The organism is Roseobacter sp. HKCCD5988 (genome assembly GCF_037830355.1).
Taxonomy (GTDB): Bacteria; Pseudomonadota; Alphaproteobacteria; order Rhodobacterales; family Rhodobacteraceae; genus M30B80.
The window spans coordinates 1-227,193 of sequence record NZ_JBBLYJ010000002.1; the positions used below are offsets into that span (position 1 = coordinate 1).

225 protein-coding genes, 6 tRNA genes, 1 other RNA gene and 2 pseudogenes are annotated in these 227,193 nt (G+C 54.9%); 85 read left to right on the forward strand and 149 right to left on the reverse strand.

Features of this window, described 5'->3' with window-relative positions:
* Positions 1–192: 192 nt before the first annotated feature.
* From AAC636_RS08035 to AAC636_RS08045, 3 genes are read right to left on the reverse strand one after another with little or no spacing between them, the layout of a single operon-like run.
* Positions 193–978 carry a 2-keto-4-pentenoate hydratase gene (locus AAC636_RS08035; RefSeq protein ID WP_340301116.1) on the reverse strand — a complete coding sequence of 262 codons (786 nt, stop codon included), beginning with the start codon at positions 976–978 and terminating at the stop codon, positions 193–195.
* Between the two features lie 54 nt (positions 979–1,032).
* On the reverse strand, positions 1,033–1,326 hold the full coding sequence (locus tag AAC636_RS08040; RefSeq protein WP_340260281.1) for an FAD assembly factor SdhE: 294 nt from the start codon (positions 1,324–1,326) through the stop codon (positions 1,033–1,035).
* A 36-nt stretch (positions 1,327–1,362) separates the two neighbouring features.
* A complete protein-coding gene (locus AAC636_RS08045) occupies positions 1,363–1,791 on the reverse strand; it encodes a helix-turn-helix domain-containing protein (RefSeq protein ID WP_340255631.1) in 429 nt (142 codons plus the stop codon).
* A 227-nt stretch (positions 1,792–2,018) separates the two neighbouring features.
* Between AAC636_RS08045 and AAC636_RS08050 the strand changes: the two genes are divergently transcribed.
* The gene (locus AAC636_RS08050) at positions 2,019–3,221 is read left to right on the forward strand and encodes a pyridoxal phosphate-dependent aminotransferase (RefSeq protein ID WP_340301117.1); all 1,203 of its coding nucleotides are present in this window, start codon (positions 2,019–2,021) and stop codon (positions 3,219–3,221) included.
* 170 nt (positions 3,222–3,391) lie between these two features.
* Here the strand turns inward: AAC636_RS08050 and AAC636_RS08055 are convergent, their stop codons facing one another.
* Positions 3,392–3,823 carry a DUF6314 family protein gene (locus AAC636_RS08055; protein WP_340301118.1) on the reverse strand — a complete coding sequence of 144 codons (432 nt, stop codon included), beginning with the start codon at positions 3,821–3,823 and terminating at the stop codon, positions 3,392–3,394.
* 108 nt (positions 3,824–3,931) lie between these two features.
* Here AAC636_RS08055 and purB point away from each other — a divergent pair, with 108 nt between their 5' ends.
* From purB to AAC636_RS08070, 3 genes are all read left to right on the forward strand, one after another.
* Positions 3,932–5,233, forward strand: a complete 1,302-nt coding sequence (gene purB, locus AAC636_RS08060) for an adenylosuccinate lyase (protein WP_340301119.1) — start codon at positions 3,932–3,934, stop codon at positions 5,231–5,233.
* A gap of 200 nt (positions 5,234–5,433) precedes the next feature.
* Complete coding sequence (locus AAC636_RS08065; RefSeq protein ID WP_340301120.1) at positions 5,434–6,207, forward strand: short-chain dehydrogenase/reductase; 774 nt, start codon at positions 5,434–5,436, stop codon at positions 6,205–6,207.
* A gap of 120 nt (positions 6,208–6,327) precedes the next feature.
* Positions 6,328–7,443 (forward strand): serine/threonine protein kinase, encoded by a 1,116-nt coding sequence (locus AAC636_RS08070; protein ID WP_340255616.1) that lies wholly within the window; start codon positions 6,328–6,330, stop codon positions 7,441–7,443.
* A 151-nt stretch (positions 7,444–7,594) separates the two neighbouring features.
* Here AAC636_RS08070 and AAC636_RS08075 read toward each other — a convergent pair whose 3' ends face one another.
* The 3 genes from AAC636_RS08075 to AAC636_RS08085 form a co-directional block, all read right to left on the reverse strand.
* Complete coding sequence (locus tag AAC636_RS08075) at positions 7,595–7,885, reverse strand: DUF1330 domain-containing protein (RefSeq protein ID WP_340301121.1); 291 nt, start codon at positions 7,883–7,885, stop codon at positions 7,595–7,597.
* A gap of 453 nt (positions 7,886–8,338) precedes the next feature.
* Positions 8,339–9,283, reverse strand: a complete 945-nt coding sequence (locus AAC636_RS08080) for a DMT family transporter (protein WP_340301122.1) — start codon at positions 9,281–9,283, stop codon at positions 8,339–8,341.
* A gap of 191 nt (positions 9,284–9,474) precedes the next feature.
* Positions 9,475–10,254 (reverse strand): SDR family NAD(P)-dependent oxidoreductase, encoded by a 780-nt coding sequence (locus AAC636_RS08085; protein ID WP_340301123.1) that lies wholly within the window; start codon positions 10,252–10,254, stop codon positions 9,475–9,477.
* An 80-nt stretch (positions 10,255–10,334) separates the two neighbouring features.
* On the opposite strand from AAC636_RS08085, the gene AAC636_RS08090 reads away from it, so the two are divergent.
* Positions 10,335–11,330: a hypothetical protein gene (locus AAC636_RS08090; RefSeq protein ID WP_340301124.1), complete on the forward strand. Its 996-nt coding sequence runs from the start codon at positions 10,335–10,337 to the stop codon at positions 11,328–11,330.
* Between the two features lie 10 nt (positions 11,331–11,340).
* Here the strand turns inward: AAC636_RS08090 and AAC636_RS08095 are convergent, their stop codons facing one another.
* The 11 genes from AAC636_RS08095 to coxB form a co-directional block, all read right to left on the reverse strand.
* Positions 11,341–12,441 (reverse strand): mandelate racemase/muconate lactonizing enzyme family protein, encoded by a 1,101-nt coding sequence (locus AAC636_RS08095; RefSeq protein ID WP_340255592.1) that lies wholly within the window; start codon positions 12,439–12,441, stop codon positions 11,341–11,343.
* Between the two features lie 89 nt (positions 12,442–12,530).
* Positions 12,531–13,937, reverse strand: a complete 1,407-nt coding sequence (locus AAC636_RS08100) for an FAD-binding oxidoreductase (protein WP_340301125.1) — start codon at positions 13,935–13,937, stop codon at positions 12,531–12,533.
* Between the two features lie 27 nt (positions 13,938–13,964).
* Positions 13,965–14,549 carry a GNAT family N-acetyltransferase gene (locus AAC636_RS08105; RefSeq protein ID WP_317655148.1) on the reverse strand — a complete coding sequence of 195 codons (585 nt, stop codon included), beginning with the start codon at positions 14,547–14,549 and terminating at the stop codon, positions 13,965–13,967.
* A complete protein-coding gene (locus AAC636_RS08110) occupies positions 14,549–15,811 on the reverse strand; it encodes a M16 family metallopeptidase (protein ID WP_340301126.1) in 1,263 nt (420 codons plus the stop codon). The genes AAC636_RS08105 and AAC636_RS08110 overlap by 1 nt, the downstream gene beginning before the upstream one ends.
* Complete coding sequence (gene thrC, locus AAC636_RS08115; RefSeq protein WP_340301127.1) at positions 15,808–17,196, reverse strand: threonine synthase; 1,389 nt, start codon at positions 17,194–17,196, stop codon at positions 15,808–15,810. Before thrC ends, AAC636_RS08110 begins: the two co-directional genes overlap by 4 nt.
* Before the next feature lie 13 nt (positions 17,197–17,209).
* Entirely contained in the window at positions 17,210–17,908 is a 699-nt protein-coding gene (locus AAC636_RS08120; protein WP_340301128.1) for an SURF1 family protein, read from the reverse strand.
* Between the two features lie 91 nt (positions 17,909–17,999).
* On the reverse strand, positions 18,000–18,809 hold the full coding sequence (locus AAC636_RS08125) for a cytochrome c oxidase subunit 3 (protein ID WP_340255574.1): 810 nt from the start codon (positions 18,807–18,809) through the stop codon (positions 18,000–18,002).
* A gap of 23 nt (positions 18,810–18,832) precedes the next feature.
* Positions 18,833–19,390, reverse strand: a complete 558-nt coding sequence (locus AAC636_RS08130; RefSeq protein WP_340301129.1) for a cytochrome c oxidase assembly protein — start codon at positions 19,388–19,390, stop codon at positions 18,833–18,835.
* Positions 19,387–19,596 carry a hypothetical protein gene (locus tag AAC636_RS08135; protein ID WP_340301130.1) on the reverse strand — a complete coding sequence of 70 codons (210 nt, stop codon included), beginning with the start codon at positions 19,594–19,596 and terminating at the stop codon, positions 19,387–19,389. Before AAC636_RS08135 ends, AAC636_RS08130 begins: the two co-directional genes overlap by 4 nt.
* Before the next feature lie 3 nt (positions 19,597–19,599).
* Positions 19,600–20,568 (reverse strand): heme o synthase, encoded by a 969-nt coding sequence (gene cyoE / locus AAC636_RS08140; RefSeq protein WP_340301131.1) that lies wholly within the window; start codon positions 20,566–20,568, stop codon positions 19,600–19,602.
* Between the two features lie 85 nt (positions 20,569–20,653).
* Positions 20,654–21,538 (reverse strand): cytochrome c oxidase subunit II, encoded by an 885-nt coding sequence (coxB, locus tag AAC636_RS08145; protein ID WP_340301132.1) that lies wholly within the window; start codon positions 21,536–21,538, stop codon positions 20,654–20,656.
* 227 nt (positions 21,539–21,765) lie between these two features.
* Between coxB and tldD the strand changes: the two genes are divergently transcribed.
* The 5 genes from tldD (at position 21,766) to AAC636_RS08170 (ending at position 28,494) form a co-directional block, all read left to right on the forward strand.
* The gene (gene tldD, locus AAC636_RS08150; protein ID WP_340260260.1) at positions 21,766–23,190 is read left to right on the forward strand and encodes a metalloprotease TldD; all 1,425 of its coding nucleotides are present in this window, start codon (positions 21,766–21,768) and stop codon (positions 23,188–23,190) included.
* Between the two features lie 46 nt (positions 23,191–23,236).
* Positions 23,237–24,328: a DNA-processing protein DprA gene (gene dprA, locus AAC636_RS08155; RefSeq protein ID WP_340301133.1), complete on the forward strand. Its 1,092-nt coding sequence runs from the start codon at positions 23,237–23,239 to the stop codon at positions 24,326–24,328.
* Positions 24,329–24,442: 114 nt separating this feature from the next.
* Positions 24,443–27,124 carry a type I DNA topoisomerase gene (gene topA, locus AAC636_RS08160; protein ID WP_340301134.1) on the forward strand — a complete coding sequence of 894 codons (2,682 nt, stop codon included), beginning with the start codon at positions 24,443–24,445 and terminating at the stop codon, positions 27,122–27,124.
* A complete protein-coding gene (locus tag AAC636_RS08165; protein WP_340301135.1) occupies positions 27,121–27,714 on the forward strand; it encodes a nitroreductase family protein in 594 nt (197 codons plus the stop codon). The genes topA and AAC636_RS08165 overlap by 4 nt, the downstream gene beginning before the upstream one ends.
* A 78-nt stretch (positions 27,715–27,792) precedes the next feature.
* Complete coding sequence (locus tag AAC636_RS08170) at positions 27,793–28,494, forward strand: EI24 domain-containing protein (RefSeq protein WP_340260256.1); 702 nt, start codon at positions 27,793–27,795, stop codon at positions 28,492–28,494.
* Here AAC636_RS08170 and AAC636_RS08175 read toward each other — a convergent pair.
* Both AAC636_RS08175 and mce read right to left on the reverse strand, forming a co-directional pair.
* Complete coding sequence (locus AAC636_RS08175) at positions 28,488–28,775, reverse strand: DUF1467 family protein (RefSeq protein WP_340260255.1); 288 nt, start codon at positions 28,773–28,775, stop codon at positions 28,488–28,490. The two genes, AAC636_RS08170 and AAC636_RS08175, sit on opposite strands and share 7 nt — an antisense overlap.
* A complete protein-coding gene (gene mce / locus AAC636_RS08180; protein WP_340301136.1) occupies positions 28,775–29,179 on the reverse strand; it encodes a methylmalonyl-CoA epimerase in 405 nt (134 codons plus the stop codon). Before mce ends, AAC636_RS08175 begins: the two co-directional genes overlap by 1 nt.
* Positions 29,180–29,440: 261 nt before the next feature.
* On the opposite strand from mce, the gene AAC636_RS08185 reads away from it, so the two are divergent.
* Positions 29,441–30,019 carry a response regulator gene (locus AAC636_RS08185; protein WP_340301137.1) on the forward strand — a complete coding sequence of 193 codons (579 nt, stop codon included), beginning with the start codon at positions 29,441–29,443 and terminating at the stop codon, positions 30,017–30,019.
* Here AAC636_RS08185 and AAC636_RS08190 read toward each other — a convergent pair.
* The 3 genes from AAC636_RS08190 to AAC636_RS08200 form a co-directional block, all read right to left on the reverse strand.
* Positions 30,014–30,712, reverse strand: coding sequence for a GNAT family N-acetyltransferase (locus AAC636_RS08190; RefSeq protein ID WP_340301138.1), 699 nt, complete (start codon positions 30,710–30,712; stop codon positions 30,014–30,016). The genes AAC636_RS08185 and AAC636_RS08190 overlap by 6 nt on opposite strands.
* 78 nt (positions 30,713–30,790) lie before the next feature.
* Entirely contained in the window at positions 30,791–32,569 is a 1,779-nt protein-coding gene (gene aspS, locus AAC636_RS08195) for an aspartate--tRNA ligase (protein WP_340301563.1), read from the reverse strand.
* Positions 32,570–32,718: 149 nt separating this feature from the next.
* The gene (locus AAC636_RS08200; protein ID WP_340301139.1) at positions 32,719–33,042 is read right to left on the reverse strand and encodes a 2Fe-2S iron-sulfur cluster-binding protein; all 324 of its coding nucleotides are present in this window, start codon (positions 33,040–33,042) and stop codon (positions 32,719–32,721) included.
* 147 nt (positions 33,043–33,189) lie between these two features.
* Here AAC636_RS08200 and AAC636_RS08205 point away from each other — a divergent pair, with 147 nt between their 5' ends.
* Complete coding sequence (locus AAC636_RS08205) at positions 33,190–33,552, forward strand: OB-fold nucleic acid binding domain-containing protein (RefSeq protein ID WP_445322556.1); 363 nt, start codon at positions 33,190–33,192, stop codon at positions 33,550–33,552.
* A gap of 206 nt (positions 33,553–33,758) precedes the next feature.
* Here AAC636_RS08205 and AAC636_RS08210 read toward each other — a convergent pair whose 3' ends face one another.
* From AAC636_RS08210 to AAC636_RS08230, 5 genes are all read right to left on the reverse strand, one after another.
* Positions 33,759–35,321, reverse strand: a complete 1,563-nt coding sequence (locus AAC636_RS08210) for a trimethylamine methyltransferase family protein (RefSeq protein ID WP_340301141.1) — start codon at positions 35,319–35,321, stop codon at positions 33,759–33,761.
* A 123-nt stretch (positions 35,322–35,444) separates the two neighbouring features.
* The gene (locus AAC636_RS08215; protein WP_340260248.1) at positions 35,445–36,146 is read right to left on the reverse strand and encodes an HAD family hydrolase; all 702 of its coding nucleotides are present in this window, start codon (positions 36,144–36,146) and stop codon (positions 35,445–35,447) included.
* 31 nt (positions 36,147–36,177) lie between these two features.
* Positions 36,178–36,492, reverse strand: coding sequence for a DUF3572 family protein (locus tag AAC636_RS08220; protein WP_340301142.1), 315 nt, complete (start codon positions 36,490–36,492; stop codon positions 36,178–36,180).
* Between the two features lie 198 nt (positions 36,493–36,690).
* Positions 36,691–37,890 carry a DegT/DnrJ/EryC1/StrS family aminotransferase gene (locus tag AAC636_RS08225; RefSeq protein ID WP_340301143.1) on the reverse strand — a complete coding sequence of 400 codons (1,200 nt, stop codon included), beginning with the start codon at positions 37,888–37,890 and terminating at the stop codon, positions 36,691–36,693.
* A gap of 41 nt (positions 37,891–37,931) precedes the next feature.
* The gene (locus AAC636_RS08230; protein ID WP_340255514.1) at positions 37,932–38,660 is read right to left on the reverse strand and encodes an HAD hydrolase-like protein; all 729 of its coding nucleotides are present in this window, start codon (positions 38,658–38,660) and stop codon (positions 37,932–37,934) included.
* A 174-nt stretch (positions 38,661–38,834) separates the two neighbouring features.
* Here AAC636_RS08230 and glmU point away from each other — a divergent pair, with 174 nt between their 5' ends.
* The 3 genes from glmU to AAC636_RS08245 all read left to right on the forward strand — a co-directional run bounded on the left by glmU (position 38,835) and on the right by AAC636_RS08245 (position 43,308).
* On the forward strand, positions 38,835–40,187 hold the full coding sequence (gene glmU, locus AAC636_RS08235) for a bifunctional UDP-N-acetylglucosamine diphosphorylase/glucosamine-1-phosphate N-acetyltransferase GlmU (protein ID WP_340301144.1): 1,353 nt from the start codon (positions 38,835–38,837) through the stop codon (positions 40,185–40,187).
* A gap of 5 nt (positions 40,188–40,192) precedes the next feature.
* Positions 40,193–42,001 carry a glutamine--fructose-6-phosphate transaminase (isomerizing) gene (glmS, locus tag AAC636_RS08240; protein ID WP_340301145.1) on the forward strand — a complete coding sequence of 603 codons (1,809 nt, stop codon included), beginning with the start codon at positions 40,193–40,195 and terminating at the stop codon, positions 41,999–42,001.
* Positions 42,002–42,069: 68 nt separating this feature from the next.
* Positions 42,070–43,308: an aspartate kinase gene (locus AAC636_RS08245; protein ID WP_340255505.1), complete on the forward strand. Its 1,239-nt coding sequence runs from the start codon at positions 42,070–42,072 to the stop codon at positions 43,306–43,308.
* Between the two features lie 366 nt (positions 43,309–43,674).
* On the opposite strand, the gene AAC636_RS08250 is transcribed toward AAC636_RS08245, so the two are convergent.
* Positions 43,675–43,761: transfer RNA gene (locus AAC636_RS08250), tRNA-Leu, on the reverse strand.
* Between the two features lie 144 nt (positions 43,762–43,905).
* Here AAC636_RS08250 and lipB point away from each other — a divergent pair.
* From lipB to AAC636_RS08265, 3 genes are all read left to right on the forward strand, one after another.
* Positions 43,906–44,658 carry a lipoyl(octanoyl) transferase LipB gene (lipB, locus tag AAC636_RS08255; protein ID WP_340242264.1) on the forward strand — a complete coding sequence of 251 codons (753 nt, stop codon included), beginning with the start codon at positions 43,906–43,908 and terminating at the stop codon, positions 44,656–44,658.
* A 204-nt stretch (positions 44,659–44,862) separates the two neighbouring features.
* Positions 44,863–46,527 carry a cytochrome c oxidase subunit I gene (ctaD, locus tag AAC636_RS08260; protein ID WP_340301146.1) on the forward strand — a complete coding sequence of 555 codons (1,665 nt, stop codon included), beginning with the start codon at positions 44,863–44,865 and terminating at the stop codon, positions 46,525–46,527.
* A gap of 32 nt (positions 46,528–46,559) precedes the next feature.
* Complete coding sequence (locus AAC636_RS08265; protein ID WP_340301147.1) at positions 46,560–47,105, forward strand: DUF2244 domain-containing protein; 546 nt, start codon at positions 46,560–46,562, stop codon at positions 47,103–47,105.
* Between the two features lie 14 nt (positions 47,106–47,119).
* Here AAC636_RS08265 and AAC636_RS08270 read toward each other — a convergent pair whose 3' ends face one another.
* Positions 47,120–47,578, reverse strand: a complete 459-nt coding sequence (locus AAC636_RS08270) for a GatB/YqeY domain-containing protein (protein WP_340301148.1) — start codon at positions 47,576–47,578, stop codon at positions 47,120–47,122.
* Positions 47,579–47,774: 196 nt separating this feature from the next.
* Here AAC636_RS08270 and carA point away from each other — a divergent pair, with 196 nt between their 5' ends.
* On the forward strand, positions 47,775–48,914 hold the full coding sequence (gene carA / locus AAC636_RS08275) for a glutamine-hydrolyzing carbamoyl-phosphate synthase small subunit (protein WP_340301149.1): 1,140 nt from the start codon (positions 47,775–47,777) through the stop codon (positions 48,912–48,914).
* Between the two features lie 228 nt (positions 48,915–49,142).
* Here carA and AAC636_RS08280 read toward each other — a convergent pair whose 3' ends face one another.
* Positions 49,143–49,784: a GntR family transcriptional regulator gene (locus tag AAC636_RS08280; protein ID WP_340301150.1), complete on the reverse strand. Its 642-nt coding sequence runs from the start codon at positions 49,782–49,784 to the stop codon at positions 49,143–49,145.
* 92 nt (positions 49,785–49,876) lie between these two features.
* On the opposite strand from AAC636_RS08280, the gene AAC636_RS08285 reads away from it, so the two are divergent.
* Positions 49,877–50,542, forward strand: a complete 666-nt coding sequence (locus tag AAC636_RS08285; RefSeq protein ID WP_340301151.1) for a pyrimidine 5'-nucleotidase — start codon at positions 49,877–49,879, stop codon at positions 50,540–50,542.
* Here AAC636_RS08285 and AAC636_RS08290 read toward each other — a convergent pair.
* The 8 genes from AAC636_RS08290 to AAC636_RS08325 form a co-directional block, all read right to left on the reverse strand.
* Entirely contained in the window at positions 50,539–51,318 is a 780-nt protein-coding gene (locus tag AAC636_RS08290; RefSeq protein ID WP_340301152.1) for a gamma-glutamyl-gamma-aminobutyrate hydrolase family protein, read from the reverse strand. The two genes, AAC636_RS08285 and AAC636_RS08290, sit on opposite strands and share 4 nt — an antisense overlap.
* 119 nt (positions 51,319–51,437) lie before the next feature.
* Positions 51,438–51,842 carry a RidA family protein gene (locus tag AAC636_RS08295; RefSeq protein ID WP_340301153.1) on the reverse strand — a complete coding sequence of 135 codons (405 nt, stop codon included), beginning with the start codon at positions 51,840–51,842 and terminating at the stop codon, positions 51,438–51,440.
* Complete coding sequence (locus AAC636_RS08300; RefSeq protein ID WP_340242257.1) at positions 51,839–52,258, reverse strand: GlcG/HbpS family heme-binding protein; 420 nt, start codon at positions 52,256–52,258, stop codon at positions 51,839–51,841. Before AAC636_RS08300 ends, AAC636_RS08295 begins: the two co-directional genes overlap by 4 nt.
* Positions 52,259–52,321: 63 nt before the next feature.
* The gene (locus tag AAC636_RS08305) at positions 52,322–52,483 is read right to left on the reverse strand and encodes a hypothetical protein (RefSeq protein WP_340301154.1); all 162 of its coding nucleotides are present in this window, start codon (positions 52,481–52,483) and stop codon (positions 52,322–52,324) included.
* 260 nt (positions 52,484–52,743) lie between these two features.
* A complete protein-coding gene (locus AAC636_RS08310; RefSeq protein WP_340301155.1) occupies positions 52,744–54,888 on the reverse strand; it encodes a malate synthase G in 2,145 nt (714 codons plus the stop codon).
* A 127-nt stretch (positions 54,889–55,015) separates the two neighbouring features.
* Positions 55,016–55,171 (reverse strand): DUF2256 domain-containing protein, encoded by a 156-nt coding sequence (locus tag AAC636_RS08315; protein WP_340301156.1) that lies wholly within the window; start codon positions 55,169–55,171, stop codon positions 55,016–55,018.
* Positions 55,172–55,189: 18 nt separating this feature from the next.
* Entirely contained in the window at positions 55,190–55,648 is a 459-nt protein-coding gene (locus AAC636_RS08320; protein WP_340301157.1) for an Lrp/AsnC family transcriptional regulator, read from the reverse strand.
* Positions 55,645–56,100, reverse strand: coding sequence for an Lrp/AsnC family transcriptional regulator (locus AAC636_RS08325; protein WP_340242252.1), 456 nt, complete (start codon positions 56,098–56,100; stop codon positions 55,645–55,647). Before AAC636_RS08325 ends, AAC636_RS08320 begins: the two co-directional genes overlap by 4 nt.
* Before the next feature lie 138 nt (positions 56,101–56,238).
* On the opposite strand from AAC636_RS08325, the gene ilvC reads away from it, so the two are divergent.
* Both ilvC and AAC636_RS08335 read left to right on the forward strand, forming a co-directional pair.
* On the forward strand, positions 56,239–57,261 hold the full coding sequence (gene ilvC, locus AAC636_RS08330; protein WP_317655201.1) for a ketol-acid reductoisomerase: 1,023 nt from the start codon (positions 56,239–56,241) through the stop codon (positions 57,259–57,261).
* Positions 57,262–57,394: 133 nt separating this feature from the next.
* Positions 57,395–58,309: a DMT family transporter gene (locus tag AAC636_RS08335; RefSeq protein ID WP_445322568.1), complete on the forward strand. Its 915-nt coding sequence runs from the start codon at positions 57,395–57,397 to the stop codon at positions 58,307–58,309.
* Positions 58,310–58,314: 5 nt separating this feature from the next.
* Here the strand turns inward: AAC636_RS08335 and AAC636_RS08340 are convergent, their stop codons facing one another.
* The 3 genes from AAC636_RS08340 to AAC636_RS08350 all read right to left on the reverse strand — a co-directional run bounded on the left by AAC636_RS08340 (position 58,315) and on the right by AAC636_RS08350 (position 60,054).
* Positions 58,315–58,773 (reverse strand): CAP domain-containing protein, encoded by a 459-nt coding sequence (locus tag AAC636_RS08340; protein ID WP_340301159.1) that lies wholly within the window; start codon positions 58,771–58,773, stop codon positions 58,315–58,317.
* 18 nt (positions 58,774–58,791) lie between these two features.
* The gene (hisN, locus tag AAC636_RS08345; RefSeq protein WP_340301160.1) at positions 58,792–59,616 is read right to left on the reverse strand and encodes a histidinol-phosphatase; all 825 of its coding nucleotides are present in this window, start codon (positions 59,614–59,616) and stop codon (positions 58,792–58,794) included.
* 72 nt (positions 59,617–59,688) lie between these two features.
* Positions 59,689–60,054 (reverse strand): helix-turn-helix domain-containing protein, encoded by a 366-nt coding sequence (locus tag AAC636_RS08350; protein WP_340301161.1) that lies wholly within the window; start codon positions 60,052–60,054, stop codon positions 59,689–59,691.
* A 314-nt stretch (positions 60,055–60,368) separates the two neighbouring features.
* Here AAC636_RS08350 and AAC636_RS08355 point away from each other — a divergent pair, with 314 nt between their 5' ends.
* On the forward strand, positions 60,369–61,340 hold the full coding sequence (locus tag AAC636_RS08355) for an NADPH:quinone oxidoreductase family protein (protein WP_340301564.1): 972 nt from the start codon (positions 60,369–60,371) through the stop codon (positions 61,338–61,340).
* A gap of 195 nt (positions 61,341–61,535) precedes the next feature.
* Complete coding sequence (locus AAC636_RS08360) at positions 61,536–62,276, forward strand: Bax inhibitor-1/YccA family protein (RefSeq protein WP_340301162.1); 741 nt, start codon at positions 61,536–61,538, stop codon at positions 62,274–62,276.
* 132 nt (positions 62,277–62,408) lie between these two features.
* Here AAC636_RS08360 and rpmG read toward each other — a convergent pair whose 3' ends face one another.
* Positions 62,409–62,576 carry a 50S ribosomal protein L33 gene (gene rpmG, locus AAC636_RS08365; RefSeq protein WP_111731977.1) on the reverse strand — a complete coding sequence of 56 codons (168 nt, stop codon included), beginning with the start codon at positions 62,574–62,576 and terminating at the stop codon, positions 62,409–62,411.
* A 90-nt stretch (positions 62,577–62,666) separates the two neighbouring features.
* Positions 62,667–63,932, reverse strand: coding sequence for a chromate efflux transporter (chrA, locus tag AAC636_RS08370; protein WP_340301163.1), 1,266 nt, complete (start codon positions 63,930–63,932; stop codon positions 62,667–62,669).
* A gap of 167 nt (positions 63,933–64,099) precedes the next feature.
* Between chrA and gatC the strand changes: the two genes are divergently transcribed.
* The 5 genes from gatC (at position 64,100) to rnpB (ending at position 67,848) form a co-directional block, all read left to right on the forward strand.
* Positions 64,100–64,387: an Asp-tRNA(Asn)/Glu-tRNA(Gln) amidotransferase subunit GatC gene (gene gatC / locus AAC636_RS08375; protein WP_317655207.1), complete on the forward strand. Its 288-nt coding sequence runs from the start codon at positions 64,100–64,102 to the stop codon at positions 64,385–64,387.
* Positions 64,387–65,871, forward strand: a complete 1,485-nt coding sequence (gatA, locus tag AAC636_RS08380; RefSeq protein WP_340301164.1) for an Asp-tRNA(Asn)/Glu-tRNA(Gln) amidotransferase subunit GatA — start codon at positions 64,387–64,389, stop codon at positions 65,869–65,871. Before gatC ends, gatA begins: the two co-directional genes overlap by 1 nt.
* 15 nt (positions 65,872–65,886) lie before the next feature.
* Positions 65,887–66,765, forward strand: a complete 879-nt coding sequence (locus tag AAC636_RS08385; RefSeq protein WP_340301165.1) for a hypothetical protein — start codon at positions 65,887–65,889, stop codon at positions 66,763–66,765.
* Positions 66,762–67,454, forward strand: a complete 693-nt coding sequence (locus tag AAC636_RS08390) for an N-acetylmuramoyl-L-alanine amidase (protein ID WP_340301166.1) — start codon at positions 66,762–66,764, stop codon at positions 67,452–67,454. Before AAC636_RS08385 ends, AAC636_RS08390 begins: the two co-directional genes overlap by 4 nt.
* A gap of 12 nt (positions 67,455–67,466) precedes the next feature.
* An RNA gene (gene rnpB, locus AAC636_RS08395) (RNase P RNA component class A) lies at positions 67,467–67,848 on the forward strand.
* Positions 67,849–67,861: 13 nt separating this feature from the next.
* Here rnpB and AAC636_RS08400 read toward each other — a convergent pair.
* The gene (locus tag AAC636_RS08400) at positions 67,862–68,317 is read right to left on the reverse strand and encodes a nucleoside deaminase (protein WP_340260207.1); all 456 of its coding nucleotides are present in this window, start codon (positions 68,315–68,317) and stop codon (positions 67,862–67,864) included.
* A gap of 63 nt (positions 68,318–68,380) precedes the next feature.
* On the opposite strand from AAC636_RS08400, the gene AAC636_RS08405 reads away from it, so the two are divergent.
* The gene (locus tag AAC636_RS08405; protein WP_340301167.1) at positions 68,381–69,256 is read left to right on the forward strand and encodes a pseudouridine synthase; all 876 of its coding nucleotides are present in this window, start codon (positions 68,381–68,383) and stop codon (positions 69,254–69,256) included.
* On the opposite strand, the gene AAC636_RS08410 is transcribed toward AAC636_RS08405, so the two are convergent.
* From AAC636_RS08410 to ftsY, 3 genes are read right to left on the reverse strand one after another with little or no spacing between them, the layout of a single operon-like run.
* A complete protein-coding gene (locus AAC636_RS08410) occupies positions 69,231–69,836 on the reverse strand; it encodes an inner membrane-spanning protein YciB (protein ID WP_340298850.1) in 606 nt (201 codons plus the stop codon). The two genes, AAC636_RS08405 and AAC636_RS08410, sit on opposite strands and share 26 nt — an antisense overlap.
* Positions 69,837–69,851: 15 nt before the next feature.
* Positions 69,852–70,754 carry an EamA family transporter gene (locus tag AAC636_RS08415; RefSeq protein WP_340301168.1) on the reverse strand — a complete coding sequence of 301 codons (903 nt, stop codon included), beginning with the start codon at positions 70,752–70,754 and terminating at the stop codon, positions 69,852–69,854.
* An 18-nt stretch (positions 70,755–70,772) separates the two neighbouring features.
* Positions 70,773–72,044 (reverse strand): signal recognition particle-docking protein FtsY, encoded by a 1,272-nt coding sequence (gene ftsY / locus AAC636_RS08420; RefSeq protein WP_340301169.1) that lies wholly within the window; start codon positions 72,042–72,044, stop codon positions 70,773–70,775.
* Between the two features lie 274 nt (positions 72,045–72,318).
* On the opposite strand from ftsY, the gene AAC636_RS08425 reads away from it, so the two are divergent.
* Positions 72,319–73,206: an alkane 1-monooxygenase gene (locus AAC636_RS08425; protein WP_340301170.1), complete on the forward strand. Its 888-nt coding sequence runs from the start codon at positions 72,319–72,321 to the stop codon at positions 73,204–73,206.
* Between the two features lie 40 nt (positions 73,207–73,246).
* On the forward strand, positions 73,247–74,458 hold the full coding sequence (locus tag AAC636_RS08430; RefSeq protein WP_445322557.1) for a UbiH/UbiF family hydroxylase: 1,212 nt from the start codon (positions 73,247–73,249) through the stop codon (positions 74,456–74,458).
* On the opposite strand, the gene recN is transcribed toward AAC636_RS08430, so the two are convergent.
* The 21 genes from recN to AAC636_RS08535 form a co-directional block, all read right to left on the reverse strand.
* Positions 74,455–76,113 carry a DNA repair protein RecN gene (gene recN / locus AAC636_RS08435; protein WP_340301172.1) on the reverse strand — a complete coding sequence of 553 codons (1,659 nt, stop codon included), beginning with the start codon at positions 76,111–76,113 and terminating at the stop codon, positions 74,455–74,457. The two genes, AAC636_RS08430 and recN, sit on opposite strands and share 4 nt — an antisense overlap.
* A 23-nt stretch (positions 76,114–76,136) precedes the next feature.
* A complete protein-coding gene (locus tag AAC636_RS08440) occupies positions 76,137–77,030 on the reverse strand; it encodes an outer membrane protein assembly factor BamD (RefSeq protein ID WP_340301173.1) in 894 nt (297 codons plus the stop codon).
* A gap of 97 nt (positions 77,031–77,127) precedes the next feature.
* Complete coding sequence (gene lpxC, locus AAC636_RS08445) at positions 77,128–78,048, reverse strand: UDP-3-O-acyl-N-acetylglucosamine deacetylase (RefSeq protein ID WP_340301565.1); 921 nt, start codon at positions 78,046–78,048, stop codon at positions 77,128–77,130.
* Between the two features lie 249 nt (positions 78,049–78,297).
* Positions 78,298–79,878 (reverse strand): cell division protein FtsZ, encoded by a 1,581-nt coding sequence (gene ftsZ / locus AAC636_RS08450; protein WP_340301174.1) that lies wholly within the window; start codon positions 79,876–79,878, stop codon positions 78,298–78,300.
* Between the two features lie 250 nt (positions 79,879–80,128).
* On the reverse strand, positions 80,129–81,463 hold the full coding sequence (ftsA, locus tag AAC636_RS08455; protein ID WP_317655822.1) for a cell division protein FtsA: 1,335 nt from the start codon (positions 81,461–81,463) through the stop codon (positions 80,129–80,131).
* Positions 81,463–82,398 carry a cell division protein FtsQ/DivIB gene (locus tag AAC636_RS08460; protein WP_340301175.1) on the reverse strand — a complete coding sequence of 312 codons (936 nt, stop codon included), beginning with the start codon at positions 82,396–82,398 and terminating at the stop codon, positions 81,463–81,465. The genes ftsA and AAC636_RS08460 overlap by 1 nt, the downstream gene beginning before the upstream one ends.
* Positions 82,386–83,264, reverse strand: coding sequence for a D-alanine--D-alanine ligase (locus AAC636_RS08465; RefSeq protein WP_445322558.1), 879 nt, complete (start codon positions 83,262–83,264; stop codon positions 82,386–82,388). The genes AAC636_RS08460 and AAC636_RS08465 overlap by 13 nt, the downstream gene beginning before the upstream one ends.
* A gap of 148 nt (positions 83,265–83,412) precedes the next feature.
* Positions 83,413–84,333, reverse strand: a complete 921-nt coding sequence (murB, locus tag AAC636_RS08470; RefSeq protein WP_340301176.1) for a UDP-N-acetylmuramate dehydrogenase — start codon at positions 84,331–84,333, stop codon at positions 83,413–83,415.
* A gap of 102 nt (positions 84,334–84,435) precedes the next feature.
* Positions 84,436–85,602 (reverse strand): hypothetical protein, encoded by a 1,167-nt coding sequence (locus AAC636_RS08475; protein ID WP_340301177.1) that lies wholly within the window; start codon positions 85,600–85,602, stop codon positions 84,436–84,438.
* A gap of 184 nt (positions 85,603–85,786) precedes the next feature.
* Positions 85,787–87,187, reverse strand: coding sequence for a UDP-N-acetylmuramate--L-alanine ligase (murC, locus tag AAC636_RS08480; RefSeq protein WP_340301178.1), 1,401 nt, complete (start codon positions 87,185–87,187; stop codon positions 85,787–85,789).
* Positions 87,184–88,290: a UDP-N-acetylglucosamine--N-acetylmuramyl-(pentapeptide) pyrophosphoryl-undecaprenol N-acetylglucosamine transferase gene (locus AAC636_RS08485; RefSeq protein ID WP_340301179.1), complete on the reverse strand. Its 1,107-nt coding sequence runs from the start codon at positions 88,288–88,290 to the stop codon at positions 87,184–87,186. The genes murC and AAC636_RS08485 overlap by 4 nt, the downstream gene beginning before the upstream one ends.
* Before the next feature lie 4 nt (positions 88,291–88,294).
* On the reverse strand, positions 88,295–89,461 hold the full coding sequence (locus AAC636_RS08490) for a peptidoglycan glycosyltransferase FtsW (RefSeq protein ID WP_340260179.1): 1,167 nt from the start codon (positions 89,459–89,461) through the stop codon (positions 88,295–88,297).
* 101 nt (positions 89,462–89,562) lie between these two features.
* Entirely contained in the window at positions 89,563–90,969 is a 1,407-nt protein-coding gene (murD, locus tag AAC636_RS08495; RefSeq protein WP_340301180.1) for a UDP-N-acetylmuramoyl-L-alanine--D-glutamate ligase, read from the reverse strand.
* 19 nt (positions 90,970–90,988) lie between these two features.
* Complete coding sequence (mraY, locus tag AAC636_RS08500; RefSeq protein WP_340301181.1) at positions 90,989–92,074, reverse strand: phospho-N-acetylmuramoyl-pentapeptide-transferase; 1,086 nt, start codon at positions 92,072–92,074, stop codon at positions 90,989–90,991.
* Positions 92,075–92,089: 15 nt separating this feature from the next.
* The gene (locus tag AAC636_RS08505; RefSeq protein WP_340301182.1) at positions 92,090–93,502 is read right to left on the reverse strand and encodes a UDP-N-acetylmuramoyl-tripeptide--D-alanyl-D-alanine ligase; all 1,413 of its coding nucleotides are present in this window, start codon (positions 93,500–93,502) and stop codon (positions 92,090–92,092) included.
* Positions 93,499–94,995, reverse strand: a complete 1,497-nt coding sequence (locus AAC636_RS08510) for a UDP-N-acetylmuramoyl-L-alanyl-D-glutamate--2,6-diaminopimelate ligase (RefSeq protein ID WP_340301183.1) — start codon at positions 94,993–94,995, stop codon at positions 93,499–93,501. Before AAC636_RS08510 ends, AAC636_RS08505 begins: the two co-directional genes overlap by 4 nt.
* Positions 94,996–95,024: 29 nt before the next feature.
* On the reverse strand, positions 95,025–96,830 hold the full coding sequence (locus AAC636_RS08515) for a peptidoglycan D,D-transpeptidase FtsI family protein (protein ID WP_340301184.1): 1,806 nt from the start codon (positions 96,828–96,830) through the stop codon (positions 95,025–95,027).
* The gene (gene ftsL, locus AAC636_RS08520; RefSeq protein ID WP_340242216.1) at positions 96,827–97,165 is read right to left on the reverse strand and encodes a cell division protein FtsL; all 339 of its coding nucleotides are present in this window, start codon (positions 97,163–97,165) and stop codon (positions 96,827–96,829) included. The genes AAC636_RS08515 and ftsL overlap by 4 nt, the downstream gene beginning before the upstream one ends.
* An 11-nt stretch (positions 97,166–97,176) precedes the next feature.
* On the reverse strand, positions 97,177–98,193 hold the full coding sequence (gene rsmH / locus AAC636_RS08525) for a 16S rRNA (cytosine(1402)-N(4))-methyltransferase RsmH (RefSeq protein WP_340301185.1): 1,017 nt from the start codon (positions 98,191–98,193) through the stop codon (positions 97,177–97,179).
* A 2-nt stretch (positions 98,194–98,195) separates the two neighbouring features.
* A complete protein-coding gene (locus tag AAC636_RS08530) occupies positions 98,196–98,726 on the reverse strand; it encodes a division/cell wall cluster transcriptional repressor MraZ (protein WP_340301186.1) in 531 nt (176 codons plus the stop codon).
* A 567-nt stretch (positions 98,727–99,293) separates the two neighbouring features.
* Positions 99,294–100,421, reverse strand: a complete 1,128-nt coding sequence (locus tag AAC636_RS08535; RefSeq protein WP_340301187.1) for an Mrp/NBP35 family ATP-binding protein — start codon at positions 100,419–100,421, stop codon at positions 99,294–99,296.
* 294 nt (positions 100,422–100,715) lie between these two features.
* Here AAC636_RS08535 and AAC636_RS08540 point away from each other — a divergent pair, with 294 nt between their 5' ends.
* Positions 100,716–100,937 carry a DUF1127 domain-containing protein gene (locus AAC636_RS08540; protein WP_317655235.1) on the forward strand — a complete coding sequence of 74 codons (222 nt, stop codon included), beginning with the start codon at positions 100,716–100,718 and terminating at the stop codon, positions 100,935–100,937.
* Positions 100,938–101,240: 303 nt separating this feature from the next.
* Here the strand turns inward: AAC636_RS08540 and AAC636_RS08545 are convergent, their stop codons facing one another.
* Positions 101,241–103,673, reverse strand: a complete 2,433-nt coding sequence (locus tag AAC636_RS08545; RefSeq protein WP_340301188.1) for an ATP-dependent helicase — start codon at positions 103,671–103,673, stop codon at positions 101,241–101,243.
* Positions 103,674–103,784: 111 nt separating this feature from the next.
* Here AAC636_RS08545 and AAC636_RS08550 point away from each other — a divergent pair, with 111 nt between their 5' ends.
* The 4 genes from AAC636_RS08550 to AAC636_RS08565 all read left to right on the forward strand — a co-directional run bounded on the left by AAC636_RS08550 (position 103,785) and on the right by AAC636_RS08565 (position 109,276).
* Positions 103,785–104,936: an alpha-hydroxy acid oxidase gene (locus tag AAC636_RS08550; RefSeq protein WP_340301189.1), complete on the forward strand. Its 1,152-nt coding sequence runs from the start codon at positions 103,785–103,787 to the stop codon at positions 104,934–104,936.
* Positions 104,937–104,991: 55 nt separating this feature from the next.
* On the forward strand, positions 104,992–105,426 hold the full coding sequence (locus tag AAC636_RS08555; RefSeq protein ID WP_340255357.1) for a hypothetical protein: 435 nt from the start codon (positions 104,992–104,994) through the stop codon (positions 105,424–105,426).
* A gap of 141 nt (positions 105,427–105,567) precedes the next feature.
* On the forward strand, positions 105,568–109,011 hold the full coding sequence (locus tag AAC636_RS08560; RefSeq protein WP_340301190.1) for a pyruvate carboxylase: 3,444 nt from the start codon (positions 105,568–105,570) through the stop codon (positions 109,009–109,011).
* Between the two features lie 190 nt (positions 109,012–109,201).
* Positions 109,202–109,276, forward strand: a tRNA-Gly gene (locus AAC636_RS08565).
* Between the two features lie 82 nt (positions 109,277–109,358).
* On the opposite strand, the gene AAC636_RS08570 is transcribed toward AAC636_RS08565, so the two are convergent.
* Genes AAC636_RS08570 through AAC636_RS08580 form a run of 3 tightly spaced genes read right to left on the reverse strand, consistent with a single transcriptional unit; the run spans position 109,359 to position 112,824 of the window.
* The gene (locus tag AAC636_RS08570; RefSeq protein ID WP_340301191.1) at positions 109,359–111,347 is read right to left on the reverse strand and encodes a TRAP transporter permease; all 1,989 of its coding nucleotides are present in this window, start codon (positions 111,345–111,347) and stop codon (positions 109,359–109,361) included.
* 20 nt (positions 111,348–111,367) lie between these two features.
* On the reverse strand, positions 111,368–111,865 hold the full coding sequence (locus AAC636_RS08575; protein WP_340301192.1) for a DUF1850 domain-containing protein: 498 nt from the start codon (positions 111,863–111,865) through the stop codon (positions 111,368–111,370).
* On the reverse strand, positions 111,865–112,824 hold the full coding sequence (locus tag AAC636_RS08580) for a TAXI family TRAP transporter solute-binding subunit (protein WP_340301193.1): 960 nt from the start codon (positions 112,822–112,824) through the stop codon (positions 111,865–111,867). Before AAC636_RS08580 ends, AAC636_RS08575 begins: the two co-directional genes overlap by 1 nt.
* Positions 112,825–113,079: 255 nt before the next feature.
* Here AAC636_RS08580 and hisB point away from each other — a divergent pair, with 255 nt between their 5' ends.
* The 5 genes from hisB to AAC636_RS08605 are packed head-to-tail and all read left to right on the forward strand — an operon-like array spanning position 113,080 to position 116,132.
* Positions 113,080–113,667, forward strand: a complete 588-nt coding sequence (hisB, locus tag AAC636_RS08585; protein ID WP_340301194.1) for an imidazoleglycerol-phosphate dehydratase HisB — start codon at positions 113,080–113,082, stop codon at positions 113,665–113,667.
* 5 nt (positions 113,668–113,672) lie between these two features.
* Positions 113,673–114,311, forward strand: a complete 639-nt coding sequence (hisH, locus tag AAC636_RS08590; protein ID WP_340301195.1) for an imidazole glycerol phosphate synthase subunit HisH — start codon at positions 113,673–113,675, stop codon at positions 114,309–114,311.
* A gap of 26 nt (positions 114,312–114,337) precedes the next feature.
* Positions 114,338–115,063, forward strand: a complete 726-nt coding sequence (gene hisA / locus AAC636_RS08595) for a 1-(5-phosphoribosyl)-5-[(5-phosphoribosylamino)methylideneamino]imidazole-4-carboxamide isomerase (RefSeq protein ID WP_340301196.1) — start codon at positions 114,338–114,340, stop codon at positions 115,061–115,063.
* Positions 115,063–115,824, forward strand: coding sequence for an imidazole glycerol phosphate synthase subunit HisF (gene hisF, locus AAC636_RS08600; protein WP_340301197.1), 762 nt, complete (start codon positions 115,063–115,065; stop codon positions 115,822–115,824). The genes hisA and hisF overlap by 1 nt, the downstream gene beginning before the upstream one ends.
* Positions 115,821–116,132 carry a phosphoribosyl-ATP diphosphatase gene (locus tag AAC636_RS08605; RefSeq protein WP_340301198.1) on the forward strand — a complete coding sequence of 104 codons (312 nt, stop codon included), beginning with the start codon at positions 115,821–115,823 and terminating at the stop codon, positions 116,130–116,132. Before hisF ends, AAC636_RS08605 begins: the two co-directional genes overlap by 4 nt.
* 153 nt (positions 116,133–116,285) lie before the next feature.
* On the opposite strand, the gene AAC636_RS08610 is transcribed toward AAC636_RS08605, so the two are convergent.
* Together AAC636_RS08610 and rlmB are read right to left on the reverse strand one after the other, a co-directional pair.
* Positions 116,286–116,576, reverse strand: a complete 291-nt coding sequence (locus AAC636_RS08610) for a hypothetical protein (protein ID WP_340301199.1) — start codon at positions 116,574–116,576, stop codon at positions 116,286–116,288.
* Between the two features lie 16 nt (positions 116,577–116,592).
* Entirely contained in the window at positions 116,593–117,378 is a 786-nt protein-coding gene (gene rlmB, locus AAC636_RS08615; protein ID WP_340301200.1) for a 23S rRNA (guanosine(2251)-2'-O)-methyltransferase RlmB, read from the reverse strand.
* Positions 117,379–117,475: 97 nt separating this feature from the next.
* Between rlmB and AAC636_RS08620 the strand changes: the two genes are divergently transcribed.
* A tRNA-Tyr gene (locus AAC636_RS08620) sits at positions 117,476–117,559 on the forward strand.
* A 30-nt stretch (positions 117,560–117,589) separates the two neighbouring features.
* Here the strand turns inward: AAC636_RS08620 and gph are convergent.
* From gph to AAC636_RS08635, 3 genes are all read right to left on the reverse strand, one after another.
* Complete coding sequence (gph, locus tag AAC636_RS08625; protein ID WP_340301201.1) at positions 117,590–118,387, reverse strand: phosphoglycolate phosphatase; 798 nt, start codon at positions 118,385–118,387, stop codon at positions 117,590–117,592.
* A gap of 93 nt (positions 118,388–118,480) precedes the next feature.
* Positions 118,481–119,749, reverse strand: coding sequence for an ATP-dependent Clp protease ATP-binding subunit ClpX (clpX, locus tag AAC636_RS08630; protein WP_340301202.1), 1,269 nt, complete (start codon positions 119,747–119,749; stop codon positions 118,481–118,483).
* Between the two features lie 153 nt (positions 119,750–119,902).
* On the reverse strand, positions 119,903–120,529 hold the full coding sequence (locus AAC636_RS08635; RefSeq protein WP_317655253.1) for an ATP-dependent Clp protease proteolytic subunit: 627 nt from the start codon (positions 120,527–120,529) through the stop codon (positions 119,903–119,905).
* A 160-nt stretch (positions 120,530–120,689) separates the two neighbouring features.
* Between AAC636_RS08635 and AAC636_RS08640 the strand changes: the two genes are divergently transcribed.
* On the forward strand, positions 120,690–121,346 hold the full coding sequence (locus AAC636_RS08640; RefSeq protein ID WP_340301203.1) for a class I SAM-dependent methyltransferase: 657 nt from the start codon (positions 120,690–120,692) through the stop codon (positions 121,344–121,346).
* Positions 121,347–121,350: 4 nt separating this feature from the next.
* Here the strand turns inward: AAC636_RS08640 and AAC636_RS08645 are convergent, their stop codons facing one another.
* The gene (locus AAC636_RS08645; RefSeq protein ID WP_340301204.1) at positions 121,351–122,373 is read right to left on the reverse strand and encodes a zinc ABC transporter substrate-binding protein; all 1,023 of its coding nucleotides are present in this window, start codon (positions 122,371–122,373) and stop codon (positions 121,351–121,353) included.
* 96 nt (positions 122,374–122,469) lie between these two features.
* On the opposite strand from AAC636_RS08645, the gene AAC636_RS08650 reads away from it, so the two are divergent.
* The 10 genes and pseudogenes from AAC636_RS08650 (at position 122,470) to modC (ending at position 130,719) form a co-directional block, all read left to right on the forward strand.
* Complete coding sequence (locus tag AAC636_RS08650) at positions 122,470–122,952, forward strand: Fur family transcriptional regulator (protein WP_340255312.1); 483 nt, start codon at positions 122,470–122,472, stop codon at positions 122,950–122,952.
* Complete coding sequence (locus AAC636_RS08655) at positions 122,949–123,734, forward strand: metal ABC transporter ATP-binding protein (RefSeq protein ID WP_340301205.1); 786 nt, start codon at positions 122,949–122,951, stop codon at positions 123,732–123,734. The genes AAC636_RS08650 and AAC636_RS08655 overlap by 4 nt, the downstream gene beginning before the upstream one ends.
* Complete coding sequence (locus AAC636_RS08660; RefSeq protein ID WP_340260145.1) at positions 123,734–124,525, forward strand: metal ABC transporter permease; 792 nt, start codon at positions 123,734–123,736, stop codon at positions 124,523–124,525. The genes AAC636_RS08655 and AAC636_RS08660 overlap by 1 nt, the downstream gene beginning before the upstream one ends.
* A 59-nt stretch (positions 124,526–124,584) precedes the next feature.
* Complete coding sequence (locus tag AAC636_RS08665) at positions 124,585–125,799, forward strand: acyl-CoA dehydrogenase (protein WP_340261390.1); 1,215 nt, start codon at positions 124,585–124,587, stop codon at positions 125,797–125,799.
* Between the two features lie 18 nt (positions 125,800–125,817).
* On the forward strand, positions 125,818–127,110 hold the full coding sequence (locus AAC636_RS08670; protein ID WP_340301206.1) for an NAD(P)/FAD-dependent oxidoreductase: 1,293 nt from the start codon (positions 125,818–125,820) through the stop codon (positions 127,108–127,110).
* A gap of 76 nt (positions 127,111–127,186) precedes the next feature.
* Positions 127,187–127,870 (forward strand): DUF1045 domain-containing protein, encoded by a 684-nt coding sequence (locus tag AAC636_RS08675; RefSeq protein WP_340301207.1) that lies wholly within the window; start codon positions 127,187–127,189, stop codon positions 127,868–127,870.
* A gap of 80 nt (positions 127,871–127,950) precedes the next feature.
* A pseudogene (locus AAC636_RS12500) lies at positions 127,951–128,130 on the forward strand (sugar nucleotide-binding protein); the annotation flags it as partial.
* A 42-nt stretch (positions 128,131–128,172) separates the two neighbouring features.
* The gene (modA, locus tag AAC636_RS08680; protein WP_340260141.1) at positions 128,173–128,955 is read left to right on the forward strand and encodes a molybdate ABC transporter substrate-binding protein; all 783 of its coding nucleotides are present in this window, start codon (positions 128,173–128,175) and stop codon (positions 128,953–128,955) included.
* Complete coding sequence (modB, locus tag AAC636_RS08685) at positions 128,952–129,653, forward strand: molybdate ABC transporter permease subunit (RefSeq protein ID WP_340301208.1); 702 nt, start codon at positions 128,952–128,954, stop codon at positions 129,651–129,653. Before modA ends, modB begins: the two co-directional genes overlap by 4 nt.
* Positions 129,646–130,719: a molybdenum ABC transporter ATP-binding protein gene (modC, locus tag AAC636_RS08690; RefSeq protein WP_340301209.1), complete on the forward strand. Its 1,074-nt coding sequence runs from the start codon at positions 129,646–129,648 to the stop codon at positions 130,717–130,719. Before modB ends, modC begins: the two co-directional genes overlap by 8 nt.
* An 81-nt stretch (positions 130,720–130,800) precedes the next feature.
* Here modC and AAC636_RS08695 read toward each other — a convergent pair whose 3' ends face one another.
* The 8 genes from AAC636_RS08695 to AAC636_RS08730 all read right to left on the reverse strand — a co-directional run bounded on the left by AAC636_RS08695 (position 130,801) and on the right by AAC636_RS08730 (position 139,332).
* Positions 130,801–131,814 (reverse strand): YeiH family protein, encoded by a 1,014-nt coding sequence (locus tag AAC636_RS08695; protein ID WP_340260138.1) that lies wholly within the window; start codon positions 131,812–131,814, stop codon positions 130,801–130,803.
* Positions 131,811–132,872, reverse strand: coding sequence for an ABC transporter ATP-binding protein (locus AAC636_RS08700; protein WP_340301210.1), 1,062 nt, complete (start codon positions 132,870–132,872; stop codon positions 131,811–131,813). The genes AAC636_RS08695 and AAC636_RS08700 overlap by 4 nt, the downstream gene beginning before the upstream one ends.
* Positions 132,872–134,308 carry a carbohydrate ABC transporter permease gene (locus tag AAC636_RS08705; RefSeq protein ID WP_340301211.1) on the reverse strand — a complete coding sequence of 479 codons (1,437 nt, stop codon included), beginning with the start codon at positions 134,306–134,308 and terminating at the stop codon, positions 132,872–132,874. Before AAC636_RS08705 ends, AAC636_RS08700 begins: the two co-directional genes overlap by 1 nt.
* Complete coding sequence (locus tag AAC636_RS08710) at positions 134,305–135,369, reverse strand: carbohydrate ABC transporter permease (RefSeq protein WP_340242182.1); 1,065 nt, start codon at positions 135,367–135,369, stop codon at positions 134,305–134,307. The genes AAC636_RS08705 and AAC636_RS08710 overlap by 4 nt, the downstream gene beginning before the upstream one ends.
* A 23-nt stretch (positions 135,370–135,392) precedes the next feature.
* Positions 135,393–136,658 carry an ABC transporter substrate-binding protein gene (locus tag AAC636_RS08715; protein WP_340301212.1) on the reverse strand — a complete coding sequence of 422 codons (1,266 nt, stop codon included), beginning with the start codon at positions 136,656–136,658 and terminating at the stop codon, positions 135,393–135,395.
* Positions 136,659–136,730: 72 nt separating this feature from the next.
* On the reverse strand, positions 136,731–137,267 hold the full coding sequence (locus AAC636_RS08720) for a flavin reductase family protein (RefSeq protein ID WP_340301213.1): 537 nt from the start codon (positions 137,265–137,267) through the stop codon (positions 136,731–136,733).
* A complete protein-coding gene (locus AAC636_RS08725) occupies positions 137,267–138,160 on the reverse strand; it encodes an aldo/keto reductase (protein WP_340301567.1) in 894 nt (297 codons plus the stop codon). The genes AAC636_RS08720 and AAC636_RS08725 overlap by 1 nt, the downstream gene beginning before the upstream one ends.
* Positions 138,161–138,177: 17 nt before the next feature.
* On the reverse strand, positions 138,178–139,332 hold the full coding sequence (locus AAC636_RS08730) for an LLM class flavin-dependent oxidoreductase (RefSeq protein ID WP_340301214.1): 1,155 nt from the start codon (positions 139,330–139,332) through the stop codon (positions 138,178–138,180).
* Between the two features lie 125 nt (positions 139,333–139,457).
* Between AAC636_RS08730 and AAC636_RS08735 the strand changes: the two genes are divergently transcribed.
* From AAC636_RS08735 to AAC636_RS08745, 3 genes are all read left to right on the forward strand, one after another.
* Positions 139,458–140,177, forward strand: coding sequence for a GntR family transcriptional regulator (locus AAC636_RS08735; protein ID WP_340301215.1), 720 nt, complete (start codon positions 139,458–139,460; stop codon positions 140,175–140,177).
* A 9-nt stretch (positions 140,178–140,186) separates the two neighbouring features.
* The gene (locus tag AAC636_RS08740) at positions 140,187–141,308 is read left to right on the forward strand and encodes a Gfo/Idh/MocA family protein (protein WP_340301216.1); all 1,122 of its coding nucleotides are present in this window, start codon (positions 140,187–140,189) and stop codon (positions 141,306–141,308) included.
* Between the two features lie 342 nt (positions 141,309–141,650).
* Positions 141,651–142,574 carry a 3-hydroxyacyl-CoA dehydrogenase NAD-binding domain-containing protein gene (locus tag AAC636_RS08745; protein WP_340301217.1) on the forward strand — a complete coding sequence of 308 codons (924 nt, stop codon included), beginning with the start codon at positions 141,651–141,653 and terminating at the stop codon, positions 142,572–142,574.
* Positions 142,575–142,635: 61 nt separating this feature from the next.
* Here AAC636_RS08745 and AAC636_RS08750 read toward each other — a convergent pair whose 3' ends face one another.
* The 7 genes from AAC636_RS08750 to xdhA are packed head-to-tail and all read right to left on the reverse strand — an operon-like array spanning position 142,636 to position 151,818.
* Positions 142,636–143,718: a BMP family ABC transporter substrate-binding protein gene (locus AAC636_RS08750; protein WP_340255257.1), complete on the reverse strand. Its 1,083-nt coding sequence runs from the start codon at positions 143,716–143,718 to the stop codon at positions 142,636–142,638.
* 51 nt (positions 143,719–143,769) lie between these two features.
* A complete protein-coding gene (locus tag AAC636_RS08755; protein ID WP_340301218.1) occupies positions 143,770–144,675 on the reverse strand; it encodes an ABC transporter permease in 906 nt (301 codons plus the stop codon).
* Positions 144,675–145,760, reverse strand: coding sequence for an ABC transporter permease (locus AAC636_RS08760; protein ID WP_340301219.1), 1,086 nt, complete (start codon positions 145,758–145,760; stop codon positions 144,675–144,677). Before AAC636_RS08760 ends, AAC636_RS08755 begins: the two co-directional genes overlap by 1 nt.
* Positions 145,753–147,264 carry an ABC transporter ATP-binding protein gene (locus tag AAC636_RS08765; RefSeq protein WP_340301220.1) on the reverse strand — a complete coding sequence of 504 codons (1,512 nt, stop codon included), beginning with the start codon at positions 147,262–147,264 and terminating at the stop codon, positions 145,753–145,755. The genes AAC636_RS08760 and AAC636_RS08765 overlap by 8 nt, the downstream gene beginning before the upstream one ends.
* On the reverse strand, positions 147,261–148,184 hold the full coding sequence (xdhC, locus tag AAC636_RS08770) for a xanthine dehydrogenase accessory protein XdhC (RefSeq protein WP_340301221.1): 924 nt from the start codon (positions 148,182–148,184) through the stop codon (positions 147,261–147,263). The genes AAC636_RS08765 and xdhC overlap by 4 nt, the downstream gene beginning before the upstream one ends.
* The gene (gene xdhB / locus AAC636_RS08775) at positions 148,181–150,463 is read right to left on the reverse strand and encodes a xanthine dehydrogenase molybdopterin binding subunit (RefSeq protein ID WP_340301222.1); all 2,283 of its coding nucleotides are present in this window, start codon (positions 150,461–150,463) and stop codon (positions 148,181–148,183) included. The genes xdhC and xdhB overlap by 4 nt, the downstream gene beginning before the upstream one ends.
* Positions 150,460–151,818, reverse strand: coding sequence for a xanthine dehydrogenase small subunit (gene xdhA, locus AAC636_RS08780; protein ID WP_340301568.1), 1,359 nt, complete (start codon positions 151,816–151,818; stop codon positions 150,460–150,462). The genes xdhB and xdhA overlap by 4 nt, the downstream gene beginning before the upstream one ends.
* A 218-nt stretch (positions 151,819–152,036) precedes the next feature.
* Here xdhA and AAC636_RS08785 point away from each other — a divergent pair, with 218 nt between their 5' ends.
* Positions 152,037–153,413, forward strand: coding sequence for an 8-oxoguanine deaminase (locus AAC636_RS08785; protein ID WP_340260120.1), 1,377 nt, complete (start codon positions 152,037–152,039; stop codon positions 153,411–153,413).
* On the opposite strand, the gene AAC636_RS08790 is transcribed toward AAC636_RS08785, so the two are convergent.
* Together AAC636_RS08790 and AAC636_RS08795 are read right to left on the reverse strand one after the other, a co-directional pair.
* On the reverse strand, positions 153,410–154,414 hold the full coding sequence (locus AAC636_RS08790; RefSeq protein WP_340301223.1) for a Gfo/Idh/MocA family oxidoreductase: 1,005 nt from the start codon (positions 154,412–154,414) through the stop codon (positions 153,410–153,412). The two genes, AAC636_RS08785 and AAC636_RS08790, sit on opposite strands and share 4 nt — an antisense overlap.
* A gap of 97 nt (positions 154,415–154,511) precedes the next feature.
* Positions 154,512–155,795: a DEAD/DEAH box helicase gene (locus tag AAC636_RS08795; RefSeq protein ID WP_317655320.1), complete on the reverse strand. Its 1,284-nt coding sequence runs from the start codon at positions 155,793–155,795 to the stop codon at positions 154,512–154,514.
* Between the two features lie 371 nt (positions 155,796–156,166).
* Here AAC636_RS08795 and AAC636_RS08800 point away from each other — a divergent pair, with 371 nt between their 5' ends.
* On the forward strand, positions 156,167–157,051 hold the full coding sequence (locus AAC636_RS08800; protein ID WP_340301224.1) for a DMT family transporter: 885 nt from the start codon (positions 156,167–156,169) through the stop codon (positions 157,049–157,051).
* A gap of 2 nt (positions 157,052–157,053) precedes the next feature.
* On the opposite strand, the gene AAC636_RS08805 is transcribed toward AAC636_RS08800, so the two are convergent.
* The 8 genes from AAC636_RS08805 to AAC636_RS08840 all read right to left on the reverse strand — a co-directional run bounded on the left by AAC636_RS08805 (position 157,054) and on the right by AAC636_RS08840 (position 163,329).
* Positions 157,054–158,217 (reverse strand): NADH:flavin oxidoreductase/NADH oxidase, encoded by a 1,164-nt coding sequence (locus AAC636_RS08805; protein ID WP_340301225.1) that lies wholly within the window; start codon positions 158,215–158,217, stop codon positions 157,054–157,056.
* A gap of 124 nt (positions 158,218–158,341) precedes the next feature.
* Positions 158,342–159,319 carry a 2-dehydropantoate 2-reductase gene (locus AAC636_RS08810; RefSeq protein WP_340298904.1) on the reverse strand — a complete coding sequence of 326 codons (978 nt, stop codon included), beginning with the start codon at positions 159,317–159,319 and terminating at the stop codon, positions 158,342–158,344.
* 10 nt (positions 159,320–159,329) lie between these two features.
* The gene (locus AAC636_RS08815) at positions 159,330–160,841 is read right to left on the reverse strand and encodes an AMP-binding protein (RefSeq protein WP_340301226.1); all 1,512 of its coding nucleotides are present in this window, start codon (positions 160,839–160,841) and stop codon (positions 159,330–159,332) included.
* Between the two features lie 132 nt (positions 160,842–160,973).
* Positions 160,974–161,180, reverse strand: a complete 207-nt coding sequence (locus AAC636_RS08820; RefSeq protein WP_340245311.1) for a hypothetical protein — start codon at positions 161,178–161,180, stop codon at positions 160,974–160,976.
* A gap of 127 nt (positions 161,181–161,307) precedes the next feature.
* The gene (locus tag AAC636_RS08825) at positions 161,308–162,171 is read right to left on the reverse strand and encodes a copper resistance D family protein (RefSeq protein ID WP_340301227.1); all 864 of its coding nucleotides are present in this window, start codon (positions 162,169–162,171) and stop codon (positions 161,308–161,310) included.
* A complete protein-coding gene (locus AAC636_RS08830) occupies positions 162,171–162,515 on the reverse strand; it encodes a copper resistance CopC family protein (protein ID WP_340301228.1) in 345 nt (114 codons plus the stop codon). The genes AAC636_RS08825 and AAC636_RS08830 overlap by 1 nt, the downstream gene beginning before the upstream one ends.
* Positions 162,512–162,973, reverse strand: coding sequence for a c-type cytochrome (locus AAC636_RS08835; protein ID WP_340301229.1), 462 nt, complete (start codon positions 162,971–162,973; stop codon positions 162,512–162,514). The genes AAC636_RS08830 and AAC636_RS08835 overlap by 4 nt, the downstream gene beginning before the upstream one ends.
* Positions 162,974–163,116: 143 nt before the next feature.
* Complete coding sequence (locus AAC636_RS08840) at positions 163,117–163,329, reverse strand: hypothetical protein (RefSeq protein ID WP_340301230.1); 213 nt, start codon at positions 163,327–163,329, stop codon at positions 163,117–163,119.
* 368 nt (positions 163,330–163,697) lie between these two features.
* On the opposite strand from AAC636_RS08840, the gene AAC636_RS08845 reads away from it, so the two are divergent.
* Positions 163,698–164,264 carry a hypothetical protein gene (locus AAC636_RS08845; RefSeq protein ID WP_340301231.1) on the forward strand — a complete coding sequence of 189 codons (567 nt, stop codon included), beginning with the start codon at positions 163,698–163,700 and terminating at the stop codon, positions 164,262–164,264.
* A gap of 10 nt (positions 164,265–164,274) precedes the next feature.
* Here the strand turns inward: AAC636_RS08845 and AAC636_RS08850 are convergent, their stop codons facing one another.
* A complete protein-coding gene (locus AAC636_RS08850) occupies positions 164,275–164,697 on the reverse strand; it encodes a CBS domain-containing protein (RefSeq protein WP_340301232.1) in 423 nt (140 codons plus the stop codon).
* Between the two features lie 379 nt (positions 164,698–165,076).
* On the opposite strand from AAC636_RS08850, the gene AAC636_RS08855 reads away from it, so the two are divergent.
* The 3 genes from AAC636_RS08855 to AAC636_RS08865 all read left to right on the forward strand — a co-directional run bounded on the left by AAC636_RS08855 (position 165,077) and on the right by AAC636_RS08865 (position 168,234).
* Positions 165,077–165,997: a LysR family transcriptional regulator gene (locus tag AAC636_RS08855; protein ID WP_340260086.1), complete on the forward strand. Its 921-nt coding sequence runs from the start codon at positions 165,077–165,079 to the stop codon at positions 165,995–165,997.
* 120 nt (positions 165,998–166,117) lie between these two features.
* Complete coding sequence (locus AAC636_RS08860; RefSeq protein WP_340301233.1) at positions 166,118–166,348, forward strand: hypothetical protein; 231 nt, start codon at positions 166,118–166,120, stop codon at positions 166,346–166,348.
* Complete coding sequence (locus tag AAC636_RS08865) at positions 166,345–168,234, forward strand: bifunctional sugar phosphate isomerase/epimerase/4-hydroxyphenylpyruvate dioxygenase family protein (protein WP_340301234.1); 1,890 nt, start codon at positions 166,345–166,347, stop codon at positions 168,232–168,234. The genes AAC636_RS08860 and AAC636_RS08865 overlap by 4 nt, the downstream gene beginning before the upstream one ends.
* A gap of 152 nt (positions 168,235–168,386) precedes the next feature.
* Here AAC636_RS08865 and AAC636_RS08870 read toward each other — a convergent pair whose 3' ends face one another.
* Positions 168,387–169,298: a LysR substrate-binding domain-containing protein gene (locus AAC636_RS08870; protein WP_340301235.1), complete on the reverse strand. Its 912-nt coding sequence runs from the start codon at positions 169,296–169,298 to the stop codon at positions 168,387–168,389.
* Positions 169,299–169,394: 96 nt separating this feature from the next.
* Between AAC636_RS08870 and pcaC the strand changes: the two genes are divergently transcribed.
* From pcaC to AAC636_RS08910, 8 genes and pseudogenes are all read left to right on the forward strand, one after another.
* On the forward strand, positions 169,395–169,775 hold the full coding sequence (gene pcaC / locus AAC636_RS08875) for a 4-carboxymuconolactone decarboxylase (protein ID WP_445322559.1): 381 nt from the start codon (positions 169,395–169,397) through the stop codon (positions 169,773–169,775).
* A gap of 51 nt (positions 169,776–169,826) precedes the next feature.
* Positions 169,827–170,549: a protocatechuate 3,4-dioxygenase subunit beta gene (gene pcaH, locus AAC636_RS08880; RefSeq protein WP_340260081.1), complete on the forward strand. Its 723-nt coding sequence runs from the start codon at positions 169,827–169,829 to the stop codon at positions 170,547–170,549.
* The gene (gene pcaG / locus AAC636_RS08885; RefSeq protein WP_340301236.1) at positions 170,549–171,103 is read left to right on the forward strand and encodes a protocatechuate 3,4-dioxygenase subunit alpha; all 555 of its coding nucleotides are present in this window, start codon (positions 170,549–170,551) and stop codon (positions 171,101–171,103) included. Before pcaH ends, pcaG begins: the two co-directional genes overlap by 1 nt.
* Entirely contained in the window at positions 171,096–171,947 is an 852-nt protein-coding gene (locus AAC636_RS08890; RefSeq protein WP_340301237.1) for a BKACE family enzyme, read from the forward strand. Before pcaG ends, AAC636_RS08890 begins: the two co-directional genes overlap by 8 nt.
* Positions 171,940–172,725, forward strand: a complete 786-nt coding sequence (pcaD, locus tag AAC636_RS08895; RefSeq protein WP_340301238.1) for a 3-oxoadipate enol-lactonase — start codon at positions 171,940–171,942, stop codon at positions 172,723–172,725. Before AAC636_RS08890 ends, pcaD begins: the two co-directional genes overlap by 8 nt.
* Entirely contained in the window at positions 172,722–173,777 is a 1,056-nt protein-coding gene (locus AAC636_RS08900; protein ID WP_340301239.1) for a 3-carboxy-cis,cis-muconate cycloisomerase, read from the forward strand. The genes pcaD and AAC636_RS08900 overlap by 4 nt, the downstream gene beginning before the upstream one ends.
* A gap of 54 nt (positions 173,778–173,831) precedes the next feature.
* Positions 173,832–174,065: pseudogene (locus tag AAC636_RS08905) on the forward strand (FAD-dependent monooxygenase); the annotation flags it as partial.
* A gap of 393 nt (positions 174,066–174,458) precedes the next feature.
* The gene (locus tag AAC636_RS08910; RefSeq protein ID WP_445322560.1) at positions 174,459–175,688 is read left to right on the forward strand and encodes a mandelate racemase/muconate lactonizing enzyme family protein; all 1,230 of its coding nucleotides are present in this window, start codon (positions 174,459–174,461) and stop codon (positions 175,686–175,688) included.
* Between the two features lie 573 nt (positions 175,689–176,261).
* On the opposite strand, the gene AAC636_RS08915 is transcribed toward AAC636_RS08910, so the two are convergent.
* The 14 genes from AAC636_RS08915 to AAC636_RS08980 form a co-directional block, all read right to left on the reverse strand.
* Positions 176,262–176,336: transfer RNA gene (locus tag AAC636_RS08915), tRNA-Phe, on the reverse strand.
* Positions 176,337–176,429: 93 nt separating this feature from the next.
* Positions 176,430–176,648, reverse strand: coding sequence for a DNA gyrase inhibitor YacG (locus tag AAC636_RS08920; protein WP_340301240.1), 219 nt, complete (start codon positions 176,646–176,648; stop codon positions 176,430–176,432).
* Positions 176,645–177,697, reverse strand: coding sequence for a ribonuclease E/G (locus tag AAC636_RS08925; protein WP_340301241.1), 1,053 nt, complete (start codon positions 177,695–177,697; stop codon positions 176,645–176,647). Before AAC636_RS08925 ends, AAC636_RS08920 begins: the two co-directional genes overlap by 4 nt.
* A complete protein-coding gene (locus AAC636_RS08930) occupies positions 177,694–178,269 on the reverse strand; it encodes a Maf family protein (RefSeq protein WP_340255075.1) in 576 nt (191 codons plus the stop codon). The genes AAC636_RS08925 and AAC636_RS08930 overlap by 4 nt, the downstream gene beginning before the upstream one ends.
* A gap of 6 nt (positions 178,270–178,275) precedes the next feature.
* Complete coding sequence (infA, locus tag AAC636_RS08935; protein WP_011455993.1) at positions 178,276–178,494, reverse strand: translation initiation factor IF-1; 219 nt, start codon at positions 178,492–178,494, stop codon at positions 178,276–178,278.
* A 73-nt stretch (positions 178,495–178,567) separates the two neighbouring features.
* Positions 178,568–179,461, reverse strand: coding sequence for a carbon-nitrogen hydrolase family protein (locus AAC636_RS08940; protein WP_340301242.1), 894 nt, complete (start codon positions 179,459–179,461; stop codon positions 178,568–178,570).
* The gene (locus AAC636_RS08945) at positions 179,458–180,042 is read right to left on the reverse strand and encodes a GNAT family N-acetyltransferase (protein WP_340301243.1); all 585 of its coding nucleotides are present in this window, start codon (positions 180,040–180,042) and stop codon (positions 179,458–179,460) included. Before AAC636_RS08945 ends, AAC636_RS08940 begins: the two co-directional genes overlap by 4 nt.
* Positions 180,039–180,431, reverse strand: coding sequence for a ketosteroid isomerase-related protein (locus AAC636_RS08950; RefSeq protein WP_340301244.1), 393 nt, complete (start codon positions 180,429–180,431; stop codon positions 180,039–180,041). Before AAC636_RS08950 ends, AAC636_RS08945 begins: the two co-directional genes overlap by 4 nt.
* Positions 180,431–180,907: an arsenate-mycothiol transferase ArsC gene (locus tag AAC636_RS08955; protein ID WP_340301245.1), complete on the reverse strand. Its 477-nt coding sequence runs from the start codon at positions 180,905–180,907 to the stop codon at positions 180,431–180,433. The genes AAC636_RS08950 and AAC636_RS08955 overlap by 1 nt, the downstream gene beginning before the upstream one ends.
* A 4-nt stretch (positions 180,908–180,911) precedes the next feature.
* Positions 180,912–181,394 carry a UPF0262 family protein gene (locus tag AAC636_RS08960; protein WP_340298711.1) on the reverse strand — a complete coding sequence of 161 codons (483 nt, stop codon included), beginning with the start codon at positions 181,392–181,394 and terminating at the stop codon, positions 180,912–180,914.
* Positions 181,391–182,704, reverse strand: a complete 1,314-nt coding sequence (gene hisD, locus AAC636_RS08965) for a histidinol dehydrogenase (protein WP_340301246.1) — start codon at positions 182,702–182,704, stop codon at positions 181,391–181,393. The genes AAC636_RS08960 and hisD overlap by 4 nt, the downstream gene beginning before the upstream one ends.
* A 65-nt stretch (positions 182,705–182,769) precedes the next feature.
* The gene (locus AAC636_RS08970; protein WP_340301247.1) at positions 182,770–183,231 is read right to left on the reverse strand and encodes a DUF2948 family protein; all 462 of its coding nucleotides are present in this window, start codon (positions 183,229–183,231) and stop codon (positions 182,770–182,772) included.
* Positions 183,224–184,495: a UDP-N-acetylglucosamine 1-carboxyvinyltransferase gene (gene murA / locus AAC636_RS08975; protein ID WP_340301248.1), complete on the reverse strand. Its 1,272-nt coding sequence runs from the start codon at positions 184,493–184,495 to the stop codon at positions 183,224–183,226. Before murA ends, AAC636_RS08970 begins: the two co-directional genes overlap by 8 nt.
* A 33-nt stretch (positions 184,496–184,528) precedes the next feature.
* Positions 184,529–184,702 carry a hypothetical protein gene (locus AAC636_RS08980; protein ID WP_340301249.1) on the reverse strand — a complete coding sequence of 58 codons (174 nt, stop codon included), beginning with the start codon at positions 184,700–184,702 and terminating at the stop codon, positions 184,529–184,531.
* Between the two features lie 176 nt (positions 184,703–184,878).
* Between AAC636_RS08980 and AAC636_RS08985 the strand changes: the two genes are divergently transcribed.
* A tRNA-Thr gene (locus AAC636_RS08985) sits at positions 184,879–184,953 on the forward strand.
* 149 nt (positions 184,954–185,102) lie between these two features.
* Here the strand turns inward: AAC636_RS08985 and AAC636_RS08990 are convergent.
* On the reverse strand, positions 185,103–185,996 hold the full coding sequence (locus AAC636_RS08990) for an NAD(P)-dependent oxidoreductase (RefSeq protein ID WP_340301250.1): 894 nt from the start codon (positions 185,994–185,996) through the stop codon (positions 185,103–185,105).
* A gap of 182 nt (positions 185,997–186,178) precedes the next feature.
* On the opposite strand from AAC636_RS08990, the gene AAC636_RS08995 reads away from it, so the two are divergent.
* The 4 genes from AAC636_RS08995 (at position 186,179) to AAC636_RS09010 (ending at position 190,211) form a co-directional block, all read left to right on the forward strand.
* Entirely contained in the window at positions 186,179–187,381 is a 1,203-nt protein-coding gene (locus AAC636_RS08995; protein ID WP_340301251.1) for a CaiB/BaiF CoA transferase family protein, read from the forward strand.
* Positions 187,378–188,154 carry an enoyl-CoA hydratase gene (locus AAC636_RS09000; RefSeq protein ID WP_340301252.1) on the forward strand — a complete coding sequence of 259 codons (777 nt, stop codon included), beginning with the start codon at positions 187,378–187,380 and terminating at the stop codon, positions 188,152–188,154. Before AAC636_RS08995 ends, AAC636_RS09000 begins: the two co-directional genes overlap by 4 nt.
* Positions 188,155–188,275: 121 nt before the next feature.
* A complete protein-coding gene (locus AAC636_RS09005; RefSeq protein ID WP_340301253.1) occupies positions 188,276–189,271 on the forward strand; it encodes a 4-hydroxythreonine-4-phosphate dehydrogenase PdxA in 996 nt (331 codons plus the stop codon).
* A gap of 52 nt (positions 189,272–189,323) precedes the next feature.
* On the forward strand, positions 189,324–190,211 hold the full coding sequence (locus AAC636_RS09010) for an amidohydrolase family protein (RefSeq protein ID WP_340301254.1): 888 nt from the start codon (positions 189,324–189,326) through the stop codon (positions 190,209–190,211).
* A 56-nt stretch (positions 190,212–190,267) separates the two neighbouring features.
* Here AAC636_RS09010 and AAC636_RS09015 read toward each other — a convergent pair whose 3' ends face one another.
* The 15 genes from AAC636_RS09015 to phnG all read right to left on the reverse strand — a co-directional run bounded on the left by AAC636_RS09015 (position 190,268) and on the right by phnG (position 205,132).
* Positions 190,268–192,157, reverse strand: a complete 1,890-nt coding sequence (locus AAC636_RS09015) for an acyl-CoA synthetase (RefSeq protein ID WP_340301255.1) — start codon at positions 192,155–192,157, stop codon at positions 190,268–190,270.
* A 116-nt stretch (positions 192,158–192,273) separates the two neighbouring features.
* Positions 192,274–194,100: an ABC transporter transmembrane domain-containing protein gene (locus tag AAC636_RS09020; RefSeq protein ID WP_340260061.1), complete on the reverse strand. Its 1,827-nt coding sequence runs from the start codon at positions 194,098–194,100 to the stop codon at positions 192,274–192,276.
* A gap of 96 nt (positions 194,101–194,196) precedes the next feature.
* Positions 194,197–194,832 (reverse strand): chloramphenicol acetyltransferase, encoded by a 636-nt coding sequence (locus AAC636_RS09025; protein ID WP_340255031.1) that lies wholly within the window; start codon positions 194,830–194,832, stop codon positions 194,197–194,199.
* 9 nt (positions 194,833–194,841) lie between these two features.
* On the reverse strand, positions 194,842–196,176 hold the full coding sequence (phnE, locus tag AAC636_RS09030; protein ID WP_445322569.1) for a phosphonate ABC transporter, permease protein PhnE: 1,335 nt from the start codon (positions 196,174–196,176) through the stop codon (positions 194,842–194,844).
* A gap of 7 nt (positions 196,177–196,183) precedes the next feature.
* On the reverse strand, positions 196,184–197,059 hold the full coding sequence (gene phnE, locus AAC636_RS09035) for a phosphonate ABC transporter, permease protein PhnE (RefSeq protein ID WP_340298699.1): 876 nt from the start codon (positions 197,057–197,059) through the stop codon (positions 196,184–196,186).
* 76 nt (positions 197,060–197,135) lie between these two features.
* Complete coding sequence (gene phnD / locus AAC636_RS09040) at positions 197,136–198,035, reverse strand: phosphonate ABC transporter substrate-binding protein (protein ID WP_340255022.1); 900 nt, start codon at positions 198,033–198,035, stop codon at positions 197,136–197,138.
* A 52-nt stretch (positions 198,036–198,087) separates the two neighbouring features.
* Entirely contained in the window at positions 198,088–198,918 is an 831-nt protein-coding gene (gene phnC / locus AAC636_RS09045) for a phosphonate ABC transporter ATP-binding protein (RefSeq protein WP_340260057.1), read from the reverse strand.
* 92 nt (positions 198,919–199,010) lie between these two features.
* On the reverse strand, positions 199,011–200,153 hold the full coding sequence (locus AAC636_RS09050; RefSeq protein WP_340301257.1) for an alpha-D-ribose 1-methylphosphonate 5-triphosphate diphosphatase: 1,143 nt from the start codon (positions 200,151–200,153) through the stop codon (positions 199,011–199,013).
* A 7-nt stretch (positions 200,154–200,160) separates the two neighbouring features.
* Positions 200,161–200,697, reverse strand: coding sequence for a phosphonate metabolism protein/1,5-bisphosphokinase (PRPP-forming) PhnN (gene phnN / locus AAC636_RS09055; protein WP_340298696.1), 537 nt, complete (start codon positions 200,695–200,697; stop codon positions 200,161–200,163).
* Positions 200,694–201,377 (reverse strand): phosphonate C-P lyase system protein PhnL, encoded by a 684-nt coding sequence (gene phnL, locus AAC636_RS09060; protein WP_340301570.1) that lies wholly within the window; start codon positions 201,375–201,377, stop codon positions 200,694–200,696. Before phnL ends, phnN begins: the two co-directional genes overlap by 4 nt.
* Positions 201,378–201,386: 9 nt before the next feature.
* Complete coding sequence (phnK, locus tag AAC636_RS09065) at positions 201,387–202,157, reverse strand: phosphonate C-P lyase system protein PhnK (protein WP_340260054.1); 771 nt, start codon at positions 202,155–202,157, stop codon at positions 201,387–201,389.
* Positions 202,154–202,987 (reverse strand): alpha-D-ribose 1-methylphosphonate 5-phosphate C-P-lyase PhnJ, encoded by an 834-nt coding sequence (locus AAC636_RS09070; RefSeq protein ID WP_340255007.1) that lies wholly within the window; start codon positions 202,985–202,987, stop codon positions 202,154–202,156. Before AAC636_RS09070 ends, phnK begins: the two co-directional genes overlap by 4 nt.
* A complete protein-coding gene (locus AAC636_RS09075) occupies positions 202,984–204,084 on the reverse strand; it encodes a carbon-phosphorus lyase complex subunit PhnI (RefSeq protein ID WP_340301258.1) in 1,101 nt (366 codons plus the stop codon). Before AAC636_RS09075 ends, AAC636_RS09070 begins: the two co-directional genes overlap by 4 nt.
* Positions 204,084–204,671, reverse strand: a complete 588-nt coding sequence (gene phnH / locus AAC636_RS09080) for a phosphonate C-P lyase system protein PhnH (RefSeq protein WP_340301259.1) — start codon at positions 204,669–204,671, stop codon at positions 204,084–204,086. Before phnH ends, AAC636_RS09075 begins: the two co-directional genes overlap by 1 nt.
* An 8-nt stretch (positions 204,672–204,679) precedes the next feature.
* Positions 204,680–205,132: a phosphonate C-P lyase system protein PhnG gene (gene phnG, locus AAC636_RS09085; protein WP_340298692.1), complete on the reverse strand. Its 453-nt coding sequence runs from the start codon at positions 205,130–205,132 to the stop codon at positions 204,680–204,682.
* A 94-nt stretch (positions 205,133–205,226) separates the two neighbouring features.
* Between phnG and phnF the strand changes: the two genes are divergently transcribed.
* Complete coding sequence (phnF, locus tag AAC636_RS09090) at positions 205,227–205,976, forward strand: phosphonate metabolism transcriptional regulator PhnF (RefSeq protein WP_340301260.1); 750 nt, start codon at positions 205,227–205,229, stop codon at positions 205,974–205,976.
* Here phnF and AAC636_RS09095 read toward each other — a convergent pair.
* From AAC636_RS09095 to AAC636_RS09140, 10 genes are all read right to left on the reverse strand, one after another.
* Positions 205,915–206,589: a class I SAM-dependent methyltransferase gene (locus AAC636_RS09095; RefSeq protein WP_340301261.1), complete on the reverse strand. Its 675-nt coding sequence runs from the start codon at positions 206,587–206,589 to the stop codon at positions 205,915–205,917. The genes phnF and AAC636_RS09095 overlap by 62 nt on opposite strands.
* Entirely contained in the window at positions 206,586–207,113 is a 528-nt protein-coding gene (locus AAC636_RS09100; RefSeq protein ID WP_340299838.1) for a 2,4'-dihydroxyacetophenone dioxygenase family protein, read from the reverse strand. The genes AAC636_RS09095 and AAC636_RS09100 overlap by 4 nt, the downstream gene beginning before the upstream one ends.
* Positions 207,114–207,119: 6 nt before the next feature.
* On the reverse strand, positions 207,120–207,824 hold the full coding sequence (locus tag AAC636_RS09105) for an SDR family NAD(P)-dependent oxidoreductase (RefSeq protein ID WP_340301262.1): 705 nt from the start codon (positions 207,822–207,824) through the stop codon (positions 207,120–207,122).
* A gap of 94 nt (positions 207,825–207,918) precedes the next feature.
* On the reverse strand, positions 207,919–208,635 hold the full coding sequence (locus AAC636_RS09110; RefSeq protein WP_340298689.1) for a haloacid dehalogenase type II: 717 nt from the start codon (positions 208,633–208,635) through the stop codon (positions 207,919–207,921).
* A 147-nt stretch (positions 208,636–208,782) separates the two neighbouring features.
* On the reverse strand, positions 208,783–209,508 hold the full coding sequence (locus AAC636_RS09115) for a ribonuclease activity regulator RraA (protein ID WP_340301263.1): 726 nt from the start codon (positions 209,506–209,508) through the stop codon (positions 208,783–208,785).
* Positions 209,509–209,658: 150 nt separating this feature from the next.
* Complete coding sequence (araD, locus tag AAC636_RS09120; RefSeq protein ID WP_340301264.1) at positions 209,659–211,392, reverse strand: L-arabinonate dehydratase; 1,734 nt, start codon at positions 211,390–211,392, stop codon at positions 209,659–209,661.
* A 267-nt stretch (positions 211,393–211,659) separates the two neighbouring features.
* Positions 211,660–211,733, reverse strand: a tRNA-Gly gene (locus tag AAC636_RS09125).
* Between the two features lie 119 nt (positions 211,734–211,852).
* On the reverse strand, positions 211,853–212,476 hold the full coding sequence (gene leuD / locus AAC636_RS09130) for a 3-isopropylmalate dehydratase small subunit (RefSeq protein WP_340301265.1): 624 nt from the start codon (positions 212,474–212,476) through the stop codon (positions 211,853–211,855).
* Positions 212,473–213,855 carry a 3-isopropylmalate dehydratase large subunit gene (locus AAC636_RS09135; protein ID WP_340301266.1) on the reverse strand — a complete coding sequence of 461 codons (1,383 nt, stop codon included), beginning with the start codon at positions 213,853–213,855 and terminating at the stop codon, positions 212,473–212,475. Before AAC636_RS09135 ends, leuD begins: the two co-directional genes overlap by 4 nt.
* 9 nt (positions 213,856–213,864) lie before the next feature.
* A complete protein-coding gene (locus AAC636_RS09140) occupies positions 213,865–215,001 on the reverse strand; it encodes a CaiB/BaiF CoA transferase family protein (protein ID WP_340301267.1) in 1,137 nt (378 codons plus the stop codon).
* Between the two features lie 77 nt (positions 215,002–215,078).
* On the opposite strand from AAC636_RS09140, the gene AAC636_RS09145 reads away from it, so the two are divergent.
* Genes AAC636_RS09145 through AAC636_RS09180 form a run of 8 tightly spaced genes read left to right on the forward strand, consistent with a single transcriptional unit; the run spans position 215,079 to position 224,004 of the window.
* Positions 215,079–216,029: a hydroxymethylglutaryl-CoA lyase gene (locus tag AAC636_RS09145; RefSeq protein WP_340301268.1), complete on the forward strand. Its 951-nt coding sequence runs from the start codon at positions 215,079–215,081 to the stop codon at positions 216,027–216,029.
* Positions 216,026–216,814 (forward strand): GntR family transcriptional regulator, encoded by a 789-nt coding sequence (locus AAC636_RS09150; RefSeq protein ID WP_340301269.1) that lies wholly within the window; start codon positions 216,026–216,028, stop codon positions 216,812–216,814. The genes AAC636_RS09145 and AAC636_RS09150 overlap by 4 nt, the downstream gene beginning before the upstream one ends.
* Positions 216,815–216,861: 47 nt before the next feature.
* The gene (locus tag AAC636_RS09155; protein WP_340254962.1) at positions 216,862–217,428 is read left to right on the forward strand and encodes a DUF4440 domain-containing protein; all 567 of its coding nucleotides are present in this window, start codon (positions 216,862–216,864) and stop codon (positions 217,426–217,428) included.
* Entirely contained in the window at positions 217,425–219,122 is a 1,698-nt protein-coding gene (locus tag AAC636_RS09160) for a hydantoinase B/oxoprolinase family protein (protein WP_340301270.1), read from the forward strand. The genes AAC636_RS09155 and AAC636_RS09160 overlap by 4 nt, the downstream gene beginning before the upstream one ends.
* Positions 219,119–221,179, forward strand: coding sequence for a hydantoinase/oxoprolinase family protein (locus tag AAC636_RS09165; RefSeq protein WP_340301271.1), 2,061 nt, complete (start codon positions 219,119–219,121; stop codon positions 221,177–221,179). Before AAC636_RS09160 ends, AAC636_RS09165 begins: the two co-directional genes overlap by 4 nt.
* Complete coding sequence (locus AAC636_RS09170) at positions 221,176–221,778, forward strand: cysteine hydrolase family protein (protein ID WP_340254953.1); 603 nt, start codon at positions 221,176–221,178, stop codon at positions 221,776–221,778. The genes AAC636_RS09165 and AAC636_RS09170 overlap by 4 nt, the downstream gene beginning before the upstream one ends.
* Positions 221,775–222,641, forward strand: a complete 867-nt coding sequence (locus AAC636_RS09175; protein WP_340301272.1) for an isocitrate lyase/PEP mutase family protein — start codon at positions 221,775–221,777, stop codon at positions 222,639–222,641. The genes AAC636_RS09170 and AAC636_RS09175 overlap by 4 nt, the downstream gene beginning before the upstream one ends.
* Positions 222,574–224,004 (forward strand): FAD-dependent oxidoreductase, encoded by a 1,431-nt coding sequence (locus AAC636_RS09180; protein WP_445322561.1) that lies wholly within the window; start codon positions 222,574–222,576, stop codon positions 224,002–224,004. The genes AAC636_RS09175 and AAC636_RS09180 overlap by 68 nt, the downstream gene beginning before the upstream one ends.
* 54 nt (positions 224,005–224,058) lie before the next feature.
* Here the strand turns inward: AAC636_RS09180 and AAC636_RS09185 are convergent, their stop codons facing one another.
* The 3 genes from AAC636_RS09185 to dctP all read right to left on the reverse strand — a co-directional run bounded on the left by AAC636_RS09185 (position 224,059) and on the right by dctP (position 227,003).
* The gene (locus AAC636_RS09185) at positions 224,059–225,369 is read right to left on the reverse strand and encodes a TRAP transporter large permease (RefSeq protein WP_340254944.1); all 1,311 of its coding nucleotides are present in this window, start codon (positions 225,367–225,369) and stop codon (positions 224,059–224,061) included.
* 38 nt (positions 225,370–225,407) lie between these two features.
* Positions 225,408–225,923, reverse strand: coding sequence for a TRAP transporter small permease subunit (locus AAC636_RS09190; RefSeq protein ID WP_340301274.1), 516 nt, complete (start codon positions 225,921–225,923; stop codon positions 225,408–225,410).
* A gap of 72 nt (positions 225,924–225,995) precedes the next feature.
* A complete protein-coding gene (gene dctP, locus AAC636_RS09195; protein WP_340254938.1) occupies positions 225,996–227,003 on the reverse strand; it encodes a TRAP transporter substrate-binding protein DctP in 1,008 nt (335 codons plus the stop codon).
* Between the last annotated feature and the right edge of the window lie 190 nt (positions 227,004–227,193).

The following is a 227,193-nucleotide window of genomic DNA, read 5'->3' on the forward strand; positions in this document are numbered from 1 at the left end:
GCATATTAAAAGCTATCGAAATTCTTCGGCAGGAACTCGATACCAGTATGGCTCTCCTAGGTGTTACGGAGTTGCATCAACTAAAGGGAAAAGCTTGTTTAAACTTAAGTTGACCAACCTCGGGCACAAAAACTTGTAATCCAGAACAGGGCGCGTGTCCGCTTAAGATTAACCCGTATGCCTTAGGTTACATTATTCAAAAGAACAGCTGATTTGGCCCAGAACTCCGAAATCAGCAAAAACAGTATCTCCATGAGATATCTCAAGCGGAAGCATGCAGGTGCCAGTGGTTACAATTTGACCAGACTGCAAACCTACTCCTATTTTTGAAAGCTCATTCGCGATCCAAGTTAGGGCTAGCCGAGGGTCTCCAAGAACATTCCTACCGACACCATCTCTGACTATGTGGTCTCCAACTCTGCCAATAACATGGTGTTCAGAAAGATCTAAGCCCCGCCACAGATCGGGCGCTTTGGGGCCCAATACAAATTGATGACCACATGCATTATCGGCAATCAACTGTTCTTCCCCAGCTCGTGCGAAATCTGTAAAGCGAGACGCAGGCATCTCCAGAGCCAGAAAAAGCTCCGATACCGAACTCATAACTTCATTCAAACTGTACGCTGATGTTCTTGGAGGTAAGCTGTGTCCCAGTTTGAAGGCGAATTCTGGTTCTGCAACTCGCATGTTGTTGCCAACAAGCGGAAGAACATCACCATCATAGGATACCATTGACTCAATAAGACGGCCCGCCATGGGGCCATTTACACCAATGTGGTTTTGTCCTGCTGAGCTCGTCGCTGCAATCTTCCATCCGAATAGTGCAGCCTGAGACTCATGTTCCAGTATCTCTTGGATCGCGTACCCATCCATCCGCGTTGATGGCCTATAATGAGGGGGAAGAGCAGAAATCGTAGAGCCCGACTGCCAAGTTGAAACCAGCAATTGAGATGCGCGTCTAATTGCGTCCTTTTCCATTTACTTCAAACCCATGAACGCTGAATACCACTTCAACCAATATAACAACGCCAGTTACTGGTTGTCATTGTGAAACTTTTGGCCAAATTGTTTGCCAATGATTTGAAGGAAACCTGCTATTTCATCAGGCGCCGATTTTTGACCAGATATCCATTGATAGAGGTCTTGATCCGCCTCCTCAAGCACCGCCTCAAACTGATCGAGCGTGGCATCATCAGCGGAGGCCAAATGCGCGTCTGCCCATCCGCCCAAAATCAAATCCATTTCTTTGATACCACGATGCCATGCCCGCATCCTAAGACGCTTGAGACGGATTTCGCGTGTCTCTTGGTGAGCAGATTGTGACATAGACAGCCTCTCAGCTTGCGGCGATTTTGCTATTCTCTACTGCCCGCCCGCCTCTTCTACCAGAGTTTGGCGCAATCTTTTTTCGAGCCGGCCCAAAGCATCGGATAGCTGAGCTTGCTCCGCGCGAATGCGCCTTAGGTCTTTCAGGATTGCACTTGTGTCTTCGCTTATCGCAGATGCCACAAATGGGCCATCAATTCCATCACCGCGACCTGTCAACAACCACATAATCGACACGCCTAAAACTCCAGCCAACATTTGTAACTTGTTGGCGCGCGGTTCGGCCTGATCATTTTCCCATGAGCGGATGGTCTTGGCTTTGACACCCATGCGCCGTGCAAGTTCAGCTTGGCCTATATTAGCAGCCTCACGCGCGCCCGCCATACGATCTCCAAATGTGGCTGTATCTTCGTCATACCAGCTTGCATCTGTCTGCTGTTCATGGGTGATTACATCATCGCTCATCGCGGAGGCTCCTTTTCAAATCGGCCAACTTGTTTTCATGCTGCACAGCGCGCAGCTCCCACTGTTCAACCTAAAAGGAACAAAAGCGCAGGAAATGCATATATGCGGCACTTCGCCCAACAATTCCGCGCTTGAACAGCCTTGCGCCAAACCCTAAAGCTGTGCCGCAGTGAAGTAAACCGCGGGCCCCGCCTTTGATGCGTGCGCCGCAAAACTGGAGAAATCCAATGGCCTTTTTGTCCGACACGCTTTCACGGGTCAAACCCTCCCCCACAATCGCCGTCTCCAACCTCGCCGCTGACCTCAAGGCGCAAGGCAAGGATGTGATCGGGCTTGGTGCGGGTGAGCCTGATTTTGATACCCCACAAAATATCAAAGACGCGGCCAAAGCTGCGCTTGATGCGGGTCGGACGAAATACACCGCGGTTGATGGCATTGCGGAACTCAAGCAAGCGATTTGCAAAAAATTTGAGCGGGAAAATGGCCTGGCTTATAAACCCTCCCAAGTATCGGTTGGCACGGGCGGCAAGCAAATTCTTTACAATGCGCTCATGGCCACCCTAAACCCTGGCGACGAGGTGATCATCCCTGCCCCATACTGGGTGAGCTACCCCGATATGGTTTTACTCGCAGGCGGCACCCCCGTGATTGCAACGGCCACGATTGAAACGAATTTCAAACTCACACCCGAGGCGCTTGAGGCGGCCATCACCCCTAAGACCAAATGGTTCATTTTCAACAGCCCTTCCAACCCCACAGGCGCAGGGTATACCCGCGCCGAGTTGAAAGCGTTGACCGATGTTTTGCTACGCCATCCACATGTCTGGATCATGTCCGATGATATGTATGAGCATCTGGTCTTTGATGGCTTTGAATTCTGCACCCCTGCCGAGGTAGAGCCCGCCCTTTACGAGCGCACCTTGACCTGCAATGGCGTCTCCAAAGCATATGCGATGACTGGGTGGCGGATCGGCTATGCGGCGGGGCCCGAGAACTTGATTGGTGCGATGCGCAAAATCCAAAGCCAGTCCACCTCGAACCCTTCATCAGTAAGCCAATGGGCCGCCGTTGAGGCACTCAATGGGCCGCAAGATTTCTTGGCGGATAACGTGGCCTTGTTCTTGCGCCGCCGCAATCTGGTGGTTGAAATGCTGAACGCGGCAGAGGGCATCACTTGCCCAACACCAGACGGGGCATTTTACGTCTATCCGTCCATCGCAGGCTGCATCGGAAAGACTAGCCCCGCTGGGAAAAAAATCGATACAGACGAAGATTTCGCGACAGCTCTTCTTGAAGAAGAAGGCGTGGCTGTGGTGTTTGGTGGCGCCTTTGGCCTATCGCCCAATTTCCGCGTATCCTACGCAACATCAGACGAAAATCTACGCGAGGCATGCAGCCGCATTCAACGATTCTGCGCAGGCCTGAAATAATCTTAATCCCTCTCCCGCAGCAGCGCCGCAAGCGCCTGCTGCGGGAGGCACCTTGGGCGCAATCCCGCGCCCATGATGAGGATCTCGAAGATTTCACCCATAACTTGGTTTTGGTGATGCATAATCTTCTCAGCGTGTTGGCCCGCAAGAAAGCCGAACGTCAATCTCGATTAGTCTCGATAGTAGGTGGTCACCAAATCCAAATCTTTGCGCGGCCCCGTGATACGACATTGGCACTGCCACTGCCGCGGAAGCGCATCAAACTGATAGCGCAAGATATACAGATCAGGGGCGCAGTCATGGCGCGCAGGGTGGTCTGCGGCACGAATGAGGTGAAAGGGGCGGTTGTCGTCAAAATCCACTTGCCAACCCTCCGGGACACGCCGCCAAATATAACGCCGCTCTGCATCAAAGATTTGACCCGCGCCATAGGTTAAGCGCCCTTCCTCTTGATACTGCAGGACATCACCCTCAGCGGGGGTGAACCGCGCATGCCCTTCGAAATGACCTTTCAACTCTGCGCGGTGATCGTGGATGTCGCGCGCTACCCGCCACGCACCTGCCAGCGCGTCGCTCTCTGGTATGGAGGAGATATGATCCAATTTGGCATTCCTCATGGTCGCATGTAGTCGAAAAGCGGTTTCCTCTTCTGTGACATTTAGATTAGAAGGCGCGCAACCCCTTGAAACCGCATCACAGAAGGTTCGCCAATGATCCCCCGCTATGCCCGCCCCGAAATGGTTGCCATCTGGTCGCCTGAAACCAAATTCCGTATCTGGTATGAGATCGAAGCCCATGCGTGCGATGCGCAGGCCGAGCTTGGTGTGATCCCCCGCGAAAACGCCGAAGCGGTTTGGAAGGCGAAAGATGTGGAGTTCGATGTGGCGCGCATTGACGAGATTGAAGCCGTCACCAAGCATGACGTGATCGCCTTTCTTACCCATCTGGCCGAGCATATCGGGGCCGAAGATGCGCGTTTTGTGCATCAGGGCATGACCTCATCGGATGTTTTGGATACCACCCTCAACGTGCAGCTAGTACGCGCGGCGGATATCCTGCTGACGGATCTCGATAAGGTCTTGGCTGCGCTGAAAACCCGAGCGATTGAGCATAAAGACACAGTTCGGATTGGCCGCAGCCATGGAATTCACGCAGAACCCACTACAATGGGCCTAACCTTTGCCCGGTTTTATGCCGAAATGGATCGCAACAAGGCCCGCCTGCAAGCTGCGCGTACCGAAATCGCCACCGGTGCCATTTCAGGCGCGGTTGGAACGTTCGCCAACATCGACCCCGCCGTTGAAGAGCATGTCTGTAAAATGATGGGCCTCTCGCCTGAGCCGATTTCGACCCAAGTGATCCCCCGCGATCGTCACGCGATGTTCTTTGCCACACTTGGCGTTATTGCTAGCAGCATTGAGAATATCGCGATCGAAATTCGTCATATGCAACGGACTGAAGTGCTTGAGGCAGAAGAATTCTTTTCAGCTGGGCAAAAAGGTTCCTCAGCAATGCCACACAAGCGCAACCCAGTTTTAACCGAAAACCTGACTGGTCTTGCGCGGCTGGTGCGTATGGCGGTGATCCCCGCGATGGAGAACGTAGCGCTTTGGCATGAGCGGGATATCTCGCACAGTTCGGTTGAGCGCGGGATTGCGCCTGATGCCACCATCACCTTGGATTTTGCATTAAATCGCTTGGCAGGCGTTGTCGAAAAACTCGTGATCTATCCTGAAACCATGCTTGCCAATATGAACAAGTTTAAGGGTTTGGTGATGTCGCAGCGCGTGCTTTTGGCATTGACCCAAGCCGGCGTCAGCCGCGAAGACGCCTATCGCCTTGTACAACGCAACGCTATGAAGGTGTGGGAGCAAGGGGCTGATTTCAAAACCGAACTTCTCGCAGATACCGAGGTGACCGATGCGCTCAGCACCGCTGAAATCGAAGAAAAATTCGACTTGGGATATCACACCAAGCACGTTGAGACAATTTTTAAGCGTGTTTTCGGTTGATTTAAAGCACAACTTCTGAAGATGGCTATCATCTTTTAGAAATATGGGGCCCAGCCGAAATAGGCTGGGTCTTTTTGTTCCTGCTTAGTCTACACTAAATGTATTTCTGAAATATCTCTGGTCAGTTGTTTGGCTCTCAATCATGATGCAGATTAATAGTGTAGGATGCCTTAAGCGCCTCTGTCGGCTGGAGAAACGACTTGGATTTAAACCTTAAGAACAAAAAAGTACTCATTACTGGCGGATCCCGCGGCATTGGGCTGGCTACAGCAAAAATTTTTTTAGAGGAAGGCGCTACTGTCACTATAGTCGGCCGAAGTGAGACAAACCTCGAAAAAGCGAGAACTCAACTAGAAGCAGTTTCACATAGTGTTAGCACTGTAAGCGCAGACCTCTCATGCGAGGAACAAAGAGAAGCTCTGTACGCCTCATGCAACGACTTCGATATAGTGGTCAATAATGCAGGCGCTATTCCCAGCGGCGGCATCCAAGATCTCAGCATGGATGAATGGCGTAAAGCATGGGATTTGAAAGTCTTTGGATATATTCATTTATGCAAGCTCTTTTCTGCAGAGATGATGGCTCGAAAGAGTGGTGTAATAGTTAATATCATTGGAATAGGCGGCAGACACACTACCCCATCCTATATCTGCGGCGCCGGAGGCAACGCTGCATTGATAGCTTTCACACAAGCTTTGGGGGCAGAAACTGCGAAGAACGGTGTGCGTACCTACGGAATAAATCCGTCTGCAACTGCTACAGACAGAACAATTGAGCTTCTAAAACAACGTGCTAAGCGTGAAACTGGCAATGAAGAAAATTGGAAAAATTTCATAAACACGGAGACATTGCCATTTGGCCGCCTACAGAACCCCGAAGAGATAGCAAACATGGCCGTTATGTTGTGTTCAGATAAAGTACAGTATCTCTCTGGAACCGTCATTGACTCAACAGGTGGCTTTCAGTGGTCTTGAAAACATAAACCTCTCCGGCGGAGAGTTGGCTCTTTGGTTGCCTTTGCTTTCGCATGTAACACTGGACTGAAAATTTCTATGCGGTAACCCATAAGCATAAATCAACGAAGTGAAACAAAAATGAAAAACACCGTCGTAAATAGCTGGAATGAATGGGATCCACTGAAACATGTGATTGTCGGAAGAGCCGATGATTGTCACATCCCGCCAGAAGAGCCCGCACTTGACGCGAAAGTTCCTGAAGACAGCGACATGCGGGGCCAATGGGGCCGTCGCCCTCAAGAAACAATCGATAGAGCCAATGAGTTACTGGACAACTTCGCTGGACAATTAAAAGCTCGAGGCATACGCGTCGATCGGCCGTCACCGATTGATCACTCTCTTCCAGTTACTACGCCAGATTTCCACACAGACAGTCAGTTCGGCTGCATGCCTCCCAGGGATGTATTGCTGACCGTCGGATCGGAAATTCTAGAGGCGACAATGTCCTATCGCTGTAGGTGGTTCGAATATTTAAATTATCGCCCACTACTAAAAAAATATTGGGAAGAGGACCCAAATTTCAGGCACGAGGCCGCTCCAAAGCCGCGCCTAACGGACGCTGATTATCATCCAGATTATTTGTCCGAAAAAATTGGTGATACGAAAAGGTTAGAGTGGGCCGCAAAGAAATTCTTTGTCACTACTGAAGAGGAACCACTATTTGACGCTGCAGATGTATTGCGGTTCGGAAAAGACTTGGTTGTACAACACGGATTTACGACCAATCTGAAAGGCATTGAATGGCTGAGACGCCACTTCCCAGAACACCGTGTACACACTGTTAATTTTCCAGGTGATCCATACCCAATCCATATAGATGCGACTTTTACGCCTCTACGTCCTGGTCTAATTTTGAACAACCCCCAGCGCAGACTTCCAGAAGAACAGAGAAAAATGTTCTTTGATAATGACTGGGAAATTGTAGATGCTGCCCAACCGGCACACAACACACCCCCACCACTCTGCTATTCATCAGTTTGGTTGTCGATGAACGTCTTAGTTTTGGATCCAAAAACAGTTTGTGTCGAAAAATCTGAAGTTTACCAAGCTGAACAAATGGATCGTCTGGGCATGGAGGTAGTAGAAGTCGAACTACGCGATGCCTACGCCTTTGGTGGCGGGCTCCACTGCTGCACTGCAGACGTTTATCGTGAAGGCTCCTGCGAAGACTATTTTCCGAATATTGGAAGTTGAATTTATTGGAGTACAGTAACTTGGCGCAGCTGTACCAAATCAGTAACGAGTTGATGCAGCTGCAATCCAATTTTCATGTGAAATTCTGAATTGCTATTTTTTAGTAAGTGATAGCGAAAATTACATCCATGCAGCACATGGTATGGTCACACTACTCAGTACCTTCAATAATCATGAGGTCTGTTTCTGAACATGCTTCACGTACTGCCTTTGCAGCTTGATACTCGGCACTAAAGTAAAATGCCTCTGCAGCTTCCTTGCTATCAAACTCAATCATCATGACTGTGCCAGTGAGTTGACCTTCATGTCTGTCGGCTGCCGGACCTCTAGCCAGAACCTTCCCGCCGTACTTCTTAATAGCCGGCGCAGCCATTCCCGAAAATGTTTGGAACTTTTCAGCATCTTTGACCCTAATGTTGGCCACTAAGTATCCTTTTGGCATGTCAAATATCCTCTACTGATTATTACGTGTTGAAAGGCACTGTCAGCAGCCTGGGCACTCATTATCACTCCGTCAAGTGCGCTGGACCGTCGCGATCACTTATGACCAGAACACGAGAATGGGTTGCTCAAGGAAAAACTGTTGAGGATTTGTTGAACTAATTTGGCCGCATCTAAGTCAACGTTAATAGGCCCCAAAAATTTGGAAACCCCTAAACTGTTGTGCGAATAATTGGCTTCTCAGACGGATAAATCTTTCAGAGAGGTTTCACTGCCTGGTTTTCATCAGTTAAGCTTTTAAAGCTTCGCCCATGCGAGTGAAGCCACCCTAGAAACACCATATAGGTTCTGAATTGCATATAGGCACAACCTGTGGTAGTGTCAAATAGCTGGCATGGCATTGAATAGTGTTCCTCTTCCCTTGATCGTGGCGCCATGCCAGCACTTCAATCGATCACTTTGGTTTAATTTTAAGCACCAGATTGGACGCTGTAGAAAATATATTTAAGCGGCCATCAATTACTACAAAACCGAGAATTATAATCCCAAAGCCAACGAAATCGATTTTTTCGATGACTTCCTCAAGGAACACATGACCTGCAGTTACTGCAAAAATTGGTATTAACAACGTAACCAACAGAGCATTGGAAGCTCCAGAGAGCTTTATGATCTCAAAATACAATACATAAGCCAGTGCAGTGCAGAATACCGATATAGCAATAATTGATGCCCAAACTGGCGCCGACAACATGAAACTTGGAGTGCCATCAGTGAAAATTACGATAGGAGTCATCAAAAATGTCGTAGCAGTCAACATGCCAAAAGCATTTAAAAGTGGGTGATATCCAGAAAGCGACAATCGAGACCATACTCCAGCAAAAGCATAGGAAATTGTCGCAGCCAGCATGGCCATCTGTGCGATACTGAGTAGGTCAAGATTGTGAAGATCCGTCGGTCCTATAATTAAAACCGCACCGCTTACTCCCAGTATACCACCAAATATTTTCTTGGTAGTAAGTGGTTCGTCTTTCAAAAACAAAGCGGCTATTAAAATAGCAAAAACCGATGTGGTGGAGTTCAGAATTGCAGCTAACCCACTCGTAATTTGTGTCTGGCTCCAAAAAATCAGCGAGAATGGAAGAGCGTTATTTAAGGCCCCCATGACAAAGCAGCCAAACCAAAAACGAAAGTCAGAGGGAATTTTGTAACGCTTTTGATATAAAAAAGCTCCTAGAACGGGAACTGCCCAAAGGACGCGATGTAAGGTAAGTGTTGTGGGTGAAACCTCCGTAAGAGCAATTTCTGCAAACAGAAAAGTTGTACCCCAAATAATCGCCAAAGCGAGCAGCAACACCAAGGATCTGATGCTCAGAGATTGCATTTGACGATCAGATCCCATGCACAACGCCTTATCATCGGGCCATATGGGCTATCGGAATTTATGATTTTCCTATAGCCGACCTATTTTTACTACTCAAAATTTTCTTGTTCAGAGCATCTCTATACCGAGCCAAGCTCAGGCAATGAAAACATCACTTTGATGGTAACTCCGCACAGTGTGAATTAGAAATTGCGATATGGGACCTTTGATCACGGCATTAGCTGCCCGCCATTGACCTCGATTGTTTGCCCGATAATGTAACCAGACAGAGCCTGTGAAGCTAAAAATAGGAACGCTCCCACACAATCCTGTGCTTGTCCAAGGCGCCCTTGCGGAACGGTTTTCAGCATTGCGTCAAGTTGGGCTTGTGTTGAATAGCGTTCATGGAAGGGCGTTGTAATCACACCTGGAGCGACGGCATTTACGCGGACCCCATACTCAATCCACTCCTTGGCCATACCGCGGGTAACGTTAGATACGAATGCCTTCGACGAACCATACAGACCGGCACCTCCACTGGCTCCATTGCGCGCTGCGATTGAAGTCGTGTTAATTACGAACCCCCCCTCCGCTTTAAGATAAGGCAATGCAGCCTTTGATGCGACGATTATGGATCGCGCATTTAGATCCATTATTTCGTCATAGTCCTTATCACTTGCCTCAGCATACGGCACGCGGCGCACCATACCGCCTGCGTTGTTAATCAAACCGTTTATTCCGCCCAGACGCTCTGCGACATCTTTCACGGCGGCAGCCAGTTCTTTAGAGTTACTGGCATTAGCCCTTACCAATTCAACTGAACCACCAGATTTACGAATATCTGCGGCCAGCTGATTGGCCGCATCTTCAGAAGAAAAATAGTGCAAGCCCACTCTTGCACCTTGCTGCGCAAACGCTTTCGCTAACTCAGCTCCTATTCCGGTCGATGCACCTGTTATCAGGATTTTCTTGCCCTCGAATTCTGAAAAATTAACATTAAATGAAGTCATTGTTTTACCTTTGAACAAAGATGCCTTTATCTAAACGTATAAAGAATTGGCTCCCTGTCTATTGAAATATTTAGGCCCCCATGACGAATTTACTTAAAAATAAAACAAATAATTTAATTAAAGACATATATATTGTATCATTTGAGCTATTTAAGGTCATGATACCGACTATAATTGTTATTAAAGTCCTCGATAGTTTTGGTGCAACGTCATGGTTGACTATTCAGGTTGCTCCTTTGCTTGGAGTCATAGGGCTACCGGCAGAAGTTGCACTAGCAATTACCACTACATTGCTGACTAACCCCTACGCAGGACTATTGGTCTTATCTTCCACGCCTGAAGCACTGAACCTAACTGTAGCACAAACAACCATTATTGCTTCATTTATGCTCTTCACTCATGGGCTAATCGTGGAGGCGCTAATCTCGCGAAACGCAGGCTTGCGCATTCTACCAACTGTTCTGATCCGCGTGGGAGGAGGATTCATTTTTTGTTACCTCCTACACGTATCCTTCTTAAATTTAGGGCTATTTCAAAACCAAGCGAGCCTTCACCTCCCAACAATGGTGTCTGATCCTACGCTGCAGCAATGGATTTTGGACCAAATTTTTGGGCTGCTCTTTATCCAAGCCATTATCATCGTATTGATGATTGCAATTGAAATTTTAAGATCAGTCGGCGTTGAAAAAATTATCCAGCTGATACTATCGCCCTTTCTCAAAATATTAGACATCGGAACGAACGCCGCAACTATTGTCATAGTGGGCCTCACTCTTGGGCTAGGGTTCGGAGGCGGGCTCATGATCAAAGAAGTTAAACAAGGGGCAATCCCGATACGATCCGTCGTCGGCGCGTTGGTTTTGATAAATTTATTTCACTCGGTATTCGAGGATGTAGGCCTCATGATGCTGCTTGGACCATCTTTAACTACGATTTTGCTGGTGAGAGCAATTTTCGCTTTTGGGTTTAGCTACTTAATAATGCGTCTGAGCTCTCTTCTGCCAGATCCAGTATTCCAAAAATTAATGTTCAACCAAAGGGCTACGCTGTCATCGAGCGTAAGCAAGATTTCCTGACCACATGCCACTAGGATACTAAGCTATTCTCAGCTTCAAGTTTGTCCCAATCAAAAGTCACACCGATGCCAGGGAGCTGTGGCGCAACAGCCATGTGGTCTTGATTAAGCTTTAACGGCTGATGCGTGTACGTATCGATGGGAAAGGCATGAACTTCCAACCAGCCTGCATTTTCGCGTCCGCACAACAGACTAACGTGAAGTTCCTGCATTCCATGAGTACAAACACTTATTCCGTTACGCTCGGCAAAAGCCGCCGCACGCAACCACGTTGTGATACCACCGCAAGTGGCCACATCTGGTTGAAAAAACTTGAATGCCTTAGTTTTCTCTAAAAGTTCAAAGTCGTGAATTGAGTGACAGTTCTCGCCAATTGCCAGCGGGAAGCCAGTTTGTTCACTTATAATCCTGTATCCGTTTAAGTCATCAGGATCGATCGGTTCCTCAAACCAGGTAATATTGGCATTTTCAAACTGCCGGATGGCAGAAATTGCTTGGTCGACAGACATGCCATAATTTGCATCAACCATAAAGGTCGTGTCTGAACCAATTCGCTCTCGCACCGCATATATTCTCTCGATGTCTTCTTCCAGGTTCTCACGACCAATCTTAATTTTTACGCCATTGAACCCGCTTTGAATGGCCTGGTCCATATTGGACAAAAGTTTTTCAAGGGGGAAATTTAGATCGATGCCACCCACGTAGGCCTTACAGGTTCGGCTTACACCACCAGCCATTTCACACAGAGATAAATTACTTCGTTTGCCACGAATATCCCACAAGGCGACATCAACTGCTGCAATTGCAAAGGCAGAAACACCGCCTCGTCCCACATAGTGAATATGCCAACGCATTTGGTCATGTAATTGCTCAATTTGAGTAGCATCTTTGCCAATCAAAAACGGCGTCAAATCATGCTCAATCATGGCCTTGATCGCGTGACCACCCCATCCGCCGGTATAAGAATACCCAGTACCTTCACTACCGTCATCCAACTTCACAGTAGCCGTAATCAACTCAAAATGGGTGTGGTCTCCGTGCTTCGCATCAGACAATACTTCTGCCAACGGCAACCGGAAAAGGCGGGGTAAGACACTTACAATCTTCGCCATAAATAACACCTCAATAAAAAACTGATCGATGAGCCAAACGTTATAGTAAGCGCACAGTTTTACCAGAGTATTTGAATTTTCAGTTGAAACTATCTGCCGCGCAATACTGCGCCTGGGTTCATGATGCCGTGCGGATCAAGAGCGGCCTTAATCGCTCGCATCGCGGCCAATTTGGCAGGATCGCCATAGCGTTCAAGGTCATCCACCTTAAGCCGCCCGATCCCATGTTCGGCAGATACGGATCCGCCCATCTCATGCACCAAATCATGCATGGCGCGCTTGATCACATCCCGCTCTGCCAGATGATCCGCCCGGGTTTTGCCTGGCATGGGGAAGATGTTGTAATGCAAATTCCCATCCCCCATATGGCCAAAGCAGTTATGGCGGAATTCCCCGATCTGGGCGATGCGAGCGGGAATATCCGCGATGAACTGAGGTACCAACCCCACGGGCAAGGAAATATCATGCGAACTCACTGAGCCGATGCGCCGATTTGTTTCAGGGATATTTTCGCGCAGGGCCCAGAAATCATCCCGCTGCGCCATGGATTGGGCAATCACCCCGTCACTGACCAAATCTGCCTCAAAGGCGCGGGCAAAAAGTCCCTCTAATAGCGCGGCGGGATCTTGACCCACACCAAGGCCCAAATCGATCAGCACGCACCACTCGGGGATTTCATCAAAAGGTTGGCGCAAATCTGGCCCAACCTCGGCCAAGAAATCAAACCCTTGGCGGTGCATCAATTCAAAGGCCGACAGCCCCTCGCCCACCACATCCTGCGTCATTCGCAACAGAGACAGGGCCGCGCTAGGATCAGGCACAGCCATCAGGGCCGCGCCTTGCGCCGCAGGCTCAGGAAAAAGCCGCAAACTGGCCGCTGTGATGATGCCCAATGTGCCCTCTGAGCCGATCAGCAAATGGCGCAGATCATAGCCCGTGTTGTTTTTGCGTAGAGGCGATAGCCCGTGAAAAATGCTGCCATCGGGCATCACCGCCTCAATGCCCAAGACCAAATCCCGTGCATTGCCATAACGCAGAACATTCACCCCGCCCGCATTGGTCGCCAAAAGGCCGCCTATGCGCGCCGATCCTTGGCTTGCAAGGCTTAAGGGGAAAAGCAGCCCCGCCGTTTGCGCGGTCGCGTGAATATCGGCCAAGATGACACCCGCCTCAACGGTTAGGCTGCGCCCATCTTCGTCCATCGCGCGGATCGCGCGCATGCGCTCGAGTGATAAAATCACGCCATGATCAAAATTTTCAGACAGCTGCCCACCGACCAAGCCCGTGCCGCCGCCATAGGGGATCACCGCCACCCGATGCGCCGCACAGGCGCGCAGGGCCAAAGCAACCTCCTCGGTAGAGCGCGGTGCCAAAACAGCCGCAGCTTTGCCCTGCCACCGCCCACGCGGTTCTTCGAGATAGTTCGGGGTCGCCTCGCGCCAGATATCTGCGGGCAAATCGCCCTTCAACGCGTCAAGTTTTGATGAAGCTGTCACGCCTGTCCCCCTTACACCCACAAAGCCTTAGCCCACTTCGGTGCGGCCACGGCGGTCACTGCGCAAATTGGCGTAAAGCACATGATTGCGCCAGCGCCCATTGATCTGCAAATAGCTTTGCGCGACCCCCTCATATTTATAGCCGCATTTCTCCAAAAGACCACGGGAGGGGGTGTTTTCAGGCAAACAGGCGCTTTCAATGCGGGAGAGATCCAGACGGGTAAAAGCATAGTGGATCAAGGCCACCACCGCCTCGCGCATATACCCGTTGCGCGCATATGGCTGCCCAATCCAATAGCCAATCGTTCCCGCCTGCGCGGGGCCACGGCGAATATTGTCCAATGTGACCGCGCCAAGCAGGCGTTGGTCTTCGCGGCGGATCAAAAACAGCGGCAGCGCGCTTTCCTCCGATGAGGCACGCTGTGCCCAATAGACCCGCGCAGAAAAGCTTTTGCGGGTCAGATGATCCGATGACCATGCAGGCTCCCATGGCTGCAGAAAGGCGGCTGATGCTTCGCGCAATCCCGCCCAATGGCGATAATCCTCATGCAGAGGCAGGCGCAGGGTCATGCGCTCGGTTTCAATGGCAAGTTTCGGCCGCCGCCTCAGCATCAAGCCGCCAAACGCTGCGTCAATTGCGCGTAATCAGGCGCTTTGCTGACGGGCCCATAAAGCGCCAAGGCAAGCGCACCGCTTTCGGCAATCCCTGCGCCAAAGTCACGAATATTCGCAAGGCTGACCGCATCAATCCGCGCCAAAGTTTCCTCTAGGGGCGGCACACGATCCCAGATGGCCAAAACCCGTGCCAGACGCTCGGCGCGGGAAGATGGGCTTTCCAGCCCCATCAAAAGCCCCGCTTTCATCTGCGCGCGCGCGCGATCAAGCTCGGCTTGGTTCAAATCACTTGCGGCGCGCTTGATCTCATCCATGCTCAAAAGCGCTAAATCCCCCACATCCTTGCCGCCCGTGCCTGCGTAAATGGTGAGAAGGCCCGTTTCATCAAAGGCCCCCACTTGGGCAAAAATCGAATAGCACAGGCCACGCTTTTCGCGCAGTTCTTGGAAAAGGCGCGAGGACATGCCCCCGCCAAGCGCGCTTGCGTAAATCTGCGCGGTGTAGATGTCGTCAGACCGATATCCTGGTGTTTCAAAGGCCATCGCAATATGGGCCTGTTCCAGTTTCTTGACCTTGCGGAATTCTCCGCCTGCAAAATGCGCCAAAGGTGCCGAGGCCGCGCGGCGTGAGGACAAATGGCCAAAATTCTCTTCGGCCAGTCGCACGATCTGCGCGTGATCCACCGCCCCTGCGGCCGATAGTATCATCTGATCGGGGCCATAATGTTCGGTCACGAATTGGCTGAAATCCTCGCGACCAAAGCCGCGCACCCGCTCACTGGGGCCAAGAATGGTGCGCCCAAGCGGTTGGTTGGGATAGGCCGTTTCCTGAAGCCAGTCGAAAATCACATCATCAGGCGTGTCATTCGCCTGACCGATTTCTTGCAGGATGACGCCCCGTTCAACCTCGATCTCGCGCGGATCAAACACAGGGTTCAGCACGATATCGGCAATCATATCAAGGGCAAGGGGCACATCTTGTTCCAGCACGCGCGCGTAATAGGCGGTGACTTCGCGCGAGGTATAGGCGTTGATATAGCCGCCTACATCTTCGATCTCCTCGGCGATTTGCAGCGCGCTGCGCCGTTTCGTGCCCTTAAACGCCATATGTTCAAGGAAATGCGCGATGCCGTTTTGCTCGACCCGCTCATGGCGGCCCCCTGCGGACACCCAAACCCCGATTGCCGCGGATTGAAGCCCCTCCATCCGTTCGGTGATCACCCGCAACCCGTTGGAGAGTTGGTGCATCTCAACACTCATGCGGCCACCTTTTCGCGGATCAACGCCTCGAGGGCGGCAAGGTCATTTGGCACGCGCTGCACCCGTTCGGAACGCTCGAACAAATCTGCCATATGGGGCGGCAATGCGGGCCGGATGCCCGTTGCCGCCTCGACCGCATCGGGGAATTTCGCAGGATGCGCTGTGGCCAATGTAACCATCGGGGTCGCCCCAAGGTGAGCTTGGGCCACATGAACCCCGACTGCGGAATGGGGGCAAAGCAGCTCGCCCGATGTTGACAGGCAAGATGCGATCATCGCGGATGTCTCATCCTCGCTTGCACGACCCGAGGCAAAGATGTCCCGCAAAGCCTCAAGCGCGCCTTGGCTGATGTCAAACCCGCCTTCGGATTTCAACGCAGCCATGGATTGTACAACCGCGCCTGCGTCACGACCATACGCATCAAACAGCGCCCGCTCAAAGTTGGACGACACTTCGATATCCATCGAAGGGCTGATTGTGGCCTGCACACCGCCCATATGATAGCCGCCCGTGCGCAAGGCGCGATCCAAAATGTCATTGCTGTTGGTCGCCACCACAAGACGATCAATCGGCAGACCCATTTGGCGCGCGATATAGCCCGCAAAAATATCGCCGAAATTGCCAGTCGGCACGGTAAAGCTGGCGGCACGATCTGGGGCGCCAAGGCTTACTGCGGCGGTGAAATAATAAACAACCTGCGCCATGACACGTGCCCAGTTGATCGAGTTCACCCCTGCCAAGCGCACCTCATCGCGAAAGGTGAAATCATTAAACATATCTTTGAGCCTCGCCTGCGCATCGTCAAATGTGCCGTCAATGGCCAAAGCATGGGCATTGGCCTCGGTGACCGTGGTCATTTGGCGGCGCTGCACCTCGGACACACGGCCATGGGGGAACAGGATAAACACCGACACCGCATCAAGCCCGCGAAATGCCTCCATCGCGGCAGAGCCTGTATCGCCTGACGTTGCCCCCACAATGGTCACATGCTGCCCGCGTTTGGTCAGGCTATGCTCAAACATTTGCCCAATCAGCTGCATCGCAAAATCTTTGAACGCCAAGGTGGGGCCGTGGAACAATTCCATCAGGAAATGATTGGGTGCCAATTCCTTGAGCGGCGCGCGGCTTGCGTGGCGAAAGCCCTGATAGGCGCGGGTGATGATATCGCCAAATTCACTATCGCTGAATGTATCGCCCACAAAGGGGCGCATCACGCGAAAGGCGACCTCCTCATAAGGCAGACCCGCCATTGCGGCGATCTCAGCATGGCTCAACTGCGGGACGCTTGCAGGCACATACAGCCCCCCATCACGGGCAAGCCCCGTCAACATGGCGTCCTCAAATGTCAGTTCAGGCGCTGTGCCGCGTGTCGAGATGTAGCGCATGGTTATTGTCCCTTCAAAGCGTTCTGTGCCTGATACGCCACAGAAGATAGGCTGTCATCCCCAACCATACCGCTGCAAGCGAAAACCATGTCACCGCATATTGCAAATGGTCATTGGGGATGGCGGATGTGTCCACGGGCATCGGTGTCAGGTCTGCCTCTGGCGGGGTGCCGTCACGCAGCACCACAAGATAGGGGTCTGTGCCAAGCACCGAGGCCATATCCGCCAAATCGCGCGCGAACCAGATATTTGCGGCGCGGTCATTATCGGGGGTCGAGCTGTTGCGGTCATCTGGCCAATGCAGGTTGCCCGTGAGGGCAAAGCGGCCTTCTGGCGCAGAACGCATCTCAGCGGCTACGGGCAAAAACCCACGATCCACCAGGATACGGCGCCCCGTCAGATCATCCTCAAACCCTGAGATCAAGCGATAGCCCGCCCCCACGCCCTTGCGGCTGACCAAGACGCGCAGCGTGTCCTCTGTCCCGCGGATAAACTGCCCCTCAAGCATCACAGGCATATACCGATCACGGATCGCATCTGGCGCGTCAGGCAAGGTCACTGCTTCGGCAACAATCCGCGCCTCGATATCGGCCAACACGCCCTGTTTCCAAGACAAACGTTGGGTCTGCCACACGCCAAGCGCAATCAGGATAGCGGCCCCCGCAACCCCGAATGACAGAACCAAGAAAATCGCAAAACGCGAATGTGTCATAGAACCTCTCATCGATGGCGGGTCGAACGAGAAACGGCCCGCCTTTGTGGTGGCGGGCCGTTCCGAAATCAGGTGATCACGCGGGACCAGCTCAGCCGCCAATGCCCCAAATATAGACTGCGGCAAACAAGAACAACCAGACCACATCAACAAAGTGCCAGTACCATGCGGCTGCTTCGAAGCCGATATGTTTCTCTGCGGTAAAATGGCCGCTGCGCACGCGCAGATAGCAGATGAACAAGAAGATTGTTCCGATGATCACGTGCATCCCGTGGAAACCGGTAGCAAGAAAGAAGGTAGAGAAAAACTTATCGCCACCGAATGTCCAGTCTTTGTGCGCTAGCAACTCCCAATATTCAAAGGCTTGCAGCCCCGTAAAGAACAAGCCAAGCGCGACGCCGATCAAAAGGCCCCATTCAACATCCTTACGGCTTTCATTGTGCACCAACGCGTGGTGCGCCCATGTCACCGCCGCACCCGACAACAGCAAAACAAGCGTGTTAATCAGAGGTAGGTGCCAGACATCCATCTGATAGAAACTTGGCTGCACATATTGCGACCCGAGATATTCGTTCATCGGGTATATCGCGTGCTTAAAGAAGGCCCAGAACCATGCAACGAAGAACATGGCTTCGGACATAATGAACATTATAAAGCCATAGCGCAGGCCGATCCGCACAACGGGCGTGTGATCGCCTTGGTTGCTTTCCGCGACCACATCCGACCACCAGCCGAACATCACGTAAAGGACAGCCACAAGGCCCATCAGGAACATCCACGGGCCAGAGCCATGCATCCACAGCACGCCGCCCGTGAGCATTACAAAAGCCCCAACGGCGCCAATCAACGGCCAGAGCGAGGGCGAAATGATATGATAATCGTGGTTCTTTGCATGGGACATCTGTTTTGGTCCTTCGCTTTCGGTCATTCAGTTGTGCCGCTCAGGGCGGCAAGTTCTTCGGTTATATCCATAACATGAAATGTATAGGACAGGGTAATTTCTTGTGTGTCATAGGCCTCTTCATCCTCAAGGATTTCGGGGTCTACGAAAAAGGTCACAGGCATTTCGACCCGCTCACCTGGTTGCAGCACCTGCTCGGTGAAACAGAAGCAGGCGATTTTCGCAAAATAAGCGCCCGCCGTATAGGGCAGCACGTTATAGCTCGCAGTGCCTGCCACCACTTCATCGGTCGGGTTATAGGCCTCGTAAAACACCAAGGCTGTTTCGCCTAGGCGGACATCAATTTCGCGCTGCATGGGGCGGAATTCCCACGGCATGTCGCGCGCGGTGCTTGCATCAAAGCGCACAGTGACGATGCGATCAGACACCAAAGCGCTTTCAGTATCCGCAACTTGCGTGGTGCCGCCATAGCCCGTGACACGGCAGAAGAGATCGTAAAGGGGCACAGCCGCCCATGCCATCGCCCCCATAAAGACTATGACACCAAGCAGGCTGTAAACAGTTTTACGGTTTTGTGTCATTGCTGCGTGCCTCTTGATTGCCCCTCCTGCGCAGGGGTCATCGACACGCGCGGTTGATGATCAAAGGCCTCCATCTTCGAGCCTTCACGGATTTTTGCCACCGTCATCCCAAAAACGATCACGCAAAAGGCAACAAGGCTCAGCCCCACGCCGATATTGCGGCTCAATCGGCGCTTGTGCATATCGCTTTGTTCACGGATCGCCATAGCTTACCACCCCCCCAATGACAGACCTGCGGCGCGCAGGGCAATATCGCCCAAGATCGCACAGAAATGCAGGAAAAGGTAATACAGGGAAAAGCGGAAGAATCTCTTTTCAGTCGCATAGCCATCGGCCTCTGCCACATCTTCGCTGCGGGCACGGATATCCCATGCGCCCTTCAAGAAGATCAGGTTCAGAACCACCGCTGCCGCCATGTAGAGCGGGCCGCCGATTTGCGTCCCACCAATGCCAAGCGCCACAGGCGCCAAGAGCACAGTGTAAATCCAGATATGACGGCGGGTCGCCGCGCGCCCATGGGTCACCGTCAGCATCGGCACATCGGCCTTGTGGTAATCCGATTTCATAAACAAGGCCAAGGCCCAGAAATGCGGCGGCGTCCACATGAAGATCAAGCCGAACATCAGCATAGAGGCCAGCGAAACATCACCCGTTACAGCCGCCCAGCCCACCATTGGGGGAAAGGCCCCTGCCGCGCCACCAATGACGATATTCTGCGGGGTCGCGCGTTTCAGCCACATCGTGTAAATTACAACGTAGAAAGAGATGGTAAAGGCCAAGAGCCCCGCCGCAACCCAATTGGTCGCAAGGCCAAGGAACACAACCGACATGACCGAGAGCGCAAGACCGATCTGAAACGCCTCTTGCGCGGTGACACGCCCAGACGGCACAGGGCGCGAGGCGGTGCGCTTCATAACGCGGTCAATATCGGCATCATACCACATATTCAGCGCGCCAGACGCCCCCGCACCAATCGCGATGAACAAAATGGCACAGAAAGAGATGAACAAAGACTGCGCCTCGGGGGCCGCGACAATGCCAACAAAAGCCGTGAACACCACCAAAGACATCACACGCGGCTTAAGCAGCAGCACATAATCCCCAAAGTTTGCTTCTTTGGGGTCCAGTTCAGGGGGTTTCGCCGATTTGGCGGTGATATCAATGGATGCATAGCTCATCTGCAGGCGCGTCCTTTGGGGGATTATTTGCGAAATCGCCAAGCCACTTGATTGCGCGGGTGGCTTGGCAGAAGCTTTGCTGCGCTTATTGCGCCGCGGCCAGTTCCACAACTTGTGGCGCACGCGCATCTACGGAGGCAAAATCGCTGATTTCGCCGCGTGTCCATGCGTCATATTCCTCAGGGGTCACTGCGAAGACGGTGATCGGCATGTAGGCGTGGTTCACGCCGCACAGTTCAGAACACTGCCCGAAATAGATGCCTTCACGGCCAGGCTCAACATTGAACCAAAGCTGCGCAAGGCGGCCCGGGATCCCGTCCTGCTTCACACCGAAGGCAGGAATTGTCCAAGAATGGATCACATCCGCGCCCGTGACCTGAACCACAACATCGCGGCCTGTTGGCACAACCATCGCCGTGTTGGTGGCGAGCAAATATTCATCGCGCGTGTAGCCGTATTCGGCCAATTCATCTTCGGCCAACATAAAGCTGTCAAAAACAATGTCATGCTGCGGGTATTCGTAGCCCCAGTACCACTGATAGCCTGTTGCCTTGATCACCACTTCGCCATCAGGAATGGTCTGCTGCTTGAACAACACAGGCAGTGAGAAGCCACCGATCACAAACAAGATGATCATTGGCACGACTGTCCAGATGATCTCGACCTTGCGGTTATGGGTGAAGGTTGCAGGTTTTGGGTTCGCACGGCGATTGTGGCGCAGGATGGAATAGACCATCAATGCGGTCACGAAGATAACAATCGCGGTGATAATCACCAAAAGCAGATTATCCAACACGCGAACGTCATGCGCCAATTCGGTCACGCCTGTTTGCATATTCACACCACCCAGATGGGGTGCGCCGATAATCTCCAAACCATCGCGCAACGCCTGCGCAGATGCACCACCCGTCAGGGCAAATGTTGCCGCTGCTGCGGCCCAAAAGCTTGAGAGCTTGGTACGAAGTGCCATTGTCATGTCGTCCTGTTTTTTCGTGATGCCCGTTTAAGGTCTGTGACATCCCGTTGCGTTCAAAGCTGCAAGAACCATATAGAGGGTTACATTACAAGACATTGGATAAAAATGTCTCACCCTTGGGAAAGTTGATTTGGATCATTTTCACGGCTCACATGGGGTGATTATGCTGCCGCCGCGGCGGCGGAACGCGGGCCAAGTGCCCAATTTTGAAAGGAATTTGCGTGTCTGATCGTGCCAGTAGCTTCCGTCCCTTCGAGACATCCCTCGACCAAGAGGCCGCCCTGCGACTGTTGCGCGCAACCCTGACAGGGGCCGAAGACGGAGAGTTATTTCTCGAAAGAAAACGATCTGAGGCCTTGGTTTTCGATGACGGGCGGATCAAGACCGCTTCTTATGACGCAAGCGAGGGATTCGGGCTGCGCGCGGTCTTGGGGGAGGTTTCAGCCTATGCCCATGCGACCGAGTTAAGCGAAGCGGCCCTGTCCCGCGCCAGTGACACTGCCCGCATGGCCATTCGCCAAAGCGGCGGGATCATGGCCGCCCCTCCACAAGGCACCAACCGCCACCTCTATATGCCCAATGACCCAATGGATGGCAGCAGCTTTGAGGCCCGCATTGATCTATTGGGCGAGATTGACGCCTATACCCGCGCCCTTGATCCGCGCGTTGTGCAAGTGTCTGTATCGCTTGCCGCCTCGCATCAAGAGGTCGAAATCCTCCGCCCTGAGGGACAGGTGTTGCGCGATGCACGGCCTTTGGTGCGCTTGAACATATCGGTCATTGTCGAGGCAAAAGGCCGCCGTGAAAGTGGCTCGGCAGGCGGTGGGGGGCGGTTTGCGATTGGCCGCGTCATGGCCCCTGCGCATTGGCAATCGGTTGCACGTGAGGCCCTACGCGTAGCCTGCGTGAACCTCGACAGCGTCCCTGCCCCTGCGGGCGTGATTGATGTGGTGCTGGGGCCAGGCTGGCCAGGTATCCTACTGCACGAGGCTGTGGGGCATGGTCTAGAGGGGGATTTCAACCGCAAAGGCCAATCCGCCTTCGCAGGTCTGATGGGGCAGCAAGTGGCGGCCAAAGGCGTGACTGTTTTGGACGATGGCACGCTGCCTGATCGGCGTGGATCCATTTCGATTGATGATGAGGGCACGCAAAGCCAAGCCACCCCGCTCATTGAGGACGGAATTTTGGTTGGCTACATGCAAGACCGCCAATCTGCCCGCCTGATGGGTGTGGCTGCGACAGGAAATGGGCGGCGCGAATCTTATGCCCACCCCCCGATGACGCGGATGACCAACACATATATGCTTGGCGGCGACAACGCGCCTGCCGATATTTTGGCGGATTTGAAAGACGGGATTTATGCGGTTGGCTTTGGCGGCGGGCAGGTTGACATCACCAATGGCAAATTCGTTTTTTCCTGCACCGAGGCCTATCGCGTGCAAAACGGCCAGATCGGGGCGCCTGTCAAAGGGGCTACGCTCATCGGAGATGGGGCCACTGCGCTGAAGCAAATCCGCGCGATTGGCAATGATATGGCCCTAGATCCGGGCATGGGGAATTGCGGCAAAGCGGGGCAATGGGTGCCTGTGGGGGTCGGTCAACCTACATTAATGATTGGCGGTCTGACAGTCGGCGGTTCGGCTTGATCCTGCATTAACGCCTTCTCAACCAAGCTGCGTCTAGGGTTGCGGCATGACAGATCATGCCGCCCCTTCTGCCCCGCTCCCTGCCCCGTCCGATGACACGGCCGAACGCCTGGCGCGGCTGCGGTTGATCCGCTCGCCAAAAGTTGGGCCTGTGACCTATCGGCGATTGATTGCCGAATATGGATCGGGGGCCGATGCCTTGGCGGCCCTGCCACAGATTGCGGCCAAGGCGGGTGTGTCAGGCTATGCGGTCTATTCCAAATCTGCGGCACAGGCCGAAATTCGCGCGGCGCAAAGCTGTGCGGCCCGCGCCCTGTTTTTGGGTGAGGCGGCCTATCCTGCAACCCTTGCCGCACTGTCCGATGCCCCGCCTTTTCTGTGGGCCATTGGCAATCTTGACCTGCTCACCCGCCCCATTGTTGGCATGGTCGGCACGCGCAATGCATCAGCCCTTGGGTTGCGGATGGCGCGCGCTGTGGCACGCGACTTGGGCCAAGCGGGGATTGTGACCGCCTCAGGCCTTGCCCGCGGCATTGATACAGCCGTGCATCAGGCAAGCCTCAGCACAGGCACGGTCGCGGTCATGGCAGGCGGGGTGGATGTGATCTATCCGCCCGAAAACGCCGAACTTGCCGCGCAAATCGGTTTGCGTCTGTCTGAGATGCCGATGGGCCGCGCGCCCCAAGCGCGCCATTTCCCAAGGCGCAATCGCATCATTTCAGGGCTGTCGCGCGGTATTGTGGTGATTGAGGCCGCATTAAGATCAGGGTCGATGATCACCGCGCGCATGGCTGCTGAACAGGGGCGCGAGGTGATGGCCGTGCCGGGGCATCCGCTCGACACTCGCGCATCGGGGTGTAATCTTTTGCTGCGCGAAGGGGCGCATCTCATCCGCGAGGCGCGCGATGTCCTCGTAGCGCTTGATCTGGAGGGGGCTTTTGCCCGCGCCCCTGCCAGCGCAGAGCCGCCCGACCCTACAACAGCGCGCGTTAGCGCCCTGTCCAGCGCCGATCTCGCTCGCCATTTGACCGAGTTGGAGCTTGCAGGTGAGATCACCCGCAGCGCAGGCGGCATGGTGGCGCGCAGTGATCATTGCGCCGCAGACCCTGCCGCACAGAGACACCAAACCGCAGCCTAGATGCCACAAAAATAGGGTGATTGTGACAGGGGTGCATTGACAAACCCTGCACAAGACCAAATGTTGCGCGACCTAAGACCGATTACATTTCCATAAAAAGTTAGGTTTCCACTCATGCCCGTTGTCGTTGTCGAATCGCCCGCCAAGGCCAAGACGATCAATAAATATCTGGGCGCGAATTATACGGTTTTGGCCTCCTATGGCCATGTGCGCGACCTGCCCCCGAAGGATGGCTCAGTCGATCCTGACGCAGGGTTTGAGATGAAATGGGAGGTCGCCATCGACAGCAAAAAGCACATCAAGGCGATTGTCGATGCGCTGAAATCTGACCCTGATTTGATCCTTGCCACCGACCCTGACCGCGAGGGTGAAGCGATTTCTTGGCACTTGCTTGAGGCACTCTCGCAGAAAAAGGCAATTAAGAAAGACACGCCCGTGCGCCGCGTTGTGTTCAACGCAATCACGAAAACCGCTGTGACCCAAGCGATGGAGGCCCCGCGCGAGGTCGATATGGAATTGGTTGATGCCTATTTGGCACGGCGGGCGTTGGATTATTTGGTAGGGTTCACCCTTAGCCCCGTTTTGTGGCGCAAATTGCCCGGATCAAAATCAGCAGGCCGTGTGCAATCCGTCTGCCTGCGTCTGATCGTTGAGCGCGAAATGGAAATCGAGGCGTTCCGCGCCCAAGAATATTGGTCAGTGCGCGCGGGCCTTGTGACGCCGCGCGGACAGGAGTTTGAGGCGCGCTTGACCCATTTTGGGGGCAAGAAGTTGGATAAATTCGACTTGGCCACGCAATCCTCGACCCAGATGGCGGTTAGCGCGGTGGCAAGCCGCGCGCTCACTGTGACCAGTGTCGAGGCGAAACCTGCCACCCGCAATCCAAGCCCGCCCTTTATGACCTCGACCCTGCAACAAGAGGCCAGCCGCAAATTCGGCATGGGCGCGCGGCAAACCATGAGCGCGGCACAGCGCCTCTATGAGGCGGGGCATATCACCTATATGAGAACAGACGGGATCGACATGGCCCCCGAGGCGGTGATGTCCGCCCGCGACACAATCCGCGCACGATTTGGTGAGGAATTTCTGCCGAAATCTCCGCGGATGTATAAGAACAAGGCGAAAAACGCCCAAGAGGCGCATGAATGTATCCGCCCCACCGATATGTCCATGGGGCCAGAAAAGCTGCGCATCACGGATGCGGATCAGAAAAAACTCTATGGACTGATCTGGAAACGCACCATCGCAAGCCAGATGGAGGCCGCCCGCCTTGAGCGCACCACGGTTGATATTTCCTCAAGCGATGAGAATGTCGTGCTGCGCGCAAGCGGTCAGGTCATCCAGTTTGAGGGTTTCCTCAAGGTTTATGTAGAAGGGCGTGATGACAGCGATGAGGAAGACGCAAATCGCCTGCCCAATATGGCGGTTGGCGACAAGCTTAACTTTGATCAAAGCAGTTTGATGGGTGATTTCACCAAGGCCTTGGATGGGGCCACAGCCAGCGAAAGCGGCGGCTTGCGCCTTTCGGAAGGGGGCATCATCGACACTTCAGGCGCGGTGTTTGGACAGCATCACTTTACTCAACCGCCCCCCCGCTACACCGAGGCCACCTTGGTCAAGCGCATGGAAGAATTGGGCATTGGCCGCCCGTCCACCTATGCCTCTATCGTCACCACGATCCAAGATCGCGGATATGTGCTCAAAGATAAGGGGCGCCTGATCCCCGAGGATAAGGGGCGCTTGGTCACCATATTCCTCAGCAATTATTTCCAGAAATATGTGGGCTATGATTTCACCGCGGATTTGGAAAATCAACTGGATGAGGTCAGTGCAGGCGCGCGCGATTGGCGCGATTTACTGACCCGTTTCTGGCGCGATTTCAAGGCGGCGGTCGATGAAACCGCCGAGTTGCGGATCACCGATGTTTTGGAAAAAATCAACGAGGTGTTGGAACCGCATCTTTTCCCTCCACGCCCCGATGGTGGTGATCCACGCCAATGTCAGGCTTGTGGTGAAGGGCGTCTATCCTTGCGCACAGCGCGCTCTGGCGGGGCGTTCATCGGCTGCTCCAATTACCCTGAATGTCGCTATACCCGCCCCCTCGCCCCCAATGGCGAGGAAAGCGAGGGCGATAAAATGCTGGGGGTTGAACCAGAAAGCGGACAGGCCGTTTGGCTGAAAGCAGGGCGGTTTGGCCCTTATGTTCAATTGGGCGAAGCGACCGAAGACAACCCAAAACCTCCGCGCGCCTCACTCCCCAAAACATGGCCGCCTGCGGGCATGGATTTGGAGAAAGGACTGCGCCTCTTGTCATTGCCCCGCGCGATTGGTGCGCATCCTGAGGATGGCGTTTTGGTCGAGGCAGGCATTGGCCGTTACGGGCCTTATGTCAAACATGGCAGCCTTTACGCCAACCTGCCAGAGGTGGATGAGGTGTTCGAAATCGGCATGAACCGCGCGGTTGAGGTTTTGGCCGCCAAGGCCGCCTCGCGCGGTGCAGGCCGTGGGGCCAAGGCCGCCCCCCTCAAAGAGTTGGGCGAGCATCCTGATGGCGGGGCGGTTCAGGTGATGAATGGCCGCTATGGGCCTTATGTGAAATGGGCCAAAATCAATGCGACCCTGCCCAAGGGCACCGAACCCGAAGCCGTCACGATGGAGGCGGCCTTGGCGCTGATCGCGGCCAAGGCCGCCAAAGGCGGGAAAACCCCGCGCAAGGCCGCCGCCAAAAAAGCCGCCCCCAAAGCCGCTGCCAAAAAGAAGGCCGCCCCGAAAAAGGCTGCGGCGAAAAAATCATGACGGACGCCCCCTATCAGCCCCCAAAATGGCCGCAATTGGCTGAATTTTTGCGCCTGCGCAGGTCTACCCCCGCGCAGCTGCTCAATGCCCCCGCGCCTGAAGGGTCGGTGTTGGAAGATATCCTCACATCCGCCCTGCGGGTGCCAGATCACGGAAAATTGGCCCCGTGGCGCATCGTTGTGCATGGGCCAGAAAGCCGTGCGGGCTTGGCCGCGCTCACCCGCGAATTGGGCCATGGCGCAGGCCGCGTGCCCGAAAAGGTCGAAAAATCCGCCACGGCATTTGACCAGTCCCCTCTTGTGGTCGCGGTTCTGTCTCACCCCGTTGCGCATGATGCGATCCCCCTGTTGGAACAGCAGTTGTCGGCAGGTGCGGTTTGTCTTGAAATGATGCATGCCGCGATGGCCCACGGCTTTGGCGCAAATTGGCTGAGCGGATGGATGGCCTTTGATCCCGAATTTTTATCCCGTGCCTATGGCATTACGGCGCCGCAATTCGTGGCAGGGTTCATCCATCTTGGAACGCCAAGCGCCAAGGCCCCAGAACGCCCCCGCCCCGAGATGGGCGATATCGTCACATATCGCGATTAGGGCGTGACCTTGCCCTTGCGCCATGATGGGGCCTGCCCCACCTAAGCACAGACCTGCCCCAAAAGGAGCCATCTCAACATGGCCGCATTACTTGCTGATTTCCTAAAATCCGTTTTGCAATTCCGCGACAGGCGCTTTTTGCGCGTTTTGTTGATCGGCGTGGCGTTGACCATTGCTTTGCTGGTTGCGATCTCAGCGGCGGTTCTGATCTTTTTGGGATGGCTATTGCCTGATGCAATCACCCTACCTTGGATTGGCACAATCAGTTTCTTTGGGGCGGCACTCTCATGGGCGGCCGTGCCATTTTTGATCTTGCTGTCATCGGTGATGATGGTGCCTGTGGCATCGGCTTTTACGGGGTTGTTCTTAGACGAAATCGCAGACGCGGTTGAAGCAGAACATTATCCCCAGTTGCCGCCCGCCCGCCATGTGAAATTGGCCGAAGCCATCGGTGACAGCCTACGATTTTTGGGCGTGATCCTATTGGCCAACACATTGGCCTTGGTTCTTTATTTCACGCCCTTCGCCCCCTTTGTGTTCTGGGGGTTGAACGGGTTTCTCTTGGGGCGTGAATATTCGCAGATGGTGGCACAGCGCCGCCTCGATCGCGTATCGGCGATTGAATTTCGGCGCAAAAATCGCCTGACATTTTTTGCAGGCGGGGTCATGATGGCACTCCCCTTAAGCGTACCAATCTTGAACCTCATCGTGCCCATCTTGGGGGCTGCGACATTTACCCATATGGCCCATCGGGTGGGCCTGACGGGGGCACGTCAATAAGTGCTGTCGCCCATGCCAAAGAGGGCAAAGAGATTAATATCTTCGATAGAGACACGACCCGATAAAATGATCCCCGCGATCACGGCCCAGATCAGCGTGGCAATGGCTGTGTTGATCAACAGGTTGCGGCGCAGATTAAAGCTTGAGGCGGGGGCAGATTGCGATGTGCCGCGCGCAGCCTCGCCCTCATCCCCTTGGGTGCGCACGAAAAACGGCAATGTCAGAAACAGCGACATGAACCATACAATGGCATAAACCACGAGGCCTGTGACAATACCCATTAGACCTGCTCCAATTCGACCAAGGTGCCTGTGAAATCTTTGGGGTGGAGGAATAACACGGGCTTGCCATGTGCCCCAATTTTCGGCTCCCCCGTGCCCAAAACGCGCGCGCCAGTGGCCTGAAGCTTGTCGCGCGCCGCCAAAATATCTTCGACCTCGTAGCAAATATGGTGAATGCCGCCTGAGGGGTTTTTCACAAGAAAGCCCGCAATGGGGGAATTTTCGCCCAAAGGATAGAGCAGCTCAATCTTGGTATTGGGCAATTCGATGAAGACCACCGTCACCCCGTGATCGGGTTCATCCTGCGGCGCGCCAACCTTTGCGCCAAGCGTATCACGATATTGCGCTGAGGCAGCCTCGAGATCAGGCACAGCGATGGCCACATGGTTCAATCTACCGATCATTTTTATCTCCTTGGGTCACTCGCCCCACGATATGCCTGCGCAAAATCCTGTGGGCAAGAGGCGTGTGGTCGCGCCCCGTTTACCCTTCGGTAACCGCTACAGGCTGTAATCGGGGGAGGGAATCACAAATTCGAGGTGCCTGAAATGGATGAGTTCAAATTGCCGCCAACCCGTCAGGCGAAAATGCAGGCGCTAAATCCGCTGATGGGGCTGACCATTTTAATCGTTGAGGATAGCCGATAGGCCTCGGAATCGCTGCGATTGCTGAGCCTGCGTTCGGGCGCGCGGATCAGGCGGGCCGATTGCCTGTCCTCCGCGCGGCGTCACCTGCAGGTCTATCGCCCCAGCGTGGCCATTATCGACCTTGGTCTACCAGATGGGTCTGGCTTGGATTTGATCCAAGATTTGGCCATGGCAAGCCCCCGCTTGCCCGTGATCTTGGCCTGTTCCGCCGCTGACCCCCATGACAGCGCCGCCGAGGCAAAGGCCGCAGGCGCTGATGGGTTTTTGGCCAAACCCATCGAAACCCTAGCGCATTTCCAAGAAACAATCTTGCGCCATTGGCCCCCCGATTTGGCCCCCCAAACCCCCCATGCTGTGGCAGGCGACACCGTGATCCCTGACCCCATCGCCTATCGCGAGTATTTGACCCGTGCGATTGATCTCTTGGATCAGCCCGACCCACCCCTGCCCTATCTGCGCCCCTTCTTGATGGGCATCGCGCACGAGGCGGGCGATCGTGAATTGGCCGAAGCCGCGCGCGGCCTGATGCGCGACACCCGTGCGGCGCTGCGCCATACGCTGACACAAAAAATCGCGGAAATCAGCCCACGACTATGAGCAAAGCGCGGGGTCGCGCGCCACCCGCACCAATCCCGTCAGGTCAGAAAGACGCTCGATCTGACGCCCTGCCGCATCGAAATTCTGCAGCGAAAGCCATGCGGTAAAGGCCTCTTTCAGCGCGGGATATTCAGCATCAATGGCGGCAAACCATGCGGTGTCACGATTTTTGCCTTTGACGATGTTGTCTTGGCGAAACACGCCTTCATAACTCAGTCCCAAACGCTGCGCCGCGCGGCGCGAGGGCAGGTTGCGCGCATCGCATTTCCATTCAAACCGCCGATACCCCGCCTCAAAGGCCCATGACATCATCATAAAAAACGCTTCGGTCGCGGCGGGACTTTTTTGCAAGGCGGGGCCAAGGCATATATGCCCCAATTCAATCGATCCTTTCTCAGGCGCGATACGCAAATAAGAGGCCACGCCCATCACCTGTCCCCGCGCCATGTCGCGGATTGCGTAAAACACAGGATCTTCGCCCGCCTCAAAGCCGCGCAAAAAGCGATGATAGGCGGCGACAGAAATGAAAGGGCCATAGGGCAGAAACTGCCACAATTCTTGCGCGCCGTCATAGGCCCGAAACAGCTCATCCGCGTGCAAATGCGCCCTGAGCCGTTCAAGCCGCGCATAGCGCCCTTGCCGTTGTTGGAATTCGGGCCGCGCGGGCGGCACATATTTTGACAAATCCTGCATCGCAACCCCCATCAAAACGCTAAAAGGCCCCCGCCCATCAGGGCAGAGGCCGCAAAAATTGGCAAGGGTGAAACGGGATCAGTCGCGCGGCAAAACCCGCAGACCCAGTTCCATCAGCTGATCTGGCATCGGCTCGGAGGGTGCATTCATCATTACATCTTCCGCGCGTTGGTTCATCGGGAAGAGGATCACCTCGCGGATATTCGCCGTTTCCGCCAAGAGCATCACGATGCGGTCAATCCCCGCGGCGCAGCCGCCATGGGGCGGCGCGCCGAATTGGAACGCATTGACCATACCACCAAAACGGCGACGGACTTCGTCCTCACCATAGCCTGCAAGTTCAAACGCCTTGAACATGATCTCAAGCTTATGGTTGCGGATCGCACCCGACACCAATTCATAGCCGTTACAGGCCAAGTCATATTGATATCCCAGCACCTCAAGCGGGTCACCCGCAAGCGCCTCAATTCCGCCTTGGGGCATCGAGAACGGGTTGTGGCTGAAATCGATCTTGCCCGTTTCCTCGTCCTTTTCATACATCGGGAAATCCACGATCCACGCAAAGGCGAAGCGGTTCTCATCAATCAGCCCCAATTCGCGGCCCACTTCGGTGCGCGCGCGCCCCGCAACCGCCTCGAAATCCGCGGGCTTACCTGCCATAAAGAACACCGCATCACTGACACTAAGGCCCAATTGCGTACGGATGGCCTCGGTGCGTTCAGGGCCAATATTTTTGGCCAAGGGGCCTGCGGCCTCCATCGTGCCATCCTCGCCTTCGCGCCAGAACATATACCCCATTCCAGGCAGGCCTTGACCTTGCGCCCATGAATTCATGCGGTCACAGAATTTGCGGCTGCCGCCTGTGGGGGCAGGAATGGCGCGCACTTCGGTGCCGTCCTGCTCGAGGATTTTTGCGAAAATCGCAAAGCCCGAGTCTTTGAAATGCTCGCTCACAACTTCCATTTTGATCGGGTTGCGCAGGTCTGGCTTATCGGTGCCATACCACAGCGCGGCATCTTTATAAGAAATCAGCGGCCAGTCTTGATCAACCTTCTTGCCGTCGCCAAATTCCTCGAACAGGCCTTTGAGCACGGGTTGGATCGTATCAAACACATCTTGCTGTGTCACAAAACTCATTTCCATGTCGAGCTGATAGAAATCAGTCGGCGAGCGATCCGCGCGCGGGTCTTCATCGCGGAAACAAGGGGCGATTTGGAAATATTTATCAAAGCCCGACACCATCAAGAGCTGCTTAAACTGCTGTGGTGCCTGTGGCAGGGCGTAAAACTTGCCAGGATGCAGACGCGAAGGCACAAGGAAATCGCGCGCGCCCTCAGGGCTAGAGGCCGTGATAATTGGGGTCTGGAATTCGCGAAAGCCTTTGTCCCACATCCGCTTGCGAATTGAGGCCACAACATCAGAACGCAAGGTCATATTCTTTTGCATCACCTCGCGGCGCAAATCGAGATAGCGATAGCGCAGGCGGGTTTCCTCAGGATATTCCTGATCGCCAAACACCGTCAGGGGCAATTCATTCGCCGCACCCAGAACCTCGAGATCCCGAATGAAAACTTCGATTTCGCCTGTAGGAATTTTTGAGTTCACAAGGCTGGCATCACGGGCCTTCACCTCGCCATCGATGCGGATACACCATTCCGCACGCAGTTTTTCAACCTCGGCAAAAACGAGGCTGTCGGGATCACAGAGCACTTGTGTCATCCCATAATGGTCGCGTAGGTCAATGAACAAAACCCCACCATGATCGCGCACCCGATGAACCCAGCCCGAGAGGCGGATCGTTTGACCGACATTTTCCTTAGTCAGGTCTGCGCAGGTATGGCTGCGGAAAGCGTGCATCACGAAATATCCTATATATTGGCCTTGTTTTTGGCCTGTCATCTCTGTGCCGCCGATACACATGGAGCGGGGCGCGAAGTCAACCCCAAGCAGCGGAAAGCCCGCGACTGCACAGCGCGGGCTTTGGTGTCATTTTGAGGCCTGTTGGCTCAAATTTGTTTTTCTGGCATCTGCACAACCAGACCATCAAGAGCATCTGTCACCTTCAACTGGCAGGTCAGGCGCGAACGCCCCTCGTCAGGTTTATAAGCGAATTCCAGCATATCCTGTTCCATCGCGTCCATGCTTGGCAGTTTTGCGACCCAATCAGGATGCACATAGACATGGCAGGTCGAACAGGCGCAGGCGCCACCGCAATCAGCCTCAATGCCAGGAATGCCATTGTCGCGCGCGCCTTCCATCACGGTCAGCCCGTTTGGCACATCAACGACATGCTCGCTTCCGTTATGTTCGATATAAGTGATCTTAGCCATAAACGCGCACTTTCTTGCTGTTAACCTCGGATCTTGCCTAGGTAGCGTTCCTTGCTGCCGCTTTCTAGCCCCGAAATTTGTATCATGCAGTCGCGCTTGCATCTCACGGCAAATGTTCTATTTTTGTTCTTAAATAGGATATCTGCCATGGAACCCGATCTCGCCCCACGCTTTTGGCCAAAACCGCCCGATTGCCTTCCCCATCATTTGCTGCATCTGCCCCATGAGGGGGCGCGGGTTGCGGTGGCGGGCTTGGTGGTGCTGCGCCAAAGGCCAGGCACGGCCAAAGGTGTGATTTTCATCACCTTGGAAGATGAGTTTGGCGCCTGCAATGTGATCATCTGGCAGAAAATATATCAGCAATTTCGCCGTGCGGTCATCGCAGCGCGGCTAATGCGCGTGACGGGGCGGCTACAACGGCAGGCGGGCATCACCCATATCATCGCCGAGCAGATCGAAGATATATCGCCACTACTGGACGAGATTGTTTTGCATCACACCGCCACCTAGAGCGCCTAAGCTTGCGCGAAGCCATTCAAAGCGGTTTGCCTATTATTGCGGAGAAATAAGAATGACCTTGCGGCATGGTTGGGTGACATTTGGATTCTCGGGCTGTGCCATGAGCAAACCTTTCCAGATTGAGCCGACACCTCGTGTTCAAAATGCACCACATATTGCAAAAGGAACACGCAGATCAGGCCAAACGGGTACCCGCGCTAGAAATCGGTTGGCGCGCCGCCCTCCTCCTTGCGCTTGGCGACAAACGTGTCCAATTCCTCGCGAATTGCAGGATCAATCGGCGGATCTTTTGCTTCGGCCAAGATTGCCTTGTAAATCCCATGCGCGCGCTCGGCGCTCCAAACGGCCCCATCTTTTTCCCAAGCCTCAAAATTGCGCCAATCAGAATGAAACGGCTGATAAAAGGCAGTGCTATAGCGGGCTTGGGTATGTGCAGTGCCAAAATAGTGGCCACCAGCCCCAACATCTCGCATCGCATCAAAGGCAAGTTCGTCATCACTGGTCTGGGTCAAAACGGGGTCAAAATAGCGTTGGAATTGTTGCAGCAATTCGCAATCCATCACGAATTTCTCGGGGCTTGCAATCAGCCCACCTTCCAGCCAACCCGCTGCATGATAGACCATATTTGTGCCAGATTGCACCGCCGCCCAAAGGCTTTGTAGAGTTTCGGCTTGTGCCTGCCCATCGGGCACATTGGCGGCGCAAACCCCGCTGGAGCGCAGAGGCAGCCCATAAAAGCGAGCCATCTGCCCTGTCATCTGGGTGGCACGAATATATTCAGGTGTACCAAAGGCAGGCGCACCTGATTTCATATCGACATTTGAGGTGAACGTGCCAATCACCACAGGCGCGTGCGGCGCGATATATTGCAACAAGGCAATCGCCCCCAAAGCCTCGGCGATGGACAAGGACACAGCCCCCGCAAGGGTCACAGGCGCCATCGCCCCCGCCAAGGTGAAGGGTGTAACCACCACAGGCTGCCCGCGCCGCGCCATACGCATCGCCCCGTCCAACATTGGATAGTCATGTTTCAGCGGGCTGACCGAGTTGATATTGGTGTAAAACCGCGGTGTCTCCTCGAATTCCTCATGGCTTAGGCCTGCGGCGATCCGCACCATCTCCATAGCGTCTTCGACCCGCTCTTTGCCAAGGCAGTATGTGTGCACGACCTTGTCAGTCGCGATGAGCTTTTCATGCAAGCAATCCAAATGGCGGATTGAAGGATGAATATCTATCGGCTCAACGGGGTAGCCGCCTGCAAAGTGGATACAGTTAAAATATTGCGTCAATTTGATGAATTCGCGAAATGTCTCAAAATCGCCCGCCCGTTTGCCGCGTGCCATATCCCATGCATTGGGGGGGGAGGACACATTGCCAAAGAGAATATGCCCCTCGCCAATGGTCAGCTGACGCGCAGGGTTTCGCGGCGTCACTGTAAAGCTTTGAGGCGCACGCGCGACCATCTCGGTCACAAAATCATGATCAAAAAAGATCGTCTCGCCCTCTTGGCGACAGCCCGCTTGCACCAATATTTGCCGCGCCTCAGTGTGCAGCATCTCAAGCCCGAGCTCGGACAGAATCCGCAGAGCGTTGTTGTGGATGGCCAAGACACCCTCAGGCGGCAAGGGTTCGGTTGGTTGATCTATGTTTTGCGGAATACGCCACGGCATTTGCGCAATCGCATGTTGGCTGACACCTTGATGCTTGGCGCGCGCGCCCCCGGAACGGCGGCGTTTTGGATCAACTGTGGTTTCGGTCATAGGATCAGGTCTTACAAAAAGGGAGATCAAAGCCCCTTTAGACTGCCCGCGCGCGCGAGAGAAAAACCCGACAAATTCCGACCAAACCCCCCGCCATTTTGACGCGAATAGACAAACGCAGCTTCAATGCCCCAGCCAAGCGGGAAGATGGCCAATGTCTGGCAACACGGCGTCAGCATGCGGCATGAGCGCGCCATGAACGGCAAGGCCCGTGAGAACGCCCACTGTCGCCATCCCAGCGGCGCGGCCCGCCCGTAGATCATGCAGGCTATCGCCCACCATCACAGCTCGAGCAGGCGCAACACCACAGGCCTGTGCGATATGGGCGCACATGGCAGGGTCAGGTTTTGCACCATGCCCACTGTCGCACCCGATGACTTCGGCAAAATAGGGGCGGATCTCATGTGCCGCCAAATGGGCCTCGGCCTCGTCCTTTTGCCCGTTGGTCGCCACTGCCAAAAGATAGCCCGCCTTCTGCAAACCCGTAAGCAGCGGCGCCAACGGGGCCGCCTCGACCATGACAGCAGATTGTGCAAGCTGATGCAGCAGTGCTGCGATCTGCTGCGGGGTAAAATCGGCTCCGAAAAGCGGGGCCAGGTGGTGAGCAGTCTCATCAAGCGTGCCCGCAATAGCTATACTATCGGGCAAAAAAACGCCCCGATCGGGATCAAAGGACAAGCGATCAGCGAGGGTGCGAAATAATGTTTCATCGCCGTCCGCTAACGCCAATAGAGCCGATTTCGCCCAATTGTTCCAAGATCTAGAAAAGTCAAAGAGTGTTCCGTCTTTGTCAAAAATTAGCAATTTAAAGTAATTTTGTTGCATATTTTTATAACCCTCAAGGACGACGATAAACTTATGTCCAATGGGTAGCAGAGCGCCCAAGCATCACCTGCCGCAAGGTAACAAATTCATATGGCGTAAGGCCAATTGCCCCCGCAGCATCAACCACCCAAGCATCGTCTTGCGAGATAAATTCAACCACGGCGGATAAGAACCCGTGATCACCTTTGGCGATAGCGGCCCGCATATCTTCGACCGACAGGCCACATGCGCCCAAGAACTGCCCCGTCAGCGCGTCATCGGACGAAAGCCACACGAGGGCTGCAATCGCCTTTTCCTGTGCGATTTTTTTCTTCATTCCAAGCATTCCGGGCGTATCTAGAGACATTATTAGCCATTCCTCTTGTATGACTTCAGATGTCAATTCGGCCATGCAGAGCTTAAGGCAATACCGTATGCCACATTTTAGGGGATGAGCACGAAGACTGTCAGCAACTCCACAAAGATAGAGGTTAAAAGCGCGATGATACTGTGATCTTACACGATGGTCGAAATCGCACAAGCCTTGCCAAACCCGCCTGAGACATCAGGGGGCATGCGCGATCACCTCATCGCGCAGAATCTCGGCGAGAAGATCCACATCTTCGGGCGCAAAGGTCAAAGGCAGCCTTAAGTCAATCAACCCCGCCAAAATGTAATCCGTTTTGGGCAGGGTTTGCGCAGGTGCATAGCGCCAACTGTCATAGCGCGAGGTAAAGGCAACAGGTTCTGCCGCGCCGAACCATTTCAGTTCAACACCCCGCCGCGCGGCCGCTTGGACGAATGCCGTGATTTTATCGGGCGACCAATCGGGCAAAAGGAATTGAAACGAGGATCCAACGTAATCCTCGCGCGGATCGCGCTCGGTCAAGCGCAGATGGGGCAGATTGGCAAGCCCCGCCTCCATCCGCTCGTAAAGCTCGCGCCAACGTGCCACTTGGCGCGGCAAACCGGCCAATTGCGGGCGCAGGATGGCGGCGCGCAAATTATCCATCCGCCCCGAAACATTGGGCGTCTCAAAACGCGCTTGGGCAAAAGCCTCAGGCGGGGGGGCGGCGCGGTGGCGCGCGTAAAGCATGTAACTGCCCGACAGCAGAATGGCCCGCGCCATCACATCGGCATCATCACTGGTAAGGAAACCACCTTCGCCTGAGTTGATGTGTTTATAGGTCTGGGTGGAATAGCAGGCGATTTTGCCATGCCGCCCTGAGGCCAGACCATTCCATGCGGCCCCCATTGTATGGGCGCAATCCTCAATCACGGTGATGCTCGCCCCATCGCATATTGCCATGAGGCGGCCCATATCGCAGATATGCCCGCGCATATGCGACAACAGCAACACTCGCGCACCGCTAGCTTGGGCTTTGGTGTTCAAATCTTCAAGATCAATGGTTAAGTTTTCGGTCACCTCGACAAAGACAGGCACAGCGCCCACCGAGGCGATGGCACCCGGCACAGGCGCAAGCGTAAATCCGTTTGAGAGAACCAAATCCCCCTGCCCCACGCCAATTGCACGCAAGGCCGCCCCCATTGCATAGCCACCCGATGCCACGGCAAGCGCATATTTCGCCCCTGTCATCGCCGCGAATTCCTCCTCCAAAAGGGCGGTTTCGGCAATCTCATCAGGGGCGGTGTTATAGCGGTGCAACCTGCCCGTTCGCAAAACCCGATTGGCCGCCTCAATCGCCGCCTCTGGGATTGGCTCTTGTTGGGTGAAAGACCGGGTGAAAATGGGTTTGTCGCTCATAGCGCACAGGTTAGGGTTCTCGCGCGGCAGGTCAATTGAATTCACGCCGATAAGACCCGCTCAATCAGCGCAGGCAGATCGCTGTAATGATCCAAAATCGCCTCAGGGCTGAGCCGTGCAATATCGCCCCCCTCTGGCCCGAAGCCCACGAGAATAGAAGGCACCCCTGCCGCGCGCGCCGTTTCGCGGTCAGTGACTGTATCCCCGATCAAACAGGATTGCGGAAAATCGCGCACATCCGCCCCCAAATCCACGCCAAAGCGCCGCTTGGCCGCACGGCGCAGCGTTTCATGATAGGGGGCCACATCTGGCTTTCGTGTGGGCAATGTATCGGCCCCGACCAAAGCATCAAAAAGATCAGAAACACCCAATTTCGCGACCAAATCCACGGCCAGCGCCTCGGGCTTATTGGTGCAAATCGCCGTTGCATAGCCTGCGACACGCAACGCCTGCACCGCCTGAACTGCGCCCTCATAGAGCCTTGTATGCGTGTCAATCGCGGCCCCATAGGCCGCAAGCAGACGGGGATAGCCCGCCTCGATGAAGGCCTCCTCCTGTGGCAGGTCAGACCCACCCTGCGCCGCAAGCCGCGCATAGGAAAGCTTCAACATCGCCCGCCCGCCCCGAAAGGCACAAAGCGCGTCTTTTGGATGAGACAACATCGGGGGCCATCCCGCCTCTGCCACCGCTTGATTGGCCGCAGCAAGAAGATCGGCGCTGGTATCGGCCAAAGTGCCATCCAAATCGAAAACGATAATATGCGCGCCCATTCCGTCCTCTTGCCTGAGATGTGCACCGCTTATGACCTAAAGGCGGATTTTCGCCAAGGGCCGATGGCACATCGTAACAAATCGAAAGAGGAAGTGACCGCCTGCGGGCTTTGCAGATCAAGTGAAGAAGGTTAAGAGAACACCAAACAGGTATAAATCCTAAAAGGCACCCTCATGAGCACACGCCCCGTTGCCCTGATCATTCTGGCCGCAGGCCAAGGGACGCGGATGAATTCCGACCTGCCCAAGGTGCTGCATCCTTTGGGCGGCGTTCCGATGATTGAACACAGCCTTGCCAGCGGCCTCAGCCTTGAGCCCGCGCGGGTTGTGGTGATCACAGGTCATGGCGCGGATCAAGTTGAGGCGGCCTTGGCCGACCACCCTGTGATCTGCATTCGCCAAAATGAACAATTGGGCACAGGTCATGCCGTGGCGCAGGCCCGCGCCGCTTTGGCGGATTTCGCGGGCGATGCGGTGGTGTTGTTCGGCGATACGCCTTTTGTCAGCGAGGACAGCCTGACCAAATTGATCGCGGCCCGCGCTGATCATGATGTGGTCGTTTTGGGATTTGAGGCAGACACCCCTGCGCGCTATGGCCGCTTGGTGACCAAGGGCACGGCCTTGCATAAAATTGTCGAGGCCAAGGATGCGACCCCAGACGAGCTTGCTATAACCTTGTGTAATTCTGGCCTCATGGCCGCAGACGCCGCGCAATTATTCGACCTTTTGGAACAGGTCGATAACGCAAATGCAGCGGGCGAGTATTACCTGACAGATGTGCCTGCTTTGGCGCATAAGGCGGGCCTGAAAGCAGGCTATGTGACGTGCACAGAAGCGGAAACCTTGGGGATCAATAGCCGTGCGGAACTGGCGCGCGCCGAAGGGATTTTTCAAGCCACCCGCCGCGCCGAGATGCTAGACTTGGGCGTCACCATGCACGCGCCTGAGACAGTCTATTTTGCCCATGACACCTATATTGGCCGCGATGCGGTGATCGAGCCATATGTGGTCTTCGGCCCCAATGTGACTGTTGAGTCGGGCGCGCATATCCGCGCCTTCAGCCATCTTGAGGGCGCGCATGTCTCGCAAGGGGCGGTTGTGGGGCCTTATGCCCGCCTGCGCCCTGGTGCTGAAATCGACAATGGCGTGCGGATCGGCAATTTCGTTGAGGTAAAATCAGCGCAAATCCAAGAAGGGGCTAAGGTCAACCACCTGTCCTATATCGGGGATGCGACCATCGGCGAAGGGGCCAATATCGGCGCAGGAACCATCACCTGCAATTATGATGGCGTGTTCAAACATCACACCGAAGTGGGCGCGCGGGCGTTTATAGGGTCAAACACGATGCTTGTAGCCCCTGTTACCATTGGTGCGGATGCACTGACCGCATCAGGTTCGGTGATCACCGAAAACGTGCCAGAGGGGGCTTTGGCGGTGGCGCGTGGACGGCAAGAAAACAAAGCGGGGCTTGCCACACGCCTGCGTGCGCGGCTGCTGACGCTGAAAGAAAAGACCAAAAAGGGGTAAGGGCTATGTGCGGGATCGTTGGCATTTTGGGCAGCCACGAGGTTGCGCCCACATTGGTTGAGGCGCTTAAACGTCTGGAATATCGCGGCTATGACAGCGCAGGCATTGCGACTGTGCAAAATGGTGCGCTTGATCGCCGCCGCGCGGTGGGTAAGCTTGTGAACCTGTCGGATGAATTGGTGCATCACCCTTTGGCAGGCAAGTCTGGTATCGGGCACACCCGTTGGGCCACGCATGGCGCGCCCAGTGTAACCAATGCGCATCCGCATAAATCGGGGCAGGTTGCGGTGGTACATAATGGCATTATCGAGAATTTCCGCGAATTACGCGCTGAATTAAAAGACCGCAATTTTGAAAGCGAAACCGATACGGAAACCGTCTCTCAGCTTTGCGCGCATTACCTTGCCCAAGGTCTAAGCCCTGCTGAGGCCGCACGAAAAACCTTGTCACGGCTTGAAGGCGCGTTTGCGCTTTGTTTCCTCTTTGAGGGCGAAGATGATCTGATGATCGCCGCGCGCAAAGGGTCGCCCTTGGCCATTGGTCATGGCGATGGTGAAACCTATGTCGGTTCGGATGCAATCGCGCTTGGCCCCCTCACCCATGAAATCACCTATCTTGAGGAGGGCGATTGCGCCATCCTGACCCGCAGCAGCATCAAGATTTTTGATGAGGCGGGCCACGCTGTCAGCCGCGCCAAAACCCGCATTGAACAAGGGGCCGCCGTAATCGACAAGGCGGGTTATAAGCATTTCATGGCGAAAGAAATCCATGAACAGCCCCAAACCATGAGCGAGGCCTTGGGGCGCTATGCCCCCAAAGGTGCGCCCGCCTTCCCCGAAGCCTTGGATTTCACCCAATTCGACCGCGTTGTGATGGTGGCCTGCGGGACAGGTTATTATTCCTGCCTGACCGCCAAATATTGGTTCGAACAGGTGGCAGGGATGCCTTGCGATGTCGATATGGCATCGGAATTCCGTTATCGTGAACCGCCCGTGGCGCCCCGCACCCTTGCGCTTTTCGTCAGTCAATCTGGCGAGACGGCTGACACATTGGCGGCCCTACGATATATGCGCGGACGCGCTGCCATGGTGGCAAGCCTTGTCAATGTTGGCACATCCTCCATCGCCCGCGAAAGCGATCTGGCCTTGGCCATTCTAGCAGGGGTCGAGGTCTCGGTGGCCTCAACCAAGGCCTATGTGAACCAATTGACCATCCTTGCGCTGATGGCGGTGCAGGCCGCGGCGCAGCGCGACGCGCTGTCCGCCCATGAGGTGCGGGATCACATCCAAAGTTTGGAAAAACTGCCTGATCAAATGCGCCAAGTTCTGACGATGGAGGGCGAGATTGCCGATCTAGCCGAAGGCTTGAGTGATGCAAAATCCGCGCTGTTTCTGGGCCGTGGCGTGATGTATGCCACAGCCCTTGAGGCAGCATTAAAATTAAAAGAAATCAGTTATATACACGCCGAAGCTTATGCGTCAGGTGAACTAAAACATGGCCCGATCGCCCTAATTGATCGCAGCCTGCCTGTGGTGGTATTCGCGCCGCATGATGCGCTGTTTGATAAAACCATATCAAACATGCAGGAGGTTATGGCGCGCCACGGCCAAGTGACACTAATCACCGATGAGATGGGGCGCAAAGCCGCCGCTGAAGGCACCGCTGCCACATTGGCCCTGCCCGCAACCACGCCGCTGAGCGCGCCCATCCTCTATGCCCTGCCGGCGCAGCTTTTGGCCTATCACAGCGCAATCGCCAAAGGCACCGATGTGGATCAACCGCGCAATTTGGCGAAATCGGTCACGGTGGAATAGCGCTTCCACTTGCGCCCGCTTGCGTTGGCGCGTAAAGCCTCGGCGCAACTTTATAAGTGGGAAGTGCTATGCCGCTTTTGGTCATGAAATTCGGGGGCACATCAGTGGCCACCCTTGATCGCATCCGCCGCGCCGCAAAACGTGTGGGGCGCGAGGTGGCCAATGGGTATGATGTGATCGTGATTGTCTCGGCCATGTCGGGCGAAACCAACAAACTCGTGGGATATGTGGGCGAAACCTCGCCGCTCTATGACGCGCGCGAATATGATGCGGTCGTCTCCTCGGGCGAGAATGTTACAGCCGGCCTGATGGCGCTGACCTTGCAAGAAATGGATATCCCCGCGCGGTCATGGCAAGGATGGCAGGTGCCCGTCAAAACCACCTCTGCCCATGCAAGCGCGCGGATTGAAGAAATCCCAACCGATAACATCATGGCCAAATTTGGCGAAGGGATGAAGGTTGCCGTGGTTGCGGGGTTCCAAGGCATCAGCACTGAAGGGCGTATCACCACATTGGGCCGTGGCGGGTCAGACACGACTGCCGTGGCCTTTGCCGCCGCTTTCGATGCCGAGCGCTGCGATATCTACACAGATGTTGACGGGGTCTACACGACCGACCCGCGCATCACCAACAAGGCTCGCAAACTTGAGAAAATCTCGTTTGAAGAGATGCTTGAGCTTGCAAGCCTCGGTGCGAAGGTTCTGCAAACGCGCTCGGTTGAACTGGCGATGCGCTATAAGGTGCGCTTACGGGTTTTGTCGAGTTTTGAAGAAATGGATGACAGCGCGGGCACATTGGTCTGTGACGAGGAGGAAATCGTGGAAAGCAAAGCTGTGGCGGGCGTGGCCTATTCGCGCGATGAAGCAAAAATGACACTGACCGAGGTCGAAGATCGCCCGGGCATTGCAGCCGCTATTTTCGGCCCCCTCGCCGAGGCCGCGGTCAATGTAGACATGATCGTGCAAAATATCTCGGAAGAAGGCAAAACTGATATGACCTTCTCGCTGCCGATTGATCAGGTCAAACGCGCTGAAAAGGCCCTTGAAGAGGCGAAAGCCCGCAATGAAATCGGCTTTTCCGAATTGCTGATCGACAGCGATGTTTGCAAAGTGTCAATCGTAGGGATCGGGATGCGCAGCCATGCAGGCGTGGCCGCGAAGATGTTTGCAACTTTGCGCGATGAAGGCATCAATATCAAAGTCATCACCACATCCGAAATCAAAGTTTCGGTTCTTGTGGATCGCAAATATCTGGAATTGGCTGTGCAGGCCCTGCATGACGCCTTCGATCTAGATCGCGCAGCCTGATTTCACCTTAGGCTGATTTTACGCTGTTTGCTCGGGCCCTTCTTTTGGCGGCCTTGGTTTGTTGACTTTGTACCAGCCCCGCCACAGAGGCGTTTCTTACTGCTATTACGTACGCGCAAATTCGCTGGGCACGAACGACTAGTTTTTATAGAATGAGGCTAAACAATGCAGCCGCACGATTTTTGTTTAAGCAGGCGTTGCTGAACTCGACGGAAGTAGCAAAAAAGGCCCCACACTTATACATACGGAGAAGCCGTTTAATCTTTGTATCAATTAAAATCCCGACAAAATTTAAGCATGAATTTTTAAAATTATAAATTTTATCAAATGATTGCGGCGCGATCTTTAGGTAACTTCTGAAGGGAATGGTGCGGTCGAGAAGACTCGAACTTCCACGGGAGTTACCCCACAGCGACCTCAACGCTGCGCGTCTACCAATTCCGCCACGACCGCACTGTCTGACGCTTAATATGGCGCTGTCTAGACCAAGCAGGCGCCGTGCTCAAGGGTTAAAATTGTGGATTTTGGCCAAGCTGATTTTTCTGTTTAGTATGAAACGCCTACTTGCTATTAACACAAGGGTATGACTGAAAGGGGATGACCGTGCCTCTCGTCTCCCGCATACATCATTGCAAAGAAATTATTAAGTTAAAGAGCCTTAAATTGGTTGATTGGATAATATCAGATAAGCTGACCGATTATGAGGATGCACTTCGCGTTATGGAGGCTCGCATCGCAAAAATTTCTTCAGGGGATGCAGCCGAAGCGATTTGGCTGCTGGAGCATCCACCGATTTACACCGCAGGCACTTCGGCCAAGCCCGACGATTTAACTGACCCTGATCGCTTTCCTGTCTACGAGGCGCGCCGCGGGGGGCAATATACCTACCACGGCCCAGGTCAGCGGGTTATATACGTCATGCTAGATCTCAACAAACGCGGTCGTGATGTTCGCCGTTTTGTAGAAGATCTGGAAAATTGGGTGATTGACACGCTTGCAAGCTTTAACTTGCGCGGGGAAATTCGAGAGGGGCGCGTTGGAGTCTGGATTGCGCGGCCCGACAAAGCCGCCCTGCCCGATGGCAGCCCGCGTGAGGACAAGATTGCAGCCATCGGGATTCGCTTGCGCAAATGGGTGTCCTTTCATGGCATCTCGATCAATCACGATCCTGAACTGAGCCATTTTGAGGGAATCGTGCCTTGCGGGATCCGTGATCACGGCGTGACAAGCCTTGTGGATTTAGGCCTGCCCGTGAGCCTAGATGACCTTGATGTCGCTTTGCGCCAAGAATTTGAACGGCGCTTTGGGCCAACGCAGGACGCGGATCTGGCTGACCCAGCTAACCCCTAAAGATCATTGCAACCGCCCCCTTTTCCATTTTCGTAAGATTTCGGCGCGAAACTTGCTGATCTGGCATGAGGCAATTTTTCCCACCTGAAAGGCGTGATCGCAATTGATCGCACGCGCGAGGCGCACTAGAACGGGGGTCAGTGGAACGTCAAAGGGACAGGTGGCCAGACCCCTGCCCCTCATAATTATGAACAGGAGACAGACATGGCCGATGCAGCCATTTCTGGACATGATCACGAACGGCCGGGCTTCTTTACCCGCTGGTTCATGTCCACAAACCATAAAGATATCGGGATTCTCTACCTCATCACTGCAGGTTTGGTGGGTCTCGTATCGGTTGCTTTCACCGTTTACATGCGCCTCGAGTTGATGGAGCCTGGCGTTCAATACATGTGTGCCGAAGGCGCACGCGTCTTGAGCCAAGCTGCTGCGGGCGAATGTACCCCTGATGGGCATTTGTGGAACGTGTTGATCACGGGCCATGGCGTATTGATGATGTTCTTTGTCGTCATTCCTGCCCTGTTCGGTGGTTTTGGTAACTTCTTCATGCCGCTGATGATCGGCGCGCCTGATATGGCCTTCCCTCGCCTTAACAACTTGTCCTACTGGCTGTATGTTGCAGGCACATGTTTGGCCTTTTGCTCCGTATTTGTAGATGGTGGTGCCGGACCGGGTTGGACTTTTTATCCGCCCATATCATGGCAAGACGCCCCTACTAGTCGCGCTGTAGACTTCGCGATTTTCGCGGTTCATGTGTCTGGTGCAAGCTCCATCTTGGGCTCGATTAATATCATCACGACCTTCCTCAACATGCGTGCACCTGGCATGAGCCTGTTCAAAGTGCCTTTGTTTGCATGGTCGATCTTCGTGACAGCTTGGTTGCTGCTTTTGTCGCTACCCGTTTTGGCGGGTGCAATCACCATGCTTCTCACTGACCGTAATTTTGGCACAACTTTCTTTGACGTGGCAGGCGGCGGTGACCCACTGTTGTTCCAACACATCTTCTGGTTCTTCGGCCACCCCGAAGTTTACATCGTGATCCTGCCCGCATTTGGTATTGTCAGCCATGTGATCTCGACCTTCTCGCGCAAGCCCGTCTTTGGCTATCTGCCGATGGTTTGGGCGTTGATCGCGATTGGCGGCTTGGGCTTTGTAGTGTGGGCACACCACATGTATACAACGGGCATGACGCTGAACCAGCAGGCCTATTTCATGGTCGCAACCATGGTAATTGCGGTGCCAACAGGCATCAAAATCTTCTCATGGATTGCAACGATGTGGCAAGGTTCGATAACCTTTGAAGCACCAATGCTGTTTGCGATTGGCTTCATCTTTCTCTTCACCGTTGGCGGTGTAACTGGGATTGTACTTAGCCAAGCCGGCGTTGACCGTGCCTATCACGACACCTACTATGTAGTAGCGCACTTCCACTACGTAATGAGCTTGGGTGCCGTATTCGGTATCTTCGCAGGCATCTATTACTGGATCGGCAAAATGTCAGGTCGCCAATACCCTGAATGGGCGGGCAAGCTGCATTTCTGGTTGTTCTTCATCGGCGCAAACCTGACCTTCTTCCCACAGCACTTCTTGGGTCGTCAGGGCATGCCACGCCGCTACATCGATTATCCTGATGCATTTGCAACGTGGAACTACGTCAGCTCGATCGGTGCGTTTATCGCATTCGCGTCCTTCCTCTTCTTCCTTAGCATTGTCGCCTACACGCTGCTTGCAGGCCGCAAACTGAGCGAACCTGCCTACTGGGGCGAGCATGCCGATACCTTGGAATGGACATTACCGAACCCACCACCCGAGCACACGTTCGAGGAACTGCCCACACGCGAAATGTGGGACAAACAGCCAAACCACTAATCTGGCCGCTTTTTGAACTGTTGAGAGAAAATATGCCGTTTCATATCGAGACGCCGCAAATAGAAAAGGCCCCGGAGAAATTCGGGGCCTTTTCTCATCCTGATCGCGGCACACCTCACATGCTGATGCGGATTACGCCGCATAAATCGCTGACACCTGAAGGGTTCGTTTGGTTTGTCGGTGCGACCGCCGCGTTAATTGCCCTGCCGCTTTTCGGCATTCTAGGCACGGCGGTGTTCTGGGCGCTGCTGCCCTTTCTATTGGCGGCGATTTGGGCCATTTGGGCCGCGCTGAAACGCTCATGGCGCGATAAGGAAATCGCAGAAACCCTGACATTGTGGCCCGATCACATAAGGGTTGAACGCAAAGAGCCCCGCAAAGAAACGAAAATCTGGGAAGCAAACCCCTATTGGGTGCGGCTGACCTTGCATAAAACGGGCGGGCCTGTGCCCAATTACCTGACCTTGCGCGGCGATAAGGCAACACGCGAAATCGAGCTTGGCGCGTTTCTGACGCCCAGCGAAAGGGTCAAGCTGAAATTCGCATTGGAAGAGGCCTTGGCACAGGCAAAGGCCTAAGGGTCAGGGGCGGTTTAGGCCAACCGCTCCTTGATCAGCGCCCCTGCAGCACCGAAATCCATCTGCCCTGCATAGGCCGCTTTCAGCGCCCCCATCACACGGCCCATATCGCGAATGCTGCTCGCCCCTGTCTGGTCAATCGCGGCATCAATCGCTGCGGCGATTTCCGCCTCGGACAGTTGGCGCGGCAAGAACCCTTCGATCACTTTGATCTCTGCAAGCTCTTTTTCGGCCAATTCAAGGCGCCCGCCCTCTTCATAGACATTGGCGCTGTCGATCCGTTGTTTCACCATTTTGGCAAGGATGGCGAGAATCTCACCTTCATCGACACCCTCGGTCTTGCCTGCGCCGCGCGCGGCAATGTCCTGATCCTTGATCGCCGCATTGATCAAACGCAGGGTTGATAAACGCGCAGCATCCTTTTCGCGCATCGCGTCTTTTAGGCCGTTGGTAATACGCTCTCGCAAACTCATGGTCTTATCCCCAGATTGCAACGGGCCATCTGACCCGCACCAGACCGCCGGTTTAAGGCATTTTTTGCCGCGCAACAACCTTTGAGATAGGGGGCAGATTGGTGGTTGCAACTTGGTGTCGCAAGGTGCTTGACCCTGCACGCTTGGACACTTAGGTTGCCGCGAATTTCAACATCGCCGTAATCGGAGCAGCGCCATGACTGAACGCCCCACTGCATGTCTTGTTTTGGCTGATGGAACCGTGTTCTACGGCAAGGGTTTTGGCGCCACAGGCCAGACCGTTGCCGAGCTGTGCTTCAACACCGCGATGACGGGCTATCAAGAGATTATGACCGACCCCTCCTATGCTGGGCAGGTCGTAACCTTCACCTTCCCGCATATTGGCAACACAGGCATCACCGCCGAGGATGACGAGACCGCCGATCCAGTCGCGGCAGGGATGATTGTGAAATGGGATCCAACAGAGCCCTCCAATTGGCGGATGGAGCAGAACCTGACCTCATGGCTGTCCGCACGGGGCCGCATCGGAATGGGCGGTGTTGACACCCGTCGCCTCACCCGCGCGATCCGCCAACAAGGCGCGCCACATGTCTGCTTGTCGCATGATCCTGAGGGTAATTTCGACATTGAGGCGATGCTGAAGGAGGCGCGCGCATGGCAGGGTCTGGAGGGGCTCGACCTCGCCCGTGAGGTGACTTGCGCGCAATCCTATCGTTGGGACGAGATGCGTTGGTCATGGCCTGAGGGCTATAGCAAGCGCACGGGCACTGGCCCCAAAGTGGTGGCGATTGATTACGGTGCCAAGCGCAATATCCTGCGCTGTCTCGCAAGTGCCGGATGTGATGTCACCGTGATGCCCGCCAGCACCACCGCCGAAGAAATCCTTGCGCAAAACCCCGATGGTGTATTTCTGTCGAACGGGCCAGGCGACCCTGCCGCAACGGGGGAATATGCCGTGCCGATGATCCGTGCGATTTTGGAAAAAGACCTGCCCGTTTTCGGGATTTGCCTTGGCCACCAAATGCTGGCTTTGGCGCTTGGGGCGAAAACCGTGAAAATGAACCACGGGCATCATGGCGCAAACCACCCTGTCAAAGATTTGGAAACGGGCAAAGTCGAAATCACCTCGATGAACCACGGGTTCACTGTCGACAGCCAAACCCTGCCTTATGATATTTTGGAAACTCATGTCAGCTTGTTTGATGGGTCAAATTGCGGCATCCGCGTCAAGGATCGCCCGATCTTTTCCGTTCAGCACCACCCCGAAGCCAGCCCCGGCCCACAAGACAGCTATTACCTGTTCGAGCGCTTCGCAGCAGCCATGGCAACACGCTAAAGATGAAGGGGGTAAAAGCCCCCTAAACCCAAGGCTGTATAACGCGGAAATCTTTGAATTTTCGTAAAAAAATTATCCGCGATTAGGATTTTTTTAACCATCGCAGCGCTTCCCTAACGGGGCTTGAAACGCGAAGATTTCACGTCGGCCATCAGGGGTGCGGGCCCCCGCTTCATTGGGCGAAAACAAAGCATGGGGTTTTTGGTGGCACGGTGGTGACACGCAAACCTAGCTGACCGCGCCCGCCTCCTCCTTGAGGCGCACCTCAAAGGCAATGGAAAGATGTCGCCGCAATGCATCGGCCGCTGCATCCCCATCACGCGCGGCAATGGCGTTGATGATATCATCATGCTCGTCCAAGGCTTTTTCGCCCCGCCCTTTTGCGGCCAAGGATGTGGTGGCCATCAACGCCATTGAGCGATGCACAAGATCCAATTGCTGCACCAAATAACGATTATGGCTGGCAAGATGGATTTGCTTATGAAAGCGGCGGTTTGCACGGCTCAGCGCCCGCGGATCTTTCAATAAGTTGCGATCCGCCTGTGCCATTTCGCGCAAGACGCGCACCTCCTCGGTTGCGGCATGTTGCGCGGCCAAACGGGCGGCCAAGGCCTCTAACTCGGTGCGCACGGCATAAAGTTCGGCCATCTGTGCATGATCCAATGAGGCCACAATCAGACTGCGCCCATCGCGGGTGAGCAGGCTTTGGGTTTCCAACCGCTGCAACGCCTCGCGCACGGGTGTGCGGCTGACACCGAACCGCTCGGCCAATTCCGATTCCACCAAACGCGATCCAGGGCGATAGATGCCGCCATCTATCGCATCCAAAATCATATCATAGGCGTCTTTTTGCTGTGGCTTGCTGTGCATCGCGTGGGATCTTTTCAATTCTTAACGCTGCCAAAGCTAAGCAGCCCCGCCCCCCTTGGCAAGCAAAAGCACCTAAGGCTAGTGTAGCGGCCATGAAACACGCAGATTTCCAACATGTCGACACATGGGTGTTCGATCTCGATCACACGCTTTATCCCGCCTCAATGGCGCTGTTTGATCAGATCAATATCCGCATGTCCGCGTTTGTCATGCGCGCTTTGAATGTCGATGCGCAGGAGGCGGATCGTATCCGCCACACCTATTGGCGCGCCCATGGCACAACCCTGGCGGGGCTGATGGCACAGCATAATATCCCGCCCTATCCGTATTTGGACGAGGTGCATGAGATAGATTTCAGCATCCTCAAACCAGATCCGATTTTGGCAGACCGTATCACGCGCCTGAGGGGGCGGCGTATCGTCTACACCAATGGCACCGCTGATTATGCCCGTAATGTTTTGCACCATCGGGGTTTGTCGGGCCTCTTCGACGCGATTTACGGGGTCGAGGACGCCAATTATCGCCCAAAACCAGACCCTGATGCCTTTGCAATGATATTTGGCAAAGACGGGCTCAGCCCAACGCGCGCCGCGATGTTCGAGGATGACCCGCGCAATCTGGCCGTGCCGCATGAATTGGGCCTGCGGACGATCTTGATTGACGAAGAGGGTAGCCATGAGGGCCCAAGTGCCCACATCCATCACCAGACCCACGATCTATCATGGTTTTTAGGCCATATATTGGGTGATCTCGATTAAGCCACATCCGCGACTGGCATGGGCTTGCCATCGGCCTGCCATGCATGGGCCGCGCGGCCAAAGGCCTCGTATAATAGGCGCGAGACAGGGTCTTCTGCGGCGCGATATTCAGGATGCCATTGCACCGAGAGGGTAAACCCCCGCGCGCCTTTGATGTAGATGGCCTCAGGCGTGTCATCAGGGGCCCATCCATCAACCACCACATCACGGCCTAAGGTCTTTAACCCCTGACCATGCAAGCTGTTGGTGGTCACCTCGGCGCTGTTATAGAGCCGCTGAAACGGCCCTCCTTGCGTGAAGCGCACGACATGGCGCGGTGCGAATTTTTCCTCCAAGGTGCCATCGGGCGGCATGCGGTGGTTCATCCGTCCGGGTAAATCGCGGATTTCGGGGTAAAGACTGCCCCCCAAGGCCACGTTCACCTCTTGGAACCCACGGCAAACACCAAGGATAGGCAAGCCCCGCTCGACCGCCGCGCGGATCAGGGGCAATGTCACAGCATCACGGTTGCGATCAAAGGCGCCATGCGCCTCTGTTTCTTCCTCGCCATATTCCTCGGGATGAACATTCGGGCGACCGCCCGTGAACAAAAAACCATCACAAATCTCAAGCAGGTCTTCGTAATTGACGAAATTTGGATTGGCAGGAATGGCCAAGGGCGTGCATTTGGCGACATCCGATACAGCACAACAGTCCATAGCCCCCACTGTATGCGCGGGGTATTGATCATTGATCAGATGAAAATTTCCAATAATTCCAATGACCGGGCGGGCCATGATATCCTCTCCTTCAGGCTTTTGAGGACGCCGTTAGGAAAAATCTGTTCCTCAAATCTATAGGCCTTCGCCCAACTCGCCGCAAGAATTTAGCGGGGCTGCTTTCGATAAATTTATCCTCATTTTGAGCCAAGATAGGCTGTCACCTCGATCTCAATCTTCATGCGTGGGTCTTGCAGGCCTGCCACAAACATTGTGGCCGCAGGGCGCACTGCGCCAAGCCATTTTTGCGTGACAGGCCAGCACGCGGGCCAAAGGGCGGCATCGTTCACGATGTAATGCACCCGCACCACATCGGAGATTGACGCACCGCCTGCCCGCAGGGCGGTGTCAATATTGGCAAAGCATTGCTCGGCTTGGGCCGCGATATCGGCATCAATTTGCATGGTGCTGTAATCAAATCCCGTGGTTCCCGACACAAAAATCCAATCACCTTGCACAACTGCCCGACTATATCCGATCTCGGCCTCAAAGGGCGAGCCTGAGGAAATCAGGCGCCGCCCTGATGGGGCATCCGCGCTCATGGTTCTGCGTCAAGCCCTGCTGCGGCAATACCCGCCACAGCCGCATCGCTGTCATTATCGGATGTGTCACCCGTGACCCCAACTGCGCCGATCACAACGCCATCCCGCTTGACCAGAACACCACCGGGCACAGGCACGACACGGCCCCCAAAGGCCCCGTTGACCGCATTGACGAAATAGGCCTGCGCCTCGGCCCGCGCCATTTGCGCCTTGCCGCCCATGCCCAACATCACCGCGCCATAGGCCTTGGCGCGCGCAATCTCAAACCGACCTGGGCTTGCGCCATCCTCGCGCTCAAAGGCTTGAATATTGCCGCCTGCATCGAGAACAACGACCGAAAGGGGCTTTAGCCCCATCTCGCCGCCTTTGGCGCGGGTTGCAGAAATGATTGTGCGTGCCTGATCGAGTGTGATCATCTTGGTCTTGTCCCTCTTGTCTTGATCTTGGGGCCATAGCCCCCGCCTCTTCAGATAGCACGTTCAAACAAAGAGGAAATGGTCTTCTGTCAGCTCTGCCTCAACCTGACCTGATAAAACGACCGAGCCTAGGCCGTAGTTCAAAATCAAATCCGTTTCTTCGCTCGAGAGGCTCAACGCCTCCATCACCGATAGCCCCTCTAGCTGAAAGGCAAGACGATCCATGACTTGCACTCTTCAAACACAGTGTTTGACAGTGACAACGACATTTTCGGGCTTTGTGCAGATGGGCGGAGGGTTAGGTCTGTCGCGCAGAGGTATCACGACCCCTCAAAAGACGCGCGGCGGTCTATCGAAAGTAAAGACACCCGTCTTGTGGCAGGTAAGCCCCCCCTTTTTCGCGCGGGTTCCACGATAAAATAACCCCCGCGCCAGCGATCAGACAGGCACGGGGGGCAGAGATAAACCGATAAAATCGGGTCGCGTTAGGCCGCTTTCCATTCAAGGCGGCGGGCGTGTAAGACTGGCTCAGTATAGCCAGAGGGTTGCACACGGCCCTTGAATACCAGATCACAAGCCGCCGCAAAGGCGATGCCGTTAAACCCGGGCGCCATTGGGCTATAGGCAGGGTCGCCTGCATTTTGGCCATCAACCACCTCGGCCATACGGCGCATGACGGCCATTACCTGATCCTCGCTGACGACACCATGATGCAGCCAATTCGCGATATGCTGCGCGCTAATGCGGCAGGTGGCGCGGTCTTCCATCAGGCCCACATTGTTAATGTCTGGCACTTTTGAGCAGCCAACACCCTGATCCACCCAACGCACAACATAGCCCAAAATCCCTTGGGCGTTATTGTCCAATTCACGGGTGATCTGGTCTTGCGACCAACGGCGATAGCTGGCCATTGGAATATCCAACAGACCCGTCACATAGGCACGGCGACCACCTGCGGCCAGTTTCTCCTGCACCGCAGCCACATTCACGCGGTGATAATGGGTGGCGTGCAGGGTCGCGGCAGTCGGGCTTGGAACCCAAGCGCAATTTGCGCCCGCGCGCGGATGCTCGATCTTTTGCTCTAGCATCGCGGCCATGGCATCGGGCATGGCCCACATCCCCTTGCCGATCTGCGCGCGACCGAGCAACCCGCATTCCAAACCAATATCCACATTCTGGTTTTCATAGGCGGTGATCCACGATTTGCGCTTGATGAAATCCTTGCGGCTGAATGGCCCTGCCTCCATGGAGGTGTGAATTTCATCACCCGTGCGATCAAGGAAGCCTGTGTTGATAAAGCACAAGCGATGCTTGGCTGCGCGGATACATTCCTTGAGGTTAACCGAGGTACGGCGCTCTTCATCCATGACACCCAGTTTGACCGTATTTGGTTTCAGACCCAAAACGCCCTCAACATGGGTGAAAATCTCGTCCGCAAAGGCAACTTCCTCAGGCCCATGCATCTTGGGCTTCACCACATAGACCGACCCTGCATGACTGTTGCGCAGACCATCCGCTTTCTTCAGGTCATGCATAGCGATCAATGCGGTGATCATCGCATCCATCATGCCCTCGTAAGCGTCGCTGCCATCTTTGAGCAAAATCGCAGGGTTGGTCATCAAATGACCCACGTTGCGCACCAGCATCAAAGCGCGGCCTTTCACGTCAAACGTGCTGCCATCGGGCGCGGTATAGGTTTTATCGGCGGCCAAGCGGCGGGTCATGGTTTGCCCACCCTTCTCAAAGCTTTCCACCAAATCGCCCTGCATCAAACCAAGCCAATTGGAATAGGCCAAAACCTTGTCCTCGGCATCGACACAGGCCACGGAATCTTCGCAATCCATGATAGCCGAAACCGCAGATTCCAAACGGATATCCGCAAGCAAGGCTTGGTCACGGCTGCCAATCGGATGGGCGCGGTCAAAGACCAATTCAACATGCAGGCCATTGTTGCACAGAAGGATGGTATTAGGCGCCTTTGCATTGCCCGTATAGCCCTTGAACTGCGCAGGATCTGCGAGGGGCTTGTCATCCATCATCAACTGCCCCTTATCCACGCTATAGCGGCGGATATCGGCATGGCTTGCCCCCTCAATGGGGAAGCTGTCATCAAGGAAGACCCGCGCGCGCGCCACAACGCGCGATCCACGACCGCGATCATAGCCGCCTTTGGGGGGCAGGCTGCCCATAGCATCCGTGCCATAAAGCGCATCATAGAAACTGCCCCAACGCGCATTGGCCGCGTTCAAGGCAAATCGCGCATTGGTGATGGGCACAACCAATTGTGGGCCTGCCACTGTGGCGATCTCAGGGTCAACGCGATCCGTGTCGATCTGGAAATCTTCCCCCTCAGGCAAGAGATACCCGATCTCACGCAAAAAGGCCTGATAGGCATCGCCATCATGGGGCTGACCACGGCGCGCAATATGCCATTCATCAATCTGACGCTGCAAATCTTCACGCCTTTGCAAAAGGGCGCTGTTTTTATCGGCTTTGCAATGCAAAAGATCAGAGAACCCCGTCCAAAATGCATCAGCGGCCACGCCAGTGCCAACCAAGGCCCGAGTCTCGATGAAATCCGCCAAAACCTGCGCCACTTGCAGGCCTGCACGCTCTACACGTTTGGTCATTTGCGGGGTCTCCTCTCTTCATGCTGCACAAAAGCAGCCCGCGTCCCTTCCCTCGCGTTAGCCAAAAATCAGACGAGAGGCAAGCGATCTGGTAAAATAAACAGACCAATTATCAAGGGAAGGTAAATTACACTTTGGCCGACTTGCGCGCCGCGCGGCATTTGTCCGAGCAATAGCGCACCTCCTCCCAATCCTTGGCCCATTTGCGCCGCCACACGAAGGGGCGACCGCAGGTGGCACAGGTTTTTTGAGGCAGGTCTGATTTGCGTTTCATTTTGGGCATAGCTGAAATTTAGCGCGCTTATCCCAAGGGGCCAGGGCGGCGTTCCTCTGACAACAGCACATTCGCCTCGACATTCCCAACCCCAGGCAGGGTCATGATACGGCGGCGCAGCACACGCTCAAAATCTGGCAGATCGCGGGCAATGATGCGCAGCCTGTAATCATACAGGCCCAGAACATGCTGCACCAATTGCACCTCAGGGATGGCGGTCACCGCGCGCTCGAAATCCTCAAGGCTGACGCGCCCCTTGGTGGCCAATTTCACCCCCAAAAACACTGTCACGCCAAAGCCCAGCTTTTCAGCATCGAGATCAAGACGGCGGGTGGTGATCACACCTGCATCAGTCAGGCGCTTGATGCGCCGCCATGCTGCGGGTTGGCTTAAGCCAAAGCGCCGCCCGATCTCGGCGGCCCTTTGCGTGGCGTCCTCCTGCAAAGCGCGCAAAATTTGGCGGTCAATCGGATCAAGATCAATCATAAGGGCAAGCTTTCGCTATCTTTGATTGCCGCGACATGCATCAGGGCCTCGATATCTGCGATATGCGGCAGGCTTAGAATGCGGTCGCGGTAAATTTCTTGGTAATGCGGCATGGTGCGCGCAATCACCTCAAGGCGCACATCAACACGGCCCAAGAATGTTTGAATTTCGGTCACCTCTGGCACGGCGCGCGCGGCGGCGATAAATTCATCAAAGGCGCGTGGATCTGTTTTATCCAATGAGATCCGCAACGACACCTGAACCGCATAGCCAAGTGCCCGCCAATCAATAACAGCGCGCGTCCCGCGCAACGCGCCCATCGCCTGCATGCGATCAAGCCGTTTATAGCAGGTCGCCACAGGCACACCCGCCGCTTTGGCCACCCGCGCCACAGGTTGGTCAGGGTCAGACTGTAGATGACGCAAAATGCGGCGATCCAGATCATCAAGCATGAAATAATCCAAATATAAATATACACGAATGATCTTATCATATAATACTCAAATTAATCAAATATTCATCCGCACTTCGCAGCAAACCGCGCTTATACCAACGGCAGATGTAATTTGCAGCCAGCAAGGAGAAAGCCGATGCGCGTCTATTACGATCGCGATTGCGATGTGAACCTAATCAAAGACAAAAAAGTTGCTATCTTGGGCTATGGCAGCCAAGGCCATGCGCACGCGCTGAACCTGCGCGACAGCGGGGCGAAGAATGTTGTTGTGGCCCTGCGCGAGGGCTCCCCTTCTGCCAAGAAGGCCGAGGGCGAAGGCCTCAAGGTTATGGGGATCGCGGAAGCCGCCGCTTGGTGCGACCTGATCATGTTCACCATGCCCGATGAATTGCAGGCCGAAACCTATAAGAAATATGTCCATGACAATCTGCGCGAAGGCGCGGCGATTGCATTCGCCCACGGCCTGAACGTGCATTTCGGCCTCATCGAGCCTAAGCCCGGCGTTGATGTAATCATGATGGCGCCCAAAGGCCCAGGCCACACAGTGCGCGGCGAATACACCAAAGGCGGCGGCGTGCCTTGCCTTGTGGCCGTTCACAATGATGCAAGCGGCAAAGCCTTGGAAATCGGCTTGTCCTATTGCTCCGCCATTGGCGGTGGCCGTTCGGGCATCATCGAAACCAATTTCAAAGAAGAGTGCGAAACCGACCTCTTCGGTGAACAGGCCGTGTTGTGCGGTGGCTTGGTTGAACTGATCCGCATGGGCTTTGAGACTTTGGTCGAAGCGGGCTACGCCCCTGAGATGGCCTATTTCGAGTGCTTGCACGAGGTGAAGCTGATCGTTGACCTGATCTACGAAGGCGGCATCGCAAACATGAACTACTCGATCTCGAACACGGCCGAATATGGCGAATATGTCTCTGGCCCCCGAATCCTGCCTTACGATGAAACCAAGGCGCGGATGAAAGAGGTCCTGACTGATATTCAGACAGGTAAATTCGTTCGTGACTTCATGACCGAAAACACCGTGGGCCAGCCCTTCTTCAAAGGGACACGCCGCATCAATGACGCACACCAGATCGAAGAAGTGGGCGAAAAACTGCGCGGCATGATGCCTTGGATTTCCGCAGGGAAGATGGTGGACAAAGCGAAGAACTAAGTCGCTTAGCAGCTCAACCGACCAAAGGCCCGTCCGCAAAGACGGGCCTTTTTTCTGCCGCTCCATTGCACATGCCCCCTGAAGGCGGCAGAACCTGCCTTGGCAGGAGCAGAACATCATGACCGAAATCCGTATATCCGACAGCCCCAATGCCTCTAATTGGGCCTCGATCGCCGCGCTTGGCGTGATATGGGGCGGCACATTTATGGTCGTCTCCATCGCGCTTGAGGGCTATGGCCCGCTCACTGTTGCGGCTGCGCGCACCACATTGGGGGCGTTGGCCTTGCTTGGATTGATGGTGGCACTTGGCCGCCCCCTGCCCACCCGCGCCGCATGGCCCTATATTCTGATCATTGGTGCGCTCAATTCCGCGCTGCCCTTCTCACTTCTGTCGTGGGGCCAGCAATATGTGCCTTCGGCCTTTGCAGGTATTTCCATGGCCGCGCTGCCCCTGTTCGTGCTGCCTTTGGCACATGTCTTTAGTGATGAAAAAATGGATCGCCGCCGCGTGATTGGCGTGACTGTGGGCTTTTCGGGCGCACTAACTTTGGTGGGCCCAAACCTTGGCGCGGCGTTTCAAATGGGCACGTCACAAGGATGGGAGGTGTTGGCCCCCCTCGCCTGTTTGGCCGCGACCATTTCCTACGCCGTGTCCTCGGTGATGACCCGCACCTGCCCTGCGGTTGACCCCATCAGCCTTGCGGGAACGACCCTTGCTGTTGGGGCGGTTTTGATCCTGCCTGCGATGCTGATCGTTGACGGTTTGCCGCAATGGCAAGGCCTTCGCTCAGGTGGGGCCCTCATCGTGCTTGGCCTCTTTCCCACCGCGCTTGCCGCGCTTTTGCGGGTGTCGGTGATCCGCAGCGCGGGCGCGGTGTTTATGACCTTGGTCAATTATCAAGTGCCGCTGTGGTCGGTGTTCTTTGGCTGGCTGATCCTGTCAGAAGATCTGCCTTTGCGCTTTTTTGTGGCGCTTGGATTAATCTTGTGCGGGGTCGCAATCAGCCAATGGAAAACCGTGATCCGTATCCTCGGCCCACGCGCCTGATTCCCTTAGCAGGGGCGCGCAAGGATCAAGATTTGCTCTGCCCCATTGCGCGAGAAGCCAAACTCGCTTGGGCTTGCGGATAGGATCGCTGCGCGGGCGGCGGGATCTGCCAACATTTGATCTACGCCCGTGCGCAAATCGGCTGCATCGCGCGCCACCGCCTCAGCTCTAAAACAGGCAGAATAGCCCGCTTGCGCAATGCGATCCGACAAGGGGGCCAGCCCACCCGAAGCGAGATCAACCGCACGCGCGGCGGCGACACCTTGCAATTTCGGTGAATGGCGCAGCGGAATGGTCAGCCCCGCATCCGCGCGCGCGATGGCTAGATAGGTGCCCACACGCCCAATTTCCGAGGATTGGCGCAGGGAGAGACGACCATCTTGATCAGGCCCGTTTTGCGGCGCGTTTGGCGCGCAGGCCGCAAGGGCCGCAACTACAAGACCAAGCGAAAGAAATTTACGCATGACGCACCCCATAAAAGATCAAGATTGCTCAGACAAAAGCACCAATGCCGCCTGATGTAAATCGCGATTGGCTGCAGCCAAGACCTGCCCGCCCTGATGGGCAGGGCCGCCTTGCCAATTGGTGACAATGCCCCCCGCCGCCTCAATCACGGCAATCGGGGCGGCGATGTCATAGGATTGGAGACCCGCCTCAATCACCAAATCTGCCTGCCCCAAGGCCACCAAACCATAGGCGTAGCAATCCATCCCATAGCGCGTCAAAAGCACCTGATCGCGCACTGCTTCGAAGGCGAGACGCTCGGAGATCGCGCCGATTTCTGGAAAAGTCGAAAAGAGCCGCGCCTCGGCCAAAGTTTTGCGCGCGCTTGTCCGCAAGATCATTTCGCCTTGCGGGCCAGTCAGGGAATTTTGCCCCAAACCGCCGATAAAACGCTCGCCAATATAGGGTTGGTCAATGACCCCGAAAATTGGGCCTGTCTCATTCAACAGGGCAATCAACACCCCCCAACTGGGTGTGCCCGTCATAAATCCACGCGTGCCGTCAATTGGGTCTAGCACCCATGTCAGGCCCGATTGCCCCGATTTTGCGCCAAATTCCTCGCCCAATATCGCATCTTGCGGGCGGCGTGCCTCGATTAAGGCGCGCATCGCTGCCTCGGCCTCGCGGTCGGCTTCGGTTACGGGATCAAATCCCGCGTTGGCCTTGTTTTCGGTTGAAAGCCCCGCTTGACGAAATCGGGCCAAGGTCGCTTTGCGCGCAACATCCGCCAGATCATGGGTCAAGGCAATCAGCTCGGCCGCTTCGACATCGGTCACATTGGGCAAATTGCGGGTCGCGGTCATGATGGCATCTCACTGGTGGCAGCAGGGCCTTCTGCCCCACCCCCGCGCAGTGCCACGCAAAACCGCCCTAGGTCAAGCGGCCGCGTCCGACAGAACCCGCGCCAAATCAAACAAACGGCGGCGCTGATTTTCTGGGATCGCGTAATAAGAGCGGATCAAATCCAACGCTTCCTTATCCGCCAAAAGATCATCGGGCTGATTTGCGGCGGTGGTGTTGGCTTCGTCCAATCCCTCAAAGAAATACTGCACAGGCACGCCAAGCGTTGCCGCAATATCCCAAAGGCGCGAGGCGCTGATGCGGTTCATGCCAGTTTCGTATTTTTGGATCTGTTGGAATTTGATCCCAACATGGGCCGCGAGCTGTTGCTGGGTCATACCCACCATCCAACGGCGATGACGAACGCGCTTGCCGACATGAATGTCTACGGAATGTGTCACTTGGTTACTCCTGCGACTGCGATTGGTGTTTGGCAACAAACGACCACAAAAGCCAAGCGAGTTCGCAAGACATCACTCAACCCATGCGGCACCGAGTGCAAGATAGGGCGCAACGAATATCGGTCAAGAAAGGGGAGAGGCAGACCCGATAATTCACGCGCCAAAGCCGGTCACACAACCTGCGTTCGGAGCCCCATGATACCGCATAAGGCGAATTTTTCCTAACGAAAAAGCGCGCGGCGCTTTGACGGCTTGGCGCGATGTCTTAACTGTGCAAGATCAGGGGCTTGGATGATTGGGAAAAGGATTTTGCCATGCAAGCATGGGAGTTGAGCGCCTTTAATACCGCGCCAGAAATCCGTGAACTTCCGATGCCACGCCCCAACAAAGGCGAGATCAGGGTGCGCATTGCGGCCTGTGGTCTGAACTTTGCCGATCTGCTTATGATTGAGGGAAAATACCAAGACACCCCGACCCCGCCCTTCGTAATGGGGTTGGAATTGGCAGGCGTGGTGGATGCGCTTGGGGATGGGGCGACAACCCACGCGGTGGGGGATCCTGTGGCCGTTTATGCGGGCCAAGGCGGTTTGGCAGAATATGGATGCTTTCCCGCACAGCGCGCCATGCGCCTGCCAGATCACATGCCCTTGACCGAGGCCGCAGGATTTTTGATCGCCTATGGCACCTCGCATCTGGCATTGACGCGGCGTGCGCGTCTGGCTGCGGGGGAAACCCTTGCCGTGTTAGGTGCGGCAGGTGGGGTCGGCCTGACCGCGGTGGAAATCGGCGCAAGCCTTGGGGCCAAGGTCATCGCGGTGGCGCGCGGGCAAGCCAAGCTTGAAATTGCCAAACGCGCTGGCGCGGATCATGTGATTGACGCAGACACCCCTGATCTGCGCGACCAATTGCGCGCCCTTGGCAGTGTTGATGTGCTTTATGATGCGGTTGGCGGCGCGGGATTTGAGGCCGGATTTAGCGCTATGCGGCCCGAAGGGCGGATTTTAAGCATCGGCTTTGCCAGCGGTACCGTTCCGCAAATCTCCGCCAATCATCTGCTTGTCAAAAATCTTGATGTGATGGGCCTGTATTGGGGCGGATATCTGCGCTTTAATCCAGAGGCCTTGCAACACTCCCTTGAGCAGGTTTTTGGCCTTTACACACAAGGAGGCCTCAAGCCTCATATTGGTGCACTTTACCCGTTTGACGCCCTGCCTGCAGCCCTTGACGCGCTTAGATCGCGCAAATCCACGGGCAAAGTGGTGATCGAAATTGCAAAGACGCTTTGATACCTATCACAGGCTTACGTGATAGGAAAAAACTATCAAACCTTTGAGTGTGTTTTGCATAGCTTTCACTTGAAAAAATAGTCCTTCTTGCCAATATTAAGGCCAAGGACGGGCGGCAGAGTGTCGCCTGCGACCCCAAGGGTCGGCTTTGCCACCCTTTTTTGATCGTCACAGCCATCTCTGTAGGAGGGATCAATGGCACCATATCAAACGATGCGCTCGGCGGCGGCCTCGGCCAATGCAGCGCAGATTGATCAGGGCTTGCGCGCCCATATGAACAAGGTCTACGGCACCATGTCCGTAGGCATGGTCATGACCGCAGGCGCTGCTTGGGCAATCGGCAGCAACCCTGCGCTGAACGCCCTGTTCCGCGACCCGATCACGATGCAGCCCAATATCCTTGGTTGGATTGCCATGTTCGCGCCGCTGATCATGGTCTTTGCCTTTGGCGCGGCGGTGAACCGCTTGTCTGCCGCAGCAGCACAGTTGTTCTTCTATGCCTTCGCAGCCGTGATGGGTATCTCCATCTCGTGGATCTTTGCTGTGTTCACAGGCGTATCCATTACACAGACCTTCCTGACCACCGCCATCGCCTTTGCGGGGCTTAGCCTTTATGGCTATACCACCAAAAAGGACCTCAGCGGTTGGGGCACATTCTTGATGATGGGCGTGATCGGCCTGATTGTGGCCTCGATCATCAATATTTTCTTGGGCTCACCTGCGATCCATTTCGCAATCACCATCTTGGGCGTGCTGACCTTCGCAGGTCTGACTGCCTATGACACCCAGTCCATCAAACAAGAATATATCGACCATGCCGTGCATGGCGATCAGGAATGGCTGAACAAATCCGCGATTATGGGGGCGTTGCGCCTCTATCTCGACTTTATCAATATGTTCATGTTTCTACTGCAATTCTTGGGCAATCGCGAATAAGCCTGCAGAGCACATATCCAAAAATGAAGGGCCGCATGAACAGTGCGGCCCTTTTTCATTGCTGTATCACGCCAATAAAAAAGCCGCGCAATCAGGCGCGGCTTTTTTATGTATATCCGAGAGGGGCAGATCTTATTTGATCTTACCTTCTTTGTATTCGACATGCTTCCGCACGACTGGGTCGTATTTGCGCGCTGTCATTTTCTCGGTCATTGTGCGTGCGTTTTTCTTGGTCACATAGAAGTGGCCCGTGCCCGCCGTGGAGTTCAGGCGGATTTTGATCGTGGTCGGCTTCGCCATGGCGTTGCTCCTTGGACGGCGTTGCTCGGCGCGAGAATCCGCGCGCGAGATAATTCTGTTTGGGCGCTTTTACTGACAGGGCGGCAGGTGTCAACCGAAAAACGGGGAAATAAGCGCGCCCGCCCCCGCCATAATCACAAGAACGCGGATCAGGCCCATCTTCTGCCACAGCAATAAGATTGCCGCGAGAAGGGTCAAGATCACGGCGGCCAAATCAAGGCTCGCCCAATCAGGCAACCACAGCCTGCTGTCGCGCGTGACCGTTTCGAACCAAACATGCAGCGCGAACCACACAGACAAATTGGCAATAACCCCAACTACCGCTGCCATAACCCCGTCAAGCGCGGCCTGTAGCTTGGGCCATGCGACCAAGCGATCCACTTGTGGCGCGAATAGGAATATCCACAAGAAGCAGGGTATGAACGTCACCCAAAGGGTCAAAAGCGCGGCAGTGACCGCGCCTGCCCACCCATAGGCACCAAACCCCGCAAGGAAGCCCACAAATTGCGTCACCAATATCAGTGGCCCGGGCGTGGTTTCAGCCAAGCCCAAAGCATCCATCATCTGCCCTGTGGTGAGCCATCCAAAATCCCCGACAACTTGCTGCACCATATAGGCCAAGACCGCGTAAGCCCCGCCAAAGGTCACAAGCGCCAGTTTCGAGAAGAAAAGCCCAACCTCCAACAACAGCCCCTCAGGCGCTATCAGGTATAAAAGCCCCAAGGGCGCGGCCCACAACCCGCCCCAGAGCGCCAGATGGGCAAGGCTGTTTGACGGGCGCCCTTGCGGCAGGTCTGCCGCCGCCGCAATCGGCGTGATCCAACCCAAATAGCCAATCAGCGCCGCCCCTGCGATCACCGAAGGAAAGGGCAGATCAAATACGAACAGTGCCGTAAATGCCAGTCCCGCAATCCACACGGCAACGCCCCCCTTTAAGGCGCGTTTTAAAAGGTTCAAAAAAGCTTGGATGACGATCACAATCACCGCTGCCTTGATGCCCAAGAACAGCGCCGCCATAAGCGGCAGCTGACCAAAGCCCACATAAAGCGCGCTTAAGGCCATGATGACCAAAGCACCTGGTAAGACGAAAAGCCCCCCACCGATCAAGCCACCCAAAGTGCCGCGCAAGCGCCACCCTGCATAAGTGGCCAGTTGCATGGCCTCTGGCCCAGGCAAAAGCATGGTGAAGGACAGTGCCGCAAGAAATTCTCGTTCGCTCAGCCAATTGCGCTGCTCGACAAATTCACGATGCATCAAGGCGATTTGCGCGGCAGGCCCGCCAAAGGACAAAACCCCAATGCGCGCAAAAACCGCGAAAAGCGCGCTCAGACTGGGGGGGTGTTGATTTTCGCTCATGCTGGCGCACCTGTACTACGGATCACGGCTATGGCGTGACACTGTGACAGGCAGATGACGACCCGCCAAGTGTTCGGTTTACCTAACGGGTTTTCTGCGCGTGGCCGCTTGCAGTGCTGCCCCTGCCCCGCTAAACCCGCGCCTGACAGAATAGAAGGGATATTACGATGTCAATTGACACCGACACCGCAGCCCGCGTGGCAAAACTTGCCCGCATCAAGGTTGACCCTGCCGAATTGCCAAGCCTAGCGTCCGAATTCAACGCGATCTTGGGCTTTATTGAGCAACTCTCAGAACTGGATGTCAGCGATGTTGAGCCGATGACATCGGTCACGCCACAGCGCCTGAAGGCGCGTGTAGATGAGGTGACGGATGGCAATCAACAATCCAAGGTTTTGTCGAACGCGCCCGATGCGCGCGAAGGATTTTTTGCCGTGCCAAAGGTGGTTGAGTGATGTCTGATCTGAACAAATTGACCATTGCCGAGGCGCGCGATGCCCTGCGCCGTGGCGAGACCACAGCAGTTGAATTGACCAATGCCTGCCTCAGCGCGATTGAGGGCAGCAGCGCGCTTGGCGCCTTTGTCCATAACACCCCCGATCTTGCGCTTGCCCGCGCCGAGGCCGCAGATCAGCGGATCAAATCGGGCGATGCGCCCGCCCTTTGCGGCATTCCTATTGGGATCAAAGACCTGTTCTGCACCGAAGGGGTCGAGAGCCAAGCCGCGTCAAAAATTCTGTCGGGCTTTCGGCCTGAATATGAATCGACCGTCTCAGCGCAATTGCGCGATGCAGGCGCGGTCATGTTGGGCAAACTCAATATGGATGAGTTTGCCATGGGGTCGTCCAACGAAACCTCTGTTTACGGGCCAGCGGTCAACCCATGGCGCGCAAAGGGCAGCGATCAAAACCTGACGCCCGGGGGGTCTTCTGGGGGATCGGCCGCCGCGGTTGCGGCTGACCTCTGTCTTGGGGCCACTGGCACGGATACGGGCGGGTCAATCCGCCAACCTGCCGCCTTCACGGGCACAGTAGGTCTGAAACCCACCTATGGGCGCTGCTCGCGGTGGGGGATTGTGGCCTTTGCCTCTAGCCTTGATCAAGCAGGGCCAATGACCAAAACGGTACGGGACGCCGCAATCATGGGGGCCGCGATGATGGGGCATGACCCCAAAGACAGCACATCCGCCGATCTACCCGTTCCCGATTTCGAGGCGCTTCTGACGGGTGACATTCGAGGCAAAACCATCGGCATCCCGCGCGAATATCGTGTCGATGGGATGCCAGAGGAGATCGAAAAACTTTGGGCCGATGGCGCTGCGATGCTGAAAGATGCAGGTGCAGAACTGCGCGACATCTCGCTGCCGCATACAAAATACGCCCTGCCCGCCTATTACGTGATCGCACCAGCCGAGGCCTCATCAAACCTTGCGCGCTATGATGGGGTGCGCTTTGGCTATCGCGCAGAACTGTCCCAAGGGGACGGCATCACAGAACTCTACGAGAAAACCCGCGCCGAAGGCTTTGGCGCCGAGGTAAAGCGGCGGATCATGATCGGCACCTATGTGCTATCAGCAGGGTTTTACGATGCCTATTACAACCGCGCGCGCCGTGTGCGCAGCCTGATCAAACGCGATTTTGACGAGGTATTTGCCGCAGGCGTTGATGCAATCCTCACACCCGCAACACCATCGGCGGCGTTTGAGTTGGGGAAAGAGGTGGCTGACCCTGTTGAGATGTACCTCAACGATGTGTTCACAGTCACCGTGAACCTTGCGGGCCTGCCAGGTGTGGCCGTGCCCACAGGGTTGAGCAGTGCGGGCCTGCCCTTGGGTCTGCAATTGATCGGCCGCCCCTTTGAAGAGGGTGATTTGCTCAACACCGCCTACGCGCTGGAAACTGCGGCGGGATTTGTAGCCAAACCCAATAAATGGTGGTAAGCTTTCTGCATAAATATGCAAAAAACTTATGAGGCAGTGATGGGGTTTAAGGTCGGGAATTCCGCAAATTTGCGGGACAAGTTGCGCATGGGGGCATTGCTTGTGGCCGTAGGAATTGGGGGGAGTGGATGCGTCTCTGCCCCCAATGATGTCGCCCAAGGGGTTGGGTTCAACGATTATCAAAGCTATCTCGCCGCCGAGGCTGCACGGCGCGAGACCTTGCGAACACCGCCACAGGCAATCACCGCGCCGCAAACGGCGCCGATCGTGGCCAATGCTGCCGCACCCGCAGCACCCGTTTTGACGCAAGATCAAATTTTAGCGGCCCGCGCCCGCGCGGCCATTGAGGCCGCCGCGCCACAGGCGGTCTCACAACAGGGCGCGCGCGCTATCGCCGCCCCCGCGCCTGCGGCATCTACGTCACCTGTCGCTGGGACACCCATTGCCTCTGCGGCACCCGTATCTGCACCCCCGACATCTGCAACACCCCGTGGGATTTCTGACGAACAGGATTTCAACGCGGTGTCTGCACGTGAGACGATTGAATCAGACGCCGAACGGCGCGCACGGATGCAGCAACAATTGGTAGTGGTGGCACCTGAACCTGTGCCTGAGCGCCCCCAAACGGTTGGGCCATCGGTGTTGAATTACGCCTTGGCAACGAGCCATCCGATGGGGCAACGGGTTTATGCCCGTTCCCCCTTGGGTCGGGGCCGACATGCGGAAAACTGTGCGGCCTATCGCGGGGATGATCTCGCGCAAGAAGATTTCTTAGCGCGCGGCGGGCCCAATCGCGACCCAATGGTGCTTGACCCTGATGGGGATGGCTATGCCTGCGGATGGGACCCTGCACCCTATCGCGCGGCGGCCCAAGCCGCGCGTGCGACCCAATGAGCCTGCCCCGCCAAAGCCCTAATTTCGGGCCAAGGCGCGAGGGGGCAACCCCCTCTTTGATCGTGATCCATTATACCGCGATGGAGGATTGCGAGGGGGCAGCGCGCGCGCTCTGCGACCCATCCCGCGAGGTTTCGGCGCATTATCTTATTGGGCGTGACGGCGGATGCCACGCTTTGGTGGATGAGGCGATGCGGGCATGGCATGCGGGCGCGGGGGCTTGGCGCGGGATAGTGGACGTAAATTCCCACTCCATCGGAATTGAATTGGACAATTGCGGATTTAGCCCGTTTTCCGAACCACAAATGGCCTGCCTCGGTGATCTGCTGCGCGGGATCATGGCCCGTTGGGATATTCCGCCCGAAGGCGTTATCGGCCATTCTGATCTGGCTGCAGGGCGCAAGATTGACCCAGGCCCACGATTTGATTGGGCACGGCTTGCGCATGAAGGCCTCGCCATTATGCCAAAAGCGCGCGGGGCTTTGGCGATAGACCCGCAGCGCTTTATTAGGGATTGCGCGCAAATTGGGTATCATGTGGATGATCTCGACCTCATGCGCGACACGCTGCGGCGCAGGTATCGCCCCCATGCTTTGGCAAATGCCGCGCCGCTTGACGGATGGGATTGCGCGATTGCGGCTGATTTGGCGGCGCGCTTTGGCGTTGACCGCGCGGGCCGCGTCACCTAAAGCGCCTCTTGCGCGGAGGGCTGGATGACTGCGGGCAGCAATGTTCGAGGAAAGTCCGGACTCCAAGAGGCAACGGTGCTAGGTAACGCCTAGGCAGAGCAATCTGACGGAAAGCGCCACAGAAATGAAACTACCCAAGACTTCAGCCTTGGGAAAAGGTGAAACGGTGGGGTAAGAGCCCACCGCGCGCGTGGTGACACGGGCGGCACGGCAAGCCCCACCGGGAGCAATGCCAAATAGGGATCGTTGGAAAGGGCAACCTTTCAGGGCCGCTTCTGCCCCGTGCGATCCGGGTTGGCAGCTAGAGTGATCTGGCAACAGATCGCCCAGAGGAATGGTCATCCATGCCCCGCAAGGGGCAAGACAGAATCCGGCTTATAGGCCCTCCGCGCATATTCTGTCGGCCATCACCCGTCTCGCTTGGCTGCGAAGAACGCGCGCAAGAGTGCGGCTGCCTCATTCTCCATAATGCCGGAATATATCTCAGGCTTCCAATGCGATTGGGGGTGATCAAAGACACATGGCCCCTGCGCCACGCCGCCCGATTTCGGATCAGAAGCCGCATAATAAAGGCGAGACAGGCGCGCTGCGGCAATGGCCCCTGCGCAGGCAGGGCAAGGCTCAAGACTGACCCAAATATCGCATCCTGTAAGGCGTTCCTGCCCCAATGCGGCACAAGCGGCACGAATGGCGAGCATCTCGGCATGGGCGGTGGGGTCATGACGCGCGCGCATCTCGTTGCGGGCTTCGGCGATTACCGCGCCATCCTTGATGATCACGGCACCAACAGGCACCTCACCCTGCAAGGCGGCCTGTCGCGCCAGATCAAGCGCGCGGGGCATATGGCTGTGAAATTCGTTCATATTCCCTTCATGCCTCAGTTTCTGCCTCTTTCCAAGCAGAAGCCAAACCCTTAGGGAGGGCACATGAACACAAGCACACCACAGGGCGAGCGGATCGCCAAACGCCTGTCCCGCGCAGGGATTGCCTCGCGCCGCGAGGCAGAGCGGATGATTGCCGAGGGTCGCGTCAGCGTGAATGGCAAATTCATCGACAGCCCTGCCCTAAATGTGACCGCGCAAGATCGCATTGAGGTGGACAACACCCCCCTGCCCGAGATCGCCGCCCCGCGCCTGTGGCTCTATCACAAACCTGCGGGGCTGATCACAAGCGCCGCGGATGAAAAGGGGCGCAAGACCGTCTTTGACGCTTTGCCAGATACACTACCACGGGTGATGTCCGTGGGGCGGCTCGACCTGAATTCCGAAGGTCTGCTTTTATTGACGAATGATGGCGGCCTAAAGCGCAAACTTGAATTGCCTTCTACGGGATGGCTTCGCAAATATCGCGTGCGCATTAAGGGAAAACCCAATGACGAGGCCTTTGCCCCTCTGCGCAAGGGCCTGAGCATCGAGGGCGAGACATTTCAACCCATGAGCGTCTCACTGGATCGCCAACAAGGGGCCAATGCATGGCTCACCATTGGCCTGCGCGAGGGAAAGAACCGCGAAATTCGCCGTGCGATGGAGGCGATTGGTTTTGAGGTAAACCGGCTGATCCGCATCTCTTACGGCCCGTTTCGCTTGGGCGAACTCAAAGCGGGCGAGGTTGAAGAGATCAAACCGCGCGTCTTGGCGGATCAACTGGGCCTAGAAGTGCGGGTTGAGGGGCACGCGAAGGCCAAAACTGGCCCCAAAACGGGAAAGCTGCGCAAAGCGCCGCCCAAAAAATCTGCGCCCCCCACGCGCGATGGTGGGACGGCCAAACGGGGCAGGTTTAAGCCTCGTCCGAAGGCTCGCTGAAGCGCTCAATCACCTTGGCTTGCGCCATAAAGGCCACGAACAAAAAGGCGGGCAGCGCGAAGGTTTCAAAGGTTACCCAAAACTGTTCCGAAAAATTGCGCCAGACGATCTCATTGGCAACCGCCATTGCGGCGAAAACGGCTGTCAGACGGCGGGTGATGATCATCCAACCTTCATCCCGCATCTTAAGAAATTCACCCATCAACACCTTCAGCCAGCTTTGCCCGCGCAGAAGGCCAATCCCCAACAAGGCCGCAAACACTGCGTAAACAAGCGTGGTTTTCATCTTGAAAAACCGCTCGTCATTGAACCAGATGGTCAGCCCCCCAAAGAACACGACCATAACCAAGGTGAATATCTGCATGCGTGAGATATGCCCTGTCAGATACCAAAGGGCCGCGATTGCCGCCCCAATCACAGGGATGAACAGCGCGGTCGCCATGATGAAGCCCGAATACTCCACCCCCGCAATGGTGAAGGTCTGGTCTTTGATCCACAGATACAGAACGAAAAACCCCAGAACAGGCCCAAGCTCTAGCGTGGTTTTCAACCATGGCGCGATGGGTTTTCCGTTTTGCATGGGTCTGTTCCTTTTCTAGCCTGCTGCCTCAACTATCACCGCGCCCGCTGCAATCAACCCCATAAGGGCCAAACGCCGCGGGCCAACGGTTTCCTTGAGGAAAATCCAACCAATCAGCGCGGCAAACACGGTGGATGTCTCGCGCAGCACGGCCGCCTCGCCCACATGATCAAGGCGCGTGGCCAACATGACCGACCCGAAAGACCCGAATGCCACCAAGGCCCCGATGACCCCGCGCAAAGCCAGCCCTGAGGGCGCAGGCGGGTTTGCCATACGCCGCCACGCGACATAGGCAAAACCGGGCATGGCAAAGCCATCAATAAAGAAAAACCATGCCAGAAAGGTAAAAGGGTCGGCGGTGGCGCGAATGCCATAGGCATCATAATTGGTGTAAAGCGCCACAAATAACCCTGTCAGCACTGCAAATCCCAAGGCGGGGATCAGCGTTTCGCGGTCAATCGTCACCGTGGCGATATTATAGGCAGCAAGCCCATAAAGCCCCGTGATCAAAACGCCCACCCCGATCCATTGGCCAAGGGTAAAGACCTCGCCAAACAAGATGCCCGCCCCGATCACGGTAAAGAGCGGGCCTGTGCCACGCATCACGGGATACACCACCGTATAGGCCCCACGCCGATAGGCCGACAGAACCGCCCATTTATAGCCCGCATGGATGATGAACATGCCCGCAAAAATCGGCCACATATACGGCTCGGGCCATGGCACGATGAACAGGGCAACAGGCCCTGCCAAAACCACCATCGCCGCATCAATCGCACCGCGTGACAAAAGGGGGTCATGCCGCCCCTTTTGCAACGCGCCAAATATCGCATGCAGCAGCGCCGCGCTTAAGGCCAAGATCAGGGCCAATTGTTCGCCCGCCGCCGTGCCCTCAAGGGCGATGATCAGATCCCCCAAGGGCGACCCTCCACCCTGTTACGCATTGCTCTCCAACCCCATAAGCGCGTTTGCAAATTCTTCGGGATCAAACGGGGCAAGGTCGTCAATCTGCTCGCCCAAACCAATGGCGTGAATGGGCAGGCCAAATTTATCGGCCAATGCCACAAGAATACCGCCCTTGGCCGTGCCATCAAGCTTGGTCATGATCAGCCCGCTGACATCCGATATCTTACGGAATTCTTCGACCTGTCTGAGCGCGTTTTGGCCCGTGGTCGCATCAAGAACCAAGAGCGTGTTATGCGGCGCATCGGGGTCTTTTTTGCGGATTACCCGCACGATTTTGGCCAATTCTTCCATCAAATCCGCGCGGTTCTGCAACCGCCCCGCCGTATCGATAAGCAGCAAATCGGCCCCATCGGCTTCGGCCCGTGCCATTGCATCAAAGGCCAAGGCCGCGGGGTCGCCACCCGTTTCGGCGCGCAGCACAGGCACGCCCGCGCGATTGCCCCAAATCTCCAATTGCTCAACCGCTGCCGCACGAAATGTATCGCAGGCGGCAATGACAACGGATTTCCCCACAGCTTTGAATTGACTGGCCAATTTACCGATGGTTGTCGTCTTGCCAGACCCGTTTACACCAACCACCAACACCACCTGCGGCCGTTTGGGGTAAATCGGCATCGGTTGGGCCACAGCTTCCATAACGCGGGCCACATCGCGGGCAAGCGCCGCTTTGATCTCGGCCACGCTCATACGGCGGCCAAAATGTTCGGAGGCCAGATTTGACGAAAGCGCAAGGGCGGTTTCCACCCCCAAATCCGCACTGATGAGGATTTCTTCCAATTCCTCGATCATCTCATCATCAATCACGCGCTTGGCAACAGGTGCAGCGCGCCCCCCTACCAAGCGGCGCAACAGGCTTGGCTTTGGTGCAGGTTCGGGCGCGGGTTCGGGCGCAGATTTAGGTGCTTTCGCCGCCTCTGCCTTCGCGCCCTCAGTGGCGGTGCGGGCTACTGGTTGCGGCTGCGGTTCTTCCACCGCGGCAGGTTCTGCAGCATCCTCAGGGTCACCCTCAGGGTCTTGGCTTGGCTCTGGCTCTGGCTCGACTTGTGGTTCAGGTTCTAGCGCAGGTTCTGGCTCTGGTGCCTTCTGCCCCTCATTTATGCGCTCGGCTGCTTCGGCAGTTTCTTCGACTATCTCAGGGGCCATATCGTCAGTGGCGCCTTCGGCCACCAAAGCCTCTAACCCTTCGTCAATCTTGGACGAAGACTTAAAGAGCCGCTCTTTCATTTTCTTGAAAAATGACATTCGCTCAAAAACCGCCTTTTACCTTCCTGCTCTTCCCCTAATACGCCGCGCGGGGCATTGCAAAGGCTTTGCACTGATTGGCCCGTGCGGGTAAGTTTTCAGCACTTGATTTGGCCAGATCACAGACGGGGTTTTGCGGGAATGAAACTTCCGCCCATTGTTCTATTCGCAGGCGCAACGCTGCTGCCTTTTGGGCTATTGTGGCTTGAGGTTTTCGCACGAGGCCCATTTGGGCTGTTTGCACCGATTGTGCTGACTGTGGTGGCGGGCCTGGTTGACCATCTCAGTCCGCAGCTCTCTCGCCCAAGCGGCGCATCTGCGCGCCCCAACCGACATGGTGCACTGGCCCTGCAATGGATTTTGGGGATCAGTCATATTGGTCTTATCCTTGCCCTGCCTTTTGTGGTGCAAGGGGGGGCTTGCGTCCCTGATCTTCACCCTTGCACTTGCATCATTTGTAGGACAGATCACACACCCCAATGCGCATGAATTGATCCACCACCCCAGCCGTGCCGCGCGGCGCTTGGGGCATGGTCTTTATGCAAGCCTTGGGATGGGGCATCACGCCTCGGCCCATTTGTTGATCCATCACCCCCATGTTGCAACCGCGCACGATCCAAATAGCCCTGTGCTTGGGCTTGGGTTTTGGGCTTATCTTCCGCGGGCATGGTGGGGCTCCTTTCACGGGGCACTTGCCCGCGAGACCGTGCGCCGTGGCGGTGTCACATGGGCGCATCCCTATCCGTGGCATATCGCGCTTGCGGCGCTGTTCCTGATCTATGCCTTCGCCGCAGGGGGTGGTTTGGCTTTGACCGCATATCTGTTGGTGGCCGCCCTCTTCCATATCCAAGTGATGTTATCCGATTACATCCAACATTACGGGCTGCGCCGCGCCATTGGCGCAGATGGCCGCCCCGCGCCGCAATCTGCGCAAGACAGCTGGAACGCACCGCGCCCCTTTAGCACCAAAATGCTCTTGGCCGCGCCGCTGCATTCAGACCACCACCTCAATCCCGCCCGCAGCTATGTGGAACTGAGCTATGCTCCAGATCACCCGCGCTTGCCCTACAGCCTTCCTGTCATGGCCGCCTTGGCAACAGTGCCGCCGCTTTGGCGGCGGGTGATGGATCCGCGGGCGGCACGATGGGCCGCGCGAAAATGACGCTTGGACGCGCGGCAGGGTGCGGCCTATTTAAGAGATCATGAGCGATATGAGCGACACAGATATTCTGATTTCGGGTGGCGGCATTGCAGGGCTGATTGCCGCCTCTGCCTTTGGTGCGGCAGGTTTTTCCGTTCTTTGCGTAGACCCAAGCGCGCCGATTACCACCCGCAATGCAGAAGGTTCCGATCTGCGCAGCACCGCGTTTTTACAGCCCTCGCGCGACTTTCTCGATCAGGCGGGGATGTGGCGGCATTTTGCACCGCATGCAATGCCCTTGCAGATCATGCGCATCGTGGACGCGGGCGGGGTCGAGGCCGTGGCGCGCAGCGCGCATGATTTCAACGCAAGCGATATCTCGGATTTGCCATTTGGGTGGAACCTGCCCAATTGGCTGTTGCGCCGTGAAGGTTTGGCACGGATTTCTGAATTGGATCATGTCACCTTTCGGGCGGGCGTTGGCACAAAATCCTTACTCACCCGCAGCGCAGAGGCGCGCGTCACCCTCACCGATGGCACCCGTGTGCGGGCCCGTTTGGTGATTGCGGCAGACGGACGCAATTCCCCCATGCGTAAGGCGGCGGGCATTCCTGTGACGACCTTGCGCTATGGTCAAAAGGCCTTAGCCTTTGCTGTCAGCCATGACCACCCGCATGATAATATCTCGACCGAGGTGCATCGCTCGGGCGGGCCATTTACCCTTGTGCCGTTGCCAGATTACGAAGGCAAACCCTCCTCCGCCGTGGTTTGGATGGAGCGCGGGCCAGAGGCAGAACGCCTCTATGCCCTCCCCCAACCCGCGTTTGAGGATGAAATGCGCACGCGCTCTGCCGAGCTTTATGGGCCGTTGCGTCTGATTTCACAGCGCACGATCTGGCCGATCATTTCACAAGTGGCGCATCGGCTGACAGGCGAGCGTCTGGCCTTGGTGGCCGAGGCCGCGCATGTGGTTCCCCCGATTGGCGCGCAGGGCCTCAATATGAGCCTTGCCGATATGGCGACCCTGCTTGATCTGGCCAAGGCCGCGCCTGACCGATTGGGTGAGGCTGCCATGTTGCAAAAATATGAACGCGCACGCCATGCCGAGATTGCCGCCCGCGTGGCAGGGGTGGATGCGCTCAATCGCGCCTCGATGGCCGATGATCAAGGCTTGCGCGATTTGCGGATGAAGGCGCTGAACAGTTTCTACTCGGTGAAACCTGTGCGCCAAATCTTGATGCGCGCGGGGCTTGGCGCGCGGGCAGCGCGCTAACGCTGAGCCTGGAACACCAAAGCACGCGCCGCCTCGCGCGCGGCGTCTGTAATGACATCCCCAGAAATCATGCGCGCAATCTCATCGACACGGGCATCGGCATCAAGCGGCGTCACGGTGCTGAGTGTGGTCTCATTTTCAACCGCCTTTGAGACGCGCCAATGATGCGCGCCAAGGGCCGCAACCTGCGGGCTGTGGGTCACAACCAAGACCTGCCCCCCTTGCGCCAACGCGGCCAAACGGCGCCCTACGGCATCGGCGGTCGCCCCTCCAACACCGCGGTCTATTTCATCAAAAATCATTGTTATATCAGATTCTTGACGCGTGAGGCACACCTTTAACGCTAAGAGGAACCGTGACAATTCCCCGCCCGAGGCGATCTTGTTCAAGGGCCCTGCAGGCGCGCCAGGGTTGGTGGCCACAGTGAAGGTCACGGCATCAATCCCCTCTGGCCCTGCTGGGGCATCAGTAAGCGCGGTGGTGAAGACCGCGCGTTCCATTTTCAACGGGGCCAGTTCCCCCGCCATCGCCGCATCAAGGGCGCGCGCCGCTGCCTCACGCTTGCTGCGCAAGGCGGCGGCTGCCGTTTGATAGGCCTGATCTGCGGCAGCCTCGGCGGCGCCAAGGGCTGCCAAATGCGCATCCCCCCCTTCAATCGCGCTCAGGCGGGTTTGCAAATCCTGCCACATCTCTGGCAAGGCATCACATAGAACGCCGTGTTTGCGGGCTAAAGCTCGCATGGCAAAAAGGCGATCTTCTGTTTCTTCCAAATCCTGCGGATTGAAAATCAAACGATCTGCAAAATCGCCCACAACGCGTTGCGCTTCGCCCAATTCGAGATTGGCGCGCTCTAGGGCGGCGAGTGCCTCGTCCAAGGCGCCATCGCTACGATCCGACAACCCAGCCACAAGGCGCAGCGCATCGCCGATCTGCCCCTCTGCCCCCTGATCCGACAAAGTGGCGACAAGCCGCGCCACATCTTCACGTAACCGCTCGGCCCCTTGCATAAGGCGGCGCTTGGCATCAAGCGCATCTTCCTCACCCGCTACGGGGGCAAGGGATTCGAACTCGGCCACAGCGTGGCGCAGGAAATCTTCCTCAGCGCGAATTTTTTCGAGATCGTCTAGCGCCGCTTTATGGGCAGATGCGGCCTTGCTACGCGCCCGCCACAGCGCGCTCAACGCTGCCAAATCATCGCCATGGCCGCCGAACTCATCGAGCAGCGCACGATGTCCGCGCGGGTCAAGCAGACCGCGATCATCATGCTGGCCGTGCAATTCGACCAAAACATCCGACAGGGCGCGCAGAACATCACCGCTTGCGCGGCGATCATTCACCCATGCGGTCTTGCGCCCGTCTTGGGTGTTGATACGGCGCAAGATCAATTCAGGGCCAGAGGGCAGACCCGCCTCCACCAAAATCGCCTGAACAGGGTGATCCATGGGCAGATCAAATACGGCGGATACCTCGCCCTGTTCTGCACCTTGGCGCACCAAATCGGCACGGCCGCGCCAGCCCAAGACAAAGCCAAGCGCGTCAAGAAGAATGGATTTCCCCGCGCCTGTTTCCCCCGTCAAAACATTCAACCCCGCCTGAAACTCAAGGCTGAGATGATCAATCAACAGAAGATCGCGAATTTCGAGATGCCGCAGCATCGGCCATGCCCCCGTTCAGTGACCTAGAGCCACGCCCCACGGATCGTGTTGTTCCAAATGCCGCGCAACCAACCCTCGCCTTGCGGTTCAGGCTCGAGGCCCTGCCCCTGCAATTGACGATAAGCATCTTCGTAGAAGGGCGAAGATTGGAAGTTATAGCCCAATATCGCGCCCGCGGTTTGCGCCTCATCCGTCAGACCCAAAGAAAGATAGGCCTCAACCAAGCGCATCAGCGCCTCAGGCGTGTGCGATGTTGTTTGGAACTCTTCGACAACGACACGAAAGCGGTTGATTGCCGCCATGTAATGTTGGCGCTCAAGATAGTAGCGGCCAATTTCCATTTCTTTTGCTGCCAAATGATCAAAAGCCAAATCGAATTTCAAAGCGGCGGAATTGGCGAATTCGCTATCAGGGTAAAGTTCGATCACCGCGCGCAAGGCTTGCAGGGCTTGAAAGGTCAAACCTTGGTCACGACCTACCTGTTCAATCTGATCATAATAGCTCAACGCCAAAAGATATTGCGCATAGGCGGCATCATCATCGGCAGGGTAAAATTCGATAAAGCGCTGTGCGGCAACCCGCGCCTCTTCGTATTGGCGCGCCTCGTGATGGCTGAAGGCGGCCATGATCAACCCGCGCTTGGCCCATTCCGAATAGGGATGCAGGCGTTCAACCTCTAGGAACAAAGGCGCGGCTGCCTCTGGATCATCGTTATTTTCAAGCTCAAACTCGGCCCGGTTGTAAATTTCTTCGGCGGTCAGGGCCTCAAGGGGCTGTTCCACCACACGCGGCCCAAAGAGACCACGGCGCGGCTCACCATCGGCGCGCGGGCCACAGGCCGTCACCCCAAGCGACAGGATCAGCAGACCAAGCCCAAGCTTTCGTGAAAATCCATGCGCGCGTGACGTGTCGTTCATCTATATACCCTGTAGAAATCCGCCCAACCCCAAATCTTGGGTATCTTATTCCTAGGGTGTTAGCACATTAATCGGAAGGGCAAAACGTCAGATTGCCTCAGGCAACATGCGCCAAATCATGTTGGCCAACCCCCATGCCGGGCAAATGGGCGGCCGTCTTGGCGTCACATTGCACCGAACGCATCGCATCAGGCATCGCAAATAGCGCGCGCAGCAGGCGATTGGTCAACATATGGCCTGCACGCACGCCTTCGTAATGGCCAAGGATCGGATTGCCTGCCAAGGCCAAGTCACCAAGAGCATCAAGCATTTTGTGGCGCACAGCCTCATCCGCATGACGGAAACCACCGGGGGACAGCACATCATCACCATCCACAACCACAGCGTTGTCATAGGATCCACCAAGGGCCAGACCCGCATTCCACATCGCCTCAACATCGGATTGGCGACAGAATGTGCGGCTGTCACAGAGTTCGCGCACGAAACGCCCATTGGCCAAATCCGCGTGGCGATGCTGCACCCCAATCGCGGGGTCAGGGAAATCAATCGAAAACGCCATTGTCAGATGCGAGGCAGGCGAAAGCGATGCTTCGCTATCGCCATCACGCACAGTCACTTTCTTCAGGATTTCAATCGCATAGATGGGGCGATCTTGCGGCGCGATACCCGCAGCAAGAAGGCCGCGCACAAATTCAACCGCCGAGCCATCCAAAATGGGCACTTCCTCGGCATCAATATCGACACGCGCATTGTGGATACCACAGCCCGCCAGTGCCGCCATCAAATGTTCAATGGTCGAAACGGAAACCCCATCAGCGTTGCAAATCTTTGTGCACAGGCGGCTTTCTGGAACCGCATCATAGCGCGCGGGGATCAGCGGATCAGCATCGCGCACATCCACCCGATTGAACCAAATGCCGCTATCGGCCACGCTTGGATGGATGGTCAAGGTAACAGGCTTTCCCCCATGAAGGCCTACACCTTTGAAACTTGCAGATTTTTTCAGCGTTGCTTGCACAGCAAACCTTTCTGTCGTCATGTGCCCACAATCGTGGGCGCCCCCAATACAGCTACCCCATCTGACTGCAAGTCTGTGATACAAACTGAGCGGGGGCGAGACAATTCAAGCTTTGTGACTCTCTGCAACAATGCAAAAACGCATCGGCAGAATCTTGCCAAAGACCACAGGATACTCATCTAATCATTTGATTAAAAACGAAAAAGGCCGACACAAGATCGGCCTTTTCGCTGTCATATTTTCGAAAATTTAATTCGCTTGGCGGCGCAGGAATGCAGGAACTTCGATGCGCTCCTGCTCTGGGTCGACTGCGTCATCCTCCATCATCGGCTGATGCTGCGCGCTGAGGTCAGGGCGACTGCGATTCACGGGGGCGTCTGTGTTGCTTTGACCCGTCATCCGCTCAAGCAGCGAATTAATCCCAAAGGCACGGCGGGGCGCGGCGGGTTTCTCCGTCAATGCGGGGCGCGGCGCAGTTGGGCGTGCTGTCGTTGCATTATGCGTTGCGATTGCATTTTTCAGACGATCCAAGGCCTGCGGGCTTGGCGTGCCTGCTGCAGGACGCATCGGGGCGGTAAAGCTGGCCGCTTCTTGTTCATAAACAGGCTCAGGGTCAGCCTCGACAGGGGCGGGGCTGCTCATCGCGCTGTCATACACAGGCGCGGGAACCTCGTTGTGATCCACCTCCATCATCGGGGCGGGCTCAGAGGTAACTTCAAGCTCAAGATCATCGAACAAGAACGGCTCAGGCGATTGATCTGCTGCGAATTCTTCGGCAGGTGCAGGCTGTTCTTCAACAACTTCTGCAACAGGCTGAGGCGCGGCTGTGTAGCTGCGCTCTGGCTGATACATCTGCATTTCAGAAACATCGATACCTGTTGCCACAACAGACACACGCATCCGACCTTCCATCGAGGTATCAAGGGTCGAGCCGACGATGATATTCGCGTCAGGGTCAACCTCTTCACGAATGCGGTTTGCGGCCTCGTCCAATTCAAACAGGGTCAGATCATAGCCGCCTGTGATATTGATCAAGACGCCTTTTGCACCTTTGAGGCTGATTTCATCCAAGAGCGGGTTGGCGATGGCCTTTTCAGCGGCCTGAATGGCGCGTGTTTCGCCTTCGGCTTCGCCCGTGCCCATCATGGCCTTGCCCATCTCGTTCATGACGGCGCGCACATCCGCGAAGTCAAGGTTGATCAGGCCCGGACGCACCATCAGATCCGTCACACCTTTGACGCCCTGATAGAGAACATCATCCGCCATCGCGAAGGCTTCGGTGAAGGTGGTTTTCTCATTGGCCAAACGGAACAGGTTTTGGTTCGGAATGATGATCAGCGTATCAACAACCTGTTGCAGCTGCTCAATGCCCTCTTCGGCTTGGCGCATCCGCTTAGCGCCTTCGAATTGGAATGGCTTTGTCACCACACCCACTGTCAAAACGCCCAGTTCACGCGCCGCTTGCGCGATGATTGGCGCCGCACCCGTGCCTGTGCCACCGCCCATGCCCGCGGTGATGAAGCACATATGTGAGCCTGCCAATTGATCCACGATCTCTTCGATGGATTCTTCTGCCGCGCTTGCCCCAACAGAAGGGCGCGCCCCTGCCCCAAGACCCTCGGTCACGCGCGCACCGATCTGGATGCGCTGCGGTGCTTTGGATTGCTGCAAGGCTTGGGCATCGGTATTCGCGACAACGAATTCGCAGCCATCAAGGGCCTGCTCAATCATGTTGTTCACGGCATTGCCGCCTGCGCCACCCACACCGAAAACGGTGATCCGTGGTTTTAGCTCTGTCCCTGTGTCGGGCATGGAAAGGTTCAAGGTCATCTGCTCGGTCCACCTGTTTTGTCGTCCCTGATCTGATCTTGCGCCAGATATCTTGGGGTTTGACTGCCTCGTGTTTCTTTTGGATCACAGTAACGATAAATCTGCGCCGCGTCATCAGAAAATTGCGAATTTACCACAAAATAGAGTGGCTTATCTGTGACCTTCGGCGTGATCTTGCCGACACCCCCCGCATTCTGTGGTGCGAGGGGGCAATTTCGCTAGGCTTTGACGCGTCAAGCGGGGGGGGTTCTCACCAATTGTCGCGGAACCAACGCACCGCGCGCTTCAGCGAGCGGGCAGGATAGCTTTCGGCGGGAATGTCGAAATCCCACCATTCATCTTGTGGGTAGGCCGCAAACAGCGACAGACCAACCGATGTTGAAAACGCGGGGCCACAGGCCGATTGCGGCAAACCTTGCACCCGCATCGGGCGGCCAAGCCGTACCTGATTGCCCAAAATGCGTGAAGCCAAACCATCAAGACCCGGCACCTGACTGCCCCCACCTGTCAAAACAATGCGCTGACTGGGCAGATGATCAAACCCTGCGGCATCAAGGCGGGCGCGCACCTCTTCAAGGATTTCCTCAACGCGCGGGCGCATCACACCGATCAATTCCGCACGGCTGACATGACGGCGGTCGTAATTCCAATCGCCTGTATTGCCCTGCAATTCGATCATTTCGCGATCATCCATGCCCGTGGCAACAAGCCCCCCAAAGCGGGTCTTGATCCGCTCGGCATGGGTCATGGGAATTTGCAACGCCTGCGAAATATCCGAGGTGACATGATCCCCGCCCATGCGCACGGTATCGGCATAGATCATATGCTTTTTCATGAAAATAGACAGGCCCGTGGCACCGCCGCCCATATCCACACAAGCCGCGCCCAATTCCTGTTCATCCTCGACAAGGCTCGACACCCCCGCCACATAGGGCGAAGAGGCCAGACCTGCGAGTTCCAAATCACAGCGTTTCACGCAGTAGAGCAGCGCCTCAATGGCATTGGCCTCGACCGACAGAAGATGCATATCCACCGCCAGACGTTCGCCAACCTGACCACGGGGGTCGGATAGGCCTGTGCGATGATCCAATGAGAAATTGACAGGCTGCGCGTGCAAAACCTCGCGTCCTTCGCCCAAATCAGGCAAATCACAACTGGCCAAGGCGCGGGCCACATCATCATCCTGCACAGTCTTGTCTTGAACAATCGTCTCGCCCGCCATGCCATAGGAGCGCGGACGCGCCCCTGCAAAAGCCACCATGACGTGATCTACGCGGGTATGGGCCATTTTTTGCGCGGTCTGGACAGCGGTGCGAATGGCGCGTTCGGTTTCTTGAACCGTGTCGATCTCGCCAAAACGCACACCGCGCGAGCGCGTTGTGCCCATGCCAATCACCCGAAAGGCAGACTGCCCCGCAAGGGCCGCTTGGCGATCTGTGGAATAGGCCATGCCCGTCTCATCAAACCGCAGCACGAGGCAGGAGATTTTATAACTGCCCACATCCAAAACCGCCATGACACCGCGCTTGAGAGCCTCTTGGCGTTTGGCGCGCATTGCGCGCTGCATATGATACAGATTGTTCATCATCCTTGCCGCTCTCCACTCACCACCAACTGACCACGCCACATGTCGAAATTATCTTTGGCCCCTGCGCTGAGGCGTAATGTGGGCCGGTCTGGCCTGCGCATATCTATACTGAGGATATCGCGGCTCAGGATATCCTGCGCCTGATCCAAGGCGATCACCCGATCTAAGACAAAACTGGCATTTTCCTCGGGCAGCATAATCTTGCGCCCATCAGAAAGGATGACATCCCAGCGCCGCTCGCCCACACGCACGAAACCGCGCAACTGATCGGCCAAAGGGGCCGCGATACGCCCAAGGTTCAAGGCCTCGCGCGCGGCAAGATCCGCCCCTTCCCCGCCGATCAACGGTAAGGCCTGCGAAATGGGTCGGCTGATCAAATCATCAATGACCACGCCATCGCCATCAATCAACAAGAACGCCTCGCGCGTTTGCCAGATCAATTCAGGCAGCCGCTCCTCAATATCCAATTGCAAGACCCCATCTGCCGCGATGCGCAGTTGGGCGTTGCGCACTGCGGGCATTTCTTCGATCTGCGCCTTTATCTGGGGCAAATCGAGATCGAAGGAGGAGAGCGGGAAATCAAGCGACAAACGCCCGCGGATTTCATCCGCCAAAGCGGGACTTGCACCATTCACTGACAACAGCGTCACTCGAAATTCTGGGCGCGCCTCAATGGTGCGGCGCAGATCTTCCACCTGCGCAGTCAGCTGATCCATATTGCGCGGGTTCGACAGATAGGCGGCGCTGCCCCCAACGATGATGATCAAAGGCAGACCATAGCGCATAAAAACGCGAAAGACGGGCGTCAGCCAAAGGCGCTGAAAACGATAGGCCATCACCGATGGGGCGGGGTCGCGCTTTTGGCGCGGGCTTGAGGCGCTTGCGCCATGTTGCGGCGCGCTTGGGCGCTGCGCGGGGCCTAGCGGTCGCATGAGGCATCCTCCACCATCCAGCGACACAGAGCGCCGAAACTGATCCCTGCGGCCTGCGCCTGTTCGGGTGCCAGTGAGGTTGGGGTCATGCCGGGTTGCGTATTGACCTCAAGCATCACCAAACCAGCCAAGCCGCGCGTATCGTCCCAACGGAAATCGCTGCGCGAGACCCCCCGCAGACCCAGCGCGCGATGCGCGGCAATCGCCATATTAAGGCAGGCTTGCGTAATCTCAGCGGGAATATCGGCAGGGATCACATGACGCGACCCGCCGGGCTTGTATTTCGCATCGTAATCATACCACCCTGTCGTGATAATCTCGGTCACGCCAAGGGCGCGATCCCCCATCACTGTGGTGGTCAATTCACGACCGGGCGCATAGGTCTCCACCATCACCTGATCTGGCATCTCAGGGCCAAGCACGGGGGGGCTATTGGCCCCGTCCATCACCAGATACACCCCGACCGAACTGCCCTCGTTATTGGGCTTTACCACATAGGGCGGCGGCATCACATGGGCGCGCGCGACATCGTCCCGCGCCACGATCTGGCTGTCCATGACGGGCAGGTTTGCGGCGCGCAACACATCTTTGGTGCGCTGTTTATCCATGGCAAGCGCAGAGGCCAAAACGCCCGAATGGGTGTAGGGCAGACGCATCCACTCCAACATGCCTTGCACCACGCCATCTTCGCCAAAGCGACCATGAAGCGCGTTGAACACAACATCAGGGGAAATTTCAGACAGACGCATAGCCAAATCGGGGCCTGCATCGACCTCGATCACCTCATAGCCTTCGCCCGCCAGTGCCTTGGCACATTCGCGCCCCGATGAAAGAGACACCTCGCGCTCCGCCGAGGGGCCACCCATCAATAACGCAATACGGGGGGATGCTTTTGCAGCAGAACCGCCCAAATCTTGCCTCTTGCCTCAATCGGCCTTCAGGGTCTTTGCGCCCCTTGGCCACCGCGTTACCCGCATCTATGCGGCGGGCTGTTATTGGCGCGCTTACGATCCGTTACGGACCACCCACGCGCATAATTTCCCATTCTAGCTGCAATCCGCTGTTTTGGAAAACCTTTTTTCGCACATATTCGCCCAAATCTTCCAATTCCTTGGCGGTGGCCCCGCCTGCATTGGTCAGGAAGTTGGGATGTTTCTCATTCATCACCGCGCCGCCCAGACGATGCCCGCGCAGACCTGCATCCTCGATCAGCTTCCACGCTTTCATCTCGTGGCTGTCATCGGCGCGCCCAGTCGAGGAAAACCCCGCAGGGTTGCGAAAGGTCGAGCCTGCCGTGCGGTCTTTGGTCGGTTGGCTGGCAGCGCGGCGCGCCAGTTGGTCGTCCATCTTGGCGGCCAGTTCATCGGGTTTGGCGCGCGGCGCGGTGAACCGCGCCTCGATCAAGATCAGATCGGGGTCAAGCCCCGTCTGGCGATAGGCAAATTGGAAATCATCAGGGGTAAGCGTGACCACCCTGCCCGCCCGCGTCACCGCGCGGGCCGTGGTCAAATGATCCGCCACATAGGCCCCATAGCAGCCCGCATTCATGCGGCAGGCCCCGCCGATGGTGCCAGGAATGGTGCGCAGAAAGGTCAGGTCTAACCCCGCCTCGCCCGCGCGCCGCGCGACATGGGCATCAAGCGCCGCCGCCCCTGCAATGACCTGATCCCCTTCGATGCGAATATCGTTAAACCCGCGCCCCAAACGGATCACCACACCGCGCATCCCGCCATCGCGGATGATGAGGTTGGAGCCAACACCGATGGGAAAAACAGGAATGGCGGGATCAAGCGCGGCAAGGAAGGATTGCAGATCGTCAAGATCCGCAGGCTGAAACAGATACTCTGCAGGCCCACCCACGCGCAGCCAAGTCAAATCCGCCAAAGGGCGATCTGGGGTCAAAGTGCCGCGCGGGATTGGAAGGCTTTGGGTCATATAGGGGAAGTAGCGGTTGCGATTCCCCCGCGCAAGGGTTTTGGCAGAGAGATAGGAGTTTGCGCCCCCTTTAGGGTTTTGTGGTTAGGCTGCCACGATCATTTAGTTGGACAAGTTCGTCACACTTTCAACGATATCGCCAAGGGCATTAGCCGCGTTTCCAATCTTCACCGTCCCATCAGCAAGTTTCCCAATTTGAGGCGCCCGCTTCTGCCAAAACCTCAACAATGCCAAACCCGTGGCACCCGTTGCTTCTGCGAATCGCTGATCGAAAATTTCACGGATTTGATCGTCTGACGCCTGAGAGACGCGCGCGCGCCATTCGAATAACTCGCGCAACATATCAGCCAAGATCGCCTGCCCCTCTGGATCAAGCGGAACCTTCTCAGAAGAAATTCCCCTTATTTCATCGATCTTTTGGTCGAATAAGCTCAAGACGGCGTCTCGGTCTAACTGGTCCCGTGACAACTGTGAGAGCGGCGCAAGCGCAGCAAAGGCGGGTCCGAAGTGGGTTCGAAACACGGCGCGCAAATTCGTGACAGCGTCCGCCAAGATTTTAATTAATGACTCAGTCAGATTATCCGCGTGTTGCGGGTCCCCCATGAACATTTCAAGATACTTGGCTCGGTTCATCAGTATCCGCACCCGCAAGTGATCTATGTTCTCAACGCGATTTAGCTCATTCAGCAATTTTTCTGCGGCAACGCGGGTTGCGCCTGCGGTATTTCTGCCGCCACCCATGCTCTCGGTATAATCAACAAAATCTTGAAGCAGATCCCGCGCTTCCCTTGCATCATCAAGAAAACGCCTGTTGGCTTGGGGGTCGCGGAGGTGGGCGGTGTCATCGTCAATGCCGACGATGCGCATCATTCGTGCTATCTGATCGAAGGTATAATCAAATGGAATAGCACGCGAGATAGCAAACCCCTCCATGACCCCCGCGATGCGATCCAGAACCTCCGTATCCGTCCCCGTCCAAAACGCCTCGTCCTTCTGCGCCAATTCGTTCAGAAGCGGCCAGTTCTGCGGGCGGGCGTGAAGGGCGTTTTCGTAGAGGTCTTTGAACACGGACCATGCGGGGTGACGTTGGAAAAGCGGTGTGGCGTTTTCCCAAACTTCGGCATGCGGGTCTGCGCCATCAGGCAAGAGAGGTAACTTCGTTAGGTCCTCTCCCTGCTCGACAGCGGTGGCGTCGGCGATGTAGGCGGCATGGACAGCAATGGTGACAGCGGCCGCGTCGGCGGCGGAGGCAGCGGCGTAGGCGGCCAAGGCGACGGAGGAGGCGTAGGCGTTGGAGGCAGCGGCGCTACCCGCAATGCCTGCTCCTCAGGCAGGCCCTTCAACCAAGCCCTCAGATCATCTGCCGATTGAATATCTTTCGCTTTCATGCAGCCAAACCCCTGACACCGTTACCCGAGTCAAGAGTGGCCCAATTCAGACCTAAATAGCAAACCTATTTCTGCAACCGCCCCACAAGGCCATGCGCCCATGCGCTAATCGTGCCTGCGCCGAGGCAGACCACGATATCGCCTGATTTGGCCTCGGCGCGCACAAGTGCCTCGAGCGCGTCTTCGCTGTCGACTACATGCGCGTTGCGGTGGCCGTGGCGGGTGAGGCCCGCGACCAGATCATCGCGGGATGCGCCCGCAATGGGCGCCTCGCCTGCGGCGTAAACCTCGGCAATGCCCACCACATCAGCATCGTTAAAGCAGCTGCAAAAATCCTCGAACAGGGAGGAGAGGCGCGTATAGCGATGGGGTTGATGCACCGCGATCACGCGCCCCTCGCTGGCCTGCCTTGCGGCGCGCAAAACGGCAGCGATTTCCACGGGGTGGTGGCCGTAATCATCAATGATGGTGATGCCATCCACCTCGCCCAATTTGGTGAAGCGGCGGTTGACCCCCTTGAAGCCCGCAAGGGCCGCGCGGATTTCATCCGATTTCATGCCCAAATGGCGCGCCACGGCAACGGCGGCCAGCGCGTTTGAGACATTGTGATCGCCGGGCATAGGCAGGGTGCAGCCTGCAATCACCCGATCCTCGCCGCGCAGTGCGATGTCGAAATGCGCGACACCCTTGACGTAATGCAAGCCCACCGCGCGCACATCGGCCTGCGCGTTGAACCCATATGTCACCACGCGGCGATCCGTGACGCGCCCAACCAGTGCCTGCACCTCGGCATGGTCGGTGCAGCAGACCGCGAGCCCGTAAAAGGGGATATTCGAGACGAAATCGTAAAAGCCTTTGCGCAGATTTTCGATCGTGCCCCAATGTTCCATATGTTCGGGGTCGATATTGGTGACGATGGCGATGGTGGCGGGCAGGCGGTTGAAGGTGCCATCCGATTCATCGGCCTCGACCACCATCCATTCGCCTTGGCCCACGCGGGCGTTTGAGCCATAAGCGTGGATGATGCCGCCATTGATCACAGTGGGGTCAATGCCGCCCGCATCGAGCAGGGTCGCCACAAGGGTGGTGGTGGTGGTTTTGCCATGCGTGCCTGCAATCGCCACATTCGAGCGCAGGCGCATCAATTCGGCCAACATCTCGGCACGGCGCACCATCGGCAAGCCCCGCGCGCGCGCTGCGTCAAATTCAGGATTGCCGGGTTTGATGGCGGAGGAGATCACAACCACCTCGGCCCCGTCCAAATTTTCTGCCGCCTGCCCGATAAAGATCCGCGCGCCCAATGCCGCAAGACGTTCGGTGATCTTGCTTTCCTTCAGGTCAGATCCTTGCACCGCATACCCGTGGTTCAACAGCACCTCAGCAATACCCGACATGCCAATGCCGCCAATGCCTGTGAAATGGATCGGCCCAAGCTGTGTGGGCAGTTTTGTGGTGGCGGCGTTCATAATCTTCCTTTCGCTGCAATTTCCTCGACCATCGCAACAAGACGATCGGTGGCATCTGGCACGGATTGCGCAAGCGCGGCATTTGCCATGGCTTGGGCCTGTGCGGGGTCGGCCAAAACCTCAAGCATGGCTTCTGATAGGCTGTCGGCGTTCAGCTCATGTTCCGCAATCGCAAGGCTTGCCCCTGCGGCAACCATAGGGCCGGCATTGGCGGTTTGATGATCTGCAGTGGCGGCGGCAAAGGGGATGAAAATCGCAGGCCGCCCAATGACCGAAATATCCGCAACCGAGGACGCGCCTGCGCGGCTGATTACCAATTGCGCCTCCGCGATCCGGCGAGGGATATCATCGAAAAACGGCTGCACCTCGGCGGTGACACCCAAGTAATCATAGGCACGGATGACGCGATCAATATCCTCGGGGCGGGCCTGTTGGGCCACGCGCAAGCGCGCCAAAATTCCTTTGGGCAGTTTCGCCACCGCATTTGGCACAATTTCAGACAGGATACGCGCGCCTTGGCTGCCACCGATGATCACAAGTGACAGGGGCCAATCGCCGGGCGGTGTATAAACGGCGCCTGCGCGCGCCATCACCGCAGCCCGCACAGGGTTGCCGATATGATCCGCCTGTGTGCCCTCAGGCAGGCGCGTGGGCCATGTGCCACAGGCCACCCGATCCACGCGCCGTGCAAACAGATGATTGACGCGACCAAGGACGCCATTTTGCTCATGCAACGCCCGCGGACGCCGCGCAATCCACGCCGCGGCCAATGCGGGAATGGTCGGATAACCGCCAAAGCCTATGACAATATCGGGCTGAAGGCGGCGCTGCAGCAGCAAGGCCGATAGAATACCCCCCAAGATTTTAAAGGGCGCCTTAAGTTTATCGGCCAGCCCCCCTTGGGCGAATGTGGCCGCCGCCACTGTTTGTATAGACACCACATGGGGAAATCCCCCCGCATAGCGCGCGCCGCGCGCATCTGTCGAAAGCGTCACCTGCCACCCCTGCCGCACCAAGGCCTCGGCCAAAGCTTGGGCGGGGAACATATGCCCCCCCGTTCCCCCTGCAGCGATGATAGCGTGACGCGCGCCTCCAGTCCCCATCGGATCAACGCCCCCGTTTGCTAAAGATATCGGCCAAATCACCCTGTGGCCGCGCACGGGTAAAGGCCAAAATCATCCCCATCGCAAGACCTGTTGCAAGGATAGAAGAGCCGCCATAGGACACAAAGGGCAAGGTCATGCCCTTTGCAGGCAAAAGCCGCACCGCAACGCCCATATTGATAAAGGCCTGTAGCGCGAACATGGTCACAAGACCCGTGCCTGCAAGGCGGATGAACGGGTCGCGTTCTTTGAGCAAACGCAGGAAACTGCGAAAGGCGATTGCCGCGAAGAGGGCGATGATGATCAACACAAGGATCACACCATATTCTTCGGCAGCGACCGCAATAATGAAATCGGTATGCGCGTCAGGCAATGTCCATTTCACGGCACCCTCGCCCAAGCCTGCGCCAAAAAACCCACCTTCACGGATTGCATTGGCCGCATAAGCAAGCTGGGTGTTTGGCGCCACTTCGGCGCTGAGGAACCCATCAATACGGCGCGCAAAATGCTCGGAGGCATGATAGGCAAAGATGCCCCCGACCCCTGCAAGCGCCACAACGCTGACCATGAGAATAATGGGCGCGCCTGCAACGAAATAGATCACGCACCACCCCATCAAGATCAGGGCCGCCTGACCGAAATCAGGCTGCATCACCAAAATGCCAACAATGAGAATGGTCAATCCAAAGGACAGGCGCTTGCCTGGCGGGCCTGCCAATTCTTGGCTTGCGGCGACCATCCAAGCGACTGTGACAATGTAGAGGGGTTTTAGAAATTCAGATGGCTGCACCGAAGCAAACCCGAGCGAATACCACCGCACAGCGCCTTGCCCAAAATCAGTGCCAAAAATCGGCAGCGCCGCAAGGGATAGAAACGCGCCACCAAACCCCACCACCGCAAAGCGGCGTAGCATGAGCGGCGGCAGCATCGACACTAACAGCATCCCGATCATCGCCGCACCGCCAAAGATGGCTTGGCGTGTTACATAGTGAAAGGGCGGGTGACCATTGCGTTCGGCCAAAGGTGGCGATGCGGCAAAGCCCAATAACAGGCCAATCGCAAAAAGTGCCAAAATGCAGCCTATTGTGCCGCGATCAACGGTGCGCCACCAACGGGGCAAAACCGCTTCGCCTGATTGCACAAGAACTGTGCCATGCGCCATTTCTGTCATGGGATATACCGCCCGATACTGCCTCAACCGCCCGATTTTTCGGATCTCATTGGCAAATTAGCGAAATTTATTCCCGAAAGCCAGAGAAAGCCGCATCAGCCCTACGATTGCGCAAGAACTTGCGCAACTTGGGCGGCAAAATCATCGCCCCGCTTCTCAAAATTGTCGTATTGATCAAAACTAGCGGCGGCAGGGGCCAATAGAACTACATCGCCCGGCTCGGCCTCGGCGACAGCGCTGGCCACTGCGGTGGCCATATCGGTGCAAATCTCTTTGGGAAGATCCCCCAAATTCAAGGCAAATTTTGCAGCTTCGCGCCCGATGATATAGGCCTTTTTGACCGAGCCGAAATGTGGCCGTGCCACATCAAGCCCGCCCTCTTTCTCAAGCCCGCCACAAATCCAACGGATGGCAGGATAAGCGGCAAGCGCCTTGGCGGCGGCATCAGCATTGGTGGCCTTGCTGTCATTGACGAAACGCACACCGCGCAGTTCGCCCAAAACCTGACTGCGATGCGGCAGGCCCTTGAAGGAATGCAACGCGTCCTCGATCACGCGCGGCGCAAGGCCAAGCGCGCGCGCCACCGCATAGGCCGCACAGGCGTTTTGATGGTTATGCGCGCCTGCAAGCCCCGCGATATCGCGCAAATCAATAGAGGCCACCTGACGCCCCTTGCGCCATTCCGACAGCCAGCCTTTACGTGCAAAGACATCCCAATTCGTGCCGTCTAATTTCTGCGCCGAGGAGATGCGGATCACCCGATCATCCCCTGTCCCTTGGGTCAGTTGATTGGACAAGGACAGTCCTTCAACCTCATCAATCCCGATCACGGCGCGATCTGGGCCACCTTCGGCAAAGAGCTTGCGCTTGGCCGCATAATAGCCCCCCATCCCACCATGACGATCCAAATGATCCGCTGACAGGTTGGTAAAGACCGCAATATCGGGCGTCAGGGCGCGGGCAAGCTCGGTTTGGTAGGAGGATAATTCCAACACGACCACCCCTCCATCTTCGGGCGGATCAATATCCAAAACACCGCGCCCAATATTGCCCGCAAGCTGCACAGATACGCCCGCAACATCCAAAATATGGGCGATTAGCGCCGAGGTGGTCGATTTTCCGTTTGACCCTGTCACCGCAACCACGCGTGGGGGGCGGTCAAATTGCGCCCAATCCGCCTGACCAAGCGCCGCGAAAAACAGGCCCACATCATTATCAACGGGCACATTGGCGCGATAGGCGGCCAAAATTGCGGGATGCGGCGCGGGGTAGAGATTGGGGATACCGGGCGAGGTGATCAGGCGCGACACGCCCTCAAAAGCGCCTGCCTTTGTTAGATCAGTGACCACAAACCCATCCGCCTCGGCGCGCGTGCGCGCCTCTTGCCCATCATCCCAAACAAGCGCAATGGCCCCACCTGCTTGCAGCGCCCGCGCTGTGGCAAGACCCGAACGGCCCAAGCCCAAAACAGCGATTTTTTGACCTGAAAACCCAGTGACGGGGATCATCTGACCGCTCCTTGCTTTGTTAGCGCAGTTTCAATGTCGCAAGGCCAATCAGCGCAAGGATAAGGGAAATGATCCAGAAGCGGATCACCACTTGCGGCTCAGCCCAGCCTTGTTTCTCAAAATGGTGATGGATGGGGGCCATCAAGAACACGCGTTTGCCTGTGCGTTTGAAATAGAGAACTTGGATAATAACGCTCATCGCTTCGGCCACGAACAAGCCGCCCACGATGGCCAAAACAATTTCGTGCTTTGTGGCAACGGCGATGGCGCCCAAAGCCCCGCCCAAGGCGAGCGAGCCTGTATCCCCCATAAACACGGCTGCGGGCGGGGCATTATACCATAGGAACCCAAGACCGCCGCCGATCAGACCCGCGCAAAACACCAGCAATTCGCCCGTTCCCGGCACGTAATGCACATCAAGATATTCCGTGAAATCGACCCGCCCCACCGCATAGGCAATCACGCCAAGCGTGGCTGCGGCGATCATCACGGGCATGATGGCCAAGCCATCCAAACCATCGGTCAGGTTGACGGCATTGGCGCTGCCCACAATCACAATCATGGCAAAGGGGATAAAGACATAGCCCAGATTGATCAGCACATCTTTGAACACAGGCACGGCCAGTTGCAGCGTCAGATCATCAGGGTGCAAAGCTGAGGCTGAAATGCTAGCCACAGCCGCGATCACAAAGCCAAGCGCCAAGCGCAATTTGCCCGAAAGCCCCGCCGTGGTTTGGCGGCTGACCTTGGCCCAATCATCCGCCAGACCGATCAGGCCAAAGGCCACAGTCACCCCCAAGACAATCCAGACAAAGCCATTATCAAGCCGCGCCCAAAGCAACGTGGACAGCGTCAGCGCCGCAAGGATCAGCAAGCCCCCCATTGTGGGCGTGCCTGCCTTGGTTGCAATGTGATGCGCAGGCCCATCTTCACGAATGGGTTGTCCCTTGGCATAGCGGCGGCGCAGCGCGTTGATCAGAGGGCGGCCAAAGATAAAACCAAAGATCAGCGCCGTAAAAAACGCGGCACCCGCACGGAAGGTGATATAGCGGAACAGGTTAAAGAGGTCGCCGCCATCTGACAATTCGCTGAGCCAATACAACATATGGCGGTTCTCCCCTTAGCGTTCCTGAACGGATTGCCCGAGATTACGCAATGCGTCAACCACGCGCGCAAGTTTTACGCTGTTTGAACCTTTCAGAAGGACTATATCGCCCTCCTCTAGGGTTTTGGGCAGGGCGCGCGCCATCTCATCGGCGGTTTCGCAATGCAGCCCGCGCTTATCGCTTGGCAGGGCTTCGTGCAAATGTTCCATCAAGCCGCCCACTGTATGAATGCGCTCGATCTTGGCGATGCTTGCAAGATCAGCCAATTCTGCGTGCATCGAGGGGCCTTGTGCGCCCAATTCCAACATATCGCCCAAAACCGCCACACGGCGGCGTGCCTCTGCAGAAGCCAGAACATCAAGCGCGGCTGCGATAGAGGCAGGATTGGCGTTATAGGCATCATCTATCATTTCAATCTCGCCTGCATGGGCATGACGATTTGACAGGGTCAAACGCTCGCGGGTGCCGCGCCCTGTTACGGCTTGCCAATCCGACAGACCAAGGGCCGCCAGCGCCACATCCCCGCCCAAAGCAGCAACACTGGCCATAACGGCCACCGCATTCAGCGCCAAATGCCGCCCTGCGGTGTTCAGCTTGAACAGATGCGTGTCACCGTCAAAGACCATCGAGACAATGGTGCGATCCTCGATAATCTCAACCGAAGCCAAGCACGCCGCGGCGGTTTCGGCCTCGCCAAAACGAAGGACGCGGGCGGCACAGGCAGTTGCTTTGTCTTGCAAAATGGCGCTCGTCTCAACATCGGCATTAACAAGGGCGATCCCACCTGTCTCAAGCCCCTCATAGATGCTCGCCTTTTCATGGGCGATCCCCTCAAGACTGCCAAATGCCTCTAGATGGGCGGCGGCCACGGTGGTCACAATGGCCAAATGGGGCCGCGCCATGCGCGTCAAGGGGGCGATTTCGCCAGGCGCATTCATGCCGATTTCAATCACCGCGAAATCTGTCTCGCGCGGCATCCGCGCCAAGGTCAAAGGCACGCCCCAGTGATTGTTATAGGAGGCAACCGAAGCATGCACCCGCCCCAAGGGTGCGAGGGCTGCGCGCATCATTTCTTTACTGGTGGTTTTGCCAACCGACCCCGTAATGGCGACCACCTGCCCCGTCATACGCGCGCGCCCTGCGCGCCCCAAATCTTCAAGCGCGGTTTGCACATCCTCCACAAGGATCAGGGGCGCATCTTGTGCAACGCCGTCAGGAATGCGGCTGACCAACGCGCCTGCGGCACCTTTGGCCAAGGCATCCGCCGCAAAATCATGGCCATCGCGCGCGGCAGACAAGGCCACAAAGAAATCCCCTGCCATAAGGCTGCGGGTGTCAATCGAGATGCCTGTGACCTCAAAATCTGGCCCATGCGTGCGGCCATGGGTGGCCGCGGCAATCTCGGCTGATGTCCAAAGCGCGCTCATTGCTGACCCTCCAATGCGCTCACGGCAAGGCTTGCCTGTTCGAGATCATCGAACGGATAGGTAACGTCACCGACAATCTGCCCTGTTTCATGCCCTTTGCCCGCAATCAAAAGCGCATCGCCTGGCGCCAAATCGGCCACGGCGCGCAAAATCGCTTCGGCGCGATCGCCGACCTCGCGGGCTTGCGGGCAGGCCTCAAGAATGGCGGCCCGAATGTCGGCGGGGTCTTCGCTGCGGGGGTTATCATCGGTGACAGTGATGCAATCTGCATTGGCGGCGGCCTCGCCCCCCATCAAAGGGCGCTTGGCGCGGTCGCGATCCCCGCCTGCACCAAAGACGAGATGAAGCCGCCCCATAACATGCGGCCTGAGCGCCAAAAGCGCCGTGCGCAACGCATCGGGCGTATGCGCATAATCGACAAAAACAGGCGCGCCATTGGCACGGGTTGCTGCAAGCTGCATTCGCCCGCGCACGCCTTGTAGGCGCGGCAGCGTAGCAAAAACCGCGTCAGGGGCGGCCCCTGCCGCAATCACCAAACCCGCCGCGACCAAGACATTCATGGCCTGAAACCCACCAATGAGGGACAGCCGCGCGCGATAGGGGTCATCTTGCCATGTAAAGAGCAAATCCTGACCCCGTTCATCCAAGCGCCGCGCCGTAATACGCAGGCGTGCATTTGGCTCATTCTCACCCACGGTGATCACTTCAATCTCTCGCGCCTCGGCGATGGCGGCAATGGCCGCCCCTTTGGGATCATCGAGATTGACCACGACAGTGCCATTTTCATCCAAAACTTGGCGAAAGAGGCGGGCTTTGGCCTCGAAATAGGCCTCCATCGTGCCGTGATAGTCGAGGTGATCTTGGGTGAAATTGGTAAAACCCGCCGCAGCCAAGCGCACACCGTCAAGGCGATATTGATCAAGCCCGTGTGACGAGGCCTCCATCGCGGCATGGGTGACGCCCGCCTCGGCCATATCGCGCAACAAGGCGTGTAAGCTCAAAGGATCGGGCGTTGTGTGGGTGCCTGCGGCGGCAAAACTGCCCTCCACGCCCGTGGTGCCGATATTCACCGCATCAAAACCCAAGGCGTTCCAAATCTGACGGGTAAAGCTTGCGACACTAGTTTTGCCATTGGTGCCTGTCACTGCGACCATGGTATCGGGCTGCGCGCCAAACCACAGGGCAGCGGCCTGCGCCAATGCTGCGCGCGGCTCAGCCACGACAATCAGGCTGGCATTGTGATCAGCGGCGAAATCACCAATGATCTTTGCGCCCTCAGGGTCGGTTAAAATCGCCGCAGCCCCCGCGGCAAGCACCGCTTGCGCAAAACTGGCCCCATGGGCATGGCTGCCTGCAAGGGCCGCGAAGACCTCGCCCTGTTTGATCTTGCGGCTATCAAGACACAAACCCGTCACCGCCACATCCCCACCCCGCGTTGGGGTCAACCCAAGCGATGAAAGGCGGATTGTCTCATCGCGATGGGACGCAGGCATGGGTTAATCCTTTGGTCGGTTTGGCAAAATCACTCGATATGGCTCGATAGCTGAGAAACCCCACTTTGCGCAATCTCTGCTGCACCACGCGGCTGCAGATTCAGCAAAGGGCCTACGCGGCGTAGGATTTCTGCGGCCACTGGCGCAGCCGTCCATCCCGCGGTGCGGCGCGTCTCGCCGAGGGCGACAATTTCAGGTTCGTCCAAAGTTACGATAATCACATATTGCGGGTCACTCATTGGAAAGGCCCCTGCGAAGGTCGCAATCACGCGATCCTCATAATAGCCGCCCGATGGGTTGGGCTTATCGGCCGTGCCCGTTTTCCCGCCCATTTCATAGCCTTCGACCTCGGCAAGGCTGGCTGTGCCACCATCGACCACGGCACGCATCATGGCACGGATTTGTGCAGAGGTATCTTCGGAAATGATGCGCGCCCCCGTCTGCGGCGCGCCCCGCTGTGCGATCAAAGTCGGCGCAACCCGCGTGCCACCATTGACCATCGCGGCAAATCCCGCCGCCAAATGCAAAGGCGATATCGACAGACCATGGCCGTAGGACACAGTCATAGTTGAAAGGCGTTCCCATCTCGCGGGGATCATCGGGCGGCCCGTTGGGGCCTCGACAATCTCAAGGGGGGTTGGTTCAAGCAAACCCAAATCTTCGAGGAACAGGCGTTGGCGATCTGGCCCGATCTCATCAGCAATACGCGCCGTGCCGATATTTGACGAATGCACAATCACTTCGGTCGCGGTTTGGCGTGGCCCGTAATTGTGGAAGTCGCGGATGTTAAACCCTGCAATCCGCAACGGGCTTGTTGTGTCGATTGATGTCTCAGGCGTCACCATGTCCAATTCCAAGGCCTGCGCCATGGTGAAGATTTTGAACACAGACCCAAGCTCATACACGCCCTGCACCGCGCGGTTAAAGAGCGGGCTTTGGCTCGGATCATTGCCCGATGTCAGCGGACGGGGCCGCGCATTGGGGTCAAAATCAGGCAGGTTTGCAAGGGAGATCACCTCGCCCGTATGGGCATCCATCAACACCGCCGAAGCGCCGCGCGCATTCATCAATCCCATGCCAGACGCGAGAACTTCCTCGGTGGCGGATTGGATGGCCAAATCCATCGACAGGCGCAGCGGCGTATGTGCGCGGGCAGGATCGCGCAATTCGGCGTCAAACTGCGCCTCAAGCCCCGCAACACCTACGATTTCTGCGGCATTCACGGCCTCTTGCCCGAACCCTGCGCCACCCAAAACATGCGCCGCAATCGCGCCATTAGGGTAAAGCCGAATTTCGCGCGGGCCAAAGAGCAAGCCAGGCTCGCCCAGATCATGCACAGCTTGTTCCTGCTCGGGGCTGATGGAGCGGCGCAACCAAAGGAAGCGGCGCTCAGAGGTCAGTTGCGCGACCAAGCGGTCATAATCCATCTCAGGGAAGATTTCGACCAAACCTTCAGCCGCAGCAAGCGGGTCGACCATCTCGTGGGGGTGGGCGTAAAGCGCATTGGTCAAAAGATTGGTGGCCAAAATGCGCCCCTGCCGATCGACAATATCCGCGCGGGCGGTCTGAATTGCGCTTGCAACAGAGGTCACACCAGGCTCTTGCGGTTCGGAGGCGGCCAAGGCGCCCATGCGCACGCCAACCGCGCCAAAGCCAAGCAAAAAGCACAAAGCCACGACCAAAATCCGCCCCTCGGCCCGCAGGCGCAATTTGTCCCGCTCGGCTTCGTGGCGTTGGCGCAGGTTTTCGCGCTCGATGTAATCGGGGTTTTCACCCTTTTGGCGCGCTTCAATCACCCGTGACAACGGGCGCAAGGGGATGCGTTGACCGCTCATGGTTGATCCTCCAGCACGGCCTCATCCGACACAAGGCTTGCCTCCGTCAGCGCGGCCAGAGGATCAGGGAAAGACACTTCATGAATGGTGGCAAACTGATCTGGCTGCATCGGCAACAGCCCCAAGCGATCAAAATTCATATCGACCAATGCGCGCAAGCGATCAGGACGATTGAGAAAGGCCCATTCCGACCGCAAAATGGCAAGCCGTTCATGATGGGCGGCAATCTCGGCCTCTAGGCGCGCCACTTCGCGTTCGGCTTGCTGGGTTAGGATATTTTGCTGATAGGCCCAAAATCCAAGGCCAATAACGGCAATTGCTGTGAATAAGGACATCAAAGCGCGCATTATGTCACCTCTAACGGGGGCAGGCCCAAAGCACTAAAATCAAGGGGGGCGGGAGCGGCTTCCCCACCGCGCACAGCCAACCGCAATTTGGCAGAGCGCGCGCGCGGGTTCTGCGCGGCTTCCGCGGGGCTTGGTGCGATGGCTTTGCGGGTATTTTGCAGGAAACTGGGGGTTTGGCGCGCGCGCTCTGGGGCGTGGCGCGACCCGCCGCCGCCCGTATCACTGCGCAATTGCATAAAGCGTTTGACCACCCGATCCTCCAATGAATGAAAGGTGACCACCGCCAAAATGCCGCCTTCGCGCAAGATACGCTCTGCGGCCAAAAGGCCCTTAACCAATTGGCCCAATTCATCATTCACCGCGATGCGCAAGGCCTGAAAGCTGCGCGTTGCGGGGTGGCTTTGATTGGGTTTGGGGCGCGGCAGGCAGCCCTCAACGATTTTGGCAAGGGCGGCAGTGGTGGTGATGCGCGCGCCTTTGCGGGCGGCGACAATCGCGCGGGCAATGCGCCGTGCGGCGCGTTCTTCGCCGTAATGATACAAAATATCGGCCAAATGCGCCTCGGGCGCCTCGTTCACCAGATGTTCGGCGGACATCCCTGCTTGGCTCATGCGCATATCAAGCGGGCCGTCACGCATGAATGAAAAGCCACGTTCGGCCAAATCAAGCTGCATAGACGAAACGCCCAGATCCAGCACGACGCCGTCAAGCGTATCATAGCCCACAGAACGGGCATGATCATCGAGAGCGCCAAACTCGCCCGCAACCAATTTCAAACGGTTACCATATTGAGCGCGCCACGCTTCGGCCATCTCAAGCGACAGAGGATCGCGGTCGACACCAATCACCGATGCCGCCCCCCGATCAAGCAAGCCACGGGCGTAGCCACCAGCGCCGAAAGTTCCATCGAGCCAGTCCCCAGACACGGGTGCTATCTCGGCCAAGATCCGATCCAATAGAACAGGGATATGCGGCCCCTCTGTCCTCGCGGGTTCGTTGAGCTTGGCCGCCGCCATGATCATACGCCCCCGTCATGATCCATCGCTCCAACACCACTAGCCACGAGGGACAGCGGATCAAAGAACTCGTCACCTTGGGCAAGACTATCAATCAACGCATCAATTTGCGCCTCAGCGTCTTTTGCATCGCTTGGGTTGAGGATGTGAAACTTGTCGCCCATGCCTTGGAACAGCGCCTCATCGGCAAGCGCGATCTTGTCGCGCGCGGCCTGAGGCAGAACCAAACGGCCCGTGTCATCCACGGTGGTTTCATCACATTTCTGATAATAGAGAAATTCCAAAGCGCGGCGCACAGGCGTGCCCAAGGGCGCGCGGCGGATCATCGCGTCAATTTGGTCAAAGGCGTCACCAGACAGACATTCAAGGTAATTCTTCGATTTGTCGCCATAGGCAATGTATAGGCGCGGAGAGGCGCCCGCCGTAGCCTTGGCATCAGAATTGGCAAGCACACGGCGAAACTTGACCGGAATCGAAATTCGGCCCTTTCCGTCCACCTTGTTCAGGCTCTCGCCCTGAAACCTGCGCTCCACTGCCCTGCCCTCGTTATGGCCCCAATGGCCGTTTCCCCGTCACATCTTCAAACTTTCCCGACCCGTGAAACGACAACGGCGGACCAAGACAGTTTGATGCCCGATCCGCCGCCCTCATCCCACCATCGGGGGCCGATTGCGCAGCACATCTGGGGGGATGGTCTGCTCGCTTACGCAACGGCGCTTCAGCAATTGAGATGCCTGTATGAACACCTGCCTAGAGTTCTTTTTTTATTATGTGCGCCCGCCTGTTTCAGGTTCTGGGCGCGTCTCTTTTGCTGTGTCATCTTTGTCTCATGGAAATATTTCCCAATCAATCCCTTTTTTTGGGAATTTTCCCCAAGATGTGCCCCTGAAGGTCTGAAAATTGCAGCATCTTGTGCCAAAATGAAAAAACCACCCCTGCATGGGGTGGTTTGGAAAATCACAACCACAATATCTTGATTTTTCGGGGCAGCCTGCGATTTGGGGCGAAATGGGGGAAATTTCCACCCGAACGCGCCAGATCTCGCAAAATCAGCGCGTTTTCGCGCCCAATTGCACGAATCATCTTTGGTTTTTAGGTGATTATGCCATACCACCAGCCACAAGACGGGCGGCCAATTGTGCATAGGCTTCGGCGGCCGCGCCCTCGCTGGCGGCAATCGGCGTGCCGGCATCCCCCGCTAAGCGTGTTTCAAGTGAGATCGGCAAAGCACCCAAAAACGGCACGCCCATCTTTTCGGCCTCAGCCGCCACGCCGCCCTGCCCGAAGATATGCGCCTCATGCCCACATTCGGGGCAAACAAAGCCCGACATATTTTCGACCAGACCCAAAACGGGGGTCTTCAGGGTGGCAAACATATCAAGCGCCTTGCGCGCATCCAGAAGGGCCACATCCTGCGGGGTAGAGACAACAATCGCACCTGTCAGCTTTGAGCGCTGGCACAGGGTCATGGCCACATCCCCCGTTCCAGGCGGCAGGTCGACCAAAAGAATATCCAATTCGCCCCACTCAACTTGGGTCATCATTTGCTGCAAAGCGCCCATCAACATCGGCCCGCGCCAAACAACAGCCTTTTCTTCGGGCAACATCAGACCAATCGACATGAATGTGACGCCATGATTGTGCAAAGGCAGGATGGTTTTGCCATCAGGCGAAGCGGGGCGCTTGGTCAAACCCATCATGCGCGGCTGAGAAGGCCCATAGATATCTGCATCCAACAGGCCCACTTTGCGCCCCTGCCGCGCAAGGGCCACGGCGAGGTTAGAAGATAATGTCGATTTCCCAACACCCCCTTTTCCCGATCCAATCGCGATGATCCGCGCAACGCCCTTGGGGTTCATCGGCTCCGATTGCGGCTTGGCATGGCCCCCGATTTTCAGACTTGGGGGGCCATCGGGCGCAGGTTTCGCAGAGTACGGCGCTTGCTGAGGGGCTAGCTGAGGGGCTTGGGTCGGTGCGGTCAGGGCTATTGAAACGGCGGTCACCCCCGCCTGCGCTTCAAGGGCCTGTTGCAACGCGGCCCGAAACCCCTCGAGAGCGCGCGCCGCCTGCGGCGTTTCTGCTTCGATAATGAATGTGATGCGGCCATCTTCGACTCGCAACGCTCGAACCATATCGCGGGAAATCAGATTTCCGCCGTCTGGAAGGGCAAACTGTGCCAAAAATGCATCAACTTCTGCGCGGGTGATCTGCGACTTTCCGTCCGACATTGGGTGGCAACTCCACGTTTTGGCTCACTCGTCCTTATGTCGCGCGGCGCATGCGCGGCTGCAACCCCCTCTTTTGCTCATAAAATAAACAAAAATCACGAAAGTGACAAAATTATGAAATAGGTCAGCATTTGCTATGCATTTGCTGCATAGCAGAATTGATAAGAAGGCCTATTGTGCAATCGCAGCAATTACCTACATTCATCCGTGTCAGGCCAACATGGCTTGGAACCAAAGCGCTTCGGATAACCCAAAAGCGCGAGCGGTTATGAATATGAACTAAGGAATACTGAAATGGCCTATCTTGCCACACGCCACGCACCGAGCTTGAGCTTCGCCGAACGTCTGGGGGAAATGAAATCCCACCTGACAGCAGCGATCAAAGCCCGCCGCGTCTATCAGCGCACATTTGATGAGCTGAATAGCCTGAGCGACCGCGAGCTGGCCGATTTGGGCATCGCGCGCAGCAACCTGCGCAACATCGCCCTTGAGGCTGCTTACGGGCGTTACGCCTGAAACAAGGGAACATCTCTCGCTTCTCCTCCTCCCTTGAAGCGCGGGATTTAGCGGGAACCACTTCCTCCTCCCTTAGTGGTTCTCGCAAGAACAAGGGTCAAAAGACCCGCAAGGACGCGCCCCTCCTCCTCCCTTGGGGCCGTATCACGGCAAGGATCCGCTCCTCCCTTAGGATCCGCGCCGCCACAACTGCGCCCTCTTCCTCCTCCCTTGGGGGTGTGGTTGAAAAAAAGAAGCGGTGATGCCTCCTCCTCCCTTGGCATCACCGCTTTTTTATTTTCGAAATGCTAAGATCAGCTGCGTTTAAAAGGGCTGATCGCCCGCGCTGTCCGCCGCAACAACAAAGCGCGCCACCACTTTTTTCACGCCTGCCTTGTCAAAAGCCACATCAAGCTTGTCACCCTCAATCGCGGTAATTGCCCCATAGCCAAATTTTTGGTGAAAGACGCGCTCGCCCAGATCAAAAGGAACCGTTGCCGCCTCGTCAAAACCCGCGCGCTTGCTTTCGCGGGGTTGGCTGAGGCCATATTCCCCCTGTCGCGCCTGTAAGCGCCGCCACCCCGGTGAATTATAGGCATCTGCCTGCGCTGCGCGGTCTGGCAGGTTCGAGGCGATCTGCATTTGAGAAACAGGTGACGCAGACTGCTCCATTCCGTGGCTTTGATGACCATAAAGGCCCGGCGGGGTCAAAATCTCGACATGGGCTTCGGGCAATTCATCGATAAAGCGCGAGGGCATCTGGCTTTGCCATTGGCCGTAAACACGGCGATTGCCCGCAAAGGAAATTGTGCATAGCTCCTCGGCCCGTGTAATACCCACATAGGCCAAGCGGCGCTCCTCCTCTAATCCTTTGATCCCTTCTTCATCCATCGCGCGCTGGCTTGGGAACAGGCCGTCCTCCCAACCTGGCAAAAAGACTGCGGGATATTCCAGACCCTTCGCCGCGTGCAAAGTCATCAAGGTGACCTTGGCCTGATCATCATCTTGCTCATTATCCATGATCAGGCTGACATGTTCGAGAAAGCCTTGCAGGTTTTCGAACTGCTCAAGCGCCTTGACCAATTCCTTGAGGTTCTCAAGCCGCCCTGGGGCCTCGGGGGTTTTGTCGTTTTGCCACATCGCGGTGTAGCCCGACTCCTCCAAAATCGTTTCGGCCAATTCGATATGGCTCAGACCTTCGGGGTTTTCGCGCTCGATCAGAGCATCGGTGGCGGGGCCTGCAACCGCACCCTCGCGCATTAGATTGCGCCAATCGGCAATCTGCAGCACGAAACGGGCCAATTCCTTGCCGCCCTTGCCGCCAATCGCACCACTTTCCACCGCCATTGCCGCCCCTTGCAAAAGGCTGACGCCATTGCGGCGGGCGATTTCATGGATGGTGGCCTGCGCCTTGTCGCCAAGCCCGCGTTTGGGGGTGTTCACGATCCGCTCAAAGGCCAGATCATCTTCAGGGCTGATCACGAGGCGGAAATAGGCCATGGCATCACGAATTTCCAACCGCTCGTAAAAGCGCGGGCCACCGATGACGCGATAGGGCAGGCCAATGGTGAGGAAACGATCCTCAAAGGCGCGCATCTGATGGCTGGCGCGCACGAGAATGGCAATTTCCTCGGGGCCAATCGCACGCAATCCGCGCGTGCCAATGCCAAGCGCCTCGATCTCCTCACCGATCCAGCGGGCCTCCTCCTCGCCATCCCAGTGGCCAATCAGACGCACAGGCGCGCCGTCCTCGCCTTCTGTCCACAGCTCCTTGCCAAGACGCTGCGAATTGCCCGCAATCACCGCAGAGGCGGCCTTTAGGATATGGCCAGTCGAGCGGTAATTCTGCTCAAGGCGGATTACGGCGGCACCTTTGAAATCCGCCTCAAAGCGCAGTATATTGCCCACCTCGGCCCCACGCCATCCGTAGATGGATTGGTCATCATCCCCCACCACGCAAAGATTGGAATGCCCCTGTGCCAAAAGACGCAGCCATAAATACTGGGCCACATTGATATCCTGGTATTCATCGACCAAAATAAAGGCGAACTGGCGCTGATACTGCTGCAAAACATCTTCATGCGCCTGAAAGATGGTTACCATATGCAAAAGCAAATCGCCAAAATCGCAGGCATTCAACGCGGCAAGGCGCTGTTGATAAAGCGCATATAGCTTTGGCCCCTTGCCGTTGAAGGCCCCACTTTCAGCGGCGGGCAGCGTATCGGGACGCCAGGCGCGGTTTTTCCAATGATCGATGATCCCCGCCAACATCCGTGGCGGCCAGCGCTTTCCGTCAATGCCCTCGGCCTCGATCAATTGTTTCAGCAGGCGGATTTGATCATCCGTGTCCAAAATCGTGAAATTGGATTTCAGCCCAACCAATTCGGCATGGCGGCGCAAAAGTTTAACGCAGATCGAATGGAACGTGCCAAGCCAGGCCATGCCTTCGGTCGGATGACCAAGGGCCGCGCTGACGCGTTCGCGCATCTCGCGCGCGGCTTTATTGGTGAAGGTTACGGCCAGAATACTGCGCGGCGTGGCGCGGCCTGTGGAGATCAAATGTGCAATCCGCGCGGTCAAGGCGCGGGTTTTGCCCGTGCCTGCGCCCGCCAACATCAACACGGGGCCGTCCAAGGTTTCTACGGCCTTGCGCTGCTCTGGGTTCAACCCCTCCAAATAGGGCGTGGGCCGCAGAGCGGCGGCCCTCTGCGACAGGGGAACGGTGGCGGCAAGGGTGTTATTTTTAGAACTGCTCATGAGCGGACCATAACGATATTCGCACGGCTCGAAAAGATATGTTCTGTAATTGTTCGCAAAACCTTATGTCAGGGTTTACAAGGGTTAAATTTTGCGCACAGGATCGCCGCCATGACGCAGTTTCACAGCCGCTATCCCGCCCTAAGCGATCTCAAATCGCGTGCCCGTGCGCGGATTCCGCATTTCGTGTGGGAATATCTCGACAGCGCCACTGGCAGCGAGTCCGTGCTGCGGCGCAATCGTGCCGCGCTTGATGCCGTCTTGATGCAGCCCGCAGCCTTGCGCGGGGAAATTACACCTGACCTGTCCTGCCGCCTCTTGGGGCGGGACTATCCCCAGCCCTTTGGCATCTCGCCCGTGGGGATGTCAGGCCTTGTCTGGCCCGATGCAGAGCGGATTTTGGCAGCATCCGCCGCGCGGGCGCAGATGCCCTACTGCCTTTCGACTGTGGCCACCCGCACCCCCGAAGAGGTGGCAGATCACATTGGCAATCAAGGGTGGTTTCAGATGTATCCGCCGCGCGATGCAGGCATTCGGCGCGATATGCTTGCGCGCGCAAAAGGGGCAGGGTTTCACACGCTGGTGTTGACTGTGGATGTGCCTGCCGCAAGCCGCCGAGAAAGGCAGACGCGGGGCGGGCTGACACAGCCCCCGCGCCTCACCCCACGCCTTGCGCTACAGGTGGCGCGCTGCCCGTCTTGGGCATTTGGCACCCTAAAACACGGGATGCCACGGATGCGGCTGATGGATGGTTATGCGCCCAAAGAAATGACGGGCGGCACCCTGCCCTCAACCGCGCATATCGGTTACCTTCTGCGCGCCGCCCCAGATTGGGACTATCTGCGCATTTTGCGCGAGGAATGGCAGGGCGCGTTGATCCTGAAAGGCGTGATGGAGTCTGAGGTCGCGGCCCAAGCCCAAACCGATGATCTGGCTGACGCGATTTGGGTATCGAACCATTCGGGGCGTCAGTTTGATGGTGCGCCTGCGGCGCTTGACGCCCTGCGCGCCATTCGCCCCGCCACCACCCTGCCCCTCATTTTTGACAGTGGGATTGAGGGTGGATTGGATATTTTGCGCGCCTTGGCCCTTGGCGCAGATTTTGTCATGATGGGCCGTGCGTGGCATTATGCGCTCGGTGCGCTTGGCGCGGATGGCCCTGACCATTTGGTTGACCTCTTGCGCAAAGACATGATTTCAAACATGGCGCAGATTGGCGCGCGCCGCTTTGCCGACTTGCCCGCGCGGCTGTTAACCCTTTAACCAAAGTGGGCAATTAGTCTCGCCGTGCCTGTTAACAAATGTTAACATGGCCTCCATGAATGAGGCTGACCTGATCCCGATTGTTTGCGCGATGCTGCTTGGCGGCGAGGCCGAATTGCGCCTGCCCTATAGCTTGAACGACAGCGCCCATTATGTGCGGGTGGATTGCGTCACAGACACCCATGCCATCGAAATCGGGTTGGATGATCGCCGCTCGTCCCTCGACAGTTTGCAACAGGCCTTGTTTTACGGCGCGCTATTGGATCGCGCGCCCATGGTGATCTTGATCGACACGGACGGGCGCGAAGACCCAACCGAATTTCAGGTTGAAACCGCAGCGCGTGCCACGGGCGTGGCTTACCGCGTGATCGATTTGGATTTCCTGATCCGTCTGCAAATCACCGCGCCATTTCGCAGCAGCCACATCGAAAACGATCTGCTCAGTAATTATACATCAAAAAGACAAAACCCCATTTCCACGGCTGATTGACTCTTGCCACACTGCGGTTAATGCTGCTTTGCAGCGATGACGATAGAACAGATCATAAAAAAGTTTTGTGACAAGTGGCCGAACCGCGCGACCTGAGTTTCCTTGCCCCTCCCTCCCGTTTTGACAGCTCAAGGACATGATATGCCCGAATTCAAGAAAATCCTGATCGCCAACCGCGGTGAGATTGCCATCCGCATCATGCGCGCGGCCAATGAGTTGGGAAAACGCACCGTGGCGATCTATGCCGAAGAAGATAAGCTGTCGCTGCACCGCTTTAAGGCAGACGAGGCTTATAAGGTGGGCGAAGGTTTGGGGCCTGTTGCGGCCTATCTGTCGATCCCTGAAATTATTCGCGTGGCCAAGATGGCGGGGGCTGATGCCATCCACCCCGGCTACGGGCTTTTGTCCGAGAACCCCGATTTTGTCGAGGCTTGCGCCGCGGCAGGTATCACCTTTATTGGCCCGAAAGCCGACACGATGCGCGCCTTGGGTGACAAGGCCAGCGCGCGGCAGGTGGCGATTGCCGCAGGGGTGCCCGTGATCCCCGCCTCCGAGGTTTTAAGCGATGACATGGCCCGCGCCCGCGAAGTCGCGCGCGAAATTGGATATCCGTTGATGCTGAAGGCCTCATGGGGCGGCGGCGGGCGCGGTATGCGCCCAATCCTTGGCGAAGACGAGCTTGAAACAAAAATTCGCGAAGGTCGCCGCGAGGCAGAAGCCGCCTTTGGCAATGGCGAGGGGTATCTTGAAAAGATGATCACCCGCGCGCGCCATGTTGAGGTGCAGATCTTGGGCGACAGCCATGGCAATATCTATCACCTCTATGAACGCGATTGTTCGGTGCAACGGCGCAACCAAAAGGTGGTTGAACGCGCCCCTGCCCCCTATCTGACCGAGGCGCAGCGCAGCGAGATTTGCGATCTTGGTCGCAAGATTGCGGCCCATGTGGGCTATGAATGCGCGGGCACTGTTGAATTCCTAATGGATATGGACAGCGGGAATTTCTACTTCATCGAAGTAAACCCGCGCGTGCAGGTGGAGCATACTGTGACCGAGGAGGTCACGGGCATTGATATCGTGCGCGCCCAGATTTTGATTGCCGAAGGCAAAACCCTGCTTGAGGCCACAGGCGTCGCGGCGCAAGATGAGGTCACGCTTTCGGGCCATGCCATTCAGTGCCGCGTGACAACCGAAGACCCAACCAACAATTTCATTCCCGATTATGGCCGCATCACCGCCTATCGCGGGGCAACAGGAATGGGCATCCGCCTTGATGGCGGAACGGCCTATTCGGGCGCGGTCATTACGCGCTATTATGATAGCCTCTTGGAAAAGGTGACGGCATGGGCCCCCACGCCCGAGGCCGCGATTGCGCGCATGGATCGGGCCTTGCGCGAATTTCGTATTCGCGGGGTTTCGACCAATATCGCCTTTGTCGAAAACCTGCTCAAACACCCAACATTTTTGAATTACGAATATACAACGAAATTCATCGACACCACGCCAGAACTTTTTGACTTTGCGCCGCGCCGCGACCGCGCAACCAAAATCTTGCGCTATATCGCGGATATTACGGTGAACGGGCATCCTGAAACGGTTGGCCGCCCCCGCCCTGCGGCTGATCTTAAACCACCGCGCGCGCCGCGTGTGGGAACCGATCCTGTCACCGATGGCACAAGGCAGCTGCTTGAGCGTGAAGGCCCGCTTGCGGTTGCCAAATGGATGAAAGATCAAACACGGCTTTTGATCACTGACACAACCATGCGTGATGGCCACCAATCGCTGCTTGCGACACGGATGCGCTCGCATGATATGATTCAAGTGGCCCCTGCCTATGCCGAGAAACTGCCGCAGCTGTTCAGCGTAGAATGTTGGGGCGGGGCGACATTCGATGTGGCCTATCGTTTCTTGCAGGAATGCCCATGGCAGCGCCTGCGCGATATTCGTGCGAAAATGCCCAACATCATGACACAGATGCTTTTGCGCGCCTCGAATGGTGTGGGCTATACGAATTACCCTGACAATGTGGTGCAAAGTTTCGTCAAACAGGCGGCGCAGTCGGGTGTCGATGTCTTTCGTGTCTTTGACAGCCTCAACTGGGTTGAGAATATGCGCGTGGCCATGGATGCGGTCGGTGAAACGGGCAAAATCTGTGAAGGCACGATTTGCTACACGGGCAACATCCTTGACCCCAATCGCGCGAAATATGACGTCACATATTATGTCGATATGGCCCGGGCGCTTGAGGCCGCAGGGGCGCATGTTTTGGGCCTGAAGGATATGGCGGGATTGTTGACGCCTGCCGCGGCATCGGTGCTGATCCCCGCCTTGAAGGATGCGGTTGATCTGCCCATCCACTTCCACACCCATGACACGGCAGGTGTTGCCTCTGGCACCATTCTGGCGGCCAGTGCGGCAGGTGTTGATGCGGTCGATTGCGCCATGGATGCCTTGTCGGGCAATACCAGCCAAGCGACACTTGGCACGATCGTGGAATCCTTGCGCTATACCGAACGCGACACAGGTCTGGACATCGCGGCAATCCGCGAGATTTCGGATTACTGGGAGGCGGTGCGCGCCCATTACTTGGCCTTTGAATCAGGGCTACAGGCCCCTGCATCCGAGGTCTATTTGCACGAAATGCCAGGTGGTCAATTCACCAATCTCAAGGCACAGGCGCGCTCCATGGGCCTTGAAGAACGCTGGCACGAAGTGGCGCAGATGTATGCGGATGTGAACCAAATGTTCGGCGACATTGTCAAAGTGACGCCATCCTCCAAAGTGGTCGGGGATATGGCCCTTATGATGGTGTCCCAAGGTCTGAGCCGCACCGATGTTGAAGACCCGCAGAAAGACGTCTCCTTCCCCGATAGCGTGATCGACATGATGCGCGGCAATTTGGGCCAACCGCATGGTGGCTTCCCCCCTGCAATTGTGGCGAAGGTTCTCAAAGGCGAGGCACCAAATTTCGAACGGCCCGGCAAGCATCTGCCCCCCGTTGATCTAGAGGCCAAGCGCAAGGAATTGGAAGCTACACTTGATGAGGCGGTCGATGATGAAGACCTTAACGGGTATTTGATGTATCCCAAGGTCTTTACCGATTACGCCATGCGTCACGCCGATTACGGCCCTGTGCGCACCTTGCCTACAAAAACCTTTTTCTATGGGATGGATGTTGGCGAGCAAATCGAAGTCGAAATTGATCCAGGTGTGACGCTGGTTGTGCAATTGCAAGCAGTTGGGGACACAAACGAAGAAGGTGAGGCCAAAGTCTTCTTTGAATTGAACGGCCAACCCCGCACCATCCGGGTGCCAAATCGTAAAGCCGCCGCAAGCAGCACCAAACGCGCCAAGGCCGAAGGCGGCAACCCTGCCCATATCGGCGCGCCTATGCCGGGGGTTGTGGCCTCAATCGCCGTGTCAAACGGAGCCGAGGTCAAGGCAGGCGATCTTTTGCTGACCATCGAGGCGATGAAAATGGAGACAGGCCTGCACGCGGAACGCAATGGTCGAATCAAATCTGTGCATGTCACCCCCGGCGCACAAATTGACGCAAAAGACCTTCTTATCGAGTTTGAGGCCTAAGAGATTGTTGCGGCGCTGTGGATAGTGCCGCAACATCCCCCGCCCTGTGGCCACGGCCTTGTGGCGGGGATTTTCCTAGCCTAAAATCAGATCAAAAATGCGCATGTCAAATGGCGTAAAAAAACGCGCGCATTGTGGACTTTCCCCCTTGCAAACCCCGATCCATGGTCATAAAACCCCTCTTCAAAGAGCGGGCGTAGCTCAGGGGTAGAGCATTACCTTGCCAAGGTAAGGGTCGTGAGTTCGAATCTCATCGCCCGCTCCAATCTTCAAAATCGAAGATTTCAGAAAAAAACCCTCTCAATTACGAGAGGGTTTTTTCTTGTGTCATGATCAGACCCAACCGCTTAGGTTTTTGCCTGATAGGGGTGCTGCTTGGCCTGCCACCAGTTAAGCCCCAAAAGCGCAAAGATCGCGACAAGACCGAGCGCCTCAACCATGGCCGATGACCAAAAGACCGCAACAATCGGAGGGATTAGCGCCGCACGGTGCCAAAGCGCCATGGTGGTGAAGAGGAACCCTTCGAGAACGGCGGCAAAGGCCACAATCCCCGCAAGCGCCAAGATGCCTGCAAAAATGACCATATGCAGCGGGCCACCAAGGATGATCTCATCATTATAGACCATGAAGAGCGGGATCAGATAGAGGCCCTTGGCGTATTTCCACGCCTGAAAACTGGTCTCCATGGGTTTTGATCCTGCAATGGCCGCGCCTGCAAACCCTGCCAATGCGACAGGCGGGGTGACGTTGCTGTCTTGGCTATACCAAAACACCACCAAATGCGCGATCAACAGTGGCACGCCAAATTCCGTGGTCAAGGCAGGGCCGACCAAGATGATCAAAACAATATAGGCCGCGGTGACAGGCAGGCCCATACCAAGGATCAAGGAGGCTAAGATCACGAGGATCAACGCCAAGAACAGATTGCCGCCTGAGAAGGCCAACATCATGGCCGAGAATTTCAGACCCAACCCTGTGAGCCCGACAACCCCCACAATCACCCCCGCCACGGCACAGGCGACTGAAACGGCAACCGCGTTGCGCGCCCCAAGTTCAAGCGCCTCAAGGGTCAAGGCCCCGCCACGTTTGCACAGGGCGACAAAGCCTTCGACACTGGGCGCGTCCTTTGAAAATGTCCAAAGCGCGCGTGCCGCTGCCGCCGCCATCACAGCCACAATCGCGTAGAACCCCACCCGCATCGGTGAATATCCTGCCACCAATAAAAAGATGAGCGCCACAAGCGGAAAGATGAAATGCCACCCTTCGCGCATCACTTGGCGCACGCTGGGGAGTTCTGCCGCAGTCAAGCCTCGCATCCCCTGTTTGACAGCCGCGATATGCACAAGCAGGTAAACAGCCCCAAAATAGAGAAAGGCAGGGAAAATCGACACCAACACGATGTGAACATAGGGCAATTGGGTAAATTCGCTCATCAAAAAGGCGCCTGCCCCCATCAAGGGCGGCATGATCTGCCCCCCCGTTGAGGCAGCGGCCTCTACCCCGCCTGCTTGGGCAGGGCGATAGCCCAGTTTTTTCATGAGCGGGATTGTGAAGGCCCCCGTTGTGACCACATTGGCAATGGCCGAGCCTGAGATTGACCCCATCCCCGCAGAGGCAACAACCGCCGCCTTGGCAGGCCCGCCGCGTTGACGGCCTGTTGTCGCATAGGCCAGATCAATGAAAAATTTGCCTGCGCCCGTTACCTCAAGGAAAGCGCCAAAGAGAACAAATACAAAAATGAATGTCGCAGCCACACCCAAGGGGATGCCATAAATCCCCTCGGCCCCCAAAGTCATTTGGCTTGCCAAGCGATCCAAGGAATAGCCGCGATGGTTTAGGATGCCGGGCATGAAATCTGCCAAAAGCGGTAATTCCCCGCGCGACCCTGCAAAAGCATAAAGCAAGAAAACGCCCGCGATCACCGTCATCACCCAACCGACCGCGCGGCGCGCAGCCTCAAGCACCAAGAGAACAGTCAAAACCCCCATTGCAACATCGATGTCGCGGGGAAAGATTTGATTTGCGATTGTGTCAATGTTTACAGGCACCCAAGCCCCAACCGCGATAGAGGCCAGAATGAGAAAGCCGTCTATCGCATATTCTAAGGGACTGCGCCCTTTGGCGCGGCCACGGGGCGGATAGATCAAGAAACACAGAACAAGGATAAAACCCAAATGGATGGGCCTTTGATAGAACAGCCCCAAGGGCTGAACACCCGCAGCGTAAAGTTGAAACAGCGACAGCGCGATGCCCACCACAGCGATCAAGCGCAGGATCAATTTCGGTTCAGCCGCATCTTTTGGGCCGATATCTGTGATGTCGATTTGATCTGCCATACCCCAAATCCTTTTGTTCGTTACGGGATCAGCGCAATGCGCACCCGCTGATGTTCTGCCATGCGCGAGAGCGAGATTTCAGTCGCGCCCGCGTGGATACGGTGATCCACCGCCATCGAACCTGGCCGCAAGATATAGGCATTGCCTGCGACAGGCTCGTTAATGTCTTCAATGATATAACCGCCCTGCCCGTCAGAGATTTGTCGACCGCGGCCAATGATATGGTCAAGACCCGCAGCAAAATCTGGCAGATGCGACCAAACAAGCACCATTTGCCCGTTCTGCATCGCGTAGCAATCTTGCACTTCAAACCCTTTGACGGAATGCCGCCAGAGCACACACCATTCAGCGGGATCAGGAAGGTCAATTTCGGCCAATACCGCGCCGGTCTCGGCCAAACTTACCTCGAGCAATGCGGCATGACTGGTCTGCGGCAGTAGCAACAGCGCCGCCCCTGCCATCAAAGGGAAAAAAGGGGCAGCGCAGATGCGCCACCCCTTTGCATTACGTCCCAACATTAGGGGCGCATACGGTCAGGAATTGTTGCGCCTGTTTCTTCGTAATACCGAATTGCACCAGGATGCAGCGGGATCGGAGAAGCCGACAAAGTGAAGCTGATCTCGGTTTGGTTTGCCGCAGGATGCACGGCGCGCAGATCTGCAATGTTTTCAAACATCGATTTGGTGATCTCGTAAACCGTGTCTTCGCTCATCTCAGAGGATGCAACCAAGACGTTTGGAATACCCAAACCTGCCACGGGTGCATCCACCCCCTCGTAAAGGCCGCCTGCCAACTCGGCGCTGGCGAAAATCGGATCAGCCGCTTGCGCTGCGGCAATCTCCTCTTCGCTGAGGGCGATCATGCGGATTGAATTGGTGGTGGCGAGGTTCAAAATAGACGAGGTCGGCGCACCCACCGAGAAGAAACCCGCATCAATATCGCCATTGGCCAATGCATCTGCGGTTTCGTTAAAGTTCAGGCGCTGCTCGTCAATGTCATCATAGGAAATGCCATTGGCGGTCAAAATAGCCTCTGCGTTAACTTCGGTGCCCGAACCGGGCGCGCCGACTGACACGCGCTTGCCCACCAGATCATCAAGCGTGGTGATGCCGCTATCGGCCAAGGTCACGATCTGAACGAGGTTTGCGTAAAGAACCGCAACGCCGCGGATCATCTCAAGCTGCTGACCTTCAAAGCGACCTGTGCCTGATTGCGCCTGAAACACAGTATCGGCTAAACCAATCGCCAGATCTGCGTCCCCTGTGGCAACAAGGCCCATATTTTCGACTGATGCGCCGGTCACTTCGGCTGTTGCAGAATACCCATCAACGTAATTGTTGATCACCTCAGCCAAACCACCCCCCATGGGATAGTAAACGCCACCCGTGCCGCCTGTGGCGATGGAAAGCTGCTCTTGCGCCGCAACGGGGCTTGCGAGCAGGGCCAAGGCAAAGGCCAGTTTGTGCGTGTGTTTCATCCGATGTCCTCCCTAGACAATTAACGGTATCATGGAGGGGAATTTAAGGTGATGGGGCAAGGGATCAAATATTAATTTCGCTCTGGTTTTCCGAGAGCCCCGAACCAATGGGCGGAAAAGGACGCATCTGCCCGAGATTTGCGTGTCAGACCCGACACATCGCGTAAATTTGTCCCGCGCATTGGCGGGCTTGGCACGAAAGCCACATCCGCCTATAAGCCCCCTGTGACACAGCACACGATAAGGATATGCCCCATGCGCCGCGCAAAGATCAGCCGCAGCACGACCGAGACATCCATTGAGGTTGAGATCAATCTCGATGGCACTGGTGCCTATGATGTGAAAACAGGGGTCGGCTTTTTTGATCACATGGTCGAACAACTGGCTCGCCATTCGATGATCGATATCACATTGCGCGCGCAGGGCGATTTGCACATTGATGACCACCACACAGTCGAGGATAGCGGGATCGCGCTTGGTCAGGCAATTGCCGAGGCTGTTGGCGACAAGGCTGGGATTCGCCGCTACGGTGCCTGCCTTTTACCGATGGATGATGCCTTGGTGCGGGCGGCCCTTGATCTCTCGGGGCGACCCTATCTGGTATGGAATGTGGCCATGACAGCCCCCAAAATCGGCACATTCGACACCGAACTTCTGCGCGAATTCTTTCAGGCGCTCTCCACCCATGGGGGGATCACCTTGAATATTGCACAGCTTGACGGGGTCAACAGCCACCATATTTCAGAGGCGGCTTTTAAGGCCGTTGCCCGTGCGCTGCGCGAAGCGGTGGAAGAAGACCCGCGCCGTGCGGGCGCAATCCCCTCCACCAAGGGCAAGCTGTAATCGCCGTGACCACCGTTCTGATTGACTACGACAGCGGCAATCTGCATTCGGCGGAAAAAGCCTTTCAACGCATGGCGCGCGAAACGGGCCAAGGCATGGTGCGGGTCAGCAACCGCCCCGAGGATGTGGCAACAGCAAGCCGTATCGTCTTGCCAGGCGATGGGGCGTTTCCCGCCTGCCGCCGCGGCCTCGCCGCGATTGACGGGCTGGAGGAGGCGATTGTCGAAGCGGTGACCAAACGCGCTATTCCCTTTTTGGGCATTTGCGTGGGAATGCAAATGTTGGCCAATGAGGGCCATGAATATGAAACCGTCACAGGCTTTGGTTGGGTCGCGGGCGATGTGCGCAAGATCGCACCCAATGATCCCGCCCTCAAAGTGCCACATATGGGGTGGAACGATCTGGTCATCGACCAACCCCACCCCGTTTTAGAGGGTATTGCCACCGGCGCGCATGCCTATTTCGTGCATTCCTATCATATGGAGATGCGCGACCCCGCCCATCGTTTGGCCCATTGTGACTATGGCGGCGATGTCACCGCAATTGTGGGCCATGCCAATGTGATCGGCACGCAGTTTCACCCAGAAAAAAGCCAAGAGGCGGGGTTGCGCCTGATTGCAAATTTCCTCAATTGGGCGCCGTAACCTCGGTTAGAAAGACCATAGATAAGATGATCCTTTATCCCGCGATTGACCTTAAAGATGGACAGGCCGTGCGCCTTTACAAAGGCGAAATGGAACAAGCGACCGTGTTCAACGACAACCCTGCCGCGCAAGCGCGCGCCTTTGTGGACGCGGGGTGCGAATATCTGCATTTGGTTGATCTTAATGGGGCTTTTGCAGGCGCGCCCATTAATGGCGCTGCGGTTGAGGCAATTTTGGCGGATGTCGATGTGCCAACGCAGCTTGGCGGGGGTATCCGCGACATGGCCACGATAGAGATGTGGCTTACGCGCGGCATATCGCGGGTCATTCTTGGCACCGTGGCCGTGGAAAACCCCGATTTGGTGCGCGAAGCCGCGCGCCACTTCCCCAATCAAATCGCTGTGGGTTTGGACGCACGCGAGGGCCGTGTGGCCACCCGTGGTTGGGCCGAAGAAACCGATATCATGGTGACCGATTTGGCCAAATCCTTTGAGGATGCAGGCGTGGCCGCGATTATCTACACCGACATTAATCGCGATGGCGCAATGGCTGGCCCAAATATCGAGGCGACCGAGGCCTTGGCGCGCGCAACCACACTGCCTGTGATTGCCTCGGGCGGTGTGTCATCATTGGCTGATCTCATCGCATTGCGCGACACAGGCGTAATTGCAGGCGCGATTTCGGGCCGCGCGCTCTATGATGGCGCGATTGATCTAGCGGCGGCCTTGGCCGCGTTGCGTGAGGGCGCGTAATGCTCAAGACACGGATCATCCCCTGCTTGGACGTGGCCGATGGCCGCGTGGTGAAGGGTGTGAATTTCGTAGATTTGATTGATGCAGGCGACCCTGTCGAACAAGCCCGCGCCTATGATGAGGCAGGCGCGGATGAGCTGTGTTTCCTAGACATCCATGCCACGCATGAAAACCGCGGCACCATGTATGATCTGGCCACCCGCACCGCAGAGCAATGTTTCATGCCACTGACCATAGGTGGTGGGGTGCGCACAGTGGAAGATGTCCGCAATCTGCTTCTGGCAGGCGCCGATAAGGTCAGCTTTAATTCCGCGGCTGTAGCAGACCCCGATGTGGTGACCCGCGCGGCAGATAAATTCGGCAGCCAATGTATTGTCGTGGCCATTGACGCCAAAACCGTCAGCCCAGGCAAATGGGAGATTTTTACCCATGGTGGGCGCAAACCCACGGGGATTGATGCGGTGGAATTCGCAAAACTGGTCACCCAAAAAGGCGCAGGCGAGATTTTGCTGACCTCAATGGATCGGGACGGCACTAAATCGGGCTTTAACCTGCCCCTCACCCGCGCGGTTTCTGACGCGGTGAATGTGCCCGTGATCGCCTCAGGCGGGGTGGGGAATTTGGATCACTTGGTCGAAGGGGTGACCATCGGCAAGGCAAGTGCGGTTTTAGCCGCCTCGATTTTTCATTTCGGAACCTATACGATTGCCGAAGCCAAGGCGCATATGGCCAAGGCAGGCATCCCAATGAGGCTGACATGAGTGATATTCTGATCCAATTGGCGAAAACGATTGAAGCCCGCAAAGGCGCCGATCCCGAAAGCAGTTGGACAGCAAAACTCCTGTCTAAAGGCCCCAAAAAAGCCGCCGAGAAATTCGGCGAAGAGGCGGTTGAAGCCATTATCGAGGCCGTAAAGGGCGACAAGGCGGCGCTGACGCGGGAGGCCGCCGATGTGATTTATCACTTGATGGTCATGCTTGCCGCGCGCGATGTTGCGCTCTCAGACGTCCTTACAGAGCTTGAGCGCCGCACAAGCCAAAGCGGGATTTCCGAGAAAGCCAACCGCTGAAAAAAACGCCTGCGGGCCAAAGGCGCGCAGGCGATAAGTTACGGAACGAGGGACAGTAACATTGCCCAACATGGCGTTCCGCAGCCACGTTGGCATGTGTTAAAGATATGAATGCACAGCGCGCGAAAAAGACCCGCCCACGAATTTGTGAGATCAGTCGAGGATGTCTTCGACCCGATCAAAAATCTCGCCAAAGGCCTTTTTCCAAAGCTTCTTCTTTTTCTTCTGAGCGGATTTCTTGCGTCCTTGGCCAAATTCTGTAACGGGGCGCGGTTTTGGCAGCGCATATTTCGCTGACCCGCTTGGGGGTTTCAGCGCCTTCATTTCATGCAAAGGCGCGCCACATGATCCACAGGCCAGTTCATGCCCACCTCGGGCGGTTAGTTCCAGAACCGTGCGCCGCCCGCAATAGCAGCAGGTGGCAATTTTGCGATCATGGGGCATTGGCACCCCCTCCTCATTACGGTTTTGCTCTTACCGCATATAGGGAGACTGCCGCCGCATTTGAGACATTGAGCGATCCAAACTCGCCCAAAAAGGGGATTTTGACCAAATGGTCGCACAACTCGCGGGTGCGTTCCCGTAATCCTGGCCCCTCGGCCCCGAGAACCAAGGCAAGGGGGCGATCCCGATATTGATCTGCGATGCTGTCAATCTCATCCTCAGCCTCGCCCGCAAGGCCGAGGCAGATATACCCCATCGCCTTAAGTTCTTCTATCGCATCGCCAAGGTTTTTGACCCGCAGATAGGGTTGCCGCTCCAACGCGCCCGAGGCCGTTTTGGCAAGCGCGCCTGTTTCGGGCGCGGCATGGCGGGCGGGGGCGATCACCGCACGCGCGCCGAAAACTTCGGCCGAGCGTAGGATTGCACCGACATTATGCGGGTCTGTGACCCGATCCAGCAGCAACAGCCGCGCGGGCCCGTGACCATCCGACAACGCCAGATCAGCCAGACTGCCCCAATCGAGCGCCTTAACCTCGAGGGCTGCCCCTTGATGGACAGATTGCGGATCAAGCGGCGCGTTGAATTTGCGCGGATCCACTAATTCTGGCTCAATCGCGGCCATTGCAATCGCATCGGCCAGTTTGTCATGTGCGTTTTTGGTAACAATCAGGCGCAATTTCTGCCGCGCAGGATTCATCAGCGCATCTCGCACCGCGTGCAGTCCAAACAGCCAAATCGTAGCGGCCGCAGCCGCCTTTGCGCCGCGTTCCTTTTCCACCACCCATGTTGGTTTTTTTGCCATGGCTGACCTTGATCACTCTGCGCGAAAAACTGCAAGCCAAAAGCGCGCATTTGCCCTTGACCCTGAGGCCTGTGGCGGCTATCCCGCCTCTCGCGTCGGGCGACGTGCTGCAAGGTGCGGCAGCGGACTGTAACTCCGCCGGGGAGACCCATGCCTGGTTCGATTCCAGGGTCGCCCACCATTTTCCCCCTCATGGAATTGGTGTTTTGGCTTAGGCCTCACAGGCCAAAATTGCCTGAATTTGCGCGGCCATATCGCGGTGATGGCTGAAGGTTGCAGCGCGCTCCATCTCGGCCAAGCGGCCATGATTATAGCCCTCCGTGTAGAGCAAAAACGGCACGCCTGCCGATTTGGCGGTCAGGGCATCGGTCATGCTATCGCCCACATAGATCACAGGCGAAACCCCAAGCGCCGCAATCACAGCCTGCAAAGGGGCGGGATCTGGTTTGCGCTGCGGCAGGCTATCGCCCGCGATGACATGATCGAAATAGCCGTCCAGATCGAAATGCGCCAAAACCGATTGCGTGGGCAGCAGCGGTTTATTGGTGCACAGGCCCAAACGATGCCCTGCCGCGCGCAAATCATCAAGCGCGGCCATTGCGCCCTCGTAAATTACGGTGTGATCATGCGCCTCGACATAGACCTGTTGAAATCGGCGGTGGCGCGCCTCAAACCCCGCCTCAGGCAGGTTGCGCAGCTTTGACATCCGCTCGACAAAGACGCGCGCGCCATTGCCGATAAATGACTTTGTCTCATCAAGGCTGATGGGGGCGGCCCCCTCCTCGGCCAAGACGGTATTGGCGGTGGCGCAAATATCAGGCGCCGCATCAATCAGCGTACCGTCTAGGTCGAAAATGATCGCCGCCATTTGCCCCTGCCCTATTCCCTTGCTATCTGCCCCCTCTATCGCAGCGCGAAAGGGCCTTGCCAAGGGCAGCGTGGTGATTTGCCCCGTGACAGCGCAGGGAAACGGGCCTAAGCATAAGATGTCCAAAGGGTTACGGGACATATGGCAAAAGCACAAACATCACAGGTGCACCCTGCGTCTGAGCAGAATTCTGACATCGTCTTGCGCAATGCAGGCTATTGGATGCGCTAGACCTTAACCTGCCGAGGAGGCGGCCTCATCTTTTTTGCGATCGGCATAGATCATCAGGGGCTGAACGTCTGACGTCACGGCCTCATCGTTGACCACAACCTCCAACACGCCTTCCGCGCCTGGCAATTCAAACATGGTATCGAGCAGGATATCTTCCATGATTGAGCGCAGGCCGCGTGCGCCCGTCTTACGCTCAATCGCACGCTTGGCAATCGCACTCAGGGCGTCTTCAGTGAATTTCAGCTTCACATCTTCCAGTTCAAAAAGACGCTGATACTGTTTCACAAGCGCGTTTTTAGGTTCGGTCAAAATCGTGACCAAAGCCGCCTCATCAAGATCGGTCAGCGTTGCGATCACGGGCAAACGGCCCACAAATTCGGGGATCAGGCCGAATTTCAACAGATCTTCTGGCTCAAGTTCCTTGAACATTTCACCGACACCGCGGCTGTCATTGTCTTTGACATCGGCACCAAAACCGATGGCCGACCCTTTGCCACGCTGCGCGATGATTTTCTCAAGGCCCGCAAAAGCGCCGCCGCAGATGAACAAGATATTAGTCGTGTCGACCTGCAAAAATTCTTGCTGCGGGTGTTTGCGGCCCCCTTGGGGCGGAACACTTGCAACCGTGCCTTCCATGATTTTCAGAAGGGCCTGCTGCACCCCCTCGCCCGACACATCACGGGTGATGGAAGGATTGTCAGATTTGCGCGTGATCTTATCGACCTCGTCAATATAGACGATCCCGCGCTGCGCACGATCCACGTTATATTCAGAGGCCTGCAATAGCTTGAGAATGATGTTTTCGACATCCTCACCCACATAACCCGCTTCGGTCAGGGTGGTTGCATCAGCCATCGTGAACGGCACGTCCAATATCCGCGCCAAGGTTTGCGCAAGGAGGGTCTTGCCGCAGCCTGTCGGGCCGATCAGCAAGATATTGGACTTCGCCAATTCAATCTCGGATTTATCCGAATGGTTCAGGCGTTTGTAGTGATTGTGAACCGCAACAGACAGCACGCGCTTTGCATGCTCCTGGCCGATCACATAGTCATCGAGAACCGCGCAAATGTCGCGCGGGCTTGGCACGCCGTCAGTGGATTTCAAGCTTGAGGATTTCGTCTCCTCACGAATGATATCCATACAAAGCTCAACGCATTCATCGCAAATGAACACTGTCGGGCCTGCAATAAGCTTGCGAACCTCGTGTTGGCTTTTGCCGCAAAACGAGCAGTAAAGCGTATTTTTCGAGTCGCCACTGGCGGAATCTGCCATCTCAATCACCTTCGAACGGTTCGGCAGGAACGGCCCCTGCCGCAAACTATCTGCGCCTGTTTCATCTTTGGCTCGTAGCGTAGAACAGCAAAACCGCCACCACAACGCCAAATTGCATCAGGCGAGGTCACATCTGCCCCGCCCGTGCCATTCTTACTTTTCTTCCAAGGCTGCGCGGCTTTCCACGATCTGGTCGATCAGACCCCAAGCCTTGGCTTGTTCGGCATCCATGAAATTGTCACGCTCAAGCGCCTCGACCACTTTTTCGAATTTCTGGCCCGTATGTTTCACATAGATCTGGTTCAAGCGATCTTTCAGCTTTTGCGTCTCTTGTGCATGGATCATGATATCGGTCGCCTGACCCTGATACCCGCCTGAGGGCTGGTGCACCATGATGCGGCTATTGGGCAGGGAAAAGCGCATGCCCGCCTCGCCTGCGGTTAGCAAAAGCGACCCCATCGAGGCAGCCTGCCCCACCACCAAAGTCGAGACCTTTGGTTTGATATATTGCATGGTGTCATAGATCGACAGGCCAGATGTCACCACGCCGCCGGGGCTGTTGATATACATCGAAATCTCTTTTGAGGGGTTTTCGGCCTCAAGGTGCAAAAGCTGCGCCACGATCAGGCTCGACATTCCGTCATGGATGGGGCCAGAGATGAAAATGATCCGTTCTTTCAGCAGGCGCGAGAAAATGTCATAGGCCCGCTCCCCGCGCGAGGTTTGCTCGACCACCATAGGCACAAGCGTGTTCATGTAGGTATCAATCGGATCTTTCATGGTGCATCCTCAACTGGGGTTAATTGCTGTTTTGGCGCTGTATCATCGAAGTGTTACCAAGAGTCTTAGTCTTGCAGGACAGGGGCTGCAAGGGTGGCACGCTTGACTTGTTGCCATATTCGCGCAATGCCGCAGACAAGATTTACGGGGAAATATCACAATGGCCAGACCTAGCGCGACCACGCTCGAATCCGAATGCACCGCAGAAGAGCGCGCACTTTTGATGGAAACCTTGAAAAATTCTGCATTTTCAGGGGCGCATTTGGAAATTGGCACCGCGGCGGGCGGCACGTTGAAAGAGATGATGGGGCAATACGCGCCCGATGCGTGCCCAGATTTTTTTGTGATTGATCCGCTGACCTATTACCCCGATCAAGAAAATATCATCACCCGCAACCTGATATCGGCGGGGATTGACCCCAATCTGGTCACCTTTTGGAAAGGTGTGACCCAAGATTTCATCGATCCTGCCCGCGCGTCAGGGCAGATGTTTGATTTCGTTTTCATTGATGGCGACCATCGTCACTATTACGTCACTGTTGATTTGCAATGGGCCGATTGCGTCACCAAAGGTGGCGTTATTGCCCTGCATGATCACGGCGCGGCATTCCCCGGCGTAGGATGGGCGATTGACACATTCCTCGCCCATAATTCCGATTTCAAAATTGAGGCACGCGCAGGCAGCCTGACGATCTTGCGCCGCATTGCGGTCACCAAGCGCCCCGCCGTCACCGCAGCAGATTTGCGCCATGCGCGGCGCGTCCATCTGATGTTCCGCTGGAAGCGCAGCCTCAAAAAGCGGCTTGGCCTACGCTAGGCCATTAGCCCTTGCAGCCCGAAATACCTGTCGCCAAATCCTGCAAAAGCGCGGGGTAGAAATCGACACCCGCGGGGATATGCCCGCCATATGGGTCAATCACCGCGATTGAGACAGGGGCCGCATCGGCCACGGCGCTCAGGATATCTGGGTCGAATTGTGGCTCTGCAAACAGGCATTCAACCCCCTGCTCGGCCACAATCGTGCGAATTTCAGACAGGCGCGCCGCCGAAGGGGCGCTTGCATCTGACAGGCTAATGGCCCCTTGCGCGGAAATATCAAACGCATCTTCAAAATATTGATAAGCGTCGTGGAACACGATGAAAGCGGGCGGCGGCGTTGCCGCAAAATCCGCCTCGATTTGATCCGCGAGCTGTTCGACCTGCCGCGCGGCATTTGTCGCATTTCTGCGATAGGTCTGTGCATGGTCGGGGTCTGCCGCCGCCAATTCCTCGGCAATCGCGGTCAGCCACAGAACGGCATTGTCAGGATCAAGCCACGCATGAGGATCAATCGCGCCATCATGCGCATGGTCTTCGTGACCCCCATCTTGGTGATCATCATGCCCGTGGTCGTCATGCCCGTGGTCGTCATGATCATCGTGACCTTGGTCATCATGGCCGTGATCATCATGATCATTGTGGCGATGCGCCTCAAAACGCGCATCTTCGCGAATGGGCAAGAGATCCGTCTGCGGCACCGACAAAAGCGCCATCTCTTTCCCCGCCCCCGCAAGATCAGCAATCACCCCCGACAAGGCGGGTGAAAGGCCAGCCCCAATCCAGACCACCAAATCAGCCTCTTGCAGCGCGCGCGCCTGCGAAGGGCGCAAGGCAAAGTGATGCGGACTGGTTGCTTGGTCAATCAACAAATCAGGCACACCAACCCCCGCCATGACCTGTGCCACAAGCGAATGCACGGGGGCGATATCTGTTACAACCCGCGGCACCTCTGCGACCGCCGCAGACGGCGTTGCCGCTGAAAAGGCGCAAATCACACCTGTGCCAAGTAAGAATCTCATAGACATCAGCGCACCCTCATGATTAGAACGGGGTGAGAGTTAGTAGATATGTTATAACATATCAATACTGAAAATCGGCAACATGAAAGGTTATGCGCGCCAATGTCGCAAAACCAATTCCACGACCACGACCATCAAGGCTGCATCGCCTCGGCGCTTGCCGCCGCCGAAGCACGATGCGCCACAGAAGGCCTGCGCCTGACAGCGCAGCGTAAACGTGTCTTGGAAATCCTGCTTGAGGAGCATCGCGCCCTTGGGGCCTATGATATTCTGGCGCGACTTTCGGCCGAGGGGCAGAATGCCCAACCCCCTGTGGCCTATCGCGCGCTTGATTTCCTGGTCAGCCATGGCTTTGCGCATCGCATTGAGCGCCTAAACGCCTATATCGCCTGCACCCTGCCCGATGAGGGGGCGCATATGCCTGCCTTCATGATTTGTCGCAACTGCGATATGGTTGCAGAAACGGGCGGGCCTGAGGCAGAATTGGGGCTGGTGAGCGAGGCAAAAAATTTGGGCTTCGCGGTTGAACGCAGTTCGGTCGAATTGGAAGGGCTCTGCCCCGCCTGCCGCGAGGCACGGCCATGAACGCACCTATAAAACGGCCCCTGATCAAAACCCAAAATCTGCGCCTGAGCCAAGCGGGGCGCGTGGTGTTGGATCATGTGAATTTTGAGATTGCTCTTGGTGAAATCGTTACAATCGTGGGGCCGAACGGATCGGGGAAAACCTCGCTTTTGCGCGCCTTGATTGGGGCGTTGCAGCCTGAGCGGGGCATAATCACACGGGCCGAAAATTTGCGCATAGGCTATGTGCCGCAAAAGCTGCATATTGACCGCAGCCTGCCTGTGACTGTGGGGCGGTTTTTGTCGATGCCGCGCCGTCACAGCCCCGCAGAAATTGCAACCGCCTTGCATCAAGCGGGTTTGCCCGATTTGGGCGCGCGGCAGATGACCGAATTGTCAGGGGGGCAATTTCAGCGTGTCCTGTTGGCCCGCGCCATTCTTGACCGCCCGACATTGTTGATTTTGGACGAAGCCACACAAGGGCTGGATCAACCGGGTTCTGCCGCCTTCTACACCCAAATCGAAGATCTGCGGCGCGAGGTGGGCTGTGCGGTTTTGATGGTCAGCCATGAATTGCACGTTGTGATGAGTGCCTCGGATCGGGTGATTTGCCTCAACGGGCATATCTGCTGCGAAGGCCGCCCCGAAACAGTTGCAAGCGCGCCTGAATATCGCGCGCTTTTTGGAACGGGCACGCATGGGGCATTGGCCCTGTATCGGCATGAACATAGCCACAGCCATGATCACGATCACGATCACGGCCATGCTCACAGCCGCGACCATAGCCCCGAAAAGGTGCAATGATGCTGGATGATTTCATGATCCGCGCCGCCCTTGCGGGAGTCGGGGTCGCTGTGGTTGCGGGTGTTTTGGGCTGTTTTCTGGTTTGGCGGCGCATGGCCTATTTTGGCGATGCCACGGCCCATGCCGCGCTGTTGGGGGTTGCCATCTCGCTTGCGTTGAACCTGTCGATTTTCACAGGGGTTCTGTTGATCTGCCTGATCGTGGCCTTGATGGTGACAAGCCTATCGGAACGCTCACTCGGTCTTGACAGCTTGCTTGGCACCTTCGCCCATGCGGCGCTTGCCATTGGCCTTGTAGCCGTAAGCCTGACCAAAGGGGTGCGTGCTGATTTATCGGCCTATCTTTTTGGTGACATTCTGGCGGTTAGTCGTGCTGATTTGGCGGTGATCTGGCTTGGTGCGGCGGTGGTTTTGGTGCTGATCCTCAGCCGTTGGCAGGCGCTGTTGACTGTGACGCTGTCGCCTGAATTGGCCCATGCCAGTGGCATTGCGCCACGGCGTGAGAATATGCTGCTGACCCTTGCACTTGCCATCAGCGTGGCTGTGGCCATCAAGGTGGTGGGGGCGCTGTTGATCATTGCATTGATGCTCATCCCCGCTTCAGCGGCACGGCCCTTGGCCCGCAACCCAGAAGGGATGGCCATTTTGGCCTCGCTGATTGGGGTGGTATCGGTGGCGCTTGGACTTTGGGGATCATTCGCCTATGACACCCCCACAGGGCCAAGCATTGTCTGTGCAGCCGCCCTGTTCTTTGCGCTTTCTGCCCTTATTGGGCGGGTGCGCATGGGTTGAACCTTGCCGCGCTTCGCGGCAATGTCGGCCATATGTTTTTTGCTTTGGAGGACGTAACGATGCCAGATGGTCACAGCGCAAAATCAGGCCCTGCTCTCGCGGCTTTTGAGTGGGCAGATCCCTTTCATCTGGCAGCGCAGCTTGCGCCTGAGGAAGTGATGATTTCCGAAAGCGCCGAGGCCTTTGCCCAAGACCACCTCGCCCCCCGCGTCACCGAAGCTTATTTGAACGAAACCACTGCGCCTGAACTATTTCCCATGATGGGAGAAATGGGCCTTTTGGGCGTAACTGTGCCCGAAACCTATGGCGGCATTGGCGCAAGCTATGTCAGCTATGGCTTAATCGCCCGCGCTGTCGAGCGGGTCGATTCTGGATATCGTTCGATGATGTCCGTGCAATCAAGCCTCGTGATCTACCCGATCCATGCTTACGGGTCAGAGGCACAAAAACAAAAATATTTGCCCAAACTGATCAGCGGCGCGCTTATTGGCTGCTTTGGTTTGACCGAACCCGAAGCGGGCTCTGACCCCGCAGGGATGAAAACCACGGCCACGAAAACCGCAGATGGCTATGTGTTGAACGGCGCAAAGATGTGGATTTCCAACGCACCTATCGCGGATGTCTTTATCGTTTGGGCAAAATCGGAGGCCCATGGCGGCAAGATCCGCGGCTTCATCCTTGAGAAAGGAATGAAGGGCCTGTCTGCGCCCAAGATTGAGGGCAAACTTTCCTTGCGGGCTTCGGTCACGGGAGAGATCGTGATGGATCAGGTTGCCGTGCCAGAAGATGCGCTTTTGCCAAATGTCGAGGGACTGAAGGGGCCGTTTGGCTGCCTCAACCGCGCGCGCTATGGCATTGCGTGGGGGGTGATGGGTGCCGCCGAAGATTGCTGGCATCGCGCCCGCCAATATGGGCTCGACCGCCGCCAATTCGACCGCTCTCTTGCGCAAACACAGCTGTTTCAGAAAAAGCTGGCCGATATGCAGACGGAAATCGCGCTTGGCCTGCAAGGGGCTTTGCGTGCAGGCCGCATGATGGATGAGGGTAGCTGTGCGCCCGAATTGATCAGCCTGATCAAACGCAACAATTGCGGCAAAGCCTTGGCCGTTGCGCGCGATGCACGGGATATGCATGGCGGCAATGGGATCATGGCTGAGTATCATGTGATGCGGCACGCGCAAAACCTTGAGACGGTCAACACCTACGAAGGCACACATGACGTGCATGCCCTGATTTTGGGGCGCGCGCAAACAGGGCTTCAGGCGTTTTTCTAATCACAAAGGGGCGCGCCGATGCAGGCGTCTGGGGCTTTTGGATCAAAGGGCAATCTGTGGCATAGCACCGCGTGCGAGCAGGTGACAGCCGACAGCGCAGACGCTTTACCAAGCGCGGTTGATCTCTTGATCATCGGGGGCGGCTTCACTGGCCTTTCTGCGGCATTAGAGGCCGCACGCATGGGCGCCAAGGTCGCGCTTCTAGAGGCGCAAGAGATCGGCCATGGCGGATCGGGGCGCAATGTGGGCCTTGTGAACGCAGGCCTGTGGTTGCCGCCGCATGAGATAATTAAAACCCTCGGCGTCAAAACGGGTGAAGCGCTGATTGATACGCTTGGCGCGGCCCCTGCCCGTGTCTTTGATCTGATTGCGCGCGAGAATATCGCCTGCCAAGCCACGCGTAACGGCACCTTGCACCTTGCCCATAACGCGGCGGGGTTGAATGATCTGACAACCCGCCATCGCCAAGGCAACCAATATGGCGCGCCCTTGCAGCTGCTTGATGTCGAGGAAACCGCCGCGCGCACGGGCAGCCCTAACTTTGCAGGAGCGCTGTTTGATCCGCGTGCTGGCACGATTCAACCTCTGGCTTACGTACGCGGGCTTGCCCGCGCGGCCCAAGCGGCAGGGGCACAGATCTTTGCCCCCCTCACAGTTGAAGATTTAACCCATCAGGGCCGTGCTTGGGTGGCGCGCGCGGCAGGGCGCGAGATCACCGCGCAATCCGCATTGATTGCCACCAATGCCTATCACATGGCCGGATTTTCCAGTTACAGGCCCAGCTTCATCCCCGTTTATTATAGCCAATTTGCCACAACACCCCTGCCGCAGAGCTTGCGCAGCAAAATTCTAGCGGGCGGTGAAGGGGCGTGGGACACGGCAATGGTCATGAGTTCCTTCCGCATGGATGCGGCAGGGCGCCTGATTTTGGGCGCGATTGGCAATGTTGAAGGGCGGCTTGGGGGCGGCATGCATCACGCATGGGCAGCGCGCAAATTGGCGCAAACCTTCCCGCAATTGGCAGGTCAAGGCTTTAGCCATATCTGGCAAGGGCGTATCGCCATGACGGGCGACCATATTCCCAAAGTCTTGGAGATCGGGCCAAATGGTGCGGCGGTGTTTGGATATTCAGGGCGCGGGATAGGCCCCGGAACAGTATTTGGCACAGCCGCTGCGCAGGCCCTTTTGCAACAAGACCATAACCTCTGGCCGATGCCTCCAAAACAAAAATCGGTAACGGGATTTGGCAAATTGCGCGCGGCCTATTACGAATTAGGGGCGACCATGGCGCATGCATTGCAGCGGAATTAATCCTGCGATCAAAGTAATCATTGCCAAATCAGGACGCAGATCTTAGGCCGACCCCAAGCCGAAAGGGGAGCGCGGAATGTCCGAATATAGCCGATATGCGGTATATTTTCTGCCGGATGGCGGATTTTATCGTGTTGGCGCAGATTGGTTGGGCTGGTGCAACCGCCAAGGCACTGAGCGCTCGCATCCTGAGCTTGCGGGCCTATCGAGGCCCATCGCACAGATCACCGACAGCCCCCGCAAATACGGGTTTCACGCAACGATCAAGCCACCTTTTAAACTGGCCAAGGGTCAAAGCGCCAATGACCTTGCGGCAAGGTTCCGTGAATTGTGCAAAGCAACGTCGCGGGTTGAAATCCCCGTTTTGGAAATCCGTCGTTTAGGGAGCTTTGTCGCCGCTGTCCCTGCAAGTCATGATCCGGTGCTCCAAGAGCTGGCCGCAACGATGGTCAAAGAGTTGGATCCGTTTCGTGCGCCTGCATCCGAGTCTGAATTGGCCAAGCGTAGATCTGCCAACCTCACTCGCCGTCAGGAGGAGATGTTGATCAAATGGGGCTATCCCTATGTGCTTGAAGAATTCCGCTTTCATTTGACCTTGTCAGGACGCCTGCCACAAGCCGAGGCCGATGATCTGGTGTCCCGCCTGCATGCGCATTTCGCGCCTGTGATACCACAGCCTTTTGAGGTCGCCTCATTGGCGCTTGTGGGTGAGGATGATATGGGGCGGTTTCATTGTATCGAAAGCCAAAATTTGGCGTAAGAACCTCCCGCAAATTGCTTTGCGAGGGGCGTTTTTCGTAAATTCAATCCATCGATGGTTATTAGGCCGATTTCACCGCTGAAATTCTCGCACAAAGCGGTGATCAGGTGACCATCACCCCCATCCCCACGCGGGATCATCCCACGCATTCGACATGCCCCCTCAAAAGTCGCCTTGAGTGTCACAGAACCCAAATCACCTTTGGCATCGCCCGCCCAAGGTGGCGCGACTATGTGGCGGAGGTCATCAAGAGCGCATAAGGCCCTTGCACAAGCGGCATTGGTCGCGGAAACTCTGCACCTATGAACGCCCCGATCCGTCCTATGTTTTTGACCCTGATGCTGTGCCTTAGCCCGACTTTGACACGGGCTGAAGAGATATTGGTGTTCGCGGCCTCTAGCATTGCGACAGCCCTAGATGAAATCGAACAGAAATTTGAGGCAGCAAGCGATTTCGAGGTCAGCATGGTTTATGCAGGGTCCTCTACGCTGGCCCGTCAGATTGAACAGGGCGCGCCTGCCGATATTTTTATCTCAGCCAATACCGACTGGATGGATCGCATCGCCCAAGCGGGATTGATTGCGCCCGATGCTCGGTTTGATCTCTTGGGCAATCAATTGGTTCTTGTGGCGCATGGGGAAGGTCTAGATCAATCGGATCAGAATATCACGCCCGAGATCAATTTGGCCGATTTTCTGGACGGCGGTTATCTGGCCATGGCCCTTGTTGATGCCGTGCCTGCAGGGATTTATGGTCGCGCCGCGCTCAGCCATCTCGACCTTTGGGACACGGTCGCGGATCGGGTCGCGCAATTCGACAATGTGCGCAGCGCCCTTGCCCAAGTTGCAGCGGGGGCAACCCCCCTTGGAGTGGTCTATCGCAGCGATGCTATGATCAGCACGCAGGTGCATATCATTGGCACCTTCCCGGCAGACAGTCACGACCCAATCCGCTACCCTGCCGCCGCGCTTGGTGCGGAGATGAAACCTGCGGCCGCGGCTTTTCTCGCCTATCTGCGCGGGGATGACGCGGCGATGATTTTCACGGCGAATGGATTTGAGACACTAGCGGAGGCTGAGAAATGATTGATCTTCTCGGCCCCGCAGAATGGGCAGCAATCGCGCTATCCCTCAAGGTCAGTTTTTGGGCCACCTTGGCCAGCCTGCCTGTCGCACTTTGGGTTGCCTATCTTTTGGCGCGCTGTAACTTTTTTGGAAAGCAAATCTTGAATGCAGCGGTTCATCTGCCCCTGATCTTGCCGCCTGTGGTGACGGGATATGTGCTGCTTTTGGCCTTTGGCGCGCAAACCCCCGTGGGGCAAGCCTTGGCTGCACTCGGTCTGGGCTTTGCCTTTCATTGGACGGGGGCAGCCCTTGCCGCGGCGGTCATGGCCTTTCCGCTGATGGTGCGCGCGATGCGCCTATCGCTTGAGGCGGTTGACCCCAAACTTGAGGATGCAGCCCGCAGTCTAGGCGCGCCGCCTTGGGCGGTCTTCGCCACCCTCACCTTGCCTCTGAGCCTGCCAGGGGTTCTGACTGGCGCGATTTTGGGGTTTGCAAAGGCCATGGGGGAATTTGGCGCCACCATCACCTTCGTTTCGAATATTCCAAATCAAACCCGCACAATCCCTTCGGCAATTTACACATTTTTACAGCAACCAGACGGGGAACAGGGCGCACTGATCTTAGTAGCCGTATCGATCTTTATCGCTATTCTTGCCCTCGTTTTGTCAGAAATTCTGGCTCGGGCTTTGTCAAAACGTATCGGGGGACGTGATGCTTGATCTGAGGCTTCGTTACCAGATCGGTGGGTTTTCACTTGATCTTAACTTCCAAGCCGCCCGCGGGATCACTGCCCTTTTTGGCCGCTCGGGCGCGGGCAAAACCACCGTGATCAATGCAGTCGCGGGTCTTATCACGCCTGATGAAGGCTATATCCGCGTGGGGGACATGGATCTGTTTGACCTTGCGCGCGGGATAAACCTTGCCGCGCATGAGCGCCAAGCCGGGTATATTTTTCAAGAGGCGCGCCTCTTTCCGCATCTGAGCGTTGCAAAAAATCTTCGTTATGGGATGCGCTATCGCGGCGCGCGCCCTGCCCCGAATTTCGCAGATATTGTCGAGATGTTGGGGATCGGGCACCTCTTGCAGCGGCGACCCGCGATGCTATCAGGCGGCGAGAAGCAACGCGTGGCAATCGGGCGCGCGTTGTTAGCGGCCCCCCGTATCCTTCTGGCAGATGAGCCACTGGCAGCCCTTGATGAGGCGCGCAAGCAAGAAATCCTGCCCTATTTTGAACGTCTGCGCGATGAAATCGACATTCCCATTCTTTATGTAAGTCACGCCCCCACCGAGGTTGCGCGCTTAGCGACAGAAGTGATCACGATTGAGGCGGGGCGGATACAGGCGCAAGGGCGCCCAAGCGAGGTCTTTTCTGACCCACATAGCCTGCCTGCAGGATCACGCGAAGCGGGGGCCGTTATTGAGGCCACGCTGACGGCGCATCACGCGGATGGGGTCAGCGAATTACGCAACGCCGATGTGGCCCTTTTTGTGCCGCGTCTGAACGGCGATTTGGGGCAAAAATTACAACTGCGTATCGCCGCGCATGAGGTGATTTTGGCCACCCAAAAACCACAAGACCTATCGGCGCTCAATGTCATCGAAGGCACAATTCACAGTATGCGCAGCGGCGATGGCCCCGCCGTTTTGGTCGCAGTCGACACGAAATTGGGGCGGATCTTGGCCCGTGTGACCCGCCGCTCGGCCCATCTATTGGGCCTGAACGAAGGGCGGGCGGTCTATGCCATCCTTAAAACCCTATCGGTCGCGCGCGAAGATATTGGCTGATCATGCCGCCTTTGAGATCGGCATGAACAAGGTGCGCGCCAAAATACGGGTCTGCAAATCAGCCCCGCAAAACAAGTAGGCCTAGACTAAGACCGCGAGGCCAATGGCCACCAAAGCCGCAATCAGCAGCGTCAGGGTGATCAACAACGCCAAGGCGCTGCGCCCAACTGATGCAAATGCCTGCAACGAGGTTTTCATCCCAACGGCGGCAACGGCCACCACAAGGCAGCTTCGCGAGACAATGTTCACGCTCTCTGTGATCAACGGCGGCACAAGCTGCATCGTGCCCAGAATGGCCAATGCAATGAACCCCGCCACGAAAGCAGGGATGAGCGGCGGGGCTTTCCCGCCCTCGCCCGCCTCAAGATGGGCTTTGCGCAGGATCAAAGACGCCACCAAAATCACGGGGGCCAACATCATCACGCGAAACAATTTGACCAAGGTGGAAAGATCCCCCGTCTCATCCGAGATGGAATAGCCCGCCCCCACAACTTGGGCCACATCGTGAATGGTGCCGCCTAAGAATATCCCTGCCATATGGGTCGACAGACCAAGCGAGGTGGCGATCATCGGATAGATGATCATCGCGACACTCGAGAGCACCGTCACCCCCACCACAGTGAAGGTGACATCATCTTCGGCCACATGCCGTTTTGGCAGCAACGCTGAAATGGCAAGCGCCGCAGAGGCACCACAAATGGCAACAGAGCCACCCGCAAGAAACCCAAAATAGCCCGATCTGCCAAAACGCGGGGCCAGCCAAATTCCCGCGCCAATCGTGGTGACGACCGCCATCGCCAGCATGACCGCTTCGGCCACGCCAATGCCTTCTAACAATTGCGCGCTAATGCGAAGGCCAAGCAGCGCCACCCCAATGCGCAGAACGGTGCGGCCCGCAAATTGGATGCCTGCGGCCATACGCGGCTCTTGCGAGAGGAAATGAAATGGTATGCCGAGCAAAATCGCCATCAGCATCACAGGCGCGCCGTAATGATCCGACAGGAATTGCGCAGCCATCGCCACCAAAAGCGCCATCAGCAACCCTGGCCCAATGCGCTGAAGGCCAGAGAGGATGTCAGCGTTGCGCAGGGTCACCGACACACACGCCCTGTATCGGCACGGAAGATGTGAACGGCCTCAGGGGCAAGCTTGACAGCAACTGTTTGGCCAATGGCGATATCAGTCTGGCCCGCTTGGTGGATCACCAGCGGCTCCCCTGACGGCAGGGTGACAAAGATATAGCTTTCGCTGCCCAATTGTTCGACTTCGGTCACTTCGCCCTTCACGCCGCCTGTTTTGGCAATGCTAATGTCGCGTGGGCGGATGCCCAATTCGATTGCATCGCCTTGACCAACACCGCTGCGCGGCCCAAGGGGAATGTGACCCCCAGCGGCCAAAGCCACCCCACCTTCGGCGATTTCGCCCTTCAGGAAATTCATCGCAGGCGACCCGATAAAGCCCGCAACAAAGCGGTTATTTGGATTATTGAATAGCTCTAACGGGGTTCCAAATTGTTCCAGCCTGCCATCGCGCAAAACCGCGATTTTATCGGCCATTGTCATCGCCTCGACCTGATCATGGGTCACATAGATCATCGTGTTCCCAAGGCGGCGATGGAGGTTGCCAATCTCGCGGCGCATCGTCACGCGCAGCTCAGCGTCAAGATTGGACAGCGGCTCGTCAAAAAGGAAAATCTTTGGCTCGCGCACAACCGCGCGACCAATGGCAACCCGCTGACGCTGCCCGCCCGACAATTGACCAGGACGGCGGTTCAGATACGCCTCAATGCGGAGCATACACGCGGCCTCCTCCACGCGGCGGGAAATTTCGGCTTTCGGCATTTTGAGGTTCTCAAGCCCGAAAGACAAGTTTCCGCGCACCGACATATGCGGGTAAAGCGCATAGGATTGAAACACCATCGCCAATTCACGCTGTGCCGCGGGCACGTGGTTGACCACAACCCCATCGATCACGACATCGCCGCCCGTGATCCCCTCAAGCCCCGAAATCATCCGCAGAAGCGTGGATTTTCCGCAGCCAGATGGGCCAACAAAGACGCAAAACTCGCCTGACTTGATCTCAAGATCAATGCCATGGATCACTTCGACCGAGCCGTAGCGCTTGATCACTGATTTCAGCTGTAGGTCACTCACTATTTCAATCCCGTATTGGCAATGCCCGTGGTGATGTATTTCTGCAAGAACACAAAGACCAAGGTCGCAGGCACGAGGCTGACCATGGTCATAGCGAGGCGGAAATGCTCTTGGCTGAGATGCTCGCCACGGAATTCAAGCAGACAAAGTTGAATTGTATAGGCCTCTTTGGTGGTCGCGATGGCCACCATCGGCAAGATCAGATCATTCCAGCGCCAGATCACCGATAGGATCGCCAAGGCTGCAATCGCGGGCAAGGCCAAAGGCAAAATGATGCGCCAATAGACCTTCCATTCGCTCGCCGCATCCATGCGCGCTGCCTCGATCAACTCATCGGGGATCGACAGCATATATTGGCGGAGCAAAAACACCCCCGTTGGGGTGGCCGCCCCTGGAATGATAACGCCCCAGATCGACCCTGACAGGCCCGTGGCATTGATTGCCTTGAACAAGCCCACAAGCGTGATGGTGGGGGGCACCATCAGCGTGGCCAAGATGATCACAAAGAACAAAACTTGGCCGCGGAATTTATATTTCGCCAGCGCAAAGGCCGCCATCGAATTGATGAGCAAGGTCAGGGCCGTGGCAATGGCCGTGACCAAAACCGAATTGGTAAAGCAGGTCGCAAAATTCACGTTTACGCCAAAGGCACGCCCCAAAAGGGGATCGGTGTAGTTTTCCCAACTGGGGGCAAAGCTGCGCTCTGTACGAATGGTGGCCGTGGCAAGCTGCACCACCTCCGCGCTGCGGTTATCAACATAGCGCGCAGGCGTTGTTTCGCGCGTGGGGTTGATGCGCGACACCCCAAACAGTGTCTCAATACCTGTAACTGGATCAGGGGCGCGGGCCAAAATCTGAACAGAAATGGCCGATGGCTCGTAAGGATCAAGCGATAGAAATTCCGACAAAAGTCGCTGATCTTCGGGGCCAAGCCCCACGATGATGGCCGCAACATCGTATTCACTGCGGGCCTGCGCCGACATGGACACATAGCGCAAAATCCAATCAGGCAGGTTTTCCCGTGCAACCAAGTCACGCGTCATCTCAGGCAAAAGGCCCAAATGCGCCCGCAAGGCATAAAGCGCATCCCCCTCATACCCTGCCAAAAAGGCAGATAAATCGTGTCGTGCCTTTTGCGCATCTGGCAGATCCGACCAATCCAAAACCCAATAGGGCAGATCACTGATGTAGAAAATGCGCTTGCCCTCCGGCCCTGTGACTGTGGCGCGCGCCACCTGTTCATAGCGGGCAGGCAAAAGCGATAGGTCTTGGCGCTCCAACTGGGCCGAAGATTTCAGCGAATTCAACCCCAGCCACAGCACAGGCACGAGGATCACAACCACACCCAGCAAGAGATAGGAATAGGTGAGGTAATCCAACCAGTTGGCGCGTGGCCCGCCTGCCTTGCGGGTCAGAAATGCCCATGCCCCGCTCATTGCCGTGCCCCCCGCGATGAGAGCCAAACCTGCAACAACGACAGCACGATCAAAACCGCAGCCACAATCAACGATGCCATCGCCGCAACCCCCAGACCATTGGCTGTGGCCTGACCCCGCAGACCTGATGTTTCAAAAATATATGCCACAAGCGAAGACCACCGCACCGACATGGCATAGAGTTCCTCAAATGCTTGAAAGGCTTTGATCAGCGACAGAACCGTGACCACCAACAGGGTCGGCGCAAGCAGCGGGATGGTGATGCGGGTCAATTGCCGAAAGGCGGATGTGCCATCCATTTCAGCAGCCTCATACACATCGCGCGGGATTGCCTGCAGCCCTGCAAGCAGGATCAGCATATAGAAACCAAGATGCGCCCAAGTGTAGACAAAGACAGACCAAAACATTGTCCATGACGGATCGGTGAGCCATTGGATCGGCTCCTCAATCCAGCCCCACATGATCAGGCTTTGGCTCAAAACGCCTTGCCGCTTGAGGATCAAACTCCACAAAAAGCCGACCACCACAGGCGACAGCATCACAGGGTAGAAAAACACCGCCCGCCAAAAGCCGCGCGCGATGATTTGGCGGTTCAGGGCAAGCGCAGATAAAAGCGCCACGAGGATCATAACGGGCACTTGGAAAATCACGAAGATCGCCGTGTCGTAGACGGCCGAGAAAAACTTGTCGTCCTCAAGATTGGCGGCGCCCGTGTCAATCTGTGTTTCGGCCACAAGACGGCGCAGGTTATCAAGACCTGCGAAGGCACGCTCATCAAAGAGAATGGATTGGCCTTCAGTCACCGCGAACCCCAAATTGATAAACATCGGGGCAAAGGTGAACAGGCCAAAGACCAACATATTGGGCAAAAGGAACAAATAGGGCAGACCAGTCGCGCCTGCGAGGCGCTGTGTCATCTCAATCGGCCATCCCATGATCGAGGCTAATTGCCCCGTGATTGGGCCAGTGGGGCGGATCAACACCCACCCCACGGCCAAGTATAGGGCCAGATAAAGTGGCCAAGGTGACCCTGCAAATGCGGCGATGAAGGCGTCAATCATTGCAGGGTCGTCCTTTGGTTCACTTACTGGGCGATTTGTGCGGCAACATCCGCATCAATCGCGGCCAAAGCATCATCAAGGCTCATTTCGCCAGTGATTGCTTTGGTCAGGTAGTCAGGCACAACACCATAGATTACGAAATTCTTGGCGTAACCTTGGAAGGTGTAAGCCTGTGGTGTGGTTTCTGCTGCCTTGCCAGCATTTGCCGCAAAGACAGACAGCGCCGCCGCAACCGCGGGGGATGCATCACCATAATCAACACCCGAAGCCTGAAGGCCCTGATGCGCGGTGATGTTGCGGGTTGCAGATGCAAAGCGGGCTGCATTTTCCTCAGAGGCGAGGAAATCAATAAAGGCCGCAGCTACTTCAGGTGCATCGGTCGATTCGAACGCCGTGATCGCGGCACCCCCTGGCATTGCGCCACAGCCACCTACGCCACATGGCGCTGGAACCGCGCGCCATTCGAAATCGGTGATGTTTTCCGAGTAGGAATTAATCATCCACGACCCCGACATGTGCATCACAGCTTCGCCCGATTGGAACAGCGGTGCAGCGTTGCGATATTGCGTACCCTCACCTGCAGGCCAACCTTCTGCGGGCATCAGGCCTGAGGCGTGCCAACCCACAAATGTTTCTGCAAAGTTACGGAACCCTTCATCCACAAGGATCGGGTTGCCCGCATCATCAAAGAAGCGCGCGCCATAGGAAAACGCGGGGCCCGCCATACGATGCGCCGTGCGATCCATTGCCAAGCCTGCGGTCACGCCTGTTGCGGCCTGAACTTCGGCCAAGGCCGTTGCCCAATCGTCCCATGTGGCGCCATCACCTGGCATATCCACGCCCGCATCTTCAAAGAGCGAGACGTTGACATAGGGACCTGTCACAGTCAGCTGGGTCATCCACCCGTAAATGCCATCATCCCCCGCACCTGGTGCGCGGAACCACGGCAGGGTTGCGCCATAGGCCGCTTCCCATGTGCCACGATCGACATAGGGCGCGAGATCAAGGTAATACTGGTTCAAGCCGCCCAAATTGGTCACGCGCGCGACATCAGGGGCCGCATCCGTTTGCAACTGGTTTTCCAACTGATCACGGATCACGTCATAGGCAACGGTTTCCATTTTAACAGTATGGCCTGTGGCAGCGGTGAATTCGGGCAGCATTTCGCCGATCACATCGCATTCATTGCCGTCCTGGTAGCACAAAAACGTAATTTCATCCGCGAAAGCGGGGGCTGCGCTTGCAACCATAAGTGCTGCAATTGCAGTGCTGGTAAACTTAGCGGTCATGTAATTCCTCCCTTAAACATTCCCGTTGGTTTTGGTCGTCTCACTTTCCCCCTTTTCATCGGGGTAACTTGGTTATGCGGGCTCAGTCTCCCTCACGGTGAACGTGCCAAGCTTGCCGCGAAAAAATCCCAGCGACCCACCCAAGTCGCGATAGCCCGCACGCTGCACTTGGCCGACCATGATATCATGGTCACCGCCCGCGTAATTGGCCCAAGCTGTGCATTCAAACCGCGCAAGACAGTCATGCAGCACGGGCACACCTTCGGCATTCATATCAAAATCATCGGGCCCAAGCCCCTTTGCATCGCGCGCAATGCGCCAGCAAAGATCTTCTTGATGCGCCCCCAAAACATGAATGGCATAGGCAGGAGCCGCACCGAAAAAGGGGTAGCGGCGCGAAGCGCGATCAATCGACCACAAGACCAATGCAGGATCGAGAGACACGGATGTAAAACTATTCGCCGTGATGGCCACGGGCCCCTCATCGCTTGCCACTGTGACAATGGTCACACCCGTTGCAAAACACCCAAGCGCCGTGCGAAAGGCGCGCGGGTTTGCTGGGTCGGGCACAAAGCTGCTGAGGGGGTGGCGGCGCATCTTCTGATCCATCAGGCGACCTCGTGGCCAAGCGCGGCCTCGTAAAGCGAGAACCAATCGTGCCGATCAAGACGCACGCGCAGCGCGTCTGAAATAGTGGCAATACGCGGCAACGCATTGGTGCCAAGCACAGGCAAGATTGTCGAAGGATGGGCCAAGAGAAAGGCCACAGCAACAGCCGCACGATCCACGCCCTGCTCTGCCGCAATCGCGTCAAGACGCGTGGCCAACAGCCCCTCGCGTGTCGTCATCAGCGCACCACCCCCCAAAGGTGACCACGCCATGACGGGCTGTGCATGGCGTTGATGGAAACTCAAATCCCCATTTGTGAAGGGCGCGATATGAGACAGCGACAGCTCAATTTGGTTGGTCACCAATTTCGCGCTCATCGCGGATTGAAGCAACTCCCAATCCCAAGGGCGGAAATTCGACACGCCCGCTGCGCGGATCTTGCCCGCTTTGATCAATCCATCAAGGCAGGCCCCCGTCTCGTGGTGATCCATCAGCGGATCGGGGCGGTGAATGAGTAGCAGATCAATCTGATCAATCCCCATCTCGCGCAAAGAGGTGTCGACAGATTGCGTGATATGAGCTGCGGATGTGTCGTAATATTTTACAGGCGCGTCAGAATAGCGGCCAATCGGGGCCACGATATCGCATTTTGTGACGATTTCCATTTTGGCCCGCAGATCGGGCCGCGCGCGCAACGCGGCACCCAAAATGCCCTCAGCGGTATAAGCGCCATAAATATCCGCCTGATCAAAGGTTGTGATCCCTTGGGCAAGGCAGGCTTCGATTTTTGCGATGACATGATCGGTGGAGGTATCCGTGTCATCGCCAAGCCGCCACATCCCGTAGACAAGACGGCTAAAACTTAGGCCCTCGGCGATTTGGACGCGGGGCATAGTGGGGGGTGTTTTGGTCATTTGCGAACGCCTCCGCCTAGGGGTGTATTCGGCAATGTAGCGGGCACGCGGCCATATTCATGGGGCAGAGAGCAAGTTTTTATCTGCGGCAACACGCGGCTGCCAAAATGCTCTGCCTCGTCTTTGTGCGGATACCCCGAAAGAATAAAGGCGCGAATGCCCATTTTCTGGTATTCCTCAAGCCGTGACAAAACCTGATCGGTAGAGCCAACAAGCGCCGCCCCACAGCCAGACCGCGCGCGGCCAACACCCGTCCAAAGATGGGGTTCGATATAGCCAGCATCATCCGCAATCTCGCGGTTTTTCGACTGGTGGCTCACCCCAAGGGATTTGGCATCAAGCGCGCGATTGCGGATCGCGTCCCCCTGATCCTTGTCAAGTTTCGAAACGATATATTCGGCATATTCGCGCGCTTCGGCCTCGGTGTCGCGCACAATCACATGGACGCGCAGACCGTAATCAAGCGTGCGGTTATAACGCTCGGCCACGGCATTCACGGCCTGCATCCGTCCACGCAACTCTTCCTCGCGCTCAGGCCACATGAGATAGACATCACAATGCTGACCGCAAAGCTCAAGCGCATCAGGCGAGTAACCTCCGAAATACAAAAGCGGCCCGCCTTTTTGATAGGGACGCGCGGGGTCAGTGGTCAGGCCTTCAAAGTTATAAACTTCGCCTTTGTAATTGATCTCGTCCTGCGTCCATGCCTGCTTCAGGATTTCCACAACCTCGCGCGAACGCTGATAGCGAAATGAACTGTCGGCCACCTCACCGGGAAAATCCGAAGAGATGATGTTAACAGTCAGGCGGCCTTCCAGCATGTGATCGAGTGTCGCGATGGTGCGCGCCAACATAATGGGCTGCATCTCGCCACAGCGCACAGCCGCCAGCAGGTTAATCTTGGAGGTGATCGGCGCACAGCCCGCAACGAAGCTCAGCGTGTCTTGTCCCACCTGATAGGACGAGGGGCACAGCACATTGCGAAAGCCGTAGTTTTCAGCGGTTTTCACAATATCCGAGCAATGCGCAAAAGATGAGCGTAACGCCCCATCTGGCACGCCCAAGAATTGATAATCATCCGAGCAAAGCGCAGCAAACCACGATACTTCGGCGGCATCTAGATCGGCAGATGTGATGGGAACCACGCTCAAATCTCTTCTCCCCTCCCTGCGGCGCGTTGATCTGATCGTCATCGCTGCCGCTTGACTTTCCCCGAAATTAGCCGTGTCCTTGATCTGGATCAATAGTGTATCAATTTTTTCGAAAGGCCGCTTCGATGCGCGATCAAATCGACCGCAGACCCGCCTCATCGGCGCTGCCGCTTTACATACAATTAAGCGAGGTCTTGATCCGTGAAATCGCAGCGGGACGCCTGCCCGATGGCAGCCGCCTGCCGCCCGAACGCACGCTGGCTGCGCAGTATCAAACCACGGTGCGCACATTGCGAAAATCCCTCGATATTCTTGAAGAAAAAGGTCTTTTGCGCCGCGTGCAGGGTTCTGGAAATTATGTGCAATCAAGCGCACAGATCAGTTCGATTTACTCGATGTTTCGCCTCGAACTTCGCACAGGCGGCGGGCTGCCAAGCGCGCAAGTTTTGGCGTTGGACTATCTCGCGAAACCCGCCGATCTGCCCAGTTTTGGCACGGCCTCGCATGCCACGCGAATCCGCCGTTTGAGGTTCCTCAATTCTCTGCCAGTGGCGGTGGAGGAGATCTGGCTAGACGGGGCTGCGGGCCGATTGGAGGCCGAAAAGCTGTCTGATTCGTTGTATCTGACCTATCGTGTGCAATTAGGCCTGCGGATCCTTCAAGCTGAGGATTATGTCAGCATCGCCCCCATCCCCGATTGGGTGCCGCCCGATTTCGCGCGCCCAGCCACAAGCCCCGCCCCCTTTGTTGAGCGTTACAGCCATGCAGATGGTCGGGGCATCATTGAATATTCCCGAAATTGGATTGACCACACGCGCGCACATTATGTGCAGCGTCTAAAGTAGAGAGGACAAATGTCTCAAATCACACGCTACGGCATCATCGGTTGCGGTATGATGGGCCAAGAACATCTGCAAAATATCGCCCTGCTAGACGGGGCGGAGGTGGCCGCGATTTTCGAGCCCGATGCAGGTATGGCTGCGAAATCACTGGCCCTTGCACCGAAGGCCACGCTTTACGATAGCCTTGAGGCACTGGTGGCCCATCCCGATCTCGATTGTTACCTGATCGCCAGCCCAAATTTCCGCCATGTCGAGCAGTTAACATATCTCGCCATACATCGCCCCCTGCCCGTCCTCGTGGAAAAGCCGCTCTTTACGGATCCCGCGCAACAAGACAGCCTGCGCGAGATCCGTGACAACTATCCCGCGCCTATTTGGGTCGCGATGGAATATCGTTATATGCCGCCAATCACCGCCTTCCTTGAGGCCGCCGAAGGGGCCACAGGGGGGATCAAGATGCTGTCTTTGCGCGAGCATCGGTTTCCTTTCCTTGAAAAGGTTGGCGATTGGAACCGCTTTAACCGCTATACTGGCGGGACATTTGTTGAGAAATGCTGCCATTTCTTTGACCTGATGCGCCTCGCCCTGAAATCGGAACCCGTGCGGGTGTTGGCCTCGGGTGGGATGGATGTGAACCACCGAGACGAGGCCTATGACGGCGAGACGCCAGATATCCTCGACAATGGGTTTGTCATCGTGGATTTCGCCAATGGCGCGCGGGCGCTGCTCGAACTGTGCATGTTCGCTGAAGGCAGCCGCTATCAAGAAGAGGTCTGCGCCACTGGCCCTAAGGGCAAGATTGAGGCCTATGTGCCCGGCCCCGGTCGGTTCTGGCCCGATCATTTGGGCGAGGCCCCAATCCCGCAATTGATTGAAAGCCCACGAGACCCCAAAGGACCTATCGCCCGCGACATCCCTGTCGACCCGACCCTATTGGCAGCAGGCGACCATAATGGATCAACCTTTTATCAGCATCAGAAATTCTTAGATTTGGTGCGCGGTAAAAGCCAAGCACCCGAAGTCAGCCTCAACGATGGCTACATTGCCGTCATTATGGGAATGGCTGCACAAATTTCGATGAAGGAACATCGCGCTGTAGAGATTTCAGAACTTACCCGCGCGATGAATCGGTAACTGAAAGATGCCCCATCACCTGCTCGTGGAAGGTGATGGGGAAATCCGAGGCAAGCCTCAGCCTGGAACTTTGTTTGCCGCAGGCGCTTCGATTGGCGCCGCAACGGGCTGCGAAGAGCACGCCGACAGAGCAACAAGCGCTGTGATACAAACTGCAACAGATAGTTTTTTCATGATTAATTACTCCTTATGGGCAGTCGTATGGAATCAAATCCACGCGCAACAGTCAATGACTACTAGATGTCGTGGAGGGTTAAGTTATCATTATTTCATATTGCGAGGATGTAATTCATGTATTTGAAATTGTTAACAAACAATAAAAATACCTAAAAGGTATTATATATGTCGAATTTAGACCAAATTGGGATTGTTGGAGGTGGTTTGATCGGTCTGAGTTGGGCCGCTTTAGCGTCATCATTGGGTCATAAAGTGGTCATTATCGACCCCGACCCTGAATGCAGCGAGAATCTTTCAGCCTTTTTGGCCCATGCATGGCCAAACCTGGCAGAATTGGGGTTGGCCCATCAGCCGTCTGCGCCTGATGTCAGCCCAGATTATGCGGCTCTCAAAGGGGCCAGCTTTGTCCAAGAAAATGCGCCAGAGCGTATAGAAGTCAAGCACGAGGTCATCCGCCAAATCGAGGCGCAGGTCGGGCCCGAGGTCGTGATTGCATCAAGCACCTCATCACTCATGGCTAGTGATTTACAGCAGGGCGCCAAACACCCTGAGCGCATCTTGGTGGCGCATCCAATGAACCCGCCGCATCTGATCCCGATGGTTGAACTGGTTGCAGGCCGCCTCACCTCACCAGAGGCAATGGGTCAAGCCGAAGCGCATTATCATGCTCTGCACCGCGTGCCCATTCGCGCAAAGCGCGAGGTGCAAGGCCACATCGCCAACCGACTGACCGCAGCACTCTATCGCGAAGCGGTCAATCTTGTGGCCGAAGGAATTGCGGATGTCGCCGATATTGATCGCGCCATTGCCAATGGGCCAGGTCTGAGATGGGCCTTGATGGGGCCACATCTCACCTACCACTTGGGCGGTGGCGCGGGCGGCTATCGCGCTTATCTTGACCATCTTGGCCCCACGCAAGAGGCGCGATGGAAAGACCTTGGTCATCCCGAACTGACCGAGGCACTCAAGGCGGAATTGGTTGCAGGTGTCGAAGCGGAATTGGCGAGCATGGGCGGCGCAGATTTGCGCGCGCGCCGCGATGCTGCATTGGTGGCGCTTCTATGCCTAAAGGGAGATCAGGCACTATAACCCACCGCAAAGAAAAAGTGGGCGCAGATGCGCCCACTTTCACGCCCAATAAGGGTTGGGATCAGGACGGGATATCGCCCTCGACCCCTTCGACATAGAAGAACATACCCGCAAGGTCGCCATCGGACGCGGTTTCGCCCTCAGCCAACCATGGGCTGCCATCTTGCTTGTTGATCGGCCCTGTGAACGGATGATATTCACCCGCCGCGATTGCATCGCGCAGCGCTTCGGCCTCGGCCTTCACGTCTGCGGGCACAACATTGGAAATCTCGCCAATGCCAACCATTCCTGCGCTGATGCCATCCCACGTGTTCACGGATGACCACGTGCCATCGATCACCGCCTGGACGCGGTCGATGTAATAGGGCGCCCAGTTGTCGATGATCGAAGAAATACGGGGCATCGGGCCATATTCCGCCATATCTGCCGCCTGACCAAATGTATAAACGCCCCCTGCCTCACGCGCGGCCTGATGCGGCGCGGTCGAGTCGGTATGCTGCAGAACAACGTCACAGCCCTGTTCAATCAATGCCTTGGCCGCATCTGCTTCTTTCGCGGGGTTCAGCCATTCAAAGATCCAGATGATCTTGAATTCCACATCAGGGTTGACCTTTTTGGCGTGGATATAGGCCGAGTTGATGCCACGGATCACCTCAGGAATTGGCACAGACGCGATATAGCCAATCTTGTTGGTGGTGGTGACACGACCCGCCAATGTGCCTTGGATCGCGCGACCTTCATAGAAGCGCGCGGAATAGACAGACACGTTATCCGCCTGCTTATAGCCTGTTGCGTGTTCGAACTTCACATCAGGGAAATTCGCCGCCACATTCACGGTTGGATCCATGAAGCCGAAGGATGTGGTAAAGATAATATCCGCACCACCCAAAGCCATTTGGGTGATCGCACGCTCGGCATCGGGGCCTTCTGGGACGCTCTCTTGATAGACAAATTCAACCGCATCGCCAAAATGCTCGACCATTTCCATTGCGGAATGATGGTGGTGCTGTGTCCAGCCGCCATCATTGATCGGGCCAACATAGATAAAGCCGACTTTGGTCTTGTCCTGCGCGCGCGCGGGCATGCCCATTGCTGCGGCGAGGGCGGCACCTGCACCAGTCGCAAGTAGTGTTCTGCGTTTCATAATTACTCTCCCGGTTTACCAGAGATCAGGCTCTGGTCGTTGCTGAAACCCTCAAGACGAGGGGTGAAAGGGTTTGCCCAGTGAGGCAGGCGCCCGTCCTGCGCGTATCATCATAAGGACGATGATGGTCGCAAGGTATGGGGCCATTGACAGATATTCGACAGGAATTTTCAAGCCTTCTGCCTGCAAATTAAGCTGAAGAACAGTAACACCGCCAAAAAGATAGGCACCTGCGATCAAGCGCCATGGCTTCCAAGAGGCGAAAACCACAATGGCCAAAGCAATCCAGCCTGCGCCTGCTGTGATCCCGTCAATCCATTGGGGCACCCGGACAAGGCTGATATAGGCCCCTGCAAGCCCTGCACAGGCCCCACCAAATACAATCGCAAGAACGCGCACACGGCGCACATTATACCCTAGCGCATGCGCGGCTTCGTGATTCTCACCAACAGCGCGCAGGATCAGACCCGCACGGCTATATTTCAAAAACGCCCAAACCCCCGCCACGATGGCAATGCTCAGATAGACCATCAGATCATGGCGAAACAGGATCGGCCCCAAAACAGGAATATCGGACAAAATGGGGAAAGACAGCTTCGCCACCGTCAAATCAGGTGATCCAACCGCATCTTGCCCGATCAGCGATGACAGGCCCAAGCCGAACATCGTCAAGCCCAAACCTGTGGCGACCTGATTGGTCAAAAGAAATTGGGTCAAGACGGCAAAGACTAAGGAAACGACTGCTCCCGCACAGGCCGCCCCCACAAAGCCGAAATAAGGGTTGCCGCTTGAATGGCCCGCAATATAGCCGCAAACCGCGCCGACAATCATCATCCCCTCAACCCCAAGGTTCAGGACGCCCGCGCGCTCGACCACCAATTCACCGATTGCCGCAAGCAAGATAGGCGTTGAAGCTACCATTAGCGCGGCCAAAAGCAAGATTGGATTGATATCCATCAGCGCCCCTCCCCTTGGCCGAATTTGAAACGATAATTGGTCAGCACATCCACAGCCAAAAGGCAAAAGAGCAACATGCCCTGAAAGGTCAAAATTGCCGCTGCAGGCAGGTTCAACTGTGCCTCGGCCGCCTGTCCACCGATATAGGTCAGCGCCATGATCAGCCCCGCAAAAAGAATGCCCACAGGATGCAAGCGCCCCAAAAAGGCCACGATAATTGCGGTAAACCCGTAAAAGGCGGGGAAAGAACCAAGGATCTGCCCCGATGGCCCTGCCACCTCAAACAATCCTGCAAGTCCCGCAAGCGCGCCCGATATACCCATACATAAGATCACAAGGTGATTAGCATTGACCCCTGCAAATCCCGCCGCCCGCGGGCTTTGCCCTGCAAGGCGCACGTTGAAGCCAAACTGATGTCGGGTGAAGAGGATATAGGCCCCCACCACGGCCATCAGCGCCGCTAAAGCCCCCCAATGAAAGCCTGTGTTGGGGATCAAATCCAAATTGGCGGCCGATGGGTATTGCCGCAAATTGCGGCTACCAGGCATGCCAAACCCCTCGGGGTTGCGCAAAAGGCCAATGGAAAAGGCCTTGATCAACACCTCGGCCACATAGACCAGCATCAGCGATACAAGGATTTCGTTGGTCTTGAACACCACCCGCAAAATCGCAGGGATCATCGCCCAAAGAAGCCCCCCCAAGAGCCCCGCAACGATCATCAGCGGAAAGATCAACCAGCGCGCCTCCATCGGGTAAAAGGCCAGGGCCACCCCTGCCCCACAAATGGCGCCGATGATATACTGACCTTCGGCACCGATATTCCAAATTCCCGCCCGAAACCCAAAGGACAGCCCAACGGCGATCAGCACCAAAGGGGCAGCTTTCTTGACAATCTCGGGGCGGTAAAAATGCGCAAAGGGGCCAAAGATTGGATCCCAGAAAATCGTCTTGATCGCGATCAATGGGTCTTTGCCCAAAATCGCAAACAGACCCATGCCGAGAATGATGGTCAAAATCACCGCCAAGACGGGCGCGCCATATGTCCACCCGCGCGAAGGCTGTGGCCGTTTCTCAAGCCTAAGCATGGGCCACCTCCAGATCATGCGCACCACCGAGCATCAACCCGATTTTCTCCATGGTCAGCCCCGATGTTGGCACCGCTTGTGATAAGGTGCCTTCGTTCAATGCCGCGAAGCGGTCAGTGATTTCCAACACCTCCTCAAGGTCTTGCGAGATCACAAGCACCGCTGATCCTGCACTGGCCAAATCCAGCAAGGCCTGACGTATCGCAGCTGCGGCCGCTGCATCAACGCCCCATGTGGGTTGGTTGATCACCAAAACGCGCGGGTTTTGGCTGATCTCGCGCCCGATTACGAATTTCTGCAAATTCCCGCCCGACAGCGCACGCGCGGCGGTTTCGGGGCTTGGGGTGCGCACATCGAAACGCGCGATCACCTCTTGGGCGAAGGCACGACTGCCCGGCCAATCAATAAACCCGTTTTTCAACAAAGAAAGCCGCGTTTTCGCGGTCATCAATGCGTTTTCTACAAGGTTCATATCGGGGGCGGCGGCGTGGCCATTGCGTTCCTCTGGCGCGGCACAAAGGCCGAGGGCGCGGCGGGCATTTGGCCCATCGGCGCCAATGCCCTGACCCTCTAATTGGATCATATCAGCATGTGTGTGCATCTCGCCTGACAGGGCCGCGACCAATTCATCTTGACCATTGCCCGCGACACCGCCGATCCCCAAAACCTCGCCCGCGTGTAGGGTAAAGCTGATCTCTTTCAGGCTTGTTCCGAATTGGTGCGGCGCAGGCGCGCTCAGGCCCGATACTTGCAGCAAGGGCTGTCCAGTCGTGACAGCCGCCCGCTTTGGCGTGGTAAGGGTCTTGCCCACCATCATCTCGGCCATGTCACGGTTGCTCATTTCGCGTGGGTCAAACGTGCCCACAACCTTACCTTGGCGCAAAACAGTGGCATGCTCACACAAAGCGCGGATTTCTTCAAGTTTGTGCGAGATATAAAGGATTGATGTCCCTTCAGACGCCAAGAGACGCAATGTGCCAAACAAGATATCGACCTCTTGCGGGGTCAGGACGCTGGTTGGCTCATCCATGATCAAAAGCTTGGGATTCTGCAGCAAACAGCGAATGATCTCGACCCGCTGCCGCTCGCCCGCAGATAGATCGCCCACAATCCGATCAGGCGATAAAGGCAGCCCATAATTTTCAGATGCAGCCCGAATTTGCGCGGCAAGGTCCTGCGTCTTGGGTGGGTTTTCCATACCAAGCGCAATATTCTCTGCCACGCTCATCGCGTCAAACAGCGAGAAATGCTGAAACACCATCGCCACACCTGCGGCGCGCGCAGCGCGCGGGTCACTGGGTGCAAAGGGCGCGCCCTCAAGCAGCATCTGCCCCTCATCGGGGCGCACAAGACCATAGATGGTCTTGACCAAAGTCGACTTGCCTGCACCATTTTCGCCAAGCACGGCGTGGATCTGGCCCTTGTCGATATCAAAGCTGACATCGCTATTCGCGATGACGCCCGGATAGGCTTTGGTCAGTCCCTGCAATTCAAGAAGCTTCACATTGCCCCCGTGTTTTTATGTGCTGCCTCTTCTGCCCGAGACAGCAAGGCTGTGGCAACCCCCAAGGCAATGGCCTGCGGGTGTTTGCCCAAGGATATATCCCCTATTGGGCAGGATATGCGCGAAATTTGTGCGCTGTTATGGCCAAGCGCCGATAATCTGCCCTTAAACCGCGCCCATTTTGTGGCCGACCCGATTAATCCTGCGCTGCCAAACTCATGACCAAGCAGGGCATGGCACAGTTCGAGATCGAGGGAATGGCTATGGGTCACGATGATATGATCAGCCGCCTTTGGCGCATGGCGCACCACCCCTTGCGGGGTCTGCGCGATCAATGGCGGGACATTGGGGGGGATGACCTCGGGAAATCTAGACTGCGCGATATCCACCCAAGTCAGGGCCAGATCAGGCAAAGGCGCAAGCACACTCACCAAAGCCCGACCTACATGACCCGCCCCCCAGATCCAAATCTGATGCGGGGCGGCAAGCCCCGTTTCGATCAGCCAATCCCCAACAACGGCGGGGCTATGGGATGGGTGCAGACGCTCGACCGCGCGCGCGATTTTTGCGTCCCAACGCGCATTTGGCCCAAGCGGCCGCGCATAGGGCAAACTGTCTGGAATATCTTTCGCAAAGACCTCGAACACCACGCTGACAAACCCGCCGCAGCATTGACCCAAATGTGGCCCAAGCGGATAGTTCCGCACCGCGATCCCGCCCTGCGGCAGCATCGTGCGGGCCTCTGCCACAGCCTCCCATTCAAGACGCCCCCCGCCGATTGTGCCCTCTTGACCTTCGGCCCAAACGATCATGGATGTGCCCGCCTCGCGTGGGACAGACCCCGCCGTGCGCGTGATCAAAATCCGCACAAACGGCCCCCGTGCCGCACAAGCGCGCAAATATGCCAAATCAAGGCTCATGGTTGTAAGCCTTGGATGGCGCGCAAAATACGCTCGGGCGTTGCAGGTGCATCCAGATTTGGATAGCCCCCACCACAGGCCGAAATCGCGTCTGACACAGCAAGAAAGGCGGATATGCCCAGCATAAAGGGCGGCTCACCAACCGCCTTTGAGCGATAAATCGTGGCTTCGGGGTTTTCACCATCCACAAGCGCCACGTTAAAAATGGCGGGCCGATCTGAGCAGGCAGGAATTTTATAGGTGGATGGCGCATGGGTGCGCAAATGCCCCCGATCATCCCAGACCAATTCCTCGGTCATAAGCCATCCCGCCCCTTGGACATAGCCGCCCTCAACCTGCCCGCGATCAAGAGCGGGGTTCAGCGATGCGCCCACATCATGCAAAATATCGGCGCGCAAAATACGGTTCTCGCCCGTCAATCTATCAATGACCACCTCACTCACGGCGGCACCATGCGCAAAGTAAAAGAAAGGCCTGCCCTGCCCTGCGGCGCGATCCCATGACAGATCGGGGGTTTTGTAAAATCCCGTGGCCGAAAGCCCAACACGCGCCTGATAACAGGCCGCCACAGCCTCGGCGAAGCTGATATTTTGGTCGCCCCACATGACACGGCCACCGGCAAACCGCACCTCTGCCCCTTGGCCCAGAAACTCGGCAATACGGGTGCGAATGGCATCACAAGCGGCCAGAACTGCCATCCCGTTCAGATCACTGCCCGATGAGGCCGCAGTGGCCGAGGTATTAGGAACCTTTGCCGTGTCGGTCGCGGTGATCTTTACCTGATCCACCCCGACCCCAAAACGGCTTGCCGCCACTTGGGCCAATTTTTGGAATAAGCCCTGCCCCATTTCCGTGCCGCCATGGTTCATCATAATTGACCCATCTTGATACACATGAACCAGCGCACCCGCCTGATTGAGATGGGTGAGGGTGAAGGAAATTCCGAATTTCACGGGGGAAAACGCAATGCCGCGTTTCAGGATGGGCGAGGTTTCATTCCACGCGGCAATTTCTGCACGCCGCGCCGCGTAATCGCAATCAGACAGCAATTGATCTGTCATCTCATGCAGCAGAAAATCGCGCACCTCCATCCCATAGGGGGTGGTGTTCGCAAGCCCCGCACGCGCGGCGCTCTTTGGGGCAGCGTAGTAATTTCTGCGCCGCACAAGGGCGGGATCAAGGCCCAAATCATGGGCGATATGATCCATCACCCGTTCAATCCCCAAAACGCCCTGAGGCCCCCCAAACCCGCGAAAGGCCGTGGCCGATTGCATATTGGTCTTTAACCGCAGCGAAGTGATCTCCGCATGGGGCAAAAGATAGGCGTTATCCGCGTGCAACATCGCGCGATCTGCCACGGGTGCGGTTAAATCCTGCGCCCAACCGCCCCGCGTGATCTGCGTGAATCGCACCGCTTCGATCTGGCCTTGATCATCAAAGCCCACATCATAGGCAATTCGAAAATCATGCCGTTTGCCCGTGATGATCATGTCATCATCGCGATCATAGCGCATTTTGCAGGCGCGCCCTGTCTGACGCGCGGCCACGGCACAGGCCACGGCCAATGCGTTGCCTTGGCTTTCCTTGCCGCCAAAGCCACCCCCCATACGCCGACACTCCACCCGCACCCCATGCATGGGCAGGCCCAAAGCATCGGCCACTTTGTCCTGTATCTCAGTCGGGTGTTGGGTCGAGCTATGGATCACCATATCCCCGCCCTCTTGTGGCAGGGCCAAGGCGGCTTGACCTTCGAGATAGAAATGCTCTTGCCCGCCCATGGTGATTTCACCTTGCAGTCGGCGCTTTGACTGATCGAGGGCGGCTGTTGTGTTCCCCTTGGCCCAAACACGCGGGCTATCCTCAAAATAACTCTCCGCGGCCAATGCATCCTCAATGCTGAGGATCGGTGGCTCTGCCTCAATCTCAATCTGCAAAAGCCGCGCTGCTTTGCGCGCCGCAAGGTGAGTATCTGCCACAACCAAGGCCACGGGCTGCCCCATGTAATGCACCCGATCTGTCGCCAATAAAGGTTCGTCATGCACTGAAGGGCTGACATCATTGGCAAAGGGCAGATCAGCCGCAACAAGCACCGCGACCACGCCTGGTGCAGCCTTCATAGCGGCAATATCCAGCCCGCGGATCACCCCACGCGCCACGGGCGACAGGGCAAAGGCCAGATGCAAGCAGTCCTGCGGGGTTGGAATATCATCCACATATCGCGCGGCGCCCGTAACGTGCAGGCGCGCGCTGTCATGGGCCATGGGGGCGTGAACGCTCATGGGGTCACCTCCAACACGGATACAGGTGTGCCTTGGCGTTCGGCGTAATAGCGCCACATCATGCCTTGCGCCGCTGCCATCCGATAGGCGGCTGATGCCCGCATATCAGAGAGCGGCGTGAAATCATCAACTAAGGCTGCGGCAGCAGCCGCGATTGTGGCCTCGCCCCAAGGTTGGTTGATCAACGCGGCCATTGCCGCGCGGGCCAGTTTGGGCGTTCCTGCCATACCGCCAAAAGCCAGACGCGCGTCTTGAATAATGGCATTTTTGACGACGACATTGAACGCACCGCAAACGGCGGAAATATCCTGATCAAAGCGTTTTGACAGTTTATAACACCGCAAATCAGGCGCGGATTTCGGCATAGTGACGGCTTCGACAAATTCCCCGCTTGCGCGGTCTTGGTGGCCATAGTCGATAAAGAAATCTTCAATCGCAATCGCTCGCCGCGCATCGCCCTCGCGCAAATGCAGCCGCGCGCCAAGCGCAATCAATGCGGGCGGGTTATCCCCAATGGGCGAGCCGTTCGCGATATTCCCGCCGATTGTGGCGGCGTTTCTGACCTGCTCTGACCCATAGCGGCGGATCATCTCGGCATAGCTGGGGTGATACTGCGCCATCACCTGATGCACCCGCGCCATGCTAACCATTGCGCCCAAGCGAATTTCATCTTCGTCCAGCTGCACATCAGCAAGATCAGCGCATTGGTTGAGAAAAATCACCTCGTCAAAATCGCGCAACTGTTTGTTGATCCAAAGGCCGATATCGGTAGCCCCCGCAATCAATAACGCGTCAGGTTTTGCAGCATAAAGCGTTGCCAATTCATCGCTGTTTTGCGGGGCATGGATGCTTTTTTGTGCTGTGGCCACCCATGCTGCATCGCGCGCAAGCCATGCGGGTTGTGCGCCATCTTCAGCCGCTTGTGCCGCGCGGATGATCGGGGCATAGCCTGTGCAACGGCACAAATTGCCCGCCAAAACCGTGTCGTGATCACGGCGCCCATTGGCATGGCCTGCGACCATCGAAGCAATAAAGCCGGGCGTGCAAAAGCCGCATTGCGACCCTTGATGCGTGATCATGGCCTCTTGGACCGGGTGCAGCGTGTCAGAACCAATGCCCTCAACGGTGCGAATGGCTTTACCATCAATCTGGGGCAAAAATAGAATGCAGGCATTAACGGCGCAAACCCCGTCAACATCCTGAACCACCACGCTGCAAGCCCCACAATCGCCCTCGTTGCACCCTTCCTTTGTGCCGGTCAGACCCCGCGCTTCGCGCAGCCAATCGAGCAATGTCGCAGTGGGATGGGTCGAGACCTGAACGGCCTCTCCATTCAGAAGAAACGAAACCTCCATCGAGAATTTAACCTGCCGCTTTACCCCGTCATGTGCCGTCACATCCTCAGGCGTCGATGCGGCGTAGAGACCTGAGCGGCTGTGTTAACAACAATGAAAGCGAGGGTTTTCGCGTTTGGCAAGAATTTTGTCGCGCCGCCCGCAGCCAAAACGCTTAACTTGCACGCAAATGCCCGTATATGATGCAGACTTGCAGGATAACCAACAGGACGGCTCCCATGGCGCAAGAGACGCTTTTGATCAAACACGCAGATCTTCTGTGCACGATGGAGGCGCGCCCTGATGCACCCTATGGCGATGAGATAACCGATGGTGCGCTGTTCGCACGCGGCGGGGTGATCGAGACGGTTGGAAAAACCGCGGATTTGCCGCAAAGCGCAGATCGCGTGATTGATATGCGCGGTCATGTGGTGATCCCCGGGATGGTGAACACCCATCACCATATGTTCCAAAACCTCACCCGCGCCGTGCCTGCGGCGCAAAACGCACCGCTTTTTGGTTGGTTGCAGACCCTTTACCCCATCTGGTGCAATATTGGGCCAGATCATATTTATTGGTCAGGGGCCTTGGCCATGGCGGAATTGGCGATGACGGGCTGCACAACCTCCTCCGACCATCTGTATCTCTATCCCAATGGCGCGCGGCTTGAAGATAGCTTTGCCGCTGCCGAAGATATTGGTTTACGCTTTCACGGCACACGCGGCTCGATGAGCATTGGCGAAAGCAAAGGGGGGCTTCCCCCAGATCGTCTAACCGAAGCCGAACCCGCCATTCTGGCCGATTGCCAACGCCTTATCGAATCCCATCATGACGCCAGCCGCTATGCGATGCGGCGGGTGGCTTTGGCCCCGTGTTCGCCTTTCTCCGTCAGCATGGATTTGATGCGCGAAACCGCCACTATGGCGCGCAGCTACGGGGTCGGGATGCACACGCATCTGGCCGAGAATGTCGAGGATATCGACTATAGCCTTGCGACCTTTGGGATGCGCCCCGGTGAATATATCGAGGCGGTTGGTTGGACAGGCCACGATGTTTGGCACGCCCATTGCGTTCAATTGGATGAGGGCGAGATCAACCTCTTTGCACGAACAGGCACGGGCATTGCGCATTGCCCCTGCTCGAATATGCGGTTGGCCAGTGGCATTGCACCCGTCCGTCACTGTCTGGATGCAGGGGTTAAGGTGGGGCTTGGGGTTGATGGCTCGGCCTCCAATGACAGCGGCCACATGCTCAATGAGGCGCGCCAAGCCATGCTGCTGCAGCGCGTTATGAAAGGGGGCGATGCGATGACCGCGCGCGAGGCTTTGGCGGTGGCAACCCGTGGCGGCGCGTCTGTTCTAGGCCGCGATGATATTGGAGTGCTTGCCAAGGGCTATGCCGCCGATCTTGCTGCCTTTGATACACGCGGCATCGATTTTGCAGGCGCGCAATGGGATCTCCTTGCAGGTCTGTTGTTCTGCGGCTCGGGCAAGACCAATTACACCATCATCAATGGCAAGGTCATTGTTGAAGAGGGGCAGTTGGTCAGCATGGATATGACCAAACTCTTGGCAAATCACGCGGCCATGACCCGCGATTTGATGGAACGGACCTAAGCGTAAAAGGCGGGTTTTTTGATCATTTCAACCCGCTCTTTGACGCCTGAGTGCAAGGCACGCACACCTGTATCCGCAACAAGGGCGGCGGCATAGCCATCCCATGTGCTGGCAGCCGCTTCTGGCAAAATACCCGTTTGCACAAATCCCATGAAATCTCGATTTTGGGCGACATAGGCATCATGGTAATGTCCGCGCCAATCCTCGTCATAGCGGATCGCCGAACTCAGTCGCGTATCAAGGCGGGAATGCGCCACTTTGTTGGTTGAGATACTGCCAAGCTCGCCGACCAATTCTGCGCGCACATCATATCCGTAGGCGGCGTTGTTGTTGACCTCGACTGTGATCAATTGATCATCATCGGTTTCCAGAACCATCACCACGGGCGCCACAACATCATCGCTGCGCTTAGGCTGATGGGCGGTGATCGTGGTCACCTCCACCCCCAAAAGATACCGCGCGATGTCAAACTCATGCGGCGCGGAATTGGTAATCGCCATGGCCCCCGTGAAACTGGGATAAGGCGTGGCGAGGTTGCGGTGAAAGTTATGCATCATCAAAGCCCGCCCCAACACACCTTTGGCAAGGGCTTCGCGCATATCAAAATAGGCACGATCATAGCGGCGCATGAAGCCAACCATGATATGGTGCGCCCCTGTCGCCTGTTCGGCGGCCATCACATCCAAACATTCGTCAATCTTTTGGCTTAGAGGCTTTTCACACAAAACCCGCTTGCCGCGTGCAATCAGCGTCTTGGTGTAAGGTGCATGGGTAAAATCGGGCGAGGCGATAATCACCGCATCAATATCTTCGCGCAACAGCGCGGCTTCGGGGTCATCTGTGCAATCAACCGCACTTGTCGCATCGGCCACGGCGCGCGCCCGCGCGCCATCCATGTCGCAGACAAGTTGCAAACAGGCATGCGGCACATCTTGGGCGATGATCTTTGCATGATCCGCCCCCATCACGCCTGCGCCAATGACCGCCACACGCACCACCATCTTATCCCCTCCCACGAAACACCGTGGTGCCTTTGCTAAACCCCGAAGGACGGTGGTGCAAAGAAAAAAGGGGGCGCATGGCCCCCTTTTTTTAAGATTATGCTGCCTTTTGGCGTGGCCCGCGGGCGGGTTTGCCACGGCGGCGATGACGCGGTTTGCCATCCGCCGCGCCATGCCCTGCATTGGCCTTTGGCTTAAAGCCACGGCGAGGGCCGCCGCGATGCGGGCGACCGCCACCTTGCTCGGCCCCCTCGGGCGCGCTGCCGCTGGCCACGGGGATTTCGAGTTTCATCAGCTTTTGCACTTGGCGCAGCAAATCCATTTCATCAGCGGCGCAAAAGGCAATTGCCTCTCCCTCGCGCCCTGCGCGGGCCGTGCGGCCAATACGATGGACGTAATTCTCAGGCACATCTGGCAAATCATAATTGACCACATAAGCCACACCTGGGATATCGATGCCACGGGCCGCAACATCGGTTGCGACCAACACAGTGATCTCACCCGCGCGGAATTGTTTGATGGCACGATCGCGCTGACCTTGGCTTTTGTTGCCGTGGATCGATGCGGCCTTATAGCCATCCTCAACCAAGCCTTTCATCAGCTTTTCCGCACCATGTTTTGTGCGCGCAAAAACAAGCGTCAGCGCGTCCAAATCGCGGCTCAGGATTTCGCGCAGTTTGGCAGGTTTATCGCCCTTAGAGACAAAATGCACCGACTGCGTGATCTTATCTGCCGCTTTTCCTGGAGGCGAAACTTGAACACGGCGGGGGTTATTCAAATAGGCGCTCGACAATTCTTCCATCTGCTTAGGCATGGTGGCCGAGAACAGCATGGTTTGACGCGGGGTTGCCAAATGCGGCGCGATTTGACGCAGCGCATGGATAAAGCCCAGATCAAGCATTTGATCGGCCTCGTCCAAAACCAGATGGCGCGTTTGGCTGAGATCAACCGCGCGGCGATTGAGCAGGTCAATCAAGCGGCCGGGTGTGGCCACCAAAATATCAGTGCCGCGCGCAAGAAGGTTGATCTGCTTGGGGATCGATTGCCCCCCCACCACAGAATGAACCCGCAACTTGGACCCTGCCGTCAGAGGCTTGAGGCTGTCTGCGATTTGGTTCACCAATTCACGCGTTGGCGCAAGCACCAATGCCTTGACGGTTTTTGGTTCAGGCTTGCCCTGCTTGCCCAACAAATGGTTGATCAGCGGCAAACCGAAGGCCAGCGTCTTGCCTGTGCCTGTTTGCGCCAGACCCATAATATCGTGCCCTTCCAAGGCCAAAGGAATGGCTTGGTTCTGGATCGGGGTGGGTTCGGACAAGTTTGCGGCTTTCAACGCCGCGTTCAATGTGGGCTCAAGTCCCAGCATATCAAAATCAAACAAAGAGATATCCTTTTCACAAAGCCCTATGCAAAGCGCGCACAAAGCCGTTTGGCCGCCAAATGATAGGCAGCCGTTTCGGGTTCACAACGACATTGGCCTTCCCGCCACCCTATCGCTGTATCAGGAACCCTGCGTGTTGGGATACTGAGTGGTGATGCCCCGCTCGGCCCGTCTGTCGGGCACAACTCTCTCACGCGATCACGCGGGTACAGGCCTTGCACCTCGTGTATCTTAGATGAGAAGTCAAGCGGTGATTGGTGCATAGCCGCTATGCAACCCACCCCTTGCATTTGGGCCACAATCCGCGCGATGGTCGGGCTGCGCAGCTTCCGCGCGCAAAACCCCTTTGCAATGATGGATGACACCCGCCAATGACCCTTCCCCTCAAAGGTCTTGTCGCCGCTCTAGCGACTGTCACAATATGGGCCCTGTTTCTGGTCGGCACGCGGTTTGCCGTCAGCACGAATTTTACAGTAGAGGAGGTCTTGCTTCTACGCCTTGGCACAGGATTTTTGATCACGATCCCACTTATGCTGAGATTAGGTGTGGTCCCGTACGGCCAAAGCGTGACAGGCGCAATCATGCTGGGACTTGGGGCTAGTGCGCTCTTTCCCTACATAATCTCAATGGGTTTGTTCTTTGCGCCAGCCTCGGATGCGGGGGTCTTGGCACCAGGAATGCTACCATTTTGGACGGCTATCGTCATGGTGTTTATGACGGGAGAGCGTCCTTCAAGGCCGCGTTATATCGGCTTAATTGTAATCTTTATCGGAGCTTTAATGGTGGGACTTTGGCAAGTCATACATAGCAGCGTAGATGGCGCATGGCGCGGACATATCCTATTTTTATCTGGCTCTTTCCTGTGGGCAATTTATGCAGTCTATTTCAAACAAAGCGGGTTCACGCCTCTGCATGGTTTGGTGATTGGGCTATTCTGGGGAACCCTCGCCGTGGCGCCATTCCTGGCCCTCTCAGGGAATGTCAGTTTTGCGGGAGTAAGTCTGCAGGACTTTCTCGTCATGGCTGTACTTCAGGGTGTTTTGATCGCTGTTTTGGCATTGGTTCTCTACTCTATTGCCGTGCGCCAATTGGGGGCTGCGCAAACCGCTGCCTTTGGCGCATTGACGCCCGTTCTCGCCTTGATCGGGGGTGCGCTGTTTCTGGGCGAGACTGTTACCCTGATCAAATTGATCGGTGTGATCTTGGTGGCTGCGGGCGTGGTATTGGCATCGGGCCTGTTTGACCGCAGGGCTTGAGGTCACCCCGCCTGATACTGTCCAAGCTCGGCACGGCGCACAATGGCCCACCGATATTGCTCAGGCCAGAGCGAAAACGCATCCGCCTCGCCAAGGGCCTCGGCGGCGTGAAGGGGCCAAAACGGATCATGCATCAATTCCCGCCCCAAGGCGATGAAACTGGCGCGCCCCTCTTGCAGGATATCCTCGGCCTGCTGCCCATCCACAATCCGTCCAACCGCCATGGCAGCAATACCTGCTTCGCGCTCCATCGCCTCGGCATAGGGCACCTGAAATCCCAAAGGTCGCTGTCCGCCTGCAGGTAAAGGCCGCCCATCATCACTGGCGCGGAAGGCAGGCGCGCCCGCAATCCCACCTGATGAGCAATCAATCACATCAACACCAATCGCCTTAAGCGCCTTGGCCAGCGTGACGGAATCCTCAAGCGACCACCCCCCTGTATCCACTGCGGAGATACGGAAAAACAGGGGAAGATCCTCAGGCCAAACCGCGCGCACCGCGCGGCTGACCTCCAAGGCAAAGCGCATCCGCCCCTCAAGATCCCCACCATAGGCATCATTGCGCTGATTGGTGGCGGGCGACAAAAAGCTATGGATCAAATACCCATGTGCGCCATGAATTTCGATCACCTTGAACCCTGCGGCAAGCGCGCGTTTTGCGGCATCGGCAAAGGCCGCGATCAGGCCCACGATCTCATCCACACTCAACGCTTTGGGGCTTGGCCACCCATCAGCCAAAGGCAGCCCAGAAGGCGCAACAGTTTGCCACCCCCCCTCGCCCCATGTTGTGTCATCGGGGGCAACAGGCTTACCGCCGCCCCATGGAGGGGTACTACTGGCTTTTCGCCCTGCATGGGCCAACTGGATCGCAGGCACCGCGCCCATCTCAGTGATGAACCGAGTGATAGGTTTGAACGCCTCCACCTGCGCATCGTTCCAAATTCCTAAACATTTGGCCGTGATCCGTCCGCGCGGCTCGACCGCGGTCGCCTCAGTAAAGACCAATCCCACCCCGCCACGCGCAAACGCAGACAGGTGGGACGCGTGAAAATCAGAGGCCAAGCCATTCTTTGCGGAGTACATACACAGCGGCGAGAGCACAATACGATTGCGCAAGGTGAGGCCGCGCACAGTCACGGGTGAAAATAATTTGCTCTCAAAGGGCATAGCAGACCGCCTATGATAAAAATGAATGAAATTGTCAGCACGAAAACGAACTTCTATCGTATCTACCTACTCGTTGGATATCCAACAATCGAAATTAAAAGAAAATCTGCGCCCGACTGAAAGGTCAGTTGTAGAGCCCAGCACTGCGGGCTCTTAGTCGGATCAGAGCCAGCACCGTATCGATGGTTGGGGTGGGTATACCGGTAACCTTTCCCAGTTCTTGCACCGATGAAACTAAGGCATCGATTTCCATAGGACGGCCCAGGTCTAAGTCTTGCAACATGGAGGTCCTGTGTGCGCCTACTGCGGCGCCGCCATCGATACGACGATCAACATCAATTGGAAACTTTACACCAAGCGCCTCTGCGATTTGTTGCGCCTCGAGCATCATGTTTCGGGCAACCTCTCTAGTCCCTGCGTCCGTGCATAACACATCCAAAGTAGCATGAGTGAGCGCTGAAATGGGGTTAAATGACAGATTACCCCAAAGCTTAACCCAAATCTCGTCTCGCAACTTCGGGCGTACCGGAGCCTTTAACCCCGCCTCGGACAAAGCAGCCGATAATGCCATGGCGCGCTCTGACTTAGACCCGTCAGGTTCTCCTAAGGAAAATCGGTTACCCTCAATGTGTTTAATCACACCTGGCTCAACAACTTCAGCGGCAGGGTAAACAACGCACCCCAACACGCTATCTGGCCCAAACGCATCCCATTGGGCATCTCCAGGATCCACGGACGCAAGACGCGTGCCTTCTAGAGGCCCACCAATCTTGTGAAAGTACCACCACGGCACACCATTAACGCCTGATACAACCGTAGTTCCATCCCCTATAAGCGGGGCCATCTTGGATACGACTGGAGGTACAGAATGTGCTTTAAGCGTGACAACAACATAATCTTGGACCCCTAGCTCCTCGGGGTTTTCAGACGCGTTAACCTCTACGGTTGTTTTGCCGCTCTCCTCGATCAGAGTTAGCCCGTTCTGTTGCATGGCTTTCAAATGTGGACCACGCGCTACCAGGCTGACGTTAGCTCCAACTCGAGCTAACTTTACCGCCATATAGCCACCAATTGCGCCTGCACCAAAAATACAAATTTTCAAAGAAATACCTCTATGCAAGACCCAGTTTTTCAGCCAACCCGATACGTTGAAGTTTACCGGTGGCACCTTTTGGGATTTCATCCAAGATAAGAACTGTGCGCGGGACCTTAAATGCTGCTAAGCGCGCAGCTAAAAACTCACGGATCTCAGCATCGGTGGCAACTTGCCCTTCCTTCAACACGACAGCTGCGCCAACCTCCTCACCCAACTTGTCGTGCGGGATAGCAAATGTAACGCATTGGGCTACGCTGGGATGATCCGACAATATGCCGTCTACTTCCAATGGACTGATTTTCTCGCCACCTCGGTTGATGATTTCCTTCAAACGGCCAGTGAGGCTCAAATAACCGTCTTCATCGAACATGCCTTGATCACCTGTACGAAACCAACGCTTTCCTTCTGCTTCAAAAAAGTTCTTTTCATTAGCCTCTGGGTTTGCCTCGTAACCAGGCGTTACATTTGGCCCCGATATGCTCACTTCACCAAGACCATTAATCAAACGATTTTCTGTTTCGTGTGCAATGCGGACCTCTGGCCCAGCCGGCAACCCGACAGCGCCTGGTTTTTGTAGACCTGGTTCAATAGGGTTACAGCACATTTGGTGAGCAGCCTCGGTCATGCCGTAAGCTTCTACAACTGGCGCACCAAACGTTTCAGCAAGCTGTATCATTACTGGACCTGGCAGCGATGACGATGAAGAACGCAAGAAACGCAGGCGAGACTTCTCAATAATAGCCTGGTTGCGGGGAGCTCGTGCTAGAATTGCTTGGTGCATGGTCGGCACCGCAGTGTACCACGACGGATCGACCTCTTCGAGCCATCCATAAAACTTTAATGCATCAAATCCTGGCGCACAGCTTATTGACGAGCCAGCGGCGAGAGATGCGCTAACAGCAGCGACTAGGCCGTGAATGTGAAATAGCGGCATAACATTCAGGCAGCAGTCATCCTTGGTCAGCTCCAAAGACTTCATGATGTTTTGAGCAGATGCGACAACGTTTGATTGAAGTAACGGCACAATTTTAGGCCGTGATGTTGTTCCGGAGGTGTGAAGGATGAGAGCAATGTCATCAGCGCCTGGAACGGCCGCTGTGGCTTCGCCCGTCACGTTCGCTGAGAGGGTGAAATTACCCGCAGGTTCTAAGGATGTTAACTCAAAAACGATCATGTCAAACCGTTCTGCCACGGCACGCGCGGGACCATCATATCCAGCCGCAACAACAAGCGCGCGCGCTTTTAAATCTTCTAGATAGAACTCAAATTCTTCCTCGCGATACGCAGGGTTCAAAGGAGCTGTAGTAGCGGATTGAGCAATGGTCACAAACGCCGCTGCCATTTCAGGGCCATTAGGAAGCACAATAGCCACACGATCAGACGATCCGATGCCCGCTTTTCTCAGCGAACTATTCACATCTCGTGATAATTTTCTGAGACCGTCATATGTCATCCATTCACGGCCTGGCGCACCGATAGCGCGTGAGTTTCCAGAATGACCCGATATCAGATCCGATAACGTTTTCATATTACTCTTCCCTTGCTAGATACTTATGCCCAAGCCGCAACGATTGCCGAAAGCTGTGAAGACAAAGCCTTAGGATAGAGCCAATGGGTCTGGGATATGGCACCATCATTGATGATAAGTTTAAGAACTAAGCTAGAATCCGTTCCATGCAGAACGCGTCAAAGATTGGCCTTTCAAAGACGCATAAAGTGCCCGACCGGTTTCGGTCACACTGATCTGATTACCCTGTCGCTCAAGCCACTGCTTACTTATACCAAAGACCTCTGGATCCATTTCTTTTCCAGATGTGAGCTGACTACAGAACTGCAAAACTAAAGCTGCTTCATCATTAGAAAACATGCGCAATACCTCCCTGTACTAAGAATGTATCGCATTGTTTTAATTTGGCAAAATGAATACTTTCATATACTTTAGTATACTATGCGTCCTTAACGATGCCCATAAGCCGGCGCGAACCTAAAGCCGCCTACATGTTAACAGGGGGAGTTGTCACACTGGTAAGTGTAGCGGTCACGACAAGAATTGCCCCGATGGCGATACCCTCAATTGCTATGGAGCGCCGAAGCTTCTTGCTCGCAGCTTGCGCCGACTGAACCATTTCTGGGACTAATCTGAATTTGTTAAGAGCCGCTAAACTTAGAAGCCCCGCAACCAAGACAAGTTTGGCAAAGAGTGCCACGCCATAGTCTGTCGTGAACAAAAGCGACAATGACCCTAGCATGCACCACGCAAATGCCAGTCCAACTATCGCCAGTATTGGCACTGCCAGACCTGCCAAAACGCCAAATCTATGCAGGAGCACAACTCCATTGGCCTCATAAGAAGCGCGATATAGGGGTGCTAGACCTGCTACCCAAAATGCCCCTGCCAAGATATGGAGGACGATCAGCGGCGCAAGGAGATAACGAGGTTCCCCCAGAGAATGACCGATCGTTGCGAATGATGTTGCAACAATGATTGCCCCGGTCAGACCAACAACAAGCTGTAACTGTCGCGAGGCAATTGTAGCCAGAATGAGAGTGCACCCAACAACTTGAAGCAGCGCAAAGCTTCCTAAAGGACTTTCCCAAACGATCTGAAGCATGATTGGGTCAAGCATCCCCTCCAGCCCGCCTCCAGAAATACGGGCCGAACGGACAGCAATCCGCAGGGCAACAAGAAGCGGCAGGGCTAACGCGCATAAGATAGCGACACGCTTGGCCACTTTCTTGATCTTGCTATCGGCGTTAGGAAAAGCCGCTAAGAATAGCGGCCCTCCTAAACACAGAAGGCTCGCTGCGTAATTGCCCGCCTTGAGCGCAATTGCGGTCGCAATGATGCCATCAAGCATCACTCAACCACCTCAAAAGAAAAGCTGCCCTCCATGGGATGACCATCGCTAGACAGCCCCCTCCATTCAACTTCATAATTGCCGGGCTGAAGCGCATCTTCAGGGGTGGCGACAAACTCAGTCGTGGGATCTAGGCCTGTTTGACGCTCAAGGGCGGTATCACCACTCGGCCCCACAAGTGAGACCGCCGTCACAAGCATCGGGTCGTCAAATCGTATTTCAATTTGATCAACAGCAGTGACACGCGAGGCATTAGCCGGTGTCGTTTCTTCAGATTCAGAATGCGCGAATGCTGCCGCATAACTGCCCAGAACCAAAAGGGACGCAAAAAAGACCTGTTTCATCGTTGTCGCTCCATTTCGTCATGCATGGCCTTAATTTCTTCTGGCCAAGTAGATTTGATGTAACTCAGCACCGCGATGATCTCTTCGTCCGTCAAAATGCCCTCATAAGCGGGCATGTTTGACTGATAGCTCGGGTCATTAATAAGGGCTGCGACGCCGTATTTGGTTAAACCAAATAGCGTAAGACTATCGTGATGCCATGTGTGGCCATCTTCATCATGCGGAGGCGCGGGCAGACGCCCTTCTGCATCTCGTTGGCGCCAGTTGGGTTGACCCTCCAGACTGGCACCGTGACAAGACGCACAGTTGTTCTGATAAATTTGGCCGCCTTGCAAGACGACCATCGGGTTTTCAGCCTGTAAGGTTACTGCTTGAGCGGGCTGGTTGCTGCCCATGACAAAATAACCAACAGCCGCAAAACCTGCACCCGCCGCACCAAGAATTAATGCTCGTTTCATTTCTGATTACGTCCTATTCGATCAAGACCAAGCGATATTTCACATCACCCAAGGCTTAAGGGGAGTAGATTTATCGCTATTACCACTAGAAAATTTTCACTGCGTCATGACGGTGAAGCGTCGCCGTCCTTCTATGACCAGTCTCACCCTCGTGGTGGGGTCTTGAGCCGTGGCACGATGAACCCATCTGGCAAGACAGTATCTGTTGCGAAGACAATAGATGCTTGCTGCGCAACAATCTGTAATATCTCTGTGGGTGCCAGGACAGCCATAAACACGGAGCAGGTTGAAGCAGAGTGTTTGATCTCGTCACAGCATGCGGCATCGCCATGTCCATCCATGCCAGCAACAGTCATGTGCGGTTCCGACATAACAGTGTGCGCGTTCGCCGACACAGCAAACATCGCCCCGAAAAGAACGAAACACCCCAAAATTGCACTGCGTAATAATGCCATGACGCCAGGCTAGGAAAAAACGACACCGCATGCAACATGGGATCAAAGCAGGTGTTGGCTTAGAGAAAAATTGGACCTTTTCTAGCAAAACCTCAAAATTTTGTAGGATATCAGCGCAACGTATCGGTTGCTTGATACCGAACGAAATTCTCATTGCATGATATGACCGCTCAATACTGAAATAGCTAATTCTCATGCGTCAATCCGTGGGCTTGTAGGAAGTAAGCCACGCTGATTTAGTGCTTGAGAATTATAGAAAGACCCATCCAATGAATAAACGTTACCTTTTCGCAGGCATAGCAGCACTCAGCACACTCGCGGCAGGTGCGTATATCGTTGAAGCACAGATGATGACCCGGCATGACCGGCTTCATGCGCAGCACGGTGGCCATGGCATGGGGCATGACGAACATACTATGCCAGGACTTCGAGGAGCTAACACGACAGCCACCGAGACCGCCGAGATGCAAACCTTATTTCGTAACTTCACATTAATTGAGCGTGAGGTGAGCAATCTAGAAAACGGCATATATACGGTAACAACCACCAGTGACCCTGATACATTCAATGCTCTGGTAAGCCATGTCACGGGCATGATTGCACGTGTTGAAGCGAAGGATGACCCACAAGTCATTATTCAAAGCCCAACGCTGGATGTTTTCTTTATGCGCGGTGAGAATATAGATACTGAAATCGAAGTCATCGAAAACGGCATTGCGGTGACCCAAACATCAAACGATCCAGAGCTGGTATCGGCGTTACATCGCCATGCCGCTGAGGTAAGCGACATGGTGGATCGTGGGATGCAAGCTGTGCATGAACGGATGATGAATTGATCTGCAATGATCAAGAATTGATGAACGCCCTCATAGCTTCAGCCTCATCCTGATACTTTTCAAGCGTACGGTTCATCACATCTTTATTTGAGACTACACCCACCAGCTTCCCGTCGTCTAGAATTGGCAGGTGGCGGCAATTATGATCTGCCATCACTTGCATCATCTCTGATGACAGAGCCTTTGTGGTCACCGTAGCAACTTTTTTGGTCATGATGTCCTGCGCAATCCAACCACTAAGGTCTTGCTCAGTTGCAAGGTGTCTCACAATGTCACGCTCGGAAATAATGCCCTGCACTTTACCAGAGCCATTTTCGACGACAACAGCACCAATATTATGCTCTGCCAATAACGTGATGATTTCCGACAGTGTAGCCTTAGGGTCCACTGTATAGCATGGGCGTGCGATAAGGCTTTTCATAAACGGCGTCATGTCATCCCTCCCAAGAACTACAATCGACTCGCCTTAAAATTGTATCTTGGGCGCGTAGGAACGCAATAGTCATGACTAAACCATTCCAGAAGTAGCTCCATAGTTGCCTCTCACCCACCATGAAGGCAGTAATTATGAAGTAAGAAACCTCAGCTAAGCTTAGATTTGAGACATTCGGAAAAAGTGGTTGCGGGGGCAGGATTAAGCCTGTGCCGAGACATGGTTTTTTCATAAAAATTTTTATATTCCGTATTGTTTTTAAAGATCCGACCCTCCCACTTTGATCCCGAAATTCTTATACATTTTGAATGGTGAAACTATGCTGACTTCCGTTTAACAAAGATCTTATAGTGGTCGTAAAGGTAAGGAGCTTTTGCGAATGCACGACATGACCTTACGACAAATTGAAGTGATACGTGCTGTTATGCTAACGGGCACGATTTCAGGAGCAGCAGGGCTCTTAAATGTTTCCGCCCCAGGGATTAGTCGGCTTGTAAAGCATACTGAAGAAACGCTTGGAATACGATTATTTGAGCGAAAAGCTGGCGTGTTCATACCATCAGTTGAAGCAAGTCGCGTATTTGATCAGGTGCGAGAAGTATACCGACAAGTTGAAAGCTTAAATGCTGCAGTCAGCTCACTTAAGTGTGGCGAAGATGTAAGGCTATCGTTCGCTACTGCACCTTCAATCGCACAATTTATCGCTGCACGAGTTTTGCAGAACGTTAGGGGCGTGTATGGCGACTTATTTGTAGACATGAATGTTCTAAAAATTGAGGAGACAGTTGATTACCTTCTTCTTGAAAGAGGTGAATTTGTCATTATGAGCTCCCCTGTAGAAAATGCAGCAATTGATAATGAAGAGATCGCAGAGGGGCGGTTAGTCGCCATTATGCCCGAAGGCCACAGGCTGTCCAAGAATAAGAATATTTCAGCCTTGGATCTTGCTAAGGAGCCTGTGATCGGCGTCGATCCCAATGATCCTTATGGAGCGCTATTGGCTAAACCTTTTCTACAGGCTGGTATTGAGATTAATCATGCAATGCGTGGACGCTTTGCTCAAACCGTTGTTAGCCTGGTCAGACACGGTTTGGGGGTGGCTGTTATTGATGAGTTTTCGGTAGCTGAAGTGTATATGCCCGGATTGGTGCGACGGCCACTGGTGCACGATATCCCTATCAAATCATATGTCGCTCGCAAAAAAGGCCGGGTGCTCTCGCGTTTCGCAGAAGACACAATAGGTCATTTTCAACGACAGTTGGAACGTGCAGTAAAAGACGGGCCTTGGTACCGCTCATAAAAGTAACATCATGTTAATGATATGATCATATAAATATTTGACGTTAAGTGGTGGAATATAAACAATGAACACAAAGCTGGAGGTGCCAAGTGCGGCTCACAGCTCACTGGGGAAGTGTTCATGGTCAACAAAAGCAATCTTCATCTTGGCCTTATTGGTGACAATATCGCTGATTACACCCCTATAAATACTGAGTTCCTTCAAAATGCAGAAACGAAGGGATTGGACGTTCCTTCTGGATATGAATTGTTCTTCTATCAAGGAGTACATGCGTGGGCACACTTTGTTAATCTTCCCCCTGCTGAAAATCGCGTTCGATCAGACCTCATATCCAATGGAGACGTGGCATGAAGACTTCTATCGCGACAGTTTCTATATCTGGAAACCTAAGAGAAAAGCTTGAAGCTATCGCCTCAGCAGGCTTCAAGGGCATAGAGATTTTCGAACAAGATTTTATTGCAGATAGTGGGACGCCCCGCGAGATTGGGGACATGATCCGTGATCATGGTCTTGAAATAACGCTCTTTCAGCCATTTAGAGATTTTGAGGGACTGACTGGAGTAGCACGCCAAAAAGCGTTTGATAGAGCGCGGTACAAATTCGACACGATGCAAGAATTAGGCACGGATTTGATTTTGTTCTGCTCCTCAACCCGCCCAGATGGGCTAGGTGGAATTGACCGCGCCGCCGCAGATTTCCAAGATCTTGGGGAAATAGCTGCAACGTACAACATTCGCGTGGGTTATGAAGCCTTGGCATGGGGTAGGCACGTTTACGATCATCGTGATGCTTGGGAGATTGTGAGACGCGCAGACCATCCTAATATCGGCGTGATCCTTGACAGCTTTCATTCCTTGGCAAGAAAAATCGACCCTAATACGATCCGCAGTATTCCCGGCGATAAAATATTTTTTGTTCAATTAGCAGATGCGCCTTCAATTGAAATGGACCTTTTTTATTGGTCTCGGCATTTTAGAAACATGCCAGGCGAAGGAGACCTTGCTGTAACTGACTTCATGCGAGCCGTCATGGCAACTGGGTATACCGGACCCATAAGTCTGGAAATATTTAATGACCAATTCCGCGGAGGGCTACCGAAAGGATTAGCAAGAGATGGCTACCGTTCTTTAGTGGCACTCATGGATGATGTTCGCAAAAGCGAACCCGACATCACTGTTCCAATGCCCAATTTACCGCCGAGGATAGAGGTACAAGGGGTCGCATTCATTGAATTCGGAACTGATGAAAATGAAGCTGAGGCGCTAGGCCACCAATTAAAGTCAATGGGCTTTTTACATGTAGGAAACCACGTTTCAAAAAAACTTAAGCTCTGGCAGCAAGGTGAAATCCGCATTCTGTTAAATACTGAAAAAACCGGCTTTAGCCATTCATCTTTCGTAGCAAATGGTACGAGCATTTGCGACATTGGCGTATTGGTGAACAACGCATCCGACACTGTAAAACGAGCTCAAGCGCTGGCGGCGAAACCTTTCACACAACAGGTCGCTTCGGGTGAGCTGGACATCCCTGCAATTCATAATGTTGCGGGCAGCGTCATGCATTTTATTGATAAAGATAGCGGATTATCAAATGTGTGGGATGTAGAATTTGTCCCAGTTGAGAACAACATCGAAAATCAGGTCGGGCTGACCCAAATTGATCACTTGGCAGAAACTATGAGCTATGATGAAATGCTGAGCTGGTCATTGTTCTACACTTCAATTTTTGCCATGGATCGCACGCCCATGGTGGATGTTATCGATCCTGACGGACTTGTCAGGAGCCAAGCAATTAAAGCAAAAAATGGCTCAATTAGAATAACTCTTAATGGTGCAGAGACTCATAGAACTGTCGCGGGCAGATTTTTGGCAGAGCGCTTTACAGGTGCTGTGCAACATGTGGCCTTCAGAACAGAAGACATTTTTAAAACTGCAGTAGGCATGCAAGAGCGTGGCTTTGAACCGCTAGAAATGACCGAGAATTACTATCACGATCTACAGGCTCGTTTTTCAATTAACGATGAAAATTTAACGCGAATGAAAGCGCTCAACATTCTTTACGACGAGGATCAAGATGGCGCATTCTACCAGCTTTATGGCAAGCCTTTTGCGGGTGCTTTATTCTTTGAAATTGTTCAACGTATCGATCAATACGACGGCTATGGCGCAGCAAATGCACCCTTTAGAATTGTTGCGCAAAAACGGCTCATGCGGCCAAAGGGAATGCCAAGCAAATGACTGCTAAAATAGGTTACTTCCACAATTTATCTTAGAGCTCTCGGGAACCACTCCAAATATTAATGTCTGAGACGCCATGTGTCGTACGCTTTGTTCCAACCGAGAAGATTGATCACTTTTTTAGCGCACAGCTAATTGTGGGCACTTGTTGACTATTGCTTAGATGCCGCAAATTGCAGGCATTCAGCAAAGACACTGCGCTCAACATTGATTGGCGCTCCTCTTGCTACGCTGAAGCCAACAGGGCCGGAAAGCAAAGGTGAAGACAGTGCAACAGCAACCAGCGTTCCTTCTTTCAATTCGTCGGCAACCACTCCATGTGAGATGAACCACAGCGCATCCGAGAGACGCACAAGCTTACGCCCCACTGGAAGTGCAACCGTCTCATAGGCTGCACGTATCTCCGGCAAACCAATACTGGAGAGGTAGCGCTCGACCGTTTGAGAAATAACTGCACCCTGCGGAGGTAAAATTAACGTATAGCCCTCGACCTTCTGCTCCGGTACTGGCTCAAGTAATATGGGATGGCCAGGACGGCAGACGAGGACCACATCCTCTATGTAAAGTTGCTGGAAGGTAACACCCGTTCGAGTGTCTCGCTCTGGCATTCTTCCAACCACCAGATCAACTTGCCCGTCTCGCAACTGATTGAAAAGAAGCCAGTTTGGCCCAGATTGAATTTGCAAGCGGACATGCGGCATTTCCTTTCGGAATGCCAGAGCTGCTCGAGGAAGCAGATCCGTCGCAGCCGTCGGTAAAACCCCAATTGATAAACGTGTCGTTAGTTCGCCATCAGCTGTAAGGCGTTCTGCTCCTCGTATGAGCTCGGTGAGCGACGAGCTTGCGTGCCCCTGAAATACACGTCCGGCCTCATTTAGTCTAAGCCGCCGGCCGACGCGATCGAATAGTCGCACACCGAGCATCTGCTCCAACTCTTTCAGACTGCGTGACACCGCTGGCTGAGTGATCCCTAACCTGTCCGCTGCAAGCGACACGCTTTCCGCACGCGCAATTTCTAGGAAGGTTCGAACGTGCCGAAGATTTAGATGCTGATCCCAATTCATAACATATCTGGTATATAATGTGCCGATAAAATCAATATAAAAAGCGAAATAATGATATATAATGGGGCAAGCTTAGCCTAATTATGGAGAATAATGTTGTCCGAGCGTCACCAAAAAGGCATGCAGGTACGTCGCTCAGTTCTGGGCGACGCTCATGTCGACCGTGCCGAAGCGGCAAAAACAGCCTTTGACGAACCATTTCAAACGTTAATCACCGAAAGTGCATGGGGCACAGTCTGGGCTGATAACACAATCAGCTACCGTGAGCGCTCGTTGCTAACGCTTGCCCTTCTGGCTGCAACCGGCAACTTCGAGGAAATACCAATGCATATCCGCGCTACGGCGCGCACTGGCGCTTCCAAAGAAGATATAATGCAAGCATTTCTGCATGTGGCGATCTATGCAGGAGTGCCGAAGGCAAACCATGCCATCAAACTCGCAAAACAGACCTTCAGCGAAATGGAAGAGCATCCATGACCCACCAGATGCCACTGCGACAAAGATCATCCGCATTAAAGGGGAAGTGATATGACAGGACTAATTTCTGCTCGTGATTTGGACTGGCACCCCCCACCACTAGCACCCGACTATCGTAGCTCAATCTTGCGTTCGCCAGCCCATGCGCGTCTCCACTATCATCCGACTGAAACTGAGATGACTGGACCGACATTTGGCCATAACATGCTGGGAGCGTTGGATGACAATTTGATCCTGAACTACGCAAATCCTGGCGAAGCTGCCATCGGCCCGCGCATCATCGTGCATGGCAAGCTGATAGACGAAGATCGCCGCCCGTTACCTGGAAAATTGATCGAAGTCTGGCAAGCTAACGCAGGCGGTCGCTATCGGCACAAAAAAGATGGCTACACTGCGCCGCTTGATCCAAACTTTGGGGGCTGTGGGCGTTGCATCTCTGGGGAGGATGGAAGCTATAGCTTCCAAACCATTCAGCCAGGCCCCTACCCCTGGCCCAATGGTGGCAATGACTGGCGTCCGGCGCACATCCATTTTTCGGTTTTCGGCGATGGATTTGCACAGCGCTTGATCACCCAAATGTATTTCGAAGGCGACCCTCACATCGCGCTCTGTCCAATTGTTCAGTCGATACCTTCGACCCAAGCCATCAACACACTGGTTGCACGATTGGATATGTCGAACACGATCCCGATGGACATTCGAGCTTACCGTTTTGACATAGTGCTTCGTGGCCGCAATCAGACACTCTTTGAAAACAAGATGGAGGGATCGTGATGGCAAACTTCAAAGAATCTCCGTCGCAGACCGCTGGACCTTACGTGCATATAGGCTGCGTGCCCACTTTTGCTGGACTTGAAGGCATGTATGGCGGCAAAGACCTCGGCAACACGATGATTACAGGCAACCCCGCCGGCGAGCGGATCACCCTATGTTTGCGTGTCATTGACGCTGCTGGAGAACCAATGACTGATGCGATGATCGAAGCCTGGCAGCCCGGTCCAGAAGGCTCATTCGGCCCGACCGAAGGCTTTAACCATTGGGGGCGCCAGCCGACCCATGCCGAAACCGGTGAGGCAATCTTCAAAACGCTTATGCCAGGCGCACCTACCGGCCAAACACCACATATTCTTCTCTGGATTGCTGCTCGCGGAATAAATATAGCGCTGATTACGCGAGTTTACTTTCCTGAAAACGACAACGCGGCTGATCCAGTCTTTGCTATTGCCGGGGAGCGTGCTGTAACACTTGTAGCCGAAAAAACTGACAACGGTTATGTTCATTCAATCCACCTACAGGGTGATCATGAAACGGTGTTTTTCGATGTCTAAACCTTGCATTATCTGTGTCGCAATCACCGGGTCTCTACCGACTAAAGCAAACAACCCCGCTGTGCCGATTACAGTGGCAGAGCAAATTGAAAGTACGCATGAAGCCTTCGAGGCAGGTGCAGCGATTATGCATGCCCATGTACGTAATGATGACCAAACACCTTCTTCAGACCCCGAGAAATTTGCGGCTCTAAAAGAAGGGGTTGAGAAACACTGCCCCGGTATGATCATCCAGCTGTCTACTGGTGGAAGATCTGGCGCCGGCAAAACACGCGGTGGAATGCTCCCACTGTCACCTGACATGGCCTCACTGTCGGTAGGATCAAACAACTTTCCCACTCGAGTGTACGAGAACCCTCCCGATCTAGTCGATTGGCTGGCGTCGGAAATGCGAACTTACGGCATCAAGCCTGAGGTTGAAGCCTTTGACCTTAGCCACATCCATCAAGCGGCTATGATGCACGCTGAGGGCCAGATCATAGACACACCCTATGTACAATTCGTAATGGGCGTTAAGAATGCTATGCCGGTGGACCGCGATGTCTTTGATTACTACGTGAAGACAGTAAAGCGGTTGTTTGGTGACGACGCTCCATGGTGTGCTGCGGGAATTGGTGCACATCAGCTTACCCTGAACGAATGGGCCGTCTCATCAGGTGGTCATGCGCGAACAGGCTTGGAGGACAACGTCCGCATCGATCGCGAAAAGCTTGCCCCGTCAAATGCAGCATTGGTGAAACGCGTTGTTGATCTTTGCCAGACCTACGAACGTCCAGTCGCCACTTGGCAGCAAGCTCGGGCAATTCTTGGGCTAAAAAAGGAGGTCGCGCAAGCCAATGGCTAAGTTCACTAACGTAAACGGACGCGTGTTACACTTTCGTTTTAGATCCGGCAATGGCGGCATACCCGTCGTTTTCGCAAATTCACTTGGGACCGACTTCCGCATTTGGGATGATGTTATTGCGCGCCTTCCGGAAGGCACATCAACCTTGCAATATGACAAATCCGGCCACGGCCTGAGTGAAAAGGGTGCAGTCACAATTTTTGACCATGCTGCGGACCTTTCCACTTTGATGGATTCCTTGGGTCTGACACGAGCATTGGTCTGTGGTGTGTCAGTGGGTGGAATGATTGCGATGGCACTGTCCGCCGCCCGCCCTGACTTGACTGCAGGACTCCTGCTTAGCAACACAGGATACAAAATTGGTACATCAGAAATGTGGGCCGACAGGATCAGTGCGGTTAACGAACTAGGACTTGATGCAATGGCTGATGGTGTGCTTGATCGGTGGTTCTCCAGTAAGTTCCGGCAAAAGGAAACGGTTCAGATTGCTGGTTATAGGATGATGCTGTCGCGCACGCCTGTGCAGGGCTATGCATGTGTCTGCGCTGCAATCCGGGATGCCGATCTAGCGCCCGAAGCAGCGTCTATCAGTTGTAGGACGGTTTGCCTTGCAGGATCCGAAGATAAGGCAACAACGCCAGAGGTTGTCGCAGCCTTAGCCGACAAGATTACAGGAGCAATTTACCATGTAATCGATGGTGTTGGGCACATCCCGGCGATCGAAGCACCTGACACCGTCGCGCGGCTTATAAGTGAGCAGATGGCTCTCTTGGAATGACATCAATCTTTGACCATCCCTGGCTTGGCGGCCTCTTTTCTGACCCAGATCTTCAAGCGCTCTGGTCGGCCGAAGTTCAGATCATGCATTACCGTAAGTTCGAAATAGCTTTGGCGCATGCGCTCGAAGCACATGGGTTGGTAGCAGCCGGTTTAGGCCAAAAAGCCGCCATTCGCATCGAGCAAGCACCGCTCGATATCCCACAATTGGCCCGAGCGACCGCTATTGACGGGCTACCAATCCCCAACTTCGTAAAACAAATGCATGCGGCTGCCCCAGACTGTGCAGAGGCGATCCACGCAGGAGCCACATCGCAGGACGTGCTGGACACAGCCCTATCTATTACCCTTGCTGCGACAACTAACCTTTTGACTGACCGCATCAGCAAGTTGCTTAACCAGCTCGACAGACTTGTAGAAGATTATGGCTGCAATCGACTGGTAGCTCGGACACGAATGCAGGCGGCATTGCCCGTAACAGCAGCTGAACGAATTGCTACTTGGCGTTCTCCCCTTCAGTCGGCGCTAGCCAATCTCAATCATACAAGTTTGCAGATTGCCCGCCTGCAACTTGGTGGCGCGGTGGGCACTCGCGATGCCTTTGAGGGCAAAGGGGACGCCATTGCTAGAGAAGTGGCCAAAGCGCTCAAGCTCACTGAAAATGGAGTTTGGCACAGTGACCGTAGCCAAATTGCCGGTTTTGCATCTCTTCTTTCGCAGATTACTGGTGCACTGGGCAAGATGGGACAGGACATCGCGCTGATGGCGCAGCAAGGCGTGGACGCGATCGCATTGTCTGGCGGTGGTGGATCATCTGCGATGCCACACAAATCAAATCCAGTGCTCGCCGAATTGCTTATCACCCTTGCACGTTTCAACGCTACACAGCTTTCCGCCATGCATCATAGCCTCGTCCATGAACAGGAACGATCCGGCGCTGCATGGATGCTAGAATGGATGGTGTTACCGCAGATGGCGATGGCAACTGGAAGCGCGACTTTGGCAGCCAAAGACTTATGTAAAAAGATCAGACAAATAGGCGACGACGGTTAGAGACCACATTTCAGAAGCCTGAAACTAAGAGGGCAAAATATGGAAACTTTATCGCTGAAAACTCAAGTTGCGATCATTGGCGGCGGGCCATCGGGTCTTTTGTTGTCGCAGTTGCTGAACCGCTCAGGTGTAGACACCATCATTCTTGAACGCACCAGCCGCGAACGGGTACTGGCTCGCATCCGCGCAGGTGTGCTGGAAAGCGGCACTGTGACAATGTTGGAAGAAGCCGGCGTTGCCGACCGCCTACACCGCGAAGGCCATCCTCATGAAGGATGCTGGTTCAGCGCTCACGCAAAATATCATGCATAGGTGAACCTGAAACAAACCCTAAAATCTGTTGGCACCCCCGGGGTGGGGTTACTTTACAGCCATTTTTTTTGACAGGTGGGGGTAGAACATCAATAGAATGAGCATTAGGGATGCTAAAAACGCGGCAAAAAATGCGGCAATTGCGCCAATAACGGCAGTCACCGCGGAAGCGTCGAAATGACTTAATATCTTGATATTTAATAATTTTTTATTGGTTGCGGGGGCGGGATTAAGCCTGTGCCGAACCACTATAATCTCAACATAAAGGAATGTTCTAAGGGCGGTATGGGCGCTGATCTGCTTTTCACGCTCCAAACGTAATTTTGAAAGAATTTTTTAAGTACCCAGGTCTTTTGACAAAGCTCTGCAATGTCACTTGACGCAGGAAGGGTTTGCTGTTGTGCATTTGTAAATATGTTTTCGGTGAATGCGATCATGAAAATAACCAAAGTAAAAAGCCATGTTCTACAATATGAACTGCCAGAAGACCTTGGATATTCCCAACAATTCTACTCAAAGCGAAGTGCGCACTTGGTTGAGGTGCAAACCGATGAAGGAGTAACCGGATGGGGCGAGTGCTTTGGTGCGGGGAACATTGCACTCGCGAATAAAGGCATTGTGGAATTAGTCATACGACCAATAATCTTGGGGTCGGATCCATTGGATCGTGATGTTATCTGGCACAAAGTTTACAATTTACTGAGAGATCATGGCCAAAAGGGTATGCCTCTACAGGCCCTTTCAGGCGTAGATATAGCCCTATGGGACATTGCAGGTAAGGTCGCTGGCTTACCCGTGCATAAGCTGATCGGCGGGGCGCATCGCAGTAGTATAAAAGCCTACGGTTATGGCATGATGCTAAAACGCGAAAGTGTTGCGGATCATAAATCGCGCTTCAAGGACGAGGCATCCCGTATACTTTCAATGGGCTTCCACGCCACTAAAATGAAAGTTGGGCTCGGAGCTAAGGCCGATGTAGAGCTTTGCGCCGCCGTTGCAGAAGGAGTGGGCACAACAGGCCAGTTTATGGTTGATGCCAACCACTGCTATACAACCTCTGATGCGTTTTATGTAGGTAGAGCGCTAGAGGAAATGGGTGCATACTGGTTCGAGGAACCTGTCGCTCCTGAGGACCTGGATGGCTATCGCGAATTACGTCAAGGCCTTTCGGTAAACATATCGGGCGGTGAGGCAGAATTTAACCGCTGGGGTTGGCGGACTATTTTAGAAAACCGTGGTCTTGATATTGCCCAACCTGAAGTCTGTGCTCTAGGCGGTATTTCTGAATATCTACGCGTTCTAGCCCTATGCCACGCCCATTTCACCCCCGTCATTAATCATGTGTGGGGATCAGCAATAGCTGTAGCAACAAACTTACAGCTTCTTGCAGCTATGCCAGTCATGCCAGGTGGTATGCACCAATGGGAACCAATGCTGGAGTTAGATACAACACACAATCATTTCCGTGATGAGTTGTTGAAGGAACCGCTCAACGTTTTGGGGCAGGTGAAAAACAACCAGGGCTACGTAACTGTCCCGACTGCTCCAGGGATCGGTGTAGAACCTGATCCAGAAATCCTAAGGAAATACTCTGTTTAAAACACGAAGATGACAGATGTCGTATGCGGTGTGACCTACCGACCTGCCCTCTGATTTTCTCTCATTCGCGACAAGAGTCTAAAGTGGAAACTAGAAGACTTAAGTAAAACCTAAAAATTGAGTCATTCAGAGAAGGTGGTTGCAGCGGCGGGATTAAGCCTATGTCGAACCACAGTTAAGCACCAAACACCCGGAATAAAATGGTGTAAGCATAGTCTAAACATGATGGCAAGAAACGCGCGTATCTCCAATCAAACGCATCTGAGGGCGAACTGTTTTGCACAAGCTTGTAGCGCCAATGTTCTCCGGAAAGCGGGCGCGGCCACCGCAGCAGAGAACGGTGCAACGGAACGCCAGCTCATGGCAATGTTCGGCTGGAGCACCCTAAAAGAAGCTTCCCGTTACACGCGGTCCGCTCGCCAAAAAATATTGGCAACCGCCGGCATGCAGCACCTATCGCGCCATCAAAATGAGCCCAAAGGGTGAACAAAAAAGTCCCATTTTGCCCCAAAAACCAAAAAGTGGGACTAAATCCACATCAAATTACTGATTTCATTGGAATATTTTTTGAAGTGGTGCCCGGGGGCGGAATCGAACCACCGACACGAGGATTTTCAATCCACTGCTCTACCCCTGAGCTACCCGGGCACGGGAGATGGCGGAACACCATCAGGGTGGGGGCGTTCTAGGGCCTTCGTGGGGGGCTGTCCATAGGGTTTGCGCAAAATTATCGCGTTTTTTCTATTGCAGCGGCCCTGCGTCATCCTCGCAATCGCCGTTGCAACCAAATGCTTTGGCGCGGGCTGCTTGATCAAGGGCTTCTTCGATATCTTCGGGGTCATTGGACGGCACGGCATATGATCCGTTCAACCATCGCGCCAGATCCACATCCGCGCAGCGGCGCGAGCAAAAAGGGCGATAGGCCGCGACTGTTTCTTTTTGACAAATCGGGCAACTCATGACGGCCATATCTCGTGTAAAGGCGCGCGGTCGCGCTTGCGCTGCAGTTCAAAATGGCCAAGCGGTGTCCATCCCGCAAGCACCGTGTCGGTCGCGTCAGAGCGCAAGGCACTGCGCAATTTATCCTCGAACAAACGGCGGTCTTTTTTCGGCATCGGGGCCAAATCCATTGTAATCTGCCCCGACAACCCACGCAGACGCAATTGACGCGGCAAATCACGCACCAAAGCCAAATTGGCCTTAAGCCCTGCCGCAAGGGATAAATCCCCGCCAGTGTTCACATCAATCGCCACTAGGGCAGAGGTAGGTTCAAACATGGCCCACGCCCCACCAGCCAACTCCACCCGCGGGGAGCGGAGGGCATCAACCGCCTCCTCCACGCCGAGATCGGCGAAGGCGGCAGGGCTTTCCACCACTTCATCAGGCATCGGGCTTGTCCAATCGCGCCACGCCACCTCATGAGATGTGGGGGCTGCAACCAGCAATTCGGGGATGCCAGTCACATCGGCCACCACGGCCTCGGCCAAGGCGCGCATGGCGCTGACATCCTCAACTATATCTTCATCCGCCGCCTCAGCGCTTGCTGAGCGAATGATCACGCCAAAATCCTCAGGCGCGCCCTCCATCGCCTCATGCGCCAGTTCCAAAAGGTGATCGCGGTCTTCTTCGCCACGGATCGAGCGGGCGATGTTAAATCCTGCCGCCGCGGGCGTGACAATGGCGTAGCGGCTTTTGAACAACAGCCTTGTCGTCACAGGCGCGGCCTTATTGCCTTCGGCATAGCCCATGACCTGAACAATCACGCTTGCCCCTTGCTCAAGGCCTTTGACCCCGCGCAAAAATCCCGATTGCCCATCGGGAAGGGTAACCATAACGCCGCCCTGCCCGCCCATGGCACGGGCCACCTTGGCACGGTAAATCTCGCCGATCTCGGGGCTTGGGTCATTTTCAGGGGGATCAATACGGATATCCTGCAGGCGGCCATCAACGAGCAATGCTGCCGCCTTGCGCCCTGCAACCTCATCCAATGCAATGACGCAGCCCTTCATTCTTGCCTCCAAACGGGATAGCCCAAGGCCGCCAAGGCACTGGCTGTTTCGGCCAAAGGAAGGCCCATAATGGCGGGATAGCTGCCTGAAATCCACGGAATAAACGCACCAGCAGGGCCTTGAATGGCATAACCGCCTGCCTTGCCGCGCCAATCGTCTGTCGCCAGATAAGCCGCGATTTCCGCATCGCTGAGGGATTTCATCTTCACACGGCTTTCAACTGCGCGCTCGATCACGCGCGCGCCTTTACGGGCAGCCAAGGCCGTGATGACGCGATGACGGCGGCCCGACAAAAGGCGCAAAAACGCCTCTGCCTCCACCGCATCCGCAGGCTTGCCCAAGATCCGCCGCCCCATAAAGACGGTCGTATCTGCGCATAGAACGACATCCTCGGGCGCAGATGATACAGCGGCAACCTTTTCGCGCGCGATACGGGTGACATAGGCGCGCGGATGTTCCCCCTTTTGCGGGGTTTCATCAATTTCAGGCGGGGCGATGTCGTCAGGTGAGATCCCCAACACCGCCAGTAACTCCCGCCTGCGCGGGCTTGCTGATCCCAAAATCAGGCGCAAAACAAATCACTTAAAGCGGTAATTGATACGGCCCTTGGTCAGGTCATAGGGGGTCATCTCAACCTGCACCTTGTCGCCTGCCAGAACGCGGATGCGGTTTTTGCGCATCTTGCCTGCCGTATGTGCGATGATCTCATGGCCGTTTTCGAGCTCGACCCTGAATGTCGCATTTGGCAGGAGTTCCTTCACGACACCGGGGAATTCGAGCATCTCTTCCTTGGCCATGGTCTCTCCTTAGCTTTCTCACTGCCCCAAATGGCAGCTTCGCCGCGGTAAATGCGCCCAAAGGAGCGGATTTTCAAGGTAAATCTTTCACCTGCGGCCCAAGCGCTGTGCGCGCGGCGCTCTCGGGCCAATCGCGGCGGGTTAAAACAGTGCCGTTTTGGCGCAGATCTCGTAGCCGACCAAGGTCAATATCGGCCATCACCCATCCTGGCTTGTTCATTGCGCCTTCAGCAAACACGCCATTGTCACAAAAGCCCGCTTCAGCCGGGCCGTAGATCGCCGCTGCGCCATGGTTTTCATCCACTGCGGGCGACCATGCCGCCTGTCCGACTGTGGGTGATTGTAAAACTGCGCATTGTCCCTCTAGCGCGCGGGCCATCGCCCCCACCCGAACACGCCAATAGCCTGCGCCACTATCTGTGCAGGATGGCACCAGAAGCAAATCAACCCCCGCCTCGACCAAGGCGCGCGCCAAAAGCGGAAACTCCGCATCATAGCAGATCAACACACCCACCCGCAGATCGCCAAGGTCAAAGACCTGCAAAGGCCCGCCCGATTGCACATGCCAAATCTCGCGTTCAAAGCGGGTCATAATCTGCTTGTCTTGATGCCCAATCCGCCCCTGCGCCCCATAAATGCAGGCGCGATTGACGGGCCGCAGCCCATAATCTTGGTCAAAAATCGGCGCAGATGGTGCCAAAAGGGCAAGGCCATGCTGCACCGCAAGCCGCGCAAAGAGGGCATCCGCCTCAGGCCAAATATCACAGACGGCGCGCAGGCTGCCTTCAAGATCTGCCGCAACCGATGGCCCTGCAAGATGGGCCAATTCCATCGCGCCATATTCAGGAAAAATCGCAATCTCTGCGCCGCCATCCGCGGCCTCAGCGACCCATGCGGTGATCTTCGCGTCAAAATCAGCGAAACGGGTCAAGGGATCGAGCGGATAGGCAGCGGCGGCACATTTCATAGCTGTTTGATCCAAAATTGCAGGCGCTTTTGGGTTTTTTCGGAATCTCCGATATCGAGCCATGAAAATTCTGCAAAGACGCCATCCAATTTCTGATAGCCCCGCTTTTTCCAGAATTCATTAAGCGGGCGATAGTCCTTTGGGGCCATCGGATGATCCGCAGGGCGCACCACAGCGCAAAAGGCGCTATATGTTTTTCCCTGCGCGCGGGCCTCTGCCTCGCGCGCATCGAAAAACATATGCCCTGCCCCCTGCCCGCGATGGTCTTGCATCAGAACAGACTCTGCGCAGTAGAACACACCTTCGGCGGCGATATCGCAGGCCGCCAAAGCACCAGAGAAATCATCATCATGCTGAAGCAAAGGCATCCCCGTGGCCGCGCCAACCATCTGCGCGCCATCATAGGCGGCAACCACTATTGCCCCGCCTTGTGCATAGCGGGCGAGATAACCCGTCTCATAGGCCAAATCCCCCTCATAGAGATAGGGCCAATCACGAAAGACCGTGATGCGCAGCCGTGCCAGATCGGGAACAATTGCCGAGATCTCAGCCCCGCGATAGATGCGATAGGCAAGGCTCATGCCGAAACCTGAGCGATCCAATCAGCAAGGTTGTAATAGGTCACAACACGGGTGATCTTACCGTCCTCAACGGAAAAGAAACTGCCAGCGGGCAGGACATATGTCTGTCCGCGCGCTTCGGGCAATCCTGCATCCGTGGCCAGATAGGTGCCATTTACGATAAATTCGGCGGCAACGCGATTGCCTGCCTCATTCTGCATCACCACGATATCGGTGAGATGTTCTTTATAGCAGCGGTTCATATGGACGCAAAATTCGGCAAAGGCCGCTTTGCCCATGCGCACCTGCCCCTCATTGACATGATGCGCCACATCTTCGCTGAGGCAATCAAGCATGGCCTCCAGATCGCCCGCATTAAACGCGGCGTAATACCGATTGATCAGATCCATTAGTCCCCCTCCTGTTCTAGCCCCGCATCTGGGGGGCCAAAACGATCTAGAATGCGTTTTTTGATTTGATCACGGGCTTGGCGATAGGCATCCAATTTCGCCTCGCGCGTTTCGCCCAACCCTGTTGGGTCAATGATGGGCCAATATTCAATATCGAGATGCGAATGACGCGTCAGATCCAGCGCGCGGCGTTGACTGGCGGGCGAAAGCGCCACGATCAGATCAAACCCCGAGAGATCATCCCCCCATTCCGCCATTTCATCGAAAGAGCGCACGCGATGACGTTCAAGGGCGACACCGATCTCAGCGGAAACAGAAATGGCAAAGCCATCTATCTCCAATTCATGATGCACACCCGCAGACTGAACATAGGCGCGGTGGCCGTAATATTTCTTCATCAGCCCTTCCGCCATGGGTGAGCGGGTTGCGTTATGATCGCAACAAAAAAGAACCGAAGATGGAAATTCTTTGCCCACCAGATCAAGTCCCGAAATGCAGCACGCAGATCAGGGTAAAGAGGCGGCGCGCAGTATCGGTATCAATCTCGGCTTTGCCTTCAAGCCGTTCTTGCAAAACACGCGCACCCTCATTGTGAATGCCGCGCCGCGCCATATCAATCGCCTCAATTTGGGCCGCAGGTAGCTTTTTCACGGCAGAATAATAGCTCTCACAAATCTGCCAGTAATCTTTGACCACCTGACGAAATGGCGAGAGTGAAAGGTGGAATTCGGCGGCCAGTTCCGTCTCTTGGGTGGCAACAGAAAAAACCAGACGTTTGTCACGAATGGCCAAAGCCAAATGATAGGGCCCATCGGGCGGTGTGCGCCCATCCCGCGCAGGCAAAACAAAACTGTTTTCTTCGAGCAGATCAAAAATCGCTACGCGCCGTTCCTGTTCGATCTCAGGGGTTGGTGCAGGCATATTCGAGGTGTCAATCTGAATATCGGTAATGTGCATTGTCATTCACCATCCCCCTGATTGATCCGCGCAAGCCGCGCCAAAACGGATAGGCCATGCGCCTCAAGGCTTTCTGATTTCGCCAATGTTGCAGCCGCAGGGCCAATGGCCCGCAATGCTGCGGGTGTCATTTGCGCCATGGTGGAGCGTTTCATGAAATCAAGCACCGATAGCCCGCTAGAGAACCGCGCAGAGCGCGCGGTCGGCAGCACATGGTTTGGCCCCCCGATGTAATCGCCAATCGCTTCGGGCGTCCACGCCCCCACGAAAATAGCGCCGGCATGGGTGATCTTATCGGCATAGGTTTCGGCCTCAGCCACGCAAAGCTCGAGATGTTCAGGCGCAATGCGGTTGGAGAGCGCGGCTGCTTCATCCAAATCACGCGCAACAATGATAGCGCCAAAATCACGCCAACTGGCCCCTGCGATGGCTCGCCGCTCTAGGGTTTCGAGGCGTTTCTCTACAGCCCCGGCAACAGCGCGGCCAAATTCTGCATCATCCGTGATCAAAATGGATTGCGCGCTTTCGTCATGTTCCGCTTGCGACAGAAGATCCAGTGCGATCCAATCGGGGTCATTGTCACGATCTGCGATCACCAAAATCTCAGACGGGCCTGCGATCATGTCAATGCCGACCTTGCCAAAGACCCGCCGTTTTGCGGCGGCGACATAGGCATTGCCGGGCCCTGTGATCTTATCCACGGGCAGCACGGTTTCAGTGCCATATGCCAAGGCTGCAATCGCCTGCGCACCACCCATGCGGTAAATGCGATGCACCCCCGCAAGACGCGCCGCCAAGAGAACAAGGGGGTTTACCTTGCCATCGGGCGTGGGCACCACCATCGACAAATGACCAACCCCTGCCACGGCAGCGGGGATGGCATTCATCAAAACGGATGAGGGATAACTGGCCAGCCCGCCCGGCACATAAAGACCCGCGCGTGAGACAGGGCTCCACCGCCACCCAAGTTTGGCACCAAGTTCGTCCTGCCACGCAGCATCTTGGGGCAGTTGGCGGGCATGATAGGCGCGTATGCGCGTGGCGGCTAATTCGAGTGCCGTGCGCTCGGCGGCGGGCACAGTGGCAATGGCCGCATCAATCTCGGCCTCAGAAAAGATCAACTGCTCGGGCGTCAGACGGACACGATCAAATTTCTCGCCAAAGGCAATCAAGGCTGCATCGCCATCACGGCGCACCTGCGCAATGATATCGGCAACCACCGCATCTACATCAGGGCTATCCTCGCGCTTCATCCCGAGAAGCGCTTCAAACGCCGCCTCAAAATCCGCCGTATCCGTGTTCAGAAAAATAGGCATACCCGTCTCCGTCAGAATAGGAGGGGCTTACCTTGTGTTGGCCGCGCGCTCAAGACGCGAAAGCGTCACGGGTGCGAGGGGGTTTTTCCTGAAGGGGCCTGATAGGGCCTGGTCACATCGCGCAGAGCAAGATTGATTGCCTCGACCTCAAGCGCCAAGGCCCCATCGCCTGCAAAGGTCAGGGTGAGGCGCCCCATACCATCTTCGCCCGCCTGCCACTCGACCGAAAGCAATGATAAAACCACATCGCGCGCCTGCGGGCTGATGCCTTGCGCGGCCATGCTCAGCACATCATCCACAATCAGCAAACTGCGCACCCGCTCAGGCGGGCTGACGCGCGCCCCATTTTCCCAACGAAAGCGATTGAGCAGCAGAACCACCTGACGTTTGGCGCGCGTGTATTTGATATCAGCCACAGTAAGGACGGCATCTTGCGCAAGCGCAGACAGGATTTTCACATCCTCTGCATCTGCAGCGGCAAGCGCCAAAGGCGCTTCGAAACCATCCTCAAATCGGGCGTCAACCATGGTCTGCCACCCGTTCAATTTGTGCGCCAAGGCCGCTGAGTTTTTCTTCAACCCGCTCATACCCGCGATCAAGGTGATAGACGCGGTTCACACGGGTTTCCCCTTCGGCTGCAAGCCCCGCGAGGATCAAACTGACCGAGGCACGCAAATCCGTGGCCATCACAGGCGCGCCGCGCAATTGTACAACGCCGGTCACCTTGGCTGTTCCACCATGCACATCAATTTTGGCCCCCATGCGGATCAATTCGGGCGCATGCATAAAGCGGTTCTCAAAGATGGTCTCTTCCAAAGTGGCAACCCCGTCAGCGGTGCACATCAGCGCCATCATCTGTGCCTGCAAATCGGTTGGAAACCCTGGGAATGGGGCGGTGGTCACATCCACGGCCCGCACGCGGCCCGTTTTGTGGCTGACGCTCAAGCCGCGATCGGTTTCAACAATCTCGACCCCCGCCTCTTCCAACTTATCGGCCAAGGCCGCCACAATAGCACGGCTGCCGCCAATCAATTCTACGCTGCCGCCTGCAATCGCGGGGGCAATCATATAGGTGCCCAACTCAATACGATCTGCGATGACACGATGCGTTGTCGCATGCAAACGATCCACGCCACGAATAACGATAGTGTCTGTGCCTGCGCCTTCGATATCTGCGCCCATGCCTTGCAAACAATGCGCCAGCGCCACGGTGTCAGGCTCGCGCGCGGCATTGCGCAAAACGGTGGTGCCTTTGGCCAAAACCGCCGCGCAAAGCGCATTTTCCGTGGCACCCACGGAAACAAAGGGAAAGCTGATCTCAGCCCCTTTGAGGCCATTTTTTGCCGTTGCGTGAACATAGCCTTCGCGCAGATCAATTGTGGCCCCCAAAGCCTCAAGCGCGGTCAAATGCAAATCCACTTTGCGCGCACCAATTGCACAACCGCCCGGAAGCGAAACAACCGCCTCACCAAATCGGCCCACTAACGGCCCAAGCACGTTGAAAGAAGCGCGCAGCTTGCGCACGATGTCGTAATGCGCAGTCAGATTGGTCACATCGGCAGACGAGATCATCATCGCGCGGCCATCGGCCAAACGGGCCACTTCGCAGCCCAAGCTTTCCAACAAGCTGCCCAGTGTCGCCACATCAGACAGGCGCGGCACATTGGTCAGCGTCAAAGGTTCATCCGATAAGAGGGCCGCACACATCAGCTTTAGGCAGGTGTTCTTCGCGCCCGCGATGGGAACCTCGCCCGAAAGCGGGCCATTTCCTTTAACGATGATACTGTCCACGGGTGCTGCCTCTTTTGCTCTGCTCAGGTCGCGTCAAGATGACGGGCCCGCGCCATTTTCGCCATCTTCCGCACGTCTTTTGCGGGCCTGCGCCTTGCGGCGGGCCAAATTGGCCTTAAGCGCTGCTTTCAACCGCTCCGTACGAATGTCTTGTGCGCTTCTTTGACCAGAATTCGATCTTTTCGGCGGGTTTGATGGTTGCTTCATGCAGCCTCTAATAGCGAAGCGGACAATTCGCGTCTAGCGCGATGCAAATCGAAATTGGCATAAATTGCCTATGCGCATCCGCAGCCATCAAAAGGAATTGGGCCCTGGTGCGAATTTTCGTTTGCTTTGGTCTTGCATGGGTCTGCGATTGCGTCTAATCCACGCGCCACACGTGCGCTGCAGTAGCTCAGTGGTAGAGCACTCCCTTGGTAAGGGAGAGGTCGGGAGTTCAATCCTCCCCTGCAGCACCATCAAAATCATATGATCATTAATACGACAAACGCCCAAGTTGGTGTGTGTAATCCAATTGGTTCTGAGCTTGCAAAAGTACACACGTTGTACGCGATTGACAGAATGACCAGATGATCAAGGTGATTCAATAACTAATAATTATTTAATATTATGTATATTTTTTTAAATAGTAATCACTGATAGCAGCAGAGTCGGAAAAGTCGTTCCCGTCATTCGCGTAGGATGTGTAGATTTCTATAGATTTATCAATAAGCGGTAGCCCGCCAATAATAGCCTTCATAAAGGCGGCAAGAGCGGTCATGTCTTTGGCTAACTGTCTCGCGTAAGCTTTAGGGGGATCAAAATCTTCAGAAACCATCTGCTTGTAGATCCGTTGCAAAATTTGAGAATCCGCCATTCCACCCGATAATGCTTCTGGTAAAAGCCTGGGATCAATCTGCGCAGATCGCGCCAATGTCAAAACCTCTGCCATCAGTACATAATTCGTTCCAACAATCGCCTGATTTAAAGTTTTAGCAATTTGACCAGCACCCAATGGACCCAATAAAGTTGAGGTCTTTGTTAGAGCATCAAGTATCGGAATTACTCTTTCAAAATCGGCCTGCACACCGCCTAGCATCGCCGTTAAAGTTCCTGTCTCTGCTGGATCAGGACCTCCTGATACGGGCGCGTCAATCCAAGCAACTCCGTGTTCAGCCATTCTACCAGCAATTCGCACAGTGTCTTCGCGTGGCACAGTTGAAAAATCAATAATCAGGTCGGCGCCACCATCTGATTTGGCAAAGCCTAAAGGACCAAAGCAACAGTTTTCAACTGCTTCAGTGTTAAGAACACACATTGCAAGGATATCACTGCACTCGCGCACTTCTGCTGGAGTGTCTGCCCAAATTGCTCCATGCGGCAATACCTCTAAAGCCCGTTCCGGCTCTAAGTTCCATACAGTCACTGTAAAGCCACGCGACAGAAGGCGCCTCACCATTGGGGCGCCCATTATCCCAAGCCCGACAAATCCAATTTGAGGTAATTTCGAACGGTCTTTCATAATAGCTCCAGTTTTGTAAAAAATGACACCTTACAGACATTAGAAATGCTAACACGAGCTTGATTAATCATAGCTTAATTTAACCAAACTGGATTAACCTTTAGGATAAGAAGATACTACCTATCCAATTTACAATCTCTAATATTGCAAACAAATTGCGACATCAAAGAACTGATACAAATATGACCAGCCAAACAAGCACATCAAACTTACCATTAACAGGATTGAGAATAATTGACCTGACACAGGTGATGGCTGGACCGTTCTGTTGCATGATGCTCGGGGATATGGGGGCAGATGTTATAAAAGTTGAGCCGCCAAAAGGAGATCAGACCCGCGCGGCAATGGGCTTTCGGATGAAAGGAAATGACAGTCCCGGTTTTTTTGCACTGAACCGGAATAAAAAATCAGTCGTCTTAAATCTAAAGAGCTCTGGAGGCATCACCATGTTCATGGAGCTCGTTAAAACAGCTGATGTGCTGGTTGAAAATTATCGACCAGGTGTCACAAAGAGGCTGGGCATAGATTATCAATCTCTCAAAGAAATTAACCCTAAACTGATTTATGCAAGCATATCTGGTTTTGGACAAACTGGGCCTTGGTCTCAGCGTCCAGGTTTTGACCTTATGGCGCAAGCGATGTCTGGCGTTATGAGCGCCATGGGGCACCCCGATATGGGACCAGTAAAGTCTGGCGTTTCTGTTGGCGATTTGGGAGCAGGCTTATTCTGCGTTTATGGCATTCTAAGCGCAGTAATTGGCCGCACAAAATCTGGTACGGGTCAATATATTGACGCTTCTCTTTTTGAGGCGGCACTATCTCTATCGATCTGGGAGACCACCGAATTTTGGGCCACAGGCAAGTCGCCCCAGCCACTCGGTACAGCAAATCGTATGAGCGCACCCTACCAAGCATTCATGGCAAGCGATGGTATGTTTGTTGTGGGCGCTGCAAACCAAAAATTATGGGAATTATTTTGTGATGTGATTAACCGCCCAGAAATAAAAGAAGATCCGCGCTTTATGACTAACATGGATCGCGTCGCTAACCGCAGCCAACTGGAAGCCGAACTCAAACCTATTTTCATCGAACAAAACGTGGGGTTTTGGGTCGCAAAGTTTTTAAACTACGGTGTTCCAGCAGGCCCAATTAACGACTTTGAGCAAGTTTTAAGTGCTGATCATACTTTGCAACGCAACATGGTTCTGGAAATCAATCACCCGGTTGAAGGGCCAATAAAATCTTTGGGCTTCCCAGTAAAGTTGCAAGACACCCCACAACAAGTACGTTTACCTCCGCCTCTACTGGGGGAGCATACTCATGAACTAGCAATTGAACTAGGATTGGATACTAACAAATTACGCGCAGAAGGAGCTTTTGAGTGAGTAGCGGTGCGGTACATATGCAAGTCGAGGGATCTGTTGCTAGAATTTGGTTTGATCGACCGGAAGCAATGAATTCGATGACTTGGAAGATGTACAATGACTTTGAAAAAATAAATCTTCGTCTACAAACAATGTCAAAGCTAAGAGCGATAGTTTTACGTGGTGTGGGTGGTAAAGCCTTCGTCGCAGGTACGGACATACATCAATTCTCCGATTTTAATCGCAGTGAGCATGGCGTTGAGTATGAAAAAAAAATGGACCGAATACTCTATGAATTCGTGTCGCTTCCGGCACCTACTCTGGCAGTGATTGACGACCTGGCGATTGGTGGTGGCCTAAATATTGCAGCATCATGCGACTTGAGACTGGCTGCTACAGGCGCTCGGTTTGGTGTTCCGATATCTAGAACACTGGGAAACTGCCTCTCTATGCGCAACTATGCCAATATGGTCAGTCTTATTGGCGAACCCGCTTCAAAACGAATGTTGTTTTTAGCAGAACTAATGACCGCCGAAGAGCTTGCCGGAACTGGGTTTCTAGCCCGCGTAGTCCCCCCCCAGGAGGTGGACACTGCGAGCGATGAATTGATTGAAAAGCTATGCTCCATGGCACCCCTCACCATCACGGCGAGTAAAAAAGCACTTCAACGTTTAAGGACTGCAAATTTACCTAGCGGCGAGGACTTGATCGAGCTTTGTTATGGGAGTTCAGATTTTCAAGAAGGCGTTCAAGCTTTTAAGGCGAAAAGACGCCCTAATTGGACTGGGGAATGAGCTAATGCAGGTAATATCTGTCATCTATTTCGAGCCCCCAAATGTCCATGATCGATGATTTCTCCAACACGGCTTTAAACTCTACGGATATGATAGAGGACTTTTGAAAGTGAAGCATCCAATGAAACCAAGAATTGCTATTATTCCAGGAGATCCATCCGGTATTGGGCCTGAGCTTATCGCGAAATTATTGCAAGAAACAGATGTAAAAGAAGCGGCGAATATCCTTCTTGTAGGTGATGCTCATGTTTGGAAACAAGGCGCGAAGCAGGCCAGAAAAGATGTAGATTTAAATACAATACCCCGTTCAGAAATTTCCAGTTTTGAAGGAGTTGCACACCTCAATTTACAGAGCTGTGAACCTGAAGAAATTGAAGTGGCCAATATTTGTTTAGCAAGCGGAAGATCTTCATTACGCAACCTGGAAAGCGCCTTAGATCTTGCTAAAAGTGGTCTTATCGATGGTATTTTATTCGCACCTTTTAATAAGGCAGCGTTGACACTCGCAGGCATGGAAGAACAGGACGAGCATCAATTTATTGCCAAGTATATAGGGTTTTCTGGCCATCACTCTGAAATAAATGTCTTGGACGACATCATGACCACCAGGGTCACAAGCCACATAAGCTTGGGCGAAGTGGCCCGCAATATAAATGAGTTATCAATCAGCCGAGCCATTGATTTAGCCGCTGTAACTCTCAAACGCTTCGGAATTGAATACCCTCACATAGCGGTTGCAGCACTCAATCCCCATGCCGGAGACAACGGAAAATTTGGGCGCGAAGAGATTGATGTAATTGGGCCAGTAATTCAGAATTACCAACAAAGTCAGATGAAAGTCACTGGGCCTTGGCCCTCTGACACTGTGTTTTTAAAAGCGCAGAACCGCGAAGTGGATGCTGTGGTTACAATGTATCACGACCAAGGGCAAATCGCGATGAAATTGATGGGGTTTGAGCGTGGAGTAACCGTTGCAGGCGGTTTACCAATACCAATCGTCACCCCTGCGCACGGCACTGCTTTTGATATTGCGGGTCAAGGCGTCGCCTCTGTCAGCGCGACGCTTCAAGCTTTTCGTTTATTACTGCGCACAAGAGACGTTAATGCCGTAATTTAATTATCTACAATAACCCAACTTTCTGCTGATTTGTCTTTATCGGGAGCGAAATATGAAAATCATCGACGCTCATCATCACTTTTGGGATCCAGACTTAAATTACCATCCTTGGCTCCGCGACGAGCCCCTAATCCCGTTTAGATATGGTGATTACTCCAGTATCCGCACAAGGTTCATGCATGAAGAATACGATTTAGTATCAGCAGATTGGGAGATTGTTGCGAATGTAACAATGGAGGGAGAATGGGATCCCGCGGACCCAACTGGCGAAGCAATTTGGATGCAAAAAGTTGCAGATAGTACCGGAAAACCAGCCGCGCATGTCGCTCAAGCATGGTTGGACAAAAACGATTTAGATGAGGTTCTTTCTACTTTAGCCAATCTATCAATTGTCAAATCCGTACGCCATAAACCACGGTTCAATGCATCTCCAGGAGGACCGCCGGGCGGTATGACAGACCCATATTTCAAAGCCGGTTACAAAGCCTTAGCAAAATCAAACCTGATGTTTGATTTACAGACCCCATGGTGGCACTTGTGTGAAGTAAAATCGATGGCAGATATGGCTCCAGAAGTGCCAATTATACTCAATCACACTGGACTTCCTTCTGATAGATCCGCCGAGGGTTTGGCTGGGTGGTACGAAGCGCTAAAAGATTTTGCGCAAATTCCCCAAACATTTATCAAAATTTCAGGATTAGGTGTTCCAGGAAAGCCTTGGTCCCTAGCTGACAATCGCGACATCATCAGAAGGGCAATTGATATTTTCTCGCCTGACAGATCTATGTTTGCATCAAACTTCCCGGTGGACGGCTTGTGCGGAGATTTCAACACTATTTTTTCAGGGTTTGACACCGCTACCAATGACTATTCAAACGAGGAGAGACAGTCATTGTTTAGCGGCACTGCATCGGAAGTATACGGGATCAAGATGCTGTAATTTTTAAAATACAAAATTTATAATCATTTGGTCAATAATTCTGATATCAGTTGAGGCTAAGGTCGATACTCCCACTTCAATGAAAACCTATCCATAACCTGAGATAGCTTTGCTATCTCCTCATCAATATTACTATTCAAACAAACAATTAGACCAAATTTTATATCATCGCGCACTGATACAACACGGGCCGCAAAACCCGCCTCGGCAAGGCTTGCGTCTAATACGCGAGCAATCGCGAGTTTACGTAAAGCAGGCTTAAAGGTTTTACCTACGGCAGTTTTCGGTAATTCAGGTAAAATTTCGACATATTTGGGCGCTGCAGCACGTTCGGTAACATGGATGCGGGCATGTTCCATTAAGGCATCTACGGTCACATCTGCCCCTTCAACCAATTCCACATAGGCGCAGGGCAGTTCGCCAGCGATTGGATCAGGCTGGCCAATGGCCGCTGCCATTGCCACTGACGGATGAGTGGCCAAAGCCTCCTCAATAATTGCAGGATCGATGTTGTGACCACCGCGATTAATCAAATCCTTCGCCCTGCCCGTGATCCAGAGATACCCGTCCACATCAAACCGCCCCAAATCGCCAGTGCGCAAATATTGACCCTCATACATTAGCGCCGCCGATTTTATAGCGTCTTTGTATATACCCTGCTCCGTCACGCCGGGGCTTGCCACGCAAATCTCGCCGATCTCATCAATGGCACATTCTGTGAGGCCTTCGGGCGTATCTTTGAGGATGATCACATTACAATGCGGAAAGGGGATCCCAACAGACCCAACCTTTTTCTCACCTTCAACTGGGTTGCAGGAGACAAGACAAGTAGCCTCGGTCAGGCCATATCCTTCGACAAGGCTGACGCCCGTTGCGCCCTCAAACCGACGAAACAATTCCAATGGCAGGGGGGCTGATCCCGAAAAAGCGGTTTTCACAGAGGAGATATCTGCATCTACAGGCCGTTGCATCAACACCGCAAGCGCGGTTGGCACCGTGATCAAGAATGTGACCTGCCAGCGTTCGACCAATTTCCAGAAATTATCGAAAACCCCTGCGCCGCGATATCCTTGCGGGGTCGGAAAGACCGTATGGGCTCCCGAACACAAACCACCCATTAAGATCACATGGCTTGCAAAAACATGAAACAGCGGCAGCGGGCAGAGCACCGTATCGGTTTCTGTAAACAACAGACTGTGACCTACCCAACCATTATAGATGATGCCCGAATAGCTGTGCTGCGCCACTTTGGGCATGCCGGTTGTGCCGCCTGTATGAAAACAGGCAGCGATACGATCTCTCCCCTGATCTGGGTGGCGCAACAGATCAGCCGTCTCGCCCGCCATTTCCGCGCGCAACGACAACACGCAGGCCTGATGCGTGACCTTTACCTTGGGCCGCAGCAAGGGCGCGATCACCCGCTTGATCCCCGTCAGATAGCGCAGAAGATCAACTTCCAATACAGTTTCAACTTCGGGGGCCATGGCCACGGCGGCGGCGGTCTTTTGTGCAAGATCCGTCTTGGGAAATGGCGCCAAAGTGACCACAAGCCGCGCTTTCGTTTCGCGCAAGATGCTTGCGATTTGATCAGGCTCAAGCAGCGGGTTTATGGGCACCACAACGCCCGCAACCATACCCGCCAGAAGGGTCAAGACTGTTTCGGTGCTATTGGGCAGCACAAAGGCAACCGCATCCTCTGGGCCAATGCCAAGCCGTGCAAACAGATTGGCCAGTTGGGTCACCTCCGCCCTGAGGCTTTGCCAATCCAATGTCTCTGCTTTTGCGTCAGGATCTGAAAACAGTTGAAAGGTAACCGCCGGGCGCGCGGGATAGCGCGCTGCAACGTCAGTCAGCAATTCATAAATGCTTTGCGCAGGCGCGGCCGCAGGCCACGGGTGATCTGTCTCAATTTTGCGCACATCTTGATTATTCGCAAAAGGCAGCATGGCCTTGCCTCCCCCATCATTCTCCCAAATGGTCCTGCGGTCACGATGCACGCGGTCGCACGGCAGGCTTTGCGTGAGAATGAAGAGAAAAGCGCGTTTTCGCAAGCACGCTGTGATTATTCAGCAGCGATTCCATCGGTGAATTGCAACCGTGCCAGACGTGCATAAAGTCCGCCTTCCGCGACAAGCGCATCATGGCTGCCTTCGGCAACAATCTGCCCCGCATCAAAGACCAAAATGCGGTCGGCCTTTTTCACAGTTGCCAGTCGATGCGCAACAATCAAGGTCGTGCGCTCGGCACTGAGATCTGCGACCGCGCGCTGCACCAATCGCTCACTTTCAGCGTCAAGCGCACTGGTCGCTTCGTCTAACAGCAGGATCGGCGCATCGCGCAAAATGGCGCGGGCGATGGCAATACGCTGTTTCTGCCCCCCAGACAGCATAATCCCCCGCTCGCCCACATAGCTGTCATAGCCTTCGGGCAAAGCCGCAAGGAACTCATGCGCGGCGGCGGCGCGGGCGGCGGCCTCGACCTCAGCATCGGTGGCGTCAGGACGGCCAAAGCGAATATTGTCACGCGCAGAGGCCGCGAAAATCACAGGGTCTTGCGGCACCAGCGCCATAGCCGCGCGGAACCCCTCACGGCGCATATCGCGCAGATTGACCCCATCAAGGGTGATCTTGCCTTTTTGCGGATCATAGAAGCGTTGCAGCAATTGGAAGATCGTGGATTTACCTGCGCCTGATGGCCCGACAAGCGCCACTGTCTCACCCGATTTAATGGTGAAGCTCACATCTTTGAGCGCCGCAGTTTCTGAGCGGGTCGGATAGGCAAAACCCACGCCGTCAAACACGATATCGCCCTTGCCCGCATGTGCCAGGGACACAGGGCGGACGGGGTCGGTGACTGCGTCCTCAGCGTAGACAAGTTCTACCAACCGCTCGGTCGCACCAGCGGCGCGCTGCAATTCGCCCCAAATCTCAGACAGCGCACCCACCGCGCCTGCGACCATAATTGCATAGATCAAAAACTGGATCAGCGCGCCGATGCTCATTGCGTCTGCGCGAACATCCCGCGCTCCCACCCAAAGTACCCCCACAATCCCCGCAAAAACTAGGAAGATCACAATCACTGTCATAAAGGCACGGGTTGAAATGCGGCGCTTGGCACTGTTGAAACTGGCCTCTGTAACGTTGGAAAAATCATTGGAAGAGGCTCGCTCATGAGTAAAGGCCTGCACAGTTTGAGCGGCCAAAAGCGCCTCAGATGCTGCGCCAGAACTTTGCGCAATCCAATCTTGGTTTTCACGCGACAACACGCGCAGCTTGCGCCCCAAAACCACAATCGGGACGATAATCGCAGGCACAAGCAACAAAACCATCCCCGTCAGCTTGGGCGATGTGACAACCATCATCACCAAGCCGCCCATTAAAATCAGCGCATTGCGAAGGGCTACAGACACCGAAGAAGAAATCACACTGAGCAAAAGCGTAGTGTCCGTGGTGATGCGGCTAAGCACCTCACCCGTCATGACCTTCTCATAAAAACTTGGGCTCATCGAGATCATGCGGAAAAACACTGCCTTGCGAATATCGGCAATCACACGCTCACCCAATCGTGTCACAAGGTAATAACGCGCGCCCGTGCCTAGGGCTAAAAGGCCCGCGATCCCCAAGGCAGCAAGAAAATAGCTGTCCAAGAGGGCGGCGGTGTTTGTCTCAAACCCATCTACGACACGGCGCACGGCCAAGGGCATAATCAGCGCCACAAGCGCCGTGGTCACAAGCGCCAAACCCGCCCCGATGATCCAGACACGATACGGCACGAGAAAGGGCACAAGCGCACGCAGCGATCCAATCTTTTTGGAGCGCGCACGCTCCTCCGTGGCATTGGCGGCCTTTGCAGGCGGTGCTGCCTTAGCGGCATCGGTTTGGGTGGTCATGGTCGCGTTTATCCTCAATCTGTGAAAGTGGGATAAAGCGGCACGGCTCATCAAACAAGCCCCGCGTGGCGCGACTTAATGCGCGCAGAAATGAAATCAGGGACGCGGCCCGCGATATTTGGCAACAAATTCCGCCGCAGGCATTGCGCGGAAATCAGGCAATGCGCGGCGCAGACGGGCATGATCCCAGTCCCACCACGCCAAATCCATGAGATCTTGCGCGACCTCATCGGCAAAGCGCATGCGCAAGGGCTTTGCGGGCGTGCCTGCCACAATCATAAAATCTGGCACATCCTTGGTCACCACAGCGCCTGCGGCAACAATCGCGCCGATGCCCACGCGGATTTCGGGTTTGATAATCGCACCATGACCGATCCAACAATCGGCCCCAAGGCTAAGACGGCGCGCCGCACGCGCGGCAAAAAATGCAGCATCGTCTGACGCGTCATCGAAATAGAGCTCAGAGCGATAGAGGAAATGATGTTGCGCCGCATTGCGCATCGGGTGATCGGTTGGCCCGATCCGTGTCATCGCGGCAATGTTCGAAAATTTGCCGATATCGGCATTGGCAATATCGGCCATACGGTCACAATAGGCGTAGTCCCCGAAAGCCGAGTTCAGAACGCGCGAGAACGCCCCCACCTCGCAATAAGCCCCGAAGGTAGAATTGGCGATTTCGCAGCCTTGATGGATCAGGGGCGTATCGGCTGTCAGTTTTTTTGCGTCACTCATGTTGGCCTATCACTTGCCTGAGCCATCGCCTTTGATCAGGCGCGCCCGTATACGACCAGAAACCGCATCCATTGCAACCACCATCAGCACGATCAAGGTTATATAATAAGTGACCTTTTCCCAATCTGCCGTGGTCTGGATGGCTTGGGTCAGCAATAGACCGATGCCCCCGCCCACAATCGCGCCCACAATCGTGGCCGAGCGCGTGTTCGATTCAAAGAAATACAACACCTGACTGAGCAAAATGGGCATGACCTGCGGCAAGACGCCGAAACGATTGCGCTGCACTGCATTCGCGCCTGTCGATGCCAGCCCCTCAATCTGCTTTTCATCGACATTTTCAAGGGCCTCGGAAAACAGTTTGCCAAAGCTGCCCGTATCTGTCAGCAAAATAGCCAAGGCCCCTGTCATCGGCCCTGGCCCAAAGGCCCGCGATAGGATGATGGTAAAGATCAGCGCATCCAAGCCACGCACAAAATCAAACAGGCGGCGGATGACAAACCGCACCGCTTTGGACGGAGCGAAATTTGTTGCCGCAAAAAACGCCAAAGGCAGCGCAATCATTGCCGCGCCAAATGTGCCCAGAAAGGCCATCAGGATCGTTTCCCCCAAAGCCCAAAAAACATCCCCATGCCGCCAGATTGAATTGTTCCAGACATTCGACAGCATCAGACCAAAATTGGAATGCGCGGGGTCAATTTGCGCGCCGCGGGTGATGGTCGCGAAAACCTCGCCCGCGCTCATGCCTGAATAGGGGCTGGCCAGATCGAAAAAGAACATCTCCCATCCCGCGAAATAGCGCATGGTTTCGGTGCGATTGCGGGTGACAGACAGCCGCCCCCCTTCGGTCGCAATCGAGACGCGATTGCCAGAGGCATTGATGAAATCAGGAACCGCCTCGGCGGATAGGCGCAAATCAACCCCATTTGCGGTATCAATGACAATGTCGCCAAATTCAGGATGGTGATAGGTGATCAGCGGCCCAGCATAGGTCACGCGATGCCCATGGCGCAGTTCGATTTCGGCTGTGTGGCTTGCCACTTCGGCCCAAGCGGGGATTTGATCAGGCGCATAGGTGGCACGGCGTGAACCTTCAATGGCGACCGTGATCTCGCCTGAGCGATTATCGCGCGTGACATGGGTTTTATAGCTGACCGCATCCGACACCAACACCGCCGCGTTATCCATCCGCGCCCGTTCTGCCAAACCCAGAATGTCAAAGGCAAAAAAGACATAGACCGCATAGGCAAAGATCACCGCTGGGATCGCAAAACCAAATAGTTTCTTGCGCCCAATGCGGCGGATTTCGGAGGCACGCAAAGCCGCAACATCTTGGGTAGCCATGACCATATCAGAACGTCCCCTTGGTCAAATAATTGCGCAGGCTGCTTGAGAGCTGATCAACCGCGACAATGGTCAAAAACAGGATCACGAAAACGGCGGCGGCCTCATCGAACTTGCCCTGCCCGAACGTCAGCGCGTTTTTCAGCTCGTAGCCAATGCCACCCGCGCCCACAAAACCAAGGATGGCTGACGCGCGGATATTGATCTCAAAGCGCAGCAACCCATAGCTGAGGTAATTGGGCAAAACCTGTGGGATGACACCCAACCAAATCCGTTGACCCCAATTTGCACCGACAGACTGCAACCCTTCGACAGGTTTCATGTCCGTGTTTTCAGTCACCTCAGAAAACAATTTGCCCATGGCACCCATCGTATGCAGCGCGATGGCAATCATTGCAGGCACAGGGCCACCGCCCATGATGAAAATCAGCACCAATGCCACCACAACCTCAGGGATCGCGCGCAAGATGTCGGTGATACGGCGAAAGAACGGGATCAGACGAGGCCAATAGGCCAGCCCGCGCGTGCCCAAGAGCGAGAACACCACCCCACCCGCGCAGCCAAGCAAAGTCGCGACCGCCGCAATGTTAAGCGTCTCAATCAAAGCAGGCAGTGCATCCACCATATGGCCAGGCAGGTTTGCTGCTTTTTCAATCGCCTCAGAAATCAGATCAGCAGGGAAATCAAAAAGGCGATGTAGGCCTTCCAAGAAACCACCTGCATTGCGATCTTCTGCAATAGAGAAGCCAGAGATCAACATCACCGCAAAGATCAAAATGAGCAGACCTGAATAGAGACGGCGGCGCTGCGTCATCTGCAGATAATCTTCGCGCACTGTTTCACGTCTTTCCCGATCGATCTGGGATGAGGTGATATCGGTCATGGTCAACCTTTCTTGAAGATGGGGGCGCGCAAATCTGCGCACCCCCCAATGTCATGCACCAGTGTGCAACAAGGGCTTAGTTACCTTGTGCCAAACGCACAGCGATGATGGTCTCATAGGCTTCGTGGCTGATGGGTGCGAAACCTGCGGTTTCACCTGCCGCCACGCCATAAGCGCAGGCCTCATCTGTTTCGTGCAGATTGGCCAAAAGTTCGGTTACAGTCGCCTTTACATCGTCAGGCAGCGATTGACGCAGAACGACAGGGCCTTCTGGAATTGGCTTAGAGCGCCAGATTTCAACCAAGTCGTTCATATCAACCAGACCTGCATCAACCGCGCGGCGCAATGCGCCCGAGTTGTAGCCGTCTTCCCAGTTGCCCAAACCATCGGCCCAAGTCACGCCTGCATCAATATCGCCATTGTTTACGGCGATGATTGTCTGCTCGTGACCGCCTGTGAATACAACATCACCAAAGAAATCGCCTGGCTCCATCGAGTAACCCAACTGTGGGATCTCAACCGAAGGGATCAAGAAACCAGAGGTCGAGTTTGGATCACCAAAGCCAAAGGTTTTGCCTTCAAGATTGGCCAAATCGGCAATGCCGCTGTCAACGCGGGCAAAGCCGATGGAATGATACGAGAAAGAGCCATCCAAATTGGTCTTAACCAAGACAGGCTCGACCGCGTTTTCATCTGCGATATAGGTCGCGGCATAGGAAGACGCGCCCAACCATGCGAAATCAAGCGTGCCGCCAAGCAAGCCTTGGATCACGCCGTTGTAATCTGCAGGGGTGAACAAACGGGTTGGAACGCCAAGGGCCTCTTCAACATAGGCGCGGAAGCATTCGTTATTTGCCAAACGGTCTTGCGCGTTTTCACCGCCCAAAAGGCCGATATTGAATTCTGTGATTTCTTGCGCCGCCGCAGGCCCAGCAAGGGCTGTTGTCACTGCGAGGAGAGTTGCCAGTTTCTTCATGAGAAGTCTCCGTGAGATGAGATGTCCGAACAGATGGACTGGGGTTTTGGCCCTACATCAGGCCTTGTATCGCGGGATGTTTGACCCGCTTTTCCGCCACCGCCTCAGCACCCGAAATCTTGGTAGAGGTAGCGAATTCGTTGAATGTTTCATCCGCGCCATAGATGTCGCGCGCGACACCCGTGGTCAGTTGCGCAGGAGTGCCATCGAACACGATGCGCCCGTCCCGCATTCCGATCACGCGGTCACAATATTGGCGCGCCGTATCCAATGTGTGCAGGTTCGCAATTACCATGCGCCCGTCTTCTGTGTTGATCCGCTTGAGCGTATCCATCACGATTTGGGCATTCATGGGATCAAGGCTGGCGATTGGCTCATCGGCCAGAATGATCTGGGGATCTTGCATCAAGGCGCGAGCGATGGCGACCCGTTGCTGTTGACCACCGGACAACGCCTCAGCCCGTTTGGGTGCTTGTTCGGCAATGCCCAGACGATCAAGAATATCAATCGCGCGGGAAATATCGGCCTTTGACCAAAGATTAAACATCGTGGCCAAGGTCGAAGCGTGGTTCAATTTCCCATGCAATACATTCGACACAACATCGAGGCGTGGCACAAGATTAAACTGCTGAAAGATCATGGCGCAGCGGCTTTGCCATGCGCGCGCCTCCGCGCCGCGATAGGCAAGCACATTGGTGCCATCAACCAGAATTTCGCCATCCGTGGCATCGGTCAGGCGGTTCATCATCCGAAGAAAGGTGGACTTGCCCGCCCCAGAGCGGCCAATGATCCCGACAAAGGCAGGTCGGTCGATAGAAAAGCTAACGCGGTCAACGGCAATCTTGCTGCCAAAAACCCGGGTTACGTTGCGCACTTCGAGCATAAGGCCCCCTTCCAAAATCTTGAGGGCCATATCGCCGTGCAGTGATTCAGTTATGTGACCGAATTGTTACCGTTTCGTAAAAATATCATCGGTCAGGCAACGCGCAGGCCGCGCGACCAAACCCCGCGCAAACGCGGTGTGCCGCCCGCAACAGACAGGCGCAAAACGTCACCGCGCAAGCCTTGTTCGATGCAGCCACGATCCTGCAAACCCGCAGCCTTAGCAGGGTTGGCCGTCACTGTGGCCATGGCGCGCGGCAGATCATTCCACATTTGCCCCAAGCGATAAGCCGACAGCAAAAGCGCGGCAGGGACATAATCGGAGGAGATGATATCCAACAGGCCCGCTTCGGCCAGTTCGGCAGCCGAAACATTGCCCGAATGTGACCCGCCACGGATCAAATTGGGCGCGCCCATCATAACCGCGATGCCATGCCTATGGCAGGCCTCGGCCGCCTCGCGCGTGGTCGGGAATTCGGCCAATTTGATCCCGTAGCCTGCCGATTTCGCGACATGATCCGCGGTGGTATCATCATGGCTTGCCAAAAGCGCGCCATAGCGGCGGGCGTGATCCACTGCGGCCTGTTCGTGCATATCCCCAAATCGCGCACGCATATCTGTCAGCTGTGCGATATGGTCTAACCATTCATCCTCGCTGAGATTGTTCTTGCCCATCACATAGGCTTTGAGCTTGGACAGATCACGGAATTGCCGTTGCCCTGGTGTGTGATCCATCAGGCTCACCAAACCTACGCGGTCTGCTGGGCCAAATTCGGCCAATTCTTCCGCCAAGGTTTCGGAACAGATTTCGGCGCGCAAGTGTAGAAAATGGCTGATCTTCAGCATCCCTTGATTGCGCAGGGCCAACATCTCGCTGGCCAAAGGACGGGCATAGCGTTCGTAACGGGTTTTGCCCGAATTAATCGACCCAATGCGCATGGCATCGAAAACTGTCGTGATCCCTGCCCCTGCCAGTTCGGCATCATGGGCGATAATGGCCGCATCATGGGGCCAATCAACTGACGGGCGCGGCTGCATGTGCCGCTCAAGATTGTCAGTGTGCAATTCAACCAGACCGGGCGTCAGATAATCGCCCTCGCAATCAATCGCGCCACGCGGCAAGGTGCCGCCTTCGCGGATATCCGCAATGACCCCATCTTGCACAATCACACTGCCTGCAAAGACCCGATCCACAGTAACGATCTGCGCATTGCCGAAAATCACTTCGCTGCTCATGATTGGTCTATCCTTTGAATAAGCCTGCCTCAGCGGCGGCGATGGCGACCTCTATCGTGCCGCTATTGTCAATTTCCACGATATTCAGGCCTTCGGGCAAAGGAACCTGTCGCGCCAGACGCGCGGCGATATCCTGTGCATCCTCGCGCCCGCGCGCGGCAAGACGCGTGGCCAAAACCGCAGGACTTGCGGTGATGGACAGAACCACTACATGCGCAAATCGCAACGCAGCCTCGCTCAACACATTGCGAGACAGGTTTGCAAGGACATCATGACCTGCGGCAATCCAATCGGCCACCTCAGCGGGAATACCATAAGAGAGGCCGTGCGCCTGCCATGACAAGGCAAAGGCCCCCTGCCCGTTGAGACGCGCAAATTCATCTGCGCTGACCCCATCAAAGGCCTCACCCCCCGCATCACTGGGGCGGGTGATCACGCGTTTGGCCGCGCGCAAATCTGGATGGCGGGCCATCAGCCCTGCCATCACGCTGTCTTTGCCCACCCCCGAGGGGCCAACAACCGCAATGATGCGGCCTGTCTTCATGCGATCTTCCTTGGGGTAAAGACGCTGACATCAATGGCGCGATCCGCCACCCGCTCGCGCGCTTCAAGGTCATGGAAAATTCCAACTATCGCAGCCCCTTCTGCCTTCGCCTCTTCGATCAGCGATAGCACCGTCTCGCGGTTCTGGGCATCAAGGCTGGCGGTTGGCTCATCCAACAGCAAAATAGGATAGCGATGTGCAAATCCGCGCGCGATGTTGACGCGTTGCTGTTCACCGCCCGAGAATGTCGTGGGCGATAACGGCCAAAGCCGTTCGGGGATGCGCAACCGCGTCAGCAAATCTGCGGCCCGCGCCTGCGCTTCGTCCTCAGCCACACCAAGAGACAAGAGCGGTTCTGCCACAACCTCTAGGGTGGGCACGCGCGGCACCACGCGCAAGAACTGGCTGACATACCCTAAAACCTCGCGCCGTAGGGTCAAAATCTCGCGCGGGGTGGCGGTGGTGATGTCCAACCCGTTCACCACCACACGCCCCGCTTGCGCCAGATAATTTCCGTAAAGGATGCGCATGACAGTGGATTTCCCTGCCCCGCTTTCCCCTGTCAGGGCGACACATTCGCCCGCCGCCACGGAAAAATTCGCGCCCTCTAGCACGGGGATCACCGCGCTGTTTTGATTGTGCAGGGTAAAAGATTTCCCCAAATCTGTGACTGTGATCATCGTCATCCCTCACACCTGCAAAACCGAAGATACCAAAAGCTGCGTATAGGCATGTTGCGGATCATCCAAGACCTGATCGGTCAAACCTGTTTCCACAACATGGCCCGATTTCATCACCATCAGCCGATCTGCCAAAAGACGCACGACCGCCAAATCATGGGTGACGATAATGGCCGACAATCCCATACGGCGGACAAGACCGCGCAGCAAATCCAACAGCCGTGCCTGCACGCTAACGTCCAAGCCGCCCGTGGGTTCGTCCATGAAAACAAGGCGCGGGCCCGTCACCAAATTGCGCGCGATTTGCAGGCGCTGCTGCATCCCACCCGAAAAGGCCGAAGGGCGATCATCCATACGGGCGGTGTCGATTTCAACCTTGCTCAGCCAGTCACCTGCGGTCTGGCGAATATCGCCATAATGACGCGCGCCGACCGCCATCAACCGCTCGCCGACATTACCGCCTGCGGATACCCGCATCCGCAATCCATCACGCGGATTTTGATGCACAAAGGCCCAATCGGTGCGCGACAGCATCCGCCGCTCGGCCTCAGGCATCTGACGGACATCACGGGGGCCATCGGCACGGGTGTCAAAAATCACTTCCCCCTGATCAGGGCTCAGATGCCCCGCTAGGCAATTGAGCAGCGTAGACTTACCTGACCCAGACTCGCCCACAATCCCCAAGACTTCGCCTGGATAAAGATCAAACGAGACATCTGCACAGCCAATCCGCGTGCCGTATCGTTTCTCAATATTGCGCACTTGCAAAAGCGGGGTCATGCGGCCTCTCCTGTCTCGCGGCGGCTGGCGCAGTAATCTGTGTCGGAACAGACAAACATCCGCCCGCCCGCATCATCCACGATCACCTCATCTAAATAACTGTCTTCAGCCCCACATAGCGCACAAGGATGTGCCGCTTTTGACGGATCAAAGGGGTAATCTTCAAAATCGAGACTCACGACCTTGGTATAGGGTGGCAGGGCATAAATCCTTTGCTCACGTCCCGCCCCAAACAATTGCAAGGCAGGGCTTTCCAATTTGGGATTGTCGAATTTCGGGATTGGAGACGGATCCATCACATAGCGCTCTTCCACCTTCACGGGATAGGCATAGGCGGTCGCAATCTCGCCATGGCGCGCAATGTCCTCGTAGAGCTTGACATGCATCAGGCCATATTCCTCAAGCCCATGCATCTTGCGCGTTTCGGTTTCACGCGGCTCTAGGAAACGCAGCGGCTCGGGGATTGGCACTTGATAGACCAAAATCTGATCCGCACTGAGCGGCGTTTCAGGGATGCGGTGGCGCGTTTGGATGACAGTGGCCTCCGTGGTTTTCTCGGTCACGGCCACGCCTGCGGTTTTCTCGAAAAAGCGGCGGATTGAAACGGCATTGGTCGTGTCATCCGCGCCTTGGTCGATGACTTTGAACACATCATCGGGGGTCAAGCAGGCGGCAGAAACCTGCACGCCGCCCGTGCCCCACCCATAGGGCATTGGCATTTCGCGACTTGCGAAGGGCACCTGATAGCCTGGAATGGCCACCCCCTTCAGAATAGCGCGGCGGATCATCCGCTTGGTCTGTTCATCGAGATAGGCAAAATTATAGCTCATTCTGCAGCCTCCCGTGGGCCTGTAGATGCCATCATCGCCTCGGCGCGCAGGCGGCGGATCAGCTCCAATTCAGATTGGAAATCCACATAATGGGGCAATTTGATATGTTCGAGAAACCCAGTTGCTTGCACATTATCGGAATGGGACAGGACAAACTCTGCGTCTTGCGCGGGCGCACCCACATTATCCTCACCCAATTCCTCCCATCGCAAGGCGCGATCCACGAGGGCCATGGAAATCGCTTTGCGTTCGGATTGCCCAAAGACCAAACCGTAACCGCGGGTGAATTGCGGCGGCTCGGTCTTGCTGCCTGTGAATTGGTTCACGGTTTCACATTCGCTGACCGTGATCTCGCCCAGATCAATGGCAAAGCCCAATTCGGGAATATCCATCGACACAGCCACGCGCCCGATCCGCAATTCGCCCACGAACGGGTGGTTGCGCGCATAGCCCCGTTGCGTGGAATAAGCCATGGAGAGAACAAACCCCTCATCGCCACGCGCCAAGGCCTGAAGTTTCAGCGGACGATCCGCAGGGAAATCCAAGGGCTCGCGCGTCAGATCACGCGGGGGCGTGTTATCCTCAGGCTCGGGCTGCAATAGACCCTCGCGATCCAGAAATTCGGTGACATGCGGCAAAGGTGCGGCATCCACTGGGGCGCCCCCCTCATCCTCGGACGAGACCGCCCCATCTGCCATCAACGCGAAATCCAACAGACGGTGGGTATAGTCAAAGGTTGGCCCCAAGATCTGCCCGCCTGGCAGATCCTTAAAGGTGGCCGAAATGCGCCGATCACAGCGCATCGCGCCAGTATCAATCGGGGCGCTAACCCCAAAACGGGACAAGGTGGTGCGATAGGCGCGGATCAGAAAAATCGCCTCAATCATATCGCCGCGCGCCTGCTTGATCGCCAGAGCTGCCAAATCAGGATCGTATAGCGAACCTTCGGCCATGACCCGATTGACAGCCAAGCTAAGCTGTTCGCGAATTTGCGAGATGCTCAGTTCCGCCACATCGGTTGCGCCGCGCCGCTCATCGGCCAGCCATTCATGGGCGGCGTCAATCGCCCGCTCGCCCCCCTTTACCGCAACATACATTAGGAAGCCCCCTCAATACGGGTGGATCGCGGCAGGGCCGCTATTTGGCTGCCTGACGTGAAGAACGTATCAAAACCAAGCGGGAAGCGGCGCGCATTGGCGACAAAAGCCGCAGTCTCGGGCAGATTGAGATCGGCCTCCGCCTGAATGCCTGGCCCAGTCAAGCGCACCCCCTCCGCCGCGAGATGATCCATCTCAACGATCAATGTGACAGAGCGGTCAGGGTAATCTTGCACACCTTGACGCATTTTCCCGAGATCAACGCAAAGCTCATCCCATGGGCCAATGGCGAAATCTGCCTCATCCGCAGCAACCAAAGGCGCGCCCGTATGAAAGCGCAGCCATGCGCGAATGGCGTCTGTGTCGCAAGACGGGGAAAGGTAAACCCGTGTTTCAGGATCACAAAGAACCAGCAGCAAACTGCCCGCCGCAGGGGATAAGGGCAGCGGCGGATGCCCACCTGAAATCTCGCGGATCACTCCAGGACGGGCCATCACATCCAAGGCCGCGCGAAAGGCAATTGCCGCATCGCGCGGGGGATTGGCGAATCCGCCTCCCATTGCATCGGTCACATTTGGCTCAGACATTGCCATACTCATTCCCCCCGAACCATGGTGAAAAATTCAACCTTTGTGCCCGCCGCGCGCACCGCCCGCGCGCCCTCACGCGCTGCTTTTTCCGCGCGCAAAGGGGTGATCACGGAGGCGATCAAAGCCGACCCTTGATCTGTCTGACACAGCGCATCGACAAGCGCGGCATAGGTTGCGGCCTCATGACTGCGGCCCTGCACATATCCATGCCCGACCGCACCGCTCTCGGTGAGGCGCACCGAGGCGCGGGTGACAGTCATTTCACCGAGATTAAACGCAGCGCCCACCGCGCCTGCGCGCCCACGCACCATGACCGTGCCAATTTCAGGCGCACGCAAAACGCTATGCGGCACCTCAACGCCTGCGGATTGACACAGCGCGATCAAGCGATCTGCGGAGGCCTGTGCCATGGTGGACAGCCATGCTTGCCGTTCGATGTGTTCGCCTAAATTCGACATCTTGCGAAGTTATCCGATAAAATATACAACTAGACAAACTTTACGCTCAACCCTGCCCCCTCACAAGCGGCTTTTGATGAAATTTTGATGACAGATGCCCAAAGCCACGATCTGGACAGAAATTCGAGACGACCTTGAAACCGATATCCGTTTGGGACGCTTTGCAGCGGGCACGAAATTGCCCACAGAGGCGGAATTGGCCGCCCGCTTTGGCGTGAACCGCCATACGGTGCGCCGCGCCATCGCAAGTCTGGTTGAGGCGGGGCTGGCCCTTAGCCGCCAAGGCGCAGGCGTTTTTGTAACCGAAGCCCAGACCCCTTATCAGATTGGGCCAAGGGTACGGTTTTCCCAAGCCATCCGCGCAACAGGCCGTGTGCCCGACAGACGTTACACCGCATTGTTCAGCCGCCCTGCTGATGCCAAAGAGGCCGAGATGCTCGATATCCGCGAGGGGGAATTGGTGCATCACGCAGAGGGTCTATCCTATGCCGATGGGGTGGCTCTGTTGCTGTTTTCATCTTGCTTTCCTGCCGCAAGGCTGCCGAATTTATTGGACAATCTTACACGCGACCCTTCGATTACAGCGGCCTTTGCGGCGGATGGGTTTGACGATTACCTGCGCCGCGACACGCAAATTGACGCGCGCGCGGCCACAAAATTGCAGGCACATCAATTGGGCATTCGCCATGGCGCGGCCCTGTTAGAAATCACCGCGATTAACATCTGCGCAAAATCTGGCGCAGTCTTGGAATTCGGGCAAAGCGTGATGGTAGGCGGGCGCGTTAAATTGCGGGTTGAGGGCTCTGCCCCGACACCCCTGCCGCCCGCACAAAATGCGCCCTAAGGAAAAGCTGCGCAACACCGCTTGGCGTGTGATGCGTGGCTGTCTCCGCCGCGCGCAGGGTGAAATCTGACCCCAGCCGCGCAGCAAGCGTGGCGGCATCATAACGCTGCACAGGCAGGCCGCTGCATCGCTCAGGGCCATCTTGGTGAAACACCGACAAGATCACATGACCCTTGGGGATCACAGCGCGGGCCATCATCTGCACATAGGCCGCCTGCGCGTCAGGGTCGGTTAAGAAATGAAACACCGCGCGATCATGCCAAAGGTGATAGTGGCGGGGCGGTTGCCAGTTGCGCAAATCCGCACAAATGAAGCGCGGCGGATGGTCAAGATCACGACAGGCCGCTATGCTTTGGGTCATGGCATGGGCCGAAATATCGATGGCTGTTACATCGCGATAGCCTGCAAGCGTCAAGCCACGCACCAAACCTGACCGCCCTGCCCCTGCATCTAGAATGGGCGCGTCAGGCCCAAGCTTGAGCGCCGCGATTTGGGCAAGGACGTGGGTGTAATCTGCTTGATACCAGCCAAGCTGATCAACCGCCCGATCGTGATAGACCGCATCCCAAAAGCCAGCTTCCGCAGCATTCGGGGATGGCGCATGATCTGTCATCTGATGAATTGGTCAACGTAATCTGCGCCAAGCCCGACGCGTTCGTAATGCGCGCGGCACAGATCAATCTTAGTAAAGACATCCTCATAGCCCAAAACCTCGCCATAAGGATCGACATAGCACATGACGCCATTAACTTGGAAAAAGGTGATCATTTCTTCGACCCCTTCGGGAACCACCAAAGTGTGAGTTTCACCAGGAGGTTCATACACATACGAGCCTTCGGTCGCCTCCCAATCGTGCTCAAGGTAATACCACCGTCCTTTAAGAACCCAACCATGTACTGCTTGAGGGTGTCGATGGCGCGATAGAACACCTGATTTTTTCACCTTCAGAAGGTTCATCCAATAACCCTGAGAACGATTCAAACACAGCGGACGAAACCATACATTGGGAGCCTGCGGAACCCAGATCCTTTCATCATCTGGAATAGCATTAGGCACTACTATCTCTTCCAAGGCATCTTTTGGAAAAGGAAGCTGATATGGGGTCATTGGATCTTGGTCAGTTTTTTGTAGGGGCATATTATCTCACATTGCACTGTATCCGCCATCTACAGGGTAGATAGCACCGGTTATAAAGCCTGCGCGATGCGATAGTAGCCACGCTACAAGCTCTCCAATTTCATCAGGTTTGCCCCAACGTCCCATTGGCGTGCGAGCCAAGATTGGTCCATTGCGCTCTGGATCTTCGCGCAAGGCAGCTGTCATTTCTGTTTCAATCCATCCAGGTGCAATCGCGTTTACGCGAATTCCATCGGCGGCCCATTTTCCAGCCAAAGCCTTGGTTAACTGGGAAACGCCGCCTTTTGAGGCTGAATAGGCTGGCACAAGTGGTCCGCCAAATGTACTGAGCATCGAGGCAGTATTAACAATCGCACCTTTAGATCTGGCGAGCAATTCATGAGCTGCTAAACATGTACGCATTGTACCAGTGAGGTTGATCTCGATGACCTTGGTGAAAACATCCATTTCGTATTCCGCACCGCGAAACAAAACACCGGCACAATTAACAAGGGCATCCAGAGTTTCAAACCGGTCAAAAAATTCAGTAACCTGACCTTGGTCGGTGACATCTAATAGAGCGGTTTCTACGCTGGGCACAGCAATTGAGAAAGCATCGATCTCGCGCTCATCAAGACCGGTGGCCAACACATGCCAACCCTCTCGCAATAGCACGCGCGCAATACCGGCGCCTATCCCGCCCGTACCACCGATAACTACTGCATTCTTCATATTTGTACCTTTGCGAGCGGAATACTTGAGCCACCTTCATACAAGATGGCAGCGCATACAAGTTTCAATTAAAGTTTAATTGAGCCTTATATTTCTAGGCGCCCATCTCAGTTGCAAACTCAATTAAGTCAGACGCAATGACATCCCACTCTTGCTCGGCAGTGAGATCAGTCTTCTGCCCGGGACCATACTCGGTAGACCTTGGGATGAATGCCGTCCGCAGTCCACATTCACGTGCGGCAACAAGGTCATAATTATGCGCAGCACATAACATCACCTCTTCAGGATCCAGATACATCATCCGGCACACTCCCAAGTATGTCTCAGGATCAGGTTTATAATGCTGGTATAACTCGCAGGAAAAGGCATGATCCCAAGGCAAATTCGCAAATTTGGCCATGTTAACCAGAAGAGAAACATTAGCATTAGATAATGGGCCAATCACAAACTTACGCTTCAAGCGTTCCAGCCCCTCAACTGCGTCTGGCCAAGGATTTAAACGGTGCCAAACACGGTTAATATACATTAAATCTAGCTGACCAAGCTCAGGTGCGTGTAGTTCTGATAGCACAGCCTGAAGACTTTCAAAATGTAAGTCATCCAAATTAGTCCAAGGAATTTCCCCTGATCTTACGCGCCCCATTTGCGGCTCGTAGCTGCCGCGCCAAAGATCTGCTACCAGCGCCCAGTCAATTGATAGGCCTTTTTGTTCACCCCACTTAGACAAGTCCTCAATAATGCTTCCACGCCAATCAACAACTGTTCCAAAACAATCAAATATAATCAGTTTTACATTCTCAGGCCCAGTCATTTTGGGTCTCCGTCATTAAATTCGTAAATGGCAATCTCACCAAACCACAAGGCAAATGGTCTGCCAATAAATTTAAAGTGCGTGACTTGAAGCTCCTTTTGTAAGCTATTCGAGTTTCTATCTCTAACTAACGCTATTTCTGCTAATTTAACGATTATTTGCCTTACGCCATTTGGCAAATTTATTGAGATTTTCTTCCTTGGTTGCGGGATACAACCCAATAATCGTGGCACCATTTTGTACTTGCTCAATTACAAAATCTTCGTACGCCGTCATCTCAACGGCTTCGTCTGCAACTTCCTCGGCCAGATGGGCTGGAATAACTATGACACTGTCATCGTCGCCGACCACAATATCACCGGGAAAGACCGGTGCATCGCCACAACCAATAGGTTCGTTTATCGCAATTGCCTCGTTCGTCATCAGGCTCGTAGGTGAAGAGGGGCGGTTATGATAGGCCGGTATATCGAGTTCGGAGATATTCATAGCATCACGCAAACCGCCGTCAGTCACCACACCAGCACCGCCGCGCATCATCAAACGAGTAATCAAAATGTCTCCCGCACTTGCGGCAAGCGCCGACTTCCTGCTGTCTATCACCAAAACATGCCCAGGCGGACAAGTCTCGATAGCGACCCGCTGCGGGTGATCCGGATTACTAAGCTCAGCCAGCTGATTGCGGTCTTCTCGCGCAGGTATGAAGCGCAAAGTGAAGGCAGGGCCTACCATATTCTTACCTTTTGGCGATAGAGGCCGCACATCCTGGATGGTTTGGTGGCGCAAACCACGCTTGAAAAGTGCGGTTGCCAATGTAGCAACAGAAACCTGTTCGAGTTTTTCTTTCATTTTCTGTGTCAGTGGATGATTGCTCATGGGGCAATTCCTTTGTTTCAAACTTTAGGAGCCATAAATATTTGCAATTGAGCGTTGGCCAAACTTACCAAATATAATCTCTTGCCTCATTTCAGAAGGACATCCTTTGGACAGAGATAACACAATGCGCAAGGTCGCGATTTTATTCCATTAGAATATATCAGGCTCACCCGCAGTTTGACCGTGATCGCGTGTCAGATAATCAAAATCGCAGCCGGTATCGGCTTGCCCCACATGTTTGGAGAACATCCATCCCCAGCCGCGTTGGAAGCGAGGTTCAGGGGGAATCCAAGCAGCTTTGCGGCGCTCTAGTTCCGCGTCATCGACTATCATATCGAGCGACCGGTTGGGCAGGTCCATTCGGACTATGTCGCCGGTTTTTAATAGAGCCAACGGTCCACCAACAAAGCTTTCTGGAGCAACATGAAGAACGCAGGCGCCGTAAGATGTCCCAGACATACGCGCATCTGAAATGCGCAGCATATCGCGATGCCCCTGCTTTATAAGCGCTTTTGGGATCGGCAACATCCCCCATTCCGGAAAACCTGGTCCACCCTGTGGCCCAGCATTACGCAAGACCAGAACATGATCAGGCGTAACTTCAAGATCTTCGTCGTCAATCGCCGTTTTCATCTCGGCATAGCTGTCAAAGACCAGTGCCGGACCTTCGTGAATATGATATTTCGGATCGCAAGCGGCTGGTTTAATTACCGCACCCGACGGACAGAGGTTGCCACGCAAAACCGCTAGAGACCCCTCATGGTAGACCGGGTTGGACAACGGGCGTATGACGTCATCGTTGTAGACCTGAGCATCTGAAATATTATCAGCTAGCGTTCGACCGTTGACCGAAACAGCCGATGTGTCGAGCCGGTCTGCGATCTGCTTGATCATGGCAAGCAACCCTCCGGCGTAATAGAAATCCTCCATCAGGTAGTCCTTCCCTGACGGTCGAACGTTGGCGAGCAATGGAACAGTACGCCCCAACGCGTCGAGGTCGTCGAGCGTCAGTTCCACCCCCGCGCGGCGGGCCATAGCGATGAGGTGCACCACTGCATTAGTGGAACAGCCAGTGGCCATGGCGACGATGGCGGCGTTCTTCACACTGGCCGAGGTAACAATGTCTTGCATAGAGACATCTTCCCAAACCATTTCTACGATCCTCCGGCCACAAGCGCTTGCCATGCGCGAATGATTGGCATCAACGGCCGGAATTGAGGAGGCTCCTGGAAGCGTCAGCCCCATAGCATCCGCGATGGTCGTCATCGTGGATGCCGTGCCCATCGTCATACAGACGCCATGAGAACGAGCAATTCCGCCTTGCACACCCCGCCACTGCTCATCGTTGATATTGCCAGCGCGCCGTTCGTCCCAATATTTCCAAGCGTCAGAACCAGAACCTAGGATCTCTCCGGCGTAGTTTCCGCGTAGCATCGGTCCCGCAGGTAGATAGATGAATGGCACTCCAGCGCTAAGCGCTCCCATAATCAGAGCAGGCGTCGTCTTATCGCAGCCACCCATCAATATAACCCCATCAAAGGGGTGAGAGCGGATAACCTCTTCAGTCTCCATGGCCAGCATGTTGCGATAGAGCATAGAACTCGGTTTTGTAAATTGTTCATCCAAACTGAGAACTGGCATCTCTATAGGGAAGCCGCCCGCTTGGTTCACACCGCGCTTAACTTCCTTGGCGCGCTCAGGAAAATGCCCGTGGCACGAGTTGATCTCTGACCAAGTGTTTAAAACACCAATTATCGGTTTCCCCCGGAACTCCTCTTCCGCATAACCAAGCTGCATCATTCGAGATCGATGACCAAAACTTCGCAAATCATCTGGGGCGAACCAACGAGATGACCTCAATGAATCAGGTGTTTTAGGCATCATTCATTGTCCCTGTGCAATCAACCGTATGAAATTTATTAATAATGATGACCTTAATATTCTGCCAGATGTATAAAAGTCCAAGCACCATTTAGCGACCCAGCACCCAGAACGAATATATGCTGTCATGACGCAAACTTGGTTAGACGTGGCTCGTGCGCTACGCCTAACATCCAAGGGACGGCTGAGGATAGTGATAGACCCACTGCAAATAGAATTCATCAGATCAGCTGAGAACTATCGCAAATCAGAAGATCAAGGAGGTTTTGATGGAGCGGGTAGCGGGAATCGAACCCGCACGACTAGCTTGGAAGGCTAGGGCGCTACCATTACACCATACCCGCTCAATAATCTGACAGATATTTGACCCGACATTCGAGGTCAAGTAAGTCATATTCGGTCGCCGAATAAAGACACAAAGCGGGACCCGGTTTGAGTTAATTTCACGAAACAGCCTAATGGCTCAGTCGCTGATCCTGTAAAGCCACTGACGCCTCCGCATATCATCTGCGATGAAACGATCGATCAAACCCTTATCTTCAAGTGTGAGATCTATTGGAGCCAAACCATTTAAAAGCATTCGGCGCGCCAATGGAGATATCACGAAATCAAAACTGTTATCAGTTGTATCGAGGGTACATTTCTCAAGGTTCACTGACAAATGATGTGAGGTAGGATTCATTCTTACCCACTCAGTGATAGCTTCTATTAATGGGCGATCGAGGGTAATTGGTAGAACACCATTAGCGACGCAATTGTTATAAAAGATTGATGCAAAGCTTTCCGCCACTACTACCTTGAACCCGTAATCTGCAAGAGCCCAGACAGCATGCTCCCTCGACGAACCACATCCTGCATTTCTACCCAGAATTAGTATAGAAGCGGCACAATAATTTGGATGATTTAAAAGAAATTCAGGGTCAGGTTTTCTGTTGCCATCTGAATAACGGATATTGGCAAAGAGGCCATTTGCCAGCCCAACCTTTGAAACCCGTTTCATCTCGCGCGATGGAATGATCACATCAGTGTTAAGATTATCCGTCAACAACGGGAGCGCGATGCCACTATGGTTCGTAAATGGCTTCATTCGTATGCCTCGCGCACATCACTGATATGTCCGTTTATCGCACTCCAAGCAACAGTCTCAGGGCTGGCGATGTGTGTGCAAACACCTGGCCCTTGACGTCCTTCAAAATTCCGATTGGTCGAGGAGATGACACGACTTCCTGGTGGGAAGGTCTCACCACCAGCATAAAAACAAAACGCACATCCAGCTTCATGCCATTCGAACCCTGCGTCTAGAAAGATTTTATCCAAACCTTCTGCTTCAGCAGATATCTTAACTTCTTTAGAGCCAGGGGCACAAATTGCTCTAATTTCAGACTTAACTTTTCGACCCTTTAATATGTTCGCAGCGCGTCGAAGATCACTTAACCTGCTATTGGTACAGGATCCAATAAATGCACCATCTATTGCTTGTCCACGAATTGGTTCATGAGGCTTTAAACCAATATATTTAAATACATCGGCAAAATCTGAACGTTGATCGGGCAAAACCTCATCAATAGCGATAGCATGTTCGGGGCTGGTACCCCAAGTTATCATCGGTGCGATTTCTGCAACATCCACTTCAAGATCAACATCGAATGATGCATCTACATCACTAATCAATGACGCCCAATGCGCCTCCGCAATCAATGCATCCTCATCTTTCGGAGCAAAAGGCCGCCCCCGTGTATACTCAATAGTCTTGTGATCTGGCGCTATAATTGCTGTGAATGCTGCAAACTCTACACCCATATTGCAAAGAGTTAAGCGCTCCTCAATTTCCATCTCCTCAATTGCTGATCCTGCAAATTCGATCACAAAGCCTGTCCCAAAATCAGCACCGAACCGACTTATTAAATTTATTACGATATCTTTAGCGGTAAGCCATTGTGGCTTTTTTCCAGTCAACCGGATGCGCATTTGTTTGAACTGAGGAACCCTAAGTGTTCTTGTGGCTAAAGCATGCTCGCAGTCAGTTGAACCTATTCCCCACGCCAAGGCTCCCATTGCACCAAGTGTACATGTGTGACTGTCCGGACAAACGATGGTTATGCCCGGAAAAACAATTCCCTGCTCTGGAGCTATTACGTGTACAATACCTTGTCGATCATCATCAGCACCATACAAACGGATACCAAAGGCTTGAGAAGCGCGATGCATCTCCTCAATAAAAATCATTCCACCGGGCATTCTAGAGATATCTGGGCGACCAGGCTTGGTATCTACGATGTGATCAATAGTCGAAAAAACGGTCTCTGGCGCTGCAATGTTTCGATTTTCAGACAACATATTGGACAATGCAACCGAACCAGTGCGTTCGTGCAGCATAATCCGATCAATTAGTATCAACGATGAGCCATCATCAAACTGACGCACTTCGTGAAGTTTTCTGAGCTTCTGGTAAAGAGTTTGCCCCATTTTTAAAATCTACTCTTCTGACGGTGGGATAAAACCCAATTTCGAATAAATCTTATCATTGTCCGCCCCTACTCTGGGCGGGTTCAGTCGAACCTGAGGTCGAACACCATCTATTTCTAAAGGTAGCGCAGGTAACTTGATCTGTTTACCATCAGGAAGCTCCATCGGCAGCAAACCATGAGCATTTAAATGAGGATCGGTCAAAAGATCATCTGGTTTTCGAATTGGTGCGTACGGAAGACCAATCGTCTCTAAGCGAGCGCCCAAAGCTTCACTATCCAGGGCTCCAAATATTTCACGAAGTCGTGGTATTATAACCTTCCTTTTCGCCACCCGGCCTGCATTGGTAGCCAACGCGTTATCGCTTTCCCAATCCATCAATGAGAATGCCCTGCAAAGAGACTTCCATTGTCCGTCACTCACAACAGCAACGAACATTTGACTGTCAAGCGTTTCGAAAACATCATACACAGCCCAAGCTGAAATCCGTTCAGGCATTGGAGGAGCCTCTGTGCCTGTTACTGCTCCTTGAGCGATATGCTGCCCAACTAAAAAAGCCGTAGTTTCATACAAAGATGCACGAATGTTTGCGCCCTTCCCACTGTCCTTCCTAGCGACTAGCGCGGACAGAATGCCAATAACACCAAATAAAGCGCCTGTGACATCTATGACCGAAGCTCCAGCTCTTAGCGGCCTTCCTTTCGGGCCGGTCATGTAAGCCAGCCCCCCCATCATCTGGGCCACTTCATCCAGTGCAGTTCGGCTTTCGTATGGCCCAGACAAGAAACCCTTGCAGGATTGATAAATGATGCTTGGGTTGATTTCACGTACCTCTTCATAACCCAGGCCAAGCTTATCGAGAGCACCATCGCGAAAATTTTCAACCAAAATATCGGCGTCGGCAATAAGCGAGCGCACCACGCTTAAGCCTTTTTCCGATTTCAAATCGACCGTGATACTCTGCTTGTTGCGATTATACATCGCGAAATAACCTGCGCCAGAACCTGGCAACCGCCGGGTCTTATCGCCTCCTACAGGCTCGACCTTGACAACATCAGCACCCAAATCGGCTAAAATCATGCCGACAGTTGGCCCCATTACCATGTGCGAAAATTCAACTACACGAATGCCATCCAACTGAGCCATTTTCTCACCGATCTGTTTACTTTTATTACATTTGGTATAAGGATATACTATTATGTCAATTTTAAAGTGAACCCGCAATGATAACTGTCAGCGAAGTTGGCCCACGTGATGGCGTTCAAAGCCTCGATTTTTTGGTAGATTTAGAAATCAAAAAGCAATGGATTGCTTCTGAAGCGGCTGCGGGAGTACCAGAAATTGAAGTTGGTTCATTCGTAAGCTTCAAACGATTACCGCAAATGCAAGATACGCCCGCGCTAGTGGAATTTGCATTAACTATTCCTGGATTGAAGGTCGCTGCTTTGGTGCCCAACCTGCAAGGAGCGAAAGCAGCTGTGGCGGCCGGCGTTCACAAACTATCAATACCAGTATCAGCAAGCGAAACCCATTCGTTGCGCAACGTTAATCGCACCCATGAACAAATGATCGAAGAGGTCAAACAGATAAGGGCGCTCGTAGACGATCAACCGAGTGAAACTCGTGCAAATATAGAAATTGGCATTGCCACCGCATTCGGCTGCACAATTGATGGAAACGTACCCCAAAAAACCGTTGTTGAACTGGCTGAACGTTTGATGATCGCAGGGGCCGATGAAATTGGCCTATCAGACACTACTGGGTACGCTGACCCTAAAATGGTCAAAGATCATTTAAAAGCAGTACAAAAAGCTATTGGACCGGCGAATGTAACTGGCGTGCATCTACACAACACACGCGGACTTGGCTTGGCTAACGCTTTAGCAGCGTTAGATTGCGGGATCACGACGATCGATGCTTCTCTTGGAGGCTTGGGCGGATGCCCTTTTGCGCCTGGAGCAAGTGGCAATATTGTGACGGAAGATTTGGTCTTCATGTTGCACTCAATGGGCTATGAAACTGGAATTAACTTGCCGGAGCTTATTGAGGTTCGAAAGAAATTAGCCGAACAAATTTCAGGTTCATCTATTTATGGGTTCATCGCTGATGCAGGGCTTCCTTTGGGCTTTAGTCAAAGCGGCCACAATATAAATGGTGACGAGGCCCATTCATGACAGGATTGTTCTCGGGGCACGTTGATACGAAAAGCCCGACACCGTTATACCATCAAATTTTTTTAGATTTTAAGCATAGAATTATCTCAGGAAGTCTGGCTGACGGATTTAAATTCCCAAGCGAGGGGAAGCTTGCGAAAGAGTTCGATGTATCAAGGATCACCATTAAGCGTGCCCTGAATGAACTTGCCCAGCAGGGGCTTGTTGAAAGACATCGGGGAAGCGGAACTGTCGTTACATATGTTGCGTCAAATCTGCCAAATAATGATGGTTTCACTGCGTTAATGGACAGCCTACGTAAGATTGCGGCCACAACCACTGTGGAAGTTTTATCCGTCGATTTGGTAAAGCCACCGCCCAGCATTGCACAACATTTGGCTTTACCAAATTCTCAGTACGCACAACAAATTCATCGGAAGCGTTACTATCAGAATGATCCATTCTCATACGTTCTCAGCTATAGCCCTGAAAAAGTTGGGAAATCCTGGACTAAGGAAGAATTGTCCAAAAAACCGGTTTATCAGCTGATAGAAGAAGGCGGGTTCACCACCGAATGGGCGCGCCAAACTATCTCATGCGAGGCAGCAAACCCTTTTATAGCACAGAACCTAATGTTGCCAGAAGACGCGCCAGTTCTGAAATTACGACGTCTTCTAGGAAATGAAACTGACGGTCCACTACATTACATCGAGGTTTGGTACCGTTCTGATATGTATCAATTCACGATGGAGATGGGCCTGAGTGATTTCAAAAATCAGCGCCATTTATGGTCTTCAGTTGAGTAATCTGCCGTAAGAAACTTCTTCTTCACCAAACTACAAAGGTCTTTATCATGCCGATTGTCGAGGTTCATTTAATTGAGGGGTATTCCGAGAGCGAAAAAACGAGGATCTGTGAGGCATTAACGGATGCAGTTAGAATTGTTGTGCCGGCTAGCCCGGATGCAGTTACGGTGATGGTACATGAGATGCTTCAGTCTGAGTACATGCGCGGCCGCTCTCACAGATCACCAGCACCAGCGCTCCCTGACCCACGCGAAATTGTAAGTCAATTTCTAAAGCTTATGGAACAACGCGACATAGCAGCTGCCGAAGAGTACCTCGATGAGAAGTTCTCAATGACGTTTCCCGGTACTCAGCCAATGCACCGTTTAGAGGACCTAGTTAACTGGGCATCCAAACGATATCGTTATGTTGTAAAAAAATATGACGGTTTCGAAGCATTTCAATCACCCGGCGATGAAGCTGTAGTTTATTGCCGGGGCACGCTATCTGGAGAATGGCTTGACGGCGAGCCCTTCGAGGGAATTCGTTTTATAGACAGATTTGAAGTCATTCGGGGCGTGATTTCTAAGCAGGATGTTTGGAACGATATTGGTGAGGAAAAAATAAAAAAATGACCCAAGATATAGATCCCATAACACTTGCTGTTCTCGCTGGACGGATGGAGCAAATAGCCGATGAAATGGACGCCACTCTCTTTCGAGCGGCCTTTAACCCAATTATTGCGGAGGCACATGACGCCTCACACGGCCTCTATCATCCTCAATCGGGTGACACTTTGGTACAGGGGAAATCGGGTCTCCCCATCTTCGTAGGCGTGATGTCGTTTGCCGTGAAGAGCGTTATCGAAAAAGCCTCTAAAGATGGCAATTTGAAGGACGGCGATATCTATATTTTCAATGATGCTCACCTCGGTGGGACCCACCTAAATGACATGCGATTAGTACGGCCTTATTTCAATAATGGAGAACTATTTTGCTATCTTGCATCAGTTGGGCATTGGCATGACCTTGGGGGTGCAATCCCAGGGAATTATAATCCTGAAGCAACAGATGCGTTTCAAGAAGCATTCATACTACCACCAGTCAAATTGGTGAAAGAAGGAGAGCTCCAGACTGATATTATTGATATCTTGATGCGCAACACACGGCTCCCGCAGTCAGCGCAGGGCGATCTGAATGGCCAGCTGGGCGCCTTAGATCTTGGCGTAAAAAGATTAGATGAACTACTTTTCGAGTACGGGCCTGACACGGTTAAATCCGCTTTGAATGCACTTCAAGATCGCGCCGAAATTTTAATGCGCGAGGAGCTCAAAGAACTTCCAGATGGGCGCTGGGAAGCGATTGATTATCTAGATAATGACGGTGTCTCTGACACTTCCTTACCGATAAAAGTGTGCCTCGAAATTAAAAATGACACTATGTCTTTAAATTTCGAAGGAACTGCTGCGCGCTGTGCGGGGCCTGTGAACATCGCTCTCCCGACTGCGATAGCAACAGCTTATGTTGCGATAAAACATATGTTTCCTAATCTGCCTGCAAACTCAGGGGTTATGCGACCAATTAATATCGTAATTCCAGAAGGCTCACTGCTTTCAGCTCCATTTCCAGCACCTGTAGGCGGCTACACAGAGACAATTTTGCGAATGATTGACGTAATTTTCCAAGCGGCCGCTCAGGCCGCGCCAGAGCGCGTCGTCGCAAACGCCTATGGCACAATCAATGCTTTATCGATATCCGGCAAGCGCAAAAATGGTCAACCATGGGTGATGTTTAGTTTCTACGGCGGAGGGCATGGGGGATCAAATGAAAGCGATGGCCTCAACCATGGTAATGCTCCTATTTCCACAGCTACGATCCCACCGTTGGAAATTCTTGAAGCGGCGTACCCAGTTATGTTCCGAAAATGGGCCCTTAGAACGGACAGCGCGGGTTCAGGAATGTATCGCGGGGGACTTGGCGCGACCTACGAAATTGAGGTTCTAGAAGAGAGTGGAGCTAAAGCCTTTCTTTTTGGCGAACGCGGAAAATACGCCCCTTCCGGTGTAGTTGGCGGCGGGAATGCAGCTTTAAATGTATTTACTTATGAACAGGACGGTGGCTGGCAAAACCCACCAATGACCTCCAAAATGGTAGGAATAAATCTCAAGCAGGGTCAGTCCGTGCGTTTGGATACTCCGGGTGGTGGTGGCTATGGAACACCCTCGAAAAGGCCAGCAGAAAGCGTGGCGCGGGATGTTGCAGCAGGATACATAACTGCAGAGAAAGCCACCGAAGATTATGGTTCCGCCTGGCAGGAGGTCACTACATGACTGAGATCATAATTGGCGTCGACGTTGGGGGTACATTCACTGACATATTTGCGCTCAACGAGAAATCTGGCACTGCTGAAGTCACCAAAGTCCCAACCTCACGTCCGGATCAATCGGACGGTTTCCTCAGTGGAATACGTTCCCTAGTCAATAATTTCAGCGACCTATCTGTGGTAGTACATGGGACCACTGCTGGTACAAATGCGTTATTGGAACGTAAAGGCGCAAAAATTGGCGTCATTACCACACAAGGCATGCGAGATGTTTTGGAAATGCGGCGGCGCGATCGTCCTAAAACCTGGGGGTTGCGAGGCAATTTTGTTCCAATCGCTGAACGTAATTGTCGGTTAGAAGTTTCTGAGAGAACCTTGGCTGATGGAACTATCAGGACACCCGTAGATTTGCCTGCGGTACGGAAAGCAGCTCAAGAGTTGCTGGACTTGGGGTGTAGCGCGATATCAATATTATTCGCTAATTCCTACGCGAATAGTGAGAACGAAGACAGAGCGGTAGCTGCTGTGCGGGAAATGTGGCCCAACGCACATGTGGCTTCGTCCTCCGAGATACTGCCTGAAATTAGAGAATTTGAACGGTTTTCGACCACAGCCCTGAACGCTTATTTGCAACCAGAGGTGTCTGGATATCTAAATCGGCTTGAAAAGGCTTTAAGCACAGGTGGTTTTTCAGGCGAATTTCTAATCGTTCAGTCAAATGGTGGCGTTATGGGGGTGGATACCGCCGCGAAACTTCCAATCAGGACCGCATTGTCTGGGCCCGCAGCTGGCGTAATTGCAGCTGGCTACATTGCTGAAGCAGCAGGCTTGCCAGACATAATAACGGGCGACATGGGCGGGACATCATTTGATGTCTCACTAATTGCAAACAACCAAAGCATGTTATCTTCGCAAACCTCAATCGACTTTGGAATGGTCGTGCGTTCACCAATGATAGAGATCACAACCATTGGCGCCGGTGGTGGATCAATCGCATGGGTAGACAAAGGCGGACTTTTAAATATTGGGCCTGAAAGCGCAGGCTCAACCCCTGGACCAGTCGCTTATGGACAAGGCAATACGCGACCAACGGTAACAGACGCAAATGTTGTACTAGGCAGAATTGATCCAGAAAACCCAATCGGTGGTAAAATTGAAAATCTTGATGTGCTTGCCGCATCAAAGGCAATCGAAACGCATGTTGGAGACCCATTAGGCCTTACTGCCATCGAAGCAGCAGAGGCTATTTTGCGTGTCGCCAATAGCCGAATGGCAGGTGCCTTAAGATTGGTTTCTATCGAACGTGGGTTTGATCCCAAACGGTTCGCATTTATGCCGTTTGGAGGGGGTGGAGCATTACACGCGTGTGCAATGTTGGAAGAGGTAGGTTTAGCAAAAGCTATTGTACCGCGGTATCCAGGAGTGACGTCTGCAATGGGCTGCGTGATCGCCGATATGCGTCAGGATTTTGTGCAAACCCTTAATTCCGGAGTGAATGACACAGATCCAGCAGTAATTTTTGAATACTTACAAAATCATGTCCGTGAAGGACACCGGGCTCTTGATGCGGCAGGAACTAACTTTGAAAGCAGGGTTACATCTTTCACCTTCGATATGGCGTATCAAGGTCAAACACATACGGTAAATGTTCCAATCGACATTAATGTAAGTAATGAAGTCGTAGCGGTACCATCACTGGATCAGATTAGTAATGCATTTGATCTGGAGTATAAAAAAACCTTCGGCCGCTTGCTTGAAAACGGTGTGAGACGAATAATCAATATTAGAACTTCTGTAACCGGGAAACGACCTCGCTTTGACTTGGCGACATTAGCACCAAAGGGAGGGTCAATTAAACAAGCATTTAAAGGGACGCGCTCGGTGCACTTTGGCGATCAATGGTATGATACTAACATATATGACAGGCTGGAATTGCCAGTTGGAGCCGTAATTCCTGGACCAGCCATACTCGAACAGCCAGACACCACAGTTCTTATCGAACCAGAGCTTGTCGGCCGCATTGACGATTATGGTAATACCCTAATTGAAAGGTCAAAATCATGAATCCGAGCAAAACAGCGCTTCTTACTATCGATTTACAAAATGATTTTTTACACGCTGATGGTGCTTACGGGCGCGCCAATCAATCAGCAGAGGCAATTTTAAAATTACCGGAGATGATTAAACCTATAAGAGACGCACTGATAAATGCAGGCGGAACATACATCTCTGCACAATTCACATTAGTGCCGGGTAGAGGTGGCGAACCTCTTATTGCCCCTCATTTAAAAAAATTACGGCCATTCTTGGGTAAAGGTGATTTTGCACCGGGAGGCTTCGGCCATAATTTAGTGAATGAACTAGCGCCAGCGGATTTTACAATTGAGAAGGTGAACTACTCGGCATTCTACCAAACCAGGTTAGAATATATTTTAAACCACCAAGATATTAACACACTCATCATAGGGGGCATTGTCACAAACGGTGGTGTGGCCAGCACTGTAAGAGACGCGCATCTTCGCGACATCCACACAATCTTGCTATCTGACGGATGCGCAGCGTTTAACTCTCAAGTTCACGATGCCACCGTGACATCTCTTAGCACCGTTTCAGAGGTTTTGAGCTGTGCAGACGCTCTTAGCCTTATTAAAAAAATCGAATGACTTTACGGCGACGGCTAACCAAAAAAGAGATCCTGATTGCGCCAGGAGTTTTCGATGCGCTTAGTGCAACCATAGCCGCTCAATGTGGGTTCGAAGCGCTATACCTGTCTGGAGCGGCTGTCGCTTACACACGCTTAGGACAACCGGATTTTGGCCTAACAACAGCAACCGAAATGGCCGAGACTTTGGCGCTAATTTCAGACAAAACAAGCTTGCCGGTAATAGTGGACGCCGATACCGGGTTCGGAAATCCTTTGAATGCTCGGCGGACCATGTTGAACTATGAACGCGCCGGAGCCGCGGCTTTACAAGTAGAAGACCAAATCTTTCCCAAAAAGTGCGGCCATCTTTCAAACAAGTCCCTCATATCACCAGGAGAAATGGTGGCAAAAATCTCGTCGATGGTTGACGCACGATCAAAAGATACGCTTGTAATTGCGCGGACAGATGCAATCGCTGTTGAGGGGCTAACGGCAGCTTTAGACCGAGCCACTTTGTATCTAGAGGCCGGTGCTGACGTAATTTTTGTGGAAGCGCCGAACACCAAGGAACAACTTAATACAATCACAAAGCGTCTAGGTGGACGTGCGCCGTTGGTCGCAAACGTAGTAGAAGGCGGCAGAACACCTGAATTTTCCTCAGACGAGCTCGAAGAAATGGGTTTCGATATAGTAATCTTTCCCGGCGGGATAGTCCGAGCTTTGGCAAAAACAGCAAGAGAATACTATGAAACTCTTTCGAGGACAGGCTCTACCCAGGCATATAAAGATCGTATGTACAATTTTACAGAACTGAATGACATTATTGGGCTACAAGAAATGTCAGCGCTGGACGAAAAATTCAAGGACATACCCGGTGATTGAAGCGCCTCTGGATAACTACGATATACATATAGAAACGTTGATAATCGGAGCGGGGGCTTGCGGCATGATTGCTGCACTTTCTGCATATGAAACGGGCCAGGACGTACTGATAATCGAGGCCGATCCAGTCCCATCAGGATCTACTGCCCTAAGCGCAGGCTTGATACCCGCCGCAGGAACAAAACTCCAAAAAAACGCGGGAATTAATGACAATCCTGAAATTTTTGCAAATGACATTCGAAAAAAAGCGAAACAGGAAAACGATTTCGAACTCGAACGTGTGCTTTCAGAAGGATCAGCCAAGGTCATTGAGTGGCTGATTGAACAACATGACTTGCCATTTTCATTGGTGGAAGACTTTGACTACCCTGGGCACTCTGAAAGGCGAATGCACGGCTTACCCAGCCGGTCAGGTGTAGAACTAATCAACAGCTTACGCTCGCGCATAGAACAACTTGAGATCCCATTGATATGCCAAAGGCGCGCAGACGCTCTATATGCTCTTGATAAAACGGTTTTTGGTGCCCGTTTACGTTTGCCAGATGGAACTTTCGAAACCGTTTCAGCCGACCGGGTCATATTAGCTTGCAACGGCTTCGGAGGAAATCGCACGATGGTGTCTAAACACATGCCAGAAATAGATCGCGGTTTGTGGTTTGGTCACAGCGGAAATCAGGGCGATGCAGTGATTTGGGGGCAAGGATTAGGGGCCTCAACAAAACATTTATCAGCATATCAAGGTCACGGTAACGTTGCTTTTCCGCATGGCATTTTAATTACCTGGGCAGTAATTATGCAGGGTGGGTTTCAGGTAAATATTTCTGGACAGCGTTTTTGGAATGAAGCGCAAGGGTATTCTGAAGCAGCACGCGCAGTCCTATCCCAACCCGAAGGTATAGCTTGGACTATTTTTGACAGTAAAATCGCAAAAATTGCTCGGCAATTTTCCGATTTTAAAGACGCAGAAGCGCAAGGTGCGGTTGTTTCCGCAAGCACAACTGAAGAACTGGAAACCAAATGCAACCTACCAAGCGGCAGTCTAGAAAGTAACATTTTAGACATCCCATATGGCGGCACTGATCGCTTCGGAAGAGAATGGGCTAATGCGAAACTTATGCCATCTTTTCACGCTGTTAAGGTTACCGGTGCTCTATTCCATACACAGGGCGGATTAGACGTTGACCCTGCAACAGCATTGGTGCGTCACACCTCAGGTGGATGCTTTCAAAACCTACATGCCGCGGGCGGAGCAGCATGCGGCGTATCTGGAGCAGGTGATAGTGGATATTTGTCCGGCAATGGCTTACTTTCAGCCTCCGTGTTGGGGTTCATCGCAGGAAAGTCCAAAACTACCGCAAGTTAATTGCTAAATCGCAATAGCTTCAGGCGCACATTGACCAACGCTATGATGCGCTGATCAATTCATCAAATTTGGCAAAAACGTTACTATCGATGGAAATGCTATTAACAGTGCAAGAGTTAACACGTCCATTACCAGGAAGGGCGTGATACCTGCAAAAACTTGCTCGAGTGTCAAAGGTACCGGCGACGAACTTCGTACGACATACGCATTTAAACCAACTGGTGGGGTAATCAGGCTTATTTCAGCCAATTTAATAGAAATTACACCCAGCCAAATTGGATCATAACCCACGCTCGTCATGACCGGAAACATAATTGGAAGGGTCATAACCATGATTGCAATGGGATCAATAAGCATTCCCAAAATGAGATATAATCCTGCAAAAGCCAGCATATATGTCAGAGGAGCCAGTTCCATTGCAAGCATCCAGTCGGACACATCACGGACTAACCCTGTGTAGGTTAAAAACCTAGCAAATATAATTCCACCAATTACCACTATAAAAATAGTTGATGTGGTAATTCCAGCGTCTTTAAATGTTTCAATCAAGGCTCGGCTATTCATTCGGCCTTTTAGTAAAACAATCATAAAGGCACCAAATGCTCCTACAGCACCCGCGTAGGTCGGTACAAAAAACCCAAGGTAAATTCCACCAATTACCAATGTGAATAAGGCCATTATGCCCCACACACCCTTCAATGAGCTTATTTTCTCTCTTAATGTGAAACGCTCATCCGGGATTGGACATAACTTTGGGTAAAGCCGGGCAATGAAATAAATCCCGAGCATGTAAATGGCTGCTGATAAGATCCCCGGTATTAAGCCGGCAATCAACAGTCGAGCAACTGACTGCTCTGTAATAACAGCATAAACAATCATCAAAACTGATGGAGGGATCAGTGAGGCTAGGGTTCCTGATGCTGCAATACAACCGGCAGATATACGCTTATCATAACCAAATCTGGTCATTTCGGGCATCGCCATTTTTGTGAAAACAGCTGCATTCACAATAGTTGAACCACAAGCAGCTCCAAATATCGCCGACGCGAGTGTTGTAGCCATCGCCAAACCACCTGAAATTCGGCCGAGCCATCTGTAAGCAGCACGATATAGATCAGTAGTAAGTCCGGCTTGGCTTGCAAGCGCTCCCATCAAGATAAACAGAGGGATAACCGCTAGAGTAAAAGAATTAGTGGTAGAAAATGGTATTGTGGCAACTTGAGCAAAAGACGCCTGAGGGTTTATTGCGAGGAATATTCCAACCACACCAGAAAGCCCAAGGGCTACGCCGATATGAACGCCGAAGGTAAGCATAAAAAATAGCAAGATACCGACGATAATTCCGGTGGTGCCTGTGTCTAACATTATTATACTTGCCTTATCTAGATTGTTACTGATTTGCGTCAGATCGAGGGTGCAGGCTGTGGCTCACCAGATCTAATTCGTCCGCAATCGATAATTAAGTCCAAGACAAGCCTCAAAATTATTAAGGATGCACCAGCAACCAGCGTGAATCTTGCAGGCCATAGTGGGAAACGGATCAAACCAGAAGTGGCTTCACCAATCTTCATGGAGTATTGCGCCTCTAAAAGGCCCTGCCAAGCTATAAGCGAGAAAAAAATTATCGCTGCAACGTCAGTCACAACATCCATCACTGCACGAAATCGAGGACCGACTGCGAGGTAAGCTATCTCTACTCGAATGTGAGCACGGCGGATCTGCGCAAACGTCAAAGCACCAAATACTATCAACACCATGGTGCTTTCAGTTAGCTCTCTGGGACCAGGGACTGGCACGTTCAACACTTGTGTGCCCACCACATCTGCTACACCTAAAAAAGTCGACATAATCATGCCGACTCCGCCTATCAGCAGAACTATCAGTGCTAGGCGTTCAGAAATTTTCAAAAGAAGTTTCAATCAAATTTTCCACGCTTACGATGTTCAGGTTATGGCGAAAAGAATTCCGCCATAACCAACGTTTGATAGGTATTACCCACCGATTTGTTCGTTGAAGTAGGCAACGACTTCCGCGGCAGCATCGCCCTGGCCACGAGATGCCATGTCTTCGGCCCAACGGTTAAGGAAATTAGGTGCAGCCGCTTGCCATGCCGCGAACTCATCAGCAGGGAATGGGACAATCACACCGCCATTCGCTTCAATTTGTTCGCCTGCAGCGGCTTCAGCTGCTTCGATATTATCAATATAATTTGAACCCGCTATCCGAGCCTCTTCCAGCATTATAGCCTGGTCTTCCGGAGAAATTTCAGCCCACTTGTCACTGTTGATTACAATCAAGTGCCCTGAGATCGACATGACTGGCCCACAGCTATATGTTCCAGGTTCGTAGAGACGATTAGCTAGGATATTGCCTCGGTTGATGAACGAATAGTCGAGCGATCCACGCTCCAATGCCTCATAAATATCACCAACACCGATGCTCACGGGAACAGCGCCGATAGCTTCATGAGCCAACGGAATGTCCGAGCCAAATGAGCGGATCTTCTTGCCTTCTAGGCCCGCTACGTTGTCACAATTAGCATCTGGACCGGTCATGTAGTATGAACCTAGGGGCTGTTGGAAGAGGAATGTCACGCCGAAACTGTCTAGCTCCGCTCTAAACTGCGGAAGTGCCTCATATGCAGAAGCTGCAATTTCCATCACCTGACGGGGCGATCCCCACGTAAACGGCAGCTGGTAGGTTTTCCAGAAAAGAAGTTGATCAGGATAGTAGCCGGGGACAACTGAAGCCATATCAATTGCGCCTCTTCCAGCCAATGTTAGTAACTCAGCACCGCCGCCAAGGCCACCCGCGTAAGTAACTTCAATATTTACACGCCCTTCAGTGCGTTCTGTCACTGCAGCAGCGAAATCCTTTTCCGCCTGCAAGAAGGGGGAATCTCCCAAATAGTGGCCCCAACGCAAAGTGACGTCTGCAAACGCACTTGTCGAAACAACCGATGTAAGTGCCGCAGCACCTATAAGCTTGATCATATTCATGACAAAACTTCTCCCTGATTGTCCTGGCTTTTACTGCCAAGCTTTTGTTTCGTTTACCTTATGCGGACTTCTCCGCGTTAACTTTCAGTCATCAAATGGTTGGATGCTTTTTCATAAGAAATCCGATCAGTAGGATCCAACGACTAAGCCCATTTAATACAAACTACAGTGTGTAGCGCACTGCGGAGTT

What these genes read in the sequence shown, in the direction of transcription:
- AAC636_RS08220 (WP_340301142.1), bottom strand. Translation starts at nt 36,492, where the DNA reads ATGTCTCTAGATACGCCCGGAATGCTTGGAATGAAGAAAAAAATCGCA.
- AAC636_RS08110 (WP_340301126.1), bottom strand. Translation starts at nt 15,811, where the DNA reads ATGAGTGTTGAGATGCACCAACTCTCCAACGGGTTGCGGGTGATCACC.
- AAC636_RS08105 (WP_317655148.1), bottom strand. Translation starts at nt 14,549, where the DNA reads ATGCTGAGGCGGCGGCCGAAACTTGCCATTGAAACCGAGCGCATGACC.
- AAC636_RS08900 (WP_340301239.1), top strand. Translation starts at nt 172,722, where the DNA reads ATGACATCAATCTTTGACCATCCCTGGCTTGGCGGCCTCTTTTCTGAC.
- pcaD (WP_340301238.1), top strand. Translation starts at nt 171,940, where the DNA reads ATGGCTAAGTTCACTAACGTAAACGGACGCGTGTTACACTTTCGTTTT.
- leuD (WP_340301265.1), bottom strand. Translation starts at nt 212,476, where the DNA reads ATGAAGCCATTTACGAACCATAGTGGCATCGCGCTCCCGTTGTTGACG.
- AAC636_RS09140 (WP_340301267.1), bottom strand. Translation starts at nt 215,001, where the DNA reads ATGGCTCAGTTGGATGGCATTCGTGTAGTTGAATTTTCGCACATGGTA.
- AAC636_RS08270 (WP_340301148.1), bottom strand. Translation starts at nt 47,578, where the DNA reads ATGAGTTTGCGAGAGCGTATTACCAACGGCCTAAAAGACGCGATGCGC.
- hisA (WP_340301196.1), top strand. Translation starts at nt 114,338, where the DNA reads ATGATCCTTTATCCCGCGATTGACCTTAAAGATGGACAGGCCGTGCGC.
- AAC636_RS08430 (WP_445322557.1), top strand. Translation starts at nt 73,247, where the DNA reads ATGAGCGATATGAGCGACACAGATATTCTGATTTCGGGTGGCGGCATT.
- AAC636_RS09010 (WP_340301254.1), top strand. Translation starts at nt 189,324, where the DNA reads ATGAAAATCATCGACGCTCATCATCACTTTTGGGATCCAGACTTAAAT.
- AAC636_RS08165 (WP_340301135.1), top strand. Translation starts at nt 27,121, where the DNA reads ATGACGGACGCCCCCTATCAGCCCCCAAAATGGCCGCAATTGGCTGAA.
- AAC636_RS08835 (WP_340301229.1), bottom strand. Translation starts at nt 162,973, where the DNA reads ATGAAACGAGCATTAATTCTTGGTGCGGCGGGTGCAGGTTTTGCGGCT.
- AAC636_RS08215 (WP_340260248.1), bottom strand. Translation starts at nt 36,146, where the DNA reads ATGCAACAAAATTACTTTAAATTGCTAATTTTTGACAAAGACGGAACA.
- AAC636_RS08385 (WP_340301165.1), top strand. Translation starts at nt 65,887, where the DNA reads ATGCAAAAAACTTATGAGGCAGTGATGGGGTTTAAGGTCGGGAATTCC.
- AAC636_RS08510 (WP_340301183.1), bottom strand. Translation starts at nt 94,995, where the DNA reads ATGCCTGCGTCCCATCGCGATGAGACAATCCGCCTTTCATCGCTTGGG.
- AAC636_RS09025 (WP_340255031.1), bottom strand. Translation starts at nt 194,832, where the DNA reads ATGAGTGACGCAAAAAAACTGACAGCCGATACGCCCCTGATCCATCAA.
- AAC636_RS08505 (WP_340301182.1), bottom strand. Translation starts at nt 93,502, where the DNA reads ATGAGCGCGCTTTGGACATCAGCCGAGATTGCCGCGGCCACCCATGGC.
- murB (WP_340301176.1), bottom strand. Translation starts at nt 84,333, where the DNA reads ATGACCCAAAGCCTTCCAATCCCGCGCGGCACTTTGACCCCAGATCGC.
- AAC636_RS08290 (WP_340301152.1), bottom strand. Translation starts at nt 51,318, where the DNA reads ATGGCCCGCCCGGTCATTGGAATTATTGGAAATTTTCATCTGATCAAT.
- AAC636_RS08830 (WP_340301228.1), bottom strand. Translation starts at nt 162,515, where the DNA reads ATGAAACAGGTCTTTTTTGCGTCCCTTTTGGTTCTGGGCAGTTATGCG.
- ftsY (WP_340301169.1), bottom strand. Translation starts at nt 72,044, where the DNA reads ATGTCATTTTTCAAGAAAATGAAAGAGCGGCTCTTTAAGTCTTCGTCC.
- AAC636_RS08655 (WP_340301205.1), top strand. Translation starts at nt 122,949, where the DNA reads ATGAACGCACCTATAAAACGGCCCCTGATCAAAACCCAAAATCTGCGC.
- AAC636_RS08170 (WP_340260256.1), top strand. Translation starts at nt 27,793, where the DNA reads ATGGCCGCATTACTTGCTGATTTCCTAAAATCCGTTTTGCAATTCCGC.
- AAC636_RS08950 (WP_340301244.1), bottom strand. Translation starts at nt 180,431, where the DNA reads ATGGATCTGATCAATCGGTATTACGCCGCGTTTAATGCGGGCGATCTG.
- AAC636_RS08820 (WP_340245311.1), bottom strand. Translation starts at nt 161,180, where the DNA reads ATGTTTTCTAATGATGAAGCAGCTTTAGTTTTGCAGTTCTGTAGTCAG.
- phnN (WP_340298696.1), bottom strand. Translation starts at nt 200,697, where the DNA reads ATGAAGACAGGCCGCATCATTGCGGTTGTTGGCCCCTCGGGGGTGGGC.
- AAC636_RS08540 (WP_317655235.1), top strand. Translation starts at nt 100,716, where the DNA reads ATGGCCTATCTTGCCACACGCCACGCACCGAGCTTGAGCTTCGCCGAA.
- gph (WP_340301201.1), bottom strand. Translation starts at nt 118,387, where the DNA reads ATGTCCCGTAACCCTTTGGACATCTTATGCTTAGGCCCGTTTCCCTGC.
- AAC636_RS08670 (WP_340301206.1), top strand. Translation starts at nt 125,818, where the DNA reads ATGCAGGCGTCTGGGGCTTTTGGATCAAAGGGCAATCTGTGGCATAGC.
- AAC636_RS08410 (WP_340298850.1), bottom strand. Translation starts at nt 69,836, where the DNA reads ATGCAAAACGGAAAACCCATCGCGCCATGGTTGAAAACCACGCTAGAG.
- AAC636_RS08800 (WP_340301224.1), top strand. Translation starts at nt 156,167, where the DNA reads ATGACCCTTCCCCTCAAAGGTCTTGTCGCCGCTCTAGCGACTGTCACA.
- AAC636_RS08815 (WP_340301226.1), bottom strand. Translation starts at nt 160,841, where the DNA reads ATGAAAACGTTATCGGATCTGATATCGGGTCATTCTGGAAACTCACGC.
- AAC636_RS08135 (WP_340301130.1), bottom strand. Translation starts at nt 19,596, where the DNA reads ATGGCGATCCGTGAACAAAGCGATATGCACAAGCGCCGATTGAGCCGC.
- AAC636_RS08855 (WP_340260086.1), top strand. Translation starts at nt 165,077, where the DNA reads ATGCACGACATGACCTTACGACAAATTGAAGTGATACGTGCTGTTATG.
- cyoE (WP_340301131.1), bottom strand. Translation starts at nt 20,568, where the DNA reads ATGAGCTATGCATCCATTGATATCACCGCCAAATCGGCGAAACCCCCT.
- AAC636_RS08355 (WP_340301564.1), top strand. Translation starts at nt 60,369, where the DNA reads ATGCAAGCATGGGAGTTGAGCGCCTTTAATACCGCGCCAGAAATCCGT.
- AAC636_RS08890 (WP_340301237.1), top strand. Translation starts at nt 171,096, where the DNA reads ATGTCTAAACCTTGCATTATCTGTGTCGCAATCACCGGGTCTCTACCG.
- murC (WP_340301178.1), bottom strand. Translation starts at nt 87,187, where the DNA reads ATGAACGCCGCCACCACAAAACTGCCCACACAGCTTGGGCCGATCCAT.
- phnG (WP_340298692.1), bottom strand. Translation starts at nt 205,132, where the DNA reads ATGTCGAATTTAGGCGAACACATCGAACGGCAAGCATGGCTGTCCACC.
- ftsA (WP_317655822.1), bottom strand. Translation starts at nt 81,463, where the DNA reads ATGAACAATCTGTATCATATGCAGCGCGCAATGCGCGCCAAACGCCAA.
- AAC636_RS08755 (WP_340301218.1), bottom strand. Translation starts at nt 144,675, where the DNA reads ATGGATATCAATCCAATCTTGCTTTTGGCCGCGCTAATGGTAGCTTCA.
- ftsZ (WP_340301174.1), bottom strand. Translation starts at nt 79,878, where the DNA reads ATGACCTTGAACCTTTCCATGCCCGACACAGGGACAGAGCTAAAACCA.
- AAC636_RS08860 (WP_340301233.1), top strand. Translation starts at nt 166,118, where the DNA reads ATGGTCAACAAAAGCAATCTTCATCTTGGCCTTATTGGTGACAATATC.
- AAC636_RS08265 (WP_340301147.1), top strand. Translation starts at nt 46,560, where the DNA reads ATGCCGTTTCATATCGAGACGCCGCAAATAGAAAAGGCCCCGGAGAAA.
- AAC636_RS08490 (WP_340260179.1), bottom strand. Translation starts at nt 89,461, where the DNA reads ATGACAGAAATGGCGCATGGCACAGTTCTTGTGCAATCAGGCGAAGCG.
- xdhA (WP_340301568.1), bottom strand. Translation starts at nt 151,818, where the DNA reads ATGGAGGTTTCGTTTCTTCTGAATGGAGAGGCCGTTCAGGTCTCGACC.
- AAC636_RS08085 (WP_340301123.1), bottom strand. Translation starts at nt 10,254, where the DNA reads ATGACTTCATTTAATGTTAATTTTTCAGAATTCGAGGGCAAGAAAATC.
- AAC636_RS08925 (WP_340301241.1), bottom strand. Translation starts at nt 177,697, where the DNA reads ATGAAGGGCTGCGTCATTGCATTGGATGAGGTTGCAGGGCGCAAGGCG.
- AAC636_RS08280 (WP_340301150.1), bottom strand. Translation starts at nt 49,784, where the DNA reads ATGCACAGCAAGCCACAGCAAAAAGACGCCTATGATATGATTTTGGAT.
- dprA (WP_340301133.1), top strand. Translation starts at nt 23,237, where the DNA reads ATGACAGATCATGCCGCCCCTTCTGCCCCGCTCCCTGCCCCGTCCGAT.
- AAC636_RS08440 (WP_340301173.1), bottom strand. Translation starts at nt 77,030, where the DNA reads ATGAACGACACGTCACGCGCGCATGGATTTTCACGAAAGCTTGGGCTT.
- AAC636_RS09075 (WP_340301258.1), bottom strand. Translation starts at nt 204,084, where the DNA reads ATGTATGTTGCGGTAAAGGGGGGCGAGCGGGCGATTGACGCCGCCCAT.
- AAC636_RS09145 (WP_340301268.1), top strand. Translation starts at nt 215,079, where the DNA reads ATGATAACTGTCAGCGAAGTTGGCCCACGTGATGGCGTTCAAAGCCTC.
- coxB (WP_340301132.1), bottom strand. Translation starts at nt 21,538, where the DNA reads ATGGCACTTCGTACCAAGCTCTCAAGCTTTTGGGCCGCAGCAGCGGCA.
- AAC636_RS08675 (WP_340301207.1), top strand. Translation starts at nt 127,187, where the DNA reads ATGTCCGAATATAGCCGATATGCGGTATATTTTCTGCCGGATGGCGGA.
- AAC636_RS08920 (WP_340301240.1), bottom strand. Translation starts at nt 176,648, where the DNA reads ATGAGTTGCCCGATTTGTCAAAAAGAAACAGTCGCGGCCTATCGCCCT.
- AAC636_RS08210 (WP_340301141.1), bottom strand. Translation starts at nt 35,321, where the DNA reads ATGACCGAAACCACAGTTGATCCAAAACGCCGCCGTTCCGGGGGCGCG.
- AAC636_RS08995 (WP_340301251.1), top strand. Translation starts at nt 186,179, where the DNA reads ATGACCAGCCAAACAAGCACATCAAACTTACCATTAACAGGATTGAGA.
- AAC636_RS08570 (WP_340301191.1), bottom strand. Translation starts at nt 111,347, where the DNA reads ATGGCAGATCAAATCGACATCACAGATATCGGCCCAAAAGATGCGGCT.
- clpX (WP_340301202.1), bottom strand. Translation starts at nt 119,749, where the DNA reads ATGGCAGATTCCGCCAGTGGCGACTCGAAAAATACGCTTTACTGCTCG.
- AAC636_RS08790 (WP_340301223.1), bottom strand. Translation starts at nt 154,414, where the DNA reads ATGGTGGTGCGTGTGGCGGTCATTGGCGCAGGCGTGATGGGGGCGGAT.
- AAC636_RS09095 (WP_340301261.1), bottom strand. Translation starts at nt 206,589, where the DNA reads ATGACAGATCATGCGCCATCCCCGAATGCTGCGGAAGCTGGCTTTTGG.
- mce (WP_340301136.1), bottom strand. Translation starts at nt 29,179, where the DNA reads ATGATCGGTAGATTGAACCATGTGGCCATCGCTGTGCCTGATCTCGAG.
- AAC636_RS08340 (WP_340301159.1), bottom strand. Translation starts at nt 58,773, where the DNA reads ATGCGTAAATTTCTTTCGCTTGGTCTTGTAGTTGCGGCCCTTGCGGCC.
- carA (WP_340301149.1), top strand. Translation starts at nt 47,775, where the DNA reads ATGACTGAACGCCCCACTGCATGTCTTGTTTTGGCTGATGGAACCGTG.
- AAC636_RS08870 (WP_340301235.1), bottom strand. Translation starts at nt 169,298, where the DNA reads ATGAATTGGGATCAGCATCTAAATCTTCGGCACGTTCGAACCTTCCTA.
- AAC636_RS08750 (WP_340255257.1), bottom strand. Translation starts at nt 143,718, where the DNA reads ATGAAACGCAGAACACTACTTGCGACTGGTGCAGGTGCCGCCCTCGCC.
- AAC636_RS09050 (WP_340301257.1), bottom strand. Translation starts at nt 200,153, where the DNA reads ATGAGCAGCGAAGTGATTTTCGGCAATGCGCAGATCGTTACTGTGGAT.
- AAC636_RS08045 (WP_340255631.1), bottom strand. Translation starts at nt 1,791, where the DNA reads ATGAGCGATGATGTAATCACCCATGAACAGCAGACAGATGCAAGCTGG.
- AAC636_RS08550 (WP_340301189.1), top strand. Translation starts at nt 103,785, where the DNA reads ATGACGCAGTTTCACAGCCGCTATCCCGCCCTAAGCGATCTCAAATCG.
- recN (WP_340301172.1), bottom strand. Translation starts at nt 76,113, where the DNA reads ATGCTGCGGCATCTCGAAATTCGCGATCTTCTGTTGATTGATCATCTC.
- phnK (WP_340260054.1), bottom strand. Translation starts at nt 202,157, where the DNA reads ATGACCCCGCTTTTGCAAGTGCGCAATATTGAGAAACGATACGGCACG.
- AAC636_RS09105 (WP_340301262.1), bottom strand. Translation starts at nt 207,824, where the DNA reads ATGAAGAATGCAGTAGTTATCGGTGGTACGGGCGGGATAGGCGCCGGT.
- AAC636_RS08400 (WP_340260207.1), bottom strand. Translation starts at nt 68,317, where the DNA reads ATGAACGAATTTCACAGCCATATGCCCCGCGCGCTTGATCTGGCGCGA.
- AAC636_RS08535 (WP_340301187.1), bottom strand. Translation starts at nt 100,421, where the DNA reads ATGTCGGACGGAAAGTCGCAGATCACCCGCGCAGAAGTTGATGCATTT.
- AAC636_RS08840 (WP_340301230.1), bottom strand. Translation starts at nt 163,329, where the DNA reads ATGACTGTTGCTGGCATGGATGGACATGGCGATGCCGCATGCTGTGAC.
- chrA (WP_340301163.1), bottom strand. Translation starts at nt 63,932, where the DNA reads ATGAGCGAAAATCAACACCCCCCCAGTCTGAGCGCGCTTTTCGCGGTT.
- AAC636_RS08665 (WP_340261390.1), top strand. Translation starts at nt 124,585, where the DNA reads ATGCCAGATGGTCACAGCGCAAAATCAGGCCCTGCTCTCGCGGCTTTT.
- modC (WP_340301209.1), top strand. Translation starts at nt 129,646, where the DNA reads ATGCTTGATCTGAGGCTTCGTTACCAGATCGGTGGGTTTTCACTTGAT.
- AAC636_RS08285 (WP_340301151.1), top strand. Translation starts at nt 49,877, where the DNA reads ATGAAACACGCAGATTTCCAACATGTCGACACATGGGTGTTCGATCTC.
- xdhC (WP_340301221.1), bottom strand. Translation starts at nt 148,184, where the DNA reads ATGAGCCTTGATTTGGCATATTTGCGCGCTTGTGCGGCACGGGGGCCG.
- phnE (WP_340298699.1), bottom strand. Translation starts at nt 197,059, where the DNA reads ATGACCGATATCACCTCATCCCAGATCGATCGGGAAAGACGTGAAACA.
- AAC636_RS08970 (WP_340301247.1), bottom strand. Translation starts at nt 183,231, where the DNA reads ATGGTTGACGCCCGATTTGAGGATGGTTTCGAAGCGCCTTTGGCGCTT.
- AAC636_RS08465 (WP_445322558.1), bottom strand. Translation starts at nt 83,264, where the DNA reads ATGGGTGGCCCCTCGGCGGAGCGCGAGGTGTCTCTTTCATCGGGGCGC.
- AAC636_RS08120 (WP_340301128.1), bottom strand. Translation starts at nt 17,908, where the DNA reads ATGACACATTCGCGTTTTGCGATTTTCTTGGTTCTGTCATTCGGGGTT.
- AAC636_RS08640 (WP_340301203.1), top strand. Translation starts at nt 120,690, where the DNA reads ATGGCCAGACCTAGCGCGACCACGCTCGAATCCGAATGCACCGCAGAA.
- ftsL (WP_340242216.1), bottom strand. Translation starts at nt 97,165, where the DNA reads ATGTCCTTATTCACAGCAATTGCCGTTATTGGCCTTGGATTTTGGGCC.
- AAC636_RS08295 (WP_340301153.1), bottom strand. Translation starts at nt 51,842, where the DNA reads ATGAGCGCGGATGCCCCATCAGGGCGGCGCCTGATTTCCTCAGGCTCG.
- araD (WP_340301264.1), bottom strand. Translation starts at nt 211,392, where the DNA reads ATGATGCCTAAAACACCTGATTCATTGAGGTCATCTCGTTGGTTCGCC.
- purB (WP_340301119.1), top strand. Translation starts at nt 3,932, where the DNA reads ATGATCCCCCGCTATGCCCGCCCCGAAATGGTTGCCATCTGGTCGCCT.
- phnF (WP_340301260.1), top strand. Translation starts at nt 205,227, where the DNA reads ATGCCCAAAGCCACGATCTGGACAGAAATTCGAGACGACCTTGAAACC.
- phnL (WP_340301570.1), bottom strand. Translation starts at nt 201,377, where the DNA reads ATGATCACAGTCACAGATTTGGGGAAATCTTTTACCCTGCACAATCAA.
- AAC636_RS09185 (WP_340254944.1), bottom strand. Translation starts at nt 225,369, where the DNA reads ATGTTAGACACAGGCACCACCGGAATTATCGTCGGTATCTTGCTATTT.
- mraY (WP_340301181.1), bottom strand. Translation starts at nt 92,074, where the DNA reads ATGTTGTATTGGCTCAGCGAATTGTCAGATGGCGGCGACCTCTTTAAC.
- AAC636_RS08635 (WP_317655253.1), bottom strand. Translation starts at nt 120,529, where the DNA reads ATGAAAGATCCGATTGATACCTACATGAACACGCTTGTGCCTATGGTG.
- AAC636_RS09175 (WP_340301272.1), top strand. Translation starts at nt 221,775, where the DNA reads ATGACTTTACGGCGACGGCTAACCAAAAAAGAGATCCTGATTGCGCCA.
- AAC636_RS08485 (WP_340301179.1), bottom strand. Translation starts at nt 88,290, where the DNA reads ATGGGGACTGGAGGCGCGCGTCACGCTATCATCGCTGCAGGGGGAACG.
- AAC636_RS08225 (WP_340301143.1), bottom strand. Translation starts at nt 37,890, where the DNA reads ATGAGCGACAAACCCATTTTCACCCGGTCTTTCACCCAACAAGAGCCA.
- AAC636_RS08310 (WP_340301155.1), bottom strand. Translation starts at nt 54,888, where the DNA reads ATGACCAAACGTGTAGAGCGTGCAGGCCTGCAAGTGGCGCAGGTTTTG.
- AAC636_RS08325 (WP_340242252.1), bottom strand. Translation starts at nt 56,100, where the DNA reads ATGCTTGATGATCTGGATCGCCGCATTTTGCGTCATCTACAGTCTGAC.
- AAC636_RS09020 (WP_340260061.1), bottom strand. Translation starts at nt 194,100, where the DNA reads ATGACCACCCAAACCGATGCCGCTAAGGCAGCACCGCCTGCAAAGGCC.
- modA (WP_340260141.1), top strand. Translation starts at nt 128,173, where the DNA reads ATGAACGCCCCGATCCGTCCTATGTTTTTGACCCTGATGCTGTGCCTT.
- AAC636_RS08315 (WP_340301156.1), bottom strand. Translation starts at nt 55,171, where the DNA reads ATGCCCAAAATGAAACGCAAATCAGACCTGCCTCAAAAAACCTGTGCC.
- hisN (WP_340301160.1), bottom strand. Translation starts at nt 59,616, where the DNA reads ATGACCGCGACCCGCAATTTGCCCAATGTGACCGATGTCGAAGCGGCC.
- AAC636_RS08660 (WP_340260145.1), top strand. Translation starts at nt 123,734, where the DNA reads ATGCTGGATGATTTCATGATCCGCGCCGCCCTTGCGGGAGTCGGGGTC.
- AAC636_RS08075 (WP_340301121.1), bottom strand. Translation starts at nt 7,885, where the DNA reads ATGCCAAAAGGATACTTAGTGGCCAACATTAGGGTCAAAGATGCTGAA.
- AAC636_RS08320 (WP_340301157.1), bottom strand. Translation starts at nt 55,648, where the DNA reads ATGATTGATCTTGATCCGATTGACCGCCAAATTTTGCGCGCTTTGCAG.
- AAC636_RS08130 (WP_340301129.1), bottom strand. Translation starts at nt 19,390, where the DNA reads ATGACACAAAACCGTAAAACTGTTTACAGCCTGCTTGGTGTCATAGTC.
- AAC636_RS08190 (WP_340301138.1), bottom strand. Translation starts at nt 30,712, where the DNA reads ATGCAGGATTTGTCAAAATATGTGCCGCCCGCGCGGCCCGAATTCCAA.
- phnC (WP_340260057.1), bottom strand. Translation starts at nt 198,918, where the DNA reads ATGCTCGAAGTGCGCAACGTAACCCGGGTTTTTGGCAGCAAGATTGCC.
- ctaD (WP_340301146.1), top strand. Translation starts at nt 44,863, where the DNA reads ATGGCCGATGCAGCCATTTCTGGACATGATCACGAACGGCCGGGCTTC.
- AAC636_RS08040 (WP_340260281.1), bottom strand. Translation starts at nt 1,326, where the DNA reads ATGTCACAATCTGCTCACCAAGAGACACGCGAAATCCGTCTCAAGCGT.
- AAC636_RS09070 (WP_340255007.1), bottom strand. Translation starts at nt 202,987, where the DNA reads ATGAGCTATAATTTTGCCTATCTCGATGAACAGACCAAGCGGATGATC.
- AAC636_RS08205 (WP_445322556.1), top strand. Translation starts at nt 33,190, where the DNA reads ATGGAACCCGATCTCGCCCCACGCTTTTGGCCAAAACCGCCCGATTGC.
- AAC636_RS08745 (WP_340301217.1), top strand. Translation starts at nt 141,651, where the DNA reads ATGTCGAATTTAGACCAAATTGGGATTGTTGGAGGTGGTTTGATCGGT.
- AAC636_RS09165 (WP_340301271.1), top strand. Translation starts at nt 219,119, where the DNA reads ATGACTGAGATCATAATTGGCGTCGACGTTGGGGGTACATTCACTGAC.
- AAC636_RS09110 (WP_340298689.1), bottom strand. Translation starts at nt 208,635, where the DNA reads ATGACTGGGCCTGAGAATGTAAAACTGATTATATTTGATTGTTTTGGA.
- AAC636_RS08390 (WP_340301166.1), top strand. Translation starts at nt 66,762, where the DNA reads ATGAGCCTGCCCCGCCAAAGCCCTAATTTCGGGCCAAGGCGCGAGGGG.
- AAC636_RS08245 (WP_340255505.1), top strand. Translation starts at nt 42,070, where the DNA reads ATGCCGCTTTTGGTCATGAAATTCGGGGGCACATCAGTGGCCACCCTT.
- AAC636_RS09150 (WP_340301269.1), top strand. Translation starts at nt 216,026, where the DNA reads ATGACAGGATTGTTCTCGGGGCACGTTGATACGAAAAGCCCGACACCG.
- AAC636_RS08990 (WP_340301250.1), bottom strand. Translation starts at nt 185,996, where the DNA reads ATGAAAGACCGTTCGAAATTACCTCAAATTGGATTTGTCGGGCTTGGG.
- AAC636_RS08980 (WP_340301249.1), bottom strand. Translation starts at nt 184,702, where the DNA reads ATGAAGCAACCATCAAACCCGCCGAAAAGATCGAATTCTGGTCAAAGA.
- infA (WP_011455993.1), bottom strand. Translation starts at nt 178,494, where the DNA reads ATGGCCAAGGAAGAGATGCTCGAATTCCCCGGTGTCGTGAAGGAACTC.
- AAC636_RS08705 (WP_340301211.1), bottom strand. Translation starts at nt 134,308, where the DNA reads ATGAGCGGGGCATGGGCATTTCTGACCCGCAAGGCAGGCGGGCCACGC.
- rlmB (WP_340301200.1), bottom strand. Translation starts at nt 117,378, where the DNA reads ATGGCAAAAAAACCAACATGGGTGGTGGAAAAGGAACGCGGCGCAAAG.
- modB (WP_340301208.1), top strand. Translation starts at nt 128,952, where the DNA reads ATGATTGATCTTCTCGGCCCCGCAGAATGGGCAGCAATCGCGCTATCC.
- xdhB (WP_340301222.1), bottom strand. Translation starts at nt 150,463, where the DNA reads ATGAGCGTTCACGCCCCCATGGCCCATGACAGCGCGCGCCTGCACGTT.
- phnE (WP_445322569.1), bottom strand. Translation starts at nt 196,176, where the DNA reads ATGGCTACCCAAGATGTTGCGGCTTTGCGTGCCTCCGAAATCCGCCGC.
- AAC636_RS08095 (WP_340255592.1), bottom strand. Translation starts at nt 12,441, where the DNA reads ATGGCGAAGATTGTAAGTGTCTTACCCCGCCTTTTCCGGTTGCCGTTG.
- gatA (WP_340301164.1), top strand. Translation starts at nt 64,387, where the DNA reads ATGTCTGATCTGAACAAATTGACCATTGCCGAGGCGCGCGATGCCCTG.
- hisD (WP_340301246.1), bottom strand. Translation starts at nt 182,704, where the DNA reads ATGCCTATTTTTCTGAACACGGATACGGCGGATTTTGAGGCGGCGTTT.
- AAC636_RS08360 (WP_340301162.1), top strand. Translation starts at nt 61,536, where the DNA reads ATGGCACCATATCAAACGATGCGCTCGGCGGCGGCCTCGGCCAATGCA.
- AAC636_RS08405 (WP_340301167.1), top strand. Translation starts at nt 68,381, where the DNA reads ATGAACACAAGCACACCACAGGGCGAGCGGATCGCCAAACGCCTGTCC.
- AAC636_RS08575 (WP_340301192.1), bottom strand. Translation starts at nt 111,865, where the DNA reads ATGTTGGGACGTAATGCAAAGGGGTGGCGCATCTGCGCTGCCCCTTTT.
- AAC636_RS08720 (WP_340301213.1), bottom strand. Translation starts at nt 137,267, where the DNA reads ATGGATCAGAAGATGCGCCGCCACCCCCTCAGCAGCTTTGTGCCCGAC.
- glmU (WP_340301144.1), top strand. Translation starts at nt 38,835, where the DNA reads ATGAGCACACGCCCCGTTGCCCTGATCATTCTGGCCGCAGGCCAAGGG.
- AAC636_RS08710 (WP_340242182.1), bottom strand. Translation starts at nt 135,369, where the DNA reads ATGATTGACGCCTTCATCGCCGCATTTGCAGGGTCACCTTGGCCACTT.
- AAC636_RS09180 (WP_445322561.1), top strand. Translation starts at nt 222,574, where the DNA reads ATGACATTATTGGGCTACAAGAAATGTCAGCGCTGGACGAAAAATTCA.
- rsmH (WP_340301185.1), bottom strand. Translation starts at nt 98,193, where the DNA reads ATGGCGGCGGCCAAGCTCAACGAACCCGCGAGGACAGAGGGGCCGCAT.
- AAC636_RS08580 (WP_340301193.1), bottom strand. Translation starts at nt 112,824, where the DNA reads ATGAAACACACGCACAAACTGGCCTTTGCCTTGGCCCTGCTCGCAAGC.
- AAC636_RS09160 (WP_340301270.1), top strand. Translation starts at nt 217,425, where the DNA reads ATGACCCAAGATATAGATCCCATAACACTTGCTGTTCTCGCTGGACGG.
- AAC636_RS08035 (WP_340301116.1), bottom strand. Translation starts at nt 978, where the DNA reads ATGGAAAAGGACGCAATTAGACGCGCATCTCAATTGCTGGTTTCAACT.
- AAC636_RS08605 (WP_340301198.1), top strand. Translation starts at nt 115,821, where the DNA reads ATGAGTGATATTCTGATCCAATTGGCGAAAACGATTGAAGCCCGCAAA.
- AAC636_RS08785 (WP_340260120.1), top strand. Translation starts at nt 152,037, where the DNA reads ATGGCGCAAGAGACGCTTTTGATCAAACACGCAGATCTTCTGTGCACG.
- hisB (WP_340301194.1), top strand. Translation starts at nt 113,080, where the DNA reads ATGCGCCGCGCAAAGATCAGCCGCAGCACGACCGAGACATCCATTGAG.
- AAC636_RS08825 (WP_340301227.1), bottom strand. Translation starts at nt 162,171, where the DNA reads ATGCTTGATGGCATCATTGCGACCGCAATTGCGCTCAAGGCGGGCAAT.
- AAC636_RS08610 (WP_340301199.1), bottom strand. Translation starts at nt 116,576, where the DNA reads ATGCCCCATGATCGCAAAATTGCCACCTGCTGCTATTGCGGGCGGCGC.
- AAC636_RS08910 (WP_445322560.1), top strand. Translation starts at nt 174,459, where the DNA reads ATGTCACTTGACGCAGGAAGGGTTTGCTGTTGTGCATTTGTAAATATG.
- AAC636_RS08070 (WP_340255616.1), top strand. Translation starts at nt 6,328, where the DNA reads ATGAAAAACACCGTCGTAAATAGCTGGAATGAATGGGATCCACTGAAA.
- AAC636_RS08945 (WP_340301243.1), bottom strand. Translation starts at nt 180,042, where the DNA reads ATGAGCCTTGCCTATCGCATCTATCGCGGGGCTGAGATCTCGGCAATT.
- AAC636_RS09155 (WP_340254962.1), top strand. Translation starts at nt 216,862, where the DNA reads ATGCCGATTGTCGAGGTTCATTTAATTGAGGGGTATTCCGAGAGCGAA.
- rpmG (WP_111731977.1), bottom strand. Translation starts at nt 62,576, where the DNA reads ATGGCGAAGCCGACCACGATCAAAATCCGCCTGAACTCCACGGCGGGC.
- gatC (WP_317655207.1), top strand. Translation starts at nt 64,100, where the DNA reads ATGTCAATTGACACCGACACCGCAGCCCGCGTGGCAAAACTTGCCCGC.
- AAC636_RS08805 (WP_340301225.1), bottom strand. Translation starts at nt 158,217, where the DNA reads ATGCCCTTTGAGAGCAAATTATTTTCACCCGTGACTGTGCGCGGCCTC.
- AAC636_RS08200 (WP_340301139.1), bottom strand. Translation starts at nt 33,042, where the DNA reads ATGGCTAAGATCACTTATATCGAACATAACGGAAGCGAGCATGTCGTT.
- AAC636_RS08230 (WP_340255514.1), bottom strand. Translation starts at nt 38,660, where the DNA reads ATGGGCGCGCATATTATCGTTTTCGATTTGGATGGCACTTTGGCCGAT.
- thrC (WP_340301127.1), bottom strand. Translation starts at nt 17,196, where the DNA reads ATGCGCTACATCTCGACACGCGGCACAGCGCCTGAACTGACATTTGAG.
- AAC636_RS08090 (WP_340301124.1), top strand. Translation starts at nt 10,335, where the DNA reads ATGACGAATTTACTTAAAAATAAAACAAATAATTTAATTAAAGACATA.
- aspS (WP_340301563.1), bottom strand. Translation starts at nt 32,569, where the DNA reads ATGCACGCTTTCCGCAGCCATACCTGCGCAGACCTGACTAAGGAAAAT.
- hisF (WP_340301197.1), top strand. Translation starts at nt 115,063, where the DNA reads ATGCTCAAGACACGGATCATCCCCTGCTTGGACGTGGCCGATGGCCGC.
- AAC636_RS09115 (WP_340301263.1), bottom strand. Translation starts at nt 209,508, where the DNA reads ATGAGCAATCATCCACTGACACAGAAAATGAAAGAAAAACTCGAACAG.
- AAC636_RS08760 (WP_340301219.1), bottom strand. Translation starts at nt 145,760, where the DNA reads ATGCTTAGGCTTGAGAAACGGCCACAGCCTTCGCGCGGGTGGACATAT.
- AAC636_RS08740 (WP_340301216.1), top strand. Translation starts at nt 140,187, where the DNA reads ATGTCTCAAATCACACGCTACGGCATCATCGGTTGCGGTATGATGGGC.
- AAC636_RS08460 (WP_340301175.1), bottom strand. Translation starts at nt 82,398, where the DNA reads ATGCGACCGCTAGGCCCCGCGCAGCGCCCAAGCGCGCCGCAACATGGC.
- AAC636_RS08125 (WP_340255574.1), bottom strand. Translation starts at nt 18,809, where the DNA reads ATGTCCCATGCAAAGAACCACGATTATCATATCATTTCGCCCTCGCTC.
- AAC636_RS08645 (WP_340301204.1), bottom strand. Translation starts at nt 122,373, where the DNA reads ATGTCTATGAGATTCTTACTTGGCACAGGTGTGATTTGCGCCTTTTCA.
- AAC636_RS08560 (WP_340301190.1), top strand. Translation starts at nt 105,568, where the DNA reads ATGCCCGAATTCAAGAAAATCCTGATCGCCAACCGCGGTGAGATTGCC.
- pcaH (WP_340260081.1), top strand. Translation starts at nt 169,827, where the DNA reads ATGACAGGACTAATTTCTGCTCGTGATTTGGACTGGCACCCCCCACCA.
- AAC636_RS08865 (WP_340301234.1), top strand. Translation starts at nt 166,345, where the DNA reads ATGAAGACTTCTATCGCGACAGTTTCTATATCTGGAAACCTAAGAGAA.
- AAC636_RS08845 (WP_340301231.1), top strand. Translation starts at nt 163,698, where the DNA reads ATGAATAAACGTTACCTTTTCGCAGGCATAGCAGCACTCAGCACACTC.
- ilvC (WP_317655201.1), top strand. Translation starts at nt 56,239, where the DNA reads ATGCGCGTCTATTACGATCGCGATTGCGATGTGAACCTAATCAAAGAC.
- AAC636_RS08545 (WP_340301188.1), bottom strand. Translation starts at nt 103,673, where the DNA reads ATGAGCAGTTCTAAAAATAACACCCTTGCCGCCACCGTTCCCCTGTCG.
- AAC636_RS08735 (WP_340301215.1), top strand. Translation starts at nt 139,458, where the DNA reads ATGCGCGATCAAATCGACCGCAGACCCGCCTCATCGGCGCTGCCGCTT.
- AAC636_RS08960 (WP_340298711.1), bottom strand. Translation starts at nt 181,394, where the DNA reads ATGACAATGCACATTACCGATATTCAGATTGACACCTCGAATATGCCT.
- AAC636_RS09135 (WP_340301266.1), bottom strand. Translation starts at nt 213,855, where the DNA reads ATGGGGCAAACTCTTTACCAGAAGCTCAGAAAACTTCACGAAGTGCGT.
- phnH (WP_340301259.1), bottom strand. Translation starts at nt 204,671, where the DNA reads ATGTCTGAGCCAAATGTGACCGATGCAATGGGAGGCGGATTCGCCAAT.
- AAC636_RS09005 (WP_340301253.1), top strand. Translation starts at nt 188,276, where the DNA reads ATGAAACCAAGAATTGCTATTATTCCAGGAGATCCATCCGGTATTGGG.
- AAC636_RS08555 (WP_340255357.1), top strand. Translation starts at nt 104,992, where the DNA reads ATGAATGAGGCTGACCTGATCCCGATTGTTTGCGCGATGCTGCTTGGC.
- AAC636_RS09170 (WP_340254953.1), top strand. Translation starts at nt 221,176, where the DNA reads ATGAATCCGAGCAAAACAGCGCTTCTTACTATCGATTTACAAAATGAT.
- murD (WP_340301180.1), bottom strand. Translation starts at nt 90,969, where the DNA reads ATGATCCCCGTCACTGGGTTTTCAGGTCAAAAAATCGCTGTTTTGGGC.
- AAC636_RS09015 (WP_340301255.1), bottom strand. Translation starts at nt 192,157, where the DNA reads ATGCTGCCTTTTGCGAATAATCAAGATGTGCGCAAAATTGAGACAGAT.
- topA (WP_340301134.1), top strand. Translation starts at nt 24,443, where the DNA reads ATGCCCGTTGTCGTTGTCGAATCGCCCGCCAAGGCCAAGACGATCAAT.
- phnD (WP_340255022.1), bottom strand. Translation starts at nt 198,035, where the DNA reads ATGAAGAAACTGGCAACTCTCCTCGCAGTGACAACAGCCCTTGCTGGG.
- AAC636_RS08725 (WP_340301567.1), bottom strand. Translation starts at nt 138,160, where the DNA reads ATGCCCCGCGTCCAAATCGCCGAGGGCCTAAGTTTTAGCCGTCTTGTC.
- AAC636_RS08300 (WP_340242257.1), bottom strand. Translation starts at nt 52,258, where the DNA reads ATGATCACACTCGATCAGGCACGCACAATCATTTCTGCAACCCGCGCC.
- pcaG (WP_340301236.1), top strand. Translation starts at nt 170,549, where the DNA reads ATGGCAAACTTCAAAGAATCTCCGTCGCAGACCGCTGGACCTTACGTG.
- glmS (WP_340301145.1), top strand. Translation starts at nt 40,193, where the DNA reads ATGTGCGGGATCGTTGGCATTTTGGGCAGCCACGAGGTTGCGCCCACA.
- AAC636_RS08940 (WP_340301242.1), bottom strand. Translation starts at nt 179,461, where the DNA reads ATGAAATGTGCCGCCGCTGCCTATCCGCTCGATCCCTTGACCCGTTTC.
- AAC636_RS08515 (WP_340301184.1), bottom strand. Translation starts at nt 96,830, where the DNA reads ATGAGCGGTCAACGCATCCCCTTGCGCCCGTTGTCACGGGTGATTGAA.
- AAC636_RS08080 (WP_340301122.1), bottom strand. Translation starts at nt 9,283, where the DNA reads ATGGGATCTGATCGTCAAATGCAATCTCTGAGCATCAGATCCTTGGTG.
- AAC636_RS08850 (WP_340301232.1), bottom strand. Translation starts at nt 164,697, where the DNA reads ATGACGCCGTTTATGAAAAGCCTTATCGCACGCCCATGCTATACAGTG.
- AAC636_RS08715 (WP_340301212.1), bottom strand. Translation starts at nt 136,658, where the DNA reads ATGACCGCTAAGTTTACCAGCACTGCAATTGCAGCACTTATGGTTGCA.
- AAC636_RS08050 (WP_340301117.1), top strand. Translation starts at nt 2,019, where the DNA reads ATGGCCTTTTTGTCCGACACGCTTTCACGGGTCAAACCCTCCCCCACA.
- AAC636_RS09100 (WP_340299838.1), bottom strand. Translation starts at nt 207,113, where the DNA reads ATGCCCCTACAAAAAACTGACCAAGATCCAATGACCCCATATCAGCTT.
- AAC636_RS08650 (WP_340255312.1), top strand. Translation starts at nt 122,470, where the DNA reads ATGTCGCAAAACCAATTCCACGACCACGACCATCAAGGCTGCATCGCC.
- AAC636_RS08305 (WP_340301154.1), bottom strand. Translation starts at nt 52,483, where the DNA reads ATGGATCGTCTTGCCTTTCAGCTAGAGGGGCTATCGGTGATGGAGGCG.
- dctP (WP_340254938.1), bottom strand. Translation starts at nt 227,003, where the DNA reads ATGAATATGATCAAGCTTATAGGTGCTGCGGCACTTACATCGGTTGTT.
- lipB (WP_340242264.1), top strand. Translation starts at nt 43,906, where the DNA reads ATGACCGTGCCTCTCGTCTCCCGCATACATCATTGCAAAGAAATTATT.
- AAC636_RS08175 (WP_340260255.1), bottom strand. Translation starts at nt 28,775, where the DNA reads ATGGGTATTGTCACAGGCCTCGTGGTTTATGCCATTGTATGGTTCATG.